This is a genomic window from Shewanella sp. Isolate11, assembly GCF_022398315.1.
GTDB lineage: Bacteria > Pseudomonadota > Gammaproteobacteria > Enterobacterales > Shewanellaceae > Shewanella.
Map to the genome: position 1 here is coordinate 57,672 of NZ_JAKEVF010000003.1, position 230,686 is coordinate 288,357.

The following is a 230,686-nucleotide window of genomic DNA, read 5'->3' on the forward strand; positions in this document are numbered from 1 at the left end:
TGACGTTTGCGAAAGGATCTGCTGCTTAGTTAGCTCGGCAGTTTCTTTCGCGAAGTCAACATCTTGAATACGGCTACGAGCATCAGTTACGTTAGACTGAATGTTGTTCAAGTTGTTGATAGTGAAGCTCATACGGTTTTGAACTGCACCTAAGTCTGCACGCTGGTTATCGATATCAGCAATAGCGGCATCAATAACATTCAAAGCATTTTGAGAACCTTCAACGCTTGTGATATCAATATCACTCACAGTAACCACTTGAGAATCATCAGCACCTGTTATCATAGCTGTTGTAGCAATTGGTGTACCTGTTGTTTCTGCAAGAGTAGTACCGTTAGTACCAATCCCTTTGAATTCAATGCCAGTACCTGCGGCATCAACTTGTGCGAAGACACCAGTAGAGGCTGAAGCACCATTTAAGGTGTTATTGATCTCTTCAACAACGCTTGCAACATCAGTCGTTTTACTGAAGTTTGCAGTTAATACTTCATCATCACCAGCGGCGTTGGTATAGGTGAATTCCATATCTGTATCAACACCAATAAGCGCTGTAGTCGCTGCAGCATCGATCGCACCAGCTACTGTAGTACCTGATTTTTCTAAAGACTCAGCAGACACATTACCTAGAGTTAACGAAATGGTTTCGTTAGCGTTCGCACCAACTTGGAAAGACTGAGTACCATAGTTACCATTAAGTAGCTTTTGGCCACCGAAAGCTGTGGTGTCGGCAATACGGGTTAACTCAGTTTGTAGTGCGTTAACTTCTTTTTGCATTGCTGCACGATCATCAGCAGAGTTTGAACCGTTTGCAGACTGTAGTGACAAGTCACGCATACGTTGCAAAATGTTAGTCGACTCTTGCATTGCGCCTTCGGCAGTTTGTGCGATAGAGATACCGTCGTTAGCGTTACGTGCTGCAACACCTAGACCGTTAACTTGGCTGCTTAGACGGTTAGAGATCTGTAGACCTGCCGCATCATCTTTAGCGCTGTTGATACGAAGACCAGAAGATAGACGCTCCATCGAAGTCTTAAGACTGTTACTGGCACCATTTAAGTTGTTTTGTGCCTTCATCGATGTGACGTTAGTGTTTACTGAAATAGCCATAATTTGTTGCCCTCAACCTAACTTTAATAGTGCCTGTCCATTCAGTCAGGCGGAATTTATTTTCTACAAACACTGTAACGGCAAGGGCAAAAGGAACTTTAGGAAAAATTATAAAAATCAGGCTAAAAATTAACTTAGACAATCAAGTTTAAAATAAAAGCGAATAAAAACAACAACTTAAATATAATCCTCATAAAAAATCAAAAACAGACTAAAACATTTACTCCTGATATTTTGATTTACCAACAAGTTAACAAAACCAAATAAAGCACAAACAAAAATGCCTCTCATTGATAAATCTAAGAGGCATTTACAAGGGATAGTACCCAATTGCAGATAATAAGAGTGTCAACAGTAGCCCACTAGCACGACTTTCTAACTCTTTAATTAATTTAAAACAATACCGCCATTATAATTAAAGGTACGAGTATCATTATCTTCACCGGTTAATCTTCCTCCACCATGGTTACTATCAAACATCCCCGCGCTGACATCGTATTGGAAAGTGGATATAGTTTCTCCATAAAATACTGCAGAGTCTGGCTCATCAGCGATGAAGTTTGATTTAGTCATAGTTACACCATAAACAGAAGGTGCTGTACTACCTGCGGGCGGTGTAAATGGTGATAAAGTCACATAATGGCCATCGGTGAAAAGATCGACTTTAAATTCCTTATCACCAGATTTAATCTCGATATAATCATCACTAGTGACTTTCCAGTTGCTACCATCAGCAACAACTTTGATTTTGCCTTCAATCGACGAACTACCTGCGTCACATTCATTGCCAACATCACAAGCGATCGCTTCTTCTGAAATAAGCTTTAAACTTAAAACCACCATCTCTGCCGCAGTAGTAGCTTCACCGTCATCGTTTACATCGATACCCGCATTATCTACAATAAAATCTTCAACATCATCAGAGCCACAACCCGCTAAGGCACCAAGTACAATAGCCGCTACAACCGTTTTTGAAAGCGTGTTTGAAAATGTCTTCATATTATTACCTTCCTTTATGTAAAGTACCGAGATCGCTACTTTTTATGGTTCACTAACTAGATAAACATAGCAGATTTACAAAATTTCAACAGCGAAATATAACAATTGTTACAACACTGAAGAATATCAATCTAACCCTGACACTTTTATGACAATCAATGTGTTACAAGTCATTATGGTCGCATAACTTATCTGTGCTTGGGGCTTGGGGCTTGGGGCTTGGGGTTCGAGGATTGTGGTTCGGGGCTTGGTTATAGGTATAAAAAATGCCAATCAGTTAGCTGACTGGCATTTTCATTTTAACAACTCAGACTATTAGCCTAGAAGCGATAACGCTGTTTGTGGCAACTGGTTAGCTTGTGCCAACATTGCTGAAGAGGTTTGCGAAAGGATCTGCTGCTTAGTTAATTCAGCAGTTTCTTTCGCAAAGTCAACATCTTGAATACGGCTACGAGCATCAGTCGCATTAGACTGAATGTTGTTTAGGTTGTTGATAGTAAAACTCATACGGTTTTGAACTGCACCTAAATCAGCACGTTGGCTGTCGATGTTCGCAATTGCAGAATCGATAATGGTGATCGCGTTTTGTGAACCCGCATAGCTACTGATATCTATATCGCTCACTTTAGAGGTCGCGTTAGCAGAATCATCACCACCTAAAGCAAATGCAGTCGCAGGTGCTGCCGCTTCAGTTAAAACTAGAGTGTCACCATTGTTTGCGATCCCTTTCATCGAGAAACCGGTACCCGCAGCATCTAGCTCAGCAAATACACCTGTTGGCTTAGAAGCACCGTTTAGGGCATTGTTAATAGCATCTACTGCGCCAGCTGCATCTGTCACTTTAGAAAAGTCAACATCTAGGGTTTCAACACTGCCGCCATCGGCCGTGTAAGCAAATGAGTATGTAGTATCAGCAATTACGGCCGTGGTTTCAGCCGCTGTATAAGTCCCCACTACGGTTTGACCTTCTTTACCGATTGTCTCAGCTGAAACATCGCCTAAGGTTAAAGAGATAGTTTCGTTAGCGTTAGCACCAACCTGGAAAGATTGAGTGCCATAGTTACCATTGAGTAGCTTTTGACCACCGAAAGAGGTGGTATCAGCGATACGAGTCAGTTCAGTTTGTAGTGCTGATAGCTCTTTTTGCATCGCCGCGCGGTCTTCGGTTGAATTTGAACCGTTAGCCGACTGTAATGATAAGTCACGCATACGCTGCAAAATGTTAGTCGACTCTTGCATCGCACCTTCAGCAGTTTGAGCGATAGAGATACCATCGTTGGCGTTACGAGCCGCAACACCTAGGCCACCAATCTGGCTGGTTAGACGGTTAGCGATTTGTAGACCCGCTGCATCATCTTTTGCGCTGTTAATGCGCAAACCTGACGATAGACGCTCCATCGATGTTTGTAGATTGTTGTTGGCACCATTTAGGTTGTTCTGTGCCTTCATCGACGTGACGTTAGTATTAACGGTAATAGCCATGTTACTTCCTCTCTTCGTAGTAGCATTGCCAAGACTCAGAGCTTGGCTAAATGGGTTAATAGAGTGTTCGGATCGCGATTCGATTTATTCAAAACGATGACGGACAACTTCTCTTAAACAATATATTTTTCGTTGTTATCAATTTCTCTCGGTCTGGCTGAAGCCATTACTCTAAGTTAGAGATAATCAAACAAACTGGTCGAGCCAACTTTACTGAACACACTAGAAACCGCATTCAGTGCCACCTGCTGTTTCTCGAGTTCAGTAATCGCTTCAGCCAAATCCAAATCTTCTAACATCGATAATGCTGAGGTATTAATCAGCTTTTCATCGGTGTGAGCAGATTGGTATTTATCGATCTGTTTAAGATCATTACCGGCAACTCCACGATTGCTGTCTATCTGTTTGGCACTGCTGTCAATCTGATTCAAAAGCTGTGCCAATTGTGAATCCCCCTGAGGCGAATTTATCGTCGAGGGGTCATTTAACAGCGTGATTATCTGATTTATGGTGTCAAATACATCCACTTCTGACTGAGGTGACATAGTAAAAGAGTCCCCTGGCTGCGGCGTGCCTTCAATAGTGACTTCTATGCCATTAAAGCTAACTGGTGAAGCACTGTCGTAATTCGTGAATGTTTGAACATTAGAAGCTGAATCAACCACTTGTAAGTCGATGCCACCCGTTCCATTATCGACAAAATTGAAAGTATATTGCTCTGGGCTCAAGGCTACATGACTCCCAGAGTCAGTGATTTTGGCGCTTGATATATAGATATCACCGCTTTGACCTGGCAGATAATTGACACCAAAATCACCTAATGGATTAGGCGTCTTTAAAAAAACCTTGTCACCCGGAAAATTCGTGCCGACGGTAACACCTGAGGCCACTATCGATTGCCTCACCCCTGTGTCACCGTTGTAAATCACCTGACCCGACGAATCTAAGGTAAAGGGCTGAGAACCGGTTTTATTGCCAGCAAAAATATAATTACCAGATTCATCCTGAGAATTAGCCACTTTCAGCAGCGCTTCGAGGTTTGATTGAATATCATTGGCAATGGATTGCCGATCGCTGCTATCCATTGCACCATTCATTGCCGACAATAATTGATCTTTCATCGTCGTCACCAATGAATGGGCACTGCCTAGTTCGCTTTCAGCAAGTGATAAGCGATAGGTGGCGTAGTCGATATTCTTAATGAATTGATCGACAAGTTCATTTTTCTTATTCAAATTGTCGATGCCTATCGCAGCCACAGGATCATCACCCGCGGTATTGACTCGCTTACCGCTGGCAATTTGCTCCATCACCTTAGACGTCGCGCTTTGTTTATCTAATACTTGGCTAAGATTTTGGTGATACATCTGCGCCGTTGAGATCCGCATATTGATTTACTCCTATCTCACCGAACTAAATAAGGTGTCAAAAATCTCACTGGCCGTGGTCATGATACGGGCAGAGGCCTGATATGATTGTTGAAAGCGCAATAGATTAGCCGCCTCTTCATCTAAGTTAACGCCCGACTCACTTTGAACTCGATTGTAAGCCTGAGAGTAGATAGCCGAAGCTGAACTGAGTGCTACCTCGGCACTCTTAGTCTTGCTGCCAACCTCAAGCTTTGTGTTCTCATATACATCACTTAAGGTTGAGCTACCGCCCACCATGATTTTGGCTTCATTGAGTTGCGCCATAGCCACGGCATTGCTGTTGTCACCCTCGGCGAAGGTCAGATCGAAAGTAAAGCGCTCAGCCGTGGCGGGTGCACTGCTGTCAACATCGAAGCTGATACCAAAGGCATCAACGGTCGGCGGCGTATAACTGCCGGTACCTAGAGAAGCACCTGTAGCATCGAAGGCTTCATAACTATTGGTTGAGGTATCGAGTTGAAACGTAATTTGTGAACCCACACCAACAAATCCGCCATGGTTCGGATCCATGCTGTTTAGCTTTATCGAAGTGTTACCCGAATTAGTCGCATCGGCACTGATGCTCGGACCCGCTGCCGCCAATCCTTTGGGATCGCTCATAACCACTTTGATACCAGCTGCAGCGCCTGAGGTCGGACGGATTTCAAATTTATCGCCCGCCGCCATCGCACCGGCATCGATATTAATACTAAAGCCATCACCACCCGTTAACTGCGAACCATTTAAGGTTAATGGTGTAACTTGACCCGTCTGTTTATCTTTAAGTTCATAGGTGCCCGCTGCCGTATAGCTCAGCTCATAGTTGCTGCCCGTTAGCGCGCCAACATCATCGATATTGACACTCAATCCCGCATCACCGCTGTTTTTAGCGTAGGCACCAACACGACCAACCGACATCAATGGGTCGTTGATATCCAAAAACAGATCGCTGCCTACATTACCGTTTAGGTCAAAGCCTTGAGACTGTGCCTTATTGAAACTATCGGCAATGCCCAGCGCCAGCTGACTCACTTCTAATTGAGCCGGAGTTAGTGTTTCATCACGGAACGTAAACAGAGCACCAAGACTGCCACCCAGCTTTGACGGATCCATCTTAAGGTTCTGATTACCTGTACTGGCCGTAATACCAATCTCGCCAGGATAAGGATCGCCGGTGGTCGAGCCCATTTGCATTGAGACCTCGCCCGATACCAACATGACCGAGCCGCCAAGCATGATACTTTTAGCCCCTGAATCGAGAGGAATAACATTCACTTCGGCGTATTGGCTCAGCTCTTGAATTAAGGCATCTTGCTTATCCAACAACTCATAGTTATCACCTTGAGACTTCATTAGCTCTTGGTTAACCGTACCTAACTGCTGACTAATATCATTGATTCTATCGGTGATCGCCGCTATCTGATCGTTAGTCTGTTTCATCTGACTGTTAAGATGCGACTGCATCTGATTCAGTGAAGTGGCAAGCTGAGCCGCATTACCCAATACGCCGTTACGTACACCAATATCACCGGTTAAATCGGCAAGACTATTAATGCCCGAGAACAACTGAGCCAGGCTATCTGGCACCGCTTTACCAATCTGAGAAAACAATTGATCCAGTTCACTCATCTTAGTTTGTGTAGTTTGTGCCTCACTGAAAGCCGTTTGACCTATGCGCAGCTCACGCGCGGCATAATCGTTATAGATGCGTTTAACATCGGAAATATAGGTGCCCGAACCATAAAAATTACCATCAAGTCGCTGCGCGCCCAGTGTTGATTGCTCCGCAACCTGACGGTGATAACCTACGGTATTAGCATTAGCGATGTTATTACTGGTTACCGCAAGCTGTGACTGAGAGGCCATCACACCACTTCGGGCAATATTTAGAATGTCCATCGACATTAACGCATACCTCTTAATTGAATTGGGCTAGCTGGCTCTATATAACAAGGGATAAAAATCATTGAGACACTCCTGACAATGCAGAGCCAAAATCTTGAGTCAGCGATTGCATGACTTTCATCACTTTGTCGGCGTAGTTCGGATCGGTCGCGTAACCAGCCTGTTGCAGACCTTTGATGAAACGACTTGGGTCTGCCGCTTGTTTTAATGCATCTTGATAACGCGGCCCTTCAGAAATAAATGATACGAAATCATCGAAACTCTGTTTAAGGTCGTCATAGACTCTAAAATCGGCGCGCTGTTTAACCGCAACGCCTTGTTCAAACTCGAGAGTACTGACTCCAGCCTTATCGCCTTGCCAGCGTCTATCAGCCTTGATATTAAACAGGTTATTACTCGACTCGCCATTGCCTTGACGCACCATTTTTTGTCCCCAGCCGGTTTCTAGTGCCGACTGAGCAATCAATACTTCGGGTGTGGTGCCTAAAGACTCTGCCGCATCGACAGCATAGGGATAAAGGGTTTGTACAAATTCCTCGCGGCTATCAAAGCCCATTTTGGGTGCCTGTGATGGCAATACTTTGCCGCTAACCACAGCGTCAATCACGTCGGTAAACACTGGTGTCGGCTCAGAAGATGAGACCTTTAAAGCAGACAAACTCGCTAGCACACCCTTGTGATTAGCTAGGTTTGAGTGCGTATTAGTCGCTGAGTTGTCATTATTTGAATTGGCGGCAACGACTTGACTCATACCGCCACGTAATACTGAAGCAGGCGTCATTGAGCTGTGTTGTGGATCGAGCTGCTGCACCATCAAATCAGCTAAACCCAGCATGCCCTTGTCAGACAAGTTGACCGACATCTGTTGGTCGTGCATCTGCTCATAAAACTTGGTGTATTGACTGTTCATCGGACTGTCAGACTCAAACACCGCATTGGCATCGCGCATACTTTTCATCAGCATCTGTACAAAGATCCCCTCAAACTGTTGAGCGACCTCTTTAAGCGCTGCTTTATCATCTTTTTGCGCTTTAGCCCGCAGGGAATCTAGTCCCCCGAGGTCTAGAAAGTGCGATGAATTTGACAGCTTTTCCATGTTCAGTCCTGATAAATCGTATTCGACAAAAATTAGATGATGATAAGCTCACCATGCAAAGCACCTGCCACTTTTAGTGCTTCTAAGATTGCCAGCACATCTGACGGCGCTGCGCCCACTAGATTAACGGCTCTCACCAGTTCATCCAATGTGGTACCTGGGTTAAACAGGAACATGCGATTATCGTTCTCTTCGACGCCAATCGTGCTGTTACTCGTCACCACTGTATCGCCACCAGATAAAGGGTTTGGCTGAGATACTTGGGTGGCTTCGGCAATCGTGACGGTTAGGCCGCCATGAGTCACCGCTGCCGGTAACAGGCGTACATCTTTACCAACGACTATAGTGCCGGTACGAGAATTGACGATAACCTTAGCCGATTCGTCGGCAGGCTCTACTTCGATATTTTCCAGCGTCGCAAGAAAAGACACTCGCTGGTTGACGTCACGCGGCGCACTCACCTGAACAGAAGCCGCATCAAGCGCTCTAGCCATGCCAGGACCCAATAGATCATTAATCGCATCGGCAAGACGTTTGGCAGTAGAAAAATCGGCGCGTCGTAAGTTAAATGTTAAGTGGTCACCGGTTGAAAATGGCGTAATAACAGTACGTTCTACGATAGCGCCATTTGGAATGCGGCCGACTGTTGGGGTGTTTTGCATCACCTTAGAACCGTCAAGCCCTTCGGCGCTGAAACCACTGACCACCATGCTGCCTTGAGCAATCGCGTACACATTTCCGTCGACCCCTTTAAGAAAGGTCTGTAGCAAGGTGCCTCCACGTAGACTCTTGGCCTCACCTAAACTCGACACAGTGACATCCAAGTTTTGTCCTGGCTTGATAAACGCGGGCATCTTGGCACTAACGGCAACTACGGCCACGTTTTTAATCTTAGGTCTGAAGTTATCCGGCAAATTAATGCCGAAGTTTTTCAGCATGGTCTTGAAGGTTTGCTCGGTATAACGGGTTTTCTCACCCGTGCCAGGCAGACCTACCACCAAACCATATCCGATTAATTGGTTGTCTCGTACGCCTTGTACATTGGCAATATCTTTGATGCGCTGAGCATGACTAACCGCTGAAAACAGCATTAATGCGCAGGCAAATAGGAGTTTAATCTTCATCAGAACGGCCACCAATCACTCATGAAAAACTGCCCTAACCAACCCACTTTTTGCGACTCGGCGAAGGTTCCGGTACCACTGTATTGAATACGAGCATTGGCAACCCGTTGTGAATCAATGGTGTTGTCAGGACGAATGTCTTGCGAGCGTACAATCCCAGTAACACGCACAAACTCATCACCATTGTTAATGGTGATCCACTTCTCGCCCCTAATCACTAAGTTGCCGTTGGCCAGCACTTGCATCACGTTGGCAGAGATACTGCCTGACAAGCTATTGCTTTGATCCGCATCCGACTCACGTTTGGTGTTCATATCATCCGAATAACGTAAATCGATGGGGTTGCCTTTGATGGTGACATTGCCGCCACCGGCGTAGATGGGATCGAGCGATACCGACGAGCCTTTTTTGATCTCGTTATTGGCACTCTTTTTAGCTTGAGTAGACTCTTGCAAGATCACCGTAATGATGTCGCCAACCTTGAGCGCCTTAATGTCGGAATATAAGCCCGATGCCTGACTATCCTGATACATAGAGCCCGTAGCAGCCACTTTGGTTGGCGGCGCTTCAGGGTAAACAGGAGCATAGTAAGGATCGTCGGCAATCGGTTTATTGTTAGTGGAACTGCAACCACACAATATTATCGAGGCCGCCAAAAACAAATACTTAGTCATGGGAATGCCTACAAATTCTGGTTCACATAGGAGAGCATTTGATCCACCGCAGAAATCACTTTTGAGTTCATTTCATAAATGCGTTGGCTTTCAATCAAGTTAACTAACTCTTCAGTCACGTTAACGTTTGAAGTTTCAAGTGCGCCTTGGCGAATCGCTCCCATACCATCCAGCGAAGCGGTTCCCTGAATGGGAGTACCACTGGCTCCGGTTTCGGTATAGAGATTTTGGCCCATAGGGTCGAGTCCGCTCGGATTAATAAAGTCAGTCATGGTGAGCTGACCCACCACTTGGTTTTCCGCAGCGCCAGGAGTTTTTACCGATACTTCACCTTCTGAAGACACTGTAATACTGGTGGCATCTTCAGGAATGGTGATCGCAGGCTGTAATACATAGCCCGAGCCTGGCGTCACAATTTGTCCGGTGTCATCAAGGGTAAACTGACCATTGCGGGTATAGGCCGCGGTACCGTCTGGAAGCTGAACTTCGAAAAAGCCCGGACCTTCTATCATGAGATCCAACGAGTTATCTGTGGTCAACATGTTACCTTGGGTAAACATCTTCTGCGTGGCCACCACTTTGGTACCCGCCCCAATGTTTAAACCATTAGGCAACTTGGTATTTTGTGAACTCACACCACCAGCCTGATTGACAGTTTGATAAAGCAAATCTTCAAACACGGCGCGGCTTTTCTTGTAACCAACGGTGCTCGCATTTGCCACATTGTTAGAAATAACCGAGATATCTGTTTGCTGGGCATCAAGGCCTGTCTTACTGATCCATAACGCGGGATGCATAAACTCTCTCCTAACTAATGCGCATTAATGACGAAGAGGATTGATCCATCTCTTCGGCGGTTTTCATCATTTTGACTTGCATTTCAAACTGACGTTGTAAATCGATTAACGACACCATCTCACTGACAGCATTAACATTGCTGCCTTCAACAGCGCCACTTTGTACAAAAACATTGGCATCGGCGGGAGCGATGGCGCCAGTCATTTGACGAAACAGACCATCTTCTCCACGCATAAGGTTTTGGTTACCAGGATTAACCAACTTGATGCGTCCGACCTCTTCAATCACTTCAGCGGTAGCACCTTGAGGACGAACCGAAATCACGCCATCTTGTGCGATTTCTACTTTCTCAATTGGGAGAGGTAACACGATTGGACCTGCATCGCCCATCACAGGATTACCGCGGTCATTGAGCAACAAGCCGTTGTCATCGAATCTAAGACTGCCGGAGCGGGTATAAGCTTCACTACCATCGGCAGCTTGAACCGCAATCCAACCATCGCCTTTTACTGCGATATCCAGATCGCGCCCTGTGGTTTTGATTGGGCCGCTAGCAAAATTTGCCGATGGGCTTTCTGTCATGGAAAACACCCGTGTTGGCAAGCCTTCACCAAAGGCTTGCATCGAGCGTGCCTGCTCTAAATCTGACTTAAAACCATCGGTATTAGCATTGGCAAGATTGTTCGCTCGTACTGCTAGCGAATTCATATTCTGCTTAGCACCACTCATGGCGACGTAGAGTAATTTGTCCACCTGCTGCTCCGTCAATGTTTCAACTAAAACTGTCTAATAACACTACAAAGCAATCATCGTGCCAATAGAAGAAGCATCAAGGTAAGATTAATAATCAAGCAGATAGGAGAGTCAAAAGGAAGGAAATAACAGTGACAACATTAAAGCGGAAGAGTGTTGCCGCTGCGGCAACACTCTTAAAATTGCACAGATAATCGCAATTAGCGGATCTGTAATACCGTTTGCTGTAGGGTATTGTTGATCTCTAACGTACGAGAGTTCGCTTGGAAATTACGCTGCGCCGAAATCAAGTCCACCAGCTCGGTCGTTAAGTCCACATTCGACTGCTCTAAGGCTGAAGAGCGAATGCTACCGAAAGTACCGCTGTTAGCTTCACCCGCGAGTGCTTGGCCGGATTCGAGACTCGCTTGCCATGACGTGTTGCCCACTTGACTTAAGCCTTGTTCATTTGAGAAACGCGCTAGCGCAACACGAGCTAATGGCACCGTTGAACCATTGCTGTAACTGGCGCTAATCAGACCATCTTCACCCACTTCAACGTTAGTTAGACGACCGACTGTGGTACCGTCTTGTGACAGCTCGGTCACTTCAAACGCCGATGAATATTGGGTTGGATTGTTAAAGTTAAGGTTTAGTGCTTGAGTACCGTCAGTACCCGCACCTAAAACATTAGCACCCGCAACACCTAACTGCTCAGTGGTAATAATTGCTGGGTCACTCCCCGTATAAGCACCCGTATCGTTAAAGGTCAGAACTGAGCCTCTCCAACCACCGGCTGTAGCTGCTGTACCTGTTGTATCGGCGATGCCGTCACCAGTGGTGTCACGCCCATAGGAACCAGCAGCACCGGCTAAATCTACTTGCTGTCCATCCACTGCATAGAAGGCAACCCAGTTGCTTTCACCGGTATAAGCTCCCTGTTCTGGTCGTACAAAATAGGTCGTCAGAATGTGTGGCTCACCTAATGAGTCATACATGGTCACTGAAGTAGAGTTATTAAAAGTGGTTGGATCGTTCGGATCAAACGCGGCAGGATCTAATGTTTCTTCACCGGCATTGAGGTTCATTTGAATACCAATGCTGTTGGTTTTTTGTGGGCTACCTGCAGTGTCTGGGATCTTAACTGGCTGTGTTGTCGTTAAGCTCACAGAGGTCGAGTTACCGTTACTGTCCACGGGGAAAGTTTGTAAATAGTTACCTGCCGAGTTAACCAAGTAACTGTCGGCATTGACTTTGAACGCACCAGCACGAGTGTAAGACATATCTTTTGAGCCAAGCTCAGAAGAGGTAACAAAGAAACCGCCACCATTAATGGCCATATCTAGCGCATTATTCGTGGCTAGGTGACTACCTTGCTTAAATTGCTGGGCAACTTGAGCCGTAGAAACACCACCACCGACAGTGGTTTTGCCATTTGAAAAAATTGAGCTGGCATACACATCAGCAAATTCAGCGCGTGACTCTTTAAAGCCTGTGGTATTCACGTTAGCTATGTTATTGGCTGTAGTGTTAAGATCTTTTTGAGCTGCTGAAATACCACTCAATGCAATGTTAAATGACATAAATCACCTCTGTTAAATATTAAATTGGTATCGGACCTTATGCCCTAAATCACGCTTAAATTATGTTTCTGACACAGCCAACACATCACCTAACATGATGCCGCCTATGCCTCGTAGATTCAAAATCGCACCTGAGCTCGCCGTTCCTAGCGATACGCTGGTCACATGAGCGTAAGTCGATACGGTTAAGTCTTGGCTTTCGCCACTAACACGACCGCTGGCTTTAATTGCATAAATGCCGCTTTCAACCGGATTGCCCTCGCTGTCGAGTCCATCCCATTCCACATCAATATTGCCGCCTGCGCTGCCATCGACTTTGAAGGTTTTAATGAGCTGACCACTTTCGTCTTCGACTCGCACCGTAATGCTATCGATAGCCTCTGGCGTGCTGATCACCCCTCTTAGGGTTGGATCTTCAGCAGATATATGACCTGAGCCTGAAGGAATTAAAACCTTCTGCCCAACTAAACCCGATGCCTGTAATGCCTGACTAGAAGTCATCACCGCATTGAGATTGACGATTTCATCGTTGAGCTTGCCAATACCATCGACGGTTGAGAACGAAGCCATCTGCGCGATCATCTGATCGTTATCTACAGGCTTAAACGGATCTTGCATCGACAACTGTTGGCTCAATAAAGAGAAAAAGTCTTCTTGAGTCAGTTGCTGATTATTTTCTTTAGTCGTAGTCGTGGCAGTATCTGTAGCGCGTAAGCTGTCTAAAAATGTACTTGTCGTCGAGGTTTGCGTCGTTGAAGACTGCTGGCTCACCGATTTTTGACTGGTAGTCTGTGTGCTTAATGGCGACTGACTACTTAAAGGGTTAATGAGACTCACGACTCACCTCCTAAGAATTGCCAATACGTAACGTTTGTTGCAGCATCGACTTGGCCGCGTCAGCTACTTGTACGTTCATTTGGTATGAACGTGATGCCGAGATCATATTGGCCATCTCTTCCATCACATTGACATTGGGTTTGTATATAAAGCCATCGGCATCCGCAAGAGGATGATCAGGCGAGTACTCTTTCTGCAACGGCTTGTCGCTTTCGACAATCCCAGCCACCTTAACCCCTTGAGAGCTTTGTTGCTGCTGACTGGCTTTTGCCATTTCAGCTTCAAATACAGGATGGCGAGCACGATAAGTTTGGTCGACACTGCTGGCAACCGAGTCGGCATTAGCAATGTTACTCGCCGTCGTATTAAGGCGAACCGACTGAGCTGACATGCCTGAACCGGCAACATTAAAGATATTAAATAGGCTCATTATTAACTTCCTCTCAGTGCTTTTTTCAAGCCAGAAAATTTACTGTCGAGGAAACCTAGCGACATCTGATATTCCAGTGCATTTTGCATAAATTCTGACTGCTCCTGCTGAATATCCACAGTGTTTCCATCACCAGTATCTGGCTGGTTAGGCACTCTGTAGCTCACGTGCTCTTGAGTTAAGGCTTTTAAATCGAAGTGTTTTTCATTGCTTCTACGCATCTCTAAACCACCTTGCTGAGTGCGTGCCGCTTGCAAGGCTTTATCAAAATCAAGATCTTTGGCTTTATAGTGTGGCGTATCGGCGTTGGCGATATTAGACGAGATCACTTCGGCGCGTGCCGCGCGGATCCCTAAGGTATACTGATGTACCCCTAATGCCTTATCAAAATTTATCGCCATAAAATTGCCTCCAATTACAGATGCAAATTACAAAGCAATAGTTATGCCAAAAACTAAACAGCAAAGAATTAGCGGCAAAAAAGAAGTGAGCAATAAAAATGCCAGCGTAAAAGCTGGCACAGTTTATTGGCGACAAAACCCCAACAGCTGGGCTTTAGGTGCGTTTTTGGTAGTAGATCCCTGGATTGCAGCGCACCATATCAAATTCATCCGTAAGACCTGAAATCGATTCAGAGGCTCCTAGGAACAAAATGCCCTTAGGATTTAATGCGGCAGCAAATTGCCGCAATATTTTCGCCTTTGCCTCAGGGGAAAAATAGATCAGCACATTGCGGCAGAAGATGATGTCAAACCGACCCAGCAAGGTATAACTTTCCAGCAGATTATGGGCTCTAAAGTTTACCAGCTGTTTGACATTGGTCTTAATTTGCATCGAATTACCGGTTGTCGGTTCAAAAAACTGACGCTTACGCTCAGGCGATAGCCCTCGCCCTAAGGCTAAACTGTCATATTCGCCGCGCTTACAACGCTCAAGCATCGAGGGAGACAGATCGGTAGCAAGAATACTCGCGCTCCCCGGTAAGGCACCTGGTCGGCGTTGTTGATACTCAAGAATCGTCATGGCTAACGAATAAGGTTCTTGCCCAGACGAGCAGGCCGCTGACCAAATTTTCAATGGCCGTCCTAAACGGGTGTATTCGGGTAATAACCGAGTGCCGAGTAATTCAAAAGGATAGTTATCACGAAACCATAAGGTTTCATTGGTGGTCATGGCATCGATGACTTCCGCTCGTAATTGACGCTCGGTGGGTTTCATCGATTGCTTTACCACCTCAGATAATGAGGGCAAATTGTATTTCCCCATTAAAGGGGCAAGCCGACTGCGTACCAAATATTGCTTATTGTCACCTAACACAATACCGCTGTGTTGCTCTAAAAAGAGTCTAAATTGGTTGTACTCAGCTTCGGCAAGTGATTTATTTGGCAACTCGAGATCCCAATATCAATTAAATAAAATAAGGCAGCATTGACTATAGCAAGCCATAGTGAATTCGACCTTAAACATTGGTAATAACCAACTCTATAAACCTAATCGGCCTAGATAATTAAAGCTAGGCCTAAACCTCATTTACTTGATTAAATAACTCAAAGCTAATACCAATCGCAGTAATTACCTGATCATTCTTGCTCGTTAAAACCGCCGATAACCGTGTTGTAAACTTTGTTATTAGAATAACTAGTTACTGCAATTTACGCCTTGTTATCGACAATTTTTCCTGCGCCCTTTTCTGTTACAAACGGGCTGATCACTAATTGACTTTGATTGGTATAAAATACTACAAGCTCAAGTGTTTATTGACCGCAGCGGCCAGTTCATCAGGATTAAACTTAGCAATAAAATCGTTGGCTCCGACTTTCTGCACCATGGCCTGATTAAACACGCCACTTAAAGAAGTATGTAGCACCACTTTAATGTGTTTCAGTTTAGGATTATCGCGGATCTCAGCGGTTAAGGTATAACCATCCATTTCAGGCATTTCGATATCTGAAATCACCAAAGGAATTTCATCGGCGACATTATCCATCTCTGCTGCAATATTTTGCAACTTTTCTAACGCCTCACGACCATCTTTAGCAGTATCTATCTGCAAATTAAGTGACTCAAGCGCGCGAATAATCTGCTTCCGCGCCACGGTTGAATCATCAATCACCATAATATGATAGTGGCGATCTCTGTCGATAGTCAGTTTTGCATCCACCTCTTGGCTGATTTGCGCCTTAATGGGTGAGATCTCATCAAGGATCTTCTCAACGTCTAAGATCTCAACTAGCTCATCTTCGACCTCGGTTACCGCAGTCAAATAAGAGTAGCGCCCAGCCCCTTGTGGCGGCGGCATGATCGCTTCCCAGTTCATGTTGATAATGCGCTCAACCGACTTAACCAAGAACCCCTGCACACTGCGGTTATACTCAGAAATAATCACAAAGCTATTACTGATATCTTCAATTGGACGCCCACCGGTTGCCGCGCTCAAGTCGATAACCGAAATAGTTTGCCCTCGAATATGGGCAACCCCCCGTACATACGGGTTTAACTTGGGCAAGCTGGTTAAAGGTGGACATTGCAGGACTTCTTTAACCTTAAAAACGTTGATGCCAAAGCGCTGCCGCCCATTGAGCTTAAACAATAGTAGCTCTAAGCGGTTTTGCCCCACGAGCTGGGTTCTTTTATTAACTGATTCAAGAATACGCGACATAATGCCTTGCCCTGTTGTCGTGTGAATGCCTAATTTTCACTAAAAGTGTGGATAGGCATACTAATTGCTTTGGTTGATTATTGGCTAATCGAGTCCTGTTTTTGTCAATTTAATGACTGCTTATGTGATTAAATGATGGCCCAAAATGGCCAAAATAATTAACTACCGACTTAAAACCCTGACTTATCAATCTAAAGGTATCGCTCGGCTGCTATGTTAGCCCCAATAATATGAACAAACTTATTTGGTCTTTTTTAATCACTTTGCTCTGTTTCCCCCACGCTTGGGCGAAAGAAATACCAGAGACTCCCTCTTTATCGGCCATTTCTGATTTAGCTATAGCGGCAATCCAACAAAAATTAGCGATAACGAATAATGCCAAGGTGGTAATCAGCCCGCAAAGCTTAGATACTCGCCTCTCGCCTCCGAGGTGCAACACTCCACCTACGGCAGAAATTGCCAGCGACAGAGAAATAGGCCGCAACAATACCGTTAAAATAAGTTGCAACTCTCCCGATCTACCCTACCCTTGGCAAATCTACATCTCGGTGCGAGTCGATATTCTTTATCCGGTTGTAATAGCCATACAAACATTAGGCCCAGGGGATCTTATTGCCGAAGATCAAATCAAACTCGAATTTGTTGAGCAAACTAGCCTACGAGGGCAACAATTTGATCAAACCGAGCAAGTCATTGGCACTAGGGTTAAACGGCGTATCGCCGCCAACCAGCCCATCTATAATGGCAATTTGTGTTTTGTATGTAAGGGCGATATGGTGTCGATTTATGCTCGCTCAGACAATGTGCAAATAAAAACTGTCGGCGAAGCCTTAAGAGATGGTAATTTGGGTGATAGAATACAGATCAAAAATAGCAATTCACAAAAAATCATCGAAGCCAATGTGATAGGTATAGGCGAAGTCGAAGTTAGAATGTAACTGCAGCTTGAACAGAAACACTAAAACCGTAAATTTTTGTGAAAAATAGACTAAAGCTTTAATGCAAGATGCCGATACACAAGTATATCGATCTCATTTAAAAACGTTGGATTCGACATGGCTATAGATATTAAACAAGTAAATTCAGGCATTAATAGCAGATCTGCATCACTTTCTAATGGAAAGTCAGCGGCAGCGAAAACCGCTACCGACTCAGTAGAATCTGCCGCCCAAACAGTGAAAAAAGATTCGGTTTCTATTACATCTGCAGCACAACAGTTGCAAAATGTACAAGCAAAACTGAACGACATTCCAGAAATCGACCTTAAAAAAGTCGAAGAAATTAAAACGGCTATTGCTGAAGGTCGCTATAAAGTCGACCCTGAAAAGCTAGCCAGCAACATAGCTCAGTTCGAGAGTGAGCTAAAGGATCTTAATTAAGCCTTTATGACACCGATAACCGATATCATCGCCAAGCAGTATGAGTTATTAACTCAATTAAAAACGGTCATCGAAGCGGAGAAAGCCGCTTTAATCGATCAAGATGCCGATCGACTTCTTGCTCTAGCCAACGAGAAGTCGCAGTTATTAAATGAGATCATATCTGGCGATGAAGGCTTATCGAATCATCCAGACAAAGCCCTACTAACTAGCCAAGCCGACTTAATCTCTCAAGTCGACGACAGCAAACAACTTCTCGAGCAATGCAAGCAACTTAACGCCCTCAATACCAGCCTAATTGAACACAGCATGGCCAGTATCAGTCGTTTCTCACAGGCATTACAAGTGAGCCGCAACGCCTCCAGCCTCACCTATGATGGCAAGGGTCGCACCTCAACGATTTCAAGCTTAGGCAGTAACTTAAAGGTTTAAAGTTAACGGCTTAACTCTACCCATCGCCAGTTTTACCCATAAGAAAGCCTCGAATATCGAGGCTTTTTTATTGCGTGGTTCCCTTTGAAGATGATCTCAAGCAGAACTTAAAAATAGGTTACTTGCTTGACTTTCTGTGGTCTATATTGCTGCTGATACAGAGCCCACACTTGAGCAAAGTCCAGTTCTAATTCAGTGACATAATGCTCACCTGCAGGATAGCTCTTCACTACTTTAGCACCACGAATTACCCCTGATACAGAGGCTTGAATATTGTCATCGGTGAGCATCCACTCTTTCACTTGACTCGAAGCATTAAGCTGCTGACCATAAACTTGTTCGGCTAACTCACGATAGGCGGCAATTTTTGAAGCCTGCATCGCCATCAATACTCGTTGAGATTGCTCTTTCGCTGGCTGAGTCTGCAACGGTGCATAACCTATTGCCGTTAATTTGGGGAAGGTTTCCGGCGCTTCGCTTTCCCACTGCACATATCTATCATGCGTAGCACAGCCAGTTAACAATACGGTCATGGCTAACATCAAAGGCTTGATAAGCTTCATTGCATCTCTCCTACCAACTGGATCACATCTTGTCCCTCGTCTTGATATCGATAAAGCAGCCCCTGTTTCGATACCACTTTATCAGAGGCATACAGGTAACCCGGCAGCTCAGTGCGATCGATACTCATTGAAGCCACAGAAGCCACACGGTTATCACTAATATTGACGATACGGCTATTCACCACCAAAGCATCTGCCGAACGGCTCATAGTCGAGACCAACACATAGGAAACGGACAATTCAGCTGGTAATTGTTTCCAGTCACGGCTTAACAAGAAGTCTCCCTGGTCAGTGACTTTGACTCTCTCGGCAACATTAACGTCTAGCAGATTAAACTGGTGATCGTGCATAGCCGCGATTAAACCTTGCTGTATTTGCAGGCCCAATTCATTGGTCGTCGATAAGCTATCTAAAAATACCGGTGTTGCAACAAGCAGCGGCTGCTTAGCGATTTGCTGAGCATTCTGTCTCACCAATTCATTGGCTAGCTGCTTAGTTAAATTAATTACTGCCGAATCGGTCGGCAACTTATTGCCGCTCGCTAATACGGGTTGCTCAGCCTGATTGTTGGCACAACCACTGAGCGCTAACAGTGCTGACAGAAAAATCGCTCCACGCATGGCTAAATTCCATTAATTATTGAATGACTAATAAGAGGCAAAATGGACCCATTTCACCCCGCATCCATGGCTATAAAAAATAACAGCATTCAAAACCCTTATATCTACGGCCCATCTGAGACTAATTAAGTTCTTAGACTATACGGACAGTTAGCCAACTCATTTAACGGCGGTGACTCATAGATATAACGACAACTTAATTGGTTATCGGCATCACTTGCCTAAGCTTTAACACAAACTGGGATTCAATAATCAGGCATAGTTATTGCTTAGTCTAAGCATCAGTCATGCCTTTGGCGCATAAGTTCAGTAGACAATAAGCAAAAGATAAACATCTTTTGATAGAGAATTAGTCATGAAATCACTCAAGATAGTCATGTTACTTGCAGCATGTTGCCATTTTAATGCTGCTGCGCAGTGGGTCGAAGCCAGTGGTGAAGCCAAAATCCTCAATGGCAATGTCACCCAGGCCAGAGAAGCGGCTATCGAACAAGCCTTGAGTTATGTCACCTTGCGCAGTGGGGGCGAGTTCAGCAGTGAACAGCAAATCCAAAATGGTCAGCTAATAAAAAACCAATTCTCTATGATGAACCACTCTCAAGTGGGTCAAGTCGAATTACTGAATGAACAGGTGAAAAACCAAGTTATCACAGTCAACTTACGGGTCGATGTACTACAAAACAACCAGTCACAATGCTCGACTGATAATCTAAAAGCCGCGGTATTGGTTCCGCAAGCACAGATGCGAGACAGGGCACAATTAAGATATGGGCATCTAGGTAATTTTCCGCAAGCACTGTCTCAACATCTAGGTGATATCATGGCTAAGCAGAGCAAAGCCAGCTATCCCAATTTACATGCAGACGAACGTTTAGATATACCCAACTCACTCAACGACATTCGCGGCTACCGCTTACCTAGCTGGCTCAACGAAATCACCGACAGTCAATATATCCTCATTCCTGACATCATGGATATCTCAACCGATCCAGCAGATAGCAGCCTTCTGGGTTTGTGGAGTGATGCGCCTCAACGACAATTTCAACTCAGATTATCGCTTTATCATGGCATCAGCGGTGAACGAGTATGGAGCAAAGATTACAACTCACCTGCCGAATGGGAATTTGAAAAGCAGGAAACCGTTGCAGCAAACAGTAACCGTTTCTGGCAATCGACCTACGGCCTAAATATTCAATCTGTACTAGGTCAAGCCAGTATCGAAATAGATAAAATGCTCAGCTGTCGGCCTCTACTCGGGCAGATCATCTCCAAGCAACAGGATCGAGTGATCATTAACCTTGGTCGCAATAATGGCATACAAGTCGGTGATGAATTCCAAATTGTATTACAGCAGAACTTACCTGACCGACTGAATAACATGCGTGCCGTCGCCATAAAAAGTCGAGCTAACATAGTCATAGATCAGGTGACTCAGGAAACGGCCACAGCGAAACTCAGCGGTGAAAATGCGGCTATAAACATTCAAATTAACGATCTGGCAATTAAGCAATAGGTCGAGGGTCGAGGGTCGAGGGTCGAGGGTCGAGGGTCGAGGGTCGAGGGTCGAGGGTCGAGGGTCGGCAATGCTGGAAATCGAGTACTTATTAAGCAACTAAATCCGAAAACTTTTCATCGAGTCTAAAACCAGTATAATCAGCAGCGTCTCCCTATAGCTCAACAGGATAGAGCAGTCGCCTCCTAAGCGATCGATCGGGGTTCGAGTCCCTGTGGGGAGACCATAAAGATTAAAACCTATCAAATATCAACAACTTATAACCTCATCTAAATAATTAGCCACCTATTAACCACCTTGGCTAAAATTAGAAAGTTTCATGTGATCGACCTAAAAACCTTTCGCGTATTTGTCGCAAAACTCGAACACTCCCTAAACCTTGACGTTTGTCAGTACATAGGTTTTTTCGGACTAAATTAATAAAAAACGTGTTAAGCCTAGGGGTTTTACAGGTTGAATACATTATGATTTTATTGGGGTTACATTGGGGTTTTATTAGTGTTTTATTAGTGTTTTATTAGTGTTTTATTAGTGTTTTATTAGGCTTACATTAGGGTTTTAATACTAAATAACTAACCTGAGCATTAACGCTACAACGAGGTGGGGTATTGGGGAAATTTAGTTTATAAGTTTTCAACTAGGCACTTTACCTCATAGCTACTCCAATTATCTGCATCACCTTCACAGCTTAGAATTCCGTCTTTGGCTAGATCATCCATTTCTGAGCACATTAACCAGCTCAGGTTAACAGGCTTCAAACGCTGCTCTATATTTCTTTCAGTGTAACGACCGTCAAGGAAAGCTATCAATTCACGTTTGCTATCAATGGATAGCATTGTGTCTGAATTCAATATATTGCCTATGATCGTCGTATTGGGTTTTTCAGGTATGTTGACGTTAGTTACTAATTTTGCCCATTTGCTTGCAACCTCATAAATCCAAAAAGCTTCGTGATTAGCATCTATACCAAGATCTTCAGAAATTAGACCTTTCAAATGATTCATGTAAAAAATATCAGCATCATTTTCAAATGATGTTGTAGTTAAAACTTTACTATAAGAAGCTTTGCTATCAACTTCATTATTGTGTGACTCTGGTGTCACCCCTGCCATGACATCTATGTCACCCCTAGGCATGACATCTATGTCACCCCTTAAGATTGCCAAAGTGTTTTTGGTAGGTAGTAAATTTCTACTTGTTCCGCTACTTGATTTTGACAACTTCACTTTAAGCCACCCACACAGAGCAAGCTTACTAATGTATCTCTGTATTTGCCGAGTATTTTTTCCTAGTGCCTTAGCTAAATAAGCATTAGAAGCGTGGAATTCTTTTTCTGCTTTATAGAAAGAAATTGCTTTGCAGACAATCCATGCATGATTTAAATCTAATCCGTTTTTAATTACAGCTTGTTCTATTGACTCAGGCAGCCATGAACCTTTTGCGGTTTTACTTTCAGTCATCGAAGGTATACTCTTGAAAGTGGTTAACGATTTGCCGCCAAGCTAAAGTCGTTAACCACACACTAATGAAAGGGGTTTAAGTTAAGGCTTAGGCTCCTTTTGTTTTTCAGGGTCATAAACTGGATCATTGGCTGCCAACTCGCCTAATCGGTTAACCACCCAAGTTTCGCCCCTCCATTTGATAGCCTTGATTAATTCCCGATCAAGCCTTAGGGTTTTCTTTGCGTAATAGCGTGACCGTTCATCCTCGATTTGCTCATCCCTACAATGACGATAACGCTCAATTTCACTTGCAGGCATAAACCACACCGTATCATTTGCAGACTGGTCGCACTCCCAAGGAATGAATGACTTTCTTAGCTCATCCATCACCCTGCTTTGTTGCTCCCCATTCGTTAAAAAATTGATTTGTGCCGCAGTTAGGCGTTCCCCATTCAAAAGACGGGCTAAAACGATAGACGTGCCATAGCTTCGTTTGCTCATAATCTTTCCTCTTATGTTGATTTGCCGCGATTAGGCGGTTTGGGTTTGAGTGCGTGACGCAATGAATGCGTCCAAGTCAGATTGACGATAGAACACTCGTCTACCGACTTTTACAAAGGGAATGGCATAGCGTCCAGCAGAACGCCAAACATCCAATGTTTCGGGCTTTACGCCCAAATAATTGGCTGCATCTTGATTGCTCAAACGATCATGTAAGAATGAAGTTATTTGGTTCATGAAATTGCTCCTATCAACGTTTTTAATTAACGTTAGAACAATATCGTATAGACTAGATTGATGCATGGCATAACAAATATAAGCCATTATTTATGCATTTTTATTGGCTTCATCTTGCCACATTTGTATTAGCACCTCAGCGACGAGTGCTTTGTGCTTGGGTGAGTTTCGATAACTAGAAATTGCGTTAATAAAATCGAGTTGCCCATCATCATAATAAGGCTCTTCAAGTCCTTCAAAATAAATTTTTTCAAAGCTTTTTACTGCATGAGGAATGCCGCCTCTAGTCGGACGAATATACCTTCCCTTAGTTAATTTCCCTTTGTTCGTTATAGCCTCAATAATTTCCTCATCTGTTTTATTATGATATTTCATCGCCCAAATAAAACCATGCTCAACTATTGTCGTTTTAGCCTTTTCTCCTTTTTTCCTTTTCTTTAGCGATTCAAACGGGTCTTTACCATCACATATTTCCCTTACCACTTGTGCGACCTCAAGGCAAAGTTCCTTATCAATGGCGATAACATCATCACTTGTCGACCTCTGATTTTCTACAGCTGAAAGCCAAGTAAGGAGTACAAAATTTAGTTTACGGTGTGCCTCTGACCTTTCTTTAGTCATTGGCAAACTATTCTTTTTCCTTTTATCTAAATCGAGTATGCGTTGTCTTATAAAAGATTTTTCAGCTTCATCAGAAGCAAAATCCAAAATACTCCCATCTTTTTTCTTAATACCTATTCTAATTTCACGATCTTCATCCATTTAAAGCCCTCCTAGCAGTTCTTTTCGTTGTTCTGGTGTAAGAGCCTTCAATTGCTCTTTTAGAGCGTCTACGGTTGATATTGGCTCATTCCTGATATGCTCAAGCCCTGCACGAACCTGAGATAAATCATGGTGCGCGTATGTGCGCTGGGTAATTGCTATTGAGCTATGCCCAAGGGCTTTTTGAATGATTGCTAACTCAATACCAGCTCTCGCCATTCTGGTAGCGGTAGAGCGCCTTAAATCGTGAAAGGTTAGCCGCTGGGCTTTGTCATCGGAATAAAGCCCTGCACGTTTAGTTACACGCCTCCAAAACGAGCCTTGTCCCGTTTTCTCGACTACATGACCTAGCTTGCTGCGCTTATTGGGGAAAACAAACTTCTCGCCTTTTTCAGCCTCTCTGCTTCGCCTTGTGAGTATTTCCATTGCGGACGGTATCAATGGAACCACCAGCCCTTTTTTAGATTTAGCTTTGCTTGCAGGTATAGCCCAAATGCTTTGCTGTGGGTCTATCTCTTCCCAGCACATCGACAACACACAGTTTTTTCGCTGTCCAGTCATCAAAGCAATTAACACAATATCTTTGTATATTTGCGGTTCATCATCGAGCGCAGTTAAAAGCCTAGCTTCTTCGTCTTGGGTTAATACTCGTTCTCTTGGTTGTTCGGCAAACTTTTTGGCTACTGCAAAATGATTGTCATCTAGCAAGCCCTCACGCTTAGCAAAATTAAATACACTTTTGATTTGTGATAGTGCTTTGTTGCTGGTGGCTGCACTCTTGGAGGTTTTCAGGTTAGCAATGATTTTTCTAGCATCATCATTGGTTAGCTCACGAACATCTTTATTTTTGAATAGTGGGTTTGTATGGAGGTTAAAAATTGATTCGGCATCGGCTAGTGATTTGGGTCTGCGCTCACCCGCTTTTATTCGGACTAAAAAATCAGCCCTGTAGGTAGCAAAGAGATCAGCATAGTAAAAGCCATTTAAACGCCTTTCTTTTTGTGCTTTCTTCTGTGCGTTCGGGTCAATACCTTGGCGCAATAGCTCAAGGTTTTCTAATGCGGCTTTACGGGCTTGCTCAACAGTCATCGAACTAAACGAGCCAAGCTTGATTGTCAGCTTTCTGCCTTGGTGTTTTTTGATTAACTTAAAAAATTGACCACCTTTTAAAGTGGTTTCAAAGTGCAATTCTTTGATTTCTGAATCACTACACCGTTGCGCCAGCCCTTTATTTACAAGGGATTGCAGCTTTATTTTAGTAAATTTAAACCGTTCCACTTTAACCACCTATTAACCACCTATAGACCACCTGAGAGGTAAATATAGGGCTATTTTTGTATAGATTTATTAAGGTGAGCTTATCACTAAAACAAGCTTAAAGTCTTGCTGTATATAGGTTTATCAACATTTGTTAAGGTAGGTCTATTAGTTAGACTTATCCCCTGTGGGGAGACCAGTTATTCTATTCATCCTTTCACCATCAGGCATATCCTTGATATGCATTTCCCTACAACCTCTGATAAGTCACAACGTCAATATTGGATAAACAACGGGATTAAACGTTACGGTTTCCTTTGTCTTGCCGCTATCCGTATAATAGCGGGCAAATGATTCAACGTTCCCAATAGCGAGGCCCTGTGGCACACACTTATATTCCATTTGAGCAGTACAAACGTAAATGGATCTTTAACCATAAAGATCTACCTGTTAGCGATGATGATAAGGCGCACATTAAACCTTTAGATCAAAAATCATCGATGGAAGTTTGGAATAAGTGGATCAGCAACAAAAGCAGTCGTGCGGAGCAATTTGCTAAGGGAGACTGGGCTGCCAAAGGTGATGCTTGGGTTGCAACTGACCATTGGCAAGCGGCTTGGGATAGTGAAGCCCCTGAACTACCTGAACTCATAGAGAATCATATCGATTGGCAAGACGACGCACTGGTCTATTTTTGCTATGAGAAATATCAAGTGATTGAAACTCGATGGGATGTGTTCACTCGTAACTGGAAATGTTTCCTGTTTTTCGATGACGGCCCATTGCTAATCTCTCCCAAAAAGAAACAGGCAATATTTTTCCATCAGAGTGGCCAATACCAAATTGGCCATCGTGGTTAAGTTAAACAACTAAATCCAAATACCTATAATAACAAAGAGGTTTTATGAAGCTCCTCAAAACAGCTACCCTACTAAGCGGATTATTGCTTGCTACACAAGTATGCGCAAAAACAGTCGCAGATGTTGAAGTTGCCGATAGCATCAAACTGGGTGATCAAACGTTGCAACTCAATGGCGCCGGCGTGCGTAGCAAATTCTTTATGGATCTCTATGTTGGTAGCTTATATACCCTAAGCCCAACATCACAAGCCAGTGCAGTCATTGATGCACCTATTGCGGTTATTCGTCTTAATATCACGTCTGGGCTTATCACCTCAGATAAAATGCATGATGCCATTGTTGAAGGCTTTGAAGATGCTACCGACGACAATCTAGCGCCAATTCAAGCTGAAATTGATGACTTTATGGCATTATTTAGTGACGAAATCGTCAAGGGCGATCAATTTACCTTAGAAGCGAAACAAGGAGTGGGCGTCACCGCTTATAAAAATGGTCAAGCACAAGCAACTATTCAAGGTGAAACCTTTAGACAGGCATTGCTTAATATCTGGTTAGGGCAACAACCGGCTCAGAAAAGTCTCAAACGCGATATGCTAGGCGAATAATTAAGCTGGTCCCCAATAGCGATAGCACGTTAAAGCAACAAACAACAAAAAGGCCAAGTTATCTCAACTTGGCCTTTTCTATTAAGAAGTGACTTAGTACGAAAAACTTAGAAGGTATATTTGGCTGATACGCCTAAGGCAAGCTGATTATCTACATCTTCAGTCGTTTTCGGGTCGCTAAGCTCCAGCTCGCCATTGAAGTAATAGCCTAAATAACCGCTGACGGTCAATGCAGGCGTTGCAGTCCACCCAGCGCGCAAGAAGCTTACGATCTCCTTGATCTCCATGGTGGTATCATCGTCTCTGACCAAAAATCGCTGCGTTCGCATTGCTGTGCCGGCACCTAACTCAATGTCCTTAGTCAATTTATAACTAATTTCAACACCACCTGGGCCACTAAAACCTGCGGCAAATGGATTCCCTAGACGCCATTTATCATTGATTTGCCAATTCACCATCACAAAAGGCAAGGTTCGCACTTCATTGATATCATTTAGATAAGCCAAACCAAAGCCAAAACTACTGCCATCACTCAAACGCAACATCCCCGTACCGAGTAGGCCATAACTTTGTGCATTAGACGCCGAAGTTCCTTCTGCGTAAGCGTACTGCATTGTGGGCGCCACCATAAACATCCAGTGCTTATTCATCACATAGCTTACGGCAACATTGGCCTTATAACGCTCTACTGAAGACCAATCAGAAACATTTGCTAATACAACACCACGATTCCCCCAATCAAAGTCCAATTTGTCATAACCTGCGCCTACACTAACAGCCCAGCGAGAACTGATAGGAAAAGTGGTATTGAGATCAAACTGCAAGGTATCTTGCTGAAGATGCAGCGGTGTATTATCGATATCACCTTCACCTGTGGTTATGTAAGTCAAACTAAGGCTTGTTGGAAAGTGACGAGATGGCACAGGCTTACTCTCGCCTGGCGCTTGTTCTGTCGCTTGTGGTTCGGCTGCCTGTACGCTCGACATCACAACACACGCACTTAACAGTAAGGAAAAACTCATCGCGCTAGGTTTAACAAATGAATTCATTGGGGCTCCAATTGTCCTAAAATAAACATGTCATGAGATAATTGGCGGCACTAAAGTTGCCGCAGTAATAATCAACAACCTAGATTAACTATTAATATATTCAGCTTAATTGAAAAGTCTACTTTTCAATACGATAAGCACGTAAAAACATAGTTACGCTAGACTTTATATAATCATTTCTATCGTCTTTAATATCATCAATAGGTAAGCCCAACTCCAGCTTTAAACGCATCTCACCAAACAACATCAAACAAAACTGCAGTGCCGCATGACGACGGTTTTCAAATTGAAACTCGCCATTGGCTTCGACTTTGCTGAAGTAAGATTCAAGTAACTCTAGTAGGTATTGCGGCCCCGCATTAAAAAACAGTTCCGATAACTCTGGGTGTGAATCAGATTGAGCGACACAGGTTTTGAACACATCTAATGCCTCAGGAGAGACAATCATTTCGCCAAAATAGATCCCAAATTGCATCAGTGCTTTTTGTGGGTCTTTTGGGTTTACAAACAAGTCTTGCGCAACCTGATGTGCAACACATTTGGATTCAATCGATGCCACAAACAGGTCATTTTTACTACCAAAATGCGAATAAACCGTCTGCTTCGAAACACCGGCTTGTTTGGCGACTTCATCCATACTGGTATTAGGAAATCCTTGCCCACAAAACAAGGTGATCGCAGCCTGAAGTATCTGCGCCCGTTTCTGTTCACTGCGGCTTAAGGATGAAAGATTCATAACTACTCCAACATTGGTGTTATTCAAATCGATATATTTTTATACAAACTAGACTAGACAGTCTAGTTTGTATAAATTAGACTTCTCAGTCTAGTTTAACAATGTTTTTACCAAGTGTTAACCACGGAAGCGCATCTGTATGAAAATGTTTACAGCCAGATTGACCACCAAGGCACTGTTGCTAAGCACTTTAGCACTGCTTTTCACTGGATGTCAGGAGCAACGAGTCGACAATGATTCCTCGGTTCAACTTACCAGTGTCACTAGCGAAATGCTTGTTGCTGCAAATGATTACCAAGTAGAGCAACACTTCACTGGCACCATACGCTCAGGCAACACTACGGCCATAGGCTTCGAATTAGCCGGAAAAATTAAGCTGATTGCTGTTGACAGTGGTGATCAAGTAAAAAAAGGCCAAGTGTTAGCCAAGTTAGACACAGCGCTTTTAGAAGCTCAAGAAGCTGAATTGGAAGCCAATTTGGCGCAGAATAACGCTGATCTTCAACTGGCAAAAAGCACTTTAGAACGCAGCCTATCTCTTAAAAAGCAAGGTTACACGTCAGAGCAGCAATTAGATGAATTGAAAGGCCAGCTTAACAGTTTACAAGCAGCCAAGCAGCGACTGAGCGCCGCAGTAGCAGCCAACCGATTAAAAATAACCAAATCTACCCTAATCGCACCTTTCAATGGTGTAGTTGCTAAACGTAACAACAACTTAGGTGAAGTAGTGGCAACCGGATCACCTTTATTCACCCTGATTGAAAATAATAATCCCCAAGCTATCGTTGGTGTCCCTATCGATATCGCACAAACGCTGCGCCCAGCACAAACCCTTGAACTCACGGTAAATAAAAAGCCCTATCAGGGCAAGATTGCCGGTGTCGGCGCTGAAGTAAATCCTATCACTCGTACTGTACCTGTGCGTTTTACCCTACCCAATAACTCGCTGGTACTTAATGGTGAATTGGTGTATCTCAGCTATCAGCAAACCATCCAACGTGATGGCTTTTGGGTGCCGCTGTCATCGCTTACCGACGGCATCAGAGGCGTGTGGAATATCTACATTTTACAGCCACAATCAGCTAATCAATATCAAATTGAACGTCGCGACATCGACATTATTTACACCAATGGCGAGCAAGCTTATGTGACTGGTGCCATTGTCGCTGATGAGCGCTACGTGACTCAAGGATTACATAAGCTGGTGGCTGGTGAGCTGGTTACTTTAAGCAGTGATATTGCGGCGAGGTAGATGATGATAAAAGCATTAATCGAAAATGCTCGTCTAACGAGCCTCGTCATTGCCTTATTGATTGTGGCGGGGTTTGGCGCCATCAGTAGCCTGCCTCGTATGGAAGATCCAAGTATTACTAATAGATTTGCCTCGGTGATCACACACTATCCAGGGGCATCGGCAACTCGCGTCGAAGCCTTAGTAACCGAAGTTCTAGAGAGCCAATTAAGACGTTTAGAAGAGCTAAAACTGATTCAGTCAACCTCACGCCCCGGTGTATCGGTTATTCAGCTGGAACTCAAAGACAATGTGACCGCTACCGATCCCGTCTGGTCACGAGCGAGAGATTTGATCAATGACGCTAAATCCTCCCTGCCCGACGGTGCCCAAAACTCACTACTTGATGACCAAGTCGGCTATGCCAATACCGCTATTTTGGGTCTAGTTTGGAAAGGCGCTGGTGAGCCGAGAATTGATATGCTTAATCGCTACGCCAAAGAACTGCAAAGCCAACTTAGACTCGTCAGTGGCACCGATTTTGTCAAACTCTACGGTGCGCCTACCGAAGAGATTTTGGTGCAACTTGACGGTTATCGAGCCAATCAAATTGGCCTAACCCCTGCAGCAATTGCACAAATTCTGGCTAAAGCCGACCCTAAAGTTTCCGCAGGTGAAATTAATAACACCAGCTTTCGCGCCTTGGTCGAAGTCTCTGGCGAGCTTGATTCATTAACGCGGATCAAGCAGGTTCCATTAAAAGTCGATGCAAACGGTCACATTATTCGTTTAAACGAAGTGGCAAAAGTGATCAAACAACCTAAAACACCAGCCACTAATATCGCCATTATCGAGCAACAACAAGGCATCATGGTCGCGGCACGTATGCTCAACAATACCCGTGTCGATCTCTGGCTAAAACAAGTGCATAGCGTGGTCGATCAATATCAAGCTGAGCTTTCGTCCAATGTCGAGATCCAGTGGTTGTTCGATCAAGAAGGTTACACAAGCCAAAGGCTCAGCGATTTAATCGCCAGTCTATTACTCGGCTTCGTGATTATTTTGCTGGTATTGATGCTCACGCTAGGGCTGCGAAACGCCCTAATTGTCGCACTATCCCTACCATTGACCGCGCTATTTACTCTGGCTTGTATGAAATATATCGGCCTACCAATTCATCAAATGTCGGTAACAGGGTTAGTGGTGGCGCTGGGGATCATGGTAGATAATGCCATTGTGATTGTCGATGCCATCGCCCAACGTCGCAAACAAGGGATGGATAAAGTTGCCGCAGTTAGCGCGACACTAAAACACCTATGGCTACCATTGGCGGGCTCGACAATTACTACCATGCTAGCTTTTGCTCCTATCGTCCTTATGCCGGGTGCGGCAGGCGAGTTTGTGGGCGGCATAGCTATTTCCGTCATGTTTGCCCTATTGGGCTCTTACATTATTTCTCATACCATTATCGCCGGATTAGCAGGCCGTTTTAGCACTAATGTGGCCAACAAGCATTGGTATCAAACCGGAGTTGAGTTTCCAGCATTAAGCCGCGCCTTTCGCTTTACCTTAAACCAAGCTTTAGTACGCCCCTTGCTGGCGGGGATCTTAATCGGCATCTTGCCTATTGCAGGTTTTATTGCAGTTGGGCAGATGACCGAGCAATTCTTCCCGCCGTCTGATCGGGATATGTTTCAAATAGAAGTGCATCTCGCACCGCAAGCCAGCTTAGAGAACACCCAAGCTCTCGTAAAACAGCTCGATGCGACCCTCAGAGCCAGCGGTGAGATCACCCGACTCGATTGGGTGATTGGCGGTAATGCGCCCTCTTTCTACTACAACTTATTACAGCGTCAGCAAGGCGCCAGTAATTATGCGCAAGCCATGGTCAAAGTGGCCGACTTCGACACAGCCAACCGCTTAATCCCTCAGCTGCAACATCAATTAGATGGCCAATATCCACAGGCACAGATTTTAGTCAGAAAACTCGAACAGGGACCGCCCTTCAATGCGCCGGTTGAGCTGCGAATTTATGGCCCTAATCTCGACAAATTACGCGCTATCGGTGACGAAGTCAGACGTATTTTGATCACCACTAAGGATGTTATCCACACTCGTGCGACCTTGAGTGCTGGCGCACCTAAACTCTGGTTCCAAATAGATGAAGATGCCAGCATGATGAGTGGCTTATCGCTAACCGACATCGCCAATCAAATACAAATGGCGACAACGGGTATCTATGGCGGCAGCATTTTAGAGCAAACTGAATCCCTCCCCATACGTGTTCGTACCCAAGAGATCATGCGCGAGCAACAAACTCGCCTGTCTGAAATCAATTTGGTGTCCAGCAGCGGCACAGGGATCCCGCTCTCGGCACTTTCGACCAGTCGTATCGATGTCAGTCTGGGTGCCATCCCAAGACGAGATGGGCAGCGAGTCAACAGCATCGAGGCCTACCTAGAAAGCGGCGTACTACCACAAACGGTATTAGATCGTGCTAAAGCGCAAATCAGCCAGATATCACTTCCCGCAGGTTATAAAATTGAAATCGGTGGTGAAAGCGCCAAGCGAAATGAAGCCGTAAGAAACTTGTTGTCAAATCTAGTATTAGTGATCACCTTACTACTCGCCACAGTGGTACTGTCGTTCAACTCCTTCAGACTCACCGGCATTATTTTACTCAGCGCGTTGCAATCGGCAGGGTTGGGATTATTAGCCGTCTATCTGTTTGGCTACCCATTTGGCTTCACTGTGATCATCGGCTTATTAGGCTTGATGGGACTGGCGATCAATGCCGCCATCGTTATCTTAGCTGAGTTGGAAGATATGCCAAATAAACGTGTCGCATCTGTCGAAGAGATGGTGTCAGTGATCAGCAGTTGTGGCCGTCATATTGGCTCTACCACCATTACAACCATTGGTGGCTTTATGCCGCTGATTATTGCTGGCGGTGGCTTTTGGCCTCCGTTTGCTATCGCCATTGCCGGCGGAACCTTACTGACAACCTTATTGTCTCTGATCTGGGTTCCGACTATGTACCAACTCACGATGACGAAAAAAACCTCAATTTGTCAAAGTGATAACTCTGCTATAAATCCTATTTAATTCCGCCTATCACATAGAGGGATGTGATGTCCCTCTATGTCGCCACCACATTAAGTTTGACGTCGCTCACATTTACCAAAATGTTGCTCAAGTTTTACTCATAGTTAACGATAAAAAAGATATCAGACCTTACTTATGTTGTTTTAGTTAGGTTATGCCATACAAGCAGTAATGGATTTATACTATGAACTATAAAAACTGGCCTATTGCCAAGCAAATTGGCACCCTAGCTTTCGTATTGACCATTGTCGTTTTCAGCATCATTAGCAGCGTATCCTACATCACAGCTGCCGGTGTATTGAAACACAAAGGCATGAGTGCGATGCAAGCACAAATGCAAATCACAGCAAACCTTATCGAGTTGGAATACAGTAGTTTACTGGCACTGGCCGAACGTAACGCCGATGTGCTGCGCGCCATGTACCCGGGGCAGTTTTATAAACCTGATAAAACCGTTAATGTTCTGGGCAAACCGACCCCTGCACTCGCTCATGAAAAAGAGCAAATCAACGCCTCAAAGAGTAAAGTCGATCGATTTTCAAACCTCACTGGCGGTACCGCTACGGTATTTGTTCGAGATGGTGACGATTTCATTCGTATCTCAACCTCACTCAAAAAAGCCGATGGGAAACGCGCCTTAGCCACATACTTAGGCCAAAATCATCCTGGATACCAATCACTGATCAATGGTCAAGAATATAAAGGTTATGCCAAACTCTTCGGCCAAGACTATATGACGATTTATCGCCCTATCACCGGACCGCAAGGTGATGTGATCGGTATTCTTTACATCGGCTTTAATATCACTAAAGCCATCGATGAACTGATAGCTTCAATGAATCAACTTAGGCTAGAAGAAACCGGCTATTTCACTTTGTTCCGAAATATCGATAACAACATCATTGCTCATCCACAGCAACAAACCGGCACTACGCTCACCGCAACGATTATCAACGGCTTAACCCCTGAACAAATCAAACAAAATAACGCTGAATGGCAATATGAAAATAACCAGGGCGAGCAGATGTACGCCTACTCGATTGCGATTCCTGGCTGGCAATGGACGTTATTGGGACAAGCAAAAGAGAAGGAGCTCAATGAAGAGAGTCTTGAATTGCTGACGATCAACGCTAGCGTAGCCATCATAGGTGTGCTCTTAATCACCATACTGCTATCTATTGTGTTGATTAAAACTCTGAATCCACTTAAATCGCTGCAAAACCAACTGACTAAACTCGGTGAAGGTGATCTGTCGCAGCAGTTTGCACTGAAAAATATGGCCAGTGAAAACGAGGTGGACAGCATTACTCGCAGCGCGGATCAAATGGCCAGTAATTTACGAGGCTTGATACACGCCCTACAAGCGTCAGTTAATACTCTCGAAAATCAAGCTCAAAGCGCACAAGAGGTCGCACGCTTAAATGGTGAAGAGGCGCAATCGCTATTGACACAAACCGATCAAATCGCCACCGCTATCGAAGAGATGTCGACTTCTATCCGTGATGTCGCTAACCATGCAGGTGAAGGTGCAGTGAAGAGCCAGCAAGTCGACAATGCTTCTCGCGATGGTCATCAACAACTTGAACAGGTGGTTCAAGGCCTTGCAACCCTAAGCCAACAACTTAACGCCAGCCATACCAGCGTTGAGAATGTCAGCAAAGAAAGTGAAGCCATTAGCCAAGTCACCGAAGTGATTAACAGCATCGCCGAACAAACTAACCTACTGGCACTCAATGCCGCCATCGAGGCTGCCCGCGCAGGTGAGCAAGGTCGAGGCTTTGCGGTTGTGGCCGATGAAGTTCGAACTTTGGCTCAGCGAACTCAGAAATCGATCTCTGAAATTAGCCACACCATCAGCCAGCTACAGCAGCAAATTAAGATCACTGCAGAGCAGATGGGACAGAGTCATGAATTAGGAACTCATTCAGCCCATCAAGGTGAAGAGGCTGCAGGACAGCTTAATCAAATCACCATGAGCATAGGGGAATTAGCTATCTCGTCTAGCAGTATCGCCAGTGCCACAGAGCAGCAAAGCGCTGTCGCCGACGAAATCACTCGTAATCTACATCAGATCACTGAGTTAGCCAGAGAAGGTGAACAGCGCGCCGGTGATACCGTCGATGCCGCGCAGAGCTTGTTTGATTTGGCTCAGGAAATTAAGCAAAAAATCAGTGTATTTAAGTCCTAATCCACCGCCATCTGTAATGATATAAAGCCGCTTAACGCGGCTTTTTCATTGCACAGTCCCTTGTTCAAACAGTTGTTCTTCAAGAGAGCTAACACAATGTAAGCTATTGCCATGATTGACCAGATAAAGGTTAATTGACTCTCACCAGTTTGATATTCATGAAGGTATTGCCTTGCAACAGCGTATCTTTATCGACAATTTTCCACGCTTCTTCAGAGCCTTTATCTTTGAAAACAAGATAGCTTTGTGAACCTGACTGACGCACAAAAATATCATCAAATGTTGTACGCTCACCTTGGGATTCTATGTAATCTGAGCCAATGACAATAGTTTGGCTGCCTGCCGCATCGGCAAGTGCATTAAACAGCTCATTTGAAGAGCCCGCCTTACTCTGATATTCCCCTTCATAGCCATGACCACAGCCAACGAGCATACCCATTAACGCCACAAGTGACGCGTATTTAATCAATTTCATACCGCTCTCCTTTTACAGCAGGAGCTTATCAGATAACCCTTTGCAATTCCCTTAACACGCTTGCTTTCGCTCAATGATTCAACAGTTCCCAACATGTTGAAAATAAAAAGCCGCTCATAAAAAACCCCGCATACCGATGCGGGGTTTTATGGATCACAGATCAAGCGTTAATCTTGCTGCTCTGTATCACGGTCCATATTTTCAGTATTTTCTAACCACAAGGCGTTAATAATACCAAATGAACACGCCAGCAAAATGCCCAAAATCCAAGCAAAATACCACATATTATTGGCTCCTATTTAGTAAAGTGACGTCTTGTTGTCTTCAATAAAGTTACGGCTTAGACGGCCGAACATCTTGAAGTAAGTCCACACGGTATAGCTTAATACGATAGGCACAAATACCGCTGCCGCCCATGTCATCACCGTTAGGGTCATGTGACTTGCAGTCGCATCCCACATAGTTAAGCTCACATTTGGCTCAAGTGACGATGGCATAACAAATGGGAACATCGCTGCACCGCAAGTAAGGATAACCATAGCCACAGCTAACGAGCTAAACAAGAAAGCAAAACCAGAGCGATTAAAGCGACTCGCCAGTAATGCAAGGATTGGCATTACCACACCCAGTACAGGAAACAGCACTGTAACAGGATACTTATCATAGTTGGCTAACCAAGCCCCAGCTTCAACGGCAACCGTTTTCAACGCAGGGTTTGACGCACCTTCAGTATCGATAACCGATGTCACTACATAACCATCGATACCATTAGCTAACCACACACCCGCAAGCACAAAGAGTACCGCCATTAAGCCTGCTAATATTTGTGTCGCCGCTGCAGCACGAACTCGCAGTTCACCTTCGGTCTTCATCTGTAACCAGGCAGAGCCTTGCATCATGATCATCGATACACTCACCAATCCAGCTAACAAGCCAAATGGATTCAGTAGACCGAACAGGCCACCATGGTAAGTCGCTCGCAGATACTCATCGAATGTAAAAGGCACGCCTTGCAATAGGTTACCAAAGGCAACACCAATGATCAGTGGCGGAACAAAGCCCCCCACAAACAGTGCCCAGTCCCAACTCTTACGCCATCTTGGATCTTCAATTTTAGAGCGATAATCGAAACCAACAGGACGTAAGAACAATGCAAACAGTACCAACATCATGGCCACATAGAAGCCAGAGAAAGATACCGCATACACCATAGGCCAAGCAGCAAACAGCGCGCCACCGGCAGTGATTAACCATACTTGGTTACCGTCCCAATGAGGAGCGATAGAGTTGATCATGATACGGCGCTCGGTGTCATCTTTACCTATGATAGGTAATAAGGCACCGACCCCCATATCGAAACCATCCGTCACAGCAAATCCGATGAAAAGCACACCAATCAGTGCCCACCAGACAAATCTTAATACCTCGTAATCAAACATAATCAGATCTCCGGTTTAAGCATCTAGCTTTTCAAAGTGATAACGACCCGTTTTCAGGCTGCTAGGCCCTTTGCGAGCAAACTTAATCATTAAGAACAATTCGATGACAAGTAGCACGGAATAGAACAAGGTGATCGAAATGATACTGAACCATAAGTCACTTACCGTCAGACTTGATGCCGACATAAAGGTCGGTAGCACTTCAGAGATAGTCCAAGGTTGACGACCATATTCAGCCACAAACCAACCACACTCGATTGCAATCCAAGGCAGTGGCAAGCTATATAACGCCGCTTTAAGCACCCAAGGCTTCTCTTCGATTTGGTGACGCGTGCTTTGCCAGAAGGCTGCGGCGAACACGAATAACATCACCACACCCAGACCCACCATCACTCGGAAACTCCAAAACATGGGGGCAACTTTAGGAATAGAGTCTTTCGCTGCGGCTTTAATTTGCTCTTCAGTCGCATCGACAACTTTGTCAGTGTATCGCTTGAGTAATAAGCCATAACCTAAGTCACCTTTAGCGGCTTCAAAGTCTGCGCGCAGTTCAGGTGTTTCATTACCTGCTCGTAACTCAGTTAACATGGCATAGGCTTTCATACCGTTACGAATACGTTCTTCATGCTCAACGATTAAGTCTCGAATACCCGTTACTTCTTCATCGATTGAACGTGTCGCAATGATCCCCATTGCATAAGGGATCTTAATCGCGTAATCGGTATGCATGGTTTCTTGATTAGGGAAACCCACCGCAGTAAATGCAGCTGGAGCCGGCTCTGTGTGCCACTCAGCTTCAATTGCTGCAAGTTTAACTCGTTGTGCTTCACCCACCTTGTAGCCAGATTCATCACCCAGCACAATAACCGACAGGATAGATGCCATACCAAAGCTTGCTGCAATCGCAAAAGAGCGACGAGCAAAAGGTAAATCACGTTTCTTCAAGATATAGTAAGCACTGATTGCCAATACGAACATGGCGCCGGCAACATAACCTGAAGCCACAGTGTGAACAAATTTCACCTGAGCAACTGGGTTAAACAACACTTCAGCGAAACTGGTCATCTCCATGCGCATGGTTTCATAATTAAACACACTACCCACTGGGTGTTGCATCCAACCATTCGCCACTAAGATCCACAACGCAGACATGTTAGAACCTAGCGCGACTAACCAAGTCACCGCTAAGTGCTGTCGCTTGCTAAAGCGATCCCAACCGAAGAAGAACATACCGACGAGTGTCGACTCGAGGAAGAAGGCCATTAACCCTTCAATCGCCAATGGCGCACCGAAAATATCGCCAACGTAATGAGAATAGTACGACCAGTTAGTTCCGAATTGAAACTCCATCGCGAGGCCCGTAGTAACACCTAGCGCAAAGTTAATACCAAACAACTTACCCCAGAACTTGGTCATATCTTTATAGATCTGCTTATTGGTCATCACATAAAGTGATTCCATAATGGCTAGCAGGAAGGCTAACCCCAAGGTCAAGGGTACAAACAAGAAGTGATACATCGCTGTCAGCGCAAACTGCAAACGCGAAAGCTCAACAACCTCTTCAACAATCATCAGTGACTCCTTAGGTAGTGTGATCATTTTTTATGGTTAATACCCCTAAACCATAAAAAATGCCTAAACAGGAATTTTATTAATAAAAGTATTTTGCAGGGTTGACCCCTACAAACCGTTAAAAATTAACATTTCGCTCAATTTGAATTGAACAACGACTAAAATGACCGCTTCATCACCACAATCTAGACTAGTATCACAACAAATTATTTTATGTGATCAGCATCAAAAAAATGACTGTGAGAAAATCAAATTTAAACTTTTTTATCAGAAACTTAGTTAACAAAAAAACCAAGTTAACTTAGTTGATTTATACCACCTCAAATTGATTCAAATCAATCAATCAAACCAGTGACAACGGGTTTTGCGGCTCACCCCACACTTCACCCAACCAACCGGTTGACACCAACAAAAAAACAAGATAGGCAAGCTATATTTTCAGCAAAAAATCACATTTATAAGCAATATAAAAAGATATAAAGCCAAAATCACCATTTCTACACATATAACAAAATAAACACAAACATATCTAAGCCAAGAAAAACAACCAAAAACATAAAACACTTTAAAAACAGATGCATTTTACTTACAGAAATGTGAAAACCATTAAAACACAAAAAATAAGATTAGTTTTTGTAATGATAAAATGTATTTTTTATCATTTGTGAGTTTTACAGACAGACATTATCATAGCCACCGAATTGAGGAGAATCAGGCCGTCTCTGTCGCTTTATCAGGTAAAGGCCAACTCCGCTCATATCATTTATCACTGTGTGGAGACAGCAAAATGAACAAATTATTCGATCGTCTAATTAACTGCTACAAACGCTCTTTCGTTGAGCTTTATACTGCTAGAGAGCTATAAACAACTAATTTAGTTGTAGTTATTTATAGATTGCATAAGCCTCAGTGAGTCATAGACCGCTGGGGCTTTTGTTTATAGGCTCAATAGATATCACCAGTGCCTAAACCAGTTTAGCAGTCACAAATCAATTTAACTCGGCTTACAGAGAAATAGCTGATTCAAACCGTTCAACTCCAGTTTTAGACATCTAAAGCAACAAAACTTATACAAACTAGGGTTTCGTTATATTTAGTATGGCCTGATATACTAATGGCAAGATAAGCTCATGTATTTAAAATAGTTTGAACTTGCTGAAATTGACAATAAAAAAAGGCCTCGAATTTTTCGAGGCCTTTTTATAACAGAGAGTTAAATTTATATTAACCTAATTTAGCGCGAACGTTTCTGAACATTCTCATCCATGGGCTATCTTCACCCCACTCATCTGGATGCCAAGAGTTAGCTACGGTTCTAAATACACGCTCAGGATGTGGCATCATAATAGTCACACGACCATCAGTATTACAGATCCCTGTCATTGCATTAGGCGAACCATTTGGATTCTCTGGGTATTGAGTCGCAATTTTGCCATTACCGTCAACAAAGCGTAGCGCTATAGTGCCTGACGCTTCGGCAGCGGCTAAAGCTTCAGCAGATGCAAATTCCGCACGACCTTCACCGTGAGAAACCGCAATTGGCATGCGTGAACCTTCCATGCCCTCGAAGAACAAAGAAGGCGTCTTCTGAACTTCAACTAAGCTAAAGCGTGCTTCAAATCGCTCTGAACGATTGCGTACGAAGTGCGGCCAATGCTCTGTGCCAGGAATAATATCTTTAAGATTAGATAGCATCTGACAACCATTACACACACCCAACGCGAAACTGTCTTGGCGCTCGAAGAAGCGACTAAACTGCTCACGCGCACGAGCGTTAAACAGAATTGACTTCGCCCAACCTTCACCGGCACCCAGTACGTCACCGTAAGAGAAACCACCACAAGCCGCTAGGCCTTGGAACTCTTCTAAGCTAATACGGCCAGATAAAATATCAGACATGTGCACGTCGCGACTTTCGAAACCAGCACGATCAAAGGCAGCAGCCATCTCTAAGTGAGAGTTAACTCCTTGCTCACGTAAGATAGCCATCTTAGGTGCAGCACCTTTAAGAATAAACGGTGCAGCCACATCTTCACTTGGGTCGAATTTAAGGTCAACGGTCAAGCCTGGCGCATCGGCAACTTGCTTAAGTTTAAACTCTTCAAGTGCACACTCAGGATTATCACGCATCGCTTGCATGCGGTAAGTGGTTTCAGCCCAAATAGTGCGTAGTTCAGTACGAGACTCAGATAATACAGGTGTCTCACCATCGCGAATAACGATGTTATCGCCAGCAACTGGTTTAGCAATTGAATAGCAAGCCACACCTGCAGCTTGATATTGTGCAGCAATCGCACTCGCTTCAGTCGAGCTCACCTGAATCACCGCACCCAACTCTTCATTGAATAAGCGAGCTAGATGACTACCAGCAAGCGCTTCAAGATTAACGTCTAAACCAGTGTTACCCGCAAACGCCATCTCAACTAAGGTAGTTAATAAACCACCGTCACTACGATCGTGATAAGCGATGATAGATTGGTCGTTAACCAGTTGCTGAGTCACTTCGAAGAAACCACGCAGTAATGCCGCGTTATCAAGATCTGGTGCACTATCGCCTAATTGGCTATAAACCTGAGCTAAACAAGAACCACCTAAGCGATTATTGCCGTTGCTAAGGTCGACCAGTAACAGCTCGGTATCACCTTTATCGCTACGTAGTTCAGGCGTTACTGTCTTACGAATGTCTTGCACCACACCAAAAGCGGTGATCACTAGTGACATTGGTGATGTGACAGTTTTATCAATACCATTGTCTTCCCAGGCCGTCTTCATCGACATTGAGTCTTTACCGACTGGGATGGTTAAATCGAGTTCTGGACATAGCGCTTCACCGACGGCTTTAACCGCTTCGTAAAGACCTGCATCTTCACCAGGGTGACCCGCTGCAGACATCCAGTTAGCTGAAAGCTTGATACGCTTGAACGAGCCAATATCGGTACCGGCGATGTTCATGATTGATTCGGCAACCGCCATACGTGCTGAGGCACCGAAGTCTAATAAGGCTAGCGGAGTACGCTCACCCAAAGACATGGCTTCACCTGAGTATGAGTCAAAGCTTGATGCTGTTACCGCGCAATCGGCAACAGGCACCTGCCAAGGACCAACCATCTGATCACGGTTCACTAAACCTGTCACAGTACGGTCACCAATGGTGATCAGGAAGGTTTTTTCAGCAACGGTTGGTAGACGCAATACACGATGAAGTGCTTCTTTCAAATCGATACTTGATTCATCGAGTGCCGGCGATTGTGCCTTTTTCGATACCACATCTCGGCTCATCTTAGGTGCTTTACCTAATAACACTTCTAGCGGTAAATCGATTGGCTTGTTGTCGAAATGCTCATCAGAAAGAGATAAATGACGCTCTTGGGTTGCCTCGCCAACAACCGAGAATGGTGCACGTTCACGCTCACAAATCGCTGTAAATAATGCTAGGTTTTCTGGTGCCACAGACAACACATAACGCTCTTGAGATTCGTTACACCAGATCTCAAGTGGGCTCATGCCCGGTTCGTCTGAAGGCACATTACGCAGCTCAAACTTACCACCTCGTCCACCATCATCCACAAGCTCAGGGAACGCGTTTGATAGTCCGCCCGCGCCCACATCGTGAATAAATTGAATTGGGTTAGCATCACCCATCTGCCAGCAGCGATCGATCACTTCCTGACAACGGCGTTCCATCTCTGGGTTTTCACGCTGCACCGAAGCAAAATCTAAGTCTTCGCTAGATTGACCCGAAGCCATTGAAGATGCCGCGCCGCCACCAAGACCGATATTCATCGCAGGGCCACCAAGCACGATCAGCTTAGCGCCAACGGTGATTTCACCCTTCTGAACATGTTCCTCACGAATATTACCTAGACCACCTGCAAGCATGATTGGCTTATGGTAACCACGGACTTCTACACCGTTATGGCTCGATACTTCTTGCTCATAGGTACGGAAATAACCCAGCAGTGCTGGACGACCAAATTCGTTGTTGAATGCCGCGCCGCCTAATGGACCTTCGGTCATGATATCAAGCGCATTAACGATACGATCTGGCTTGCCGTAATCTCCTTCCCAAGGTTGTACGAAACCTGGGATCTTTAGATTAGATACGCTAAAGCCAGTTAAACCAGCTTTAGGCTTAGAACCACGGCCGGTTGCACCTTCATCGCGGATCTCGCCGCCTGAACCCGTTGCAGCACCTGGGTATGGGCTGATCGCCGTTGGATGGTTGTGAGTTTCAACCTTCATCAATATATGCATTGGTTCAGTGTGATAAGCATACACACCGTTCTGCTCAGGGAAGAAGCGTCCTGCAACCGAGCCTTCCATTACCGCAGCGTTATCTTTATAAGCAGATAGCACGTGATCTGGTGTTTTTTCGAAGGTATTTTTAATCATTTTGAACAGCGACTTAGGCTGAACTTCGCCATCGATAGTCCAATCGGAGTTAAAAATCTTATGACGACAGTGCTCTGAGTTTGCTTGAGCGAACATCATCAACTCAACATCATTAGGATTACGACCTAAACGAACAAAGTTTTCAACCAGATAGTCAATTTCGTCAGCCGCAAGAGCTAAACCTAATTCAACATTCGCTTGCTCAAGGGCGCGCTTGCCTTCTCCAAGAATGTTAACACTCGTCACTTCGGCCGGAGCCGTACGAGCAAACAGAGAACTGGCTTGTTCGAAGTCAGCTAAGATCACTTCAACCATGCGATCATGCAATAATTCACTCAACTGTTTTTGCTGTTCGGCATTCAAGCTATCGGCTTGAACATAATACGCCACACCACGTTCTAGACGTTTAACTTTGTCTAAACCACAGTTGTGAGCAATATCAGTCGCTTTCGATGACCATGGAGAGATGGTACCTGGACGAGGAGTGACAAAATATAAAGTTCCTTCTGGAGCGTGCGCTTCAATCGCAGGTCCATAGGTTAACAATTTCTTTAGCTGCTCAGTTTCACTGGCGTCTAAAGCGGTGGTTAAATCTGCTAAATGAACATATTCAGCATAGATATCTTTAATTGGAAGTCCTGTGTTTTCACAGGCTTGCATTAGTTTTTGAACTCTAAACGCTGATAATGCAGGGGCACCTCGGAGGATCTCCATCACGTCTATTCACCTTATTATTTATAATTGCAGGGTCAGAACTGGCGCTATTATAGGGAAATGTGTCACACAAATCACCCGTAGAGACGCTTCAAAACACACTTTCCTGAGATTTATTATTACCATAAAACGAAAACAGCTTTATGTGACAAAGAAACTCACACAGTTAAAGAATTTTGCCCCATAATTAAATCATCTTTATTCGCGATTAAAGTTAGCTTATGTTGTCATTGTTACAATAGAACATCGCCGTTATTCAGTTAGGTTTTGTTGTGCTACAATGTTCGGCCAACTTATTAAAAGTGGATTAAAAATAAAGCCTTAATGAAAAAACTATTGTTATTCCTCAGCTTGTTTTGGTTACTGACTGCTTGTCAGAATCCTGCTGTGGAACAAACAAAAGGCAATCTAGAGGTTAAAGCGGCACAACAGAAAACTCAGCTCAATGTGGGCACCCTCTATGGTACGCAGATTTATGTTTCCACTGATCATGGTATCGACGGTTTTGACTACGAGATGGCCGAACGCTTTGCCGAATATCTCGGTTTAGAACTCAATATGCAGCCCTATACCAATATTCATGAGTTGTACCAGGCCCTCCATGATGGTGATATCGATCTCATTGCTGCAGGCATGGCCGATACAGCCTATCGCCGTGAACAATTCCGTTTAGGACCACCACTTTATTACGTCAATCAACTCTTGGTGTATAAACAAGGGAATAAACGTCCTACAGACATCAGCGATTTAAATGAACATGTGACGGTAATTGCTGACTCCTCCTTTGTCGAAACTTTAGCTAATTTGCATAAGCTCTATCCCGAATTAGTATGGGAACAATACAGCGACAAAGACAGCGAAGAATTATTGGCTATGATTGCTCGCGGTGAAATTAAATACACCATCGCCGATTCAACCACCTTCGAAATAAATCGCCGTTATATGCCAGAACTGAGAGCGGGTCCTATTATTCGAGAAGATCAGGCCATTGTGTGGTTATTGCCGCCGAAAGATAGCGATGAACTTATGAGTGAATTACTCAACTTTTGGCATGAACAAAAACTCGCTGGTACCCTAGCACACCTCAACGAAAAATATTTTGCTCATGTTAAACGCTTTGACTATGTTGATACCCGAGCATTCCTTCGAGCAATTGACCATAGACTGCCGAAATATCGTCAATATTTTGAAGAGTTTGCCGATCAGCTCGATTGGCGAAAACTCGCTGCGACCGCATACCAAGAGTCTCATTGGAAACCCAATGCTCGCTCCCCTACTGGCGTTCGCGGTTTAATGATGCTTACGCTTCCCACAGCAAAACAGATGGGGGTGAGCAATCGTCTCGACCCCAAAGAGAGTATTCGTGGTGGCGCCAAATACCTTAATGGGATCCTCAAGCGCTTGCCCGACTCGATCCCTGAAAATCAGCGGATGTGGTTCGCACTGGCTTCTTATAACGTAGGTTATGGCCATGTCGAAGATGCCCGAAAATTAGCCGACTCTATGGGACTTAACCCCAGTGCTTGGCGCGATATTAAACGTGTACTGCCATTACTGCAAAAGCGCGCCTATTACAAACAAACTCGCCACGGCTATGCTCGCGGTGGTGAAGCGGTGCAATATGTCGATAATATTCGTCGCTACTATGATACTTTAGCTTGGGTTGATCAGCAGACACAGGAATTAGAACAAGAGTTAGTCAGTGACAATCAGCAGATTTCAGAACAAGAAACGGACAACCGATTATCTGAAACATTGCCACAATAAAATAGTCTATAACATGAGTTAAACTCTCACTGACTTAGGCTTATAACAGCAGTAGGAGCGCTATATGAAAAAGAAATCGTTAAACAACTTGGCATCGCGGCGCAGAGCTCAATTAAAAATTCGTCACCAACAAATCCTCAACCGCCAAAAACAGTTTTTTATTTTTCTCAGACCCCAGCTTACAAATAACAATGGCTAACGCTGCTAGCCAATACTGATTAACAATTATTTATCAAACCAAATTTAATTGACCAGCAAGGGCTACTCGGTAAGCCCTTGTTGTTTTTCAGCCAGTTTCAGGGCCTTCTTTTCTTGGCGACGACGACGAAAAAAAGCACTTAGCTGCTCGGCACACTCCTCGGCTAACACCCCAGATGTCACATCAAGTTGATGATTGAATGCATCGAAGTTAAGTAGATCGATAACACTGCCCGCCGCACCGGTTTTGGGATCGCTTGCACCGTAAACTAAACGGCCAACTCGTGCATGTACCATTGCCCCAGCACACATGGCGCAAGGTTCTAAGGTCACATATAAAGTGGTATCAAGCAGACGATAGTTTTCAAGCTCTTGGCCAGCGGCACGAATACAGTTCATCTCGGCATGGGCACTGGCATCATGTTGGCAAATATTAAGATTAAAGCCTTGTGCGATAACCTGATCGTCTTTAACCAATAACGCACCAACGGGCACTTCTCCAGCCTGCTCGGCTTTAGCCGCTAAAGCTATTGCCTGACGCATATACTCCATATCTTTTTGTTGTTGACTCAAAAACTATCTCCAGCTTACTCAGCAAAACGCCCTAGTTTACCCCTTGCCTACGGGTCAGTGCTATCGTCAATGGGAAAATAGACCAAAAACACAAAGAGGCATATTGCTATGCCTCTTTGTTTATTTGTTAACGACACTGATTTTGCATCGCCTCAGTATCCACTACTTTTTAAATTCATCGGCGACAAAGCCAAAGGACGTTTCATAGCCAGGAAAACGTTCAACACCCTTAGCGATAAATTCTGATTTATCTATCTTGCCAGCCCAATAATCGATACACAAAGCGAGGAACCAACTTTGATCCTCTCGCTTGTCGAGAGGAATACGCTGATAATCAGGATTCTCCTTTACCGCGCCCGCTACATCCATAAATTTGTCTTGGAACTGAGATAACTGGGCTTCAGTGTATTGATCTGCATTATCCGGATCTGGCAACAAGGCTGCACATCCAGCCGCGGTAACTAACATGATGACACTAATCATATAGCCCAAAGTTTTGGGTAGACGTTTAATAAAATGAATCATTTAAGCTCCTATTTAATATCAAAAATCTTGCCTATAAATAGTGATACATGAATTGGTTTTATACCACTATGATACTGAAATAAAAGCCATGATATAAAAATTATGCAATAAAAAACCCAGCACACTGGCTGGGTTCTCCATCACATCACTGACTATTCAGTGCAATTATTCCCACTCAATTGTCGCAGGCGGCTTACCAGAGATATCGTAAACAACGCGAGAGATACCATCAATTTCATTGATGATACGGTTAGATACGCGGCCTAAGAAATCATAAGGAAGATGTGCCCAATGTGCAGTCATAAAGTCGATAGTTTCTACCGCTCGAAGTGATACAACCCAATCGTACTTACGACCATCACCCATCACGCCAACACTACGTACCGGTAAGAATACGGTGAACGCTTGGCTAACCTTGTTATAAAGGTCTGCTTTATGCAGCTCTTCGATAAAGATCGCATCGGCACGACGAAGTAAATCACAATACTCTTTCTTCACTTCACCCAAAACACGAACGCCTAAACCAGGTCCTGGGAATGGGTGACGATAAAGCATGTTGTAAGGCAACCCAAGCTCTAGGCCAATTTTACGTACTTCATCTTTAAACAGTTCACGAAGCGGCTCGACTAAGCCTAGCTCCATATCATCAGGTAGGCCGCCCACGTTGTGATGCGACTTAATCACATGTGCCTTACCCGTCGCGCTACCAGCTGACTCGATAACATCTGGGTAAATAGTCCCTTGAGCTAACCATTTAGCATTAACGCACTTTTTAGACTCTTCATCGAAGATATCGACAAACACTTTACCAATGATCTTACGCTTAGCTTCTGGCTCAGCTTCACCGGCTAACGCGTCGAGAAAACGGTTTTCCGCATCAACGTGAACAATGTTGAGACCGAAATGGTCGCCAAACATCTCAAGCACTTGCTCTGCTTCGTTAAGACGTAACAGACCGTTATCAACGAAAACACAAGTTAGGTTTTTACCAATAGCACGGTGCAGTAACATGGCTACGACAGATGAATCGACACCACCTGACAGACCTAAAATCACTTCATCGTCGCCAATCTGTTGTTTTAGACGCTCGATGGCATCTTCGATAATTGAAGATGGTTTCCAGTTTGCTTCACACTCACAGATATCCAGAGCGAAATGCTCCAGCATACGCTTACCTTGACGAGTATGAGTCACTTCGGGGTGGAACTGAACACCGTAAAAACGCTTCTCTTCATTGGCCATTGCAGCATAAGGACAAGTTTCGGTGTTAGCTACAGTGACAAAGCCTGCTGGAATTTCTGAAACCTTATCACCATGGCTCATCCACACATCTAATAATGGCTTGCCACTTTCACTGACAGCATCTTCGATGCTTTTGAACAGTTGTGATTGTGTTTGAACTTCAACCTGGGCGTAACCAAATTCGCCTTCACCGACGCCTTGGATCACTTTACCGCCGAGTTGCTCAGACATGGTTTGCATGCCGTAACAGATACCCAATACAGGTACGCCAGCATTAAACACATATTCAGGGGCGCGAGGCGAATCTTTGGCAGTCACACTCTCTGGGCCACCAGCAAGGATAATACCGTTAGGGGCAAACTCTTTGATTTGCTCCTCAGATACATCCCATGCCCACAACTCACAATACACACCGATTTCACGGATACGGCGGGCAATCAATTGTGTGTACTGAGATCCAAAGTCGAGAATGAGGATCTTATGATCATGAATGTTGCTCATGGTTTACCTTATCTTTCAAATAATCTGACCGACATTATCGGCACATCGAAATAAAGAAAAGGCAATGTAAAAACACTGCCTAAAATCATTAATTATGAACCGCTACGGTAGTTTGGCGCTTCTTTACTGATGGTCACATCGTGAACGTGAGACTCACCCATACCCGCTGAAGTCACTTTAACGAACTCAGCTTTCTCGTTAAGATCTTTAATGGTTGGGCAACCCGTTAATCCCATGCATGAACGTAGGCCACCCATATACTGATGGATGATCTCTTTTAGCTTACCTTTGTAAGGAACGCGACCTTCAATGCCTTCTGGCACTAACTTGTCTGCTGCATTATCACTTTGGAAGTAACGGTCAGATGAACCTTGAGTCATAGCACCTAATGAACCCATACCACGGTATGACTTATAAGTACGACCTTTATAAAGTTCAGTCTCACCCGGTGCTTCATCGGTACCGGCAAACATAGAACCCGCCATAATGCATGATGCACCAGCCGCTAACGCTTTAGCCAGGTCACCAGAGAAACGGATACCACCGTCGGCGATCACTGGAACATTTAAATGTTTAACCGCTTCAGCCGCATCAGATACTGCTGTGATTTGGGGTACGCCCACACCGGTTACGATACGAGTCGTACAGATTGAGCCAGGACCAATACCCACCTTAACCGCGTTAACACCCGCTTCAACCAAGGCTAATGCGCCTTCAGCTGTAGCCACGTTACCGCCAACAATTTGTAGATCTGGGTACTTAGCACGGGTATCACGAATACGTTGTAAAACGCCTTCAGAATGACCGTGAGAAGAATCGATTAGCAACACATCAACACCAGCTTTCACTAGCGCATCAACACGATCTTCGTTACCTGCACCTGCACCAACCGCAGCACCAACACGTAAACGACCATATTCGTCTTTACATGCATTTGGCTTACGCTCGGCTTTCATGAAATCTTTAACCGTGATCAGACCTTTGAGTCTAAAGTCTTCGTCAACAACTAAGACTTTCTCAACACGATGAGCGTGCATCAGTTTTTGCACTTCATCTAACTTGGTCCCTTCAGGTACTGTCACTAGACGCTCTTTTGGCGTCATTACTTTATCGACAGTACGTGACCAATCGGTAATAAAACGAACGTCACGGCCAGTAATGATACCCACTAATTCGTTTGCATCATCAACCACTGGATAACCCGCGAAGCCGTGCTTCTCGGTCAATACTTTTAATTGCTCAAGCGTGGTATATGGCGTGACCGTAACAGGCTGCTGTACGATACCCGCTTCATAAATCTTAACTTGGCGAACTTGTTCAGCTTGTTGCTCGATGCTCATGTTTTTATGAATGAAACCCATACCGCCTTCCTGCGCCATAGCGATGGCAAGACGTGCTTCAGTCACGGTATCCATGGCTGCAGACACAATAGGCATATTGAGTTCAATTGTTTGAGTTAAACGAGTCTTAAGAACAGCTGTGTTAGGGAGGACAGTCGAGTGCGCCGGAACCAGCAACACATCATCAAAGGTAAGCGCTTCTTTCTTTAAACGTAGCATGGCAACATCTCCCCATGTAGGTGGTATAAGAGGTAAAATATTGCGGCGGGATTATACCTTGCATAATGACCTTGGTAAATGGAAAATAGTAAAAAAGTCACCTTAGAAGTAAAATTTCTATGAAAATGCCAAAAAATAATGTTTATACCGTGTCTCGACTCAATGGCGAAGTCAGACAACTTCTCGAAGGTGAATTAGGAAAATTATGGCTCGAAGCCGAGATTTCTAATTTTTCGGCACCCAGCTCAGGCCACTGGTATCTCACTTTAAAAGACCATTATGCCCAGATCCGCTGCGCCATGTTTAAAGGTAAAAATCGCAGTGTTAGCTTCAAACCCATTAACGGTCAACAGGTATTAGTCAGAGGCGCTATCAGCGTATATGAGCCCCGTGGTGATTATCAATTAATCATAGACTCAATGCTACCTGCCGGTGATGGTCTTTTGGCACAGCAGTATGAGGCCCTAAAAGCGAAATTAGCCAGTGAAGGCTTATTTGCCGCCGACACTAAGAGGCCCTTACCCAGTAATATTCAGCGTATCGGCATTATTACCTCCCCCACAGGTGCTGCCATTCGCGATATCTTGCATGTATTACAGCGCCGCGACCCATCAATTGAAGTGATTATCTATCCTGCGCCAGTACAAGGCGAGCATGCCGACAGGGCTATCTGTCATGCCATCATGCAAGCCAACGACCGCCATGAAGTCGATGTACTGCTGGTAACTCGCGGAGGCGGCTCTTTAGAGGATCTTTGGTGTTTTAATAGCGAAGCGCTCGCACATACCATCTATAACAGCGGTATCCCTGTGGTCTCTGCTGTCGGCCATGAAGTTGATACCACCATCAGCGATTATGTTGCCGACTTGCGCGCGCCCACCCCCTCTGCCGCAGCCGAATTGCTATCCCAAGATGCATTGAGCAAAGCCGACAAACTCAAGATGGCGATGACTCGCCTAAAACAGGGCTGGCAACATTATCATTTAAAACAGCGACAAGGTTTTAGTCAGCTTGAACACAGACTACAGCGCCAAGATCCTAAGCGTCAGCTACAACAATACGAGCAGCGTTTCGATGAGATGCAGCTACGCCTAAGCGCGTTAATCAACGCCAAGCTCGCCAAGTTAAATAGCCAAAACCAACAACTTCATCATAGGTTGGCTCAGCAGTCTCCAAGTAATCGTCTTAAACTGGAACAGAGTCGCCTGAGCTTCTTAACTCAAAAGCTCAATAAAGCGATGCAAAGCCAACTCAATGATGCCAAAACCGCATTAACCCACGCAGCACATCAACTCGATACCGTTAGCCCACTGGCAACGTTAAGCCGGGGTTATAGCATTACATTAGATGCTAACGGCAAAGTAGTCAGCAACCATGATGATGTCGGCAGCGGCGATCTAATTAAGACCAAATTACTTAATGGAGAAATTGAATCTAAGGTGATTTAACGCTTCACGGCATTGTAGCTATCAAAATCACTGGATTACGACAAAAAACCATTGTTTTCTTAACTAAACTTAACCCCTGAATTTAGTTTGGCTAGGGCTTCTGTGATCACTGTTGTTACCCTTTTAGGCCTAGGCTTATCTCTATGTTCAATAATAAAAACTTACCCACTGATGAATACCGCAAAGGGTAAGCTTTATGTATTCTCGTATGACTTAGCTTAACTCAGCAATTAACTTATCATCATTTAACTCACCACCATTGATTTAACAGTCCATACAGCATAAATAAACCCAGCGGTAACGACAGTAACCCAAATAGCCAAACTCGTTTGGTCAAAGGCGGCAGCACCCGCTTAGCAAACTTATTGTGCCAGCGCCAAGGTAACAGAAGTAAAATCAAGCTGGTGATGATAATCACCCAAGCAAAAGATTGAAACACCAACGTAAAACGCATCTCAGGAGCTGTAAATATCAGCGCGGCGCCAACAATTAAGCGTATGCCTAGCTCGATATAATGAAGCATTGCTGTTGAAGCAAACCCATTAAGAAAACGACGACTATAACTAGGCTTAAAAAGCGTCACGACGGCTAAAGCAATCAAATAAATTGCCGCCAATAGAACCAGTAATCTTGAGATCTGTTCAATCATTATCTGCCTAATTAAAATATGACAACTAAGAGTCAAATGTTATACCAATCAAAGTAAATTAGTGAGCAGCCCGTTTGCAACAGAAAAGGGCGCAGGAAAAATTGTCGAGAACAAAGCGTAAATTGCAGTAACTAGTTAACCTGAACTCGGGATAACGAGTGTCGAAAAATCTAAATTTAACCAGCTAATTCAATGTTATAAAGGATTAGTTAAAAAAGAAAAGTCTATTTCCTGACTGAATGCGCAGATTTTTGGGCATATCAAGGCGCTCTGTCGTACATCATAGCCAGCTATGGTTAGGCAGAGCAACGCAAAGAGGCACGCAAAGATGCCTATTCAGCGGCTCTGCTTATCCAGAGTTCAGGTTAGTTATTCTAATAATAAAATTTACCACACGTTTATCGGCGATTTTAACTAGCAAGAATGATCAGATAATTACTGCGATTGGTATTAAACACAGAAGGAATATCATCTGCTAAAAAACAAAAAGGCCAGCGTGCAAGCTGACCTTTTAGGATAAAACAGAAATCTCAACGCAGCCGAACAGCCTATTTCTTCTTATCTTTAATATGACTCATCATACGCTTGCGGCGACGCTCTTGACTCACTGTAAGCTTCTTGCTGTTCATCCCCTCGAATGGGTTGCCGCCTTCTTGGAAACGCACTTGAATCGGCGTCCCCATCACTTTCAGTGAGCGACGATAGTAATTCATCATGAAGCGTTTATAAGAATCTGGCAGCTTCTTAACCTGGTTACCATGCACCACAACGATTGGCGGATTGTAACCACCCGCGTGAGCATATTTAAGCTTAACGCGACGACCGTTTACCAGCGGTGGCTGATGGTCATCCTGTGCCATTTGCATGATACGAGTTAACATTGAAGTACTTACGCGGCGTGTTGCACTTTCATAAGCTTCCTGTACCGACTCGAACAGGTGCCCTACACCTGTGCCATGTAGCGCAGAAATAAAGTGAATACGGGCAAAATCGATAAAGCCAAGGCGTCTGTCTAGCTCGCTCTTCACTCTCTCTTTGATCTCTTGGTCGATACCATCCCACTTGTTTACCGCAATCACCAATGCACGACCGGCATTTAGCGCGAAACCTAACAAGCCTAGATCTTGTTCTGCAATCCCTTCACGGGCATCGACAATCAATAACACCACGTTGGCATCTTCAACCGCTTTTAGGGTCTTAATTACCGAAAACTTTTCGACAGTTTCGTGCACTTTACTACGACGACGAACCCCTGCGGTATCGATAATCACATATTCCTGGCCATCACGCTCAAGAGGAATATAGATACTGTCTCTAGTGGTCCCCGGCTCATCGTAAACCACCACACGTTCTTCACCTAAAATACGGTTAGTCAGGGTAGATTTACCGACGTTTGGCTTACCAATAATAGCCAGTTTGATTGGCAGATCTTGCAGACGCTTCTGCTCTGCTTCCGCTTCCTCTTCGGTGTACTCCCGATCCTCCTCAGGCTCGACAGCATCCTCATCACGAGTCAGCCCCATGGCTTCGGCATAAGGTGTCAGTGCGTACTCAATCATATTGGTTACGCCGCGGCCTTGTGAAGCCGCCATCTGGTAAACTTCACCTAAACCCAATGCCCAAAACTCAGCACAAGCCGAATCGGCATCAATGCCATCAACCTTATTGGCAACAACGAATGTGGTCTTTTCTCGGCGACGTAGATGTTCGGCAATCGCTTCATCTGCGGCGGTTAAACCGGCGCGAGCATCAGTCAAAAATAACACCACGTCCGCTTCTTCAATAGCGGCTAATGACTGTTCTGCCATGCGGGTTTCGATACCCTCTTCGGTACCATCAATACCGCCGGTATCAACCACGATAAACTCGTAACCAGAAAGGTGAGCGCGGCCGTACTTACGATCCCGAGTCAATCCTGGGTAGTCTGCTACCAAGGCATCTCTGGTGCGCGTAAGACGATTGAATAAGGTCGACTTACCTACGTTCGGTCGGCCAACGAGGGCCACAACTGGAATCATTTTCTTGCCTCTAATTACAAATCTTTTTGAAAATCTTAAATAAAAAGCCCCCAGAGCTAACGTCCGGGGGCCTTAATAAACTATCAAGTTCGCCTTATGGAAGCGTTATTCTAGAAACCTCGCCATTACGGCTTTGTACATAGATTTTATCATTAATTACTAACGGCTGGCTAAATAAACCTGAACTATCCACTTCGACACGGCCAACTATTTTACCATCGGCGCGATTAATAAAGTGCAGATAGCCTTCGAAATCGCCCACTACAATGTAATCTTTGAAAACCGCAGGTGCTGTCAATTCACGATTAGTTAGCTCGCTATTAGACCAGACTTCTAAACCATTACGTCTATCAACGGCATAGATACGACCATGATCATCGACTAAAAACAAATTTAGGCCTGAAGAAGCGAGATCGTTAGTACTCGAGTATTTACGGCTCCAGACGATACGTCCAGTACGCAGCTCCATGGATACCAAGTTACCGTTATAACTTACGGCGTACAGGTTCTCACCCATTAGCAGTGGCTTCATATCCACGTCAGCCATACGAGTAAACTCGTTACCACCTTTAGGGGTATAGATAGGTTGTTCCCACGCCGCTTGGCCATTGTTTTTAATAACAACGGCAACTTTACCATCAGCGGTGCCAACGAAGAATCCACCCGCTTCGTATGAAGCTGAGCCCGTACCGCGCAAGGTTAAAGTGGGCAACTTACTCTCATAAGTCCACAGCTTAGTACCGTCATCGACATTAAATGCTTCTAAGGTGCCTGAACCTGTACTGACCACAACCACATCTTCACCAACGGTCGGAGCCGATAACAGTTCACCGCCGGCAATCACATCCCACACAGGCTCGCCAGTCTCAGCGTTTAGCGCGGTTAAAAATCCGCTTTCACCACCAACAAAGACTTTGTCTCTGGCCGCTGTAATCCCAGCTGAAAGGCGGGCACCGTTGTTTTTAGTGAGAAAGCTTTCGCGAAATGACTCGCTGATATCGAGATCCCATACTTTCTCGCCGGTTTCTTCGTCAAATGCAATGATCTCACCATAACGGTCGACCACATACAATTTGCCGTAACGCACTGCGGGGCGAAGCTTAGAGTAGAAGTCACCAATCCCACTACCGACATTGGCACTCCAACTCACTTCAGGAAAGACACTTGCCTCAATATTCGGCAATGGGCTAACTGGCTCTTCTGTATCACTCGATGAACAAGCAGATAACAAGCTCAAGCTCAGTCCGCACGCAACAACTGTTTTGCACCAAGACTTCATGGGCAGTTCCTTATGCCTTGTTCAGGTTATCAAGCTTCATCTGAAGCGCTGGGCTCGTTGTTACACCACCGTTATCGATCGCGGCTTGATAAGCACTCTTGGCTTTATCGGCATCACCTTGGCGAACGAGAAAATCACCTTTTAACTCATCACGCTGCACAGCAAATGCTGGCGCAGAAACTTGTTCTAGGGTTGCTAATGCTGTCGCAATTTGACCTTGCTCAGCTTGTACGCGCGCGAGACGAAGAGTGGCAACGGCCACTAAACCGTCGTCGGCTTTATCGGCCACAACCTGCTTTAACGATTGCTCTGCTTTAGCCAGATCACCCGCTTCAACAGCGGCTTTGGCAACAATAAGCTCAAGTAGTGCTTGGTAACCTTTTTGACCACTGTGGTCTTTGGCAAAGCTTTCAGCAGCAGCCAGCATAGATGCATCCGCTTTAACTGAACTGCTTACTGCTTGAAAAGTTTCAGATGCCGCTTCGGACTGCGCCACCTGATAATCTGAATAATAGTTCCAGCTATAAAGGCCGCCTAAACCAACAACGGCACCAATGACAATCGATTGTCCATAGTCTTTCCAGAACTGTTTGATAGCATCGACTTGTTGTTCTTCTGTGCTATAAATTTCCACGTTTACTTCCCCTTTAAATCAGCTCTGCAATGTAGGTTGCTAACGAATCCCGCGCAACGAGTTTTTGTTCTTTATCTTCACGCAGATATTTTACAGCTACTTGACCATTAGCAAGTTCATTCTCGCCGATCAAAATAGCAATTTGTGCACCGCTCTTATCGGCACGCTTCATCTGCTTCTTAAAGTTACCGCCACCACAATGACTCATCACTTTAAGACCAGTAATTTCTCGCAATTGTTGAGCGACCTTAATCGCCTCAACTCGACAGTTATCACCCATGGCTGTCACATATACATCGACAGGACCACGAACATCATCGGTTAACTCTAAAGTTTCCAGCATCAACACGATACGCTCTAACCCCATGGCAAAACCAACGGCGGGTGTATCTTTACCGCCAAGTTGTCCCACAAGCCCGTCGTAACGACCACCAGCTAAAACCGTGCCCTGTGCGCCTAAACTCTCTGTAACCCACTCAAAAACAGTGCGATTATAGTAATCTAAACCACGAACGAGACGCGGATTAATTTTGTATTTGATACCAACGGCGTCAAGTAGTTCACATAAATGTGAAAAATGCGCTTTTGTCTCTTCGCCAAGATAGTCCATTAACTCTGGCGCATCAGCTAATAACGCCTGCACCTCAGGGTTTTTAGTATCTAATACTCGCAGTGGATTAGTGTACATACGGCGCTGACTATCCTCATCGAGCTGCTCTTTAAATTGCTCTAGGAAGGCAATCAAAGCATCACGATAGATGGCACGTTCGGCAGAATCGCCTAAGGTATTGAGTTCCAGCGTCACATGCTCGCTGATCCCCAGTTTTTGCCATAAACGCGCAGACATCATCAACACTTCGGCGTCAACATCGGCACTGCCGATACCATATACTTCAACACCAAATTGATTAAATTGACGGTAACGACCTTTCTGTGGACGTTCGTGACGGAACATAGGGCCCATATACCATAAGCGTTGCTCTTGGTTATACAACAGACCATGTTCATTACCAGCACGCACGGTCGAAGCCGTGCCTTCAGGGCGAAGCGTCAGGAAATCACCATTACGGTCGGCAAAGGTGTACATCTCTTTCTCAACGATGTCGGTCACTTCACCTATTGAACGCTTGAAAAGATCGGTACTTTCAACAATGGGCGTTCTAATTTCGCTGTATCCATAGGCGGCCACGGTATCACGTAAAACCGCTTCCAGTTTTTGCCATAAAGGACTTTGTGTAGGCAGAATGTCGTTCATTCCGCGTATCGCTTGGATCTGTTTTGCCACTGTTAACTTGTCCGTAAAATAAAAAAGCGCCTCGCATTATAGGCGCAACATCAATAAACGCAAAACTGGCGACCAGCGCCAGTGACCTATGCCACAACCTAGGCAATATGGCTAAGTTGCTTTGCTAACTAAAACTGTTATTTCGATTACTCATCGACATCAGTCGTCGGAATACGTGCATTCATGGTCGCAACCTTAGCACGGATCCTCGCCTCAAGCTGATCGACAATTTTATCATTATCAAAACGCTCTTTCTGGCGTACACCATCAGCATAGTAACCGCTCTTGCGATTACCACCAGTTAGGCCAATATCAGACACTAAAGCTTCACCAGGGCCATTGACCACACAGCCGATAATCGACACGTCCATTGGTGTCACCACATCTTCAAGACGCTGTTCAAGTTCATTGACCGTTGCAATCACGTCGAATTCTTGGCGTGAGCATGATGGGCAGGCAATGAAATTAATCCCGCGAGAGCGAATGCGAAGCGACTTTAAGATATCAAAACCGACTTTAATCTCTTCAACTGGATCGGCAGCAAGGGAGATACGTAGCGTGTCGCCAATGCCTTCAGCCAATAACATGCCTAAACCCACGGCTGATTTCACTGAGCCTGCACGCGCACCACCAGCCTCAGTAATCCCCAGATGCAACGGCTGTTTTATCTGTTTCGCCAATAAGCGATAAGATTCAACCGCAAGGAATACGTCTGAAGCTTTAACACTGACCTTGAACTGGTCGAAGTTAAGACGGTCGAGAATATCCACATGGCGCATAGCAGATTCAAGCAAGGCCTCTGGCGTTGGCTCTTTATATTTGTCCATCAGATCTTTCTCTAATGAACCACCATTAACCCCAATGCGGATGGGAATATTTTTGTCACGAGCACACTCAACAACGTTGCGAATACGCTCTTCGTTACCAATATTACCAGGATTAATACGCAAACAGTCGACACCATATTCAGCCACTTTAAGGGCAATACGGTAATCAAAATGAATGTCGGCAATGAGCGGAATATTGGTTTGCTGTTTAATCAGCTTGAAGGCTTCGGCGGCATCCATAGTCGGTACAGAAACTCGAACCAGATCGGCGCCAACTTTCTCTAAGGCGCGAATTTGAGCCACGGTAGCTTCGACATCAGTAGTGCGAGTATTGGTCATCGACTGCACAGCAATCGGGGCACCATCACCGATTGGAACATCGCCCACATAAATACGTGTCGATGGGCGTCTAATGATAGGAGACTCGTTGTACATCTTAATTTACTCTTCTACTTCAAAGGTTGGCAGAACTAGTCACGGTTAATCTGGCCACTCTACCCTCAGGGTATTTTTCCAAATCAACATCTTCGCCATTAATGCTTAATTTAAGCGACTGTGGAGCGCCTAATATAACCTCAAACGGCTCCTGACCAAAGACATTCAGTGCACTTCCGCCCACCTTTAATCCATTCACTAAGGTTTTACCTTGTGAGTCAGTAATTTTGATCCAACAGTCATCAACAAGCTCCATTCTGAGCTTAGACTGCTCGGCTGAAGTTACAGTTAATGTAGCCGTATCTGCTTCAGCGGTACTGCTATTAGCCACTGTTGAATTAACTTCAGAATCAACAGGGCCATCAACTGGATTCTCACCACTAGCCGCTATCGGTTCAACACCAGTTTGAGCCTCACTGGTGCCATCAACTTGAGTTTGAGGAGCTTCAACATAAACAGGGGTATTTTGTCTGTCATCGAGTCCAATTTGTGCCACCTCTTCGGCGGTCAACTTAGACATATCGACACCCGTCATCATCTCTGATTTTTGTACCCACCACACCACTAATAACACTAACAAGATGAAAAAGATAAAGTAGGTCACCATCATCAGGCGGCCTTCTTTCGCTTCGCGGGTGGTTTTACGAGAAAAGCTCTGCATTGAGGGCGCGTTAATCACAGGAAAATACTGTGCTAGTGCCGCTTCAATTGCTTGTTTATCGGCTTCGACAATACGGGCGTAATTTTTCACATAGCCTTTAACATAGGTAGCCGAGGCAATATTAGAAAAATCATCTGACTCGATGTCTCTGACAATCGTCGGGCGTAAATGAAGCTGTTTGGCGACATTATCAATGCTTAGGCCTTTCGCTTCACGTGCCTGTTTAAGCAGCTCACCCAATTTAGGGACTGCTTCCTTTGAATTTTCGATCTCATCCGTGAGCATATCGATTTGTTTATCTGTCATTAGTGCATACTTGCTCGATATTGCTTGGCTTCATTGGAAGTAGGAAATTTAGCTAATAACAATATACCAAACTTCTTCACTGCTTCCGAATTGTTTAAGCCTTGCTCAATTTTAATTCCTAGCCCCAGACTCGCTGCCGATTCAGGCACAACGCGATGAAAACGCGCTAAGCCATTTTTCGCCTCGGTATAGTTACCTAGCTCCAGTTCAATTTCAGCCAGTTCCAATAAGGAAACAGCGCGGCGAGCATCATAATTGAGGGCCATCTTAAAGTAGTGTTGTGCCTTGGTCAGATCGCCTGATTCACGCGAGCAGATCCCCAAGTTTTCATAGCTGGATGCCGAACGGGTATATTTGGGCATTTTGACCGCGCGAAGGAACATCTCTTCAGATTGTTCATATTTTTTCTGCTGACACAAAAACACCCCGAAGTTATTCATCGAATCGCCGGTGGCATCACTGCTGTTAATTGCATTACGGTAGGATTGTTCGGTGAGTTCTAATTCACCAACAGACTGATAGTAATAGGCTAAACCAATATGTACGGCTTCTAATTTCGGTGCATATTCCAGTGCTTTGTCCAAATTATACTTGGCCTGTTCACTGTTGCCTTTTTGCAGGTATGTTAAACCTAACTGTACTCGTTGACGAGCGGCAGCCACATTATCGAATTCGCGCTCCGTGATAGGGACATCGGTACCGCTATAGGTGCGCTCAGTTACGCAGCCCGACACCATGATAGATGTCAAAAGAATCAATATCGAAATTTTTGGCTTTTGGAGCATCATTAGCAAGCCTATCTATCTGCAGATACAATAAGTTAGTCCATTGTGACTGAAATCTGACTTTCTTGCATGCGTTTTTTCGCTAAACGTTTAGTACGGTCTCTAATATCCCCAGCAAGCTGACCACAAGCTGCGTCAATATCATCACCACGAGTCTTACGCACAATGACAGTTAAGCCATATTCCATAAGTACTTTTGAGAAACGATCGATTCTTGAATTAGATGAACGTCCGTATGGCGAACCTGGATACGGGTTAAATGGGATCAAGTTAACCTTACAAGGTGTATCCTTCATTAACTTAGCTAATTCATGTGCTTGGTCTGTACTGTCATTGATATGATCTAGCATTACGTATTCAAGAGTAACACGACCTCGATTGGCATTAGACTTAGCCAAATAACGACGAATACCCGCTAAAAACTCTTGTAGCGGATACTTTTTATTTACCGGTACCAACACATCACGTAGCTCATCATTGGGTGCATGAATACTGACCGCCAATGCCACATCTAGATGGTCACCTAACTTATCTAATGCGGGCACCACACCCGATGTAGAAACCGTCACGCGGCGTTTAGATAAACTAAAACCAAAATCATCAAGCATAATGTCGATAGCTGGGATCACGTTTTTAAGGTTAAGCAGTGGCTCACCCATGCCCATCATCACCACGTTAGAAATAGGACGATCGCCGGTTTCTTTTTGAAAGCCTAAGAAGTGCGATACGCGCCAGATCTGACCAACAATTTCAGAGACGGTCAAGTTACGGTTAAAACCTTGTTGGGCGGTTGAACAGAAAGTACATTCCAGTGCACACCCCACTTGAGAAGAGACACATAAGGTGGCGCGATCATCTTCAGGAATATAAACCGTTTCGACTTCTTGGCCATTACCCACGTTGATGGCAAATTTAATCGTACCGTCACTGGATTTTTGATAATTCGAGATCTCTGGTGCGATGATTTCACAGCGCTCGGATAGCTTGCCGCGCAATACCTTATTGATATTAGTCATCTGCTCGAAGTCACTTACGCCAAAATGATAGATCCATTTCATCAATTGATCGGCACGAAATGGCTTTTCACCCATCTCGGAAAATAGCGCTCTTAATCCTTTACGATCAAGATCCAATAAATTGATTTTCTTCTCACTCATTTCGACTAACCTCAACACCAAATCCTGCCACAGGGCGGCGAATTATACAGATACCTACAAATTTTAGCCAGCGGTGAAATAGTCTATGGTAGAATTACCCAAGGCTAATGTTGGCCGTTACTCGGAGTTATTTTACTTAATCCATGATAACCCTTATTGTTATTATTGTTATTGCTATTGGAATTTCCTTCCTCTGTAGCGTATTCGAAGCTGTACTTTTATCTGTCACCCCAAGTTATATCGCTAATTTAAAAGAGCATCATCCGGCTGCGGCTCAGCGATTAAACCTTCAAAAAGAGAATGTCGAATCTCCTCTGGTGGCTATCCTCACTCTTAATACCATAGCACACACAGTAGGTGCCGCCGTCGCTGGTGCACAGGCTGCACGGGTATTTGGTGACGATATGTTAGGGGTATTTTCTGGGGTACTGACCTTCCTGATTTTGTTTTTCTCTGAGATCATCCCAAAAACCATCGGTGCTAACTATTGGCGTCAACTCGCACCCAGCGTCTCATTAGCTCTTATATGGCTGGAACGTATCGTCAAACCGCTGATTTGGATGTCGCAAAAAGTCACTCAATTATTAGGTAAAAGCGATGATGGCCAATATATTCGACAAGAGATGAGCGCCATGGCAAGAATAGGTCATGAGTCGGGAGAGCTAGACGAGCAAGAGCTGAATATTTTGACTCAGATGTTATCCGTCAAAGAGATGCCCGTCACCGCCATTATGACGCCAAGAACCGTGATGTTCAGCCTCAACAGCGATATGACACAAAAAGACTTTGCCGAGCAACATCAAAAGTGTCCATTCACTCGTATCCCTATCTTCGAGGAAGATCCAGATAACATCATTGGATACACCAATCGTAATGCGGTATTACTGTCGGAGCGTAAAACCCCTGAAGCACCGATTTCAGCCCTGAAACGCAACTTGGTTATTGTGCCTGAAACGGCCAAAATCTTGCCGCTGTTTCAGTTGATGATTAAGCGCAATACCAAAATCGCCATGGTGGTCGATGAATATGGTAGCAACCAAGGTATTGTGACGCTTGAAGACATTATTGAATCCCTTTTAGGGCTGGAAATCGTCGACAGCAATGACCCAGTGACCGATATGCGTCAACTAGCTCGACGTCTATGGCGCCGCCGTATGACAGACAAAGGCATTCGTATCTCCGATGAAGGGGCTTTCGAAGCTCAAAGCAATGAAGATGACACATTTGATGACGAGAGTAACGATCATATTGGCGACGATAAGCCCGAAATGATCCTCAATAAAAAGTAGTCACACCACCAGTCGCAGACCCATTTAGCAATAGTTAATTAAGTCTGCGACTGACACTTACGTTAATGCGACCCTTTCTCAACTAGTCCCACTAAGCTATACTGCTCGGCCCACTGAAGAGGCCTACATGACAACACGCTATACACTTAAACTTGCCCATATCAATGACACTCACTCGCACTTAGACCCAACGCGAGTGCAATTTCTGCTGACTCACAACAGTAAGCAATATGAGGTGTATAGCCATAGTGGTGGCTGCGCGCGCATCGGTTATCGAGTTAATCAAGCTCGCGTTCAAGCCCAAGCGGCCAATCAGGACTTCCTGTTTCTTCATGGCGGTGACAGTTTTCAAGGCACCTTATATTTCAACGAGTTTAAAGGGGTTGCCAACGCTGACTTGCTCAACCGTATGCACCCCGATGCCATGGTATTGGGAAATCATGAAATTGATGCGGGTAACGAGCCGGTAAAAAACTTCTTAGACCGAATTAACTTCCCATTACTTGCTGGCAATATGGATCTAAGTGGTGAAGATCAAACTAAAGCCGAACCGCTTTTCGGCCACCCTAGATTGCTCGATTATGACAATCAGAATCAACGTGCCAAAGTGCTGCTAAAGCCGTTAGGCGATAAGCAGATTGCCATCGTCGGTATCACCTTAGATCAGATGAAACAGATAGCCCGTCCCGACGAAGATACTGAATTTGCAAACGCCATCGCTACGACGACCAATACCGTTGCTTGGCTCCATCAACAAGGGATTAAACATATTCTGCTGCTCAGCCATCTTGGTATCGAGATGGACAGACAACTCGCCCGCGAAGTCGATGGCATCAGCCTTATTGTTGGTGGTCATTCACATACCTTACAAGGGGATTTTAGTCAGTTAGGTTTAAGTGCCCTGCCCTATGGTGAGCAAGTCAATCACACCCCCATTCTGCATGCAGGAAAATACGCCGAAACCATAGGCCTATCTGATATCGAGTTTGATGCCCATGGCAAGGTCACAGAGCTTCAGGGTGGCAACTACTTTATGTTAGATAAGCACCTGTTACTAGAATCAGAACAGAAGATCAGTCGCGACGATTATCAGGCCTTATTGCAACAGCTGACCGAGCATCCTTTTATCTTGTCAGATGAACACGATGAGCAATTAGCCGAGGTGATTAAACACTGTTATCACCCCGCTATTACGGCCCTTGAACATCAAGTATTGGGCTTTATTCCGAAAAACTTAATCCACACTCGCTTACCCAGTAAAGCGCTACCACATGGCAGCGAGATTGCTCCTTGGGTCTGTAAAAGTATTTATCACGAAACCAATCAGATAGAGCCACAGATAGATTTTGCGCTGCACAATGCCGGCGGAGTAAGACAATCGCTAAATAAAGGCCCGGTCACAATGGCTGATGTGCTTGGGCGTTTATTGCCCTTTGCCTTGCCCTTGGTGAAATACCGTATTCAAGGTAAATACCTATATCAGGCGTTAGAGTCGGCGATCAATTCCGCCACGAATAACAGCATTACAGGCACCGGAGCCGGGAGTTTCCCCTATACCTACGGATTACGTTATTGCTATGACGGCCGCAAACCGCAAGGAATGCGAATCATAAAACTGGAAGTCATGCGCGTTGTGGGCGAAAGCGAGCTATGGCAAGCCATTGTTGCCGAAGAATTTTATCATGGGGTTTCTTCAGCTTATACCGCATCGGGTAAAGAGGGATATCAGGCTTTACTTAAAGCCGATTGGCAGATGGCAATTGAGTCACTCACCTTGCCTCAAGCTTTTATTCGTTATATGTCTCGAGAACAAGGACTTAACGGCTTATTAACGCCACAACTGGAATATACCAGTCATCTGTAGCGTTAAGGACTAAGTGGCTTAAAAATCCTTGGATAAATAGAACATATGAAACACTTGGCCACACTTCTCTTGATAGCGATTATGTTGCAATTTAAAACCTTGAGATAAAAACAGGTCTTTAGACAGCTTAGAAGCATCAACAAACAAACGTGGTAATCCAGCCTGTTGCGCCCATATTTGTACTTGCTGACATAATAGAGTGGCCACTTTGTTACCTTGATATTCCGGTAACACGTAAAGACTATCGATATACCCTCGCCGATAGAAATGAGATTCTACATTGATAAAACCAACACAGACAAAGCGGCCATCGAGTTGTCGGCTGGTATCTAACATTAGCCAAGCCTTACTTTTGCTTAAACGCTTATTCCAGTGATACACAGAACGAGGTGCACGTGACCATGCCAGTTTCTGCTCTGTGGTATACAAGTCAATATCGATGTGTTGAATCGCTTGGTGATAGAGTCGACTGACTTGCAACGCATAGTCAGACTCATAGGGAATAATTTTAAATATTGGCTTCATCATGCAAATAAAAAAATAGCGCTGTTCGTAATTATCAGCGCTACTTTATATCATCTACCTGTTTGAAGCATCACTTCTTATCGATACGACCCACAAACAAAAGCTCGTCGAAGGTACGGTTAAGGGTTTTGCTAGTAAAACCGTTCATCCACATCTGTTCTTGAACAACCACGGTATCACCTTTGGCAATTTCAACTTGAGGACCCGCAGCCCAAAACGTTTTATTCGGTTCTTTAATTTGCACATAGGTATAACCACCAGCATTCATGGTTTCTAATACTTTACCTTCGTGTACAACACCTGCAGCCCAAGCAGAAGAGAAGCCTAAAGTCAGGGTGATAACTGCAACTAAGCGAACAAATTTAGCGATCATTGGGATTCCTTATATATTCAACGTTACTGAAGCATTAAAGCACGGGCTTGGGAATAAATCTCTAATGATCCACCGAATATCCCTAGCAATGTGACAGATTTAGATCAAGCTCTCATTCCATAGGCTTAAGTTAGCCACAAAGGAACTAATTCGCCTAGCCAGCCACTAACGCGAAGTCTATATCGGCTATATTGAACCTTGAATACTTATTTAACCGCCAATAACGGCTTTAACATCCCTTCCAACCCATTGAGCTTTATTTCATACATCAGTGCTAGTTGCTCGCCCAGTTTCCCCTCAGGAAAACCCTTACTATGAAACCAAACCAGATATGGCTCTGGCAGTTCCAGTAACTTACGCCCAGCGTATTTTCCAAAAGGCATCTTCTGGTTAATCGCCTCGAGTAATAAAGCCTGATCCATTACCCTATTCCCATCAAAACTTAGATGCCGCTATTGAAACACAAACAAAAACCTAAACCCAGTCAGATTGTTAGCAAATCCCTAACCTCTCAAAATATAATAAATTTAACTAAAAAACATAAAAAACAGCACTCATTGTTATATCAATTAAAATCAAGTTATTAAAAAGCCCAACGCATAGCGCGATACCAACCTTTAAAATGAAGACAATTTAACGATATGTTATTAATTATTAATAACAATTTAACACAACCCCACCCTAACTCTCTGCGTGTCAATATTTTGCCAAAATGACAATAAGGTCAAAATAATGACAAGTGCCACGAAAGTAAAATCCGTCAAAATTCATACACTTGACCCGAATTTAACCAAGCACTACATTGTACTATCAGTGGTGTTTTATCGAGCTAAAATGACCTGTTATGTCATTGGCTTTTATCTCGGCAGCACATCACATAACTGACATCGGCAATCACTGACAGTCGAGAGGACAAAAAATGATCATATTAGTTGGCGGTGAAAAAGGCGGGAGCGGCAAAAGCTGCCTAGCACAAAATATCGCTGTATTTCTGACTGTTGAATGCGGCGCATCTGTCATTATGGTTGACTGTGATCCACAGCGCACCACATCAGACTGGATCCAGGCACGTAATAACAATCCAGAGTTAGCCGGGATCAACTGTGTTCAGCTTTACGGAAAAATTCGTAACGACCTACTCAGCCTAGAGCAGCATTATGATTATGTTCTGGTTGATTGTGGTGGTCAGGATAATCTTGCACTCCGTGCAACCATGTCAGTCGCATCGCATGTATTAATGCCACTAAGACCTAAACGTCGTGATCTAAAAACAGTTAGCCATATGGATGATATCGTCGCTACATGTATGATGATTAACCCTAAAATGCGCGCTTCCTTTGTTATCACTCAATGTCCGAGTCTACCAAATCAGGCAAATCGCATTATCGAAGCTAAAGAAGTCTGTAAAACGTACGATATAAATGTACTAGACGCGATTACTTATAGTCGCAACATTTATGATGACAGCGAAGAGTCTGGCCTTTCTGTAATGGAAATCCAACCAAATGGAAAAGCCTCGGAAGAGATCCGCAGCATAGCTTGTGAGATGTTACAAGCCGCCAGCGCAACCGAAATCCGTAACAGACTTGCCGAAAAACAGATGAAACAGCTGAGGGGTGAATATGGGTCTGGCCGATCTCAAGAAAAACTCTACGCAGTCTAAGCGTAGCAATGCCGGTGAACAGCTCCCAATGTCACTGAATGACTTCATTGATGATTTTATCGATGATGCCACCCATTACGCATCGGGAAAACCTGAACAGGCGCGACAATTGGCACAAGTAATCGCACTTGAGACTGGATTTGACGGTATTTTGAATCGCACAATACCATCAATAAAGTCTCAACCGCGCAAAGTCTTTCCACGAGGTGATAGCCCTTATCGTAAGGCGACATTTACCTTAAGTGAATCGGCAATAGCCCATCTTGCAGAATTAGCCAGTGGCTGCGATGTGGCTAAGTCTAAATTGATCAGATTTCTGATCGAGCACCATTATTCGCTCGACGAATCAGAAAGACTTGAAAAGGAACGATCTATTCTGGTCGACTAACCATCGACTCGCTGGTTGATATTTATTTAACAAGCAAATTGATTAGGTGTCAGATAAACCCAAGCTCACAGGCTTTGATAATTTGTCACCTAATCTCGTCTCCCTGACTTTTGCTTTTCTATTGGGTAAAGAGCTAATAACGCGTATGTCCAACCGTTTCTCCAACCCTTTTCTGGCAGCAGACTTTTTTCATAGTTAACTCTTGGCTGCCAGCTTTTTCTTTTATACCTACCTCATTCAGCAAACAGCAAACCTTACGGATCAATAATTGTGATATCAGCATCTGTCATTTGGCTTAAATGATATCTCTGCTTAATATATCAATAAGATAAATCACTATTTTAAATAAAATCCAGTAAACTGGTCATAATGTGACTTCAATAGGAACGCCAATGTTTGTTCATTCTTCAATATTAAAAAAGTCTCAGCCCGTCAAACTGAGTCGCTTACTATTACTACTGATGTTTACTGCGAGCAGCCATGCCGGCACTGATACACAACAAACTGTGGCCACTCAGGCGCAATCCAGTTCTCAACAGCAAATCACATCAACAGAAGCTGTGCCGCAAAAAACAGAGCCTCAACAGCAAGAAGCAATTACGGAAAATCAATCGCAGCAAGATCTAAAACCTCAAGAAACTGTTCAGTCAGATACACAGCCAGAAGCGGCACCGCTCACAGTGCAACCCGCTAAGTCTGTTATGCCTATAAGTGAAGAGCAGCGAGCCAATGAAGTGTTAGATAATTTGCATCTATATGCTGCTCAAGCTGATTGGGATAATTATTTTGCGCTTTATGGTGAAAATGCCATTTTCATCGGTACCGATGCCAGCGAATATTGGAAAATGGATCAATTTGAAGAATATGCTCGCCCAACAAAAGGTTGGCATTACACCTTAATCGAACGTAAAACCGTACGACACGGCAATGTCATCGTGTTTGATGAATTGCTTGACAGTAAATCATACGGCATCAGCCGCGGAACAGGTAGCTTACTACTCACAGATAAAGGCTGGAAAATCATCCAATATCACTTGAGTTTCCCCATTCCTAATGACGTGGCTAAAAAAATCACAAGCCAGATAAAAGCCGTTAGAGATAAGTAATACCAATCAAAGTAAATTAGTGATCAGCCCGTTTGTAACAGAAAAGGACGCAGGAAAAATTGTCGAGAACAAGGCGTAAATTGCAGTAACTAGTTATTCTAATAACAAAATTTACAACACGGTTATCGGCGATTTTTAACTAGCAAGAATGATCAAATAATTACTGCAATTGGTATAATACACTACGCGATAGGACAGTAATACATCACTGTCCTATCGATACCGACAAACACACATTGGTCAACTGACCAAAATGAGTAAAACGCTCAAATTCATCAGCAGATATAGTGCGATTCGAGCTATGTCGATCGCCGTACAACAGCCCTATCACCTTATTATCAATCACTAATGGTGCCAACATAAAACCCGCCGCGGAAGTATGCTCTAGCAGCTCAGCGTCGAGATAGAAACGCCACTTTTCCGATAATGGCGCATCGACAAACATCGCCTTTTTCAAATCAATAGCTTCAGAAAATACCGACTTATTGCTATCGAGTTCGACCACAAAACGATTTTTCATCAGCTCTGCATCATCACCCACCACTAACCTTGGTTGCAGTCGCTTACGATTAGGTGATAGTAATAACACTGCGCACCTTTCCATGCCCAGTCCATCTAAGATGCCATCCAAGGTAATGCCGATCACCTCATTGAAATTAGCACGCGAAATCGCGCAATCGGTTAACTCACGTAGCTTTTTCAACTGTAGATCGATGTCAGGTTGTCGTACTGGGCGCTCCTGCTCTGTATCGTCAGACAAGAGCAATGCCTCAGTGCTTGGCAGGTAATCAATTAAGACTTTGGCGCCATAACTATCGGCAAGTTTACGAGTGGCATGACTACAGCGGATCATCTGCCCTTTAAACTCGTCGCCTTCCACCCCTAACATAGTGGCGGCCTGTTTAATGCGCTGATTGAGCGTTGGCAGATCCAGTGGCTGCTGTTGCATTAGTTCGCTGATCTTATTAGCAAGGAAGATAGCACGTATCTCTGGAGTGCGTTCATCGGGGTTAATCAAAGATTTAACCAGTACTTCACCTAAGCCCCAGGTCTTGGCAATGCCCAAAGAAAGTTGTTTAAAAGAGGTACCTAACTGCTCTCGCACCACGCTATTACTCTCTGCTGCTGATGTCGCCGATAAACGCGCATCGAGCTGCTCGGTAACCTCACCGCCCATACTCCAAAAGGCACTCTCGCCCAAGTGATACAGGAGTGCAGCAATAAACACCTCCTCTTGTAACTCTTCATCATGATCTTTAAGCATCATCTTAGCGAGCATCGCCGCTTGAAATGCCCTTCCCATCAAATGTAATAAACGCTGATAGACAGGTTCTGATAACCCTTTGCTTTCCAGTAAGCTACTCAGTAATTTGGCGGTAATACATATATTACGAATGGTATCGAAACCGAGCACGACAGCCGCCCGACTCACGGTCGTGACCTGAGAGATGCCTTTATTATAAATAGCGCTATTAGCCACCTTTAAAATGCGCGAGGTTAATGCGTTATCATGCATCACACTGCGGCCTAAAATGGCCAAAGAGGAAACATCATCTTTAGCCAATTTTTCTAAGGTTTTTACCGTTGAACACAAGGCCGGCATCTCTTGCTCACTAATACGCTGAGTCCAATAATCGGCGCCCTTGTTGTGATTTGAATCCTTCAAATGGATGTCACTCTCAATAATGATATAAATAACAGATAGGTAGGAATAAAAACCTGTTCTATTTTGGCTATGGTGTTTAAGCGAAACTGATAATTTAGCATGCCTAGTTTATTAGTAATAGGCTAGGGCCTGTTGACCTTTATTTCACCATGAAAGATAAACAGATCCTAACAACTTATCTTACAGATGTTTGTTTCAGTAATACCAATCAGTATCATATCGGCATCTATGGCAGTTAATTTAACAATAAAAAAGCCGCTCAAGCTAAGCGGCAAATACCAACAACAGGGGAAGTAAATCAAAGAAAAGCCTCGCACTGCACGTAGGAAGCAGTGCGAGGAACAACCGCTACCTGAGTAGCAAGTCGAAAACGTTAGTAGAAATTAAAACTGTTCCTCTTCGGTTGAGCCCGTTAATGCGGTCACCGATGATTGCCCACCTTGGATCACATTAGTGACTTTATCGAAGTATCCCGTGCCCACTTCTTGTTGATGCGCTACGAAGGTGTAACCTTTCTTAGCGGCGGCAAATTCAACTTCTTGTACCTTTTCAACATAGTGTTTCATGCCTTCGCCACGTGCATAGTCATAGGCTAGGTCGAACATGTTGTACCACATGTTATGAATACCCGCTAAAGTGATGAACTGGTACTTGTAACCCATGTCTGACAGCTCTTGCTGGAATCTAGCAATGGTGGCGTCATCAAGGTTTTTCTTCCAGTTGAATGAGGGGGAACAGTTATAAGCCAGCAACTGATCTGGGTACTGAGCGTGAATCGCCTCAGCAAAACGGCGCGCTTCTTCTAAGTCTGGCTTAGCTGTTTCACACCAAATAAGATCCGCATAAGGCGCATAGGCTAAACCACGAGAAATTGCTTGTTCAATGCCCGCGTTTACACGGTAGAAACCTTCAGAAGTACGGTCACCAGTAATGAAGTCACGGTCATAAGGGTCGCAATCTGAGGTTAATAGATCCGCCGCATTGGCATCGGTACGCGCAATCACTAAGGTTTCAACGCCGCTTACATCGGCAGCCAGACGCGCTGACACCAATTTTTGCACCGCCTCTTGAGTTGGCACTAATACCTTGCCGCCCATGTGGCCACATTTTTTAACCGACGCTAACTGATCCTCAAAGTGAACCCCTGCTGCGCCCGCATCAATCATGTTTTTCATCAACTCGTAAGCGTTTAGTACTCCACCAAAACCAGCTTCTGCATCAGCAATAATCGGTAAGAAATAATCTGTGTAACCCTCATCCTCTGGATTTAAGTTGTTGCTCCACTGGATCTGATCTGCGCGGCGAAAAGAGTTATTAATACGCTGCACAACCGCTGGTACCGAGTTCGCTGGATAAAGAGACTGATCTGGGTACATGGTGCCTGCAAGGTTGGCATCGGCTGCAACTTGCCAGCCCGACAGGTATATTGCCTCGATACCGGCTTTGGCTTGCTGTACTGCTTGACCACCTGTTAACGCCCCCAAAGAGTTAACATAGCCTTTCTTCGCACCACCATTAACCAATGACCAAAGCTTAGCTGCGCCGCGTGTAGCAATCGTGTTTTCAGGTACCACTGAACCACGTAAAGCCACTACATCTTCCGCCGTGTATGGACGACGAACCCCTGCCCAACGTGGATTTTCAGCCCAATCTTTCTTAATCGCATCAATTTGCTGTTGACGTGAAGTCTGTGTAGTTGCCTTAGTCATAATAATCTCCATCTTTATTTTAGGATTCAGTGCCAATCAATACAGCTTCACTCAACGGGCGCCAAATATTTTTGAGGGCTACAGGTACCCTTTCCATCTTTTGTTAACTCAGTTATTTACTCTGACTGTGTCAGCATTTCGTAACCCGGTAGGGTCAGAAAATCGACCAGCTCATCAGAAGTGGTGATCTCTTCCAGTAGCACCGCCGCTTTTGTAAAGCTGCCGTGGGTAAATCGATCCGGTCCTATCTCCTCTTTCACGTTGGCCAGTTCTTCAACCAACATCTCTTTAAACAAGGCTTTAGTTACCAGCTTGCCGTTAGAGAGCTTTTGTTCATGCTGGATCCATTGCCAAATTGACGTTCTTGAAATCTCCGCTGTGGCGGCATCTTCCATCAAACCGTAAATCGGCACACAACCATTACCGTTAATCCAGGCTTCGATATATTGCAGTGCGATACGGATATTCAGACGCATGCCAGATTCGGTTCGCTCACCTTCGCATGGCTGTAAAAGCTCATTAGCTAAGATTGGTGCATCGACATCTCGAGTGATATGCAGCTGATTGACATTACCCTCGCCGATATATTCGTTGAAAATCCCCATGGCAGTATCGGCAAGGCCCGGATGCGCAACCCAAGTACCATCATGACCATTGCGGGCTTCTAACTCTTTATCACCGCGAACCTTAGTCAGCACTAACTCATTTTGAGCTTCATCTTTCGCCGGAATAAAGGCCGCCATACCGCCCATCGCCAATGCACCGCGCTTATGGCAGGTTTTAACTAATAAGCGTGAGTAAGCGCTTAAGAACGGCTTATCCATAGTCACAGCCTGGCGATCGGGTAAGACGCGGTCACTATGGTTTTTCAGGGTCTTGATATAACTGAAAATGTAATCCCAACGGCCACAGTTGAGTGCCACAATGTTTGAACGCAGTTCATAAAGGATCTCTTCCATTTCGAACACTGCCGGTAGCGTCTCAATCAAACAGGTACATTTGATAGTGCCAGGGGCTAAACAGAAGCGCTCTTCCACAAAAGCAAACACTTTAGCCCACCAGCGAGCCTCAACATGGCTTTCAAGCTTAGGAATGTATAAATAAGGTCCACTTCCCTTAGCCAGTAGTTGGCGATAGTTGTGATAGAAATAAACACAGAAATCGAATAAAGCACCAGGAATAGCCTGACCATCAAAATGCACATGTTTTTCAAGCAGATGTAGGCCTCGAACTCGGCTAATTAATACCGCAGGATTATCATTTAGCTTGTAATGCTTACCTGTATTCGGTGCGGTGTATTCAATATCTCCCCGAACAGCATCACGCAGATTAATTTGACCTTCGATCACCTTTTCCCAACTCGGTGCCAGAGAATCTTCAAAGTCAGCCATAAACACTTTTACATTGGCATTAAGTGCATTGATGATCATCTTGCGATCGACTGGACCGGTGATTTCAACACGTCTATCTTGTAGATCCTGCGGAATACCTCTAATTTGCCACTCACCGTCTCTGATAGCGCGAGTTTGCGGCAAAAAGTCAGGTAAATGCCCCGCATCAATTTGCGCTTGTTTAGTTTTACGTGCTGCCAATAATGTCGGCACTTCACTTGCAAACTCACGACAAACCACTTCAAGTAGATTGAGGGCACCTTCATTAAGCACAACATCTTGTCCAGGAATGGTTTTTCCTTTGATATTAATTGATGCCTGTTTAAGGTCTTTATTTAGTACTGGTTCAGTCATCCTGTTTCTCCCAAGTGCCCATATCGATAAAACTCAATCTCTATAAGAAACGCTTTATAAAACACTGTCTCTAGTTAGCTAAATCTCTATATACCTAACCTAAGTCGTAAATGGCACTACCAAGCCACACAGTGAGTTAATTCGTTGACATCACTTGCTCTTATCAATAGGAGCAAAGCACAGCCGCATTTCCTCGTTCACACATAACTTACAAATGTATGTTTTGAACAAAACCTACTAACAAACTGTTGTAGTTGCAACAGTTTTACATGTGCAAAAAACGAACTAAACAAGACTTAAAACTTATATGAATTGGTCTTACCAAATAGAGAAGATAAAAATAAATATATTAAAAACAACATATTAAATCAGATTAAATGCTTGTGAAATTTTACAAAGAAAAGTTGTCAGACAACTTAACCAAGAATGACACAATGTAATTAATTACGTAATTTAATTACGTTGAGGAATTTTTGTATTACGGGGTATACGCTGATATTAGACTTAAGTAAAAACTGCAAATGTTTTGATTGACCAGAAAGGAAAGCATAGCAAACAAAACAAAATCAATGGCTTACAACAAATTTTACACCGCATAAATTCAAACAACTGTTTTAACTTTACGTTTACGTAACCGTAATAACAAGCAAAACCCAGCCATTGCAACATAGTTGTAACGTTTCTAGATCAACATCAAAAAAAACATTGGTTAAACCGCAAAAAATTATTAAAAAATTGTTTTTTTATGGGTAGGACTATCACTTCAACTCGAAATTGTTGGATTAGTTAAAGTTCAGGATTTTATAAAGCGGGCTGATCACTAATTTACTTTGAGTGGTATGAGAATAGCGAAGATTTAAGCTTGAATTTAGTGCAGCAATATTTGATAAAAGAACAAAGGTTTAGAGTGAGGTTACAGCTGGTGAGTTAGGATATAAACGTAACATTGCACCAATGGCAGAGGGTAAATAATTATCTAGGCATAGGCTTCACCTACGATAAAGCAAAAGGGCTTTTTAATCAGAAGTCATGTCCATGTCAAAGTTAAGCAATTTCACTACAAGGCGGGTTATCTTGGTTCATAGTTGGAGCATACTGCACCACACAATTACGACCACGGTATTTCGCCTGATACATGGCCATATCAACCCGAGTCATTAACGGATCTAAACTCAAGTCATGCTCTTCACGACAACACACACCGAAACTTGCAGTAATATGCACCTCACGATTGTGAGGCTTGGTATTTATATGCTCTATCGCTTGGCGACACTGCTCAGCGATAGCGAGCGCAGCCTGAATATCGGTATTGGGTAAGAAAACCGCAAACTCTTCTCCCCCCATGCGCACAAACAGGTCACGATTTCTAAGCAATGGATTCACGGCCTCTACCACTTGCTTTAACGCCCAATCACCAACACTGTGGCCTTGAGTATCGTTAATGGCTTTAAAGTAATCGAGATCGAACATAATGATACTAAAGTCTTCATTACGAGTAAGCACCTTAATAAATTGGTTTTCCGCCAAATCTTGCCCTGTGCCACGATTAAAAATCCCAGTCAGCTGATCAAGCTGAGAAATCCGCTTGTACTTACGTTTTTGGATAAACATGGTACAACCAAAAATCACAAAGCCAACAGAGCAGCCCAACAAAATCATTAGCGCCATACTTTCATTGTAACGCTCTAGCTCCATCACCTTTTGCTGTGCGGTATAGAGCTCTCTATCTTGATTGAGCATCTTGATTTGACGTGACTTCTCGGCATTTTCAAACTTAGCCATCTGATAGGCATACGCTTTTACCTTAGTTTCGTTATGCAAAATCTCATTAACGTCATGAAAACGAGAAAGATTTTGATAAGCCAGTCGATACTCACCCTCATTGGCATAAACCTCAGCTAATACTTGATATGCCGACTTCTTATATTGCTGATTAATGGCATTGTCATTGGCCTGTTTCAGTAACAGATCTGCGAAGTGTTTGGCCTGGGCTACATCGCCTAATGCGTTGTAGTCCAGTGCCAGTAAGGCATAGATATGGTTAATTTCAATTTGATAATTAAACGGCTCATAATCGCTCAGCGCTTGGTTTAAAAAACCTATGCTCGACTGGTAGTTTTTTCGCTCTAACTCAACCTCACCGACGCCTTTTGTAGACATGGCGGCAATCAATGGCAACTGATGTTCAGCGCAATAATCCTTACTAGCATGAAACTGCTCAAATGCTGTGTCTAATTGGCCAGACTTAAGGCTGGCCACGGCAACATAAAGCAAGCTATAACATTGATTTTTAGGATCGCGATTATTATTCAACACTAATGCCTGATGTGCATATTCCTGCATCTCATCCCAAGCTTCCATCTCAAGAAAAAGTGCGCTCAAGCGTAAATAAGAGCTGACCTTTAACTGAACATCATCCAGAGACTCAATTCTCTCAAGGTTTTTTGCCATTACCGCTAAGGCTTCAGAAAATGAGTTAGTCGCAATCAATGAGGTGGCTTTATACAAATAAAGCGTGGTTAGTAACTTATCGGAAGGATGAAACTGCTCTGCCTGATTCAGCAGTTTCAGTGCATCGGCATAATCGGCATCATACATATGTTTAGCACTTTGCAGCACAAAATAACGGGCTTTCTGCTCGTTAGAAAGTTTATCGAGATTAGCTTCGATTTCGGCGGTAATTTCGGGTAGTTTTTTGGGCTGAGTGCGTAATGCATCTTCCATCGCATCGAGAGATGAATCGAACGCGCTTGCAACTGCTAGCAAAGTATTAGGTAATAATAGCGCAAGCGCGAAAATGAAAAATACAATTAGCCTATTCAAAGGGGATTAATCTTTGTGAGAGGTAACAATCTGGTAATGGAAAAATTCAGATGTATTTCCCGACAACTTGTCGATAGCCGCCTTATCACCTGACATCACTGCGCTAATCGCTTCATCGGTTAAACCTGCTGATTTCATTACCGCCTCTGGATCTTGTTGATAAGCTTCCATCAACTGCGCATCCGTGGCTAGTTTTTCAAAAAACTCACTTAAATCAGACATACACTCTCCTGTTGTAATGAATATAAAATTAGCTTACCAGCACTATTTCAGCTTATTTATTTTACCTAGGTTATTATCATTCAACCTAAATCAGCCTCGGTAATACCCAACTTAGCCAGCACCTGATGATTAACCTGCAGTCTCTGTACCGGTGGGACCAACAAAGTGGTTATCGAACTTAACTGTGCCTCAGGTAACTGCTGTAACTCAATGGATTCTATCCTTGGTTTATCTATCGGCAGATTCGGCGCTTCATAAAGTACCACTTGATGATCCAGCGGATACCATTGATTCAGTAACTCCACCAAAACCTGCAGCCGCTCTGAATTGGTAACAAACTCAGTTAAAGTATGCTCGCCTGCTATACCAATTTGCCACAACAAAAGGTGTGTTGTGGGGTCGGGTTGATGGCCATAAAACATAAACTGGCTAGCTTCAAAACTCTGATGCCCCGAATAACCCGGGTCAATGCCTAAATCTGCCCATAAACAGGCTTCAGCAGAAATACCTGGCTCCATTTTGGCGCGATACCCCAGCTGTCGAGCCCGCTTAATCGCAATATGTCCCACGCAAGCAAACACGCCAGGATGACCATAAAGCGCACAGACCACCCTCTTGTTGGCTCTGACTTCAGATAATACAGCCTCTACCATCTGCTCATAACTGTCGCGGCGGTTTTTTATCTCACCCGGCTGGGCGTAATAACCTTGCAACGAACGTACATCTTTATTAAGCCGCTCTAACCAAGTTTGTGCAAAACCGTCAGGGACTAAGGCAAACACCACATCCGCATGCTCGATATAGCTTTTGCTTAACACACTTATCTGCCCGGCCAAATTAAGCCCAGTTCCAACACAGATCAAACTACCTGAGTTACTCATGTGGTTTTGTTATAAAGTTATTTTCAGAACGTTAATAGCGTTAAGTTACCATAAAATTGAAATTTTCAAATACAGACAATCAATTAGGATTGAAAAACCTTTGCTTAAATCACTTTAAAAAACGGTTTTTCGACAAAAATAAGTCGAATATTGTTACACTGACGGAACCATATAGGAGAGTAACCTGTCTTAACCCTGACAAAATAAAAACAAACATAATTTGCCTTGGGTCATCTCAATCCCAGTTTCATCCTAATGCTATGGATAAAAACGCAATAGCGCTTGTCAGCATGGGGATCGCTTGGGTATTATGGCCGACAGATTTTTAGGGAAGTAGCGCATTCAATGAGCATTAAAAAACATAGTATTACTCTTTTTGGCGCGGCTGCGCTGTCTCTTTCACTCACTGGCTGTAGTGTTTTCGATTGGCTGATTTATAAACCAGATGTGCCGCAAGGCAACTATATGGAAAAGCAGCAAGTAGAAAAACTGCGTGTGCAGATGACCAAAGAGCAAGTGGAATATATTTTGGGACGTCCGGTTTTACGCGACAGTTTTTCAGATAACACTTGGTACTATGTTTATCACTACAAGAGTGGTCGTGATGCCAGCATCATCCATAAAGAACTGATCCTCAACTTCACTGGCGACACCCTAACCAGCGTCACTGGCGATTATGAATTGTCTGCAGAATTTGCTACGCCGCTAGATCAAAGCAGCCTACCCGAGATCACTAGCCTTGCTGATGATAAAGGCGATTTAGAACCACTTAACCCTGAAGTGCGTCCTGATACTAAGCCACTAGTGGAAGAACAAAAGCCGCAAGAGCTAAACAATACCAAGCAGGACAAACAGCCTCGCTAAATCGCATCCAATAAAAAAGCTGAAGATAACTTCAGCTTTTTTATTACTTCGTCTGCTACAAAGCCCCTAGCTTTTAAAAGCTGTCCAGATAAAAGTGCTTTTAATAGCAACATCTGTAGGCAATTAACTCACTCGGCCGCCCGTGGTCTTATTAGCTCGGCCCTCTTCTTTAGCTTTTTCTGCGCGTTTACGGCGCACATCTTTCGGGTCAGCAATTAAAGGGCGATAAATCTCAACTCTTTGTCCCGGCAGCAACACTTCGTCGTGTTTAACTGCGCGGCTAAAGATACCTAGCTTGACCGTCGTTAAATCAATTTCAGGGAAAAAACGGCAAATATCACTTTGCTTAACCGCCTCAATACAGCTGGTTCCCGGTTCCACAGTAACACTGATACGTTTCTGTTGTGTCGGCAGCGCGTAAATCACTTCAACCGCAAAGTTATCTTGTTCAATCATAACAATACATCCTTCCTTGCCGCACAAAAACTCAGTTATAAACCACTTTGGCTCGATTGGTAAAAGCGGTCACCATCGAGGTCATCAACTCTTTAAATACACGGCCAAACGCCATGTCGGCAATCGAACTTGAAAACTCGAAGCTCAATTCAAAATCTACTTTGCAGGCATCTTCGGTCAACTCGGTAAACAACCATTGCCCATTGAGATGACTAAAAGGACCATTCTCTAACTCAAGCTCAATTTTCTTACCCGGCACCACCTGATTACGGGTCGTAAACGTCTTGCTGATCCCCGCCTTAGACACATCCACCGAGGCCAGCATGGTTTTGCCGTCAAATGCTAAAACCTTGCCACCCACACAACCAGGTAAAAACTCTTTATATGATTCAACATCATTGACGAGCTGATACATCTGCATCGCACTAAAACGGACTAACACACTGCGGGATATCTTCGGCATAACGTGTTTAACCTAAACCTTAAGACTAATGAGAGACAAAACAGTCGTTGATTTTAACATGGCAATTCAATCGGATCACCTTTAGCAAAAGCCCATTAAAGTATAAAAAAACAGCAACCCAACAAACAAAGCCGATAAAAGTCATAAATATTAACAACAGCCAATTCCAAATTAGCTAACCGCGCGTATAATAGCTCGCCTATGGCTAAGAAAAACGCAAAAAAATCAAAAAATCCACCAGCGACAATTGCCCGCAATAAGCGCGCAAACTTCGATTACAAATTTGAAGAAAAATTTGAAGCTGGCCTGTCTCTCATGGGATGGGAAGTGAAATCGATTCGAGTCGGTAAAGTAAACCTGTCTGAAAGTTATGTATTTTTACGTGACGGCGAAGCTTACCTGTTCGGATGTACTATCACACCTCTCAACACCGCATCGACACATGTGGTGTGTGATCCTATGCGCGATCGTAAGTTACTACTTAACCGCCGTGAACTCGACAAGCTCCAAGGCTTAGTCGATCGTCAAGGCTACTCTATCGTGCCTATCTCCATGTACTGGCGTAAAGGCGCCTGGGTCAAGATTGAGATAGGTTTAGGTAAAGGTAAGAAAGAACACGACAAGCGCGACGACACCAAAGAGCGCGAGTGGAAAATTGAAAAATCTCGTACGATGAAAAAAGCAGTACAGCAATAACAAGGCTGTATTTTTATTTAATTTCAGTAAGATTGAACAGCTGAAATAATAGTGTAAACGTACGGATAACGAACAAACGAATGTCAGCCGAAGATTAATCCTTGGTATTAAAGGATGTCACAGGTTACAATCGAGTTGTACTTGGGGGCGATTCTGGATTCGACAAGATTCACGAAACCCTAGGAGCATGCCGAGGGGCGGTTGGCCTCGTAAAAAGCCGCACAGTTATAGTTGCAAACGACGATAACTACGCTCTAGCAGCTTAGGCTAGCTAGCCATCTTGCTCACGTTTCTCAAATGGGCAGAGTATTAAGATGGTCACCTTTACATTTGATAGCGAGGGAACCTTGTTCGGGGGTGAACCGCGAAACAGTACCGGACTCGCCTTGTAAAATCCTGTCTTTCGGAGTTTACCGGGTTAACCAAAAGAGAGACTAAGCATGTAGCGCCGAGGATGTAGGCTTTTTGGACGCGGGTTCGAGCCCCGCCGCCTCCACCAATAACAGAAACGAAGACGTCCTAGGACGTCTTTTTTTCTGCCTTTAAAAACCAAAAATCAATAACTTAAGCAAAACATTGTTCCATTAATGTACAATAACGTTTGGTAATATCCCGATATTTTAGTAACATTTATAGTAACACCATCGTTAAGTAGTCGTTCTGGTGTTACTAAACAGCAATTAACTCCTATCAGTAACTGAGCGATCTCTAGTCACATAGTTAAATCGACTAAATGGTGATCTCAGTGTTACTAGAGGCAATGTTACTATGGCTCGCAGAACGACACCTTTAACAGACACCGAAATTAAAAAAGCCAAGCCTAAACTAAAAGAGTATAACCTTACAGATGGCGCAGGCTTACAACTAAGAGTTAAACCCACAGGCTCCAAACTATGGCTATTTAACTATTACCATCCTGTGACCAAAAAAAGGAAAAACTTTAGCTTAGGCCTCTACCCTGATATTTCCCTTTCTGTTGCTAGAAAACTTACTCAAGAAGCTCGTACACTGCTCGCTCAAGGGTCAGATCCCAAATCTGACCGTGATGAAAAACTTGCAGCTCAAAATGCCATCATCGAACACACACTTATCAATGTCGCCAAAGATTGGATGGAGTGTAAAAAAGAAGCTGTAACAGAAAAACATGCAGCGAAGACTTGGAGTTCTCTCGAACTGCATATTTTTTCCGATCTTGGCAAAGTACCCATCAGTCAAATTACGGCACCGAAAGTCATTTCAATCCTTCGGACAATAGAAGCCAAAGGACATTTAGATACAGTGAAGCGCTTATGCCAGAGGCTTAATGAGATAATGGTATTTGCAGTAAACACAGGCTTGATCCACTCGAACCCATTAAGTGGTATTAAATCCGTATTTAAACAGCCAAAGAAAAATCACCTTGCGGCGATGCAGCCTCATGAACTACCGGAGCTAATGCAAGCCATAGCAAATGCGAGTATTCACAAGTTAACTAGGCTTTTACTTGAATGGCAGCTTCATACCATTACTAGGCCTAACGAAGCCGCCTGCGCAAGATGGGATGAAATTGACATGGAAAATCGGCTTTGGACAATTCCAGCCAGCACAATGAAAAAGCGCCGAGATCATCAAATCCCACTAACCGATGAAACTATTGCGTTACTTGAAATACTCAGACCAATAAGTGGACATCGCGAGTATCTGTTTCCATCAACGCGTAACCCCAAAAAACATTACAACGAACAAACGGCAAACGCTGCGTTGATTCGTATGCAGCTCAAAGGCAGAACAACCGCTCATGGTTTTAGGTCGCTTGCGAGTACAACGCTTAACGAGCAAGGCTTCGATCCTGATGTTGTAGAGGTAGCACTAGCACACGTTGATAAAAACCAGGTTCGCAGTGCCTATAATCGCAGTGTTTATTTAGAAAGACGGAAAGTCATGATGGCTTGGTGGAGCGAGCATATAACCCAAGCAGCATCGGGAAACTTTAGCTTAGTTGGTTTAAAAAACCTTCATGTAATGTAGGTGTAAATATGATCTTAGAAAATAAAAAGTGGCTTAATTCAAAAGGCTTTAGCGATACAGAAATCGACTCAATAGTTCAATACTGCCACAAGTATCCAATAGGAGAAAAGGAATACAATGAACAATTTAGACGCCTCAAAAAAGCAAGCAAACACCTTTCCGATGGTCTAACGCAACTAAAGGCTATTGCAAATTCATACCCATTACTAATCAATGATATAGAGCTTATTCTCAGCCAGTTAGAAAATAATTGTGATAAAAATTGTCTCATGGTTGGCGCAGGATTAGATATGGAAAAGACATGCGAGACAAAGAGTGAGCTGTTAAATAAATTAGAGCAGATAAAACAAGGGTTGGATTTGAAATCTAACCCTTCTAAAACAGTACTCGTCGGCAACCTTGATGAGCCGCCAATGGAATTAAAGATAACAACTGGTAAAGGTGAATTAATCAGTAGATTACATTACACATGGTTAAGCAAGGGAAATGAGGTAACCATAAGTGAGACTTCTGACTTCATAACTTTTCTAGCCGTGATCTTTGACGATAAAATGGAAAATGCCTCAAAATGGAAAAGCACCTTTGATCGCGTGTGCATCAAACTTTTTAAATAATCAGAAGTCCTAGTTCGAATTGACACGAAATATGCGCTCAATTCGAACCTCCGATTTACCACTAAAACTTCCAATATAGCCCTGTAACAACTTTTAGCGTATTAACAGGAGTCTATATTATGAACACTTCAAAGAATATTCGTATCATTCGTAAGCCCGAAGTCCTCTCAATGCTGGCTATTAGCAAAAGCACATTGCATGAACGGATCAACGAGGGTTTGTTACCAACACCAATAAAGCTCGGAGGTAGAGCTGTCGGCTGGTTTGACTACGAGATAGAGCAAACCATTAAAGCGATGGCTGCTGGCATTCAAGACGATTTACTCTCTGACTACATACAGTCACTCGTTGAAGCAAGAAAACGAGCTTGGGATGAGCTGAAAAAATAGCTTGTAAGCGCCACTCAGGATGGTGAGGGCTTCGGTCCTCGACCTCCTCTAACCTAATGATTTAAATATCAAAACACTGTAACGGTCAAAACAGGAAAAGATTTATAGGTTTTTAACCCCTAGTTTTGAAATAAATTCCATCATTATGTTCGATGGTTGCTAGAGCACTGCGCTATGGCAACAAAAGACTTAAGGGGGATCTTAATAATATCTGTCTTTGATTGTTCTCTATCCAAACAATTACTTTAGCGCGAGTAATCATGCATATATCAACAACTGATTTTTATTGCTACGGCGGCTACCATTGGAAGGTAAACAATCGTAAGTCTGGTTGTTATACGCCAATACTCAAAACATCATTTGAGCAAATCTTTAACTTTCACAGTCACCACCTAAAGATGCTCGCCATTCGTTATGATCTTCATCAGCCGAGCTATGTGTTGCTTAACAAACAAATCACCGTCTTCTTTAGGAGGCTTTCAAAACAACTTAAAGCAAAATATAAAATACAACGCCTAGGTTACATCTGGGTGCGCGAACAAGAAAATGCCAAATCACCTCATTACCACATTGTTTTGCTGCTAGATGGGAAGCACATCATGTACCCAGGCTGGGTCAATATCACTAGCCAACGGATTTGGAGCGAGCTTGGAGGGTTCCTATACTTTCCACCAAACCTCTATTACAAAACTCAACGGGGTGACAACAAGAATATGGCAAGACTCATTTATAGAGTCAGCTATTTAGCGAAAGCTCGCGGTAAAGGGAAAAAGCCGCCACAAACCAAGAACTATGGTGCCAGCAGAATATCATTTAATACTAAAACAAAAACTAAAGCGTTCACTGGATACTACTAGCACAAAAGGGGCTTTCAAGGGGCTTTCAAGGGGCTTTCAAGGGGCTTTCAAGGGGCTTTCAAGGGGCTTTCAGCCAATGATATGATAACAATGAAACAACTCAAGCATTTGAATTTAAATGAACAAAATCGTTAAATACCTGCCAGTGATCTCCAAAGCCAGAGTCCATTAAATCTTGTTCGTGATACTCTAGCCATCTATTGATAGCACAATCAATACCAAGCTGGCCATCTAATAAACCTCTTACGAAAAACTCAGGATTAATGGTTAAATCTTCAGCCGCAAACCTCTTTCCACTCACCGAGGTGTGCTCCTTTTCACTGTTAGGAAAAAATTGTAAGGTAGATAACTTGGCAAACCTTTTCTCAGATATTTCTCTACCAGAGATAAACACACCTCGTTTGAGACTTTGTGCAACGCATGCAGCAAGATCAGCCCTGCATTTCCAGTAGTTAAACATCCACAGATCACAGAAATGATAGCGATAAATGGGTTTATCTCTCAGCATCCCAAGCTGCTCTCTAATTATGATTAATCCATCATAGTCATAAGTTTCTCGCTGAGTTATCACTAACCAGCCATCAGTATCAAAGTTATTTGCTATTTTTAGCTCATCAAGCCAATCACCAAAGGCTTTCGGTGCTTTATTAAAAAGATTTATGTCGTAGATATCTTCATCGCAACCCTCTAGCCACTCAACCCGAACACCAAATAAAGCTGCCGCAGCTTCTAATATTTCTTCATCTAAAGCTTTTAATAACTCAGCCTCATCTTCGACTTGATGAATGGTCAGGTTATGGCCAAAAAAGCGTGGGATCTGGGCTCGGGCTACGCCATGCCCTTCAAAAAGTCGTATGAAACGCTGGGCTGTATTAGTAACAACAGGTTCAGGCTTGCGCCATTTTTCATATCGCTCTTTAAGGGCAAAAAATGCTTCAATATCACCAAATCCAACCATGGATAATTGTCCTTTAAGTCAGTCTATGGAAACAATGCTTTTAAGTCATCGCTCCATTCAGCTCTTTTAGCTGAACAAGATTTATCTAAATGCCACTTATGTCGCTTTAATTGATGCCTAATGGTTTCTTGCCAAGTAGTGTCGTCATGACAAGCTTCAAGAACCTGCTCAAAAGCAAAAAGCATATTAGCTATGAACCAACGATATTTAGAATAATCATCTTCATTACGTGTAATCTCACTCTTTACGCCTCTAGCAAATGATTCATTTTCAATACAAAGTTTAAGGTAGTCTGCGTAAGCAGCATATGCTGTAGCTCTCTTGCTATCTTTACTAGCACTTTGTAATTGTTTTCTGGCAAACAATAGCGCTAATACAGCGACAACGGCCATAACAATATTCGCCCAACCTGACCAAAGTGATAAGTCGAGTAAAGCGGCTAATCCGGTTTTAAAACACGTCACTATTAACTCCTTACCTCTACCACACCAGCTGGTTGAGTCTTAACCAATTTATCAGACTTCATACTTCCACCCACATTATCACGCCTAAAATCAAACATATTCATCTCAAATGTATTAATTGATACCTGATCGTTACCATGACTATGAGCGATCAACCGATGATAAGGCTCGCTATAAGGTGCTTTTGCGCAAGAGCCGCCATAAACACCCGAATTGACCAACACAACAGGCTGGTACATGTGGTAGTGAAGTGCATCGATCATTGTGTCGAACGTATTAACATCTTTATTTAGTGCGCATACAACGTAGGCATTGGACTTATCTCTTAAGTCTGCACTTAATGATATATCTGTTGAGTCATAGCAAATAGAACCTGTAAGCATGAAACCAGGTTTATTAGGAAATTTAGGGTGCTTAAGCTCCAGCATTAACTGATATGGACGCCAAGGTTTAATTTTTCCTGCTTCATCCGGTGTCATATTATGCTTCCCTTGTAGCCTTATAAGCTCCTTCTGCTCAGAATTTGCTTTTGGTGGCACAATCCAAACAGCACAGTTATTTGGTCCATCTGTATTATCTTGATTAATAAAACCTAAACCTGCGTAAATTATTGAATGGGTTTTCCTAGAAAGGGTAACTAAAATATCCATATCATCATGATTAACAGCAAGTTCAGGCCAAACAATAAGGTCAACTTGCTTGCCACGTTCTCTTCGCTCTAAATCATGGGTCCGTTGCGCATCAATATGTTTACAAACTAAAGCGGCAATATCTGCTACATGACGTCTGTGTCTTGACCGAAAATTAATATCTTCTAACATTATTCCATGTTGCTTAAAGTCATTATTACTAGGCAGTTTAGATTGCACCATAGCAACAGTTAGGTTTTTCTTATTATCTTGCCAATCAAGGTTAACGGCTTCTATTAACCCTGGCATGGCCGTCTGTTTACAGTATTTTGACTTAAGCTCATTCAATCTATTTTCCACAAGCTTTCTAACGCTATCGATTTCCCACAACACAGGCCAATCATAACCTTGATCATTCACTGAAATTCCAGGCCAAATTAAAAGCTTCGATAGTAAAGTCGTTAACCAGTGAGAAACTTGTGCAGACTCCCCCGCAATGGAGTGCGGTGTATTCATCATGCCTAAAGCTCTTTTATCAGAGCTAGTTTTTATACCTCTATAACCAACCATTGGCTCAATGTTTGAGCTATATCCAGACCAATCTGTGTTGCCGATTAATGCGGATCTAGTACATATTGCAACTCGCTGAAGGACTCTAGTGACTGTATCGCCATTTGTTAAATGAGTACTTAACAATGGAATTGAAGAAGTGAAATCAAACTCAATATTAAGGCTACAATCAAATAAATTAAACTGTGGTGGTAATGAATAGCTACTGTTCATTAATTCGACTTTCGCAGTCGTAATATCTATCAACGCATTTGGCGTAGCCGTTGCCAATTTAGTGCTTTTATCAAGTAAAGCCTGCATCAACTTTAATGCCATTAATTCATTTGCAAACGGGTTATCTGGCCGCTGTATAAGCCTAAGTAAAGACTGTGACCCTTTAATACTCTCTAATGCTTTCTTTAAAGGCCTTTTATCAGTGCCGTGTAACTTAATAAGATTTTTTGTGCTCTGTTGCTTTGGCCACTGGTATTCCAGTGGACGAGCGTGCATAACGAGCGAATTAAAAAATCTAATATTCTGCACTGATACGTTTGATAAAACATCCATACATTCAGTAGGTTTCAAACCATCAAGTAAACATGATACAGCCCTAATAAGAGGCTTAGAATCATTAGTTAATTGCTCTGCAAGTAAAATATTAGCCGCAAGCTTTTCGCTAGTGAAAGACTCATTCAAACTGATTTTTCTAAATCCCTTACTCAGTTTTATAATAAGATCATAATCTTCATTACCTGAACCTTGTTCTAAAGTGGTATCAAGTCTTACAAGTAACAAAAATCTTGCTTGCTCAGCTAATAAATTAAAATTCTTTTCACTTTCAAAATTAGAATTTCCGCATATCTCAACCGCTTCATATTGAAGTTGCTCAAAAAAAGTTTCATGGTCTGCATGTAGTGGAATATATTTAGGGTCTAATCGATGAATAGTGGTTGACGCATGCCTAAAAATTTCAGATAGACAATACTCGGCAACAGCCTTCACTTTCTCATTTTTATCACCCAGCTTATGCTTTAACTGTTGAAGGACGGGGTTAATTAATTTGCTACAAGGGAATAGCTCTAAGCCTTTTTTGAGCAATACGACCAATGACGGATCTAGGCTCCAGCAAGCAATTAATCGCCTTGCCAAACGCTCCTGCTGATAGTCCCAATCGCACGGAATATACTTGCCATTATCATCTACAGAATGTGCCGTAAAATTACGAATGATTTTTAATACCTTCGCGATTTTGTTCGTTGCAAAGCGTTTTAGGCTATCGTCCCTTATATCTAGATGTTTCTGCTCTATTTGTGCAAGCAGGTTTGTGACGCAGTCTTCACCTTGTTCAAGATAGGAGCCACTTCCTACCATAGATAATAACGCTTCAAGTTGCCCCAGGTATTCTTGAGAGTCATCAAAAGAAATTGGCCCGCTTAAACGATTTTGAAGTTTTGTCAGCTCTCCCGAAAGTCCAACAGTTCTTGGCTTATATAGTTCAACCTTAGTTTTTTTCTTGTTAAGACGTAAGGTATTTAGTCCCATGTTTTCAAAAAGCTTCTCGACCGACAAGATGACTTGCTCTTTTAAAGAAGCTAAACGCTGAACTTGGCAAGAAGTTAGTGTTCGCTTTTTAGTCAACGATGAGTGTTTAGGTGAAGTTACAACTAGACGCATATCATCTACATAACGGCAGTAGTCAACTAAAGTAATATCTATATCGCAATCATCATTTAACTGCTTTCCAATTAAACTTTTAACTGCATTATCAAACTCTAAAAGATAGATATTAGATAAGAAGCCACCAGCAACAACTCCTTGCGGTATTCCTTTCGGTGCCTTGAGTACTTCATCCGACTTGCACAGTGTCTCAAAGCTAACCGTTGCTTGCTCGCTCCAATTCCATGCTTCAAATGCTAATAGCAGCTTATCGACAAATTTAAGCTCACTTTCCTGTTCAGACTGCGCAATAGCCAGAGCCTTAACTTTTTTACAGAGCATCTTTCTATCGACTAAATCAAAAAACTTAGAAAGGTCTAACTCAACCATAAACACATCTTGCTCATCGCTAAGCTCATTTCTAGCCTGCTGCGCAAAGTGATAGGGACGCTCTAAAAAACGACGGTTATCGGTAAAAAATTTGCTGTAAATGGTTGTAGCACCGTAGCTGTGCTCAGCTTTGCCATCGTCACCATATCGGCAATAGAGACGATTGCCATAATTAACTATTCCCTTTTCATGTACTAATTCAAAATCAGTAGACGGATCACCTTGCAATGTTTCAACGTCATTGGCTAAACACATCATCAGCAATGTCATCATGCTTTGCTCACGAATAGGAACGTGAGCAAGTGGCCTTAACGGAACTTCATCTGCAGGTTCAATAGGATACCAGTACAAGCACTCATTAGATGAGGCTGTATCAGGCTTGTCATCTTGGAAGTTCCACTTATACTGCTTTGGGGCAGGTACTAGCTCCAACTTCTTAAAATTGAATCTACGCTGCTTAATGTTACTGCACCAATTTTCAGCAGTGGCAGCTAAAGAAAGTGCCGATAAATCCAACTCAAAATGATCAGCATACCAATTAGTAGTACGAATATATTGATGACTTTTTTTCCAAGCCAAAGCCATCAACAAAGGATCTGTTAAATAATCATCAGTTAAGGCTAATTTCTCATATTTCTTTGCAATCCTTGGCATTAATTTATTCCTTTAAATAGCAAGCTCTTCTGATATCACCAAACAATCAGGAGCGATGACATCAATACAGCCTTTTAGCGCTTCTTGTAAATCGTGCCGTTCTTGCAGCCCTTCGGCTGCAAGAGTTGTCGATGTTAGCGTGAGATGTTTTTATTGGCGATATTGTAAAGGCTCATGTCTACACTGCTTGTTCAACAATTGCATCGGTGAGCTGAAGCGAAGTTTGTTGGTTACCGTAGAGGTGTTGTTTTAGTTGGTCACACATAGCATGAAGTTCAATTATTTTCTCATTGATCCGCAGTTGCTCACACGCGGGAGCCACAGGAATTAGTAAACTTGAAAGTTCTGTACTGTTAACGTTTTTGACACCACTAGTTGTTCTTATAGGGCCTTCTATTTGTCGCCTCACATCGTGAGAATCTAGTACCGATTTTACATAATGAGAGTTAACAGTGTCAGGTAGAATTCGAGCACGAACTAAATAGCCAGCATAAACAGTATTAACCAAATCATTATCCACAACAGTACAGCGGCCGACGATACCTAAGCTACCATTTGAGCGTATTAGAAGAAGATCCCCTTGTTGCAATTGGTAATCAACTAATTCTTTGTCAGTCATCACTGAGTACTTCAGATCGCTTAGATCTACTCTACCACCAACAACATTGGGAATTCTCAATACTGGTGAGCCATTCATTTTATAGTCAGACTTTTTCGATGTACCGTATTTTAGATCCACAAACACATTTCCAAATCTACACCACTCCCATCCATTTGGCAGCTCAAACGGCTTTTCAGCTTCAGCAATCGGCGGTAGCGCCTTTTGCTTCTTGATTTTCTTATCTTTGACTAACTGCGCTTTTTCTTCCGCAATCCTATTCAGTAACTCAGCAGCAGGCTCATCGCTTGGATCTTGTGGTACCAACTTACCCATAACTGCCAGTTGTAGGATGGTTTGTTTAAGCTGGTCGATACTCGCTTCAGTAGTGAATAAAGTATCGAAATGCTCGTTGATTCGCGCCCAGTTTTGCATCAACTCGTCAGCATCGGCAGAGTTGGTGAGAGAGCCTTCAGCCGTTGCTGTAGGCAACAATAGAGAGTCCAACAAAGTTGTTACTAGCACTTGATGTGCTTCGATACTTGCTTCGGTTTGTTGCTCTAACTGGTCGCAGAGCGCCATTAGCTCATCGACTTTGGCGACGATACGGTGTTGTTCTTCAACAGGAGGCAAAGGTACTGCAATAGATTCCCATTTTCCTTTATTGAGAATTGCTATTGTTGTGCTAGAAGAACGTTCCCAAGCACATCTGCTAAAATAGTTCGATCTTAGCGCATTAAAAATAAACGAACCGAGTGGTAGAAATGGTGTTACTGAGTTAATTTGCTGATTAAAAGCGCAGTCATGTTCAATTAACTGGCACTTCCCAATTGTCCCAATACAAACCATCAATACAGAGCCTGAAGGTGCAATTCGACCAAGAGCTTTTGCTCCTTCAGTAGACAGACCTTCGTTATCATATATGACTTTCAGTTCTGTAATATCAGCAGGCTTAATAAAGGGGACATCAGAACCAAAATGTTCTTGATTGGCTTTTTTGGGTGTTCCGCCCGTCTGGGTATACCCAATTTCGCCTAATCTAATCCATTCCCAGCTCTCTGGTATATCGAATGGAATTTCGTCCTCACGTAACTTTGATAGCACTTTGGGTTTCTTAATCTTCTTCTCTTTCACCAACTGCGCTTTTTCTTGCGAGATACGCTCAAGCAACAATGAAGCTGACTCGTCATTAGGATCTTGAGGAACAAGCTTTCCTCGAACCGCCAACTCCAGAATTAACTCACGCAGCTTTTTAACCCCATAAAGCTCTAGTTTCTTGCTGCTACCGCGACCAGAGGTCGATTTGGTCTTAACTGCTGAAGTCCAAATATCAATATGCTCGGTGATTAGGTTATTCATAGGAGATTGGTCTACAGCCATTATTGTTCTCCACCTTGCTTTTTACCTTGAATGGTAGAGCTAAGCGCATCACCGAGAATGCCTTTCAGTTGGTCACGCAGTGCTTTAATGTCTTGTTGCTGTTGTTGATAGCTCGCCAGTAACTCTTCAGGATCATGGCTGACGACTTCGTCCTGATACGGGTTTTTAATATCAAGGTTAAAGTTGCGCTCGATAATATCCTCAATCGACACTTTCCAAGCTTGCTTGGTCTCGATGCGACTAGCGAATCCATCTGCCTCGTTACCCCACCAATCGATCTCTTGCTGGAACTCTTCAAACTTCATTGGTTTGGTTTTGTTGTAGTTTTTCACGCCTTCTGGGTAAGGGTGCTCATAGAACCACACTTCTTTGGTTGGTCGGCCTTTGGTAAAGAACAGAATGTTGGTCTTAATGCCCGTGTATGGGTTGAACACGCCATTAGGTAAGCGAACAATCGTGTGCAGGTTACACTCTTCCGTCAGCATCTTTTTAATTTTGGTTTTTACACCTTCACCAAACAAGGTGCCATCAGGCAACACCACACCAGCGCGACCCTCTTGATCCAATACTTCGACAATCAGTTGCAAGAATAGATCGGCGGTTTCACGAGTTTGCATTTCGGCAGGGAAGTTCTTTTCAATCCCGTCTTCTTCTGTGCCGCCAAACGGTGGGTTAGTCGCAATCACATTGATATTGCTGTCCCAGTTTGAAAGCGGCTTGTTAAGCGTGTTGCCGTGCTTGATCTGCACTGGGACTTCGATGCCGTGGAGCATCATATTGGTGATACACAGCAAATGTGGCAGCTGTTTCTTCTCTACACCGTGGATTTGTTTTTGCAGTGTTTGGTGGTCGGTTGCGCTGGTTACGTAGTTTTCTTTGACGTGATCGAACGAGCAAGCCAAGAAACCGCCCGTGCCACAGGCGGGATCCATAATTTGTTCACCCAGTTTAGGGTCAAGACGATTGACGATAAAGCGCGTCACCGCACGAGGGGTATAGAACTCACCCGCATTACCTGCGCTTTGAAGGTCACGTAGAATTTGTTCGTAGATATCACCAAACAGGTGACGTTCTTTAGAGTCAGTGAAGTCGATTTCGTTGAGCTTGTTAATCACCTGACGCAGCAGTGTGCCATTTTTCATGTAGTTGAAAGCATCACTAAAGGCTTCTTTCACCACAAATCCGCGTGGGTTGGTGTCTTTCGGCGCGGTTAGGTTTTTTAATCTCGGGAACAGGTCATCATTGATGAATTCCAGCAGCTCATCACCGGTAATGCCTTGGTTATCTGCCGCCCAGTTGCGCCATAGGTACTTGGCTGGGATGGGTTCGCGGTAATCATCTAACTCGAACTCTAGCTCTTCTTCTTGAGCATCAAACACTTTAAGGAATAAGAGCCAAGACATTTGGCCTAGACGCTGCGCGTCACCATCAACACCGGCATCTTTACGCATGATGTCTTGAGTAGATTTGATAACTGAACTGATTGACATTGTATTCTCTTATTTGGAAACAGGCTGAGTTTGTGATTAATCAGCCCTATAAATAATGGCTTTGCTTGGCGCTTTAACTGCTGCAATGTTAAGCAGATTGCTGGTGAATTTGATAAATTTCAGCTTCTAATTCACTAATGGCTTGCTCGTATTGTTCTTTACCACCGAAGCCTTTTTTAACTATTTCGCTTAAGCTGCCAATTTCGTTAAATGGCTGCACTTTGAGCACTTGCATGGATTCGATTTCTTGCACGCCAACGTCGGCATACTTTACCAGAAGATTATCTAATACGGCTTGCGCGGTTTCAGAGTATTTTGTGAAGTAATTACGCTTTTTGACGTTGTTTGCGCGCTCCTTGCGCGTTAATGGTGGTTGGTCGTAAACCACATGACAAATCATATCGAAGGGGTCCAGCTCCTTGCCGACTTCGTCTTCTAGTGCTTGCCAGATGATACCTTCATTGGCGAGCTCATCTATGATGGCTTGTTTACGGTCTGATTCATTCCAGCGTTTTACAAACTCATCGAGTGAAGCAAACTGCTTCGCCATGGTTTTTCGGGTGTAATCTTTAAAAGATTCGGTAACCAATTTGCCATCGCTATCATAATATTGCACTCGCTCGGCGACTATACTGACCGTAACACCTGATACACGGTATTTATGTACTTTGCGTGGCTCGTCATCCTCACTCCATTCATTATCGTCAACACCAGCATTACCACTGTCGTTTTCGTCAATGGAATCATTAATGGTGTCGTTAGGCATGTCATCAGAAGTATCGGTATCGTCGTTAGGAAAATCATCGCCAATTGTGTCGATATCAACTTCTTCGTCTTCAATATCGGTCGGCGTGATTTTAATGACTTTTTCTGGAGTGCCATCGAATCGTTCGTCAGCAAATAGCTCAGTGGCTTTTTTGAAATCAAGAATGGTAAACCAAAGTTTGCCATATTTTTCATCGATACGAGTGCCACGACCTATGATCTGTTTAAACTTCGTCATTGACTGAATATTTTGGTCAAGCACCACCAGCTTACAGGTTTTCGCATCGACCCCTGTTGTCATTAGTTCTGAGGTTGTAGCAATGACGGGATAAGCTTTCTTAGGGTTTATAAAGTTATCAAGCTGGGCTTTGCCTATCTCATCGTCCCCGGTAATTTTCATTACGTACTTGTCGCTTTTAGCCATCTGATCTGGGCTGAGGTTAGCAATAGCGCGGCGCATGCGCTCTGCATGGTCGATGTCATTACAGAACACTATGGTTTTTGCCATAGAGTCGGTGCGCTTTAAGTAGTTAGTAATGGTCTCTGCCACTAGCTGAGTACGTTCATCAATAACCATGGTGCGGTCGAAATCTTTTTGGTTAAAGATGCGATCTTCAATCACTTCACCATTGTTATCGATTTGGCCTTTAGTGGGTCGCCAACCTTGTAGATCGACATCTATATCTACCCGAACAACTTTGTAGGGTGCCAAGAAGCCATCTTCAATACCTTCTTTTAATGAATAGGTATAAACAGGATCACCAAAATAATCTGAATTAGACACTTCCTCAGTTTCTTTGGGAGTAGCCGTTAATCCGACTTGAGCCGCACTCTTGAAATACTCGAGAATTTCACGCCAGGCACTATCGTCAGCGGCGCTTCCTCTATGGCATTCATCGATTATGATTAAATCAAAGAAGTCGGGATCGACTTGTTTATAGGCTTTTTGGCTTTCTTCTGGACCAGTGAGCGCCTGATATAGCGCTAAGTGAATTTCATAGGCAGGGTCAACAGTTCTTCCTGTTACCTTGGTCATTGATGTTTCAAAGGGTTGAAAATCATTTATACGGGTTTGATCAACCAAAATATTGCGGTCGGCCAAGAACAAGATACGTTTCTTCGCGCGAGACTTCCATAAGCGCCAGATGATTTGAAATGCAGTATAGGTTTTACCCGTCCCCGTAGCCATCACCAGTAGTACACGGTCTTTACCCGATGAAATTGCTTCTATGGTTTTATTGATGGCTTGCAGTTGATAATAACGAGGATGTTTACCTGGCTCCTCACGATATTCCTGATTGATAATTGGAAGCTGCGCCTGGGTATAACCTTTCCATGCACAGTATTTAGTCCATAAATCTTGTGGTGATGGAAAATCTTCTAAACGGATTTCGGATTCTAGTTTGTGTTCTTCGGGCGTTCCAAGCTTTGTCTTATCGTGGAAGATAAAGCCATCGCCGTTTGAAGCAAAGATGAAGGGCACTTCTAGCAAACGCGCATAATCGAGCCCTTGCTGCATCCCCTTACCCACTTCATGCTTATTGGCTTTAGCCTCAATAACAGCAAGTGGCATACTGGGTTTATGATAGAGCACTATATCGGCAGACTTAACGGTCTTACGGACACCTAACTGACCACGTACGATCACCTTGCCATCACGCAATTTCACCTCTTGACGTATCTGCGTCATATCATCCCAACCCGCACTGGTTATGGCTGGCATAATGAATTTGGTGATGATGTCCGTTTCAGTCAACTTTGTTTTATTGATGCTCATTGTCAATCCAGGTCCTTCTTAGAAGATAACAAACACTTACAGACGATTTAGTGCCTTTCAGGATTGTGCCACAACGATGTAAGAAAACACAGGATTTGGATCAATATAGGTAGAACAAGCCACTACCCGCATCTGAGCTAAGCAAGACATATTTTAGCTAGCTATTTAAGTAACAGAAGAATAGGACAACAATAGCACTTATCGTACCTGAGCGAACTTGCGCGGAAATTACGCCAGGTAGATATAGGTAGACTTTTAATTAAAGCAGCCACATGCAATTGACAAGGAGCTAAACAATAACTAGGTTATATCTGAACGCGATTCACCAGTGTGATACTGAATTGGCATTTATGGAGAGTATGGGTTGAGCCCGAAATCCAAGCTTGGCCGCTTTGCTAAGGACTACACTCAGGAGAGGTAGTTGTGAATCCTGATTGAAAGCATTCCGTGATGGGAGCTTTCGGCCACAGTCATGCAGCCAATAGCAGACCAGTGGCATAAACTCAGGATCATAATTATGCCTATCAAACAAACTAAAGCTAAACCCGAAACCGCTAAATTTTACAAAAGCATTTCTTACGAAACACTCGCTGCATCTTGGTTCCAAATGGATGGCTGGGAAGTCTTTTTACCCATGGCTGACCATGGCAGTAAAACCGACTTGGTTATTTCGGATGGCAGCTCGTTTTATCGAATCCAAGTAAAGTCTCTCGATACTCATGAAGAAAACGTCGTTGTCCAGTCACAGTGGGATGGGGTCGATATAGATTACGTGCTGTACTTTTCCAGGTACGGTCAATGGGGCTATATCACTCACCCGTTTACAGGTAAGGTCCGACTTAATCGGAACGGTCACCTAAGATTCCATCAAGAGGGCAAAAATTTTAATAAGATGTTTGCGCGCATTTAGCACAATTGCCATTAACCATGATTTTTAGTAACACTAGAAGTAACACCTTAAGAACAGTTCTTTGTTTAACACTATAAAAAACAAACATTTAACTAGTTAATTCAGGTGACGCCGCCTCCACCAATAAAAACAAAGGGTTAGCGGAAACGCTAACCCTTTGTCACATCTGAAAGGCGGTAAAATGGCACACCTTAGTCGTCAGCTTTAGCTCACTGTTGTCACGCAGCGCTTTTACACAAACTCACGTACTCATTAATGTCGCTAAATTCAGACACAATAAAAGCCACCCTTCGGTGGCTTGTGTTTAATTTTTGTTTTCAAAAGCTTTAGGTCAATTTCATCTCTTGGATGATTTCAGCGGCAATTTCTGGCGTTGTGCTCACTGGTTTTTGATGTAAATCTGCTTTCAGTTGTCCTTTGCGGTGTTTCAGCGCAGCGTCAAGTTTCTTGGCCGCCATCGCAATAGCTGGATACATTACAGCGTCACTACCCGATGCTGAGATCCGGCTACCTTCGTAATTCGTTCTAAGCTCAACTTGGAATTCGCCATGCTCTTTAGAAATGATGATATCGAGCGAGATAAGGGTGGGAAAATGTGTAGCGATTTTGGAAAACTTTAGGTTTACATCCTCTTTAATTGAATCAGTAATATCTACGTGATGACCGGAAAGATTTATTTTCATAGGTTTTCCTTTTTTTGAATGACTTCAATAAAGAACTTGGGGTGGAAAGGTGAAAAAACAAGGCCTCAGCACTTTTTTATTCGATTCCCATTAAGCATGGGTCAAAACCAAGCAAATATCTATTCTGTAGCCTAATAAGATTTACCTGCTATCACTAACGAAAGCAAGCAAACTCATGCCCGAATGGGAACTATCACCACTAAAGAGTGGGTTTTTAAGGCTTATTAAACAATGTTTAATCTGTAGTTCATTGATAATATAGCTTGCCTTGAACTACGGCTTGACGAAACAGATACAGTTTTATTAGGCCTTAACCGCTTTAATTAAGCGTTAGAATTTCCCAAATGGAGCGTTATCGATGGCTTTCTCGCTAACATTGACTTGGACAGGTCAATTTACAGGCAACAACAGTAAAGATCACCTAATCGAATTTGGCAGTGGTCAAACGCTGGAAGGCTCGGCTGCAGCTGATTATTTAGGTGCCGATGACAGAGTTAACCCTGAAGAGAGCTTACTGGCGGCACTAAGCAGTTGTCACATGCTGAGTTTTTTGACTATCGCTAATAAGATGCGCCTTAATGTGGTCAGTTATCACGATAGCTGCACGGCAATATTAGGCTGTAATGAACAGGGGCGCACAGCCATTACGCAAATTACCCTTGCTCCGCAAATCACCTTTGAAAGACCTGAGCAGCTCACAGAGCAGCGATTAGCCAAAATGCACGCCTTAGCCCATAAAAACTGTTTTATTGCCAATAGCTTATCCAAGGATATTCTGATAACGCTCAATCATATTCCCTTTGATAGTTAAGCTAATTGGTAGCGCGCCGCTAAACCTATGTCGGGTAATGGCGCAGTAACCTCGGTCAATACCACATTGTCAGGGTCAACCTGTACTACATTACAGCGTTCATCGACACAGGCACCAATATCCCCTTCAAACGATAACTTAATCTACATCTAGTGTAGACCTAATGTTGTGTTTTAAGCGCTTCCAGTCAAAAGAATCCTCATGAACCGTTAAATCAATACCACCAATAAAACGAAGGCCACCGACCTGGGAACTACATGGTCGGTAGCCTTCTAAACTTATTGAAAATTAACCAGCCAATCAGGCTAATTTATTTAACGTCTTGCGCCATACCAGAAGCTGGCATTGGCTGCGCCTGAAATGGATTTACAGGTTGCTTAACCAACTCTTCCTTCAAGTAACTCAGCGCCTTTTGTAACTGGGCATCCTCGCCTTTAAAAGTGGCTAATGGCAGGTTATCAACTTCAATGTCAGGGCTAATTCCACGACCTTCGACAATCCAACGTCCGTCCATTGCATACTGCGGATATTCAGCCACACGCGCCATACCTTTATCGGTTAACGCGTTACGCCCTGACAGCCAAACACCCGCACCTGCAGTTTGTTTACCAATCAATGGCGCAATACCTAAAGCTTTAATCCCTGCAGAGAAAGTTTCACCATCAGAGTAAGTCAGCTGATCGGTTAGCACTACAATATGGCCACGGAAAGTCTGCTGCATATTGGGGTTGGCATCACCTTGAGTAGGTTGCCAGAACATCCAAGTACGGCGTAGCAGTTTTTCAATGATCCAACTGTCGATATTACCACCGCGATTACGGCGTACGTCTATGATAAGACCTTTCTTGTTGATGTTGGCATAAAACTCACGGGCGAAGTTAGCAATATCACCCGAGCCCATGGCATAAAGATGTAAATAGCCGATATCGCCTTTGCTGTTGTCGGTAACTTTATCGCTGTTGTAATTAACCCAATCTAAATAACGCAGTTTGCCATTGGTGCTGTTGTTCACCGGAACCACTATCGTTTTAATGGTTTTACTGCTGCGTTTTAGAGTGAGTAATACCTGCTTATTCGCTTGATTACGTAAGTGATGCGCCACGTCAGCTACGGTATTAACCGACTTGCCGTTAATCGCCACTATGATATCGCCCACCTTGGCATCGACGTCGATACGATTCAGCGGCGAAGCCTGACTAGGTAACTCGGCATCATTTTGATAGATGTGAGCTATCTTAACTCCTTGCTTAGTTTGCTCAATACGGCCACCTAAGTTAGCGCCTACTGGCGTATCAGGGTTTGATGGCAAATCGCCACCACGCACCTGAGAATGCAGCGCGTCAAGCTCGCCCATCATCTGTTTAAAGATATCGTTTAACTCGTTACGGTCAGTCAGTCTTGCCACCAGCGGCTGATACTTGGCTTTAGTGGCGCTCCAATCGACACCGCGCATCTTCTTATCGAAGAATGAATCTCGGTGCATCAACCAAGCATCTTCGAACATCTGTAGCCACTCTTGTTGTGGTGATATGGCTAATTGCCACTGCTGTGTTTGCACCCGAGCGTTGCTAACCTCTTTGGGCAAAGCTTCACCGGCATCGACAATCAACATCTCCTTGCCACCATTGCTGCCTTTACGCACGAACAATTTACTGTCATCGGCAGAGAGCTGATAATTAGCCACGTCATCTGCAAAGGTATCGACTTTAGGCGCGATAGGGTCAAACTTAACCCACTTTAATGATGCGCTGCTACCGGGCGTTGCCGAATGTGCTAATAGATAAAGTCCTTTGTCGGTCACTTGTAAATTACTGTAGTTACCCGAAGCAACAGGTACTTGGTACAGGCGTTGACTCAGACCTTGCCACTGAACTTCAATTTCATTGCTGTCAGCATCATCTTCACCCGAGTTATCATTAGTGGTGAGTTCGTTAGGCTTGCTGAAAGGAAACTTGGCCGCCGAATTTAATGCCAGCGCAAAAATCTGTCCACGATTATCAAACACGGGGCCTAAGTTGCGATCGCCCCAAGGTGAAGTCGGCGTAGCTTTAAATTCACGGTTAGAAATAAAGTACAGCCATTTGCCATCGTTGCTAAAGGCTGGCGAGAAAGACTCATATTTATCACTGGTCAGTGTTTGCGCTTTATCGTCATCTAAGGAATACAGCACCACTTGTGGACGCTGCTGGCCAATCTCATTTTTAGTGATGGCAATAAACTGACTATCATCAGACCACACCACATCAGCATAAGGGCCTAAGCCCTGACCATTGGTGATAATTTTACGGTCTTTACCCTTTTTGATATCGAGTAACCACAGGTTACCGTCATAATCATCATGCGCGATATAACGTCCATCGGGTGACAGATGCAGACCCATACGCATGCTGCCGCCCTCTTTGGTGAGCTGCTTAGCATCCTGACTGCCATCGGCGGCATAACGCCAGATCTCTTGCTCACCAGACGCATCGCTGATGGCATAAACCCACTGACCGTCAGGGCTCATTTGCGCGTTACGCACGCGATGCTCACCCGTTAATGCTAACTCTACTAATCGAGAACCATCGATACCCGCGATCGCCACATGACTACGGGCGGTGATCACCACCTTGTCTCCCGATGGCGACAAATGAGTGTCGCTAGCGTAATCCATAGGTTGATTAACCCAATGTTCGCGTCGCTCACTAAAGTCAGATGTCAGCTGAATATTGAGAGTTTGAGTTTGGTTGGCAGCTATATCGTACAGCTTAATATCGGCGCCTTGCTGGAACACAATACGGCCATTATCGATGCGCGCGCCGCGCACTTGCCAGTCGCTAAATTGTGTGTGCTGACGAATATCATTGCCAGAGAAATCCATCGACCAGATATTGTCATTGCCACTGGCATCGCTGACAAAATAGAGTCGGTCTTGCCATAACATAGGTTGTCGTACCGAACCTTCATGGTTAGCTGTTAACAACACCGCTTCTTTGTCGCTACCTAAGGTGTAGCGCCATAATTCACCTTTGGCACCGCCACGATAAACCTTGGCGTTATCACCTGTGGTTTGCAGGCCAAAGCGAGTAAAGAACAGATTTTTACCGGCATCATCGATCGCACCTTCGATAGCATCGGCCAGAGGCAAGTCGGTGGTCGTCAGGCTAACAGGATCAACACTGCGTAATACCCAATAGTTCGCTGGGCCAAAAGCGTTATCGGTCGAATACAATACTTGGCCGTCTGCGGTCCAGCCTTGCACGCGCACGCGGCTGTTCTCGAAACTGACTCGTTTAGCAACACCGCCTTGAATGGGAATAACATAAACTTCGCTGGCGCCTTCATAATTAGCGACATAAGCCACCCACTTGCCATCTTTTGAAATTGTTGCGCCCAACTCTTCCGCAGGCAGACTCGTGAGTCGACGCGCCTGTTTGTCGTTTAATGACTGAGTCCATAAATCGCCTTCGGCTGTAAACACTAAGGTGTTGTCGTTGAGGGCTGGAGCGCGGTAATAACCTTGGTTTTGTGCACCTGAGATGGCCGCTTCGGTTGCAGAAAATACCGCACTGGTATGCATTGTGCCTAATGCGAGCACACAACTGGCAAATAGATGACTAAATTTCGGGCTTAGCTTCATGTTCGATCCATTGATGTTATAGCATCAATCGCAATCGTCATCCTTGCTTGTAAAAACTATCGAAACAACCTAACTCTGTTATCGAAAACTTTCCCAATAAAAACGCTGATCACTTAATTAAACTGATTGATACTGTGATTCTTTTCAGTGCAACAAAGTATCAAACTTTTATAAAATCTACAGTATTTTATCGCCAAAGAAGTATTAGCAAATGTAAACATGCCAGGCGACAGTGACGGCCATGTCACTGTCGCCAGTCGAGATGAATCAATAAAGCCTAACGCTAGCGCCTAAGGAAGAGGATGTGTGGCGATAATCTTGCTCAGCTCAAGCCACTGCTGATGCTGCGGATGCTTAGGGTCAGCAAGTTGAGGCCGCTGTAAATTGATGCGTTGCAGCAACTTATTGGCTTCAGCCCAGTCCTCAGCTTTGGTAAGTTGTTGCAGATGATTTAACGCCTGCAGATCCGAAATTGTCGCTCGCGCCTGATTTTGCATTTCAGCGATAGAAGTTGCTGTCGTATCTGTCGCGATAGTCTCTGATGCTGGTTCTGTGCCCTTTTGCTCCGGCATAGCAGTCTGCTGAACTTGTTTATTCACTTGCGGCGCCATTAAGGTTCTTGCCGCTTGAGGCTGCACACCTTGCAGTGAGCCGTCTATGCCATTGTGTTCATTGACACTATTAGGGTTAAGTAGCAATAAGCTCACCAACAAGAAAGCCGATGCCGCGGTAGAGATTGGCCAGCGATATTGACGTAAAAAGACCAAATTACCTTTAGCTGCAGGCTGAGTTCGATTGGACTGTTGCTGCTTGGCTTTAGCAAGAATAGCCTCATCTAAAGCTTGGCTGGGCTGCTCAGTTGCCTGGGCTTTATAAAGCTGCTTGAGCTGCTCATCACTAAGCTCATTAGAATGATTTTGCTGCATATTATTGCTCCTGCCACTGGCGTTGAACACACTCTTTTAACGCCTGATTGGCATACCGAATACGACTCTTGGTCGCTTCCATTCCGGCTCCAACCACCTCAGCAATCCCTGCGGCTGTTAGGCCTAACTCCATACTCAGCAGAAACGCCTCTTTTTGGACTTGAGGTAATAACGCGATACATCCAGATAGAATATTCGCCTTCAACTGCTGCTCGCTATGTGATTCTGGGCTGAGTTCCTCACTTTCCAACAATGCCTCTAGCTCATGCTCAGCCTCGGCTTTGTCGCTAAAATTATCGACCGGCTTTAGAGCGCGGTAATGATCCACCAGCAAGTTATGGGCAATGGTGTACAACCAAGTGGTAAATTTGGCTTTCGATTGATAATTTTCAGCCGCCTTAATCACTCGACTCCAAGTCTCTTGATATAGATCTTCGGCAAGCTGACGATCGCCCATTTGCCTGACAAAATAACGATACAAAGCCCCTTTATGCTTGTTATACAACTGAGCAAATGCCTGATGATCGCCTTGGGCATATTGATACATCAATTGCTGATCAAGCTCTTCAACTACTGCATTTTCTACTTGCTGTTCCACCTGCACTCCAGAGGTTATCTCACACAGGTTTAGAGTCTGCACCTAGCGGCTTTATTTGTCTACAAACGATGGGGAAACCAGAAAGGGTTAAAAACACATAAAAAAACGCCGTGAACAATTAAGTTCACGGCGTTTTTCATTATTTTACGATTAAGCGTTAGCTAGTTTTGCTTGTAATTTAGCATCTTTAGCTTGTACCGCTTCAGCCGCTTTAGCACGCTCTTCTTTAACTGCTACAGCTAGGGCATCGTCGCCTACTGCTAGCATTTGCGCCGCTAGATAACCTGCGTTTTTAGCACCAGCACTACCGATAGCAACAGTCGCTACTGGTACACCGCCTGGCATCATTACTGTAGAAAGTAGCGCGTCATGGCCCTGAAGTGGGCCGTTATCGATTGGTACACCAATAACTGGACGAGTAGTGATACCAGCAACGGCACCGGCTAGGTGAGCAGCAAGGCCAGCAGCACATACGAAGACTTTACAGCCTCGTGCTTCAGCATCGGTCACATAAGCGTGAGTCGCCGCAGGAGTACGGTGTGCTGAAGTTACTTTAGCTTCAAATTGGATACCGAAAGTTTTTAAAACATCTAGAGTCGCTTGCATAGTTGGCAAGTCAGAATCTGAACCCATTAATACTGCAACAAATGGCTTAGTCATCTTTTTATCCTTATTTGTAGGGTGAGGCTATTATTTGGCGCGCATTATAGACATTTTTTAACAGTGTGAACAGTGTCACATTCGCTACAATTCGAATTTAATCATAAAGCCTATTTTGTGCTGCCAAAAACCATATTCACAGCCGATAGTTATACCTATCAATATAAAGATGTGATCGCCCGGCGAGAGTTTGGCGCTGCAGGGCCTTTAATTGCTCCTGCATTAAAGCCATTCACAACATCCCTGTTGATTGCCTTTAATTGCTCCTGCATTAAAGCCATTCACAACATCCCTGTTGATTGCCCTTAATTGCTCCTGCATTAAAGCCATTCACAACATCCCTGTTGATTGCCTTTAATTGCTCCTGCATTAAAGCCATTCACAACATCCATTCGCCTTGAACTAATGGTATTAGCCAAAAAACAATCGCCACAACCAAGATGAATCTAAATCTTCTTTGCACGTATGGTACTGGGCTGCATAACGTCTTGCACGTTGATCAACCTTGTCGGCAACTTTCACTAACCACTTCTTTTTTAAGTAGGTTTTACGTTTATACCCACCCCAACCTTCATGGTAATTAAGATATTGATTGCGCGCATCCCACTTTGACACACCATTAATTTTATTGGTCTTGTAAATAAACCAGCCCATAAAATCCATAGCATCATCGAAATCACTGCGGCTCGACCAAGAGTTACCCGTTTCTTTGACATAATCGTCCCATGTCATGGTCTTAGCCTGAGCATAACCATAGGCATCGCTAGCTCGACCAATAGGAATGAAACCTAAAAAGTATTCCATCGGCGGCGCGGCATTGTGTTTAAAAGAGCTTTCTTGATACATCATGGCTAAAGGCACATGCACTGGTACGCCCCACTTTTCTCGGGTATCGACCGCAGCTTCATACCAATCACGGTTTTCTTGGTAAATGGCACATAAATTTTCAGGATCTTTCGGGGGAGATGTCGCGCAGCCACTGATAAACAGTGTCACAAGACCAAGTATAAAGCGGGAGGTAAATGTCATAAAAAGCCGAATAAAGAAGCGAATCAAAGCCCTAGTGTCACATCGAACAAGGCCATAATCAATATGTTTAACGGCTATTCTTGGCTTGGATCAGCCACTAAATTGCATTCATGTGACTCTTGTTTCCATACCTTAGGCTGCCAGTATTCTGTATCTAGACCACGATAGACTCTGTCTTGATTAAATTCGGCCGCTAGATGATAACGCTGATTCACTTCGACCTTGATATCAATAGTTTTAGTTTGTCTTGCTGCAAGTTTGACTTTCAACTCAGGAGAGTCGATAAGTTCGGCGAGCGTAAATTGGTAATTGCCCGGTGCCAGTTGATAATTTGGCCTTGAGATCACTGGAGTACCATTAAGGTGTGTCACTACTGCGCGATATAACCCCTGAGTCATGTCTGGCATTAAATAGCCAGACACTGTGCCACAAGGTTGCTGCTCATCTGGCCCGGAAGCGCAGCCAGACAAAACCAGTAAAACGGTTAACAACAGCGTTGTCGATTTCATCCTACTTGCTCAACCTCAAGCGGTTTATCGGCAAAATAGTCGTTGAGGAACGCCTCGAAACTCAGTACCGAGTCTGCTTCTAACTGCGCTTGCTCTTGTAATGAGACTTCGGCAGCATCGCGATAATTAGCTTCAGTTTCAGCCGTTAATGGATATTCCATTAATTGCTGAGAATACTGCTTAGCCAAACCTTTCACCCAAGTACTGTGATCGATCTGCTGCGAGGTTAACTCCGCCATAATTTTACCCGACAAGGTTTGCTCAGGATCATCGACCGCTAACTGCCAATGCGCTAACGCATCTTGATAGTCCGATTGTTCACCATCGAGTAACTTAGCCAACACCGCAAACTGGTCAAATAGTTCGGTTAACCACGTATGGATATCAACCGACTCGCCATGGCGGTTAAGCTGTAATCCCGGCTTACGCCCCTCAACAATCACCGCATTGAGATTACTGGATATAGCTTTTTCATCCTGCTCACAGGTTTTCGGCGATGGACTTAATAGACAATGCAACAAGAACAGATCTAACAATCTCACTTGCTGCTCATCGATCCCCACGGGGGAGAAAGGATTCACATCTAAGGCTCGAACTTCGATATATTCTACACCTGCTCTGGCTAGGGCTTCAGAAGGTTTTTCACCGCTAAGGGTGACACGCTTAGCTCGAATAGGTGAGTAAAATTCATTTTCAATCTGCAGAACATTGGCATTCAGTTGGCGATATTCACCATCGACTTTAACCCCAATAGCTTCAAACTGCGCCGATGGCATCTTAATCGCGGCTTTAACGCCAGTTAAATACTCAGCTAACGAGTTGTAGCTAATATTTAAACGTTCCTGTTCCTTGTTGGTATAACCTAAGTCACTCATACGCAGTGACGTAGCATAGGGTAGATATAAGCTGCCCTTACCCAATTTTTGGAACGGCAGAGAGGTTTCTCTATCTTTAATAAACGAGCTACATAGTGCCGGAGAGGCGCCGAATAGATAAGGTAAGACCCACACTAAACGGCGGTAATTACGAATTAAACCAAAATAAGATTCAGACTGGAATGCGCAGCGACTCAAACTTTTGTCCGAGGCTTCATATAGGCGATCCCATAAGGACTCAGAAACAGAAAAGTTAAAATGCACACCCGAGATGATCTGCATCTGTGCGCCGTAACGATAAGTGAGCCCTTTGCGATAAAGACGCTTCATCTGGCCATTATTCGAGCTACCATAATCGGCAATCGGGATATCAGCCACATCGCCAACATAACAAGGCATACTCACAGGCCATAATTGCTGAGCACCAATATTGCGAAGCGTAAAGGCGTGAGTCTGAGTGAGATCGGTCAACAAGGCATCAATATCCTGATAGACAGGGGTGATGAACTCCAACAATGACTCGCTGTAATCTGTGGTAATACGCGAATGCGTCAACGCCGAACCTAAACGCTTAGGGTGTTTATCCATAGCCAAATGGCCATTGGATTCGATACGTAGTGCTTCGCGTTCAATTCCGCGCTGCATTCCTTGCAACGCTTTTCGTCCCTGCTCATCATTGAGTAAGCCAATAACTTCATTGAAAGAATTCAATATCTGTGTCTCTCATTGCTTCTGTATGATCATTTACAAACATGGTCTGCAAATACGTCTCCGTCACCACAAAATAGCCTCTGGACTAGATAAATAGCAAGGGAAATAAAATAGAACGGTGACCCCATTTGAGGTCACCGTAGATACAACATTGGGATGGGAAGTTAAAATTACAACTCTAAGGTTTTAATTTTATAACCCAAAGCTTTAATGCTTGATTCAATTTTGGCCTTATCGCCAACAATTAATATCACCATTTGGTCAAAGTTTAGTTCTTTACTCGCCAATTGGTTCAATTCATCTTTTGCAACGCTATTGATGATCTTAGCCTGTTGTTGAGTAAAGTCAGCATCGAGATTAAAGCGTTGAATACGACGCATGAATCCGGCTTTCTGATATGGCGTTTCATAATCTAACGCTTGACCTTGGGAGATAGAATCTCGCATAAAGCTAAGCTCAGCATCGCTCATACCTTGAGCTTGATAAGCTTTTATCTCTTTAGCGAACTCGACAAGTGCCGGTGCAGTAACGTCGCTACGCACACTGGCTGTCGCTTCAAACTCACCTAATTCACTGCCGCCAACGAAGTAACTTCTGGCACCATAGGTATAACCTTTATCTTCACGAAGATTAAGGTTGATACGACTATTGAAAGCACCACCTAGCGGGTAGTTCATCAAGTAAGATTTAAAGTAATCACCGGTCGCATCATACGGTAGTGCACGTTTGCCCACTTTAATCACCGACTGTGCAGCACCCGGTTTATCAATTAGGTAAACCGTACCTGCATCGATTACGGGTAAAGTACCAAGCGCTGGCGTAGCACTGGCGTCACCCTGCCAATTTGACAAGCCTTGTAACTTGCCGAGCAGTTGTGACTGGCTCAGACTACCCACAACAACCACTTTGGCGTTACCAGCACGATATTGTTGCTGATAGAAGGCTTTGACATCATCGAGAGTCAATGCCGAAACCGTCGCCATAGTACCTTCAACGCTGACACCCAATGAGTTGTTTTGACCAAACAGTAACGCTTGGAAACCACTACCGGCTATGTAGTTAGGATCAGACTGCATGTGTTGCAGACTTTGCAGATGCTGCTGCTTAACACGCTCGAAATCTGCAGGATTAAAGCCAGGTTTAAATAGCTTCTCTTCCACTAGCGCCAGAGTCTTATCTAGGTTCGATGTGAGGGTCGATACCTTAATATAACTTTGGTAATTACTGGCACTAAAGCTGACCGAGCTACCGAGCATCTCTAATGCTTGGGCTAACTCTTCAGTGCTATGTTCTGTGGTTGACTCATTCAGTAATGAAGCTGTTAAGCTGGCGAGCCCCGCCTGTTTAACATCCACTAAACGATGACCGCCATCAAGATAGATCACCAACTCCACGGTTGGGGTTTCATTACTTGTGGTTCCCATCACCTCAATGCCATTGCTGAGCTTGTCGGTCCAAAGCGTTGGCACAGTGATAACAGGGGCGGCTTGTGCACCAGGCATCACGCTACGGTCAAATGATGAGGTTGCAGCAGCCACATCAATCACTCCTGAAACCGCTTCTTTAGCCACTAAAGGTGCTGGTGCCTCATAGTTGTTTGCATGGGCAATCAATTGAGTTTGTCCCTGAGGTACAATGCTCATCACCACCATAGGCTTGCCTTTAATATAAGTATTAAAAACTCGCATCACGTCTTCTTTGGTCACGCTGGCATAGCGCTTCAAGTCTTCGCCAATCATATTGGGATTGCCGTAGAAGGTTTGATTAGCCGCCAAGGTAGACACTTTACCTTTCACGCTTTGCAGGCCAAAAATGGTATTGGCCTCAAACTGAACTTTTACTTTTTGCAAATCATCATCGGTAACACCGCGCTGCTCAAATTCGGCAATCGATTCTTGAATTCGCTTATCGATATCACTTAACTGACCACCGCGAGCAGGATTCGCTAAGGCATAAACGGCGAACTGACATGACAACTCACGACAGGGATGACTCACTCCCGCCTGAACCGCATAACCGTCTTTAACTAAGTTTTTATATACAATTGAAGTCGGGCCGCCACCGATAATATTGGCTAACAGATCTAACGCGGCCTCATCTTTATGACCGGCATAAACCGTTGGGAAGCCAATTCGAAGCAGTGGCAGGTGCACTCTATCTTCCATAGAGATATAACGCGTACTGTCGAGGGTGACAGGTGTTTTCGCTTCTCCAGAGACTGATGGCCCCGTTGGGATTTCACCAAAATACTTATTCACCCAAGCAAGAGCTTGCACTTCATCGAAGTCACCACCTATTGTGAGTGTGGCGTTATTAGGACCATACCAACGCTGGAAAAACTGTTTGACATCATTCACATCAGCACGGTTAAGATCATCAGGCCAACCAATGACAGGCCAAGAATAAGGATGTCCGACAGGATAAAATGCTTGGTCAAAACGCTCGCCCATACGGCCATAAGGCTGATTATCGATGCGTTGTGCACGCTCATTTTTTACCGTCTCACGCTGCACTTCAAATTTCTTTTCTGTCAACGCGGGTAAGAAATAGCCCATTCTGTCAGATTCGAGCCACAACATTTTTTCAAGCTGGTTACTGGGTACCGTTTCAAAATAGTTGGTGCGATCGCTGTTAGTGGTACCGTTTAAGGTTCCGCCAGCTTCAGTTACTGTTTTAAAATGCTGCTCATCGGCAACATTTTCAGAGCCCTGAAACATCATGTGCTCAAACAGATGCGCAAAACCGGAACGTCCAGGTAATTCACGCGCTGAACCAACATGATAAGTCACATCAACATGAACTAAAGGATCGGAATTATCTTGATGCAAGATAACGGTCAAGCCGTTAGCTAATTGATACTTTTTATAAGCAATGCCCACTTGTGAATCGGCAACTTGCACCGTTTCGACTAATGACACCCCTTGCGGCAAGTTGCTCTCAGTATTCGATGCAACACACCCGGTTAATGCGGCCGACACAGCGACGGCTAACAACCATTTTTTCATTATAAACTCCCCTTTTGCAGACAGCTGCCTACAACTAATGCAACGTCACTGCTGCAACCAGCAGAAAACGCACTCCTTTGCCTAACTTTAGCTATGTTAACGGACATGAGCCGGTGACATAACAATTTCCAATCTTTGTCACTAGAGCTTAATCCACCAAAGCAGTCCACTTACCTTAGTCCACTGGATGAGTAAAAAATCGCCCCTGTCCAGTGGAGCTAAACCTGTGGCGACTCAGCCTTGCCAATGATAAAACACAATGACAATGGCCACGCTAAGCAGCAACAATAACTCTATCTAGTTGGCTTTTCTAATAAAAATCGCCTTTGAATCTATACAAATTGTGTCAATCTTAAATTAACCACTGACACTAAAGTTAAAAAGTTATTAAATCAATAAAAGTAATTACAATAAGTTATAATAAATTCGGTTTGTTAACCAAGGTCATCAATCTATAGAATGACATCTTAGAAAAGTGTAGGTTAACACCTAGATGACATCGGCAAATCCGCAAGTCATTTTTATCCGCGCTTAACGCAATCAAAATAGAATTGGAATTTACCCCATGTGGCAAACGATTAAACAAATCCCATTTTGGCAAAAAGTCCTCGCAGGCTTTATTTTAGGGATCACGCTTGGTGTGGTGCTCGGTGAGAGTGCAACACAACTGAAGCCCCTTGGCGATCTGTTCATTGCTGCTATCAAAATGCTAGTTGCGCCACTGATTTTCTGTGCCATCGTGGTGAGCATCACCTCGCTGGGTGGAGAAGTCAGCCTTAAAAGACTCAGTTTCAAAACCTTAGCCATGTTTATGCTCACAGGTACCATCGCCTCTCTCATTGGCCTGACTGTTGGTAGTCTTATCGATATGGGTGGTAATCTAGAATTAGCGACCACTGAGGTACGTGAGCGTAATATCCCAGGCTTTGCACAAGTACTTCTGAACATGGTTCCGGTAAATCCTTTCGCCTCTCTCGCTGAGGGCAAAGTATTACAGATCATCGTCTTTGCAGCCTTAGTGGGCATTGCTATCAATCAAATTGGCGAGAAAGCCGCACCTCTCAAGCGCACCATTGAAGCTGGCGCCGAAGTGATGTTCCAGCTTACCCGTATGGTTTTGCAATTAACACCTATCGGTGTTTTCGGTTTAATGGCTTGGGTTGTTGGTGAATATGGTTTATCTATGTTACTGCCACTGGGTAAGTTTATTGCCGCCATTTATATTGCAGCGCTAATCCACATCATCTTTGTCTACGGTGGTTTAGTTAAGTTTGCCGCTAAATTAAGCCCGGTACAATTTTTCCGTAAAGCGATGCCGGCGCAGCTGGTCGCTTTCACCACCGCATCGAGTTTCGGCACCCTGCCCGCGAGCACTCGTGCAACCGAAACCATGGGTGTGTCGAAAAAATATGGCGCCTTTGTTTTACCCTTAGGTGCCACCATGAACATGGATGGCTGTGGCGGCATTTATCCTGCAATCGCGGCGATTTTCATCGCACAAATTTACGCTATTCCACTGGATATGACCGATTACATGTTAATTGCTGTCACGGCAACCATTGCATCGGTTGGAACTGCGGGGGTTCCTGGTAGCGCTATGGTGATGCTGACGGTAACCCTTGGAGTTGTCGGCTTGCCATTAGAAGGCATTGCCTTTATCGCCGCTATCGACCGAGTTATCGACATGATGCGTACCGCCACGAATGTGACAGGCGATATGATGACCGCTGTTGTCGTGGGTAAATCAGAAGGCCAGTTGGACGAAGCTCAGTTCTATAGCAGTGAAGATGTTGATGGTTCTGAAGCGACCAGCTAGCTGTTTTTTGCTTATAAAAAAGCCGCTTATGCGGCTTTTTTAATGCTAATAATTAGGGCGTGTAGCTCTTGGAATTGAGTTTAGGTTCGAGATAAAGGCATTTTATCAGAACCTTATAGACAGCCTTTGTTGTCATTCCACTGTGCTAGCACTTTTTCATGTGGAATAACACACATCCAAAGCTCTGCCTCTATAAATATCCACAAATCACTGCAAAAACAAACCTAAAGACCAACACGTCCTAAGATAATTCCAGTAAATCATTTATACTTGCCGCATCTGGCATCAATATCTAGGAAGATTATGGCTCGACTTTTTATACTCCCCATCTTGCTATGCCTGTTCTGGACACTGTTTTTGCACCTAAATGGCGTGCCGTTAAAACAGGGCAAAAAAGGCTTTATTTATATCATAGCCATTAGCGCTGCCGTTATTATTTCATTAGGGGGCTTGCTTTGGCTCACCAAGGGACAAAACTTACGCAACTAGCGTAACGGCCCTGCTTGATTAAGTGCATAATCTGACAACAAAAAAGCGGCGCTCAAAGAGCACCGCTTTTGCATAAATAATTAACTACTTTGCTAACTACCTAACACCGCCAGCAACACACCCGCGGCAACGGCCGACCCCAAAACACCGGCCACATTGGGTCCCATGGCATGCATCAATAGGAAGTTTTGCTGATTCGCTTCAAGACCCACCTTATTAACCACTCGCGCTGCCATAGGCACAGCAGAAACGCCTGCAGCACCAATCAGAGGGTTAATCTTACCGCCGGACAGTTTGCTCATTAGCTTAGCCATTAATACCCCAGCCGCAGTACCAATACCGAAAGCCACAGCACCTAGTACTAAAATACCTAAAGTCTCTAGCTGCAAAAACTTATCAGCAGACAATTTAGAACCCACAGCCAGCCCTAAAAAGATGGTCACTATGTTGATCAGTTCATTTTGTGCCGTATTAGATAGTCTATCGACCACTCCTGACTCACGCATCAGATTGCCTAAACAGAACATTCCGACCAGAGGCGTAGCCGCCGGTAAAAACAGTATCGTTAAGGCTAATACCATCAAGGGAAAGAAGATTTTCTCTTTCTTACTCACTTCCCTGAGCTGCTCCATCTTAATCTGTCGCTCAGACTCTGTGGTCAATAGCTTCATGATGGGGGGCTGAATAATCGGCACCAGCGCCATATAGGAATATGCCGCAACGGCAATTGCACCTAAAAGATCGGGGGCTAATTTCGATGCTAAGAAAATTGCCGTTGGTCCATCTGCGCCACCGATAATTGCAATTGCCGCTGCATCTTGCATCGAAAACTCAAAACCGGGTACAGCGTTAAGAGCGATCGCACCAATTAGCGTGGCAAAAATACCGAACTGCGCAGCTGCCCCCAGCAGCAACATCTTAGGGTTCGCAATCAAGGCGCCAAAGTCTGTTAAGGCACCAACCCCCATGAAAATTAATAGTGGGAATACCCCTGTTTCGATCCCCACATGATAGGCAAAATAGAGCAAACCGCCTTCTTCGGTAAAACCACCGTTAGGAATGTTTGCCAGTACCGCACCAAATCCAATAGGGAGCAATAATAAGGGCTCGAACCCACGCGCGATAGCGAGATATAAAAGTAATCCGCCCACGGCCATCATCAACAGCTGACCACCGGTAAAATTAGCAATCCCCGATTCGGCCCAAAAAGCCAATAATCCGTCCATGTTAACTCCTATCCAATGGCAAGCAGTTGATTACCAACGGCAACAGAGTCACCCTCTTTCACCCAAATTTGATTAATCACCCCATCAAATTCGGCGCGGATTTCGGTTTCCATTTTCATGGCTTCAAGAACAATAATCACATCACCAGCTTTAACCGTATCCCCCACAGCAACATTCACTTTGAAAATATTGCCTGATAGCGGCGCTTTCATCTCAATCTTGCTCACGCCAGAAGGTGCAGGCATTGATGGAACAACAGGCTGGGGACTCGCTGCAGCAGCCGTATCAGCAGTTACAATTTGGCTGATATCACCACCTGCCGTCACTTCAACGACAAAGGTTTGCCCTTGGACATTAACCGTATAAGTTTCGGCTGCCGTTTTAGTGGGTGCTGCGGCTGAAGGTGCTGTTGCGACAGTTTCACTAGGTACTTGTGGTTTAGGCTCAAACGCTTCTGGATTGTTTCTATTTTTGAGAAACTTGAGTCCAATTTGCGGGAATAATGCATAAGTTAACACATCATCATCAAGCTCTGTGGCCAACTCGATAGCATCGTCTGTCGCCTTTGCTGTTAACTCACTGCGAAGCTTATCAAGTTCGGCATCGAGAAGATCGGCTGGTCGACAGCTGATCGCCTCACTACCATCGAGAACTCGGCTTTGTAGCTCAAGGTTTACTGGCGCAGGTGTAGCACCGTATTCACCTTTAAGCACACCTTCGGTTTCTTTGGTCAGCGACTTGTAACGCTCACCCGTCAACACGTTAATCACCGCCTGAGTACCAACAATTTGCGATGTTGGCGTTACAAGTGGAATAAAACCTAAGTCTTCACGTACTCTTGGGATCTCTTCTAGCACTAGGTCTAATTTGTCAGTAGCCCCTTGCTCCCTTAGCTGATTTTCCATGTTAGTCAGCATGCCACCGGGGACTTGGGCACGTAATATGCGTGAATCAATGCCTTTGAGCTCACCTTCGAATGCAGCGTATTTCTTCCTCACATCACGGAAGTAAGCAGCAATCTCTTCTAACAAGGCCATGTCATAGCCAGTTGCACGTTCAGTATCTTCAACCATAGCCACTAAGGTTTCAGTCGCGCTGTGGCCATAAGTTTGGCTCATTGAAGAGATGGCGGTATCGAGTACATCAATCCCAGCTTCGATGGCTTTTTGATAGGTAGCAGTGCTCAAACCTGTAGTAGCATGACATTGCATAGACACGATCAAATTGGTCTGTGACTTAAGCTGGCTAATTAAATCAAACGCATCAAAAGGCTTAAGCAGACCCGCCATATCTTTAATACATAAAGAATGGCATCCCATATCTTCAAGACGCTTAGCCATATCAACCCAGGTCTCAGTGGTATGCACTGGGCTGGTGGTATATGAAATGGTACCTTGGGCATGTCCACCCACATCGACAACCGCTTTGACAGCGGTCTCTAAGTTGCGAACATCGTTCATCGCATCGAAGATACGGAACACGTCAACGCCATTAAGATAGGCACGCTCAACAAAACGGTTAACGAGGTCATCAGCATAGTGACGATAACCTAATAGATTCTGACCCCGCAGCAACATCTGCTGTGGCGTATTGGGCATGGCTTTTTTTAGCTCACGAATACGCTCCCAAGGATCCTCACCGAGATAACGAATACAGGCATCGAATGTGGCACCGCCCCAAGATTCTAGTGACCAAAAGCCCACTTTATCTAGCTGAGGAGCGATAGGTAACATATCTTCAAGACGAAGACGCGTAGCAAGAATAGACTGATGCGCATCACGCAAAACAACATCAGTTAATGCAAGTGGCTTGCTCATAAAATTATCCCTTATTGATTATGCTTTGACGCGATATTGATGAATTGCAGCGGTAATGGCGGCAACCGTTTTTGGCGAAATCGGCTGAGGCTGTCCTGCTCTTGGTACATCAGCGTGATCGGACGCGTCTGATTTAACCGGAGCAAACTTCCAAGCAACTAAGTTTACGGCACCAATCAGTGTCGTTAAAAATAGGAAAACCAATCCCATTCCTAATACCATAATGCCCAAGGCATCCAACATCTGCTGAACTATAGAATCCATATCGTCCTCTCACATTTTTTAATGCGTTAGCGCTATTCCCCAAAGGCACCAACACATTAGTTATTCAGTTTTATAGCAATAAAAACCACGACTAAACTAAAGAATCAATCATTACCAAATGGTAAAAGACTTCAAAAAAGAGACAAAACAATAACCAATCCGCAACAAAAATGCGAGCGCTTTGTAAATTGGTCTTACCAAATTGAATCAAGATCGCGACGTAGGATCAAGATCTAGCACTAAAGAGGGCAAATAATTATCGATTATTGAACTAAAGGGCATAAAAAGACTAAGTAATTAAACTCATCGTAAATTTAGGCGCAAAAAGAATTTACTGACAATAAGAATTGAAGGGCTGTTATGCAAAATTATTCAATGCTAAATAGAATCTAGCTTCAATTTATAAGATGACTTAATACCTATCGGCATAAGCGAAGCTACACAAGATAAGAAGAGTGATGAACAGATACCAATAGTCAGCAATGGAAAAATGAATGCAACAAAATTTAGGCAATAAAAAACCCGTAACACAGGTTACGGGTTTCAAGAATGATGGCGGAGAAGGAGGGATTCGAACCCTCGATGAGATTTAAAGCCCATACTCCCTTAGCAGGGGAGCGCCTTCGGCCACTCGGCCACCTCTCCGTCAAAAATGGTACGCGTGAGAGGATTCGAACCTCTGACCGCCTGGTTCGTAGCCAGGTACTCTATCCAGCTGAGCTACACGCGCAAATCTGTTTCTATAAAGCAAAACAACGGATAAATCCGTCGTTTTTAAAATATGGTACGCGTGAGAGGATTCGAACCTCTGACCGCCTGGTTCGTAGCCAGGTACTCTATCCAGCTGAGCTACACGCGCAAAGATAAAACAAGCAAAATATAGATGGTACGCGTGAGAGGATTCGAACCTCTGACCGCCTGGTTCGTAGCCAGGTACTCTATCCAGCTGAGCTACACGCGCATCTTATATCTATAGACTGCTTTACTTGAAAAATAAATGGTACGCGTGAGAGGATTCGAACCTCTGACCGCCTGGTTCGTAGCCAGGTACTCTATCCAGCTGAGCTACACGCGCATTATTTATATCAAGTAAGAAATGGCGGAGAAGGAGGGATTCGAACCCTCGATGGGAGTTAAAGCCCATACTCCCTTAGCAGGGGAGCGCCTTCGGCCACTCGGCCACCTCTCCGTTTTCTTGGCGCACATATTACTGTTTGAAGAAAATAAGTCAAACCATTTCTCTGAAACATAATCTATTTGGACTGTTTTTAAGCAGTTGCTACTACTATTCAACAACCTATGTGTGCCTTATCGCAAATTAGGTTAAAAATCTGTAGCAAAAAAACAAAAAAGCCAGCGGTTAGCTGACTCTTATCATTAACAAATTAAGTGCGTTTATATCACTTAAAAATTACCGCCTTCTGAAGAGTTTCCTGATTTCTCAGACTGAATACGCTGATAAATCTCTTCACGATGAACTGAAACTTCTTTCGGTGCATTAACACCAATACGCACTTGATTGCCCTTAACGCCTAAAACGGTGACAGTAACTTCATCACCAATCATCAGTGTTTCACCAACACGACGAGTCAATATCAGCATGTTTTGCTCCTTTAGTTCCTAATTCTGCTTTACGGCACTATTCCGTTATGACCTTTATTATACGGTCAGCTTAGTACAAATTAATAGTGTTCTGACAAAAAAGCGCCATCAAATCGACTTAAAATTGACTAAAATGTGCCTCATATCCGTAAGATACATAATTAACACCCTTGTTGTCAGTAAACTATGACATAAAAAAAGCGCTCATTGAGCGCTTTTTTTATGAAATATGATTAACCTAATCGCTGAGTTAACCAAGGTAAAACTGAAGCAAGCGCAGTATCCAGTTCAGCTGGCTGATTACCACCCGCCTGTGCCATGTCAGGGCGTCCACCACCTTTACCGCCAACCTGCGCAGCAACCATAGCAACTAACTCACCCGCTTTCACTTTAGCAGTCAGATCTTTAGTCACACCAACGATCAAGTTAACTTTATCGTCTCCGGCGATACCTAACACTACAATACCCGATTGCAGTTTCTGTTTTAGTTCATCTTGTAAGCCACGTAACGCACCGGCATCGACACCTTCAAGCTTCTTCACTAAAACTTTAACACCAGCAACCTGCTGTGCTTCGTCGGCAAGGTCGGCACTAGTTGCTGCAGCTAGCTTATCTTTAAGCTGTGATAGCTCTTTTTCTAACTGCTTAGTCTTATCAAGTTGCGCCTTCAGCTTAGCGACTAATGAAGCACTATCGGCTTTTAATAGGCTTGCGGCTTTCCCAAGCTGTGACTGCTGCTCGTTAACATAAGTCGTTGCCGCTGCCCCCGTAACCGCCTCAATACGACGAATACCAGCAGCAATACCACCTTCAGAAGTGATTTTGAATAAACCGATATCACCAGTGCGGCCCACATGAGTACCACCACAAAGCTCGATAGAAAAATCACCCATAGTCACAACACGAACTTGTGAGTCATATTTCTCACCAAAGAGTGCCATAGCGCCTTGTGCTTTTGCTTGCTCAATATCCATCACCTGCGCCTTCAGCTCATGGTTACGACGAATTTGAGTGTTAACCAGATCTTCTACCGCTTGAAGCTCATCGGCTTTAACCGCTTCAAAATGTGAGAAGTCAAAACGTAATCTTTCTGGGTCAACCAAAGACCCCTTCTGAGTAACATGGCTACCCAATATTTGCCGAAGCGCTGCGTGCAATAAGTGAGTCACAGAGTGATTCAATTGAGTACGATGTCTTAGCTTCTTATCAACGGCTGCCGATAAAGTTTGACCCACTTTAAGTGAGCCCGCAGTGACTTGACCAATGTGGCCAACAGCTTGAGCGTATTTCTGAGTGTCATTAACAGCAAACTCTACACCATCGCCACTCAATAAACCTTTATCACCACATTGACCGCCGGACTCACCATAAAATGGTGTGCTTTCTAATACGACAACACCTTGTTGATCAGCCGTTAATTCAGTAACAGCCTCACCATCAAGATATAGAGCGACAACATTAGACTGACCCGTCAAACCTGTGTAACCACAAAATTCAGTCTCTGCGTCGATCTTTAAGCTGCTGTTATAATCGGTTCCAAACTGACCAGCAGCTTGAGCACGACTACGTTGCTCTGCCATCTCAGCTTCAAAGCCAGCTTCATCGACTCTAATGTCACGTTCACGACACACGTCAGCAGTTAAATCGACAGGGAAACCATAGGTGTCGTACAATTTGAACGCGGTAGCACCATCAAGAACATTACCTTCGAGTTCATTCAAGGCATTATCTAAAATACCTAGACCCCGCTCCAGCGTACGCGCAAACTGTTCTTCTTCCGCTTTCAGTGATTTCTCAACAATCGCTTGTACTTCTTTAAGCCCTTTGGCTGCGTCACCCATCACTTCGATTAAGGTAGGAACCAACTTATAGAAGAATGCGTCAGTCGCACCTAACTTGTTACCATGACGTACCGCACGGCGAATAATTCGACGTAGTACATAACCACGGCCTTCACTGGATGGCATCACACCATCGGCAATCAAGAAGGCACAAGAGCGAATATGATCGGCAATCACGCGTAGTGATTTATTTTCAAGATCGCTAACAGCTAAGATCTCGGCGGTTTTGGCGATTAATGATTGGAAAATATCAATTTCGTAGTTGGAATGAACACCCTGCAAAATAGCAGAAATACGCTCAATTCCCATTCCCGTATCAACCGAAGGCTTAGGTAGTGGAGCCATGGTGCCGTCGGCTTGACGGTTATACTGCATAAATACAATATTCCAGATCTCGATGAAACGATCGCCATCTTCTTCAGGAGTACCTGGACGACCGCCCCAAATATGCTCACCATGATCATAGAAAATTTCACTACATGGACCACAAGGACCTGTATCACCCATCTGCCAAAAGTTATCAGATGCGTAGGCTGAACCCTTGTTATCGCCGATGCGGATAATGTTTTCGGCTGCTACGCCTATCTCTTTATTCCAGATCTCAAACGCTTCATCATCAGTTTCGTAGATGGTTACGCACAAACGCTCAGTCGGAAGCTTGAGTTCTTCCGTTAGAAAGGTCCATGCAAAACGAATCGCATCTCGTTTAAAATAATCACCAAAGCTGAAGTTACCTAACATTTCAAAGAAGGTGTGATGACGTGCGGTATAACCGACGTTATCTAAGTCATTGTGTTTACCACCAGCACGCACACAGCGCTGTGATGTCGTTGCACGAGTATAGTCACGCTTATCATCACCAAGGAAAACGTCTTTAAACTGGTTCATACCTGCATTGGTAAATAATAAGGTGGGATCATTGCCAGGTACCAGTGAACTGCTGTCCACAACCTGGTGACCGTTTCTGCGGAAAAAATCCAAGAAAGCACTTCTCAGCGCTGCAGTGGTTTGATACATGAAATCATCCTGAATTAGATTACATTCACAGTGAAATTTTATGCTTCACCGATACTTTAAGTTAGCAGGCATTATAAGCAGTCTGCCATTGAACAACCAGAGGTTTAGCCGAGGATAGTGCAAGAAACAGAGAATTTTCTGTGAAGGATACTGTGTCTAAGTGAAAGCGGCCGAGCTTAAATCACTCGATATAGGTTAATCGTCCACTTCGACTTCAAGAGCATAAGATATTTGATCATAAGCAAAACCTTGAGCTAACAGGTAGCGTACTCGTCTGGCACGCTCTTTTTGATCGCTTATAGCTCCTTTGCTGGCATATTTCTTATCAGCTTTGGCGCGGGCTAACTCAAACCAATCACAATCACTTTGATTAAGGGCGGTTTCAATATCATCTTTAGATAGTCCCTTCTGGGCCATCGACTGACGAATGCGGTTTTGGCCGTGGCCTTTACTGATATGAGAGCGCAATAATAAGGCTGCAAACCTAGCATCATCGAGATAACCATGCTCAATACAACGATTAAGCACTAACTCGATTTCAGCGGTTTCAAAACCTTTTTGCAGCAGTTTGGTTTTAATTTGGTAGGTTGAATAATCGCGACGGGCAAGTAGCCCGACCGCGATATGCATTGCAGAGGTTGTCATTGAAAAACAGGTTAGAACACTTCACCAGTTTCTAAATCGATGTTTTCATCGCTGACTGCAGACTCAGCAACAACTTTATTACCACCTAAAAGTGCAGAGCGAAGTGCGGTATCGATTTCTTTTGCAATTTCAGGATTATCCAGTAAGTATTTACCGGCATTAGCTCGGCCTTGACCAATTTTATCGCCTTTATAACTGTACCAAGCACCTGCTTTTTCAATCAGTTTATGCGCCACACCTAAATCGACCAATTCACCGGTACGGTTAATCCCTTCGCCATAAAGAATTTGGAATTCAGCTTGCTTAAATGGTGCTGCAATCTTGTTCTTAACCACTTTAACACGAGTTTCGTTACCGATAACTTCATCTCGGTCTTTAATCGCACCGGTACGGCGAATATCTAGACGTACTGAAGCGTAGAATTTAAGTGCATTACCGCCCGTAGTCGTTTCAGGGTTACCGAACATCACACCAATTTTCATTCGAATTTGGTTAATGAAGATAAGCAATGTATTAGATTGCTTGAGGTTACCCGCTAGTTTACGCATCGCTTGGCTCATCATACGTGCCGCTAAGCCCATGTGAGAGTCACCAATCTCGCCTTCAATTTCTGCTTTTGGTGTTAATGCCGCAACCGAGTCGACAATAATTACATCAACAGCACCTGAGCGCGTTAGTGCATCACAAATCTCAAGAGCTTGCTCACCTGTATCAGGCTGAGAACAAAGCAGATTGTCGATATCGACACCTAACTTTTGTGCGTAAATAGGGTCAAGAGCATGCTCAGCATCGATAAAAGCACAGACTTTACCGTTACGCTGTGCCGCTGCAATCACCTCTAAAGTTAAAGTGGTTTTACCCGAAGATTCTGGACCATAAATTTCAACGATGCGGCCAAGTGGTAAACCACCAGCACCCAATGCGACATCCAAAGAAAGTGAGCCAGTAGAAATGGTTTCGACATCCATAGTACGGTTTTCACCTAACTTCATGATGGAGCCTTTACCAAATTGCTTTTCGATTTGGCCTAGTACTGCACTCAGAGCTTTCTCTTTATTCGCATCAATCTTCATTCTACTTTCCTCTCTATCACAGACGCCGAGCTGTGTTGAATCCGTGGGTATCAAGCGAGCTGCTATCTTTTGGCGCTACGCTCTCTGTCTCAATATGCAAACTAGTATACTGTACAATCATACAGTATCAAGTACTGTTGCTAATTATTTTTTATCAATCTAAAAACAGCCACTTATCGATAGCTTGAAACTAATCGCGACTAAATTGGGCAATTAACTATGATAAATCCTTACTCAGAATCAATTTATTGCTAAGATTGATGACTCCCTTTTTACGGCCATTTTTGCCATAGTGGCACAGAGCATTTTTATCAGGATACCTTGGTTATTTCATGAACGCAGCCGATACTCAAAACCTCGAAAAACACACACCTATGATGCGTCAATATTTGACGCTCAAAGCCGAAGTCCCCGAGATGCTACTATTTTATCGGATGGGTGACTTTTATGAGTTGTTTTACGATGATGCAAAATTAGCCTCAGAGTTATTAGGGATCTCTCTTACCGCTCGCGGTAAAAGTGGTGGCGATCCTATTCCTATGGCGGGAATTCCTTACCATGCGGTTGAAGGTTATTTGGCTAAATTAGTACAGCTAAGAACATCTGTGGCGATTTGTGAACAGATAGGCGATCCCGCGACATCAAAAGGCCCTGTTGAGCGTAAAATCGTTCGAATTGTCACTCCCGGTACGTTAACCGATGAGGCACTACTGCAAGAGCGCCAAGATAATTTATTAGCTGCGGTTTATCACGGCAAAGTCAGTTTTGGTTATGCCACCCTTGATGTTTCTTCCGGTCGTTTCGTCGTCAGCGAATTAGCAACCAAAGAGTCACTAGAAGCTGAATTACAGCGCACTAATCCTGCAGAACTCTTATATAGCGAAGATTTTAGTGAAATGGCATTAGTGAACCATTTCAAAGGCAAACGTCGTCGCCCAGAGTGGGAGTTTGATTATGATACCGCCCATAAACTGCTGCTAGAGCAATTCGGTACTAAAGATCTTTATGGTTTTGGTTTAGGGGATGTCAGGCTATCGCTGCAAGCCGCGGGTTGCTTAATGCAGTATGTTAAAGATACACAGCGTACCGCTCTACCCCATATCAACTCCATCGTCCGTTTTAATCAAAGCGACAGTATTATTTTGGATGCGGCAACCCGCAAAAACTTAGAACTTACTAAGAACCTTCAAGGCGGCGTAGACAATACTTTAGCGTCTATTTTAGACAACACGGCCACCCCAATGGGAAGCCGAATGCTGCAGCGCTGGATCCATGAACCACTGCGCAATCATAATCATATTCGTGATCGTTATGATGCTGTAGAAGAGCTACTAGAATCGGGTGACTTTGAGTCGCTGCACAATCAACTCAAAGCCTTAGGCGATGTTGAGCGAATTACCGCTCGTCTAGCGCTGCGCAGTGCTCGCCCTCGAGATTTTGCGCGTTTGCGCCAAGCCCTATCGTTATTGCCCGAGATCCAACAGCTTTTAAGTCACTGTAATAGTAAGCACCTGACAACACTGGCAAGTGCTTTAGGCCAGTTTCCTGATGAGCATCAATTATTAAGCCGCGCCATCATCGATAATCCACCTATGCTGATCCGCGACGGTGGCGTCATCAAACCAGGTTATAACGCCGAGCTGGACCAATGGCGCGAACTCAGCCAAGGGGCAACCGATTATTTGGCCGATCTCGAAGCCAGAGAGAAACAAGCCACTGGTGCGGCAACCCTTAAAGTGGGTTATAACCGAGTTCACGGCTATTACATCGAGGTGAGCAGACGTGAATCTCATTTGGTACCCATCAGCTATCAGCGACGCCAGACGCTAAAGAATACCGAGCGTTATATCATCGCTGAACTCAAAGAGCATGAAGAGAAGGTGCTCTCTAGCCAAGGTAAAGCACTGGCATTAGAAAAGCAGTTGTGGGATGAACTATTCGATCTACTATTGCCTAAACTTTATGAGTTACAACAATTTGCTCGCGCTGCAGCCGAGTTGGATGTGATCAGCAATTTTGCTGAACGCGCCGAACTGTATGATTATCATCGACCAGAACTGAACGGTGAAAGTGGTATACAGCTCGAAGCCGGTCGTCACCCAGTGGTTGAACAAGTCAGCCAAACGCCCTTCATTGCCAACCCTGTGACACTCAGTCCACAGCGACGCATGTTGATCGTGACTGGACCCAACATGGGGGGTAAATCAACCTATATGCGCCAAGTGGCATTAATCACTTTAATGGCTCATATCGGCTGTTTCGTTCCGGCACAGAGAGCCGTTTTAGGCCCTATCGATCGTATATTCACTCGTATCGGCGCTGCAGACGATCTCGCATCGGGACGTTCCACCTTTATGGTTGAGATGACTGAAACGGCCAATATTCTCCACAACGCCACGCCTGACAGTTTAGTGTTGATGGATGAAATAGGGCGCGGTACATCTACCTATGATGGCTTATCCTTGGCTTGGGCTGCGGCAGAGCATTTGGCGAATAAGCTCAAAGCCATGACATTGTTTGCCACGCACTATTTCGAGCTAACTCAGTTAGCCGAATCACTATCAAATGTTGCCAATGTGCACTTAGATGCCATAGAACATGGCGACACCATCGCCTTTATGCACGCAGTACAAGAAGGTGCAGCAAGCAAAAGTTATGGTCTACAGGTTGCCGCTCTTGCGGGTGTTCCCAGCCAAGTGGTTACCGCAGCCAAACATAAGCTACATCATTTAGAAAGCCGCGATCATCCTGAACAGCAAGCCGCTTCCGGGCAAACGCTTTTAAACTTTAGCGCGCCTGAAGTGTCACCCGTAGTTGAGAGATTACAGCAAATAGATCCAGATCAGCTGTCCGCCAAACAAGCTTTAGATCTTCTCTACGAACTCAAGCAATTAAGCTAACGCTATGGTTAGGGTCATAAAATGACACAGCGCACTCGAAGGCTAATGCCGCTCGCTTTAAGTCATTGAACGATCCTCAGATGGCTTCATAATCGGTCTCAACATTGCTGAGGCCGATTTTTTATGTCTGAAATACATTTTCTAAGCACATCCCACTTGCGTGGGTTGAAGAAACCGTGAAGCAAACTGGACGAGCCTCTGCTCGCAAACGACGCGTCACAAATAGTGAAATCTCTTACGCTCAACTAGTTATTGAGTCGGCTCCAGACAATTCATTAACTCTATTTTATTTTGGTTTCATGTCATCGAAATTATTAATGGTCAGGCAAGGCTGTGGGCAAAATACTCACAGGAAAAACACCAAACAAGTCCCAATTTAGATATGAGATTAAAGAATGAGTAGAAGTGTATTGGCAACGATGGGAAATAGAGCGCGCTATGGCGAGTTAAAACAATATCAGCTAGCCAATAAGCCTTTGCTACGACGCCTTAGAGATGGGTTAATTTGATCAGATAGTCGTAACTCTGGTTCGATACCGAAACTATTAAATATGCAGAGAGATAGCGGAAAAGGTTAATGCTTCCAAATAAGCGAAAACGAAAACCGTGCCCAAGTGCCCTGCTAAGAAAGCAGCAAAGTATCCTATACGAAATAGAAATAAGAACGCCACTCGCCGTTAAGCGAGTGGCGTTAAGCCTTTAAGCACGGTTTTTTCATTAAAATAGCGACGAATTAAAGCTTATACCAATCAAAGTAAATTAGTGATCAGAATATTGCGCAGGAAAAATTGTCGAGAACAAGGCGTAAATTGCAGTAACTAGTTATTCTAATAACAAAATTTACAACACGGTTATCGGCTATTTTAACGAGCAAAAATGATCAGATAATTACTGCGATTGGTATTAATCAGCCTTTTTAAGTTCGGTATAAGCCTCGCCTTCAGTCAACCATTTAGGTGCAGGGGCACCTTTAAGATAATGATCAAAATACTGCATCATGCGCAGGCTGTAATCGACCTTATTAGGGTATTTCTTTAGATGATGTGGCTCATCTTCATATTGTAAAAACACCACATCTTTACCCGCACGGCGCATCGCTAAATACAACTCAACCCCTTGCTCCCAAGGTACCGCATCATCTTTATCACCAAACATGATCATCATTGGCGTTTTGATGCGCTCCACATAAAACACGGGAGAGTTCTCGATGTACTTTTGCGGCGCCTTAAACAAGCTTTCACCGATCCGGCTTTGTCCCGTTTCATACTGGAACTGACGCGCTAGGCCGCTACCATGTCGAATACCACTGTAAGCGCTAGTCATGTTAGAAACCGGTGCACCTGTTACTGCCGCCTTAAATATATTGGTTTGAGTTACCGCAAATGCAGTTTGATAACCACCCCAAGAATGGCCCTGAATTCCCACTTTATCGCGGTCGGCAATCCCAATATCGATTAAATGCTGCACTCCAGAGGTCAGTGCTTGCACCGACGTTGCTCCTGGATACCCCACTTCAAAGCGAATGTCTGGCAAGAAAATGGCGTACCCATTGTCGGCAAACCAAGCAAAATTAGGTCTATGATTCAACTTCATCTGTGGGAAGGCATGCAAGCGATCGCTCATAAAGCGGTAGAAATACACCAACACAGGGTAACGCTGGCCTTCCTGGTAATTGCTCGGTTTAATCAACACACCATCGAGAGGCTGACCATCGCCATTGGTCCAATGCACCAGCTCAGATTGCCCCCAATCCAGCGCGCGCTTTTGGCTATCGAGATCGGTTTGACGAACCGCATCCTGAGGCGAATTTAACTTGGCACTATAAAGATCGGGAAACAAGTCATAACGCTCTTTGGTGAAAATAAACTCATCGCTCTTTTCTGCACGCGCAACGGCGTTGAGCTTATACTCCCCTTGCATTAACGGCTTCACACCTGACACTCCAACTTTAGCCTTATAGAAACCATCAGCCTTAGTAAGCTCGTTATAGCCATGTAGCAACAAGGCCTCATCACTCTTCAAGGTGGCAGCTTCATCGGCTTTATTCACCAGAGCCGTAACACGATATTGGATCTGATTCTTGCGGCCATCGGCGGCGGTAATTCGAAATGCCGCATGTGATTCAGCATTAAACTGCCAAATATCATATTTGTCGTAAGCGATAAATGCCGAGCTATCCGCTAACCATGGACCAAAACCATAACTGGGAGCGACAGAAGGATAATCATGATCTTCATCGGCAAAGGGCGTCTTAAAGTCTTTGGTCAATTTCACTCGGTTATCTTGAGTGACTTGATAAAGATAAATATCACCACGTTGATAGTAAGCAACCAAGCGCTCGTCAGGCGATAACTTAGGGACTTCGTTCGCGGGTTGCTGAGTTAAGAATTGCACTCGACGGCCAGTATTGATATCGATGACATAATAATCACGGTAGAAACCGGCCCAAGTGATCATCTTCAAATAAGGCACATCGCTGCTAGCCAACACAAAACGTTTCTGCTGCTGAACGTCAACATCAGGAACTTGCTGATCGGCAAGCTGCACCACTTGATTACTGTTTAAATGTAATACCGCTAAATAAGTGCGCTTAAGCTCTTTTTTATACTGATTTATCTCATTCGGCTTAATGCGTGGATCATCGCCATGCCAAACATTGAGTCCACGCTGCCCCGTAATAATCGACTCATCAAACAGATCCGCTTCCTTGGTGACTTTTGGCACTTCAAGTTGTTGACTAACTTCAGGTACGCGGCCAAAAAACAGACGTTGGCTGTCATCAGAGAAGTTGAGTTCACTGTAGCGGTTAAGTGTCCAATCTTTTGCTTTAGGTGCAGTTTTCAGTTTGCCAGATTCAATATTAAACAGCGCAAGCTGATAGGGTCTACCGTAAGGGTCAACATTGTCCGCGCCATAAGTATAAGCGGCGTATTTGCCATCTTTACTCAGAGCTAGCGCACCAATTTGTTGATCGACATAACCTTGAATGACGGTTTGTGTCGCGCTTTGCAGATCAACAAGCACCACATGATGTTGTTTGGCTGCAATATCGTTTTGCGCGAGTAACGCATAACGTCCAGACTTATCGAAATGATATGCGGTAATGTTTTCAAGCTTTACGCTTTTACCACTACCAAGCTCGACTAACTCAATGCTACGACCTTTATCATAGTCATCGATTTTTGTGGGCTTTTCATCAGATTTGGCTTGCTCAGATTTACCGCCCTTATCATCTGCACTTGGCTCGGCTTCTTCATACCAAACAGCCAGATAAGTGCCCGAGTCATTGAAGGCAAACTGCTTCACTCTTTCATAGCGCGTTTCTTTACCCGATTGTGTGTCAACCAACACCATGGCTGACTTTAATTTTTTACGCTCTTTTGCATCGGCGCTTTCTTGAGCCAATAAGCTAGGCTCAACCGCAAATGCCGCAAAACGACCATCGAAGCTGATGACAGGTTTAGAACCGCCTTTTACTTCAAAGGATTTTGCAGAGTCGAGACGTTTCACCAAACCATGACTATCGCCACGGTCTGGTGCCACCTCAACAGCAAACGCGGTGCCTTTAGCGGCGATCACGGGCTTATTGAGTGACTCGAATTTCATGATGGCTTGGGGAGTGACATCTGCAGCCAAGGTAGGAGCAGATAAAAGACTTGCACAAATGAGTGCGAGAGATGCGCTAGGTAATGACTTCAAGGTCTTCCTCTTTTTAATTATTTTATTAAGGTTTTATCTCTTTCGATTAGACTAAAGTAGACTTTTTTAGCAGTTCTGCCTCAATCATCCTAATTAGCCCCCATTAATGCAAGTTAGCCTACACAAAAAAATGTGAGATTGCTCACTATTTCCTGTGAAATTGCTGCAAAAGTGGGTAAAATGCGCGTGTTAACTTTCAAAAATTTCATAGTCGTAACACCGTGTCTTTCCGACATGGTCAGACATAAGCAGTAACGACCAACCGTGGAAGGACTCTCCATGTCAAAAAGAACAATAACCGTGATCCCCGGTGACGGGATTGGGCCTAGTATTATCGATTCCGCTATTAAAATTCTTGATAAAGCCGGATGTGATTTTCAGTATGAGTTTGCCGATGCAGGTTTAGCTGCACTAGAAAAACATGGCGAACTACTACCACAGCGTACTCTCGACCTTATCGAGAAGAACAGCATCACCCTAAAAGGTCCATTAACCACTCCTGTGGGTGAAGGTTTTACTTCGATCAACGTGTCATTGCGTAAAAAATTCAGTTTATACGCTAACGTTCGTCCAGTACTGTCTTTCAAAGGCACTCAGGCACGTTATGACAATATCGATATCATCACCGTACGTGAAAACACCGAAGGTATGTATTCAGGTCTTGGCCAAACCGTCTCTGAAGATGGTGCAACAGCCGAAGCCACCAGTATCATTACTCGTCAAGGTGCTGAGCAGATCACCACTTTCGCTTACGAACTCGCTCGTAAAGAGGGACGTAAGAAAGTGACTATCGTACATAAAGCGAACATCATGAAGTCAACTTCAGGTCTATTCCTAAAAGTGGCGCGTGAAGTCAGCCAACGTTACCCAGATATCACTACCGAAGAGATGATTGTTGATGCTACTTGCATGAAGCTGGTCATGAACCCAGAAAACTTCGATGTGATCGTAACCACCAACCTATTTGGCGACATCTTGTCAGATCTATGTGCCGGTCTTGTTGGCGGCCTAGGCATGGCACCAGGTGCAAACATTGGTAAAAATGCGGCAATTTTCGAAGCGGTACACGGTAGCGCGCCTGATATCGCAGGTAAAAACCTAGCTAACCCAACATCAGTGATCTTAGCGTCAATTCAAATGTTGGAATACTTAGGCATGTCAGACAAAGCCGAAGCTATTCGCGCTGCCGTTTCTGCAGTGATTGCTGAAGGCGACCGTACGACACGTGATCTTGGCGGTACTCATGGTACTACCGACTTCACCCAAGCGGTTATCGAGCGCCTTTAATTAAGCCTTTTGGATTGCAGGCTCAAACACCTTGAGCCGATAGCAAAACCAAGCCATAAAAAGCCCCACATCATCTGCGGGGCTTTTTATTACTTCAATTTTTATAATTCAAATATCTATAGTTTCTGTATTTGAACTTTTATCGCTTGTTATAGCTAAGTTTTATCAGTTGTTGCCCCAACCGACGCTAGGTTTAAGCCATAAATGCACCGTCACTTCATCGCGATCATGGTAAAGATGTTTACAAGCCAAATGAAACTCGTCGATACCATTCTCTTTAAGTATGGTTCTCATGGTCTCTAAAATGGTCGATACCTCTTTATAGCGACTCTTCATCGGTAACTTAAGATTGAAAATGGCCTCTTTAAACCAACCGTTGATCGCCCAAGCTTCTATCAGCTCGGCAACCCGCGAAGGCTTCTCAACCATATCGCACACTAACCAATAGATATTCTTACGTGGTGGTTCGAACCGGAAACCATCGGCCATATAATGTTTAACCTGTCCAGTATCCATCAGACTTTGTGCCATAGGGCCGTTATCCACTGCCGCGACAAACATACCACGACGCACCAACTGATAAGTCCAGCCACCAGGGCAAGCGCCTAAATCCACCGAATTCAAACCACTGCGCAGTCGCTTTTCCTGCTCATCTTTAGGAATGAAATGAATAAAAGCCTCGTCGAGTTTAAGGGTCGAACGACTTGGCGCATCGGCAGCCATTTTCAGTCTGGGGATCCCCATAAAATAGGGGGAACTGTTATTACTCAATGAGTAGCCCACATAAGCGGTGCCTGAACCCACAAAACACACATGAATGATTGGACGTTTAGGGTTCTCTTTTTCCAGCAAACTGCCACTACGCTTAAGCGCCTGACGAAGAGGGACGGTGAATTTACGGCAGAAGTTAGACAACTCTTTAGCTTCATTGGTATCTGGCGTCTCGACTCTTAGCTCACCGGCTTTTGAAACCTTAGCCAGCGCATCGACAATCGGTGTCACGCGATCATTTTCAGGTAAAGATTGCAACAACCGATTGGCTGCAAACATCTGCCGAGTAAAGATCAAGGAATCCAGATTCAACTGCTCGGCCAACATATCGGCATCACCGGGCTGAAAACACTGAAAAATCACATAACCATCATTTTTGTTGGTCTTAACAAAACCACCCACATTTAGCTGTGCGGCGCGATCTTGGATCTCTGCGGCGCACTCTTTCTCATAGCCAGCGCGGCAGTATAAAAATAGGTTAATCATCAGCATATCCTGCATAAAAAATGGCGCCCAAAGCAATTGGTCGCCATTCTACACTGTCTCTAATTTGAATACGATTATCTTAGACTGGCTTAATTCAACTCAACCACACGATGACGCCACATCGCCACAGCGATACACAGCCAACCGACTAAGAAACAAACACCGCCCATTGGCGTCACAGGTCCAGTCCATTTAGCCCCAATTAGCGCATAAAGGTACAGCGAACCTGAAAACAACATGATGCCAACAATAAACAGGTAGCCCGCCCAGTCGAGCAAACGCGAACGAATCCAATGGCTACAGAACGCCACCGCTATCAAGGCAAAGGTATGATAAAACTGATATTCGACGCCAAGATTAAAAATGGCAATCATCTCTGGTGTTGTGACACTCTTTAAACCATGGGCTGCAAATGCTCCCAATGCCACCGCAAGAAAACCGCTTAACGCCGCGATAAGAAAAAAACCTTTACGCATGTAAACTCCTTATAAAACTAACGCAATCAGATATGGCTTGTGCCAGATTAGCTTCTTGAGTCGTGCCTGACGACTTTCTTGGAGCAAAACTATGATCTCCGTCGGTCAACCACTTAAGTTGGCTATTATAAGGCGCTAACCAAGATTCCACCTGACCTTTGCCACCAAACTTATCTCGCTCCCCTTGGATCACCATTAAAGGAGTTCGGCATTGTGCTATCGGCTCAAGCCTTGGCTCTCCACCTTTAGGCGGCACAAACGGATAACCTAAACAGATCACTCCATCCACCCGTGTTTCATTGCCAATCATCGCCGCCATCCTGCCCCCCATGGACTTACCCACTAAGATAAGTCGCTTAGGATTAAACTGTTTGCGGATGGCGGCAATATGCAGATTAAAATCGAGCAGCAATTTTGGCGCGCGATCCGGTGGTCGGCGTTTTCCATCGATGGCATTGTTGCGCATGTAGGGGAAATTAAATCGCACCACGCTAAGCCCAGATTTAGCAAGGCCTTGAGCCATATCCTGCATAAAAGCATGTTGCATATTCGCGCCAGCACCGTGAGCAAACAACACTAAGGTTTGGATACTGGCCCCACTACCTTGGGCAACATCATCATCGAGTAGGCACTCGCTTGCGGGTAACTCATGCTCTTGCATGGCGGTTTCAATTACAAACTTCGCTGTCATCCCCTTGCCTTATTTTTCTATCTTGTAGCTAGTGTTAAACATCAAAACCTTATCGGTTTACCCTAACAGCGGGTGAATGAAATATTCGAGCCTAGCCCGGCAACAGCTCACTGCGTGACTCTTCTTCAAACATATCTAGCATCCACTTCCTAAAGGCAGCTATTTTCCCTATTTCAGCATGGTTCTGCTGACATACTAAATAATAAGCATGTTTACTCACTAACACGTCGGGGAATGGGCAGACTAAACGCCCTGCTTTAATATCGGGTTGTGATAATACGCTGTAGCCTAATGCCACGCCTTGACCATGAGSTGCGGCTTGTAAAACCAATGATGAATGGCTGAAAACCGGACCTTGATTGACATTAATATCGTTAATGCCACATTGCCTAAACCATGCCTGCCAATCATGACGACTCGAGTCATGCAGTAAGGTGTGATATTTCAGATCGCTGGGTTGTGACAGCGGTTTTGGACCGTTGAGCAATAATGGAGAGCAGACAGGAATCAACACTTCATTACGCAGTTTATCGGCCCGTAGCCCCGGCCAATTACCCACGCCGTAATAAATTGCCACATCGACATCATCGGTTAATGAGCTAGTTTCATCATCAACCGCTTTAATCCGTACATCGATATCGGGATTCTGCTCACTGAAGTTAGACAAGCGCGGAACTAGCCATTGAATAGCAAAACTGGGGGAAGTACTTACCGTTAATGAACCAATGGCACTGCGCGCAAGTAAACGATCTGTTGCATCTGCCAGTTGCACAAAAATATCTTTTATGTCGAGAAAATAGCCTTGGCCTTCTTCCGTTAATAGCAAAGAGCGATTTTTACGACGGAACAACTTGATGCCCAAATACTCCTCAAGTGCTTTAATCTGATGACTAACAGCAGCTTGCGTTACAAATAATTCTTCGGCGGCTCGGGTAAAGCTTAAATTCCTTGCTGCAGCTTCAAATGCTTTCACCGCATTAAGCGGAGGTAGACGTCTCGACATAGTGATCCCTGTCACGAATTTTAATTAGTTTTTCTAATCCTTATTGTTACATTTTATCGTTTGTAAAGGAATCAGAATTTGTTTAAATTTTGCACCATTGAAATGAATGCAGTTAGACAGCCTCTACGACGTGAAAAGGGGAGTGTCTGACCCCAAAATGCCGTTGGAGGCGAACCATTATGATTAACTTTAAAACTGTTTTTGCAATTGCACTACTCTCAGCTTCTACTACGGCTATGGCCGATGAAGTTGTTATCGATACCACTGACCTATATGCAGACATCAGTGCTCAATTAGCTCAAGGCATCGACCAAATGCACCAAGATCTCAACAATGAAGATATGAACGCCGTTCTTATTGCGAAGAAAAAAGAGCAGCAAGAAACTTCAGAGATGGATGCGCGCTTAGCTGAATAAGCAGCTATCTAAGATACGCTTAAGCGAATAGATTTATTAATGACAAAACCGCATCTTAGAATGCGGTTTTTTATTGCCGAAATCAGCACACCTTCAGATACAAAAAAGCCTGGATTATTCACCCAGGCTCTATGACTTCAATAACCCTAGCTTAGCTTGGACGATAAACTTTAACGTTGCTATAGCCCTGCTCTTGCAGGTACAAGGCTTGCAGCTTACTCATCACACCGCGGTCACAGTAAAGCAGATAGGTTTTGGCCTTATCTAAATCAGCGAATTGCGTCGCCAGCTTGAAGAAAGGAATCACTTTAATTTCCACGCCATCGATAGCGAGTGGGCTCTGTTCCTGCTCTTCTGGAGCACGAATATCCACGATAACTTCACCGCCACTTAAGGCATCGACTGTTTCAGTTTCGGTGATTTTAGTTTCCATACTGGTTGCAATCTCCCGTATATCAATGATTTCAGCAGCCTCAATCACTCTATCTAATAGATCTTCAGAGAACTTAGCTTCTTCAGCTTCAACTTTAGACAGTACCGCTTTCACCGTTGGCTTTTGCGAAATAACGCCGCAATATTCAGGGATAGACTTGGCAAAGTCTTCAGTGCCTATCTCGCGGCTAATATTAATGATGTCTTGCTTGTCCATCACAATCAGTGGACGCAAAATTAATGTTTCGGTACAGCGATCGATGACATTTAAATTGGTTACGGTTTGGCTTGAAACCTGCCCCATGGCCTCACCGGTAACGAGCGCTTGAATGCCTAATTTATCGGCTACGCGGCTGGCTGCACGCATCATCATACGCTTGAGAATAACTCCCATCTGACCATTATCGATTTTTTCTAAAATCTCAGTCACTACAGGATCGAACGGCACAGAAACAAACTTAACCTTATGCGACTCACCGTATTTCTGCCATAAATGATAAGCCACTTGCTTAACACCTATCTCGTGCTGGTCGCCGCCAAGATTAAAGAAACAATAATGGGTACGTGAACCACGCTTAATAAATTGATAGCTGGACACTCCCGAGTCAAAGCCACCAGAGATCAATGACAACACATCTTCTTGCGTCGCCATAGGGAAACCACCTAGACCATCGATACGCTTCTCAACTAAATAAAGATTGTCACGGTCAATCTCTAGGTTCACGGTCATATCAGGGTTCTTTAATCTAACCCCAGCCGCCTCGGTAAACTGGTTTAACCCGCCGCCCACATAGCGCTCAACTTCGATAGAGTTAAACTCATGTTGACCGCTACGCTTAACCCGTACACAGAAGGTTTTTCCTGCAAGTTCTTCTTTATAAAGCGCTAAAGTCTGCTGATAAATATCATCGACAGACTCAAAAGTGCTTTCTTTAACTTGCAGCACATGGGCAATACCTGGAATACAAGCCAAACGCTCGGCATAGATATCCACCATTTCAGGTTTATCGGCTGGTACCTTAACCATGATCTTATCCCACTGACGCTGCACCTTGGCCTCTTCATCGACCTTACGCAGGACATTACGGATATTAGTTTCAAGCATTTTGGTAAAGCGCATTCTTACCGGCTTGCTTTTCATCATGATTTCGGGAAACAGTTTTACGATAAATTTCATTGGGGTTCCGAGGGAATTATTTAAACAGCAATCCTGCCATTATACCAAGGTCACCAACGAAATGCCTATTGGCGATAGGCAAAAGATAACAATTATGCGTGATAGCAATATCTAATAGACGTGATAGTGGCTCGGATGGAAGCTAAAACAAAAAACGGGTTCAAAATAGAACCCGTTTATTGCCCGCTTCATCATAAAGCTATTGTCCGACAATAATTTCATCTGACTGTTTAGGCTTACCTTGTTCGATGGCGATTTCAACTCGGCGATTGCGAGCTCTGTGCTCAGCCGAATCATTGGCAACTAAAGGCGCAGAACTCGCCATACCCACCACTTTCATTCGCAAGTCATCAAACCCTGGCACTTTAATGAGTTCATGAGCAACTGCCACCGCACGCTTACTGGAGAGATCCCAGTTGGAGCTATAAAGCTCGTTATGGATTTGGATATCGTCGGTATATCCAGAGACAGTGATGATACCGGGCACATCTTTTAACAGCTCACCCACACGTCGTACTATGGGTTTAAAACGCGGCTGTAAGAAGCCCGACCCCGATGCAAACGACCCCTTTTCACGGATACGAATAATGATCTGTTGCCCTAGAGATTCAATTTCAATCGCGCCATCGACAATCTCTTTATTAAGTGCTTGAGCCATCTTCTTCACTTGATCGTTAATCTGATCTTGTGAAGAGCTTTGCTGTTGAGAAGACGAGCTGGCTTGAGATTGCGCTTCAGCTTGCTCTTGCGCCGTCGCCGAAGCATCACCACCACGCTGCTCACCCTGCTGCTCTTGCACTCCCCCTGCACTGTCATCATTACCGGCCTGAACATCAAGTGTCGGCTCGGTCATTTCATTGGTTTGCTGGTTAATAATATCAATGGGTGTCGGCTCAGGACGGCCGGGACGAAACTCCAACGCAATAACCGAGGTTCCCTTGGGAATATCCTTAACCTCGACTTTATTTTGCACCCCGAAGGCATACTTCATCGAGCCTGCGATCTGCTTGAATTTCATCACATCCATTTCTGAGAACGCTAATAAGAGTACAAAAAAGCACATCAGCAGCGACATCAGGTCGGCAAAAGTGGCCAGCCACATTGGAGCACCGCTTGGAGGGCAATGACATTTCGCCTTCTTAGCCATCAGGCTATTCCCCATCCATTGTGTCTATTTGTCGCTGTTTCTCCGACAGGTAATTCTTTAAGAAACCCTCGATAACCCGTGGGTTTTGGCCATCTTGTATCGCTAATACCGCATCCATAATCAGATGTCGATTAAGCATCTCTTCGCCCATTCGCAGTGTCAGCTTATCTGCAATCGGTAGTGCAATCATGTTGGCAATGATAGCGCCATACAAGGTGGTTAACAGGGCAACCGCCATAGCCGGACCAATCGATTTAGGATCTTCCATGTTCGACAGCATGGCCACCAGACCAATTAAGGTACCAATCATGCCCATCGCCGGAGCGACATCACCTAAGGCTCTGAAGATGCCAATCCCGGTACGATGACGTTCTTCGGTCAAGGCGATATCTTTTTCTAGCGCTTCACGCACCACATCACCGTCATGACCATCGACCAACATATCGACGGCTTTTTGCATAAAACTATTACTGATCTCGGCTTCTTCTAACGCCAAGAAACCGCCTTTTCTCGCCGAATCGGCCATGATCACAGATTGCTCTATCAGAGCATCCGGCTTATCAATTTTGAAAATAAACGCTTTAGCCGCAATTTTTACCGAGCCCAGAAACTGCTTGAGGTTGTATTTCATCATCACCACAAACAGCGAGCCAATAATCACAATCAATACCGAAGAAACATCAGCAAAAATGGCGATACCACCGCTTTTTATCATGGCACCGATAATAAAGGCGAACGCACCAATCAGGCCTATTAGAGTCGCTAAATCCACAACTGTTCCTCATCTCATAAATTGGCTGTTTCTAAAACATTCCCCTAATCGGGACATTTTAATCAGCGTGAAAACATCAAGTTTAGGCGCTTGGCAATGTTATCCTAACTGCCACTAACAATACGACTTTTCCATTACACTTATGCAAAATAAGTCGCTTTGCTTTCCCCTCTTAGTGCTAACTTCAACGGCCAATTTAGGATATAATAATTTTCAAAATTGAGTCTCGATCTTATTCAGTTATCGGACATCTGGCGCGCAAGTTTAGCGGCAAATGATATTTTTTATAAAAATTCCTCTGCAAAGCGTGCTATTGCACAAATATACGACAGCCTAATTTGACCCATAAGGTTCACTAAGATACTTTGTCTGTCGCTAATTTTTTGGGAAAACCACAGTGGCAAAAAAACCAGAAAACCTCACTTTTGAAGAGTCATTATCGGAATTAGAGCGCATTGTTGCAGAGTTAGAACAGGGCGATGTATCCCTCGATGACGCGCTCAAACAGTTCGAAAGAGGCATCAACTTGGTAAGAAACAGCCAAGGTAAGTTGGAACAGGCGCAACAGAAAGTGTCTATTCTTACCCAAGAAAACGATCAATCCAGTTTGCATCCCTATATTTCTGAGGGCGAGTAATTGCTAGCCGAAGCGATAATCCAATATCAACAACGTGTCGATAAACAGCTCACTGAGTTTATCGACAGCCAAAACGACACCGAACCCAAATTAAAAGCGGCAATGAAACATGGCGCGCTACTTGGTGGCAAACGTATCAGGCCGTTCTTAGTATATGCCATCGGTGACATGCTCAACGTGCCGTTAAATCATCTCGATCACTGCGCCGCAGCCATCGAATGTATTCACGCTTACTCTTTAATCCATGACGATCTTCCCGCCATGGATAATGACGAGCTTCGCCGTGGAAAACCCACAGTACATATCGCTTTCGATGAAGCAACGGCTATCCTTGCTGGAGACGCACTACAAACCTTGGCCTTTGAAGTCATTAGCGCCGAACACAGTCAACTGCAAGCGAGTCAACAGCTGGCAATGGTGCGTGCTTTAGCTAAAGCATCGGGATATCAGGGTATGTGTGGCGGCCAGTCGATGGATCTTAATGCCACCGATAAAGAGATTGATTTAGCTACATTAAAGCAACTACACAGATTAAAAACAGGGGCGTTGATCCGCTGCGCGGTGGAATTAGCCATCATTGCCGCCGAGGTCACAGATAGCCAGCGGGATCATTTGCTAGAATTTGCAGATGCCATTGGCCTCGCCTTCCAAGTTCAAGATGATGTACTCGATATCATTGCTAGTACCGAAGAGATAGGGAAACCTCAAGGTTCTGACAGTGATTCAAACAAAAGTACTTATCCCAAACTACTGGGCTTGTCTGGCGCACAACAAACCGCAAAAAGTTTGATCGACGATGCCCTATCAGCGCTGGCTAAATTACCATACAATAGCCAGTTAATTGCCGAATTCGCCCGTTTTATCATTGAGCGAAGAGTATAATAAAGAGCCAAAGAATCTCGCTATGAGTTTGGATATAACGAAATACCCTGTATTAGCACAGGCCAATACCCCTGACGAACTTAGACAGCTTCCTCAGGGCGTACTCCCAAAACTTGCCGATGAGCTTAGAAGCTATCTGTTGCAGTCAGTTGGGATCTCCAGCGGCCATTTTGCCTCCGGCTTAGGCACTGTCGAACTGACGGTTGCCTTGCATTATGTCTATAACACTCCATTCGACCGTCTCCTGTGGGATGTGGGTCATCAGGCCTATCCACACAAGATTTTGACTGGACGCCGCGATAAGATGCATACCATTCGTCAAAAAGGCGGGATTCATCCTTTCCCTTGGCGTGAAGAGAGTGAATATGACACCTTTAGTGTCGGACACTCGGGGACTTCAGTCAGTGCAGCATTGGCCATGGCCGTTGCCGCAGAGAAAGAGCAAGCGGGACGTAAAGTGGTTGCTGTCATTGGTGATGGCGCCATGACGGGCGGCATGGTGTTTGAAGCCATGAACCACGCCGGTGACCTACACAATGATATGCTGGTCGTGCTCAATGACAATGAGATGTCTATTTCGGAAAACGTAGGCGCGCTCAACAACCATTTAGCTCAACTGATGTCAGGTCGCTTATACACCACTTTGCGTGAAAACAGTAAGCGGGTGTTAAAAGGCATGCCAGTTATCAAAGAGATGGCTAAGCGCACCGAAGAACATCTTAAAGGTATGGTTGTGCCAGGCACCATGTTCGAAGAACTGGGCTTTAACTATATTGGCCCAATCGACGGTCATGATGTCGACGCATTGGTTGAAACCATGCGTAACATGCGTAACCTGTCTGGACCACAGATTTTACATATCATGACCAAGAAAGGTCGTGGTTATGAGCCCGCCGAGAAAGATCCTATCGGCTGGCATGCCGTGCCTAAATTCGATCCATCGACTTTTGCTAAGCCCGCTTCTAAGCCATCGAACCCCACCTTCTCACAAGTGTTCGGTCGTTGGCTGTGCGATATGGCAGAGAAAGATGAAAAAGTTCTGGGTATCACCCCCGCGATGCGTGAAGGCTCAGGCATGGTGGAATTTTCTCAGCGTTTCCCGAAACAATATTTCGACGCTGCGATTGCCGAACAACATGCGGTTACTCTGGCGGCCGGTTTTGCCTGTGAAGGTTATAAGCCCGTATTGGCCATCTATTCAACCTTCCTACAACGCGGCTATGATCAGCTAATTCATGATGTCGCATTGCAAAAGCTGCCGGTGATTTTTGCTATCGATCGCGGTGGCATCGTGGGACCTGATGGCCCAACTCACCAAGGGGCATTTGATTTAAGTTATATGCGCAGCATTCCCAACATGGTGATCATGGCACCATCGGATGAAAACGAATGCCGCCAAATGCTGTATACCGGCTATTGCTATAACGATGGCCCGACGGCAATTCGTTATCCACGTGGTAGCGCCACGGGTGCCGAACAAGTTGAAGAGATGACTGCCCTAGAAATAGGTAAAGGTCAAATTAAGCGTCAAGGTAGCAAAATTGCCATCCTCAACTTTGGTACTACGCTTGCCTCGGCAACTCAGGCAGCAGATGCCTTAGATGCAACCTTAGCCGATATGCGTTTCGTCAAACCATTAGATGTTGAACTTGTTAAACAGCTGGCCACAAGCCACGATGTGTTAGTGACAGTGGAAGAAAACGCCATCATGGGCGGTGCAGGTTCTGGTGTTCTCGAGCTATTACAACAACTGAAACTGCCAATGCCAGTGCTGAATATCGGCTTGCCCGATGAGTTTATTAAGCATGGTGAATGTGGTGAGATCTTAGCCGAACTACAACTAGACGGTGAAGGTATTACCCGCCAGATCCAAGCGTATCTTGCGCGCTAAGCTGTCAGTATATCGTTAAGCTTTAGACTAGGGTTCTATGGCGACAACACTTCAATATGAAAAACGCCAGTCAGATTAACTGACTGGCGTTTTTGTTTTTAAGCGGATATGTTGATTATTGAAACTACCGACATCAGGTTAATCTAACCTGAACTCGGGATAACGAGTGTCGGAAAATCTAAATTTAACAAGCTAATTCAGTGCTATAAAGAATTAGTTCGAAAAGGAAAGGCTATTTTCTGACTGAATGCGCAGATTTTTGGGCATATCAAGGCGCTCTGTCGTACACCATAGCGAGCTATGGTGTACGACAGAGCAACACAGAGAGGCACGCAAAGATACCTATTCAGCGGCTCGGCTTATCCAGAGCTCAGGTTAATCTATACTGCCGATTAAGAGCTGTCGCATTAAAAGGAATTTAGCCATTGCAATCCCCCTCTAAAACGCCGAAGTTACTTATCATTATCACAGCTTGTCTCTATCTTCCTTTGTTTGAAAGTGGGCATGCAGGAACGCTTTGGGGATTAAACTGGCAGTCGCCGGCCTTTATGGATCAATTGAGTCACTATCTGCGACTCATCAAATTAATTTGCGTTACTGTATCTATCTACCTGGTGATGAACCAAATTGAAGTCATTAGACACACTCTAACCAATACTTTTGTCAGAAACGGCTTTATTGCAACTAGCTATATTGCTGCGCTTCTTCAAATTCCCCTGCTGTGTTTAGGAATATTCTGGAACGGCATTTTTCCCTCCTCCAGCGACTATCTTCATCAAGAGAAAGCCTTTGAACAGCGCGCCATCTATGTTCATACCAGCGATCCTGGAGCAATGGGCAAGGCTTACCACCATTTTTATTTAAAATGCCCATTAGCATTTAATCGCTACAAATTAACCTATATTACCCAAATGGATTGGATGGGTTTATATGACTTTTACTTGAGTAGAAATAAATTGGTGATTGATAACAAAGATAAAAATGGATCAATCCACAGGATTGATTTAAGCCCCTTTAACTGCCAAGCAAACTCTTAGTCTATCAGTGGCATAAAAAAAGCAACTGGCAGAATCCCTTTTAGGTTCAATCCGGTTGCTTTTTAAATATTAATTTTTAGCTCGAAGCCGCTTTTGCTTAAAAGCAGCCTTTGAATAAGTATAAAAATTAAGCTTGGGTATCTATCGATGCGCCACCTTGAGATACCATCACCATAGCAGGACGCAATAAACGCTCATTGAGCATATAACCTTTCTGCATCACCATCATAACGGTATTGGCAGGAAACTCTTCACTTGGCTGCATTCCGATGGCTTGATGATGATCTGGATTGAACGCTTCACCCTGTGGGTTAAGTTGCGATAAGCCAAACTTCTCTACTGCACTAGTAAAGCTCTTTAAGGTTAATTCAACGCCTTCATAAATCGCTTTAGTCGCTTCATCTTCGGCGTTAGTGCCTTGTAATGCACGCTCCATGTTGTCGATAACAGGGAGCAGTTCATTAGCAAATTTTTCTAAGGCGAACTTATGTGCTTTCTCTACATCCATTGCGGCACGGCGACGCACATTGTCGACTTCGGCAGCGGCGCGGATCACTGAATCTTTCTGCTCTTCAACCTTAGCTTCAGCCGCTGTTACCGCTTGCTCAAGTTCTTCGATACGGAAATTAGCCTGGGTTAGCTCATCCATCAAACTGGCTGCATCTTCAACCACCTCGGTTTCTACTTGGGCTTCGGTGGTCTCTTCGATCTGTGGTTCTTGTGCTTTGCTTGATTCGTTGCTCATTATTACTCCAGCTAAAAATGCTTTGTTTCTGCATGCTCTGCGCATATTATGGGGATCAAATTTGAGGTTTCAAGCCCTAAGGCATGGATCAAAGACAAATATGACCAAAGTGTTCAAAACAATTGGCTTAATTGGCAAACCCCATCACACTGGGACAAACAAAACCTTAAAGCGCTTGCATCATTGGTTAACAATGCAAGGCTATGTGGTTCAAGTAGAAGAGCGCGTCGCCGCTGAAATTGGCCCTCACGTAAATTCCGTTGATCTACTGCAAATTGGTGAATCTTGCGATTTGGCTATCGTCGTGGGTGGTGACGGTAATATGCTGGGTGCAGCACGGGTATTAGCACGGTTCGATATCGGTGTTATCGGTGTTAACCGAGGCAACCTCGGCTTCCTAACCGATTTACCTCCAGATACCTTCGAAGAGGCGCTTGGGAAAGTACTGCAGGGCGACTTTGAAACCGAACACCGTTTTTTATTAGAGTCAGAAGTCCATCGCCATGGCACGATGAAATCCAGCAATACCGCGGTTAACGAAACCGTACTTCACCCGGGTAAAATTGCTCATATGATAGAATTTGAAGTCTATATTGATGACAAATTCATGTATAGCCAACGCGCCGACGGTATGATTGTTTCAACGCCTACAGGTTCTACCGCTTATGCACTCTCGGCTGGCGGCGCCATTCTAACACCCAATCTGGAAGCATTGATTTTAGTGCCTATGTTTCCCCATACCTTGTCATGCCGTCCCATAGTGGTCGATGCTTGTAGCACCATTAAATTGGTCGTGTCACCCGATAACGGCGATACCTTAGAGGTAAGCTGTGATGGCCATGTGGCGCTTCCAGTAATGCCTGGGGATGAGATTATAATCCGCCGTAGTGAAGAGCGTTTACGCTTAATTCATCCCAAGGGTTATAACTATTTCCATGTACTGCGAAATAAACTTGGCTGGGGTAGTAAGCTGTTTTAAAAAGCAATCTCCAATAAAAAGCCCCAATATTAATCGGGGCTTTTTATTATTTAACACGGACTAGTTAGTACCTAATCGATAATCCAAACGCACTTTAGCCTGGGCTGCTACGGGTTTTCCATCGACAAATTTCGGCGCATAGCGCCAACGTTGAATGGTTTCCATTGACTCCTGATTAAATAACTTTCCGCCTTCAAAGGACAATACTTTGGGATCTTTCACAAACCCCATCTCATCGACGGTAAATTCCATCTCAGTCCAGCCCTCTTTGCCCCTACGCGCATAAGAAACAGGATAATTAGGAACATCACGATAAAGCGGTAATTGCTCCTGGCTATCGGCCCAAGGTTTCATGCTGCCGATAGCAATACAATGCTTGGTCGATTTTTCACTCAAGCCCTTAAACTCATAAAGCTCAACTAATTTCGCATGGGAAACCAACAGATAGGGATGACTAAAGTCCAAAGCTGACAACTGCTCTACCACCTCCTCTAAAAGCTCGATTGCTTCAGAGGGACGTTTCTCGGCAGCCTTAATCGAGCCCACGTAAAATGCCGTCTCAACCCTTAATCTGGCATCACTGGGTAATTCCTGCAGATAAATCTCATAGGCCTCTAAGGCATGATTTCTCACTGTTCGAGTATAATACTTACTGTTTTTTAACCCTTTAAAAGTAAGCATCTTTACTTTTGCCAGCAGTAATGGCTGCTTAGCCTCCTCGGCAATCTCGATAGCACGCTCAAATAAGTCGACTTTCTCTTCAGTCGCAGACATGGTTTGCGCGCTGCCGATAAGGGGATCGAGTAACTCGAAGCCATCTTCACCATACTGAGTCTCGAATCGTTTTAACACCTGCATAAAATGAGGGTGAGCCTTTTCTGACTCCCCATTATCCTGCAAGGCAAAGGCTAAATTGAGCTCAAGATTGACCACATCTATACTGTCTGGTTCAAAATACGATTGCCCAAGCTCAAACGCTTTAGCTGCATGAACTACAGCCTGTTGCGCATTTTTCTCTGCAACGGCCTGCTGATAAGCGCTATAACTCTCACTAAAAGGAGAGGCAAAACTGGTGGGAGTAAAAAGTAAGACACTCAAAAATAGTGCTGCTGGAGACAATGGCTTCAACATGAACAAACATCCTTATCTGTAAAATTGTACTTTATTGTTAATGATAACAATTTTATGCCTCATAACAACCACTGACTTAAGGCTCATTAATTCCTAAGCGGCTATCTCAAAAGTTGCCTCAAATACAGCACTATCTTAATCGTTTAGATAGCTTTGATAAGGTATAAAGCATCCACAGAGTTAACACTAAGCTGCAACTTGCCAGAGAGATCCACACACCTGTGACCCCAAATAGCCAAGCAAACAGATAGATAACGATAGCGATTAATAACAGTTTACTTCCTGTCAGTATCGATGCTTCTTTAGGTCGATTAATGGCTTGGAAGAAGGCTGCGCCCACCAGAATTAATCCCTCAAATGGTAGCCCCCAAAAATAAAGCCGCATTCCTTCAGTCGCTACAGGGGTTAATTGAGGATTATCTCCAGCAAAGATATAGACCAAATATTGCGGTACGATATAGATAAACAACAAGCCTATCCCCGCCGTAATCAATGCCATCCATACCGCAACCTTTAAGGTGGCAAAAACCCTGTCGAATCGTTTGGCTCCCGCATTGAAACTGAAAATGGGCTGAGTACCAAAGGCTATGCCTTCAAAAACTAAATAGAACAAGGCCTCGGCGTAACTCACCACCCCAAAAGCCGCCACATGGATAGGGCCACCTACCCATAAGAATGCGGTGTTGTGCAATGTCAGAACAATAGAAAGATACAGATTCATCAGAAAGCTTGGAAAGCCGACTCTAACGATATTGAGGCAGTTATCCAAACTTAATACCATCTGTTCGAGATTGATCCGTAATCGAGTTTTTGCGGTAAAGAAATGCTGTAAGCATAACAGTGCCGTGACCGCCTGGCAGATCATGGTGGCTATAGCGGCGCCAGCTAAACCAAAGGGAAACACCACGATAAACAACCAATCCAGCAGCGCATTCAAGCAGCCACTGAGAATCAACACATAAGTAACGAAACCAGGGCGACCATCGTTACGTAACAGTGCGGTAAACGCCATCGCTAAAACAGGAAAAACGCCTAGGAAAAAATACCAGAACAGGTATTTATCGGCACTGGTTAACACCTCACCTTCAGCCCCAAGCCAGATCAAAATATCGCGGCTAAATAACACGCCGCTGATAGCAAACAAGATTCCAGCAAGTAAACACAGACTAAAGGTATTGCCGAGAATCTTTCTTGCCCGCGGGATATCGTTACGACCTAGGTTAATCGACACTAATGCCGCGCCGCCCATGCCTAATAGCGCGCCAATGGCATACAGAATCGCCCCTACAGGGTAGGCCAACATCATTCCTGCTAGGCCGACTTCACCTAAGTGATGACCAACAAACATGCCATCGATAGCCACATAAATCCCCGTCACCAACATGGACAGAATGGTGGGAATCGTATATCGCCATACCAGTTTACCTATGGGCTCGATGGCAAGGCTTTGATCGTTTTCGGCGGCGGAGTGCATAGTGGCGGATCACACTAATCAGTCAATCAAGAAATAGAAGGCGAAGATAGCAGATAGTCGCCAATTTAAACAGCAGCTCAAGCGGCAGAATATCAAAAATAACGATGTGGTATTAGATGTAATATTAGCTGTGCTGCTAGCCGTTAAAGCGTTTAGATAATTGGAGTAATTGCTGTTGTATTGTCTCTCTTGCGATAGGCGTATCAGTTATCAATTCAAGACGAGAGTCCATGGCATCATCGAGCTCAGTCACAGTAAGTTGTTCATCGATACGGTTTATCGCCGCAATGCCCTCATCACAAATCAACACCGCTTTTAAACGCGTCGTTGGTAACTGCTTAACCCACGCCATCACAGCATCGAAATTAAACTCATAATGGCAATCAAACACCCAACCCGCGCTGAAACGGCCATCATGCTGATTATGTTTATGACAAATACCATCAGCATCGAAGTCGATATTCGGTTGATCTTCTTTCACCCGAAATAGCGAAGTGCCTGCAGCTTGTAACTGGCTCGCCGCGCTTAACTCACTGTTATTTGACGCCGTTGAACAGCGATATTTTGCTGCAGCTTGCTGCCAGTATTCACGGCTTAACCAGCTAAAAATCGACTCACCGGAACAGTTCAGGTCATCCTCCAACAAGCTGATAGCCTCGACAGCGGTGCTAATGTTTTTACTATCAAGATAAGCTTGCAACTGCTGTAACTCATCGCAAATCAGTAGATCTTTTTTAGTGGCGAGGATCAGATCTGCAATCTCAAGCTGCTGATTGAATGTGTCGTGGTTACGATAACGGCTATCGGCTATCTTGCGTGGATCCACCAAACAAAAGGTGGATTTAAGGGAAATCACCTGTTGAAAATGCGGCTGACTTAAGGTGTCGAGGATCGCTTTTGGATGGCCAAGCCCAGTCGGTTCGATAAAAAGACGATCCGGTTTAGCCTTAGCTATCAGTTGATTAACTGCCACTTGGGTCGGCACACCCGCAGCGCAGCAGATACAGCCACCCGCAACCTCTTTAATCGCCACCGATGGCTTTTGTCCACCGAGTAAGCTGGCATCAATACCTATCTCACCAAACTCATTAACCAATACTGCCCATACTTCATCTTCGGGTTTATTCGCCAATAAGTATTGAATAAAGCTGGTTTTGCCGACCCCAAGAAACCCGGTGATCACATGAGTTGGAATAGCTTTAAAAATCATTTATTGCTCCACAGCAAGCAGCCTATACTCGACGAGACTTATTCGCTCGGCGGCTGGCATAGCTGTTAGATTGGCCCCGTTTATCCGCAGCAGGTTTACGTTTATTATACTGACGCTGCTGACTCTTGGGTTTATCGCTGCTGGTATCGAGCTGACGGTAACGCTCTGGTAACGGCGCACCTATCTCATAACCGGGGATCACTTTTCTCGGTAAAGTTTGACCAATCAAGGCTTCTATCTCATTGAGCATCTTCTCATCACTTTGCGCCACAAATGAGATTGCATGCCCCGCCATGCCCGCTCGCCCCGTACGGCCGATACGATGAACATAATCTTCAGCATCTAAAGGCAGCTCAAGGTTAATCACCAAAGGCAGTGCATTAATATCGATACCACGTGCGGCAACATCGGTGGCGACCATGACTCTTAACTCGCCGGACTTAAACTGTTCCAAAGCGCGATTACGTGCACCTTGAGTCTTATCACCATGAAAAACAGCGTTATTAACACCATCGAGCTTCAGCTCTTTATGTAGGGCTTCGGCACTTTCCTTGCTACTGACAAAGACGAGGACTTGTTGCCAGTTATGACGGCCCACCAGCTCGGCTAACAACTCAGCCTTACGGCGTTTATCGACAGGATAGATCTCTTGCGCTATCGTGCCCGCCGTTTCATTAGCGGCCACATTGATCCATTGCGGCTGATTAAGCATCTTAGTCGCTAGCGTTTTAATGGCATTGCTAAAGGTAGCCGAATACAACTGAGTCGAATGGATCGGTGCCACTAAGGTTTTGACCCGCTCAATGTCTTTCACAAAACCCAGATCTAACATGCGATCGGCCTCATCGATCACCAGTTGTTCAACCGAGCTTAAATCGAGTCCATGTTGCCCAATCAAATCGAATAATCGACCTGGGGTCGCCACTAAAATGTCGACGCCTTGCGCCAAGGCCTTACGTTGAGGATTGATGTTGGCCCCACCGTAAACGGCAAGTGTGGTTAAATCGGTTAGCTGGCTATATCGGCTAATACTCTCGCCGACCTGAATCGCTAACTCGCGAGTTGGCGTTAACACCAACACCCTAAGTTGACCACGAGGTTTATCGGCGGCCAGTAAGCGGTGTATGAAAGGTAAACTAAATGCCGCGGTTTTGCCTGTGCCCGTTTGCGCACATGCCATGACATCCAGCCCCTTAATTGCTATCGGGATCACCTTGGACTGCACCTCGGTCAAACGCTGATAACCGCATAACGCGGTCGCTTGGATCAGAGCAGGATTTATTGCGAGAGAGTCAAAGTTCATATTTAGGCTCGATAGATTTATAGGGAACAGCAAAAGAGCGCGGAGTCTATCAAATACCGCTCAATAAGGATAATCACCATTTAATACCAATGGCAAACAAACAACAGATTGAAAAACGGTTAAATCTTGAGATTCAATTTGGTCGCAAGCTATTCCAAGACCAATAATGACAAGTAACGTTGCTCAAATTCCGCTAAAGGCAGCGGTTCAGAGAACAGATAACCTTGGGCATAATCACAACCCGACTGAGTTAAAATCTGCTGTTGCTCGGCCGTTTCAACCCCTTCGGCTATCACTTTAATGCCTAATTTATGCGCCATGACAATAATAGCTTCACATAAAGCGACCCCGTCGTCTTCTGTGGCTAGGTTGCGGGTAAAAGATTGATCGATTTTAAGATAATCGATATCAAATTTCTTTAAATACGCCAATGATGAATAACCAGTACCAAAATCATCCAGAGAAACCTGGATCCCCGCATCGCGATATGCCAGTAACTTATCGGTCACGCCCATAGAGGCATCCAGAATCAACCCTTCGGTGATCTCGACACAAATAGCGTTACTCGAGAGTGACAATTGACGTAATAGGTCTAACCAACGATTGAAAATATCCCCTTCATCACGGAACTGTACTGGCGATTTATTAATACTGATCTGAATTTGAAAACCAAACTTCTCTCGCCAGCTTGCGGCTTGATGCGCCGCGGTTTCAAAGACCCAATTACCAATCTCATTTATTAAGCCGGTTTCTTCCGCCAAAGCTATAAATTCTACCGGAGAGACTAAGCCGCGCTCTGGGTGATTCCAGCGAATTAGCGCCTCGGCCTTAAACACACTCTGATCTTTCAGATCAATAATCGGCTGGTAATAAATCTCAAACTCATTTTGTGCAATCGCATTGCGCAAGTCTTTAATCAGAGTCATTCGATAACGGGCATATTCCTGCATAGATGGGGTAAAGTAATGATAGCGATTTCTGCCCTGTTCCTTGGCCGCATACATCGCCTGATCCGCATGTTTAAGTAAACCCTCGATGTCGGTAGCATCGTCTGGATAAATAGTAATACCTATACTGGCACTGATATAAGTGGTCTCATCGCCTAATTTATACGGCTCGGCAATTTTCTCTAAAATGGCCTGCGCTACACGTTCGACACTGGTAGGATTTTCAATATCGGCCAACACCACGGTAAATTCATCGCCACCTAAACGTGCAACTACGTCGGAATCACGAATACAGTCTTTAAGACGTTGGGCTGTTTGTTGTAGCAACAAATCCCCCATATCATGGCCAAGAGTATCGTTAACCTCTTTGAAAAAATCCAAGTCAAGAAACATCAATGCAAAATGGCGCTGACTTCTGTCGGTACGCAGAATTTCACTGCCTAAATATTCCAGCAACATTCGTCGGTTTGGCAGGCCAGTTAACGGGTCATAATTCGCCTGTTTCCAGATAATATGTTCTGCCTGTTTTTTCTCTGTGATATCAGAAAACAGCGCCACATAACGAAACACTTTACCCTGTTTATCGTAAATGGTGTTCATGGTCAGCATCACCATCAAAGGCTGGTTATCTTTGCCCTTAAGACACAACTCGCCTTGCCAATATCCACTCTTCGCTATGGCATCAGCAAAGACGATATACTGCTTGGTGCTCTCTTCACATTTCAGCATGGTGATATGCTGATTTAGCGCCTCATCCTCGCTGTACCCCGTAATCGCGGTAAAGGCCGAATTAATGGTTATGATATTGCCGTCATGATCTTGTACGCTCATGGCTTCACTGGAATTGTTGTAAACCGATGCGGCTAATTCGAGAGATTGCTGTAAGCGTTTACGCTCGGTGATATTGGAATGAATACCACACATACGCACAGGGGCACCATTGGCATCACGACTCACGACCTTACCTGAGTCAAATATCCAATGTTCCTCGCCCGTTAAACTGATCAGTCGATATTCGATATTATAACTGTCGATTTCGCCTTTAAGATGTTGATCCATAGTGGTAAATACCGCAACTCTATCATGCTCGTGAATTGCATCCATCCAGCAACGGCTTTCATTGTTTAATGTTTCTAAATCACAGCCAAGCAACTCAGCACACCAGAGATTCCGCTCAACTTTGTCAGTTTTAATATCCCAATCCCAGAAGCCTAAATCACTACTTTCTAGCACCAAAGATAACCGCTCTTCATTGGCCAATACTTCCCGCTCGGTCAGCTTGTACAAGGTGATATCGACTAGCCCACCGATGATCATTTCAACGCTTTGATTCACCCGACGGCAAGCCACAGTCAAATGGGTATAAACAATCTCACCATCTTTGGCGACAAAGCGTTTGTCCAGTTCATAAGCTTCTATCTCACCATTCATCATCTGCTCAAACTGCACCTTGTCAGCCTCAACATCTTCATAATAAGCCAGATCTGTCCATGGTAAAGCGAGTAGCTCTGCTTCACTGTATTTGAGCATCTTACACAGCCGTGGATTGACTTTAATCCAGTGGCCATCGGGCCGGACAATCGCGATCCCCATGTTGCCTACATCAAATTGTGAGCGGAAAATAAAATCATCTTGCAGCTGCACTTCGGCGTATCGTTCTTGTTCAAAACGACGAGAGAGCAGTAATCCAACGAGTACGGTCACCACCGGATATACCAACATTACCGCAAGAGCGATTTGCGACATCAAATTGATAAACAATTCAAATGGCAATAAATAAAATGCAGCCAGAGTGACAAGGTGAAGAATAAAACCAAACAGATACAGCTCTTTAAAGCCCATGTTGGCAATCTGTTTTTTACGAAATTTACGCCAGACGGTGCCAAGCAATGCCGCCAAAATAATGGCCAGAACACCGGCAAATATCGCACTACCACCTTCAATTAATTGATAAGCAATACCCATAGAAGCTGCAATGAAAGTAGGTAAACCGCCGAAGAACAATCCGGAGACGGCGATGATCACCACTCGGCTGTCAATGAAAATACCTGCACCATATTCCCAAGCCGTGAGCATAGTGACTATGGTGATCAAGCCAATAGTGATCCCGGTAGATAATCGCCACAGCAGAAAATATTCATTACGTTGCTGGCGTGGAACCGCATCGTAAATGAAAACTAAAATCAGCAGCAACGCGGCATTTTGTAAAATGGCCAGTAGGGTTTCTTGCGTCATATATATGTTAAGTGAGTGTGCTCTACAAAATATGGTCTAGTTCAGTTTAACAGAGTTTCTGAGAAAAAATATTCACTTACCTTGAGATTGTCTTTGCTGAAACACAATCTGACTGCGTTATTACATAGGCAACTTATTTCATCAATACAAGGCTTCTGACATCGTTTTACTCTGCTCAGACCTAAATTCACTTACACCAAATAAAAAATTAAACAACGTGAAAACTCAAACTTCATTTGCGCTGCCAGCAAAAAGCCTTATCATGGCTAGCAAGGACGCTATATTTCAAGGATCAAGATGATCAAACTCTCTCGATGGGCCTATCTAGGTTCAATGCTATTGTTACTTATCAGCCAACACCCCGTTCAAGCCGAGCAAACTGAAATGTCCAGCATCAAACTGGCGGCTGAAAATAACTGGGCTCCTTTCGCCGACCATGATGGTCAAGGTCTATCTCACACTTTAATTAATGAAGCCTTTGCCCGTGAAGGAATCAATGTCGATAGCATAGTGGTCTCATATGCCAGAGGCGTAGTGATGGCACAACAAGGCGCCGTCGATGGCGTGTTTAATTTACACAAAGAACAGGCGAACCAAGACAAATTCATCTTTGGTAATGAGCCACTATTTAGTGCCAGCGCCTATTTTTATCAGAACAATAGCCATCCACTTAATGTCAACTCCAAATGGGATATCCCCAAAAACAGTATCGTTGGCATCATCCGCGGCTATGATTATGGTGATGAACTCAAATCCCTCACTCAGCTTAAATTTATCGAGGTCGACAATCATCATCAATTAATTAATCTATTGTTATTAAATAGAATTGATACTGCTATCATGTATGAAAAAGTCGCCAATCAATATTTAACGACTATGGGCGTCACCCATGTGATCAACAAAAGCGTGCATAACCATACCGGTGATCTTTATCTCGCCTTCTCTCAATCTCGCCCCCACTCAAAGTTGTTTGCAGAAAAACTTGATCAAGGTATAAGAGCCCTCAAAAGTGACGGCCGTTACCAGCAGATAATGAGTTCCTTAGCCATAGAAAAACAACAATACACAACTTATTAGGACGTGATTATCTTTGCTGTTTAATTTTCGTTCTAAATAAAAGCATTTTAATCGCGGCATGAGCTGTGACGACTGGTTATCTAACCTGAACTCGGGAACAGCTGCGAAACCAAACTTAAAAGATCAACTCGCCCTAGTCAGCTTGCTATTGGAATATGATACGCTACTGACCTAAATCGATTTAATAACACCAAAGAGTTATGAGCACTAACACGCCAAATCAGTTCAGCCAGACGTTCCATTTTCCGGTGCAGATCTATTATGAAGACACTGACTTTTCAGGTGTTGTCTATCATCCCAACTTTTTAAAATATTTCGAACGAGCACGAGAGCATGTAATTGGTGCTGACAAGCTGGCGCAGCTATGGCAGCAACAAGGGCTTGGATTCGCTGTGTATCGTAGCGATATGTTGTGTCATGACGGGATCGAGTTTGCCGAGATAGTAGATGTTCGGACTAAGTTTTATTTTGAGAGTAAATATCGCACCGTATGGCAGCAAGAGATTTGGCGACCTAATGGTATTAAGCCTGCCGTCACAGCGACAATTGAGATGGTATGCATGAATAAGCAGCGCCAACTATCGCCAATGTCTGCAGAGCTTATCGCCCAACTGAGTCAACATATCTAACCTCATCGATATTGGCTAAGTCAGTAAATGCAAGCTTGGCCTAATTGAAACCTCAACATACTCTAGCTCATGTTAAGCTAATGAAGAGACTCGATTAAGTTTATCCCAGTGCATCTCTAGTTCTGCGGCTGTCATGGGTTTGGCAAAAATATCACCTTGGATTTTATCGGCGCCCATCTTCTGCAACATGTTAAAAGTCGATTGATTTTCAACACCTTCAATAGTTACGCAAAAACCTAGGCCTTTAGCCAATTCAATGGCGCTGCTAAGAATATGTTGGCCGCGGGGATCTTTATCGATATTGATTAGAAATGCCCTGTCGATTTTAACTTCATCCACCGGAAGGTGTTTAAGGTAAGCGAGTGAAGAGTGCCCAGTACCAAAATCATCGATTGCGACGTTGATCCCAGCACGTTTTAACTGATTTAACACCGCAACGGTACGCTTCATATCTGTCATCAACTGACTTTCGGTCACTTCGATAGCTAACAGTTCAGGACTGAGTCGGTGGCGCTTTAATTGGCCTAATATCGATTCGCACAAGTGCTTGCTGCTTAAGTCTTCAATGGCCAGATTAATCGCCACCTGCATCATAATGCCATCGTCCTGCCAGCGACGTTGTTGGGCAGCGACCTGTTCAATCACCCACTGACTGAGCATGCTGATCATCCCCGCGCATTCCAACAGCGGAATAAACTCTCCTGGCGATACAGAGCCTAGGAGATCGCTATCCCAGCGAATTAATGCCTCAGCATGAGTACAATCGCCTGTTTTCACATTAAATTTAGGCTGATAAACCATATAGAGTTCATTTTTCTTCAGCGCCTTAGGGAAGCAACTTATAATGGTTAACTGTCGGTGCTGGCTAACGTCATCACCCGCTTGATAACTGGCAATCAAATTGGGATCGGCTTTAGCCCGGATCATGGCTAAATCTAATCGTCTCAGCATCTGACTGACATCACTATGATGTAACGCCAAATCTAAATAACCTAACTGGATCTGCAGGTTGATGGTGGTTTCTTTAATGCGGATAGGTTGCTGCAGTATATGTTGTAATACGTTTAACTGGGTTTCATCCAATGGCTCATGGAAAAAGATCAGAAACTCATCTTCATTCATGCGAGCCAAAATGTCTCTCTCGCCTAACTGTTTGGTCAATCGCTCTGTCATGCTCAGCAATAATTCATCGCCAAAAGAGAAACCAAACAGGTCATTGACATAGCGAAAACGGTAGATATCGATTAGTACAAACATGCCATGGGTGACCGGCATTCGGCGAGTGAGCTTCGCCTTTAAGCCAAGACGATTAATCAAACCGGTTAGTTTATCGCGACCCGATGGCGGTGGCAGTTGTTCGAGCAATTTTTGTAACTGTAGATAAAGAGGAACATAACGAAAAGGCACTTTGTTGATAGATAAAGGCTTACGCACTTTATTCTGACCCCTTAGCTGCGCAATTAAACGCTGTAAAAACCGTAGGTCAGCTTGTCTATGCCGGTACACATAAATAGTACCAGCGATGCCAATGGCGATGATGTAAGCAAAAATCCAACTTAGTTCAGTGACGCTCACATTGTGCCTTAAAAATTAAGGAGAAAGTGAAACTCCATTATTAGCAGAGTTCTCTTACGCTAACAACTATTGGTAACTTTCTTTAATTGAATGATAGTTCTCAAGAAACTCTTCAGAACTTAAGTATTCAGGCGTTACAGGGAGTCCACGCTCTGCAAACGCCGTTAAGCGAGCTTCAAGCTCATTACCCGAACGCAGCTCACCGGTATAAAATGCCGCCGAACGCACAAAGTCCAGATAAGTCACATGATCAGGTAAATAAGGTAAATCGGCCCACCGTTCGACCACTTCCATCACTTCTGGAGAGAAATCCCAACTCTTCAATACGGCACGGCCAATCGGGCCCTGCATCTTACGCACTAAGGCTCTAAGCTGCTCAATACTGGTAAACATATCGGGGTGAGCTTCAGCCTCAGTTAATACCGGTAAAGCACCGATGTTGTGAACCAGACCTGCAAGGGTCAAGGTATCGTAATTTAAACCACTCCCCGGATGACTTTGGTTATATTTCTGCAGTAACGCACAGGCAGCAGAAGTCACTTCAATCGAGGCATTCCACACTTCATCCATCACTTCCCACACCATCTCATTGGTCGAAATGAACAGCTGTTCCATAGCAACAGAGGTGGCAATCGATTTAATCTGTGTCAGACCGATACGCGTAACGGCGCTGTTGACGTTATCGGCCTTAATCCCGCGACTGTATAAGGCACTATTGGCCACTTTGATCATTCGCGCCGAAATCGCTGCATCCTGACCAATAATTTCGGCCACTTGTTTTGGACTGGAGTCAGGGCGTGAAACAACCTCCTGAACGCGCATAGCCACTTCTGGCAAAGTTGGTAATACTAAGGCATCAGCCTTCAACTTCTTTAATAATCCTACCAGCAGTTGATGCTCGTTAGACATTTGCACTCCTTAACAAAACACGCCAATGATAATCAGCCTGAGTATATCAGCTCTTATTAACCCACAAGGGTTAAAGATTCGCCATTTGGTTAAAAATTTGTTTGATTTTGGCTAAACTTTGATTAGTTGTCATTCAAAAATAAACCAATGACAAACAAATTTTATTGCACTGTTTCACACTGACCACAAAATAAACAGTTTCTAATTTGCATATGGCTCCTTGCATTGAGTAAAATGCCCGCCCCAACCTAGTTGATACCTGTTTATTGAGAGAAATTATGTTTAAACCTGAGCTACTGTCTCCCGCTGGGACGCTTAAAAATATGCGTTATGCTTTTGCGTACGGCGCCGATGCTGTCTACGCGGGTCAGCCAAGATATAGCCTGCGTGTAAGAAACAATGATTTCAAGATGGAAAACCTTGCAACAGGTATTCAAGAAGCTCACAGCTTAGGCAAAAAACTCTATGTTGTCAGTAATATTGCACCTCACAACACTAAATTAAAAACCTATATCAAAGATATGCAACCTGTGGTCGATATGCAGCCTGATGCGCTGATCATGTCAGATCCTGGACTTATCATGATGGTTCGTGAGGCATTCCCTGATCAAGTGGTGCATCTGTCGGTACAGGCCAACGCCATCAACTGGGCATCGGTGAAGTTTTGGCAACAACAGGGGATCAAGCGAGTGATCCTGTCTCGCGAGTTATCGCTGGATGAAATTGAAGAGATCCGCCAGCGTTGTCCCGATATCGAGCTAGAAGTGTTTGTTCATGGCGCATTGTGCATGGCTTATTCGGGCCGCTGTCTATTGTCAGGCTACATCAATAAACGCGACCCAAACCAAGGGACTTGCACAAACGCTTGTCGCTGGAAATACGATACCCACGAAGCGGTGCAAACCGAAACGGGTGATATCGTCGCGGTTAACCCTGAAGTACAGATGCACAGTCCAACCTTAGGCGCAGGCGCACCGAGTAACGATGTGGTGTTACTGCAAGAAGCTGGACGTCCAGGCGAATACATGCCCGCTTTCGAAGATGAACATGGTACCTATATCATGAATTCGAAAGATCTTCGTGCCATCCAGCATGTTGAACGTTTAACCAAAATGGGCATCGACTCACTCAAAATTGAAGGCCGCACTAAGTCTTTCTATTACGTGGCACGTACCGCGCAGCTGTATCGCCAAGCCATTGAAGATGCCGCCTCGGGACGCGAATTTAATCCAGCCCTTATGTATCAGCTTGAAGGCTTGGCACACAGAGGTTACACCGAAGGCTTCCTGCGTCGTCATGTACATGATGAATACCAAAACTACGACTATGGTTACTCTATTAGTGATACTCAGCAATTTGTCGGCGAATTAACCGGTAAGCGCAACGAGAAAGGCATGGCTGAAATCGATGTGAAGAATAAGTTCTCTGTCGGTGACAGCGTCGAGTTGATGACACCACAAGGCAATATCAACCTGACTATCGAACATCTAGAAAACCGCAAAGGCCAGAGTGTTGAAGCCGGATTAGGTTCAGGCCATTTTGTCTTTCTGCCGGTTCCGCAAGAGGTTGAGATAGATAAAGCCATCTTAATGCGTAACTTAACCGACGGACAAAATACCCGTAATCCTCACCAGGCCGTATAAGTGAGCATAAGATAATGGCTTTATTGATCGACGACAGCTGCATCAACTGTGACATGTGTGAGCCCGAGTGCCCAAACCAAGCGATCACCATAGGTGAAGAGATCTACGAGATAGATCCAAACCTGTGCACCGAATGTGTCGGCCATTATGACAAGCCCACTTGTGTGTCAGTGTGTCCTATCGACTGTATTGACCCCGATCCTGTTCATCAAGAGTCTGAAGATGAACTGCTGGTAAAATACCACCTGATCACGGGTAAGCCAATCGACTAGAAATCGGATACAGGGGGATTAAAATTGGCTACCCAGTTAAGTTTGGCTAGAAGTTAAGTTTGGCTAGAAGTTAATAATAGTAACGGGAGTCTTAGCCCTACTAAATTCACAGCAAATAAAAAGAGAAGATTATTCGTCTTCTCTTTTTTGTACACACGATTGCGAATTGGATTCTTAGTCAACTCAATGTGGGTGGAAGATTGCTACAAATGGGGATTACTCGCAGCACTGCCTACCGCAGCTTGCGCATATTTACTGGCACACAGATATAATGTCGGTGTCACCAGCAGCACCCAAACCATAAGCTTTAGCATAGTAATTAGTTTTGCCACCATACCTCTGCTGCATCATTGGCTACAATAACAAACTCACTGACTATAAAAATTTTAACGTTTAAAAAGCGCACAGGTATTTACTGTATAAAAAATCAGTATATACTGTTCATTAATACAGTACTTTGTAAAAGGATGTCATCATGCTTTGCCAGCTTAGCATCAATAACTTTGCCATTGTCCGCTTCTTAGAACTCGACTTTAAAACCGGTATGACAAGTATTACCGGAGAGACAGGTGCCGGTAAGTCTATCGCCATCGATGCCCTAGGCCTGTGTTTAGGTAACCGCTCCGATGCCAGCACGGTTAGACCCGGAGCCACTAAAGCCGAAGTTAGTGCTCGCTTCTCATTAATCGATATCCCCAACGCAAAGCGCTGGTTAGAAGATAATGATCTTGAGCTTGATGATGAATGTATTCTGCGCCGAACTATCAGCAGTGATGGCCGTTCACGTGCCTACATTAACGGCAACCCGGTACCGTTAAGCCAAATGCGCGCATTGGGTCAACTCTTGATAGGTATCCACGGCCAACATGCTCATCACGCCATGCTGAAAAGTGAGCATCAACTCACCTTGCTAGACAGCTATGCTAACCATCGCATGTTGTTAGACAGTGTCAGCGCCAGTTATCAACGCTTTAAGTTGATTGAAAAAGAGCTTCAGCAACTTGAGCAATCACAACATGAGCGCATCGCTCGTAAGCAGCTGCTGCAATATCAAGTAGAAGAGCTCGATGAGTTCGACTTAGGTGAAACTGAGTTTGAAGAGATTGAAGCAGAACACAAAAAACTCGCTAATGGCACTGCGCTAGTACAAACCTGTCAACAAACCTTATACCTGCTGCAAGACAGCGAACAAGCTAACGCAGAATCTATACTGAATCAGGCTATCGATCAGGCGCAAGATTTGGAAGGCTACGATCCCGAACTCAATGCTATTGGCACTATGCTCAACGAAGCATTAATTCAAGTACAAGAAAGTGGCAATGAGTTACAGCGTTATCTCGACGGCCTAGAATTAGACCCAGAACATTTTGCCTTTCTGGAACAACGGCTATCTAAAATAATGCAATTAGCGCGCAAACATCATGTGGCCGCTAACCAACTGTATCAACATCATCAAGCCTTAAAATTAGAGCTATCAAGCTTAGATTCAGATGAAGAAAAACTGATCGAGATTGCAGAACAACTAGAGAGCTGCAAACAAGGCTATATCGTTCATGCTAAAAAGCTCAGCCAAAGTCGCAGTCGATACGCTAAAGAGTTAGATAAACAAGTTACCCAGTCGATCCATGAACTGAGTATGCCAAAGGGCAAGTTTGTTATCGATGTTGAATTTAACGAACAAGTTATGACACCTAATGGTTGTGACAGTATCGAATTCCAAGTCACCACCAACCCGGGACAACCGCTACAATCCATAGCCAAAGTCGCCTCAGGCGGTGAGCTATCTCGTATCGGTTTGGGTATTCAAGTCATCACGGCTAAGAAGGTCGCCACTCCAACATTGATCTTCGATGAAGTCGATGTGGGTATTTCCGGACCTACAGCTGCAGTGGTGGGTAAAATGCTGCGCTCATTGGGTGAATCGACCCAAGTCTTATGTGTTACCCATCTGCCACAAGTTGCAGGTAATGGCCACCAACATATGTTTGTTAATAAGCAGAGCAAGGCGGGACAAACAGAAACCTCTATGGTGCCGTTAGATAAAAACCAGCGTATTGAAGAGCTAGCTCGTTTACTTGGTGGCGATACTATCACTAGCAACACCTTAGCTAATGCCCAAGAGTTACTACAGCACTAGCAACTAAATCAACTTAACAGCTAGCGACGTCTTACAATAGAAGCACAGTCTAAGACGCGGATCTGCAATGGTTCGCGTCTTTTTTATCTACTTTACCTGACTCTTTATTATGATAAAGTGATTGATATATAAATACTAATTAGAAAGGAAACCTGATGGCTCACTTTTTTAGAGCACTCAAATGGATTTTAATCAGCCTTATCATGCTACCCATAAGCTTATACTTGCTGCTAGTCATCATAAATCTGTTTGATACCGCGCCTTCAGAGCAAGTGAAAGCCTATCAAGCCCAAATAGATTACAAATTCCAACAAATACAAAATATCGGTGACAATAACGGCTATCTAATTGCATTAGGATTCGATGCGCCCAAAAACGAGTCAGCCACAGGAAAGGGCTTGGCGCTTATTCGCTCTGATATTCGATTTAATTCACCAGCAGAAACAACAAATACGCCGGTAAAACGACCCGATATTCCCTGTCTGAAACGACAGGATTTTATCTCGGCGTGCCAAAGTGAAATGGACAGCAGCCAACTATCAGAATTATTAACTGAACACCGCTGGTTGATTGAACGCTATCTGACCATGCAGAGTAAGCCCGAATGGGAAGATGTTCTATTTACAGATGTTGATAAGCTACATACTGCCTATGCCCTTATTCTGACTGCGCAGAAGCTATATTTGCTAGATATTTATACTCAAGCAAGTGCAGGAGATACTTCCTCAGTTAGCCAAACACTGAATCATGATATGCAGTTTTGGCAAAATGTCGCTGAGCACACCCAGCAACTAATCACCAAAATGATCACCAGTTCAGCCATGCGGGAAAATATGCTGCAGGGGGAGATGATCATCAGCGCAATGAACACGCCTATTGAGTCTCCTGAAACTTGGTTACAACCGCTCCCTGAGTCGATATCTTCTTTTGATCAAGTCAAATTAGGTGAATGGCAATTTGGCAACAAGCTTTTGGAAAAAATGATATCAGTCGAATCATCTGAAATAGACTCTCCGTGGTATGAACAGCTCTTCAGTTGGTTCGCTAAACGTCTTTATCAACCCCAAGATACCAGTAACCGCTTGGCAAATAATTTGCTATCCGAGAGCGCCGATCCACAATGCAGCGCATTCTTATCCAATATTACCTATGTCGTCTACAATCCCATTGGTAAAATATTGGTGTGTACTGGCCCCTCGTTTGATCGATATAAGCAAAAGTTTGAAAAACTAGAGCAGCAACGCCAAGGCTTAGTCACTAGACTGAACCCAATTAATAATATAAATGCTGATGAGACTTCACCCTATAGTAATAAGACTTAAAGCAAACATAAAAAAAACCGACTCGATAAACCGAGTCGGTTTTTATTAAAATCAAAAAGATAATGGTCACCCTAGCCAATAAGCCAACCCTTGCAAGCAAATCAAGGCAAATATTCCAGCCAAGACATCGTCGATCATAATCCCGAAACCGCCATGAACTTTAGCGTCTAGCCACTTAATCGGCCAAGGTTTTAAGATATCAAAAATTCGAAACAGCACGAAGCCTACTAATAACCAAACCCAGCCCGCTGGAGCGGCGATTAAGGTAATAAGTAAACCCGCTACTTCATCCCAAACGATGGCGCCATGGTCGTGTACGCCCATATCCTTAGAGGCTTTATCACAGATATAAAAACCAGCAATAACGCTAAGCAGTGTTAACCCCAAATACCAAGATAATGACAAGTTCATCATCAATAGATACAAGGGAATAGCCGCTAGCGTTCCGAAAGTACCAGGCGCTTTAGCCACTAAGCCAGAACCAAAACCTAAAGCTAAAAAATGAATTGGGTTCTTCAGAGAAAGCTTGCTGACATAGGGATCGTTACACCATAGCTTCATGACTCGAAATGCTCAAAACCAAAATTAACTGGCTCAAATGGCTTGCCATCTTTAAGCAAACGCAGCTTATCACCCGTTGAAATTTGACCTATCTGAGCAAAGGAAACCCCAGCATGAGACAGAGCAACTTCTAAGGCTCCACGCTGAGCTTCAGGAACAGTAAACAGCAGCTCATAATCTTCGCCACCAGTTAACGCATAACCTAAGGCCTGTTCTAAGGTGACAGATTTACTCATCCATTCAGAAATAGGCAATTCATCAACATCGATCACAGCGCCTACACCCGAACGCGAAAGAATATGGCCAATATCAGCCACTAATCCATCGGAGATATCAATAGCGCTTGAAGCGAGATCCCGTAGCGCCTGACCAGCTAATACCCTTGGCGTAGGATAATAATGACGCTCGATAAAATACGCCGTCGCCTCATCAGATAACTCTTGCTTACCACGCAGCACATCTAGACCCAATGCCGAATCCCCTAAGGTGCCGGTAACATAAATCCAGTCGCCATTATGAGCTCCGCTTCGGGTCAATGCTTTGCCGGTAGGCACTTGTCCATTGATGGTAATGGTTATCGACTTAGGTCCGCGAGTCGTATCACCACCAACTAAGGCTAAACCATAATATTCGGCTGTAGCACCTAAGCTATTGCTGAACGCCTCGAGCCAAGCTTCATCAATCTCAGGTAGAGTGATAGCCAATGTCATCCACGCAGGCTCTGCACCCATTGACGCCAAATCTGATAGGTTAACCGCAAGGGCTTTATAGCCTAAAGCCTTAGCGGGAATATCAGGAAAAAAGTGCACATTCTCAACTAAAGTATCACAGCTGATAGCGATGGATTTATTTTCGGCGGGATTCACTAAGGCGCAGTCATCGCCAACACTGAGTTCGACATCACGACGCTGCTGACCACGTTCGGAAAAAAAACGATCTATTACTTTAAACTCTTTCACAGTTGGGCAACCATTATTAAAGTTAAATTTCCCCTACTTCCTTGAGGGGGCGTATACCATTGATTGGCATAAAAAACGGCATCCTAGGACACCGTTTCATCATCACTTACGAGCAACAATCTTATCGAGTATGCCGTTAACGAACTTATGCCCATCCTCGGCACCGAAGGCTTTAGCCAGCTCAATCGCCTCGTTGATAGCAACCTTAAAAGGCACATCTTTACGATACTCAAGCTCGTAGGTCGCAAGACGCAATACGGCCTTTTCGATAGGTGAAACCTCATCGAATGGACGCTCAATATGGGGAGTGATTAACTCATCTATCTGCGCACATTTTGTGGTAGTACCCGATAGCAATTCACGGAAATAGCTAACATCGACTCCATCAATTTTCTGCTCAGTTAAAAACTCATGTTCCACATCGGCAACATTGTTTCCGCTTAGCTGCCATGAATAGATAGCTTGGACCGCTAATCGGCGGGCTTTACGGCGCTCTGAAGGTTTCATTCTCGTTCCTAATCTTACAACTGCTGTTCTAGTTCTTGCAGAACATTAACCATCTCAAGCAAGCCAAGTGCTGCTTCGCCGCCTTTGTTACCTGCTTTGGTACCAGAGCGCTCAATAGCTTGCTCAATGGTATCAGTAGTTAATACACCAAATGAAACAGGTAGGTCGAATTCAAGTGCTACTTGAGCCAGACCTTTGTTACATTCGCCTGCAACAAAATCAAAATGTGGTGTACCACCACGGATCACTGCACCTAATGCAATGATACCATCAAATTTACCACTTGCTGCAACACGACGCGCTGCGAGAGGAAGTTCTACTGCGCCAGGAACACGTACAACTGTGATATTGTCATCTTCAACTTGACCGAAACGCTTTAATGTATCTACCGCACCATCAAGCAGACTCTCAACTACAAAGCTGTTAAAACGTGAAATCACGATAGCAACTTTGGCATTTTTCGATTCGATATTACCTTGAACAACGTTCATTCATCTCACCTAAATTAGCTTTAAAAAACCCGGCACGGGAAAAAGAGGCGCTATGATAGCACAGCCCTCGACGTTGATCCCCATGCAATTTATATCAATTGAGTGAAATCACTCATATAGCAATTATTCTGAAATATATTCAGTCACTTCTAAACCAAAACCCGACAAAGAATGATAACGCTTAGGCGAGCTTAACAGGCGCATCTTGGTCACACCTACATCACTCAAGATCTGTGAACCTATTCCGACTTGACGCGAAGTCCCTTGCCACTGAGCCGATGCTGCAACATCACCATTATCTTCAGCTTCAAAGGCCTTCACCTTGGTCAGCAATTCATCGTTTGACTCTTGGTGACCTAAAATCAACAGCACACCACCTTCATCGGCGATACGTGCCATCGCTTTCTCTAGTGGCCAGCTGCGTTTCTCATCTCGCTCAGAATAAAGCAGATCGTTAAAGGTGTTTTGTAAGTGAACGCGCACCAAACAGTCTGGTTTCACCTCGCCTTTAACTAAGGCGTAGTTAATCTGGTTATCGATGGTGTCACGGTAAGTGATCATCTCGAACTCACCGAAGCGAGTCGGCAATTTACATTTTGCCTCACGTACAACCGTGGTCTCTTTAGTGTTGCGATATTCAATAAGATCGGCAATGGTGCCCATCTTTAAGCCATGCTTTTCAGCGAAGACTTCTAAATCTGGACGACGAGCCATGGTGCCATCGTCATTAAGGATCTCAACGATCACCGCCGAAGGCTCATGACCTGCCAGTCTAGCTAAATCGCATCCAGCCTCGGTGTGCCCGGCACGAATTAATACACCACCTTCTTGCGCCATCAATGGGAAGATATGACCCGGCTGAACAATATCGGCCGGCTTAGCATCTTTCGCCACCGCGGCCTGAACGGTAACCGCACGGTCATGGGCTGAAATACCGGTAGTCACCCCTTCGGCTGCTTCAATAGAAACTGTAAAGTTAGTTGAGAACTGGGCGTTATTATTGGTTACCATCAGAGGTAACTTCAATTGCTGACAACGCTGCTTAGTCAAGGTTTGGCAGATAAGACCTCGGCCATAGGTGGCCATAAAGTTGATGGCTTCTGGCGTCACTAAACTTGCCGCCATGATCAGGTCGCCTTCATTTTCTCTATCTTCGTCATCCATCAAGATGACCATCTTACCTAGACGAATGTCTTCGATAATTGCTTCTATGCTATGTAATGCCATTAGTGACACCTTGAAATTTTTATAGTTTGAATATTTAAGCGGCTATTTACCGCTATTGCCAGTGGCTATCTTAAAAAGCCTGAGCGAGCTAACAGATCCATTGTCACTTCGCTGCTTTTTACCTCAGTATCTTTCGCGGCATAACCGATCAACCGCTCTAGATGTCTTGCAATCAAATCCACTTCGATATTGACACTATCGCCAGCTTTAAGCTGCAACAGTGTGGTTTCGGCGGCGGTATGAGGCACGATCGTGAGACGAAAACGTTCATCTTGTACTTCATTCACCGTTAAGCTAACACCATCGATAGTAATCGAACCTTTGTGAGCTATATAACGTGCCAATGCCTTTGGCGCAGTAAGCCAAAACTCGATAGCCTTGCCACGATTGATGCGTTCATCGACACTGGCAACACCATCAACATGGCCACTGACCATATGACCGCCTAAGCGAGTTGTCGGGGTAACGGCTTTTTCTAAATTGACCGCCTGACCCACTTGATAAGATGCAAATCCAGTGAGCGCCACCGTTTCTGCAGAAATATCGGCTACATAGCCATTAGCCAAGCATTCAACTACGGTCAGACAGACACCGTTAGTGGCAATACTATCCCCCAGTTTTACATCTCTTAAATCAAGCTTACCACTTGCCACTGTCAGACGAATATCGTCACCACGACGTTCAATTTTTGTCAGAGTTCCAACGGACTCAATGATCCCAGTAAACATGACTACCTACTTATTTGGGTCTGTAAAAGTAAAGCGATAACGTCTATCGACGCCCACTTTACGCTCATCTGTTAATACTAAATGGGGCAAGTCCTGCATCTGCTGATAATCTGCAAGTTCAACTAAATTACGCCCATGGCTCCCTAGGAGTTTAGGTGCCTGATACAACACCAATTCATCAACCAGTTGCGCTGAAATAAAGGCTCCAGCTAAGGTTGCACCGGCTTCAATCATCACGCTATTACAGCTTTGCCCTAGATGTTTAAGTAATTCATTTAGCGGCACACGCCCATCTACCGCAGGCAGTTGCAGATGCGATACTTGCTCTGGCCAACCCGCTTGCACCACTTGAGAATAAGGCTGAGTCGATACCAATAAAATCGGCGCGTCTTTGGTAAATAGCTTAGCATCACCACCTAGACGTGCTCTACTATCAAGCACCACTCGCAGCGGCTGCTTAATAAGCTGAAGATCGATTGACTCTGTTAAGCTGCCAAGCTCCTGCGGGCGCACATTCAAACTAGGATCATCGGCCAGAACCGTTTCAATGCCAGTGATCACCGCACAGTGACGAGCACGCATACGTTGCACATCTTGACGCGCCTCGGGGCCGGTGATCCATTTTGATACCCCGTTAGAAAGTGCCGTTTTACCATCGAGACTAGCAGCTAGCTTAACACTCACCCAAGGCAAACCTGTCGCCATACGTTTCATAAACCCGGGATTAAGCGCTGCCGCTTCAGCTTGATGTAAACCAACTTCAACCTTAATACCTTGTTGCTGCAGCATCTCAATACCACGGCCAGAAACCTGCGGATTAGGGTCGGTAACCGCTACCACCACTCGCGCCACCTTAGCCTTAATCAATGCCTCGGCACAGGGCGGCGTGCGGCCATAATGGCTACAAGGTTCAAGGGTCACGTAAGCGGTTGCCCCAATGGCTTGCTCGCCCGCCATTTTTAGCGCATGCACTTCGGCATGAGGGCCACCAGCAGCTATATGATAACCTTCACCCACGATCTTATCTTCTTGGGTGATCACACAGCCAACACTTGGATTAGGTTGAGTCGTATATTGCCCTTTACGGGCGAGTTTGATGGCTCTTGCCATCATCTCTAGATCGAATGTTGACCACGGCATTGGCGCTGATCCACCTAAGCAGTTACTAAAGTTGGGGATTATTTGATCGACTTAGGACTCTGTAATTTGGCGATCGCCTCACCAAATTCAGAAACATCTTCGAAGGCGCGGTACACAGAAGCAAAACGAATGTAAGCCACCTTATCGAGATTAAACAGATGATCCATCATCAAGTTGCCTATCATCTCAGATGTCACTTCGCGCTCGCCTGTCGCACGCAGAGTCGATTTAATTTTACTGATGGCTTGTTCTATTTGATCCATAGAAACCGGACGCTTCTCAACGGCTCTAAGCATACCGCCACGTAATTTTTCTTCGTCGAAGGGCTGACGACTACCATCTTGCTTGACCACTCTGGGCATCACCAGCTCTGCACCTTCGAAGGTGGTAAAGCGCTCATGACACTCTAAACATTCACGACGGCGGCGAACCTGATGACCATCGGCGACCAAACGGGAATCAATCACCTTAGTTTCAGTTGCACTGCAAAATGGACAATACATTGAGCCTCTCCGGTGTTATTAAAATAGGAATGATAGAAACAAAAATGGCCGCTAACGTAGCGGCCATCAAAGTTTACCTGATTTAACCCTTAAGGTTAACCATAAACAGGGAACTTAGCACACAAATCAAGCACCTGATGCTTCACACGCTCGATTGTATCTTGGTTAGTGATGTCATCTAACACATCACACATCCAGTTGGTTAGCTCAACCGCTTGCGCTTCTTTAAAGCCACGACGAGTAATTGCTGGAGAACCAATACGTAGACCAGACGTCACAAAAGGTGAACGTGGGTCATTGGGTACTGAGTTCTTGTTCACAGTGATGTTCGCAAGACCCAGTGCCGCGTCCGCATCCTTACCAGTGATATCTTTTGAGATAAGATCAAGTAGGAATAGGTGGTTATCGGTACCACCAGAAACAACATCATAACCACGCTCAATAAAGGTGTTTGCCATCGCCTTAGCGTTAACAACCACTTGTTGCTGGTATGCTTTGAACTCTGGCTCTAATGCTTCTTTAAAGGCAACGGCTTTAGCTGCAATAACGTGCATGAGTGGGCCACCTTGGCCACCAGGGAATACCGCTGAGTTTAGTTTCTTATAGATATCTTCATCATCACAAGCCGATAAAATCAAGCCGCCACGAGGACCGGCTAATGTCTTATGAGTCGTGGTTGTCACAACGTGTGCATGTGGTAATGGATTTGGATAAATACCTGCAGCTACCAGACCAGCGACGTGAGCCATATCCACGAACAGATATGCACCTACTTTGTCAGCGATCTCACGGAACTTGGACCAATCGATAATGCCTGAATAAGCACTGAAACCGGCGATGATCATCTTTGGCTTATGTTCAACAGCAAGACGTTCAACTTCGGCGTAATCAATCTTACCGCTAGTTTCGTCGATACCGTACTGAACCGCATTATACAACTTGCCAGAGAAGCTTACGTGCGAACCGTGCGTCAGGTGACCACCGTGAGCAAGGCTCATGCCTAACACAGTATCGCCGCCCTGAAGTAGCGCCATAAATACCGCTGAGTTTGCTTGAGAACCAGAGTGTGGCTGAACGTTGGCATAAGTTGCACCAAACAATTCTTTAGCACGAGAAATAGCCAGCTCTTCAGCAATGTCTACATACTCACAACCACCGTAATAACGCTTACCTGGATAGCCTTCAGCATACTTATTTGTAAGCTGTGAGCCCTGTGCTTCTAGAACACGAGGACTGGTATAGTTTTCTGAAGCGATAAGCTCAATATGCTCTTCTTGACGACGAGTCTCATCTTGGATCGCTTGAAACAGTTGTGGATCAAAGTCCGCGATATTCATTTCTTTTTTCAGCATTGGTGACTCCAGCTGTAAAATCGTAGTAAGTAGGGTTGCGCGGTATTCTACAGTGCAATCGATCACAATCCCAGCATTTACAACATGAAATTGATTGCGATTAAACTGTAAAAATGCTGCTAAAGCACTTTAGTCTTTTGCAAGGGGCTAACTGAGGTATTGTTTTGCCAAGGGTATTGCTAAGCAAATATAAAACTACGCCATTACAGCCTCTTGCGTGAAAACAGTGTTTTTTATTTTCAACAAAGTCTACCAGCACAAGAAGCGGGGATTTATGCAGCTATTGCTGCCATTAATAATGAAATACGACCTCTATCCAGCTACGTTGCTCAGTATCATCGAGACGACTATAAATACTCGGAATATCGATACCATGTATCTCACCGCTTCTATCGATTCGCTCATGATGTGCGGTAATACTGATATCTTGGTTGACCTCATAACTCAGATACACTTGATAGCGATCTCTAGCATCTTTGAAGTCAACATCTCTGACATTTGGGTTCCAGCCTGGTTGACGCTCACGATTCTTACCATCGATAGAGTCCCAGCGCTGAGATTTAATCTTAAATCCTAAGGCTAAATTACGATAACTGGCTTCAGCAGAAAGATTGAAGGTATGTCCCCAAGTGTAGCCATACTCACCTTCCCACAGCACTGACTTAGTGCCCCAAAAATGTAATCCTTGGGCATGATAATCTTTGGTTGCAAAGGGTTTGACCATGGCAAAGTCACCAAAGATATCGCTTCTAACACTGAACTTCAGATCTTGATTAGCCCATTCGCCTCCAAGCGAAAGCCCCAGAAGGTTGACCACGGCATAAAAGTCTTCATCTTCTTCAAGACCTATGCTGGTATATTCCATACCTGTCGATGGACCGATATAGAAACTATGTGACCAAGCATCGGCAAGTGCACTGTGACTCTGTTGTTGACCGGCATAACCCCCAAGCAATAATTGCGTCGTCATCTGCCAGTCTTCCACTCCCTCTTGTGAAATCCCCGTCTCCATCTGCATCTCAACCCAAGTCGGCGTCGAACTAAAATTGTCGTAATGACCTGCACGACTATCGACACTAGCTTCCATACCGAAAGTCATCATAGTACTGGTTACATCTGCTTGCTGTTTATCGCTGTAACGTACACCGGTATAGAGATTAAATTCATCTTTAACTTTACTGCGATTAAAACGTGCCGGACTTGCGGCATCAAACCAGCCAAACACCATTTGTCCAGGATTGAATGCCCAGCTTAATGTGGTCGGGATCCAGCCATCTTTAGTGGCCAGCATTTCGGAGAACTGAAATAGCCCTTCCCCCAATACCATCCCACCCCAAGTCGTGACGATCTGATCGTTAATGCTAACCACTTCTTTATATTCGGCCACTACTTCCCAAAAGGTCGACGAAAATAAGGTACCTAATGACGACTCGTAATAATTAAAGCCATTATTACGAAAAGCTTGATAATACAGGGCACCAGCATAGGCGTGGCCCCAATTCATACCGATATCATTATCGTCATATTTCCAATATTCTTCGTCGGTTAAACGGTTCCAAAAATATTTCGCCTCATTACCACTGAGCTCATAATCCTGATCCACCTCCATGCTGTCTTCACCAACTTTGTACAGCAACTCGCCCATCACCATCAAAATTGACAGCTCAGCAGTGGCTCCCCACCAGTTTTTTTGTGTGGTTGCACTTGAACCACTGGCATCACCTGAAAAGTTAGCCAGATCAAAATCGCTTTGCCGAGTAGTATTGGCATAAGCCAAAGTGACATCATAATTCGCTGCTGATAATGAGTTATTGGCTCTGGTATCAGCCTCTGCGGTAGAAGGGATAATAACGCTAGTAGCAGAAGCTACACTCGTCGAGGGATCGGCAAGGACCGCAGCACTGGCAAAACAACTACAAAGTAATGAAATATGAAGCGCAAGTTTTGAAGGACGAATGTTTATCAAGATGGTTCCTTTATCTTTCATCTACCGCGGCAGAAACTCTACTGCCAAATGTGACGTAGATGTTATCAATATTTTTTGCCTGAGCCAAACGAAACCCACCTCTGTTTTTTTCATTGGCATTAATTGACCCATACCGCAGCTAACACAAAATAATAGCGTCACTTTCTAACCATGGAAGACGCATTTCGTGTGTAAGCCGATTTAAGTTCCCTGCCGATTGCAGTAGAATTGCCAACCATGTTTGGTTAATGAGTAAATAGTCTATGGCTCAGTTTGTTTACAGCATGCTGCGGGTAGGAAAAATCGTTCCGCCCAAGAAGCAAATCTTAAAAGATATCTCCTTAAGCTTTTTCCCTGGCGCCAAAATTGGTGTACTTGGCCTAAACGGTTCAGGTAAGTCGACGCTACTTCGCATCATGGCCGGTATCGATACCGAAATTGAGGGTGAAGCGCGCCCAATGCAAGATCTGAAAATAGGTTATCTCCCCCAAGAACCTAAACTCGATCCCGAACAAACCGTCCGTCAAGCTATAGAAGAAGCGGTTTCTGAAGCAAAGAATGCCCTCACCCGCCTCGACGAAGTTTATGCACTCTATGCTGAGCCCGATGCCGACTTTGACGCACTAGCCAAAGAACAAGGCGAACTCGAAGCCATTATTCAGGCACAAGATGCCCATAACTTAGATAACATTCTTGAACGTGCAGCCAATGCGCTACGTCTGCCAGATTGGGATGAAAAAATTGAAGTGTTATCCGGTGGTGAACGTCGCCGTGTGGCTATCTGTCGCTTACTCCTTGAAAAGCCAGATATGTTGCTACTCGATGAGCCAACCAACCACTTAGACGCCGAATCTGTCGCTTGGTTAGAGCGCTTCTTACAAGATTATACCGGTACCGTGGTGGCGATTACCCACGATAGATACTTCCTCGATAACGCCGCAGGCTGGATCTTAGAACTCGACCGTGGTGAAGGTATTCCATGGGAAGGTAACTACTCTTCTTGGCTTGAGCAAAAAGATGCTCGTCTACAGCAAGAATCAGCAGCCGAAAGTGCTCGTCAAAAAACCATTGCCAAAGAGCTGGAATGGGTACGTCAGGGGGCTAAAGGTCGCCAGTCGAAAGGCAAGGCGCGTATGGCACGCTTCGAAGAACTTAACACCAACGATTACCAAAAGCGTAACGAAACCAATGAGCTGTTCATTCCACCTGGGCCACGTTTGGGCGACAAGGTGATTGAAGTGAACAACCTCACTAAGTCTTATGGCGATCGCGTGTTGATTGACGACTTAAGCTTCTCTATTCCTAAGGGAGCGATTGTCGGTATTATCGGTGCCAACGGTGCGGGTAAATCAACCCTGTTTAAGATGATCAGTGGTACAGAGCAGCCTGATAGCGGTAACATCGAAGTGGGTGAATCAGTACAGATTGCTTCTGTAGAACAGTTCCGCGACTCGATGAATGATAAGAACACCGTTTGGCAGGAGATCTCCGGTGGTCAAGACATCATGCGCATCAACAACACAGAGATCCCAAGCCGTGCTTATGTTGGACGTTTCAACTTCCGTGGTGGCGATCAGCAGAAAATCATTGGCACCCTCTCGGGTGGTGAACGTAACCGTGTTCACTTGGCTAAACTATTACAAGCGGGCGGTAACGTACTGTTACTGGATGAGCCCACCAACGATCTCGACGTGGAAACCTTACGTGCACTAGAAGAGGCGCTATTAGAGTTCCCTGGTTGTGCCATGGTAATTTCCCATGACCGTTGGTTCTTAGACAGAATCGCCACCCATATTCTTGATTACCGAGATGAAGGTAAAGTGAACTTCTACGAAGGTAACTACACCGAATACTCTACTTGGTTAAAAGAAACTTTAGGTACCGACGTCATTGAGCCACATCGTCTCAAGTACAAGCGTATCAATAAGTAATCTTTTAAACTTAGCAATACAGAAACGGAGACTTATGTCTCCGTTTTTTTTGCACTTTAGCACCATTTATGCCTCAGTTTAGAGCTACACAAATCAACAAAAATCCCTTTTTATGATCTAGCCGCCAAATTCGTGTAAATATAAATGCGAACTATTACCATTAATGATAGTATCTCAGATGATTTGTCATACTATTGAATATGCAAAACCGCTAGAGTATGACCTCTCGTTTTACGCTATCGCGCTTCAACCGCATATAAGAGATAGCCAAGGTTGTGACTCTGTTATGGATATTGTTAGAGTCCTCAGCAGATTTAACTGAACTTGATACGGTAATAAACAAGTCCAGTAAATAAGACTTTATAGAACAAGGTAAAAAATGCGTCGAATTTTATGGAAATGGCATGGTTGGTTGGGTCTATTTGCTGCATTGCCACTGTTTATCATTGCTCTGACCGGCAGCCTACTCGTATTTAAGGCAGAAATCGATCAATGGCTGATGCCAGAAGTCGTTTATGCCAGCGCCGAAGAGAGATTATCTTTTACCCAATTAGTCAATGACGCCGACAGCGCCCTACCCGAACATGAAATTTTAGGTTGGGAATTTGCCTCTGCAGCCGGTGAAGCCGATAGATTATATGTCGCTAAACAAGGGACCTATGATTGGCAGATGCTGTATGCCGATCCGAGCAATGGCCAATTACTCAGCCCTCCAGTCTCTTTAACCCATTTCCTAACCGATTGGTTATTGGAACTGCATTACACACTACTTGCAGACCATGTGGGCTTAGTCGTCACAGGTGTGGTATCAATAGTACTAATCTTGCTCGCTATTTCGGGCTTTATTCTACACCGTCAATTCTGGCGCACTTTCTTCACCTTAAGATGGAACAAGAGTCTGCGACTGTTTCTGAGCGATGCCCATAAAATGCTGGGGATCATCGGCGCGCCGCTGTTTTTAATCTTAGGTTTTACCGGCGCTTGGTGGAACATAGATCACTTGATTGAAGAGTCGAATGAACCGGATCAGGCACAATTTATTATCACACAAGCTTACTATAACAAGAGCCTCAACTTTGATGCCTTGCTGGTAGATGCGGCTAAGTCCATCGACAACTTCCAAGCTAGCTATGTGCGTTTTCCTGATAAGAGTTACCCAGGCATTCACCTATTTGGTGCTGCTACAGACAAAGGTGTGCTTCGCAGCGACTTTGGTTCAATCGTGAGTTTCGATGACCAAACAGGGAAATCAACTGGCGCGCTGGATGTCACCAAGAGCGGCGCGCTATATCAATTTACCGACAGCTTTAGACCACTGCATTATGGTAACTTTGGCGGAATGGTAACTAAGGTGATCTGGTGCATCATCGGCTTCTTCCCAAGCTTAATGGCATTATCTGGCTATCTCATGTGGCGCAAACGCCGCAAGCCACAAAAGGCTAAACGTGCCAGCCAACCCCGTACTGCTACCGCCTAATCTCATCTTATTGCTTACAAAAAAGCCAATGAATAACCATTGGCTTTTTTATTACAGGCATTAGCCCTTACGCTTGTTTAGCTAATTGTTTCTGCTGTTCTATCGCCTGCTCTAATTGCGCTTCAACATATCCCGGCGAACGTGTATTACCTGAAATCAAACGATACATGGCGGGAATAACAAACAGGGTAACGAAACTAGCAAACGCCATACCGAAGAACACCACTGTCCCAACGGCAATTCGACTCTCAGAGCCTGCACCAGTTGACATAATTAACGGAATTGCACCCACTAAGGTAGTAAATGCCGTCATCAAAATAGGACGTAAACGTCTTGCAGACGCATCAATAATCGCCTGTTCAATATCACGGCCTCGGTCACGTAATTGATTAGCGAACTCCACAATAAGAATACCGTTTTTAGTCACCATACCAATCAACATGATCATACCGATCTGACTGTAGATATTGAGCCCTTGTCCCATTAAATACAGGCCTAAGAAACCACCGAAGACCCCCATAGGCACAGTAAACATCACCACCAACGGATTAATAAAGCTTTCAAACTGAGCCGCTAACACCAAGTAAGCCACCAGCAAGGCTAAGCCAAAGACGATTAAAACACTGCTTTGGTTTTCCTTAAAGTCTTTTGACTCTCCGGTGTAACTCACCGAGATATCGCTTGGTAGCATATTGATTGCTTGATCGTCGAGGAAATCCAGCGCCTCACCTAAGGTGTAGCCAGCTCCTAAATTAGCCTTCATGGTGATCGATTTTTGCTTATTGGTGTGGCTCAGTTTATTAGCTGAAGCCACCTCTTCAATATGGGTGATGGCATCGAGAGAGATAAGATCGCCCTTGGCTGAGCGCATATAGATGTTGCTCAGATCCGCCATGCTATTAAAGCTGTCTTCATTACCTCGCAGGTAAACATCATACTCTTCACCACGCTCGATGAAGGTGGTTTCGCTGCGCCCGCCTAGCATCACCTCTAGGGTTTCTGACACATCGGCAACGCTAATTCCCAACTCGGCAGCACGAATTCTATCGACAGTCACCAACATCTCTGGAGTCGTTTCGGCATAATCTAAATCGGCGCCCTCAAGCATTGGTGACTCATCGGCCACCTCTTTTAACTTAGTCGCCCACTTAAATAACTCATCGTAATCTGAGCCACCTAAAACAAACTGCACTGGCTCGCTCGACTGTCCACGAAAACCAGGTAGCATTGGGCGCACCATCACATCTGGAATACCTTTTAGCGCTTGAGAAACAATACCCAATGCTTGCTGCGCGCTCACATCGCGATCGCCCCATTTCTCTAGCTGCATGATCACAAAGCCTGTCTGATCTCCGGCTCGACCACCAAATGCAGGTGCCTGAATACTAAATGATTTCAATACCCCCTGACCAAGAAGCGGCATTAGTCGCTGCTGCACAATATCCATATTTGCGGTCATGCGATTGTAACTGGTGCCTTCTGCGCCCTTAACAAAGGCAAACATCACGCCCCTATCTTCTTGAGGGGCAAGCTGTGAAGGCACGTTTTGCATCAACAAACCACTGCCGATAATGCAGGCGATAATCACCAAAGGTGCAGCAATTCGCCAGCGTACCGCTTTAACCACCCACACACGATAGCCAGCTTCTAATCGAGCAAACAATCTGTCCATCAAGCGGTTAAAACCGTTAGGCTTAACATTGGCCTTGAGCATTTTACTGCCGAGCACCGGCGTTAAGGTTAACGCCACGATGGAAGAAAACACTACAGACATGGCTAATGTCACCGCAAACTCGGTAAACAGACGGCCAACCATACCGTCCATAAAAGAGATAGGTAAAAACACCATTACCAATACTGCGGTAGTTGCAACAACGGCAAAGCCAACCTCCTGCGCCCCTTTATAGGCCGCTAGCAGTGGTGGTTGTCCTTTTTGAATATGGTGGAAAATGTTTTCCACCACCACAATGGCATCATCGACTACCAGACCGATAGCTAGAATCAGTGCCATCAAGGTCAATAGATTGATAGAGAAACCAAAGAAGTTAGCCGCGATGAAAGCCGAGATCAAAGACACAGGCACCGTAACTGCAGGGATAAGCGTCGCCCTTGCCTGACCAATAAATATATACAGCACTAAAACCACTAACACGCCCGTGATATACAAGGTGTTATATACTTCATTAATCGATTGATCGATAAACACAGTAGAGTCGTAATCGACAGTAAGCTTAGTCCCCTCAGGCAGGAACTTTTGAATTTTGTCTACCTCACTGCGCACTTGCTTCGCCACTTCCAGAGGGTTGGCATCAGATTGCGCAACAATGCCTAAACTCAGGTTAGGAACGCCATTGCTTTTATAGGTGGAGTTTTCATTTTCGGCGCCCACGAACACAGAGGCGATATCTTTAAGATAAATCGGCGTCCCATCGTTGGCAGTTCGCACCACTAGATAGTCAAAATCTTCTGGGTGATAGTAGAGTCGTGCAGTACGCACCGCCATCACTGTGGTGTCGTTACGTACTTCACCACCTGGGCTTTCAATGTTTTCACTGCGCAGCGCAGAGATAATATCGGCCGTAGTCACACCTCGTCCTGCCATGAGTTCAGGCTTTAACTGAACATACATCACCTTATAGAGCCCGCCAGAAATATTGACCGAACTGACTCCGGTGATCAGACTAAACCTGTCTTGCAATACGCGCTGCGCATAATCGGTTAGCTGAGTGCGATCCATATTGGACGAACTGAGATTAATATAAACCGATGGCTGACCCGAACCGTTATCTTTAGAAACAATGGGGTCATTGGCCTCGTCTGGCAAACGACGCTGTGCCCGCGCCACCGCGTCACGCACATCACTCACCCCTTCAGTGAGATCCCACTCCATATCGAAAGTTATAGTAATTCGCGACATGCCGTTTCGGGTCACCGAAGTAATCTCATCGATGCCACTGATACCTGTGAGTTCGTCTTCAAGCACCGTGGTGATCTGACTCTCCATAATGGTCGCCGAAGCGCCAGTATAGGTGGTCATCACTGTCACAACAGGGCTTTCGACATCGGGCATTTCACGCACAGCAAGCTTAGTAAATGAAACGATACCGAACACACACAACAGCAAGCTTAAAACAATTGCTACAACCGGACGTTTAACCGAGACATCAGATAGCAACATTAGCCGCGTCCTCCTGAAGTCGCTGCATTATTGGCCAGTTCAGTACTTGCTTGCTCATTGGTTTCCAGCAGATCATCGACACGAATGCCATCGCGCATATTAACCAATCCCTGCACCACGATTTTGTCACCCACTTTTACACCACTTGTGATTAACACTTCATCACCAATCCGCGCCCCTAAGGTCACTTGAGTGCGGCGAGCTACATTTTGATTATCAATCACATACACAAAACGCTTAGTGCCTGAATACTCCAATGCTTGCACAGGCACCACAGGCTCGGTCACTGGCGCGAAGCCAATATCGGCGGTCATCAACATCCCCGGCATTAACTTATTGTTAGGATTATCAAAACTCACACGCACCTTTAAATTAAGGGTGTCGGGATTAATACGAGGGTCGATAGCCACCACCTTGCCGCTGAAGGTTTCCTGTTCCCACGCACGACTTATCGCCGTGACCTCCATTCCGATATACAGACGCGACAGATACATCTCAGGCACTTGAACATCCAAACGCATCGACGATAGATCATCCAGACTCAGTAACTCATTGCCCGCAGAAACCATTTTGCCCAGACTAAAATCCACTAAGCCTGCAGTTCCCGAAAATGGCGCTCGGATAGTGTGAAAGTCCAACTCAGCTTGTGCCGCTTGTAAACGCGCTAACGCCATATCGACGCTGGCTTTTTGCGCCGCAATTTCAGTTTGCGTAATGGCATGGCTGCCACTGAGCTTTTGATATTCATCCAATTTACGCTGCTCATCGCTCAGGTAGGCTTTCGCCTCCGCCACACTGGCTTTAGGCTTAGCATCATCGAGCACCACTAAGATTTGGTTGGCTTGAATAAGCTCGTTAGCATCGACATTAATCTGAGTGATCTTGCCCGCTACTTCGGCAGCAATATCCACCGAACGCTGTGCTTCTAACTTTCCAATCAGCGAAATATGTTGCGTCAGCTGATGCTCTGACACGGCTCCGCTCACAATGGGTACCACTCGGCCAGTAGGAGTGGCGAGCTTAACTTGTGGTTTTTGTTGAGCTGTGTTTGGTTGATTTTGCTGTTGAGATTTTTCTGCAAAAGAAAATTGGCTAAATGCCACTAACGACATCGTTGCCAGTAAAATTGAGGTAACAAGCAGTTTCTTATTCATTTTTATGTTCGCTATTTAACTGTGCCCATTGGTGGCTATTGTAAATAACAAAGGCCATTTTGAGAGTAAAGCAGTGTAAATCTGAGCAAACACAAGCCGGAAAACCCCGTTTAAATTGCAACAAGATATATATTCAGTACAAAAATGAGCAATAAACATGAATAAAAACCACTTTCAATGAAGATATTGACTCAAAACTGTATTTATCCCAATTTCTACTTCTGTTAGGCTGGGCAAAACTACAGCGGAGACCCCATGCAACTTCACTGGCTCAATGACGATGAGCGCATAGAGGCATTTGGTTTTTACAAAAAATTTATGCCCCACGCTCGGCTGACGAAGAAAGAAAAACTTGGGGTATTTTTTGCCGAAAACTCAGCAAGTAAGCCAATAATCGCGGCAGTAAGGTTAAGGCCCATAGGCTCATATCAATTGCTAACAGGAATCTTGGTTCATCCCGGCAATCGCGGCCAAGGTGTCGGGCATCAACTGATGCAGGCACTAAAGCCTCACTTGGAAAGTGCGCCAAGCTTTCTATTTTCTCTGCCTCATCTGCGCAATTTTTACCAACAACATCAATTTGAAGGCGATCGACAAGCGCCAGCAGAAATCCGAGACTTATTCAGTAGATACACAAGAGAAGGCAAGTCACTCTACCTTATGTGCCACAGCTCTAATGAACCTTAAAGATAAACCGCTTCAAGCTGAGGTTGAGTTTTTTGGCAATAACATTAAAGTAGGCAAACTATAACAATAATAAAACATGCTTATTTAAAGGTACGCCAGCTTGAATTCATCTTGTTTTGACCGACCCATTATCATCTTATCGGCTCCACGTTCAGGCAGTACTCTGATGTTTGAGATCTTGTCCCATAGCCAAAGTCTTTGGACTATCGGCGGTGAGAGTCATCATGTGATTGAAAAGCACCGCCAACTCAACATTACCCATAAAAACTTTGAGTCCAATGCCTTAGATGAAACTGATTGGGATGAATCGATACATCAAGCCTTACTGGCTGACTTTCAGCAGCAACTAAAAGATCATCAACAACAGGCTTATCGGCCTGATATGGGGCCGATTCGTTTCTTAGAAAAAACCCCAAAAAACAGCCTTAGAATCCCATTTTTAAATAAACTGTTCCCCGACGCGTTGTTTATCTACCTAGTTCGCGATCCCAAAGAAAATATCAACAGCATCATGCAGGCGTGGCAAAGCCAACGCTTTAGAACCTATCCAGGTTTACCTGGATGGAATGGCGACTGGTCACTGTTATTACCTAAACAGTGGCAGACAATGAAAGGTAAACCTCTGCAGCAAGTAGCATGTTTTCAGTGGCAACAAGCGAACCAGAGCATTATCGATGCCCTCAGCCAACTGCCGCGATCTCGCTGGAAAATAGTTAACTACCGCCAACTTATCAATAATCCTACTGCCACGGTTAAACAGATCTGCGAGCACTTAGAAATTCCATTCGATAGCAGCTTACAGACCCTTTGCAGCGGTGAGTTACCCTACTCTCGTTATACGGTAACAAAGCCAAAACTCAATAAATGGTTGCTGCATTATCGAGAAATTGAGTCTATCTGGCCTCAGGTTCAACCGACACTACTGCAGATCAACCAATTATTAAAACAAAGCGGTCAACAAGAGTTTGACACTCGTTGGCCCGATGAATTGGCTCCTGCAGCACCACAGGTAAATAATGATAAATATGCTGGTACACCCAGAAATGCTCCCTGTCCTTGTGGTTCCAATAAACGTTTTAAGCAATGCCACGGTCAGCTCACCTAACGGAGTCGAAATAAATTACCCATGAAATTAGATAATGAATTTTATCAACTACCCCTTAGTTTTGATGTAGCGCGATTACAACAAGAGATTGCTCAGTTTGCCGAGTCCGATTGGCGAGCACACCATGAAAGTTTTCAGGGTAACTCGGCCATTGCATTGATCTCCGTAGGCGGTAGCTTTAACAATGAATTTAAAGGCCCTATGCAACCGACTCCGGCTTTAGAGAGTTGTCCTTACATCAAACAGGTGATTGCCTCTTTTGGTGAGGTCATTGGTCGCTCTAGGTTAATGCGGCTGGCTCCAGGTTATGAAGTGCCGCTACACAGTGACATCAACTATCACTGGCATAATCGGGTACGTATTCATATCCCAATCACCACTAATGACAAGGTCATCTTTCATTGTGGCGATAAACTGGTACACATGGGCAAAGGCGAATGCTGGATTTTCGACTCATGGAAATATCATCGAGTCGTCAATAACAGTGACCAGATGCGAGTCCACTTGGTGATCGACACCATGGGCAGTAGCCGTTTCTGGCGCATGATAAATCAGGCCTCTTTAGCGGTTGGTCAATCTAGCAATGCACAGACCGATTTAAAACAAAGTTTTAAGACAAAACCACTAATATTCCAGCCAGAAAAGACAGCTGATATCATCACAGAGCAAGTGAATTTCCCCATTGTGATGCATCCCAGTGAAGTGAAAGCTTTAAGCGCTAACCTGTGTCAGCAAGTGCGGAGCTATAGCAAAAATACAGCACAAGCTAGTGAAGCATTCTGCCAATTGATCACCGATTTTAGTTACGATTGGCAGGCGATTTGGTCACAGTTCCGCGATGCCCAACAGGCTTGGCCTCATTACCATCAACTACGCCAACATACTCTGGCTCAAGCTGCACCCTTTGAGAAACAGGTCATGGTCGACGCCCAAACCCATGCGATGAAAATTCTCATCCATCTGATCATGGGCCCAGCCATGAGTCCCGAACTAGCCAATCCCATAGCTGCAGGGGCAGAGCCTTCAGCGAGTAAAGAGCCTTCAACCGGTAAACAGTTATTAGCGAATAATCAAGCTATAGCCAAACAACAACCGCTTGTTAATGTGAAAGATAAACCGAAAGTAAAGCAAGCTAACGCACAAACCTTTGCCGCACCTGAAAGCAGGAACAGTCCTTGCCCCTGCGGCTCAGGTAAAAAATACAAACAATGTCACGGACAATTAAATTAAATCGCCGCTATCATTTATTGAAAAATAATGCCTGCGCTTTAGCCGTAATCGCTTGTAACTCTTTATAAGCATTAGGAATAAAAGTCTGATAACGTTCGCTTTGGCCAATGGCTTTGGTATTCATTGGCTGGCGGACTTGGCTAGCACTAGGCGTTAACACACTGCGCTTCGATTCATAAAACTTAAGGCAAGCAGGTTCGAAAGCTAAGTCGCAATAGGCAAGCAAGGCTGGTATCTGCTCGTCCGGCGCCTTAACTAACGCTTCAAAACACAGATGATATATCTGCCCCTTAAAGCAATGTTCCCAATGGCGCATTAAATCCAAATACCCCTGCCAATAGTGACAAATCCCATCGAGACTATAGGCATAATCGTGACCACGACTGAAATGCTGTCTAAATACGCCTAAACCATTATCTGTGGCACTACGTACCACATTGATAATTTTAGCTTCAGGAAACAACACCTTAATCAAGCCAATATGGATAAAGTTATTTGGATTTTTATCAATAAGATAAGCCGTATTAGTATCCTCACTGAGATACTGCTTGGCCTGGGATAGATATTGCAAGCGATAGCGACTAATTTCGGCATCGGATAACTGGGCTAATTTATTGCCATATCCGCCCGCCATCTCTAGCTCTAAGGCAATACGCTCAAGGTATGGCAGTTCATCACTGGCTTCGACTTGGCTATGGCTGGCTAAGATTTGCTCCGACAAGGTGGTTCCCGAACGGGGCATACCGACAATAAATATTGGAGTAATTTCCTCAGTTTGCGTTATTTGTTTAACTCTTGTTTGCTCAAGCGCAGGCTGACATTGGCATAAACGATTAATCAGATGTTGAAACGCTTGCTGTTTAAAAGGCCGCTGAGATTGCATCAATTGGTTTGCCACTCTGAGGGCATCGAAGGCATTTTCAAACTCTTGTCGCTGCTCGAAAATACGGTTCAGCGCAAAATGAAACAAAGACTGGCTGGCAGGAGAAAATTGCGACTTGGTGATAGCGCTGGTAATTGCAGCTTCATCTTCAGCACAAAAACGATAATTTTTAAGATCGGCCAAGCTCCAATAGCCGGTGGCCTGATTATCAGGGTCACGCTGAATATAATCGTGATAACAAGCGGCCGCCTTATCCGTATCGCCTTTTGCCTTATACACATGCCCCAAATTCAGCAGAGCTTGCGGGGCAAATACCTCGTGTTCAACACATAACATCAGCGCCTGTTGCGCGATATCCATCTTGCCAATTTTGCTGGCATTTAAACCAAGTTTAAATTGCAGACTCATATCATCGGGACGCTGAACAACTAGGCTGGATAATAATTCATGAGCATTGAAATAGGCTTCTTGAGCGAGATAGATGCTCAATAAATTGGTCTGCATCTCCTCACTTTGAATTTGTGCTTTAAGCGGTAACTGATAATAAGCGAGTGCTTGGTTGTTGTCGCCATTACGAAACGCCAGATGACCTAAAATAATCAAGGCTTCGACATCATCGGCAAGCTTACGGATCACCTTACGGGCATAAATCCCTGCAGAAGAAAAATGTCCCTGAGCATAAAGTGCTTTGGCCTCTGCTAAATTTCGTGCTTCTCTGCTCAACGATGACTCCTGTTATTATTGTTATGACTGTTTTCAACCTAGGCATTTTACTGGGCGGCCTTATGCAAATGCAACGTAGCATTAACAAATTGCCCAAATATCACAATAAACTTCACTCGCCTTTAAGGGTGCGTTATGGTCTTAGCATCATGTTACAAACTTGGAAGGCTCTTGAAGAAAATCGCCCTGTTCGTCGATGTACAAAATATCTATTACACCTGTAAAGAAGCCTACAACCGCCAATTCAATTACCGTAAACTTTGGCAGCATTTAGGCTATGAGGGAGAGATAGTGAACGCTTATGCCTACGCGATACATCGCGGCGATGATGGCCAGCTGAAGTTTCAAGATGCCTTAAAACACATAGGTTTTGAGGTCAAACTTAAGCCTTTTATCCAGCGCAGTGACGGCAGTGCCAAAGGCGATTGGGATGTGGGTATCACCATAGATATTATGGAAAGTTCGGCTGATGTCGATACAGTAATTCTACTTTCTGGCGATGGCGATTTTGCACTATTACTGCAGCACATTGCGGTTAAATATGGGGTCGAGACTCAAGTCTACGGTGTACCTAGCCTTACCGCAAAATCTCTGGTGGATGCGACTCAGCAATTTCACGCCATCGACTCAGCCCTGTTGTTATAATAAAAGTTTAATGGCAGTTGTATTTAAAGCTGTAATGTCAGGTGTTTGATTTGCTCCAATTCACGACCCTCATATTTGGAACTAAAAACTCAGCTTTAATGACTTTTTGATCTTTAATCCTAGGCTTTAACTGCTGGTACATAAAGATACATGTGTTATAGACTGAGCAGAGCCAGCTTTTTCCCTGCAAAGATTCAGCTAGCTATAGGGCCTTCCGAATACTCGATATTCGGTGGGCCTTTTTACTTCCTTTGTTGTGATAGCCTACAAATTGTACAAAAATAAACCGTGCATTAAGTTCAAACTGTGTTAATCTAGCGCCGCTCTGTTGTTCGGAGTTATTAATGAAACAATCAAGTAAAAGTAAAACCCGGCGTCAAATCTGTACCATTTTTGTCCTCAGTGTTTCCCTTAGCTTCTCGTAATACTTAATAATTCAGTTACATAGCACATCGCAATCTCGCGATAATTTTTTAATGAATTTAATAAGGGACACACTATGTCTAATTCAACTACTGGTATCGTAAAATGGTTTAACGAAGAGAAAGGTTTCGGCTTTATTTCTCAAGAGAACGGCGGCGCTGACGTATTCGTACATTTCCGTGCAATCGCTTCTGACGGTTTCAAAACATTAGCAGAAGGTCAAAAAGTGACTTTCGAAGTTGAACAAGGTCAAAAAGGTCTACAAGCTGCGAACGTTGTTCCTGCTTAATCGCTGACCAAGCTCAATTAAAAAAGGCGAAACCTAGGTTTCGCCTTTTTTGTATCTGCATCGCGGGATTAAATCGCCCAACCACCGAAATAGAAGACGACTAAGCCAATGGTAATGGCTAACACGCCCGGCTTAATGGCACGCCACTCGCCACTGAAAATACGGCCAACCACTAAGGTCACAAAACCCAGCATAATACCGGTAACTATGTTACAACTTAGAATGATAAACACCGCGCAAGTAAGGCCTGCCATGGCATCAACTTTGTCATCAAAATTCAACTTAGTAACATTGCTCAGCATCAATAGACCCACATACATCAAGGCCGGTGCAGTTGCATAAGCTGGCACGAGGTAACTTAGCGGAGCTAAAAACACCATTAATAAAAACAGTACGCCGACGATAGTTGCGGTTAAACCTGTTTTACCACCTGCTGCAGTACCTGCAGCCGATTCAATATACACAGCAGCTGGCGCACCACCAACAACACCAGCAAAGGCGCTGCTCACCGAATCCGAGGTTAATGCCTTACCGCCGCCAACGATATTATCGTCTTTATCTAGTAGCTCAGCCTGACCAGCCACAGCGCGGATGGTGCCTGTCGCATCAAAAATCGCCGTCATCACCAAGGCTAATACAATAGGTAAAATAACCGGATTTAGTGCGCCCATAATATCTAACTGGCCAATCAGTGAAGTGTCAGACAGTAGATCAGGCATCGCCATCACCCCTTGGAATGTCACCGAAGGATCGAAGATTAAACCAAATACCGACAACGCAATAATCACTAATAAGATGCCGCCAGGTACGCCACGACGCTCTAAACCAATTGTTGCTGCTAAACCTATGATGGAAGCAATGATTGGTAAACTGTGAATATCCCCCAGCTTGACTGGTAAGCCAGCATCATTAGCGACAATTAGCTGTACACTGTTGGTTGCGATAAGCAGCAAGAACAAACCAATACCAATCCCGGTACCATGAGCGATCCCTTTAGGAAGGTTAGTTAAAATCCACAAACGAATCCCCGTCACACTAACTAAGGTGAACACCACGCCCATCAGGAAGATAGCGCCAAGGGTAACTGGGATTGAGATCCCTTGCCCAAGCACCATGCTGAAAGCGGTAAAAGCCGTGAGTGAAATAGCACAACCAATGGCCATGGGCAGATTGGCCCACAAGCCCATGAGTAACGAACCAAAAGCAGCAATAAGACAAGTGGCAACAAAAACAGCACCGGGGTCGAAACCTGCGACACCTAGCATATTCGGCACAACAATAACCGAATAAACCATGGCTAAGAAGGTTGTAAAACCGGCAATCACCTCTTGTTTAACGGTACTGCCTCTAGCTGTAATAGTGAAATAGCTGTCGAGTAATGAACGCGATGGGGTAGCGAGAGTCTGTTCAGACTTCATAATTATTTACCTTTTTGATCTCTTAATTTAAAAGGCTGTGGCAAGTTAGAGCCCCGCTCAATTTGAGTCAGGTGAGAGATCCACAGAGTACTTATTTATGTACCTTTCGTGACCTGCAAGTTGTCGGCAATCCCGAACAACCTCGTTACTTAAGTAAATACTTAGGTACGTCACAGCCTTGGTTGGCGCGAATTTTACAGCAAAGCCCATAGCAGAAACTAGAGCAAGCTAACAAAGTAATCAATAATTGGGCTGTTATTCGAACTTACCAAGCGTTTAAGGTTTGATTTGTTTATAAATCTACTCATGGTAACTGACAGCTAAAAAGCTTATAGTGGAACTCTCACGTAGCGAATCGGTATCGATCTAGGCTTGTTGCGTCCATCAACGCAAGGATCACCTATGTCACCGCGCCTTAGATATCAAACCATCGAATTTTCCAGTACCGATATTCACATTCGCAGCTTATGGGATAGGCAGGAGTTTTCCGATCCTCTCGGCGAAGCCAACTCCTTAGGTATCTCCTCGGCACAATGGTCACTTTTTGGTGTGGTATGGGATTCCAGCCGAGCGTTAGCCAGCAAGATGTCCACTTACGATATTGCCGGTAAACGGATCTTAGAGGTGGGTTGCGGTATGGCGCTAGCCAGTTTACTTCTGAATAGCCGTAACGCCGATATCACCGCCACCGATTATCATCCTGAGGCAGGCCGATTTTTAACGGAAAACATTCGCCTAAATCAAGGCGATGATATCCCTTTCCTGCGTACAGATTGGAATAACCTTAAAGACGGTTTAGGGACTTTCGATGTCATTATTGGCGCCGATTTATTGTATGAGCGTGAACATATCGCCTTACTGTCGGCCTTTATCGATCGGCACGCCAATCCAGATTGTGAAGTGATATTGGTCGACCCTTGCCGAGGGAATCAAGGTTCATTTAGTAAAACCATGAGCACACTCGGTTACAGCCATCATCAGACTAAAATAGAGCCCCGTAATGACATGTCGCCTAAATATAAAGGCCAGATGTTATTCTACAAAAAGCCCCATTAGACTGACCATCCTAACCTAGCTAGTCAATTACTTTTTGCCTCGATAACCTCGTTTTTTAGCTCGGCGCTTTTGCGCCGCTTTGTTGTTTCTACCAGCAAAGGGATCGGCTTTAGTCAAATCAGGCTCCAACCCTAGTAACCACTGCTGAGGTAAACGCTTGTCCAACAGCACCTCAACCTCTTCGAGCAACAGCGCATCCTCTTCACTGAATAAAGTGATAGCCAGCCCTTTATTACCAGCGCGACCCGTTCGGCCAATACGGTGAACATAGTCCTGTGCCACATAGGGCAGCTCATAATTGACCACGTAATCGAGTGACTGAATATCTATCCCTCTAGCGGCAACATCGGTGGCCACCAGCACCCGAATGTCACCGCTTTTAAACCCTGTTAGCACTTGCTCTCGCTGGCCTTGAGCCAAATCACCATGAAAAGCACTAGCCGAAATATCGGCATCGTTCAGTCGTTGCACCAACTTATCGACCGCGACTTTTTTACGACTAAACACCAACACTCGCTGCCAATTGCCCTTACTGACAAGATGACATAACAAGGCAAACTTTTTCTCACTATCGACTGCATACACTTGCTGCTCAACATCTTTAGCAGCACTGTGGTTTTGATCCACTTCGACTCTTTTAGGCGCACGAAGCAGCCCACGACTTAGCAACATGACATTGTCATCGAGTGTCGCAGAAAACAGTAAGGTCTGTCGCTGAGAAGGTAACTGAGCCAACAAGGCATTGATCTCATCCATAAAGCCCATATCGAGCATGCGATCAGCCTCGTCAAAGACTAAGTAGGCCACCTTGTCTAGGCTCACGGACTGACGATTTAAATGATCCAGTAATCTCCCCGGCGTCGCTACTAAAAGATCGACTCCTTGCTGCAATTTATTTTGCTGCGCCTCGATACTCACCCCACCATAAACCACCCCGGTTTTCAGCGATGTATTCTGAGCTAGCGCCTGAATATTGGTTTGCACCTGCAGTGCAAGCTCACGAGTGGGAACCAAGATTAATGCCTTAACGGCTTGGTCTGGCCCATTATCATCCGTTTTACTGAGTAAATGTTGCAGAATAGGCAAACCAAATGCAGCGGTTTTCCCGGTGCCAGTTTGCGCCGAAGCTAACAGATCCTCTCCCGCTAAAATCACGGGAATGGCCGCATGCTGCACAGGAGTTGGCTCAGAAAAGTTAAGCTGATTCAGTGCTTCAAGTAACTGGGGGGTTAAACCTAATTGGGTAAATAACATAAGGACATGAACAAGACACCGTTAACAATTCGGCAAGTTTATCAGATTTCTGTCGAGGAGGAATTCATCTAATTGAGCACTGTCTGCCTAATAGCTCACTGATGAACAATCTGAACTCTTAGTTATAAAATTAAACAGGTGAGCTGCAAGTCACAGAAAGATGAAGATATAGCTTGTGTGACATCGAGATATTTTTACTCTGTATCACTATTGGCTTATGCTTAATACCAATCTGTATAACACGCGTTCACGCGTACTCTTCAAAGGAAAGGCGATGGATAATAGACGACAATTTTCACGCGTCATTTTTGCTGCAGATGCCATCCTATCCGATAAGCATGAAACTTGGCCGACAAAAATCCAAGACTTAAGCCTCAATGGCGCCTTGGTTGAACAACCTGCAGGTTTTTCTGAACTTCAGACACCGCTAACGCTGAGCTTTAAATTAGCTGAATCAGACATAGTCATCACTATGGAAACCCAACTGGTCCATAAAAAAAATGGCCTGCTAGGCTTACAATGCTTGCATATCGACATCGATAGCATCAGTCACCTGCGCCGTATGTTAGAACTTAATCTCGGTGACGCTTCACTACTGGATCGCGAACTCAAAATGCTGTTTGCCAGCTAAATAGCGCTGCCCCGCATCCTTTTATTCATAATCGGCTTATGCCGATTAAAAGCTGGTGATTAATCAAACAGGCGTTAAACTTAACTCACCGTCTTTGAGAGCAGTTACTATGAATTGTAAGCAAGCCACTTGGGCCAACATTATTATCGCCGTGTTTTTTGCTATCGCCATGATGGCTTCATCATATTTTATAGCCGATGCTGAAGTATCAAAAAATGTGCTTTGGATGTTACTTGTCGCTTGGTTGATCCCCTTCTTCTATATCAACAAAAAAATGCGCAAATGATCTAATACCAATCGCAGTAATTATCTGATTATTTATTTACTTTGATTGGTATAACTAATTCGCGTTTTATCACTCGGTACGCTTAAAACAAAAAAGTGCTCTTTATCAAGAGCACTTTTTATTGAAACCACCCATTTTAGGCTAACTGATTAATTCTAATAACTCATGAATGGTCTTAATTGGATGAATTTTCGCGCCGAGACCTTCCATTGATTTATGATAATTCCGAAACGGAATAAAGATCTCGGTAAAACCATGCTGTACCGCTTCTTTCACCCGAGGCACACCACTGTCGATGGGACGAACGTCGCCATTTAAACTCAGCTCCCCCATGATGCAGGTGGTGCGCGGTACCACAAAGTCGTTCAAGCTACTTAATAATGCGGCCACCAGCGCCAAATCAATACAGGTTTCAGACTCATCAATCTTTAAACCACCGACAAGATTAAAATAGGTATCGTGGAAAATCTTAGTGCGGGTATGTTTACGCAAAATGCCGGTCAACATCTTAATACGATTCATGTTGAGTCCAACACAGACCCGCTGCGGAAACTCGCCTTCGGTTTCAGTTGTAAGGCATTGTATTTCAAGGAGTAAGTTTCGATTCCCTTTACGAATACAGGTGATCGCTGCTCCTGGAGAGTCCGTTGTCGAACCAGAAAGGAAAATCTCACTGGGATTATCGACGCTGATCATGCCACGTTCGGTCATTCTAAAAATACCCACGGTATCCACGTCACCGAAACGGTTTTTATTGGCACGCAAGGTGCGAACTTGACCGTCATTACACTCGATATGGGTCAAACAATCGACAATGTGGATCAGAGTCTGTGGTCCAGCGGTCTCATTATTCTTGTTAACGTGCGCCACCAAAAACATGGTGACATTATTCTGCTTACAATATTGAGTTAATGCCTGAGCACTACCCTTCACTTGTGATGGCGAACCGGGACTACCATTTGCCAGTTCGGTAACTACCGCCTGAATAGAGTCAATCACCGCAAACTTGACTTGCTTGGCCTCTAGCTCGGCAATAATGGCTTCGACACTGGTTTCAGCCATTAAATGAAGATTATCTTCATTATAATCAAGCTTTAAGCGATTAACTCGGTTCTTAAATTGCGATAATGATTCTTCCGCAGTACAGTAGAGTGATGGCATGATTTGCGACATGCGCGCCACCAAATCAGACAGAATAGTTGTCTTACCTGCGCCAGGATCGCCAGAGATAATATTCACTGACCCCGTGGTTAAGCCGCCACATAACACTCGGTCTAACTCACCAATCCCGGTCAGCATCTTCTTGGCTTCAAACTCCTCAACTTCGCTGAGTTTTTTCGAGCCCCCCCCCACTGCTCCGGCATACCCTGAAACCGAAGGGGCGGAAGATTTAACGGCACCTAAACGAACCTCAGTAATGGTGTTCCACTCATGACAAGCACTGCATTGTCCCTGCCAGCGAGGAAAGTCTTGTCCACATTCGTTACATACAAAAGCTGTTTTATTCTTAGCCATATCCAAGTTCTAATCTTAAATCCGTGGGTATTATGTTGCTTAGGCGAATCTTAGTCATGATAACCCACTCTAAAGCCCTTGTTGGGGAAATATCGCCGTTGTAGGCAATTGCAACTTGTCATTAAACAGGTGCGCCCAATAAGCATAATGCGTAAACTAATTTGCAGAGAGTGGCTTATAGAGTAATTTGTTATAAATAACATCAAGCTATCAAGTTTTACATCCTTAAGCCGACATAAGACTAACAGCCGTTAAGGCGATTCGCATCCTAAAAAGAACGAGATAATGAGTTTAGAGCAACACAGCGCCTTAATTGAACAGCTAAAACCGTTACTGATGGAAGATAACTTCCAGGAATTGTTTGAGCATCTTACCGCGCAAGAATCTAACTCGACTCGCTTTTTATTGAAGATGGAACTCAAACGCCTATCGACGCCCTGCACCCGAATCATAGATTTAAGAGACAAATCTGAACTGCCCTGCGAAATGGTCAAACACGGGACGCAATCGCACTTTCTCGACCCTCATGCTAAAAACAGTTTTATCGAAGCCTTAGCCCTGTACCAAAATCAGTATACATTGGGCGTGTATGAGCATGTATTTATCCGACATAAAAACCGCCGCAGCAAAATCAGTACCGCAGCGGATCCCGCAGAGTTAACTCAGAATCCTTTTATTGCCTCTGGCGCAGTATTGGGTAGCTATTTCAGTCGCAGTGAAGAGCGTATGAACTACGCCATTCGCATTGGAGTGTTACAGCCCGGCGTCAGTGAAGTCAATGGCATCACAGTCGATCTCTCCGTCGGTGGCGCAAGGGTACGTTTACCCATTCATCACGGTCTTAATATCGACCAACCTTTACGGGTTAAGCTGCTGGATTTAAGCAAAGAATATTATTTCGATGATCTACAAAAAGGCGTCGATTACCAAGTCGTCGATGTTGAAAGCAACAACCAATACAGCTGGATGCGGCTAAAGCGCATCAGTGGCAGCGAAGCCTTAGCCGATATGCTGGGCAACTTAATTCAAGGCTATAAGTTTCGCTATAAGGTCGATATCAACGATATTTTAGTGGCCGCTAAAGGGTTAGGACTAGAGCGTCACTATCTACCAACCTTGCCTCATCTAGCCCTATATGCTGAACACTTAGACGAGCAGTATCAGATAACTCATGAGCTGCTTAGCCGTGATAATCAGCAAATTCAACAATACTTTAAAGATGAAAAACAACACTATCAGCTCGATGGAATGTTAACGCCAGCCAGATTAAAAGCCGCGATTGAGCATCCTAAAAAAATAGAACATAACCTGTTTTTCTGCTTCACCTTCAGCAACCAAGGCAGCGTATTTTATTACAGCGCCACCTTAGCCGAACTTCAACGCGATGATAAGCTTGGGCTGTTAATGAACTTTGCTTCAAGCCAAACTAGCTGGAGAATCTTTAAATTAACCAGCAGTGAAATCGATCACCAAACATCCTATAAATCCAGTATTTTACCTGGAGACAGCAGCTTTTATTCTGCCCTCACCGAAGCACAACTAAAACGTTTTAGCCATGTACTCCAGCTCATCGATTTAACCAATGACAAGGCATTAAGCCATTATCGCCAATGGGATAGTAAGGGCCTTAAGCCCAATGATTTAAAGCCCTATGCCCAAACTAAACTGACGCAAAATAAAATAAAAAACCTGTTTTTAGAGTTCAGCGAAAGACGCAATGAAGCTCGATTTTCCTTTAAGACACAAGTCAGCGTCCGTTATGAAAACCAGCTTTATCATGGCATCAGCTTAGATATTTCGGGTAAAGGATTACAAGTCAGTTTAGATACGCCAAGTCATATCCCAGCGAATAGCACTGTGTTGTTGAGCTTACCCAAACTGCAGCCTTTAGCGGGTAATAGCAAATTGGTTCAGCTGCCCTACCGAGTCGTACGCAGCCGCAAAAACCACACCCTATTGCACCTCTCGGCCATACTCGGACACTCGCCCCATGTTGGCGTCGCCTTTTTAAACCGATTAATTGAAGCCAATCGCGATAAGTTACCTAAGCTAAGTGAAGTTAACAGCGATATCAAAGAGTTGGCTGATGGGCTGAAAAACTTATTGATGAGAAAGTTAGCCTCAGTGCCTTACTTTGTTGAAAAAACCGCAAAGTCGGCCAAATTGGCTCTACTAGGTGTAAGTAAAAATGGCAATGAAGTGTCAGATCTGTTCGCCGCCCTTGCCGATACCCCTTTGGAATATGATCTCAGCGCATTGCTCGATAAAGGGCAACTCAAGCGGGACTTTATTGACCCTATTCGTCAATTAGAGCCAAACGCTGAACTAGATTTTTTTGAGGTTTTCGTTCAGGTGTCACGTCAATCCCAAGGACGAATTAAGCTTAAATGCTATCAGCCAGAAGCATTAGGCGATCATCAGGCTCAACAACACTTTATTCATCAAAGCCAAAACTTGGGTAAGTTTATGGCACTGAGAATTTATCGAGCTCCCGCTGCAAAAGCAGATCTCAATTACATCAAGCGTGAGAGGGAATATATCGCTGTTCATGCTCAGCATAAAGCCAAGCAACTTGAACAGTTACTGTGGCGAATTATCGGCGTTGGCGAGTTACTCGATATCACTGCAGAGGTGATGCTGCGCTATCCAGAACTGCATTCAGCTTACCTCGATACTGAGCAATAAATAAGATACAAAAAAGCCCATATCTAATTCGATATGGGCTTTTTTAATCACGCTGGATTATTGTAGCTATTAGCTTAAATCCAGCAGCATGTAGGGAAGCACTCTTAAATCCAATTTATCGATAGCTGCATCGGCCGCGCTGCGCAGCTTAGGTTTAGCATGAAATGCAATACCAAAATCGGCGGCTTGCACCATAGGAATATCGTTCGCCCCGTCACCGATCGCCAGACGTTGTCCTACTGGGATATGCCACTGCTCAGCGCAGTTCAGCACAGTATCGGCTTTAAATTGCGCATCGACAACGGTGCCAATCACCTCGCCAGTCAGTTTACCCGCTTCAATCACTAGTTGATTAGCATAAGCGGCATCGAGTGATAACAGCTGTTTTAGGTGACCCACAAATGGCGTAAATCCACCCGAAGCCAACACCAAACGCCATTGATGAGATTGCAGTTCGGCAATCATCTCCCTTAGACCGGGCATTAATGGCAAGTGTTCACATAAATTATCGATGATTTGTGCATCGGCTCCCGCTAGTTTAGCCACGCGAGATCGTAAACTTTGCTCAAAATCCAACTCACCTTGCATCGCACGTTCAGTCACTTCTGCAACCGCTTCACCAACGCCAGCCATCGCCGCTAATTCATCGATACATTCAATTTGAATAGCCGTCGAGTCCATATCCATGACCAACAACCCCGCGACATCTAATCGAGGCGATTGCGAAGACACTTCGACTAATTCGACGCCTTCAATAGCGATGAACGCATTTCGCTCAGCGTCAGTTAACGCTTGAGTTAATCCTAATTCGACACAGTAAAGTGCCGAGGTTCGCGTTATAGCCCCAAGGCTATTTAACTGACTTAAATTCAACATCAGTGGGCTCAGCAGTGTCTCGACCTCTAAGTCTGAATACACAACCCGCAAACGCATTAAATTGGCAGCAAGACTCGCCTCTTGATGACGAGAAAATCGCGTACCTTGGTACTCAAAGCTCTGTGAAACTTCATTATATATCCATGAAAATAATGAAATTTGGTGCTGTTTTTGTGCATTTTGCTGACTTTGCATTGCATCTCCGGCTATCGGGTTGAGCGATAATCTATTATGATTACTAAAACCCTTATCATCTTCAGGTATAACGTGTTTTTTCTTAAAGGATTAACGACATCCCACCAGCTGACTCGACTTATCCAAATTGCCATTGCGCTCGCGTTGATGGCGGGGCTGTATCAATTATGGGAAACAAGCCTACTACAAGGTCAGCAGCTTCTAAAGTCCCAAACGCAAAAGATGGCACGATTATTAGTACAACAGACGGCTTATGGTGCGGCGCCCGCATTGCAGTTAGAAAATGATGAGCAGTTACAATGGCTCACTAGCGCGCTGGTTCTCGACCCAAAAGTAATGTCTGCAACTATCTACAGTGACCAGGGACAGCGACTTTCATTTTCGCAAAGTGTCACCGACGACGATCTGGAAGCCGACTCGCAAGAGCTAAAAGATCTTCTCGCGCCCTACCCACCCTATGTCGAAGCAGTGATTCAAGATGATAAGAATTTAGGCTACATCGAAGTTAGATTAGAGCCCAAGCTGTTTTTTAATGAGATAAAAGAAGCCCACCAGGTCAATATGGATCAGCAACAGATGATGCTATTAATCGCGGGATTAATCGGCTTGTTACTGTCTCGCGCACTGTCGTTTAAGCGTGCAGATTTCGATAGACGTAAAACTAAGAGTAAACTGGGAAAGAAACTGGCTGCAGCGCTCAAGGTGAATAAGAGTGCCGATAGCACAGAGTAGCTTTGAAGCATGGATACAAAAAAACGGGCATTACGCCCGTTTTGTTTCTAACAGCTCAATAAAATTACAATGTAATCGCTGCTTCTAATGTCATTTCAATCATTTCGTTGAAAGTGGTTTGACGTTCATCAGAAGAGGTCTTTTCACCGGTACGAATATGATCTGAAACTGTCACCACACAAAGGGCCTTTGCGCCAAATTCTTTGGCTACGCCGTAAAGACCCGCAGCTTCCATCTCAACACCAAGTACATCCATTTTTTCCATAACATCAAACATTTCTGGATCTGGTGTATAGAAAAGGTCTGCGGAGAAAACATTACCGACACGGTACTTAGTGCCTTTTGCTTCAGCCGCTTTAACTACCGCACTAAGCAAGCTGTAATCACAAATTGCAGCGAAATCTTGGCCCTTGAAGCGCAGACGGTTAACTTGCGAATCGGTACAAGCCCCCATGCCAATCAAAACGTCACGGACTTTTACATCAGTGCTGATGGCGCCACAGGTGCCCACACGGATAAGGTTTTTAACACCATAATCTTTAATTAATTCAGTGGCATATATAGAGCAAGATGGAATACCCATGCCTGACCCCATTACTGAGATACGCACACCTTTATAGGTACCAGTGAAACCCAGCATGTTACGTACGTCAGTGACTTGTTCAACATTCTCAAGAAATGTCTCAGCGATATATTTTGCACGCAATGGATCGCCAGGAAAAAGTACTGTATCTGCAAATGCACCATCTACTGCATTAATATGTGGTGTAGCCATTGTTATAACCCCTATTCATAGACTTAAGTCTTTTGAGTATTGGCGGCCATCATCCAACCGCCAAGTTAAAAATTAGATTAAATTAAAGTATGTTGCTCAAGTATTTATATCGCCATTACGCGACAAAAGATTCCCCATAAGCCATAGGCTCAAGCTCGAAATAACTCGCAATACTCTGACCGATATCGGCAAAACTATTACGCAAGCCTAATGAGCCCGCCGCTAGACCTGCACCATAGGCCAACACAGGGACTCGCTCGCGAGTATGATCTGTTCCCTGCCATGTTGGATCGCAACCATGATCTGCGGTTAACAGCAGCAAATCATCTTCGCTCAATAAGGCTAAAATCTCTGGCAAACGACTATCGAAATATTCCAGTGCGCGGGCATAACCGGCAATATCACGGCGATGGCCGTAATGAGAGTCGAAATCAACAAAGTTGGTAAACACTATGGTACGGTCGCCTGCTTGCTTCACTTGCTCAAGCGTGGCGTCAAATAATGCTTCGAGCCCAGTGGCTTTCACTTTCTGAGTGATACCGCAATGAGCATAGATATCGGCAATCTTACCGACACTAACGACTTCACCACCTGCCTCTTTAAGCTTATCGAGCACGGTTTTTGCTGGTGGTTCTACCGCGTAGTCACGACGATTACCTGTGCGAGCAAAGTCACTTGGGCCAGTGCCGACGAATGGACGAGCAATCACTCGGCCAATGTTATACGGCTCAAGCTCTTCACGAGCGATAATGCACAGTTCGTAGAGTTTCTCTAGACCAAAGGTGTCTTCATGACAGGCGATTTGGAATACCGAATCAGCCGAGGTATAAAAAATTGGTAACCCTGAAGCCATATGTTGCTCACCAAGCTCTTCTAAAATCGCAGTACCCGAAGCATGGCAATTCCCCAGATAATCACTTAGTCCAGCACGCGCTAAAATTTTGTCCGTTAGCTCTTTAGGGAAAGAATTGGTCAGGTCGCTAAAATAGCCCCATTCATATAAAACAGGCACTCCTGCCATTTCCCAGTGACCACTTGGTGTATCTTTACCCGAACTCAGCTCATCGGCATAGCCATATGCACCAATCAATTCAACGTCATCAGCAAATCCTGCAGCGAATGAGCCCGTACTTTCTTTACCAGCATGACCTAGACCTAACTTGGCTAAATTAGGTAACTTTAACGGTCCTTCACGGCCTTCGTTGGCCCTACCTTCGGCACACGCTTTAGCAATATGACCAAAGGTATCGGCACCAACATCACCAAAAGCTTCAGCATCTTTCGCAGCGCCGACCCCAAAGGAGTCGAGCATCATAATTACGGTTCTTTTCATCAATACTTCTCCTAGAGATCTTGTTTACGAATGTAGCGGTAGATCTCTGGTGTTTTCTCTGGCGCACTATCGCCAATATGAATGGCTTGCTTTACGGCAGCAGCCGCTTCTTCAAAGGCGCTTTCTGACTGAGCGTGGATCATCGCAATCGGCTTGTCACTGTTTATCTCGTCACCCAAAGCGCACACTTGAGTTAATCCGACGCTGTAATCCAAGCTATCGCCTGGCTTACGACGGCCACCACCTAAGGTGACAACTGCTAAGCCGAGTTCACGAGTATCCATGGCGCGAGCAAAGCCAGTTTTGTCTGCGTATACAGGGCGAATGATCTGCGCTTGAGGCAGATATTTAGCGTAGTTCTCGATAAAATCAGCTGGGCCACCTAAACCTGAAATCATTCGTCCGAAGATATCAGCAGCCTTTCCGTTATCCAGCACTTGATTTAATTTACTACGGGCTTCAGCTTCACTTGTAGCTAAGCCACCCAGTTGCAACATCTCGGCACATAAACCCATAGTGACTTCATAAAGGCGCGGATTACGATACGCACCGGTTAAGAAATCCACCGCCTCTTTCACTTCAACGGCATTCCCCGCACAGGAAGCCAATACTTGGTTCATATCGGTAAGCAATGCAGTGGTGCGAGTCCCCGCGCCATTAGCAACCGCGGTAATGCTACGAGCCAGCTCTTCAGACGCTTCGTAGGTCGGCATAAATGCGCCGCTACCCACTTTGACGTCCATGGCAAGCGCATCGAGACCCGCTGCCAGTTTTTTAGATAGAATTGAAGCGGTTATCAGCGAAATAGATTCAACCGTGGCAGTGTTATCGCGAATAGAATAGAAACGTTTATCGGCAGGCACCAAGTCACCGGTTTGACCGATAATCGCCACCCCAGCTTCTTTGACGACTTTACGAAATAGCGCGCTGTCGGGCTCAGTTTGATAGCCAGGAATGGCATCGAACTTATCTAAGGTACCTCCTGTATGACCTAGCCCACGGCCGGATATCATCGGTACATAACCGCCGCAGGCGGCAGCCATGGGACCAAGCATTAAACTGATCACATCACCGACACCACCAGTGCTGTGCTTATCTATGATTGGGCCATCAAGGCCGAGGTTTTTCCAATTAAGTACCGTTCCTGAATCACGCATCGCGGTGGTGAGTGCAATACGTTCATCCATATTCATATCGTTAAAATAAACCGCCATACCCAGTGCAGCGATCTGACCTTCAGAAACACTGTTATCAGTAATGCCTTTAACGAAAAACTGGATTTCCGGTGTGCTTAACGCCTCACCATTGCGCTTTTTACGAATAATCTCTTGTGCTAGAAACATATAACTGCCCCCAAATTTGCCGCAGCTAACCAACCGCTACGATAAACTCTTTTAGATGCCAGCAGCTCAATAAACTGTCTTCGCTGCTAGCTTCTACAAATGGATTAACTCACTTAAACTGTCAAACGGAGCCAATATTAGTAACCTTGAGGCCCTTTAGGCGCATCACCCATTTCTAAAGTGTGTAGCAGATTAACCAATAAACTAGAAGCACCGAAACGGAAGGTGTTAGGTGTCGCCCAATCATCGCCTAATATACGGGCAGCTAAAGAGAGAAATTCGTCAGCTGCTGCAGCATCGCGCACACCACCGGCTGGTTTGAAGCCCACTTTAGGATTCTTTTCGCTGATCACTGTCATCATAATTTCAGCAGCTTCGATAGTGGCATTCACAGCAACCTTACCGGTTGAGGTCTTAATAAAATCAGCACCGGCATCGATTGATAATTCCGATGCTTTACGAATAAGTGCCGGATCTTGCAATACACCAGACTCGATGATTACTTTGAGTAACACATCATCACCACACTCTTCTTTACAGGCTTTAACCAACTCAAAACCAAGAGTTTCGTTACCTTCCATCAAGGCGCGATATGGGAATACAACGTCGACCTCATCGGCACCATAGGCGACTGCGGCACGGGTTTCTAATACTGCAATAGCAATATCGTCATTACCGTGTGGAAAGTTAGTCACTGTGGCGATTTTAATCTCTTCACAACCCATTTCATTTAGGGTCTTACGTGCAATAGGAATAAAGCGAGGATAGATACAGATAGCCGCGGTGTTACCTGCCGGGGTTTGAGCCTTATGACATAACTCAATCACTTTTTGATCGGTATCGTCATCGTTCAAAGTGGTCAAATCCATCAATGCAATGGCTTTTTGTGCTGCTTTTTTTAAATCGCTCATAATAGCTCTCCGAAACGTAATCTATTAATTTTAAAAAATAAAACGAAATTAACGAATGACAGCACCTAAGGATTGGCATGTTTTGATTATAGTTGTGGCCTGGTCTTCGGCGTTGCCGTAAATCTTATCAGTTAGCATTAACAACTGAACTTAAGTTTACATATTCAGGTATTCAATGCCCCATCTTACACAGAGGCTATCCTGACACTGGGTCACGACTTGAATCCTTGAAGACCGGAAGGGGGAACGGCATTAAAATGCGTTAGTAATCTTGTTCCTGCCTTTCCGCGAAAAGTCCCTTTTAGCGCGTAAAACAATTAACTTTTAACTAAATAAGCTCTACAAATATAGATCATGCTTAGGTAAAGATTAATCTTAAATTTATAAAATTTTGATGAACATTTGATGGAAATTTGGAGCCACTCAAGCAGTGGCTCCAATACTTATAAATTCTTTTCTTAGAACTTGTAAGTCGCAGTAAAGTAGTGAGACCAACCTGTAGACTCAAGACCGACTAAACCGCCTTCGTTTTCAAGTAAGTAAACGTCTTTAAAGCCTTTTAGACCGTAACCCAAAGCGTAACGATCTGTGTGCCAGTAAAGACCGAAGAATGCAGCACCACCGCTTGATGTCATAGGAACAAATTGGTTACCTAGATCGTCATCACCACCGAACTGGTAATCAACATAACCTTGGAAAGACAGGAAGCTCTTATTATCGAAGAAGTAGAAAGGCTTGAACCAGTTAGCCGAGAACTGGTAACCGTTCCACTGCTTACGGTTTAGATCGTAATGAGCGTATAGGTTCATGCCAGTTTTGCCTAACCAAGGTACATTTACGTCAGCACCCACACCCCAGAAAGAAGCGTTAACGCCATCACCGTTTAGTCCGTCCCAGTTAAACAGTGTAGAGAAGTAAACTTCTTGAACTGGACCAAAAGAAAGATCTTTACCCGTTAGTGCATCGATAGAAACACGTGGAGCAAACTTCATGAAAATTTTGCTGGTACCTGAACCTGGATTCTTGTCACCATTGCTGGTTTCTTGGTTTGCTAGGTTAAATACATCAACGTAACCGTATAGGTCAAAAATACCTGAACGACCACCAAACTCCATCTCTAGGTAGTTGTGCTGATCACCCGTTGCTGGGTTATCTGGCTTCTCTCCTACAGAATACATTGCGTTGAACTGCATCCACTTATAATCAGAACCATGAAGATCTGAACGGTCTGCGGCTACTGCGCTACCTGACATTGCTGCTACAGCAGTAGCTGCTACAGCTAAAGTTTTAACGTTTTTCATCATCAACCCCATTTTGTATTTACCGCTCTTTATCGAGCAGGTCTTTCTATTTTTTGCGTCGCATTTTACGCAAATTAATCTAGATAACAACAAGATTAGCGTAAAATTTAGAACACAATATTTCCATAACAAAACAAACTTATTATTTCTGACACTATTTAGGTCTCATGCCCAATTCGGTCTAAGTTTGCTAGCGACAGTTACCTCCACCCCTGCAGAGATAACCTATTTAACGTAACTAACTGAAAAATGGCTTGGTTAACTTTGGCTCTGCCCAGCAGCAGAGCCACAGTTTCAGGGGATCCCCCCATGGTATTACCTGAGACTTAAAGTGCTAAGAACAAACCAGCTAAGGTTGCACTCATTAAGTTAGCTAATGAGCCAGCAATTACGGCACGTAGGCCAAGTCTCGCTAAATCGTGGCGACGTGTGGGTGCCATTGCACCTAGACCGCCAAGTAGAATCGCAATTGAAGATAAGTTAGCGAAACCACACAATGCAAACGAGATAATCGCTTTAGTTCTATCGCTCATCACAGCATTGGTTGCTTCAACTAGAATACCGCCATCAGCAACATCTTTTAGGTATGGCGCAAAATTGAGGTAAGCAACAAACTCGTTAACCACAATTTTCTGCCCAATGAAGGAACCTGCAACAAGAGCTTCATTCCAAGGTACACCGATAAGGAATGCCAATGGCATGAAAATGTAACCTAAGATCAATTCTAAGGTGATACCTTCAGCGCCGAAAAGACCCGTTACACCGCCGATGATGCCATTAATCATGGCAATTAAACCAACGAATGCAATCAGCATTGCACCCACGTTTAGCGCTAAATGCATACCAGATGAAGCACCTGCTGCTGCCGCGTCTAATACGTTAGCTGGCTTATCAGGATCTTCTGGCAGTTCTTCCATCTCATTAACCGTTTTTTCGGTTTCTGGATGCATTAGCTTAGCCATTAATAGACCACCAGGTGCCGCCATGAACGATGCTGCCACTAGGTATTCAATTGGTACACCCATCTGCGCATAACCAGCAAGCACTGAACCAGCGATAGAAGCCAGACCGCCCACCATGATGGCGAACAGTTCTGATTGAGTCATGGTTGCAATAAACGGACGAACCACAAGTGGTGCTTCAGTCTGACCGACGAAGATATTGGCGGTTGCTGACATAGATTCTGTACGGCTAGTACCAAGGGCTTTTTGAAGACCACCACCGATAATACGGATGATCCACTGCATAATGCCTAAGTAATAAAGTACAGCAATAAGTGAAGAGAAGAATACGATAACGGGAAGTACGTTAATCGCGAAAATGAAACCGACTTTAAATTGGGCTAAATCGCCAAATAAAAAGTTGATACCGTCTTGAGCATAACTAATAACGCTCGATACGCCGTTTGAAACGGTTTGTAGAATGTCTTTACCAATTGGTGTCCACAATACAAAACCCGCAAAAAATGCCTGAATTGCAAGAGCGCCGAATACGGTACGCTTATTAATAGCTTTTCTATCTGTTGATAATAGAAAAGCAATTGCGAGTAGGACGACCACCCCTACTAAACTCATTAAAATATCCATTAACCATCACCCTATATGTTAATATTTTTTAATTTTGCTGTTAACCAACCTTTTTCCCTGCCAGATTATACTCGACAGAATGTCTAAAATCGTCGCTTTGATCATATTTTTAAAGTTTTATTTCAATACCTTAGCCAAAAAACTCGATGCGATTTACATCTGTTTTTTGAAAAATAAGCTAAAGCTCAAAGAGTTGCACAGTGTTTTGAAACACTTGTTCTGATATTAGAACATTAGATTTTTTTTGCAATATGGCGATTTTTTCAACAACTAAAGGCAAAATCGAACAAGATTCATCGGTATTGTTAACAGTTTGCAGTTGTTTTCGCTGTTGGACTAAGGCGATATCGGTTTCGATCACAAAAGCAGTTAAAGGAAGTTTGATGATGACTTCATCTAGCTTTTTCGCCTGCTCATTGAGTAGCAAATGGCCTATGCCTAACTTAAAACCACACGCTAAATATTGCTCAGCTAACTCTACGCTACCATAAAAACCATGTATAACCCCGCCAATGGGTGAATATTGGCGAAGTAAACCGAGCACCTCATGATGAGCTCTTACACTATGAATGATAAGGGGTAGATGATGGGTTTTCGCCAATTGAATTTGCGCCTCGAAACAGCCGAGTTGCCGCTGCCAAACTGTGCCATTATCTCGCCCCTTATTACTATTTAAGCCATCTAAGCCACATTCACCAACGGCGACTAAACGCTTATCTTTTTGATGTTGCTCAAGTAACAAGCTGAGCTCTTCAATCTCGCTACGCCAATCTTCATCGCAATACCAAGGATGAATACCTAAGGCGTAGCTAGATTGATATTGCTTGGCAATACGTAACTGCTTTTGCCAGCGATGACTCGAGACTCCGGGGATCAAGCTGTGGACTAGTCCCGCTTGCTGCAATGACTGCATTAACGGCTGACGAATAGTGTCAAACTCGTCGAAGTCGAGATGAATATGGCTATCGATAAATCTAAGCTGACTGTTATTTTCAGCGTCTCTAGACACAAGATCCTCGCTATTGCGTACAAAATCAGGGGGAAACTCACTGACTAATAACTCATGTTAACCAGCATATGCGTCATTAATGTTAACAGTTAGCACAAATTTCAGGCATAAAAAAAGCAGCCTGAACTGCTTTTTTAAATAGAAGGTAAATCTTAAGTGGCGAGGTTAATTTTCACGCGTCTTAGCAAACTCAATATCAGGATAACGTTCCATCGACAAATTCAAGTTCACCATACTAGGAGCTACATAAGTTAAGTTGTCACCGCCATCAAGTGCTAAGTTATTACTACACTTGCGCTTAAACTCTTCGAGCTTCTTATGGTCATTACAATAAACCCAGCGTGCAGTCGCCACGCTGATGGCTTCGTAAATCGCTTCAACTTTATATTCACTCTTGAGACGCTGTACCACTACTTCAAACTGTAGCACACCGACTGCACCAACAATCAGATCGTTTGAATCGAGCGGTCTAAACACCTGTACAGCGCCCTCTTCAGACAACTGAACTAAGCCTTTTAATAATTGCTTTTGCTTCAGCGGATCTTTCAAACGGATACGGCGGAACATCTCTGGCGCAAAGTTTGGAATGCCGGTAAAGCGCATCTTTTCGCCTTGGGTAAAGGTATCACCAATACGGATAGTACCGTGATTATGTAGGCCAATAATATCGCCAGGGTAAGCCGCTTCGGCGCGGTTACGGTCGCCCGCCATAAAGGTCAAAGCGTCACTGACGTTAACATCTTTACCTAAACGCACATGATGCATCTTCATGCCTTGTTCATATCGGCCAGAGCAGATACGCATAAAGGCGACGCGGTCACGATGCTTAGGATCCATATTCGCTTGGATCTTAAATACAAAACCACTGAACTTAGATTCTTCAGGCTGTACGTCTCTTAAATCAGACTCTCGGGGCTGCGGACGCGGAGCCCACTCAACGATGCCATCGAGAATATGGTCAACACCAAAGTTGCCCAAAGCAGTACCGAAAAATACTGGGGTTAATTCACCCTTTAAGAAAGCGTCCAAATCAAACTCGTGCGAGGCGCCTACAACCAGCTCCATCTCATCACGCAACTCTTGCGCATAGCTACCAAGGGCTTCATCTAATTCAGGGTTATCTATGCCTTTGATCACCCGAGAATCTTGAATCGTGTGTCCCATACCATTCTGATAAAGGATCACTTCATCACGCAGTAGGTGATACACGCCTTTGAACTCTTTACCAGCACCGATTGGCCAGGTAATTGGAGCGCAGGCGATATTAAGAATATCTTCAACTTCATCCATCAGCTCGATAGGATCACGAATATCGCGGTCAAGCTTGTTCATGAAGGTGACAATTGGCGTATCACGCAGACGTGTCACTTCCATCAACTTAATGGTACGTTGCTCAACACCTTTCGCCGAGTCAATTACCATCAAGCAGGAGTCGACCGCGGTTAAAGTACGATAGGTATCTTCAGAGAAGTCTTCGTGACCAGGAGTGTCCAGCAGGTTGACCAAAGCATCATGATAAGGAAATTGCATCACAGAAGTGGTAATAGAAATACCACGGTCTTTTTCCATCTCCATCCAGTCAGATTTGGCATGTTGACCCGACTTCTTACCTTTTACGGTACCGGCCTTTTGCAAAGCATTACCGAATAATAATACTTTTTCAGTAATGGTGGTTTTACCCGCATCGGGGTGCGAAATAATGGCAAAAGTTCGACGCTTGTCGACTTCAACTTTGTAGCCTGACATGGTTACCTGCGAATAGTGGGATGTTAAAAGCCGACAATTATAGCCGCTAGCTACTTGTATGGCTAGCATGTTAGGCCTATGAAGCCGACACCAAACTTAGCCACGATAATACCAATCGCAGTAATTATCTGATCATTCTTGCTAATTAAAATCGCCGATAAACGTGTTGTAAATTTTGTTATTAGAATACCTAGTTACTGCAATTTACGCCTTGTTCTCGACAATTTTTCCTGCGCCCTTTTCTGTTACAAACGGGCTGCTCACTAATTTACTTTGATTGGTATAAGCATCAAATTGAGATTTAAAAACAAAAAAGCCCCCAATCACTGGAGGCTTTTAACAAGATAATTTAATGCTTAATTCTGTTCGCTCTCTTGCTCTTCATGGGTCGCCATACGCGCCAACTCGACTCGAGCATATCGATGTTCAACAAAATCATAAATATTGGTCGCTAAAGCCAACTTAAAGTAGTTAGCGGCATCATTTAATTGGCCATTTCGCTGTGCCACTTTTGCTAAATAAAAATAGGCTTCACACAAACGCTCAGCATATTCATTCTGATGCTGAAGTCCCTCTTTAGCCGCATTGAATACATCGTCTTTGTTAATTTTACCTAGGTAAAAATCGACAATAACGGTCGCCCAATTGTCATCGGCAAGTAAACTGCGATGTTCGGTTAAATGCTGTTTAGCTGACTCAATGTCCACTTTCGCCTCGGTGATATAAAGCCACAACGCACGGTAACCATCTGTATCATCACCTTGATAGAAACGCTCCATATCAGTAACCGCAAGTTCATTGCGCTCACCGTAATAGAGAGCAATGCCTCTATTTAAATAGGCATAATCATAGTCAGGAGAGAGCTCAAGCACGGCATCAAAGGCTTCATAGGCACTTTCAAACTCACCTTCCTGGGTATAATAAATACCAATGAAATTGTATGCATCAGCCAAATTGGGCTGAATTTTTAGCGCTTGATGAAAGTCGATACGGCTTAATATGCGTAAGCCCACGCTATCGTAAATCACCCCACGATCATAATGAAAACGAGCACGTTGCTCAGGCGAGAGTTCAGCGGAAGCTAAAATATCATTGAGTCTTGCGAGGGTGATTTCTAATTTATAGTCGGGCATAACAGGGGCAACAACCAACCTTCCCTGTTCTGCATCATTACTTGATGAAGTTGAAACACATCCTGTCAATAACATACTCAGACTCGCTATTGCAGCGATAGTGGCCGAGCGTAATTTATAAGTCATCCATTTAACCTTCTTACTTGCGCACTAGTGTCAATCATAGCAATCCCGACACCTAACGGCTATCTGCATTTAAAAAAAACCAATAAAAAAGGAGACCTTGTGGTCTCCTTTAGTTAAAAGCTTAAACGATTACTCGCTAGCAGCTTCTTCTTTAGGTTGTGCTTCTTTCATAGAAAGACGAACACGACCTTGGCGATCAACTTCCATCACTTTCACTTTCACTTCTTGGCCAACTTCTAAGTAGTCAGACACGTTAGCGACACGCTCTTCAGCGATTTGTGAAATGTGTACCAGACCATCTTTACCAGGAAGAATAGTAACGAAAGCACCGAAATCAACGATACGAACCACTTTACCGTTATAAACCGTGCCCACTTCAACTTCAGCAGTGATCTCTTGGATACGACGGATAGCTTCTTTAGTGGCTTCGCCGTTTGCAGAAGCAATCTTAACTGTACCGTCATCTTCAAGTTCGATAGTGGTGCCAGTTTCTTCGGTTAGCGCACGAATTGTCGCACCACCTTTACCAATAACATCACGGATTTTCTCTGGGTTGATCTTCAATGTTGTGATACGTGGAGCGTGATCAGAGATATCTTCACGGTGACCAGAAATCGCTTGGTCCATCACATTAAGAATGTGAACACGTGCGCCGTAGGCTTGTTGCAGAGCGATCTGCATGATCTCTTGAGTGATACCTTCGATTTTGATATCCATCTGCAATGCAGTAATACCATCGCGAGTACCGGCTACTTTAAAGTCCATGTCACCGAGGTGATCTTCATCACCAAGGATGTCTGAAAGAACAACGAAGTCGTCGCCTTCTTTAACCAGACCCATAGCGATACCAGCTACTGAGCTCTTGATAGGTACACCTGCATCCATAAGTGCAAGTGAAGTACCACATACAGAAGCCATAGAGCTTGAACCGTTAGATTCAGTGATTTCAGATACGACACGAACGCTGTATGGGAACTCTTCTGCAGAAGGCATAACTGCGTTGATACCACGCCATGCTAGCTTACCGTGACCAATTTCACGACGCTTTGGCGAACCAACCATACCTGTTTCGCCCACTGAGTATGGAGGGAAGTTATAGTGCAGCATAAAGCGATTTGTGTATTCGCCCATGATGCTATCAATCTTCTGTGCATCACGTTCAGTACCTAAGGTACAAGTCACTAGCGCCTGAGTTTCACCACGAGTGAACAGAGAACTACCGTGAGTACGAGGTAATACACCAGCCATTACGTTCAACGCACGTATCATGTCTGGTTCACGACCATCGATACGTGGGTTACCGGCGATGATGCGACTGCGAACCACTTTTTTCTCTAGGCTACCAAGTAGACCATCAATTTCGCGTGCATCAGCGTCTGGATTTTCAGCCAATAATGCTTCTTTAGCCGCAGCTTTAACTACGCCAACTTGAGCGTAACGATCTTGCTTAACTTGAATTTGATAAGCTTCGGTCAGACCCGCTTCAGCCAAGTCTTTGATCTTAGCAACAAGTTCTGCATCTTGTACTGGCGCAGTCCAGTCCCATACAGGCTTGTTAACTTCGGCTTGTAATTCTTTAATCGCCTTAATTACAACTTGTTGTTGCTCATGACCATATACAACAGCACCTAGCATCACTTCTTCTGGTAATGCATTAGCTTCTGACTCAACCATAAGTACTGCGTTTTCAGTACCAGCAACAGATAACTCTAATTGGCTATCAGCAAGTTGAGATACAGTTGGGTTTAAGATGTATTCGCCATCAACATAACCCACACGTGCAGAACCGAGTGGACCATTAAACGGAATACCTGAAATAGACAGAGCCGCCGAAGTACCAATCATAGAGATAACTTCTGGGCTGATTTCAGGATCAATAGAAACAACAGTAATGATGACCTGAACTTCGTTCTTAAAGCCATTAGGGAATAATGGACGGATTGGACGGTCAATCAGACGTGCAGTAAGAGTTTCACCTTCTGATGGACGACCTTCACGCTTGAAAAACCCACCAGGGATTTTACCCGCAGCGTATGTCTTTTCTTGGTAGTTAACGGTTAATGGGAAAAAGTCACGACCTGGCTCTTCAGCTTTCTTGCCCACAACAGTGACTAGTACTGTTGTATCACCCATACTAGCCAAAACAGCTGCATCTGCTTGACGTGCAATAACACCAGTCTCAAGTGTGACTGTATGCTGACCATATTCAAAACTTTTTACGATTGGATTCACGTGAACCATTCCTTAATTTAATAACCTTATTTTCGCGCCTAAGTATACTGCAAGTGCCATCAATAGATAAAGAGCGCATATTGATGACAAAGGTTAATCTTTAATTTAAAGTGATAATTAGGGTTGTTTTATATCATCTACCGCTATTTTTTCTAGTTTTACTCTAGTCTATTGCTGGAGGTTAGCGAGTTATAGTTGAAGGTCACTGTTCACGGGAGTGGCAAATGAGCGCCAGATTTAAATCGTTAACATGGAAACAATCAACTTTAGTTGTCTTTTCTGCGCTATTTTTTGCCATCGCTATTTTTCTCGTCGAAGTCGCCCTTGTTTGTTTTTCAGCTCGCCAACAACTGACGGCCTCACAAAACGAGCTGCTCGACTCTATTGAGCATCCCGCCGCCAACGCCGTTTGGGCTCTTGATGATAACTTAGCAAGCCAAACCCTTGAAGGCGTACTCAAAGTCGATCATGTTGGTTCGGCAATTATCAAACTCGACGATGGCAGTATCTTTGTCTCCATGAGTCATCCGAGCAACCGCAATGTCTTAGTGCAAAGATTAAGTGAGAAGCTATTCGGCGATTTAAAACAGATGTCTCGTACGCTTTATCGACCCTCTTTCTTTAACGGTGAAAATCGGCAGCAAATTATTGGGCAAATTATTGTCAGCTATAACACTCAAGAATTAACCCATACACTTTTCACTCAGTTAAGGTTTAGCTTCCTTGCCACCTTAGCTCGCGCTTTATTAATCACCTTAGTGTTATCTATCTTGTTCCATCGCTTCTTAACTAAGCCTATTGCCGAGATAAGTGAGGCCATCGATAAGATCGATCCTGAATGTCCCGATGAAAATTTACTGCCTACATCAGCAGCACACCAAGATGATGAACTGGGATTAGTGACCAGTAAGTTTAATCAGATACTGAGCCAATTTGGCCAAACTCAAAACAAGTTACGCCGCATGGCAACCCGCGATCCACTCACCAGCTTGCCTAATCGCACCTTATTGCTCGAAACTATAGCGGTGACTATCCAACGGGCACGAGTCCATAAAAGGCAATTTACCCTACTATTTATAGACTTAGATCGCTTTAAAAATGTTAACGATTCACTAGGCCATGCAGTCGGTGATCAATTCCTTGCCCGAGTAGCGCGGATTTTAGAGCGCGTCGTCGGCGATAAAGGTACAGTAGCCAGGCTCGGCGGTGATGAATTTGTGATTTTAGCCGATGAAATTCAAACCCCAGATCAGGCCGCTAATTTCGTTGATAAGATATTAATTCAGCTCAATGTGCCATTACAGCTCAACGAGCACACAATCCATCCTTCGGCCTCAATCGGTATCTCAATTTATCCTGATGATGGTATTACCGCAGAAGATCTCATCCGTCATGCCGACATCGCTATGTATAGCGCCAAAGCTGAAGGCTCGAACCAATGGGCTTTCTTTAAACAACAGATGACCGAGCGTGCTGCGGTTCGATTACGCACCGAAGCCTCGTTATACGATGCGCTGAAAAACAACGAATTCGTACTTCATTTCCAACCTAAATTTGATATTGAAACCGGCGAGATAGTCTCTTGTGAAGCCCTCATTCGCTGGCAAAAAGAGGGGCGTCTGATTAGCCCTATGTCATTTATTCCTGTGGCAGAAGAAACCGGTATCATCATCCCATTAGGACGCTGGGTTATCGAAGAGGCTTGTAAAACACTAAAAAAATGGCAAAAAGACTATAACTTTACCTTACCCATTGCAGTTAATGTGGCATCACAACAATTTGTCGATCCCAGTCTGGTTCCCGATATTAAGCAACTATCATTACGCTATCAAATTGAGCCCAGCCTGCTGGAAATTGAGATCACCGAAACATCGCTAATGAATGATATAGAATTAGCCATCAGCAAACTAGAGCAATTAAAGTCAGCAGGCTTTGGTATCGCAGTTGATGACTTTGGTACAGGTTATTCATCTCTCTCCTACTTAAGACATCTACCTATCACCACCCTGAAAATTGACCGTGGTTTTGTTGCAGACTTGCCTCATGACAGTGCCATTGCATCCACCATTTTATTATTAGGTAAACAACTGGATCTAAATATTGTCGCCGAAGGGATCGAGAATGAGCAGCAACTTGATTGGCTAAAAAAAATGAAATGCCAAATAGGACAAGGCTTCTATTACAGCCAACCACTGGCTTTAGATGATTTTGAGCAGCGTTATATTAAATCTGTAACGGCCAGCATTAGCCATATTTAATGACCGATAAAAGAGTAAGCAACTTCCAGTAACAAAACTACTGGGACAGTAAGCTGAGTTTATTTATAAAGGCTTGAGTACAAAATAGCATGAAACAGGCATAAAAAAAGGAGGCTCAGCCTCCTTTTTTTACTACTTCACTAATGCAATATTAGCGACGTAGACCTAGCTTTTGGATGAGCTCAAGGTAACGAGCGTTTTCAGTACGCTTTAGGTAAGCAAGAAGCTTACGACGAGAACTTACCATACGAAGCAAACCACGACGTGAGTGATGATCATGGATGTGCTCTTTAAAGTGATCTTGCAGATGGTTAATCTGTGCAGTTAAAAGAGCGACTTGAACTTCTGTTGAACCAGTGTCATTTGAACCACGACCGAAATCAGCCAAGATTTGTGCTTTTACTTCTGTACTTAGTGACATTTTTTTCTCCAAAAATAATATAAATGCTTCAGCCGATCACTAACTCAGCCGAAGAGAGCGCGGTATAGTACCTATTTTACCCTTAGCTTGCAAGTATTAGTTAGACTCGTCATGCAAGACAACTAACCGTTTAGGCGCCAGTAAGCCATCATCATTCATCACACCAATACCTACAAACGTTCGCTGCTCACCTAAGGTAATACGCACCAATTCATCGACGGGTAAATTAGAGACCTGAACAGGATTACCATTCATCAAATAATGAGCCAATTCATCAGAGACGTTGATCTCTTTAAAACCTGCAACAGCTGTATCCATGGGTAATAACAAGGGATCGAGCAACTCTTTTGGTGGGCATTCCTGTTCTTGCGCTTGTGCAAGTAGGGCCTCTAGTTGCTCAAGGGTCACCATCTTTTCATAAGGGTAGCCTGCAACAGCTGTTCGGCGCAGCATGATCACATGAGCACCGCAACCTAACATCTCACCCAAATCATCAATAATGGTGCGAATATAGGTCCCTTTAGAACAATGAATATCTAAAGTTAATTCATCGCCTTCAAGCTTAATAAAGTTCAATTCAAACACGGTAATTGGGCGTGCTTCGCGCGGGACTTCAATCCCTTCACGAGCGTACTTATACAGTGGCTGACCTTGATACTTAAGCGCCGAATACATTGAAGGCACCTGCATGGTATCACCACGAAAATGCGCTAATGCGTTGTCGAGTTCTTGCTGGGTAAAATTAACTTCACGAGTCTGTACCGCTTCACCATCGGAATCGCTGGTATCGGTACGAACGCCAAGCTTAGCGGTAACTAAATAGCGCTTATCGGCGTCAAGCAGATGCTGCGAAAATTTAGTTGCCTCACCCAAACAGACTGGCAGCATCCCGGTTGCTAAAGGATCTAAAGCACCGGTATGCCCCGCCTTAGCGGCATTATAAATACGCTTAACCCGTTGCAAAGCAAAGTTAGAACTCATTCCAGTGTCTTTGTCGAGCAGTACAATACCGTCGACTAAGCGGCCTCTGGGTTTACGCGCCATTATTTATCACCTTGATCTAAATCTTGTGCGTCATCGGCATCTTCACTGCCGTGTTGCTGCGCTTTTTTCTGATCAGAGCTGATCACTTGCGACACCAAGTTAGACATACGCATACCTTCGACTAATGAAGCATCGTAGATAAAGCGGATTTCAGGCATAACCCGTAACTTCATACGGCCTGCAACTAGCGAGCGCACATAACCCGATGCGGTTTCCAGCGCGGCTAACTTCTGTTCAACGACTTCTTTATCTTCTTCGAAAAAGGTGACGTAAACTTTGGCATAGCTCAGATCGCGTGACACATCAACGTCATTCACAGTCACCATACCGATACGCGGATCTTTTATATCGCGCTGTAATACTTGTGCAAGCTCTTGTTGAAGCTGCTGAGCAATACGGCGAGTACGACTAAATTCTTTTGCCATAATGTTTTATCTCTTAACTAAAAAAGGCGGCTTACGCCGCCCCTTTTCGATTATAAGGTTCGAGCGATTTCGACCGTTTCGAAGACCTCTATCTGATCGCCAACTCTGACGTCATTATAGTTCTTCACCCCGATACCACACTCCATACCATTACGCACTTCATTCACGTCATCTTTAAAGCGACGTAGTGATTCAAGCTCACCTTCATAGATAACCACGTTGTCACGTAGTACACGAATTGGTGCGCTGCGTTTGATAGTCCCTTCGGTAACCATACAACCCGCAATAGCGCCAATCTTAGGCGACTTAAACACGTCACGAACTTCAGCCAGACCAATGATCTCTTGCTTAAATTCTGGTGCTAACATACCGCCCATTGCAGCTTTAACTTCATCGATAAGATGATAGATAACGCTGTAGTAACGTAGGTCAACACTTTCACTTTCGATGGTCTTACGCGCCTGCGCATCGGCACGAACGTTGAAACCAACCATGATAGCGTTAGAAGCCGCTGCAAGTGATGCATCGGTTTCTGTTAATCCACCTACACCACTAGCGATGATGTTCACTTTAACTTCATCGGTAGACAGCTTGTTCAATGAATCAGAAATCGCTTCAAGAGAACCTTGAACATCGGCTTTAAGTACGATGTTAAGTTCCTGAACTTCGCCTTCTGTCATATTAGCGAACATGTTTTCAAGTTTAGATTTCTGCTGACGAGCCAGCTTAACATCACGGAACTTGCCTTGACGGTATAAAGCAACTTCACGTGCTTTACGCTCATCACGTACAACAGTAGCTTCATCACCAGCTGATGGCACGCCAGAAAGGCCTAAGATCTCAACTGGAATAGATGGACCCGCTTCAGTGATTGATTTACCGTTCTCATCTTTCATTGCACGGACTTTACCGTACTCAAGACCACACAGAACGATATCACCTTGCTTAAGGGTACCTTCTTGAACCAATACGGTAGCCACTGGGCCGCGACCTTTATCCAGTTTAGACTCAACAACCACACCAGCAGCCATACCTTCGCGTACCGCTTTCAATTCAAGAACTTCGGCTTCTAGCAAGATGCCTTCAAGTAGCTCATCTACACCTTCTCCAGATTTAGCAGAAACGTGACAGAACATGTTGCTTCCGCCCCAATCTTCTGACATTACGCCATGCTGAGAAAGTTCAGACTTAACGCGATCAGGATCGGCTTCAGGCTTATCCATCTTATTTACCGCAACAATCAGTGGTACACCGCCCGCTTTAGCGTGTTGGATAGCTTCGATGGTTTGTGGCATTACACCATCATCGGCAGCAACAACCAGAATAACGATATCGGTAGCCTTAGCACCGCGAGCACGCATTGCGGTAAACGCTGCGTGACCAGGAGTATCTAAGAAGGTGATCATGCCGTTTTCGGTTTCAACGTGGTAAGCACCAATGTGCTGAGTAATACCACCGGCCTCACCAGAAGCCACTTTCGCGCGACGAATGTAATCCAATAGCGAAGTTTTACCATGGTCAACATGACCCATGATGGTCACAACTGGTGCACGAGGTTCAACTTTAACGTTACCGTCACGGTCAGCAAGTACTTGATGTTCTAATTCGTTTTCACGAGTTAGTACCACTTTATGCCCCATCTCTTCTGCAACCATCTGCGCAGTTTCTTGATCGAGCACTTGGTTAATCGTAACCATAGACCCCATCTTCATCATCTGCTTAATGATTTCAGTCGCTTTAACAGCCATCTTCTGTGCTAACTCAGCAACGGTCACTGTCTCGCCAATGCTTACATCGCGTGTAACTGCTGCAGCAGGTTTGTTGAAGCCGTGATCCATTGACTCTGGTGCGTTGCGTTGGTTGCGATTATTACGTCCACCACCGCGAACATCTCTACCACCACGCTTCTTGTTGGCCGCATCTTTCTTGCCACCAGCAGGTTTACGCGCACGGCGCCCACGCTTCTCAGCATTCATGTCAGCAGTATCTTCTGCAGCTCGCGCTTCAGATGAGGTTGTAACGTGATGATCGGCGCTGGTCTCAGACTCTTTACGTTGACGCTCTTCTTCAGCCCAACGCTTTTCGTTTTCTTCAGCTAAACGACGCGCTTCTTCTGCAGCGGCTTTAGCTTCTTCGTCCGCTTTTGCTTTGGCAGCAGCTTCTTTAGCAGCTAACAAACGTGCTTCTTCGATTTTAGCGGCTTTCTCTTCTGCAGTTTCTGCAATGGCCGGCTTAGCTTCTGCGGCCTTTTTAGCTTTCACTTCGGCTTCAGCTTTAGCCTTGGCTTTTGCTTCTGCCTCGGCTTTTGCTTTGGCATCTGCAGCAGCTTTTGCTTCAGCATCGGCTTTTGCCTTTGCTTCTGCTGCAGCTTTTGCTTCGGCCTCAGCTTTGGCCTTAGCTTCAGCTTCTGAAGCGGCATCACGCTTTACAAAAGTACGCTTCTTACGAACTTCAACTTTAATATCTTTAGACTGACCACCACTGCCAGACACGCTAAGTGTCGAAACAGATTTACGCTGTAAGGTCATCTTGGTTGGCGCCGAATCGCCACCATGTTGTTTTTTCAAAAACTCAAGTAACTGCTGTTTCTCTTGTTCAGAAACAGTGTCGCTCTTGGTTTTCTTAATTCCAGCCTCAGAAAACTGCTCAACTAATCGATCAGCACTTTTCCCTACTTCTTCGGCCAGTTTTGCTACTGTGGTATCTGCCATCTGTAAACTCCCCTCTGTTGATCGACTTATGCTTCTTCGCCAAACCAACAGATATTGCGGGCAGCCATAATAAGCTCACCAGCCTTTTCTTCTGTTAATTCTTCAATCTCGATCAAATCATCAATGCCTTGTTCGGCTAAATCTTCAAGCGTAATTACGCCTTTACTTGCAAACACATACGCCAAATGACGCTCTAAACCTTCTAGTGCAAGTAAATCTTCGCTCGGCTCAGCACCGTCAAGTGCTTCTTCGGATGCCAAAGCCCGTGTAGAGATCGCTGCTTTAGCGCGTTCTCTCAATGCTTCAACGATATCTTCGTCGAAACCGTCGATTTCCAATAGTTCAGACTCAGGCACATAAGCCACTTCTTCCAATGAGGTAAAACCTTCATCGGCGAGTACTTGAGCGAAATCTTCATCGACATCCAGTGCATTAACAAACAAGTTAACCACTTTGGCACTTTCGGCCTGGTGCTTAGCTTGCATATCTTGCACTGTCATTACGTTTAGCTCCCATCCCGATAACTGGGTGGCTAGACGCACGTTTTGACCGTTACGGCCAATTGCCTGCGCAAGTGAATCCGCTTCAACAGCGATATCCATTGAGTGGTTATCTTCATCAACGATGATAGAGGCCACATCAGCAGGTGCCATGGCGTTGATCACAAATTGTGCTGGATTATCATCCCAGAGCACAATATCAACACGCTCGCCACCCAATTCATTTGATACAGCTTGAACACGCGCACCACGCATACCCACACAAGCACCAATTGGATCGATACGACGATCGTTAGACTTAACCGCAATTTTAGCGCGTGAGCCTGGGTCACGAGCCGCGCCCATAATCTCAATCATCTCATCAGCAATTTCCGGTACTTCTACGCGGAAAAGCTCAATCAACATATCTGGCTTAGTACGAGTTAAAAATAACTGCGCGCCACGCGCTTCTGGACGTACTGCGTAAAGCAAAGCACGAACACGATCACCTGGACGGAAGCTTTCACGTGAAATAAGGTCTTCTTTAAACAATACCGCATCGGCATTGTTGCCTAAATCAACCACTACGCTTTCACGATTACTCTTCTTCACCACTCCGGTGATCAACTCGCCTTCTTTCTCGCGGAATTGATCAACAATTTGTGCACGCTCAGCTTCACGTACTTTTTGTACGATCACTTGCTTAGCTGTTTGGGTCGTAATACGGTCGAAAACCACAGATTCGATTTCATCTTCAATATACTCACCCACTTGGATCTCTGGGTTTTCGTATAAAGCAGCTTCAAGCGTGATCTCACGGAATGGGTTTTCTAATGCTTCACCATTATCGTCGACAACCATCCAACGACGGAAAGTTTCATAGGCCCCCGTCTTACGGTCGATAGCAACACGAACTTCGATATCGCCTTCGTACTTTTTCTTGGTTGCTGTGGCCAGCGCTATTTCTAACGCTTCAAAAATCTTTTCACGCGGTACGGCTTTCTCATTTGAAACCGCCTCAGCGACTAGCAGAATCTCTTTATTCATCCTCTTGCCTCGTTCACCTTGAATCCATCAAAACTTCGCGATTAAGTTGCCTTTACGGATATTATCCAAAGCAACAATCAGTTCTTTGCCATCGACGGTTAGAGTGAGCATCTGCCCCTCTACACCAGTGACGGTACCTTTTAAATTACGACTACCCGCGACAGGCATAGTCAATTGAACCTTTACAGTCTCACCGAGGTAAAGCGCATATTGCGCCGCATTAAATAACGGTCTATCTACACCGGGAGAAGAAACTTCTAATGTATATTCGGTTGAAATTGGGTCTTCAACATCGAGAACGGCACTGACTTGACGACTCACATCGGCACAATCGTCGATAAAAATGCCATTTTCATTATCTATGTATACGCGCAAAATCGAATGTTTGCCTGCATGCACATACTCAATGCCCCAAAGGCTGTGGCCTAATGCTTCAACTGGTGCAATAAGCATCTGTTCCAGTTTACTTTCTAAAGTTGCCAAGGTGTTACCCCCCGAAAAACAAAAAAGGGCCTATAGCCCCAGTACGACATCGCCAGTTGGCGATATTTCAAAAGTCCAGATAACAAAAAACCCCGTAATAACGAGGTCATAGCATTCAGAACCTGTATCAGAAATGAATTAAATTCATCACTGGGAAGCTGGTTGCGGGGGCCGGATTTGAACCGACGACCTTCGGGTTATGAGCCCGACGAGCTACCAAACTGCTCCACCCCGCGTCAACTGCTGCAATTATATTGATAGTCACCTATATTTGCAATAATAAAGCCGACTTACAGCAGACTTTATTCAATTTAAATTCACTCAATGCATTTATATCGATTGAATTTAAAATTGGTGCGGATGGAGGGACTTGAACCCTCACGAGCATAGCTCACCACCCCCTCAAGATGGCGTGTCTACCAATTCCACCACATCCGCATCATTTTATTTTTAGCTGACCTTTTTATAAGACACTGAGGTTTGTCTTGGGCCATCTAAAGGTCACAGCACTCATAACATGCCGTCACCCAACTTAATCGACGATTAAGCCTTAGTCAGGAATTTTATCTTCTGACTTTTGAGTATCAGCTGCATCAGTTACAGGTTGTGTAACCGCGGCATCAGAACCCAAATCTTTCCACGTATCTTCATGCTTAGCATGGTTGGCGCTTAAGTTACCAATGGTAAGACTCAAAACGAAGAAACCAATTGCTAAAATTGCAGTCGTGCGTGTTAAAAAATTACCTGAACCTGATGATCCAAATAATGTCGCTGAAGCACCGGCTCCAAAAGAGGCTCCCATGTCAGCACCTTTACCTTGCTGGATGAGAATTAGGCCAATTAAAGCCAATGCAACCAACAAGTAAACAACCATTAGAACTTCGTACATATTATGCGCTCATTGCTATCGAACATAAACTTAAAAACTCGGTAGAGTTTAAGCTTGCACCGCCTATCAGTCCACCATCTACATCAGGTTGAGCAAATAGATCTGCTGCATTACTCGGCGTTACGCTACCACCGTACAAAATCCTGATATTTTCTCCAATAAATGGAGACACTTCAGACAGACGCTTGCGAATAAACGCATGCACTTCTTGCGCCTGTTCTGGCGTAGCGCTCTTACCCGTTCCTACGGCCCATAGTGGCTCATAGGCGATAATCGCGTTATCAAAAGCCATGGTGCCATTTTTTTCAATCACCACATCCAACTCTTCCGCAATCACCTCAAAGGTACGACGTGCTTCACGAGCTGGACCTGACTCACCTACACATAAAATAGGTGTTAGGCCATGCTTTTGAGCTGCAGCGAATTTTTCCGCCACAATATCACTTGTTTCACCGTACATACGGCGACGTTCGGAGTGGCCGATAATCACATATCGACATCCTGAATCTGACAACATCTGCCCCGACACTTCGCCAGTATAAGCACCAAAGTCATGCTGACTTAGGTTTTGTGCGCCCATTCTGACTAGACAACCATTTAAAGCTTCTTTATTGGCGTCGAGTTGCTGACGTACACTTTCCAGAAATATACTAGGCGGACATAAGACTACTTCCGCTGAATCATTTTGAAGCTTGGTAGCGAACTTATTGAATAACTCTCGTGCTAACTGCGCACTGCCATTCATTTTCCAGTTACCAGCGACCATTGGACGTCTTAGTGCCATCACTGTCTCCTTCTGAAAGCGGCGTGAATAATAGCGAACCACTTGTGAACTTACAATACCTAAATACCGAATTTTTGTGATAAACGCGTTAGCCGACTACTTTTTATCCTCAAAGCCAATGCAAGCATCCGACTTTAGGCATAAAGCAATATTACCTAACCATAAAATAGGATAAGGAAAGTCATTCACTCCAAGGCAGTATTTGCAGTAACTCATTATTCTGATTTAAAAATGATAATCCGGCTATAGGTCATATCATAAATATGAATACTGATATTGGGTGGTGGATATCCTCAGATAAAAGGATATCCAACTTTTTTTATTTTTTACTTTACACTAAGGCTCTTATGGCGTCGGCAATGGTGTTGGCATGACGAGTCACTTCGACTTGGTCATCACCTTCTACCATGACACGAATCAAAGGTTCAGTGCCAGATTTACGTAAAAGCACTCGGCCGCGTTCACCTAATAGCTTCTCGACTTCTGCCTGTGTGGCTAATACGCTTTCAGCTTTGAGTGGATTATGCTTACCCTCGAAACGTACATTAACTAACACTTGAGGTAGCATGGTTATGCCTTGAGTGATCTCTTCTAACGTGGCACTCTTACGACGCATAGCGGCAAGCACTAAAATACCAGCAATAATACCGTCGCCAGTTGTACCATGATCTAAATTAAGAATGTGACCTGAGTTTTCACCACCGATACGCCAGCCATGCAGCTTCAGTAACTCCATGACGTAACGGTCACCGACTTTAGAACGCGCAAAAGGTATATCACGCCCTTTCAACGCCAACTCAAGACCCAAGTTAGACATCAAGGTTCCCACCACACCACCTTGTAAAACCCCTCTGTCTTGCGCATCGCAGGCTAAGATATAGAGAATGACATCACCATCAACCACGTCACCATGACGATTAACCATCATGATACGATCGCCATCACCGTCTAATGCAATACCTAAATCAGCTTGCTCGGCGACCACAGTCTCGCGGATCTTTCCGAGTGAAGTGGCGCCCACTTCATGATTAATATTGATACCATTCGGTGATGCACCAATCACTACGACTTCTGCGCCTAACTCTCTAAATACACTAGGTGCAATATGATATGTAGCACCATGAGCACAATCGACCACGATTTTTAAGCCATTTAAGCTTAACTCTGCAGGAAAGTTCCCCTTACAATATTCGATATAGCGTCCCGGCGCATCTTCAATACGCGACACTTTACCTAAGAGGTGCGACTCGACACACTCAAGCGGCTTGTCTAATTCTGCTTCAATCTCAAGTTCAATGGCATCATCAAGCTTGCTACCGTCATTAAAAAAGAACTTAATGCCGTTGTCGTAATAAGGATTGTGTGATGCACTGATCACCACCCCGGCCTCAGCTCTGAAAGTACGAGTTAAATAAGCGACTGCTGGCGTTGGCATGGGTCCCATTAACATCACATTTAAGCCCGCGGCTGACAATCCGGCTTCCATCGCCGACTCAAAAAGGTAGCCAGAAATACGCGTATCTTTACCGATTATCACCTTGTTAGTGCCTGCACGCGACAAAACTCGCCCTGCAGCCCAACCTAATTTTAATGCAAGTTCGGGCGTCATCTTGCCTGCCCCTACCTTGCCTCTAATACCATCGGTACCAAAAAATTTTCTCACTAAGTAACCCCTTACTTACTCTTGAGGAAGGTTTACTTCCCCATTTGTCCTAGAATCTTGATAAAAAACTGCGACTATAATGCCTGATAATGACGACAAGCTTGTATGACTTTGATCATGTCCGCCGTTTGTTTTACATCATGCACCCGAAGAATATGGGCACCATGCTGAATACTCAACATCCCCGCAGCTAAACTTCCCGCCATTCGCTGATCGACATCCACCTGCAGTAATTGTCCTATCATGCTCTTACGTGACAAACCAATCAACATCGGCAACTGATAAGTATCAAATTCGGCTAACCGATTCAGTAATTCATAATTGTGACTAAGGCTTTTACCAAATCCGAAGCCAGGATCTAACACTATGTTAGCTCGATCAATACCCGCATTTTCACAGGCCTGAATGCGTGCATCAAAGAAGTCGCTAATATCTTGGATTATATCCTGATATTGCGGTGCTTGCTGCATTGTACGGGGTTGCCCCTGCATATGCATCAAACAAACTGGCACACCGAGTTTTGCCGCTGTGGCTAACGCATCAGGCTCTTGTAGTGCACGCACATCATTGATCAAATGTGCGCCACTGTTGACAGCTGCTTGCATCACTTTTGCTTTACTGGTGTCAACTGAGATCCACACATCATGATTCCTACTCACATATTCAATCAGCGGAACCACACGCTCTAATTCTTGTTCGACAGAGACATCAGCTGCACCTGGGCGAGTCGATTCACCACCAATATCGATAAAACTGGCACCTTGATCAACCATCTCATCGGCATGACGACAGGCAAGTTCAAAACTAGAAAACTGACCACCATCGGAAAAAGAATCTGGCGTAACATTAAGAATACCCATGACTTGAGGCTGATTCAGGTCGATAACTTTCTGACCACTAACTAATTGCAAAAGGCTGTCCTCTATCAAACTAAATAACCTAAGACTTATCGACTGTGGTTGTCTGAGCTCAGGTTAAATAACAGATGCTGTTTATTATCTGAATATGGTTAAAGTTCTGGTGATATAAATAAATGTCATTCTTTTAAAGTAATCGCTATTACTACATCGATAATTAATGACTATCAATATGTTACCACTGTGCAACTTAAAAGCATTTAACCGATGATGATTTCAACATAAGAAATACGATCAACTCTGAAAATAATACTGCTGAAATAAGAAAACCCCTTTACGGGGTTTTCTCTGTTTATTATCACTATCAAACTAACTGATTACTTAGTTACTGGCGACTCGTCGACATCTTTGGGTTCGTCTGTTGTGTCAATCTCTTGTGACTCACTGGTCACTTCTTCAACATCAGCAGGTTTGCCACCACTCTTGTCACCATTATTACCGTTTTCATCCATATTCCAATCTGCTGGGGCACGCACTTCACGGCGAGCCATTAGATCTTCAATTTGAGTCGCATCGATAGTTTCATACTTCATCAACGCATCTTTCATCGAATGGAGAATATCCATGTTATCGGTTAGGAATTTATGAGCACGGTCATAATTGCTATCGATAAGGCTCTTAACTTCGTCGTCAATCACTTTAGCCGTATCATCAGACATATGTTGAGATTTACCCATACTGCGACCAAGGAAAACCTCGTTTTCATCTTCGGCATACAATACAGGGCCCAGCTTGTCTGAGAAGCCCCATTGAGTAACCATGTTACGGGCAATCGAGGTGGCATACTTAATATCTTGAGAAGCACCAGTCGACACACGCTCGCTGCCATAAATCAGATCTTCGGCAATACGACCACCGTAAGCCACAGAAATTTGACTCTCTAACTTTCTCCGGCTCTGACTGATGGCATCAGCTTCTGGCAAGAAGAAAGTCACACCCAGTGCGCGTCCGCGAGGAATAATGGTCACCTTATGCACAGGGTCGTGTTCAGGCACCAAACAACCTACGATAGCGTGGCCTGCCTCATGGTATGCGGTCATCTCTTTTTCATCTTCAGACATCACCATGGTGCGGCGTTCAGCCCCCATCATGATCTTGTCTTTAGCGCTTTCAAACTCTTCCATACCAACAACACGACGGTTGCCACGGGCTGCAAACAATGCTGCTTCGTTTACTAGGTTGGCAAGATCTGCACCAGAGAACCCTGGAGTACCACGAGCAATTACACTGGCTTTCACATCTTCAGCCAGTGGCACTTTGCGCATATGTACTTTTAAGATCTGCTCACGACCGCGGACATCAGGTAAACCCACCACCACTTGACGGTCGAAACGACCTGGACGCAACAATGCCGCATCGAGTACGTCAGGACGGTTAGTCGCCGCAATGACGATAATCCCTTCGTTACCTTCAAAGCCATCCATTTCAACCAGCATCTGGTTAAGGGTTTGCTCACGCTCATCGTGACCACCGCCAACACCAGCACCACGCTGACGACCTACAGCATCGATCTCATCGATGAAGATGATACACGGCGCTGACTTCTTGGCTTGTTCGAACATGTCACGCACACGAGAGGCACCTACACCCACAAACATTTCAACGAAGTCTGAACCCGAAATGGTAAAGAAAGGCACCTTTGCTTCACCGGCAATCGCTTTAGCCAGCAAGGTTTTACCCGTACCAGGAGGTCCCACAAGTAGTACACCAGTTGGGATGCGACCGCCCAATTTTTGGAATTTAGTAGGCTCTTTTAGGTAATCAACCAACTCTTTAACGTCTTCTTTAGCTTCGTCACAACCTGCAACATCGCCAAAAGTCGTCTTAATTTGGTCTTCACTCATCAGTTTGGCTTTACTCTTACCAAACGACATAGCACCTTTACCGCCACCACCTTGCATCTGACGCATGAAGAAAATCCACACACCGATAAGCAGAAGCATTGGGAACCAAGAGATGAAAATCTGGGTTAAGAAGCTAGACTCTTCCGCTTCCTGCCCTTTCATAGTCACGCCTTTACGGTCAAGATCATTGATTAAATCTTGATCATACATTGGCATGATAGTGGTAAATTTTTCTCCAGTACGTTTAGTACCTTCGATAGTTCGTTGGTCGCTTTTGACCTCGACAGTATTAATCTGTCCTGAACGAACATCGTCCAAGAATGTTGAATAATCCATCTTCAACGAATTAGATGAAGAGGGGGAATAACCCTGAAAAACTGACATCAACACAACGGCGATGACAACCCAGAGAATTAAATTTTTTGCCATATCACTCAAAATTACTAGACCTCATAAAGTCTTGCGGTTACTGACTTACTGACGTTAGGTTACTACAACTTGTATCCTGTCGCCACAAGATAGACTTCACGCGAACGCGGTCGCGAAGAGTCTGGCTTACGTGTTTTAACGGTTGTAAAAGCTTGCTTAACCGCTTTCATATATTCGTCAAAGCCCTCCCCCTGAAAGACTTTGACAGCGAAACTGCCGTTTGGTGCCAACACTTGATGACACATATCCAGCGCTAACTCCACTAAATACATAGCGCGTGGCTGATCCACACCACCTGTGCCACTCATATTAGGCGCCATATCAGAAAGCACAACATCGACTTTAGCATCACCTACTCGCTCAAGTAAGGCATCGAGTACTTTTTCTTCACGAAAATCGCCCTGCAAAAAATCGACACCGACAATCGGATCCATTGGCAAAATATCACAAGCGATCACCTTACCATTATCACCAGCAAGTTTAACTGCAATTTGTGACCAGCCGCCAGGAGCCGCACCTAAATCTACCACGGTCATACCGGGACGGATCAGCTTATCTTTTTGCTGTATTTCTTCGATTTTAAACGCCGCACGCGAACGTAATCCACGTTTTTGCGATAACTTTACATAGTGATCATCAAAATGTTCCTGCATCCAGCGAGAGGAACTTGCTGTTCGTTTTTTACCTGACATTTAAAATCCGCGACAAATATAAGTTACACAAAGGCTATATGAGGGTAGAATAGCGGTTTTTCAACAGTAACTCAGCATAAAGTTGGTAGAAATGAACTTAACCACCAAACAAAAACAGCACTTAAAAGGCTTAGCACATAACCTAAAGCCTGTTGTACAGCTTGGTTCCAATGGTCTGACTGAAGGCGTACTGGCTGAAATTGATAATGCACTCTCTCATCATGAGTTAATCAAAGTGAAAGTAGCTTCTGGAGACAGAGAGCTGAAAAATGCAGTCGTTGACGCCATCGTACGCGAAACTCAAGCTTGCAAAGTGCAGCTTATCGGTCACGTATTGGTCCTTTTCCGCCAATCTCCAGAGATGAAGATTGCCATACCTAGAGCAAAGTAAGTCTATTTTGCTTGATAAAAAAGCCGCTAATTAATAGCGGCTTTTTTGTTATCTGTTGCTCAACGATAAGTTGAACTTAGCTTGTATGTGGACAAATTAGATATACTCGACCGCAGAGATCTCAAAATCAGTCTCACCACCTGGCGTAGAAATCATCACTTCATCGCCTTCCATCTTACCGATAAGACCACGTGCAATCGGTGATGTCACCGAAATCAAATTGGCTTTAATGTTTGCTTCATCTTCACCGACGATACGATATGTCGACTCTTCATCGGTATCGAGATTCAAAATGGTCACGGTTGTGCCAAAAATCACCTTGCCTGTGTTTTCCATCTTGGTCACATCAATAATTTGAGCATTCGATAATTTACCTTCGATATCTCGAATGCGCGCCTCACAGATCCCCTGCTCTTCTCGAGCGGCATGATATTCTGCATTTTCTTTAAGATCACCTAACTCTCTCGCTGTACCAATGGCCTCAGTGATCTTAGGGCGTTTATCAAACTTTAAAAAATCTAATTCTTTGCGTAGTTGATCTGCACCAACTACCGTCATCGGAACCTTATTCATAGAAACTACCGTCTCCTTAACACAAAAGCATCCTAGCCAGTCTGACCTATATTGAGGACACCGACTAAGTAAAATAACGCATGGAATATCTCTATTCTATACTGGGATCGGCCGATATGCTATCGATTCACATCGACACAAGCATGAAACTGAGGCTCGGATCGTGATAACCTCTTTCCGAGTCAAAGTTTGGCTTAAAACGGAACCGTCTTTGCTAATAATTGAATACAATACTTTGATTTAGCCAATAAAAAAGGCCGCTTGCGCGACCTTTTTTCAATAAATTCAATTAGCCTTGAATTCGCTTATGTAGCTCTTGAACCGAAGTCACATTGGTTCGGTCATCGGCAGCATGCGCCATACAAGTGGCAAATGCAGCATTAAGCGTAGTCGTATAGTTCACTTTGTAACGTAATGCACCGCGACGTAATTGACGTGAATCTTCAATCGCCTGACGTCCTTCGGTAGTATTAACGATATAGGTGTACTCATCATTCTTAATACGGTCAAGAATGTGTGGACGACCTTCATGAACCTTGTTCACCAAACGTGGATTGATACCTGCTTCACCTAACACCACTGCGGTGCCGTGTGTCGCATCGATTTCATAACCCAATTCGATGAGCTTAGCCGCTAAATCGGCTACGCGGCTCTTATCGCTGTTACGTACAGAAAGTAATGCACGGCCCGATTTTGGCACTTCAGAAGTCGCACCCAGCTGTGCTTTAGCATAAGCTTCGGCAAAGGTTTCACCTACGCCCATCACCTCACCAGTAGAGCGCATTTCTGGGCCTAATAATGGGTCAACACCTGGGAACTTGTTGAAAGGCAATACCACTTCTTTTACTGAGTAGAAAGGTGGAATCACTTCTTCGGTAAAGCCTTGCTGCTCAAGCGATTGACCTGCCATTACACGCGCAGCAATCTTAGCTAGCGCTACACCTGTCGCTTTAGAGACAAAAGGAACAGTACGCGCAGCACGAGGGTTAACCTCAATCATGTAGATAGTGTTATCTTGTACCGCGAACTGTACGTTCATCAAGCCAACAACACCGAGTTCCATGGCAAGCTTACGCACTTGAACGCGCATCTCATCTTGGATTTCTTGGCTTAAAGTGTATGGAGGCAGTGAACAGCCAGAGTCACCAGAGTGAACACCCGCTTGCTCGATATGCTCCATAATCGCGCCAACCACAACAGTCTTGCCATCACAAACCGCATCGATATCCACTTCAGTCGCGTTATCGAGGAAACGGTCAAGCAATACAGGCGAAGCGTTCGATACACTAACAGCTTCATTGAAGTAACGACGTAAATCTTGTTCGTCGTATACGATTTCCATCGCCCGGCCACCCAATACATAAGATGGACGAACTACTAACGGATAACCGATACGCTCAGCAGAAATTACCGCACCTTCTACCGTAGTGACGGTATCATTTTCAGGTTGCTTCATTTCAAGACGCTGAATCGCTTGCTGGAAACGCTCACGGTCTTCTGCACGGTCAATCGCATCAGGGCTAGTACCAATAATTGGTACACCAGCGGCTTCTAGGTCACGAGCCAGTTTCAGTGGTGTTTGACCACCGTAATGCACGATCACGCCTTTTGGCTTTTCGATACGAACGATTTCAAGTACATCTTCAAGTGTAATTGGCTCGAAGTATAAACGGTCTGAGGTGTCGTAATCTGTAGATACCGTTTCAGGGTTACAGTTAACCATAATGGTTTCATAACCGTCTTCACGAAGCGCTAATGCCGCATGTACACAACAGTAATCGAACTCAATACCCTGACCGATACGGTTTGGACCACCACCGATAACCATGATTTTCTCACGTTCTGATGGGTTTGCCTCACACTCTTCCTCGTAGGTTGAGTACATGTAAGCGGTATCGGTTGAGAATTCGGCTGCACAAGTATCTACACGTTTGTAAACCGGGTAGATCTCATGGCGATAACGCAACTTGCGCATCTCAGATTCGCTGATCCCCAGCAATTCAGCCAGACGAGTATCGGCAAAACCTTTACGCTTAAGCTTGTAAAGGAAGTCTTTGTCCATTCTCGACATGCCGCCTTCTTTCACTTGTGCTTCAAGTTCAAGTAGGTCTTCAATCTGAACCAAGAACCAAAGGTCGATGTTGGTCAATTTGAAAATGGCTTCTAAACCAAGGCCAGCACGGAAAGCGTCAGCAATATAACGAATACGCTCAGCACCTGGTTCTTTCAGTTCATGGCGAATACGTGATAATGCTTCAGGCTCATCAATATCAATAATGGGGTCTAAACCACTGATGCCAACTTCAAGACCACGAAGGGCTTTTTGCAGTGATTCTTGGAAAGTACGGCCAATGGCCATCACTTCACCAACAGACTTCATTTGAGTCGTCAAACGATCGTTTGCGCCGGCAAACTTCTCAAAGTTAAAACGTGGCACCTTAGTCACAACATAATCAATTGCAGGCTCAAACGATGCTGGTGTTGCACCGCCTGTAATATCATTGCTCAGTTCATCTAAGGTAAAGCCAACGGCTAGCTTAGCCGCGATTTTAGCAATCGGGAAACCAGTCGCTTTTGATGCTAGTGCTGATGAACGCGATACACGTGGGTTCATCTCGATGATCACCATACGACCATCTTTAGGATTGATACCAAACTGTACGTTTGAACCGCCAGTTTCAACACCAATCTCACGCAGTACTGCAAGTGATGCATTACGCATCAACTGGTATTCTTTATCAGTTAGAGTCTGTGCAGGTGCCACGGTGATAGAGTCACCTGTATGTACACCCATTGGGTCGAAGTTTTCGATTGAACACACAATAATACAGTTATCATTGCGGTCACGAACCACTTCCATCTCATACTCTTTCCAACCAATTAGCGACTCATCGATAAGTAGCTCTGTGGTTGGTGAAAGTTCAAGACCTTGAGAACAAATCTCTTCAAACTCTTCCTTGTTGTAAGCGATACCACCGCCGCTGCCACCCATAGTAAATGATGGGCGAATAATACAAGGGAAACCGACTTCATCTAATACTTTATAAGCATCTTCCATGCTGTGCGCGATACCAGCACGAGGACACTCAAGACCAATACTGGTCATGGCTTTGTCGAAGCGACTACGGTCTTCTGCTTTATCGATAGCATCAGCCGTTGCACCAATCATCTCTACGTTAAACTCGGCAAGCACACCTTCGCTTTCAAGTTTAAGCGCACAGTTCAGTGCAGTTTGACCACCCATGGTTGGCAAAATCGCATCTGGACGCTCTTTAGCGATGATGTTGCGTACCACTTCCCAGTGAATCGGTTCGATGTAGGTCGCATCGGCCATTTCTGGATCAGTCATAATTGTCGCAGGGTTAGAGTTAACTAGGATAACTCTGTAGCCTTCTTCTCTTAGGGCTTTACACGCCTGAGCACCTGAGTAGTCAAACTCACATGCTTGGCCAATCACAATTGGGCCGGCACCTAGGATAAGAATACTTTTTATATCTGTACGTTTTGGCATTGCTGAAACCTTCTCCCGGACTACTTAGCGTTGTGACGATACTGTTCAATCAACTCAATAAAGTGATCAAACAATGGGGCCGCATCATGGGGGCCTGGGCTCGCTTCAGGGTGTCCCTGGAAGCTAAATGCTGGCTTATCGGTAAGATGAATACCTTGTAGCGAACCATCAAATAGTGACTTATGGGTCACCTTAATGTTGGCGGGTAAGCTGGCTTCATCAGCAGCAAAACCATGGTTTTGACTGGTGATCATCACATTACCCAGTTCAAGGTTGCTCACAGGGTGGTTAGCACCATGGTGACCAAACTTCATCTTTAAGGTTTTAGCACCTGAGGCAAGTGCCAATAACTGATGTCCTAAACAGATACCAAATACTGGAATATCGGTTTTAAGGATTTGTTGAATCGCTTCAATGGCGTAATCACATGGTTCTGGGTCACCAGGGCCGTTTGACAGGAATACCCCGTCAGGATTCATCGCCAGTACTTCAGCAGCAGATGTTTTTGCAGGTACCACAGTTACATCACAACCACGGTCGACCAGCATACGTAAAATATTGCGTTTAACACCATAGTCATAAGCAACCACTTTAAATTTAAGTTCTGCTTCTGGGGTGTCGTCAGGTAAACCACCCACTAGACGCCAGCTACCGCTGCGCCACTGATATTGCTTATCGGTAGTCACCTCTTTGGCTAAGTCCATGCCTTTTAATCCAGGGAATGCTTTGGCAGCTTCAAGCGCCTTAGCTTCATCCATATCACCGACTAAAATTGCGCCAGCCTGTGCCCCTTTCTCCCTTAGGATACGCGTAAGTTTACGAGTATCGATATCAGCAATACCAACAACATTGTTAGCTTTTAAATAATCACTGAGGGTTTGCTGATTTCTGAAGTTACTTGCCACTAGAGGTAAGTCTCTAATGATTAAACCACAAGCGTGAACGGCGTCTGATTCGACATCTTCACTATTGGTTCCTGTATTACCAATATGGGGATAAGTTAAAGTAACGATTTGACGAGAATAGGAAGGATCCGTCAGGATCTCTTGGTAACCAGTCATTGAAGTGTTAAAAACAACTTCACCAACTGCTAATCCATCAGCACCAATTGCAGTGCCAGAGAAAACGGTTCCATCTTCGAGTACGAGTAAGGCAGACTTTGTCAACACGACCTCCGAAAAGAGCCAAGCCATTGTATAATAGGGTTTTATTTTACGATTAAAATACCAACTTCCGCTTAAATACGAAATTTTGACAAATTCCGTCAATTCTATAGGTAAAATCAGATTTCGTCTATAAATGTGAAAGTTTTTTCTCAAAAAAAAACGCCAAATTGGCGTTTTTCAATTACTAACTTTTTAAACCTAAAACCTGCTGCATGTCATAAAGACCCGGGGCTTGATCGCCGAGCCAAAAAGCAGCACGCATAGCACCATTAGCAAAGGTCATTCTGCTTGACGCTTTATGGGTGATCTCTAATCGCTCACCTATATCGGCAAACATCGCAGTATGCTCACCGACTAGGTCACCAGCGCGAATAGTTGAGAAACCTATGGTCTCTCGCGAACGTTCCTCTGTGATCCCTTCACGACCATAAATGGCGCATTTTTCTAAATCACGGCCAAGCACTTCGGCGATCACTTCGCCCATCTTAAGCGCGGTTCCAGAAGGAGCGTCTTTCTTATATCTATGGTGACCTTCGATAATTTCGATATCGGTATAACTGCCCATCACTTCAG

Annotated in this window: 190 protein-coding genes, 9 tRNA genes and 1 other RNA gene (2 of these 200 only partly in view); 57 read left to right on the forward strand and 143 right to left on the reverse strand. The window is 44.4% G+C overall.

Annotated elements, in window-relative coordinates:
* The 16 genes from L1D21_RS09385 to L1D21_RS09460 form a co-directional block, all read right to left on the reverse strand.
* On the reverse strand, positions 1-1,107 hold the 5' portion of the coding sequence (locus tag L1D21_RS09385) for a flagellin (protein WP_239844995.1). 57 nt of this gene lie to the left of the window's left edge; 1,107 of the gene's 1,164 nt are visible here — the first part of the coding sequence; its start codon is at positions 1,105-1,107; the stop codon falls past the left edge of the window.
* 387 nt (positions 1,108-1,494) lie between these two features.
* Positions 1,495-2,106 carry a hypothetical protein gene (locus L1D21_RS09390; RefSeq protein WP_239844996.1) on the reverse strand — a complete coding sequence of 204 codons (612 nt, stop codon included), beginning with the start codon at positions 2,104-2,106 and terminating at the stop codon, positions 1,495-1,497.
* 315 nt (positions 2,107-2,421) lie between these two features.
* Positions 2,422-3,588, reverse strand: coding sequence for a flagellin (locus tag L1D21_RS09395; protein WP_239844997.1), 1,167 nt, complete (start codon positions 3,586-3,588; stop codon positions 2,422-2,424).
* Between the two features lie 176 nt (positions 3,589-3,764).
* Positions 3,765-4,976: a flagellar hook-associated protein FlgL gene (flgL, locus tag L1D21_RS09400; protein ID WP_239844998.1), complete on the reverse strand. Its 1,212-nt coding sequence runs from the start codon at positions 4,974-4,976 to the stop codon at positions 3,765-3,767.
* Positions 4,977-4,988: 12 nt separating this feature from the next.
* Positions 4,989-6,902 carry a flagellar hook-associated protein FlgK gene (gene flgK / locus L1D21_RS09405; protein ID WP_239844999.1) on the reverse strand — a complete coding sequence of 638 codons (1,914 nt, stop codon included), beginning with the start codon at positions 6,900-6,902 and terminating at the stop codon, positions 4,989-4,991.
* Positions 6,903-6,960: 58 nt separating this feature from the next.
* Positions 6,961-7,998 carry a flagellar assembly peptidoglycan hydrolase FlgJ gene (flgJ, locus tag L1D21_RS09410; protein ID WP_239845000.1) on the reverse strand — a complete coding sequence of 346 codons (1,038 nt, stop codon included), beginning with the start codon at positions 7,996-7,998 and terminating at the stop codon, positions 6,961-6,963.
* A 32-nt stretch (positions 7,999-8,030) separates the two neighbouring features.
* Entirely contained in the window at positions 8,031-9,122 is a 1,092-nt protein-coding gene (locus L1D21_RS09415; protein ID WP_239845001.1) for a flagellar basal body P-ring protein FlgI, read from the reverse strand.
* Positions 9,122-9,796 (reverse strand): flagellar basal body L-ring protein FlgH, encoded by a 675-nt coding sequence (flgH, locus tag L1D21_RS09420; RefSeq protein WP_239845002.1) that lies wholly within the window; start codon positions 9,794-9,796, stop codon positions 9,122-9,124. The genes L1D21_RS09415 and flgH overlap by 1 nt, the downstream gene beginning before the upstream one ends.
* Before the next feature lie 8 nt (positions 9,797-9,804).
* Positions 9,805-10,593: a flagellar basal-body rod protein FlgG gene (gene flgG, locus L1D21_RS09425; RefSeq protein ID WP_239845003.1), complete on the reverse strand. Its 789-nt coding sequence runs from the start codon at positions 10,591-10,593 to the stop codon at positions 9,805-9,807.
* A gap of 10 nt (positions 10,594-10,603) precedes the next feature.
* The gene (flgF, locus tag L1D21_RS09430; RefSeq protein ID WP_239845004.1) at positions 10,604-11,347 is read right to left on the reverse strand and encodes a flagellar basal-body rod protein FlgF; all 744 of its coding nucleotides are present in this window, start codon (positions 11,345-11,347) and stop codon (positions 10,604-10,606) included.
* A gap of 200 nt (positions 11,348-11,547) precedes the next feature.
* On the reverse strand, positions 11,548-12,909 hold the full coding sequence (gene flgE / locus L1D21_RS09435; RefSeq protein WP_239845005.1) for a flagellar hook protein FlgE: 1,362 nt from the start codon (positions 12,907-12,909) through the stop codon (positions 11,548-11,550).
* Between the two features lie 60 nt (positions 12,910-12,969).
* The gene (flgD, locus tag L1D21_RS09440) at positions 12,970-13,746 is read right to left on the reverse strand and encodes a flagellar hook assembly protein FlgD (RefSeq protein WP_239845006.1); all 777 of its coding nucleotides are present in this window, start codon (positions 13,744-13,746) and stop codon (positions 12,970-12,972) included.
* Between the two features lie 10 nt (positions 13,747-13,756).
* Entirely contained in the window at positions 13,757-14,176 is a 420-nt protein-coding gene (gene flgC, locus L1D21_RS09445; protein WP_239845007.1) for a flagellar basal body rod protein FlgC, read from the reverse strand.
* A gap of 2 nt (positions 14,177-14,178) precedes the next feature.
* Positions 14,179-14,577: a flagellar basal body rod protein FlgB gene (gene flgB, locus L1D21_RS09450; protein ID WP_239845008.1), complete on the reverse strand. Its 399-nt coding sequence runs from the start codon at positions 14,575-14,577 to the stop codon at positions 14,179-14,181.
* Positions 14,578-14,731: 154 nt separating this feature from the next.
* Complete coding sequence (locus L1D21_RS09455) at positions 14,732-15,565, reverse strand: protein-glutamate O-methyltransferase CheR (RefSeq protein WP_239845009.1); 834 nt, start codon at positions 15,563-15,565, stop codon at positions 14,732-14,734.
* A gap of 349 nt (positions 15,566-15,914) precedes the next feature.
* Complete coding sequence (locus tag L1D21_RS09460; RefSeq protein WP_239845010.1) at positions 15,915-16,835, reverse strand: chemotaxis protein CheV; 921 nt, start codon at positions 16,833-16,835, stop codon at positions 15,915-15,917.
* 230 nt (positions 16,836-17,065) lie between these two features.
* Between L1D21_RS09460 and flgA the strand changes: the two genes are divergently transcribed.
* The 3 genes from flgA to L1D21_RS09475 all read left to right on the forward strand — a co-directional run bounded on the left by flgA (position 17,066) and on the right by L1D21_RS09475 (position 18,646).
* Complete coding sequence (gene flgA, locus L1D21_RS09465) at positions 17,066-17,773, forward strand: flagellar basal body P-ring formation chaperone FlgA (protein WP_239845011.1); 708 nt, start codon at positions 17,066-17,068, stop codon at positions 17,771-17,773.
* A 117-nt stretch (positions 17,774-17,890) separates the two neighbouring features.
* The gene (gene flgM, locus L1D21_RS09470) at positions 17,891-18,214 is read left to right on the forward strand and encodes a flagellar biosynthesis anti-sigma factor FlgM (protein ID WP_239845012.1); all 324 of its coding nucleotides are present in this window, start codon (positions 17,891-17,893) and stop codon (positions 18,212-18,214) included.
* 6 nt (positions 18,215-18,220) lie between these two features.
* The gene (locus tag L1D21_RS09475; protein ID WP_239845013.1) at positions 18,221-18,646 is read left to right on the forward strand and encodes a flagellar protein FlgN; all 426 of its coding nucleotides are present in this window, start codon (positions 18,221-18,223) and stop codon (positions 18,644-18,646) included.
* 107 nt (positions 18,647-18,753) lie between these two features.
* On the opposite strand, the gene L1D21_RS09480 is transcribed toward L1D21_RS09475, so the two are convergent.
* Positions 18,754-19,209 (reverse strand): LPP20 family lipoprotein, encoded by a 456-nt coding sequence (locus tag L1D21_RS09480; protein WP_239845014.1) that lies wholly within the window; start codon positions 19,207-19,209, stop codon positions 18,754-18,756.
* Positions 19,206-19,829, reverse strand: a complete 624-nt coding sequence (locus L1D21_RS09485; protein ID WP_239845015.1) for a FlgO family outer membrane protein — start codon at positions 19,827-19,829, stop codon at positions 19,206-19,208. Before L1D21_RS09485 ends, L1D21_RS09480 begins: the two co-directional genes overlap by 4 nt.
* A 355-nt stretch (positions 19,830-20,184) precedes the next feature.
* Here L1D21_RS09485 and L1D21_RS09490 point away from each other — a divergent pair, with 355 nt between their 5' ends.
* Both L1D21_RS09490 and L1D21_RS09495 read left to right on the forward strand, forming a co-directional pair.
* A complete protein-coding gene (locus L1D21_RS09490; protein ID WP_239845016.1) occupies positions 20,185-21,342 on the forward strand; it encodes a flagellar assembly protein FlgT in 1,158 nt (385 codons plus the stop codon).
* Positions 21,343-21,492: 150 nt separating this feature from the next.
* A tRNA-Arg gene (locus tag L1D21_RS09495) sits at positions 21,493-21,568 on the forward strand.
* A gap of 397 nt (positions 21,569-21,965) precedes the next feature.
* Here the strand turns inward: L1D21_RS09495 and L1D21_RS09500 are convergent.
* The 5 genes from L1D21_RS09500 to L1D21_RS09520 all read right to left on the reverse strand — a co-directional run bounded on the left by L1D21_RS09500 (position 21,966) and on the right by L1D21_RS09520 (position 25,571).
* Complete coding sequence (locus L1D21_RS09500) at positions 21,966-22,802, reverse strand: helix-turn-helix domain-containing protein (RefSeq protein WP_239845017.1); 837 nt, start codon at positions 22,800-22,802, stop codon at positions 21,966-21,968.
* 81 nt (positions 22,803-22,883) lie between these two features.
* Entirely contained in the window at positions 22,884-23,285 is a 402-nt protein-coding gene (locus tag L1D21_RS09505; RefSeq protein WP_239845018.1) for a hypothetical protein, read from the reverse strand.
* A gap of 30 nt (positions 23,286-23,315) precedes the next feature.
* Positions 23,316-23,522: a helix-turn-helix domain-containing protein gene (locus L1D21_RS09510; protein WP_239845019.1), complete on the reverse strand. Its 207-nt coding sequence runs from the start codon at positions 23,520-23,522 to the stop codon at positions 23,316-23,318.
* Positions 23,523-23,612: 90 nt separating this feature from the next.
* Positions 23,613-24,284, reverse strand: a complete 672-nt coding sequence (locus L1D21_RS09515) for a hypothetical protein (protein ID WP_239845020.1) — start codon at positions 24,282-24,284, stop codon at positions 23,613-23,615.
* Positions 24,285-25,571, reverse strand: a complete 1,287-nt coding sequence (locus L1D21_RS09520; protein ID WP_239845021.1) for a site-specific integrase — start codon at positions 25,569-25,571, stop codon at positions 24,285-24,287. It abuts the gene before it with no gap.
* Positions 25,572-25,921: 350 nt separating this feature from the next.
* Here L1D21_RS09520 and L1D21_RS09525 point away from each other — a divergent pair, with 350 nt between their 5' ends.
* Both L1D21_RS09525 and L1D21_RS09530 read left to right on the forward strand, forming a co-directional pair.
* Positions 25,922-26,401, forward strand: coding sequence for a DUF2947 domain-containing protein (locus tag L1D21_RS09525; protein WP_239845022.1), 480 nt, complete (start codon positions 25,922-25,924; stop codon positions 26,399-26,401).
* A gap of 44 nt (positions 26,402-26,445) precedes the next feature.
* On the forward strand, positions 26,446-27,006 hold the full coding sequence (locus L1D21_RS09530; RefSeq protein ID WP_239845023.1) for a chalcone isomerase family protein: 561 nt from the start codon (positions 26,446-26,448) through the stop codon (positions 27,004-27,006).
* 107 nt (positions 27,007-27,113) lie between these two features.
* Here the strand turns inward: L1D21_RS09530 and L1D21_RS09535 are convergent, their stop codons facing one another.
* Positions 27,114-28,055: a DUF6268 family outer membrane beta-barrel protein gene (locus L1D21_RS09535; protein WP_239845024.1), complete on the reverse strand. Its 942-nt coding sequence runs from the start codon at positions 28,053-28,055 to the stop codon at positions 27,114-27,116.
* A gap of 118 nt (positions 28,056-28,173) precedes the next feature.
* Positions 28,174-28,791, reverse strand: a complete 618-nt coding sequence (locus tag L1D21_RS09540; RefSeq protein ID WP_239845025.1) for a TetR/AcrR family transcriptional regulator — start codon at positions 28,789-28,791, stop codon at positions 28,174-28,176.
* Positions 28,792-28,930: 139 nt separating this feature from the next.
* Between L1D21_RS09540 and L1D21_RS09545 the strand changes: the two genes are divergently transcribed.
* The 3 genes from L1D21_RS09545 (at position 28,931) to L1D21_RS09555 (ending at position 35,315) form a co-directional block, all read left to right on the forward strand.
* A complete protein-coding gene (locus L1D21_RS09545; protein WP_239845026.1) occupies positions 28,931-30,043 on the forward strand; it encodes an efflux RND transporter periplasmic adaptor subunit in 1,113 nt (370 codons plus the stop codon).
* 3 nt (positions 30,044-30,046) lie between these two features.
* Entirely contained in the window at positions 30,047-33,127 is a 3,081-nt protein-coding gene (locus L1D21_RS09550) for an efflux RND transporter permease subunit (RefSeq protein ID WP_239845288.1), read from the forward strand.
* Between the two features lie 184 nt (positions 33,128-33,311).
* On the forward strand, positions 33,312-35,315 hold the full coding sequence (locus tag L1D21_RS09555; RefSeq protein WP_239845027.1) for a methyl-accepting chemotaxis protein: 2,004 nt from the start codon (positions 33,312-33,314) through the stop codon (positions 35,313-35,315).
* A 130-nt stretch (positions 35,316-35,445) separates the two neighbouring features.
* Here L1D21_RS09555 and L1D21_RS09560 read toward each other — a convergent pair whose 3' ends face one another.
* The 5 genes from L1D21_RS09560 to purL all read right to left on the reverse strand — a co-directional run bounded on the left by L1D21_RS09560 (position 35,446) and on the right by purL (position 43,907).
* Positions 35,446-35,790 (reverse strand): hypothetical protein, encoded by a 345-nt coding sequence (locus tag L1D21_RS09560; protein WP_239845028.1) that lies wholly within the window; start codon positions 35,788-35,790, stop codon positions 35,446-35,448.
* A 167-nt stretch (positions 35,791-35,957) separates the two neighbouring features.
* On the reverse strand, positions 35,958-36,074 hold the full coding sequence (gene cydX / locus L1D21_RS09565; RefSeq protein ID WP_239845029.1) for a cytochrome bd-I oxidase subunit CydX: 117 nt from the start codon (positions 36,072-36,074) through the stop codon (positions 35,958-35,960).
* Positions 36,075-36,089: 15 nt separating this feature from the next.
* Positions 36,090-37,229, reverse strand: coding sequence for a cytochrome d ubiquinol oxidase subunit II (gene cydB, locus L1D21_RS09570; RefSeq protein ID WP_239845030.1), 1,140 nt, complete (start codon positions 37,227-37,229; stop codon positions 36,090-36,092).
* 15 nt (positions 37,230-37,244) lie between these two features.
* The gene (locus L1D21_RS09575) at positions 37,245-38,801 is read right to left on the reverse strand and encodes a cytochrome ubiquinol oxidase subunit I (protein WP_239845031.1); all 1,557 of its coding nucleotides are present in this window, start codon (positions 38,799-38,801) and stop codon (positions 37,245-37,247) included.
* Between the two features lie 1,224 nt (positions 38,802-40,025).
* Positions 40,026-43,907 (reverse strand): phosphoribosylformylglycinamidine synthase, encoded by a 3,882-nt coding sequence (purL, locus tag L1D21_RS09580; RefSeq protein WP_239845289.1) that lies wholly within the window; start codon positions 43,905-43,907, stop codon positions 40,026-40,028.
* Positions 43,908-44,231: 324 nt separating this feature from the next.
* Between purL and mltF the strand changes: the two genes are divergently transcribed.
* Positions 44,232-45,674, forward strand: a complete 1,443-nt coding sequence (gene mltF / locus L1D21_RS09585) for a membrane-bound lytic murein transglycosylase MltF (protein ID WP_239845032.1) — start codon at positions 44,232-44,234, stop codon at positions 45,672-45,674.
* Between the two features lie 64 nt (positions 45,675-45,738).
* Positions 45,739-45,873: a hypothetical protein gene (locus L1D21_RS16540; RefSeq protein WP_275658975.1), complete on the forward strand. Its 135-nt coding sequence runs from the start codon at positions 45,739-45,741 to the stop codon at positions 45,871-45,873.
* 62 nt (positions 45,874-45,935) lie between these two features.
* Here the strand turns inward: L1D21_RS16540 and tadA are convergent, their stop codons facing one another.
* The 4 genes from tadA to guaB all read right to left on the reverse strand — a co-directional run bounded on the left by tadA (position 45,936) and on the right by guaB (position 50,272).
* The gene (gene tadA / locus L1D21_RS09590) at positions 45,936-46,424 is read right to left on the reverse strand and encodes a tRNA adenosine(34) deaminase TadA (protein ID WP_275658983.1); all 489 of its coding nucleotides are present in this window, start codon (positions 46,422-46,424) and stop codon (positions 45,936-45,938) included.
* Positions 46,425-46,607: 183 nt separating this feature from the next.
* The gene (locus L1D21_RS09595) at positions 46,608-46,970 is read right to left on the reverse strand and encodes a hypothetical protein (RefSeq protein ID WP_239845033.1); all 363 of its coding nucleotides are present in this window, start codon (positions 46,968-46,970) and stop codon (positions 46,608-46,610) included.
* Between the two features lie 165 nt (positions 46,971-47,135).
* The gene (gene guaA, locus L1D21_RS09600; protein ID WP_239845034.1) at positions 47,136-48,713 is read right to left on the reverse strand and encodes a glutamine-hydrolyzing GMP synthase; all 1,578 of its coding nucleotides are present in this window, start codon (positions 48,711-48,713) and stop codon (positions 47,136-47,138) included.
* A gap of 92 nt (positions 48,714-48,805) precedes the next feature.
* Positions 48,806-50,272, reverse strand: coding sequence for an IMP dehydrogenase (gene guaB, locus L1D21_RS09605; RefSeq protein ID WP_239845035.1), 1,467 nt, complete (start codon positions 50,270-50,272; stop codon positions 48,806-48,808).
* Between the two features lie 119 nt (positions 50,273-50,391).
* Here guaB and xseA point away from each other — a divergent pair, with 119 nt between their 5' ends.
* Positions 50,392-51,720 (forward strand): exodeoxyribonuclease VII large subunit, encoded by a 1,329-nt coding sequence (xseA, locus tag L1D21_RS09610; RefSeq protein ID WP_239845036.1) that lies wholly within the window; start codon positions 50,392-50,394, stop codon positions 51,718-51,720.
* Between the two features lie 250 nt (positions 51,721-51,970).
* Here xseA and L1D21_RS09615 read toward each other — a convergent pair whose 3' ends face one another.
* The 9 genes from L1D21_RS09615 to L1D21_RS09655 form a co-directional block, all read right to left on the reverse strand.
* Positions 51,971-52,369: a hypothetical protein gene (locus L1D21_RS09615; RefSeq protein WP_239845037.1), complete on the reverse strand. Its 399-nt coding sequence runs from the start codon at positions 52,367-52,369 to the stop codon at positions 51,971-51,973.
* A 548-nt stretch (positions 52,370-52,917) separates the two neighbouring features.
* A complete protein-coding gene (gene der / locus L1D21_RS09620) occupies positions 52,918-54,387 on the reverse strand; it encodes a ribosome biogenesis GTPase Der (RefSeq protein WP_239845038.1) in 1,470 nt (489 codons plus the stop codon).
* Positions 54,388-54,481: 94 nt separating this feature from the next.
* A complete protein-coding gene (bamB, locus tag L1D21_RS09625; protein ID WP_239845039.1) occupies positions 54,482-55,666 on the reverse strand; it encodes an outer membrane protein assembly factor BamB in 1,185 nt (394 codons plus the stop codon).
* Positions 55,667-55,676: 10 nt separating this feature from the next.
* Positions 55,677-56,300 carry a tetratricopeptide repeat protein gene (locus L1D21_RS09630; protein ID WP_239845040.1) on the reverse strand — a complete coding sequence of 208 codons (624 nt, stop codon included), beginning with the start codon at positions 56,298-56,300 and terminating at the stop codon, positions 55,677-55,679.
* A 13-nt stretch (positions 56,301-56,313) separates the two neighbouring features.
* A complete protein-coding gene (gene hisS, locus L1D21_RS09635) occupies positions 56,314-57,585 on the reverse strand; it encodes a histidine--tRNA ligase (RefSeq protein ID WP_239845041.1) in 1,272 nt (423 codons plus the stop codon).
* A gap of 146 nt (positions 57,586-57,731) precedes the next feature.
* On the reverse strand, positions 57,732-58,847 hold the full coding sequence (gene ispG, locus L1D21_RS09640; RefSeq protein WP_239845042.1) for a flavodoxin-dependent (E)-4-hydroxy-3-methylbut-2-enyl-diphosphate synthase: 1,116 nt from the start codon (positions 58,845-58,847) through the stop codon (positions 57,732-57,734).
* A gap of 19 nt (positions 58,848-58,866) precedes the next feature.
* A complete protein-coding gene (locus L1D21_RS09645; RefSeq protein ID WP_239845043.1) occupies positions 58,867-59,814 on the reverse strand; it encodes a RodZ domain-containing protein in 948 nt (315 codons plus the stop codon).
* Positions 59,814-60,602 carry a type IV pilus biogenesis/stability protein PilW gene (pilW, locus tag L1D21_RS09650; RefSeq protein ID WP_239845044.1) on the reverse strand — a complete coding sequence of 263 codons (789 nt, stop codon included), beginning with the start codon at positions 60,600-60,602 and terminating at the stop codon, positions 59,814-59,816. The genes L1D21_RS09645 and pilW overlap by 1 nt, the downstream gene beginning before the upstream one ends.
* A 32-nt stretch (positions 60,603-60,634) precedes the next feature.
* Entirely contained in the window at positions 60,635-61,756 is a 1,122-nt protein-coding gene (locus L1D21_RS09655; protein WP_239845045.1) for a bifunctional tRNA (adenosine(37)-C2)-methyltransferase TrmG/ribosomal RNA large subunit methyltransferase RlmN, read from the reverse strand.
* A gap of 143 nt (positions 61,757-61,899) precedes the next feature.
* Here L1D21_RS09655 and L1D21_RS09660 point away from each other — a divergent pair, with 143 nt between their 5' ends.
* A complete protein-coding gene (locus tag L1D21_RS09660) occupies positions 61,900-63,045 on the forward strand; it encodes a CNNM domain-containing protein (RefSeq protein WP_239845046.1) in 1,146 nt (381 codons plus the stop codon).
* A gap of 127 nt (positions 63,046-63,172) precedes the next feature.
* A complete protein-coding gene (locus L1D21_RS09665; RefSeq protein ID WP_239845047.1) occupies positions 63,173-64,909 on the forward strand; it encodes a bifunctional UDP-sugar hydrolase/5'-nucleotidase in 1,737 nt (578 codons plus the stop codon).
* Between the two features lie 18 nt (positions 64,910-64,927).
* On the opposite strand, the gene L1D21_RS09670 is transcribed toward L1D21_RS09665, so the two are convergent.
* The 3 genes from L1D21_RS09670 to L1D21_RS09680 form a co-directional block, all read right to left on the reverse strand.
* Positions 64,928-65,437: a GNAT family N-acetyltransferase gene (locus tag L1D21_RS09670; protein WP_239845048.1), complete on the reverse strand. Its 510-nt coding sequence runs from the start codon at positions 65,435-65,437 to the stop codon at positions 64,928-64,930.
* Positions 65,438-65,504: 67 nt separating this feature from the next.
* Entirely contained in the window at positions 65,505-65,807 is a 303-nt protein-coding gene (locus tag L1D21_RS09675) for an NrfJ (protein ID WP_239845049.1), read from the reverse strand.
* Positions 65,808-66,013: 206 nt separating this feature from the next.
* Positions 66,014-66,229 carry a DUF3820 family protein gene (locus L1D21_RS09680; protein ID WP_239845050.1) on the reverse strand — a complete coding sequence of 72 codons (216 nt, stop codon included), beginning with the start codon at positions 66,227-66,229 and terminating at the stop codon, positions 66,014-66,016.
* A gap of 497 nt (positions 66,230-66,726) precedes the next feature.
* Here L1D21_RS09680 and L1D21_RS09685 point away from each other — a divergent pair, with 497 nt between their 5' ends.
* The 3 genes from L1D21_RS09685 (at position 66,727) to L1D21_RS09695 (ending at position 68,964) form a co-directional block, all read left to right on the forward strand.
* On the forward strand, positions 66,727-67,470 hold the full coding sequence (locus L1D21_RS09685; RefSeq protein ID WP_239845051.1) for an AAA family ATPase: 744 nt from the start codon (positions 66,727-66,729) through the stop codon (positions 67,468-67,470).
* Positions 67,430-67,858: a CopG family transcriptional regulator gene (locus tag L1D21_RS09690; protein ID WP_239845052.1), complete on the forward strand. Its 429-nt coding sequence runs from the start codon at positions 67,430-67,432 to the stop codon at positions 67,856-67,858. Before L1D21_RS09685 ends, L1D21_RS09690 begins: the two co-directional genes overlap by 41 nt.
* Before the next feature lie 392 nt (positions 67,859-68,250).
* Positions 68,251-68,964 carry a nuclear transport factor 2 family protein gene (locus L1D21_RS09695; protein WP_239845053.1) on the forward strand — a complete coding sequence of 238 codons (714 nt, stop codon included), beginning with the start codon at positions 68,251-68,253 and terminating at the stop codon, positions 68,962-68,964.
* Between the two features lie 205 nt (positions 68,965-69,169).
* Here the strand turns inward: L1D21_RS09695 and L1D21_RS09700 are convergent, their stop codons facing one another.
* The 6 genes from L1D21_RS09700 to L1D21_RS09725 form a co-directional block, all read right to left on the reverse strand.
* Positions 69,170-70,630 carry an HDOD domain-containing protein gene (locus tag L1D21_RS09700; RefSeq protein WP_239845054.1) on the reverse strand — a complete coding sequence of 487 codons (1,461 nt, stop codon included), beginning with the start codon at positions 70,628-70,630 and terminating at the stop codon, positions 69,170-69,172.
* Between the two features lie 383 nt (positions 70,631-71,013).
* Positions 71,014-72,339 (reverse strand): isocitrate lyase, encoded by a 1,326-nt coding sequence (gene aceA / locus L1D21_RS09705; protein ID WP_239845055.1) that lies wholly within the window; start codon positions 72,337-72,339, stop codon positions 71,014-71,016.
* Between the two features lie 116 nt (positions 72,340-72,455).
* Entirely contained in the window at positions 72,456-74,084 is a 1,629-nt protein-coding gene (gene aceB, locus L1D21_RS09710; protein WP_239845056.1) for a malate synthase A, read from the reverse strand.
* A gap of 1,044 nt (positions 74,085-75,128) precedes the next feature.
* On the reverse strand, positions 75,129-76,907 hold the full coding sequence (locus tag L1D21_RS09715) for a GGDEF domain-containing protein (protein ID WP_239845057.1): 1,779 nt from the start codon (positions 76,905-76,907) through the stop codon (positions 75,129-75,131).
* A gap of 6 nt (positions 76,908-76,913) precedes the next feature.
* Complete coding sequence (locus L1D21_RS09720; protein WP_239845058.1) at positions 76,914-77,129, reverse strand: hypothetical protein; 216 nt, start codon at positions 77,127-77,129, stop codon at positions 76,914-76,916.
* Positions 77,130-77,209: 80 nt separating this feature from the next.
* Positions 77,210-78,010: an SAM-dependent methyltransferase gene (locus L1D21_RS09725; protein ID WP_239845059.1), complete on the reverse strand. Its 801-nt coding sequence runs from the start codon at positions 78,008-78,010 to the stop codon at positions 77,210-77,212.
* A gap of 345 nt (positions 78,011-78,355) precedes the next feature.
* Here L1D21_RS09725 and bamE point away from each other — a divergent pair, with 345 nt between their 5' ends.
* On the forward strand, positions 78,356-78,874 hold the full coding sequence (gene bamE, locus L1D21_RS09730) for an outer membrane protein assembly factor BamE (protein WP_239845060.1): 519 nt from the start codon (positions 78,356-78,358) through the stop codon (positions 78,872-78,874).
* 123 nt (positions 78,875-78,997) lie between these two features.
* Here the strand turns inward: bamE and L1D21_RS09735 are convergent, their stop codons facing one another.
* Positions 78,998-79,330 (reverse strand): RnfH family protein, encoded by a 333-nt coding sequence (locus L1D21_RS09735; protein ID WP_239845061.1) that lies wholly within the window; start codon positions 79,328-79,330, stop codon positions 78,998-79,000.
* A 31-nt stretch (positions 79,331-79,361) separates the two neighbouring features.
* Complete coding sequence (locus L1D21_RS09740) at positions 79,362-79,793, reverse strand: type II toxin-antitoxin system RatA family toxin (protein ID WP_239845062.1); 432 nt, start codon at positions 79,791-79,793, stop codon at positions 79,362-79,364.
* Positions 79,794-79,994: 201 nt separating this feature from the next.
* On the opposite strand from L1D21_RS09740, the gene smpB reads away from it, so the two are divergent.
* From smpB to L1D21_RS09770, 6 genes are all read left to right on the forward strand, one after another.
* Positions 79,995-80,489, forward strand: coding sequence for an SsrA-binding protein SmpB (smpB, locus tag L1D21_RS09745; protein ID WP_033538531.1), 495 nt, complete (start codon positions 79,995-79,997; stop codon positions 80,487-80,489).
* A 143-nt stretch (positions 80,490-80,632) separates the two neighbouring features.
* Positions 80,633-80,988, forward strand: a transfer-messenger RNA (tmRNA) gene (ssrA, locus tag L1D21_RS09750).
* A 269-nt stretch (positions 80,989-81,257) separates the two neighbouring features.
* Positions 81,258-82,496: an integrase domain-containing protein gene (locus tag L1D21_RS09755; RefSeq protein WP_239845063.1), complete on the forward strand. Its 1,239-nt coding sequence runs from the start codon at positions 81,258-81,260 to the stop codon at positions 82,494-82,496.
* 8 nt (positions 82,497-82,504) lie between these two features.
* On the forward strand, positions 82,505-83,110 hold the full coding sequence (locus L1D21_RS09760) for a hypothetical protein (protein ID WP_239845064.1): 606 nt from the start codon (positions 82,505-82,507) through the stop codon (positions 83,108-83,110).
* Between the two features lie 119 nt (positions 83,111-83,229).
* Complete coding sequence (locus L1D21_RS09765; protein ID WP_239845065.1) at positions 83,230-83,499, forward strand: AlpA family phage regulatory protein; 270 nt, start codon at positions 83,230-83,232, stop codon at positions 83,497-83,499.
* Between the two features lie 260 nt (positions 83,500-83,759).
* Positions 83,760-84,356, forward strand: coding sequence for an inovirus-type Gp2 protein (locus tag L1D21_RS09770; RefSeq protein WP_239845066.1), 597 nt, complete (start codon positions 83,760-83,762; stop codon positions 84,354-84,356).
* Positions 84,357-84,456: 100 nt separating this feature from the next.
* Here L1D21_RS09770 and L1D21_RS09775 read toward each other — a convergent pair whose 3' ends face one another.
* The 6 genes from L1D21_RS09775 to L1D21_RS09800 all read right to left on the reverse strand — a co-directional run bounded on the left by L1D21_RS09775 (position 84,457) and on the right by L1D21_RS09800 (position 95,666).
* Positions 84,457-85,314 (reverse strand): hypothetical protein, encoded by an 858-nt coding sequence (locus L1D21_RS09775; RefSeq protein ID WP_239845067.1) that lies wholly within the window; start codon positions 85,312-85,314, stop codon positions 84,457-84,459.
* A 23-nt stretch (positions 85,315-85,337) separates the two neighbouring features.
* Positions 85,338-85,778: a hypothetical protein gene (locus L1D21_RS09780; protein WP_239845068.1), complete on the reverse strand. Its 441-nt coding sequence runs from the start codon at positions 85,776-85,778 to the stop codon at positions 85,338-85,340.
* A gap of 2 nt (positions 85,779-85,780) precedes the next feature.
* Complete coding sequence (locus L1D21_RS09785) at positions 85,781-89,656, reverse strand: RNA-directed DNA polymerase (protein WP_239845069.1); 3,876 nt, start codon at positions 89,654-89,656, stop codon at positions 85,781-85,783.
* Between the two features lie 178 nt (positions 89,657-89,834).
* A complete protein-coding gene (locus L1D21_RS09790) occupies positions 89,835-91,634 on the reverse strand; it encodes a restriction endonuclease subunit S (protein ID WP_239845070.1) in 1,800 nt (599 codons plus the stop codon).
* The gene (locus L1D21_RS09795; protein WP_239845071.1) at positions 91,634-93,124 is read right to left on the reverse strand and encodes an N-6 DNA methylase; all 1,491 of its coding nucleotides are present in this window, start codon (positions 93,122-93,124) and stop codon (positions 91,634-91,636) included. The genes L1D21_RS09790 and L1D21_RS09795 overlap by 1 nt, the downstream gene beginning before the upstream one ends.
* 88 nt (positions 93,125-93,212) lie before the next feature.
* A complete protein-coding gene (locus L1D21_RS09800) occupies positions 93,213-95,666 on the reverse strand; it encodes a DEAD/DEAH box helicase family protein (protein WP_239845072.1) in 2,454 nt (817 codons plus the stop codon).
* Between the two features lie 517 nt (positions 95,667-96,183).
* Here L1D21_RS09800 and L1D21_RS09805 point away from each other — a divergent pair.
* Entirely contained in the window at positions 96,184-96,576 is a 393-nt protein-coding gene (locus L1D21_RS09805) for a group I intron-associated PD-(D/E)XK endonuclease (protein ID WP_239845073.1), read from the forward strand.
* 326 nt (positions 96,577-96,902) lie between these two features.
* Here L1D21_RS09805 and raiA read toward each other — a convergent pair whose 3' ends face one another.
* Positions 96,903-97,259, reverse strand: a complete 357-nt coding sequence (gene raiA / locus L1D21_RS09810; RefSeq protein WP_239845074.1) for a ribosome-associated translation inhibitor RaiA — start codon at positions 97,257-97,259, stop codon at positions 96,903-96,905.
* Between the two features lie 358 nt (positions 97,260-97,617).
* Between raiA and L1D21_RS09815 the strand changes: the two genes are divergently transcribed.
* Complete coding sequence (locus L1D21_RS09815) at positions 97,618-98,070, forward strand: OsmC family protein (RefSeq protein WP_239845075.1); 453 nt, start codon at positions 97,618-97,620, stop codon at positions 98,068-98,070.
* Positions 98,071-98,380: 310 nt separating this feature from the next.
* On the opposite strand, the gene L1D21_RS09820 is transcribed toward L1D21_RS09815, so the two are convergent.
* The 8 genes from L1D21_RS09820 to L1D21_RS09855 form a co-directional block, all read right to left on the reverse strand.
* Complete coding sequence (locus L1D21_RS09820; RefSeq protein WP_239845291.1) at positions 98,381-101,629, reverse strand: S41 family peptidase; 3,249 nt, start codon at positions 101,627-101,629, stop codon at positions 98,381-98,383.
* A 350-nt stretch (positions 101,630-101,979) separates the two neighbouring features.
* Complete coding sequence (locus tag L1D21_RS09825; RefSeq protein ID WP_239845076.1) at positions 101,980-102,615, reverse strand: hypothetical protein; 636 nt, start codon at positions 102,613-102,615, stop codon at positions 101,980-101,982.
* A gap of 1 nt (position 102,616) precedes the next feature.
* A complete protein-coding gene (locus L1D21_RS09830; protein WP_239845292.1) occupies positions 102,617-103,162 on the reverse strand; it encodes a sigma-70 family RNA polymerase sigma factor in 546 nt (181 codons plus the stop codon).
* 201 nt (positions 103,163-103,363) lie between these two features.
* Positions 103,364-103,873 (reverse strand): 5-(carboxyamino)imidazole ribonucleotide mutase, encoded by a 510-nt coding sequence (gene purE / locus L1D21_RS09835; protein WP_239845077.1) that lies wholly within the window; start codon positions 103,871-103,873, stop codon positions 103,364-103,366.
* 411 nt (positions 103,874-104,284) lie between these two features.
* The gene (locus L1D21_RS09840) at positions 104,285-104,902 is read right to left on the reverse strand and encodes a hypothetical protein (RefSeq protein WP_239845078.1); all 618 of its coding nucleotides are present in this window, start codon (positions 104,900-104,902) and stop codon (positions 104,285-104,287) included.
* A 74-nt stretch (positions 104,903-104,976) separates the two neighbouring features.
* Complete coding sequence (locus L1D21_RS09845) at positions 104,977-105,411, reverse strand: hypothetical protein (protein WP_239845079.1); 435 nt, start codon at positions 105,409-105,411, stop codon at positions 104,977-104,979.
* A complete protein-coding gene (gene gshA, locus L1D21_RS09850) occupies positions 105,408-107,000 on the reverse strand; it encodes a glutamate--cysteine ligase (protein ID WP_239845293.1) in 1,593 nt (530 codons plus the stop codon). The genes L1D21_RS09845 and gshA overlap by 4 nt, the downstream gene beginning before the upstream one ends.
* Positions 107,001-107,167: 167 nt before the next feature.
* Positions 107,168-110,002: a pitrilysin family protein gene (locus L1D21_RS09855; protein WP_239845080.1), complete on the reverse strand. Its 2,835-nt coding sequence runs from the start codon at positions 110,000-110,002 to the stop codon at positions 107,168-107,170.
* Positions 110,003-110,567: 565 nt separating this feature from the next.
* Between L1D21_RS09855 and L1D21_RS09860 the strand changes: the two genes are divergently transcribed.
* Positions 110,568-111,818, forward strand: a complete 1,251-nt coding sequence (locus tag L1D21_RS09860) for a dicarboxylate/amino acid:cation symporter (protein WP_239845081.1) — start codon at positions 110,568-110,570, stop codon at positions 111,816-111,818.
* Between the two features lie 303 nt (positions 111,819-112,121).
* A complete protein-coding gene (locus tag L1D21_RS09865; protein WP_239845082.1) occupies positions 112,122-112,307 on the forward strand; it encodes a hypothetical protein in 186 nt (61 codons plus the stop codon).
* A gap of 92 nt (positions 112,308-112,399) precedes the next feature.
* Here L1D21_RS09865 and L1D21_RS09870 read toward each other — a convergent pair whose 3' ends face one another.
* From L1D21_RS09870 to recA, 13 genes are all read right to left on the reverse strand, one after another.
* Positions 112,400-113,533, reverse strand: a complete 1,134-nt coding sequence (locus L1D21_RS09870) for a sodium ion-translocating decarboxylase subunit beta (protein ID WP_239845083.1) — start codon at positions 113,531-113,533, stop codon at positions 112,400-112,402.
* Positions 113,534-113,541: 8 nt separating this feature from the next.
* The gene (gene oadA / locus L1D21_RS09875; protein ID WP_239845084.1) at positions 113,542-115,350 is read right to left on the reverse strand and encodes a sodium-extruding oxaloacetate decarboxylase subunit alpha; all 1,809 of its coding nucleotides are present in this window, start codon (positions 115,348-115,350) and stop codon (positions 113,542-113,544) included.
* A gap of 18 nt (positions 115,351-115,368) precedes the next feature.
* A complete protein-coding gene (locus L1D21_RS09880; protein ID WP_239845085.1) occupies positions 115,369-115,614 on the reverse strand; it encodes an OadG family transporter subunit in 246 nt (81 codons plus the stop codon).
* Between the two features lie 553 nt (positions 115,615-116,167).
* Positions 116,168-116,259, reverse strand: a tRNA-Ser gene (locus L1D21_RS09885).
* 8 nt (positions 116,260-116,267) lie between these two features.
* Positions 116,268-116,344 (reverse strand) — tRNA-Arg (locus tag L1D21_RS09890).
* Between the two features lie 52 nt (positions 116,345-116,396).
* Positions 116,397-116,473: transfer RNA gene (locus L1D21_RS09895), tRNA-Arg, on the reverse strand.
* A gap of 25 nt (positions 116,474-116,498) precedes the next feature.
* Positions 116,499-116,575 (reverse strand) — tRNA-Arg (locus L1D21_RS09900).
* Between the two features lie 37 nt (positions 116,576-116,612).
* A tRNA-Arg gene (locus tag L1D21_RS09905) sits at positions 116,613-116,689 on the reverse strand.
* Positions 116,690-116,711: 22 nt separating this feature from the next.
* Positions 116,712-116,803: transfer RNA gene (locus L1D21_RS09910), tRNA-Ser, on the reverse strand.
* A 215-nt stretch (positions 116,804-117,018) separates the two neighbouring features.
* Positions 117,019-117,216: a carbon storage regulator CsrA gene (csrA, locus tag L1D21_RS09915; RefSeq protein WP_028765292.1), complete on the reverse strand. Its 198-nt coding sequence runs from the start codon at positions 117,214-117,216 to the stop codon at positions 117,019-117,021.
* A 233-nt stretch (positions 117,217-117,449) separates the two neighbouring features.
* Complete coding sequence (alaS, locus tag L1D21_RS09920) at positions 117,450-120,074, reverse strand: alanine--tRNA ligase (protein WP_239845086.1); 2,625 nt, start codon at positions 120,072-120,074, stop codon at positions 117,450-117,452.
* A gap of 195 nt (positions 120,075-120,269) precedes the next feature.
* Positions 120,270-120,719: a recombination regulator RecX gene (gene recX / locus L1D21_RS09925; RefSeq protein ID WP_239845087.1), complete on the reverse strand. Its 450-nt coding sequence runs from the start codon at positions 120,717-120,719 to the stop codon at positions 120,270-120,272.
* A gap of 11 nt (positions 120,720-120,730) precedes the next feature.
* Positions 120,731-121,792: a recombinase RecA gene (gene recA, locus L1D21_RS09930; RefSeq protein WP_239845088.1), complete on the reverse strand. Its 1,062-nt coding sequence runs from the start codon at positions 121,790-121,792 to the stop codon at positions 120,731-120,733.
* A 332-nt stretch (positions 121,793-122,124) separates the two neighbouring features.
* Here recA and mutS point away from each other — a divergent pair, with 332 nt between their 5' ends.
* Positions 122,125-124,692, forward strand: a complete 2,568-nt coding sequence (gene mutS, locus L1D21_RS09935; protein ID WP_239845089.1) for a DNA mismatch repair protein MutS — start codon at positions 122,125-122,127, stop codon at positions 124,690-124,692.
* Between the two features lie 903 nt (positions 124,693-125,595).
* On the opposite strand, the gene L1D21_RS09940 is transcribed toward mutS, so the two are convergent.
* Positions 125,596-128,358 (reverse strand): prolyl oligopeptidase family serine peptidase, encoded by a 2,763-nt coding sequence (locus L1D21_RS09940; RefSeq protein ID WP_239845294.1) that lies wholly within the window; start codon positions 128,356-128,358, stop codon positions 125,596-125,598.
* Between the two features lie 312 nt (positions 128,359-128,670).
* Between L1D21_RS09940 and L1D21_RS09945 the strand changes: the two genes are divergently transcribed.
* A complete protein-coding gene (locus L1D21_RS09945) occupies positions 128,671-129,678 on the forward strand; it encodes an isocitrate dehydrogenase (RefSeq protein ID WP_239845090.1) in 1,008 nt (335 codons plus the stop codon).
* A gap of 165 nt (positions 129,679-129,843) precedes the next feature.
* Here the strand turns inward: L1D21_RS09945 and rlmM are convergent, their stop codons facing one another.
* The 4 genes from rlmM to L1D21_RS09965 form a co-directional block, all read right to left on the reverse strand.
* Positions 129,844-130,935 carry a 23S rRNA (cytidine(2498)-2'-O)-methyltransferase RlmM gene (gene rlmM / locus L1D21_RS09950; protein WP_239845091.1) on the reverse strand — a complete coding sequence of 364 codons (1,092 nt, stop codon included), beginning with the start codon at positions 130,933-130,935 and terminating at the stop codon, positions 129,844-129,846.
* An 89-nt stretch (positions 130,936-131,024) separates the two neighbouring features.
* Positions 131,025-131,411, reverse strand: a complete 387-nt coding sequence (locus L1D21_RS09955) for a DUF423 domain-containing protein (protein ID WP_239845092.1) — start codon at positions 131,409-131,411, stop codon at positions 131,025-131,027.
* Positions 131,404-132,102 (reverse strand): alpha/beta fold hydrolase, encoded by a 699-nt coding sequence (locus L1D21_RS09960; protein ID WP_239845093.1) that lies wholly within the window; start codon positions 132,100-132,102, stop codon positions 131,404-131,406. The genes L1D21_RS09955 and L1D21_RS09960 overlap by 8 nt, the downstream gene beginning before the upstream one ends.
* A 91-nt stretch (positions 132,103-132,193) precedes the next feature.
* The gene (locus L1D21_RS09965) at positions 132,194-133,105 is read right to left on the reverse strand and encodes a transcriptional regulator GcvA (RefSeq protein WP_239845094.1); all 912 of its coding nucleotides are present in this window, start codon (positions 133,103-133,105) and stop codon (positions 132,194-132,196) included.
* Positions 133,106-133,284: 179 nt separating this feature from the next.
* Between L1D21_RS09965 and L1D21_RS09970 the strand changes: the two genes are divergently transcribed.
* Positions 133,285-133,521: a hypothetical protein gene (locus L1D21_RS09970; protein ID WP_239845095.1), complete on the forward strand. Its 237-nt coding sequence runs from the start codon at positions 133,285-133,287 to the stop codon at positions 133,519-133,521.
* A 151-nt stretch (positions 133,522-133,672) separates the two neighbouring features.
* Here L1D21_RS09970 and thiI read toward each other — a convergent pair whose 3' ends face one another.
* The 3 genes from thiI to pomA form a co-directional block, all read right to left on the reverse strand.
* Positions 133,673-135,130: a tRNA uracil 4-sulfurtransferase ThiI gene (thiI, locus tag L1D21_RS09975; RefSeq protein ID WP_239845096.1), complete on the reverse strand. Its 1,458-nt coding sequence runs from the start codon at positions 135,128-135,130 to the stop codon at positions 133,673-133,675.
* 199 nt (positions 135,131-135,329) lie between these two features.
* Positions 135,330-136,277 (reverse strand): flagellar motor protein MotB, encoded by a 948-nt coding sequence (locus L1D21_RS09980; RefSeq protein ID WP_239845097.1) that lies wholly within the window; start codon positions 136,275-136,277, stop codon positions 135,330-135,332.
* Positions 136,278-136,281: 4 nt separating this feature from the next.
* Entirely contained in the window at positions 136,282-137,049 is a 768-nt protein-coding gene (pomA, locus tag L1D21_RS09985; protein ID WP_239845098.1) for a flagellar motor protein PomA, read from the reverse strand.
* 397 nt (positions 137,050-137,446) lie between these two features.
* Here pomA and xseB point away from each other — a divergent pair, with 397 nt between their 5' ends.
* The 4 genes from xseB to L1D21_RS10005 all read left to right on the forward strand — a co-directional run bounded on the left by xseB (position 137,447) and on the right by L1D21_RS10005 (position 141,496).
* A complete protein-coding gene (gene xseB, locus L1D21_RS09990) occupies positions 137,447-137,686 on the forward strand; it encodes an exodeoxyribonuclease VII small subunit (protein ID WP_239845099.1) in 240 nt (79 codons plus the stop codon).
* Positions 137,687-138,568 carry a (2E,6E)-farnesyl diphosphate synthase gene (ispA, locus tag L1D21_RS09995; protein ID WP_239845100.1) on the forward strand — a complete coding sequence of 294 codons (882 nt, stop codon included), beginning with the start codon at positions 137,687-137,689 and terminating at the stop codon, positions 138,566-138,568. It abuts the gene before it with no gap.
* 22 nt (positions 138,569-138,590) lie between these two features.
* Positions 138,591-140,459, forward strand: coding sequence for a 1-deoxy-D-xylulose-5-phosphate synthase (dxs, locus tag L1D21_RS10000; protein ID WP_239845101.1), 1,869 nt, complete (start codon positions 138,591-138,593; stop codon positions 140,457-140,459).
* Between the two features lie 425 nt (positions 140,460-140,884).
* On the forward strand, positions 140,885-141,496 hold the full coding sequence (locus L1D21_RS10005; protein WP_239845102.1) for a hypothetical protein: 612 nt from the start codon (positions 140,885-140,887) through the stop codon (positions 141,494-141,496).
* 127 nt (positions 141,497-141,623) lie between these two features.
* Here the strand turns inward: L1D21_RS10005 and grpE are convergent, their stop codons facing one another.
* Positions 141,624-142,241 (reverse strand): nucleotide exchange factor GrpE, encoded by a 618-nt coding sequence (gene grpE, locus L1D21_RS10010; RefSeq protein WP_239845103.1) that lies wholly within the window; start codon positions 142,239-142,241, stop codon positions 141,624-141,626.
* A gap of 100 nt (positions 142,242-142,341) precedes the next feature.
* Here grpE and nadK point away from each other — a divergent pair, with 100 nt between their 5' ends.
* A complete protein-coding gene (gene nadK, locus L1D21_RS10015; protein ID WP_239845104.1) occupies positions 142,342-143,220 on the forward strand; it encodes an NAD(+) kinase in 879 nt (292 codons plus the stop codon).
* Positions 143,221-143,280: 60 nt separating this feature from the next.
* On the opposite strand, the gene L1D21_RS10020 is transcribed toward nadK, so the two are convergent.
* The 5 genes from L1D21_RS10020 to L1D21_RS10040 form a co-directional block, all read right to left on the reverse strand.
* Positions 143,281-144,351 (reverse strand): TonB family protein, encoded by a 1,071-nt coding sequence (locus L1D21_RS10020; RefSeq protein ID WP_239845105.1) that lies wholly within the window; start codon positions 144,349-144,351, stop codon positions 143,281-143,283.
* A 130-nt stretch (positions 144,352-144,481) separates the two neighbouring features.
* Complete coding sequence (locus L1D21_RS10025) at positions 144,482-145,825, reverse strand: MATE family efflux transporter (protein ID WP_239845106.1); 1,344 nt, start codon at positions 145,823-145,825, stop codon at positions 144,482-144,484.
* A gap of 136 nt (positions 145,826-145,961) precedes the next feature.
* Positions 145,962-147,035: a GTP-binding protein gene (locus tag L1D21_RS10030; protein ID WP_239845107.1), complete on the reverse strand. Its 1,074-nt coding sequence runs from the start codon at positions 147,033-147,035 to the stop codon at positions 145,962-145,964.
* 22 nt (positions 147,036-147,057) lie between these two features.
* A complete protein-coding gene (locus L1D21_RS10035; protein WP_239845108.1) occupies positions 147,058-148,338 on the reverse strand; it encodes a DEAD/DEAH box helicase in 1,281 nt (426 codons plus the stop codon).
* 149 nt (positions 148,339-148,487) lie between these two features.
* Positions 148,488-151,520 carry an EAL domain-containing protein gene (locus L1D21_RS10040; RefSeq protein WP_239845109.1) on the reverse strand — a complete coding sequence of 1,011 codons (3,033 nt, stop codon included), beginning with the start codon at positions 151,518-151,520 and terminating at the stop codon, positions 148,488-148,490.
* A gap of 297 nt (positions 151,521-151,817) precedes the next feature.
* Between L1D21_RS10040 and L1D21_RS10045 the strand changes: the two genes are divergently transcribed.
* Positions 151,818-152,597, forward strand: a complete 780-nt coding sequence (locus L1D21_RS10045) for a transporter substrate-binding domain-containing protein (RefSeq protein ID WP_239845110.1) — start codon at positions 151,818-151,820, stop codon at positions 152,595-152,597.
* Between the two features lie 200 nt (positions 152,598-152,797).
* Positions 152,798-153,226 (forward strand): thioesterase family protein, encoded by a 429-nt coding sequence (locus L1D21_RS10050; protein ID WP_239845111.1) that lies wholly within the window; start codon positions 152,798-152,800, stop codon positions 153,224-153,226.
* Positions 153,227-153,298: 72 nt separating this feature from the next.
* Here the strand turns inward: L1D21_RS10050 and L1D21_RS10055 are convergent, their stop codons facing one another.
* On the reverse strand, positions 153,299-154,801 hold the full coding sequence (locus tag L1D21_RS10055; RefSeq protein WP_239845112.1) for a bifunctional diguanylate cyclase/phosphodiesterase: 1,503 nt from the start codon (positions 154,799-154,801) through the stop codon (positions 153,299-153,301).
* Between the two features lie 66 nt (positions 154,802-154,867).
* The gene (locus tag L1D21_RS10060) at positions 154,868-155,710 is read right to left on the reverse strand and encodes an HDOD domain-containing protein (protein WP_239845113.1); all 843 of its coding nucleotides are present in this window, start codon (positions 155,708-155,710) and stop codon (positions 154,868-154,870) included.
* A 278-nt stretch (positions 155,711-155,988) separates the two neighbouring features.
* Between L1D21_RS10060 and yegQ the strand changes: the two genes are divergently transcribed.
* The 4 genes from yegQ (at position 155,989) to L1D21_RS10080 (ending at position 161,084) form a co-directional block, all read left to right on the forward strand.
* Entirely contained in the window at positions 155,989-157,353 is a 1,365-nt protein-coding gene (yegQ, locus tag L1D21_RS10065; RefSeq protein WP_239845114.1) for a tRNA 5-hydroxyuridine modification protein YegQ, read from the forward strand.
* 14 nt (positions 157,354-157,367) lie between these two features.
* On the forward strand, positions 157,368-157,625 hold the full coding sequence (locus L1D21_RS10070; RefSeq protein WP_239845115.1) for a YfhL family 4Fe-4S dicluster ferredoxin: 258 nt from the start codon (positions 157,368-157,370) through the stop codon (positions 157,623-157,625).
* 475 nt (positions 157,626-158,100) lie between these two features.
* Positions 158,101-159,762: a DNA repair protein RecN gene (recN, locus tag L1D21_RS10075; protein WP_239845116.1), complete on the forward strand. Its 1,662-nt coding sequence runs from the start codon at positions 158,101-158,103 to the stop codon at positions 159,760-159,762.
* Positions 159,763-159,917: 155 nt separating this feature from the next.
* Positions 159,918-161,084, forward strand: a complete 1,167-nt coding sequence (locus L1D21_RS10080; RefSeq protein WP_239845117.1) for a hypothetical protein — start codon at positions 159,918-159,920, stop codon at positions 161,082-161,084.
* Positions 161,085-161,150: 66 nt separating this feature from the next.
* Here L1D21_RS10080 and L1D21_RS10085 read toward each other — a convergent pair whose 3' ends face one another.
* From L1D21_RS10085 to L1D21_RS10130, 10 genes are all read right to left on the reverse strand, one after another.
* Positions 161,151-161,645 (reverse strand): phosphatidylglycerophosphatase A, encoded by a 495-nt coding sequence (locus L1D21_RS10085; protein ID WP_239845118.1) that lies wholly within the window; start codon positions 161,643-161,645, stop codon positions 161,151-161,153.
* Positions 161,642-162,604, reverse strand: a complete 963-nt coding sequence (gene thiL, locus L1D21_RS10090; protein WP_239845119.1) for a thiamine-phosphate kinase — start codon at positions 162,602-162,604, stop codon at positions 161,642-161,644. Before thiL ends, L1D21_RS10085 begins: the two co-directional genes overlap by 4 nt.
* Before the next feature lie 102 nt (positions 162,605-162,706).
* Positions 162,707-163,111 carry a transcription antitermination factor NusB gene (gene nusB / locus L1D21_RS10095; RefSeq protein WP_239845120.1) on the reverse strand — a complete coding sequence of 135 codons (405 nt, stop codon included), beginning with the start codon at positions 163,109-163,111 and terminating at the stop codon, positions 162,707-162,709.
* Positions 163,112-163,125: 14 nt separating this feature from the next.
* Positions 163,126-163,602, reverse strand: coding sequence for a 6,7-dimethyl-8-ribityllumazine synthase (gene ribE, locus L1D21_RS10100; protein WP_239845121.1), 477 nt, complete (start codon positions 163,600-163,602; stop codon positions 163,126-163,128).
* A gap of 123 nt (positions 163,603-163,725) precedes the next feature.
* Positions 163,726-164,829, reverse strand: a complete 1,104-nt coding sequence (ribBA, locus tag L1D21_RS10105) for a bifunctional 3,4-dihydroxy-2-butanone-4-phosphate synthase/GTP cyclohydrolase II (protein ID WP_239845122.1) — start codon at positions 164,827-164,829, stop codon at positions 163,726-163,728.
* Positions 164,830-164,894: 65 nt separating this feature from the next.
* Entirely contained in the window at positions 164,895-165,557 is a 663-nt protein-coding gene (locus L1D21_RS10110) for a riboflavin synthase (protein WP_239845123.1), read from the reverse strand.
* A 6-nt stretch (positions 165,558-165,563) separates the two neighbouring features.
* Entirely contained in the window at positions 165,564-166,697 is a 1,134-nt protein-coding gene (ribD, locus tag L1D21_RS10115; RefSeq protein ID WP_239845124.1) for a bifunctional diaminohydroxyphosphoribosylaminopyrimidine deaminase/5-amino-6-(5-phosphoribosylamino)uracil reductase RibD, read from the reverse strand.
* Positions 166,698-166,735: 38 nt separating this feature from the next.
* Positions 166,736-167,200 (reverse strand): transcriptional regulator NrdR, encoded by a 465-nt coding sequence (nrdR, locus tag L1D21_RS10120; protein WP_239845125.1) that lies wholly within the window; start codon positions 167,198-167,200, stop codon positions 166,736-166,738.
* 95 nt (positions 167,201-167,295) lie between these two features.
* Positions 167,296-168,552 (reverse strand): serine hydroxymethyltransferase, encoded by a 1,257-nt coding sequence (gene glyA, locus L1D21_RS10125; protein WP_239845126.1) that lies wholly within the window; start codon positions 168,550-168,552, stop codon positions 167,296-167,298.
* Between the two features lie 292 nt (positions 168,553-168,844).
* Entirely contained in the window at positions 168,845-170,539 is a 1,695-nt protein-coding gene (locus L1D21_RS10130) for a DUF3943 domain-containing protein (RefSeq protein WP_239845127.1), read from the reverse strand.
* 242 nt (positions 170,540-170,781) lie between these two features.
* On the opposite strand from L1D21_RS10130, the gene ettA reads away from it, so the two are divergent.
* Positions 170,782-172,449, forward strand: a complete 1,668-nt coding sequence (gene ettA, locus L1D21_RS10135) for an energy-dependent translational throttle protein EttA (protein WP_239845128.1) — start codon at positions 170,782-170,784, stop codon at positions 172,447-172,449.
* Positions 172,450-172,828: 379 nt separating this feature from the next.
* The gene (locus L1D21_RS10140; RefSeq protein WP_239845129.1) at positions 172,829-173,926 is read left to right on the forward strand and encodes a PepSY-associated TM helix domain-containing protein; all 1,098 of its coding nucleotides are present in this window, start codon (positions 172,829-172,831) and stop codon (positions 173,924-173,926) included.
* Between the two features lie 67 nt (positions 173,927-173,993).
* Here L1D21_RS10140 and L1D21_RS10145 read toward each other — a convergent pair whose 3' ends face one another.
* Both L1D21_RS10145 and L1D21_RS10150 read right to left on the reverse strand, forming a co-directional pair.
* The gene (locus L1D21_RS10145; protein WP_239845130.1) at positions 173,994-177,104 is read right to left on the reverse strand and encodes a multidrug efflux RND transporter permease subunit; all 3,111 of its coding nucleotides are present in this window, start codon (positions 177,102-177,104) and stop codon (positions 173,994-173,996) included.
* Complete coding sequence (locus L1D21_RS10150; RefSeq protein ID WP_239845131.1) at positions 177,104-178,258, reverse strand: efflux RND transporter periplasmic adaptor subunit; 1,155 nt, start codon at positions 178,256-178,258, stop codon at positions 177,104-177,106. The genes L1D21_RS10145 and L1D21_RS10150 overlap by 1 nt, the downstream gene beginning before the upstream one ends.
* A 255-nt stretch (positions 178,259-178,513) precedes the next feature.
* Here L1D21_RS10150 and L1D21_RS10155 point away from each other — a divergent pair, with 255 nt between their 5' ends.
* The 3 genes from L1D21_RS10155 to L1D21_RS10165 all read left to right on the forward strand — a co-directional run bounded on the left by L1D21_RS10155 (position 178,514) and on the right by L1D21_RS10165 (position 181,280).
* Complete coding sequence (locus L1D21_RS10155; protein ID WP_239845132.1) at positions 178,514-178,945, forward strand: GNAT family N-acetyltransferase; 432 nt, start codon at positions 178,514-178,516, stop codon at positions 178,943-178,945.
* A 100-nt stretch (positions 178,946-179,045) separates the two neighbouring features.
* Entirely contained in the window at positions 179,046-180,050 is a 1,005-nt protein-coding gene (locus L1D21_RS10160) for a sulfotransferase (RefSeq protein WP_239845133.1), read from the forward strand.
* Between the two features lie 21 nt (positions 180,051-180,071).
* Positions 180,072-181,280 carry an aspartyl/asparaginyl beta-hydroxylase domain-containing protein gene (locus tag L1D21_RS10165; protein WP_239845134.1) on the forward strand — a complete coding sequence of 403 codons (1,209 nt, stop codon included), beginning with the start codon at positions 180,072-180,074 and terminating at the stop codon, positions 181,278-181,280.
* A gap of 10 nt (positions 181,281-181,290) precedes the next feature.
* Here L1D21_RS10165 and L1D21_RS10170 read toward each other — a convergent pair whose 3' ends face one another.
* Positions 181,291-182,886: a sulfotransferase gene (locus L1D21_RS10170; RefSeq protein ID WP_239845135.1), complete on the reverse strand. Its 1,596-nt coding sequence runs from the start codon at positions 182,884-182,886 to the stop codon at positions 181,291-181,293.
* A 171-nt stretch (positions 182,887-183,057) separates the two neighbouring features.
* Here L1D21_RS10170 and L1D21_RS10175 point away from each other — a divergent pair, with 171 nt between their 5' ends.
* Both L1D21_RS10175 and L1D21_RS10180 read left to right on the forward strand, forming a co-directional pair.
* Entirely contained in the window at positions 183,058-183,531 is a 474-nt protein-coding gene (locus L1D21_RS10175) for an NYN domain-containing protein (protein WP_239845136.1), read from the forward strand.
* 499 nt (positions 183,532-184,030) lie between these two features.
* Positions 184,031-184,243, forward strand: a complete 213-nt coding sequence (locus L1D21_RS10180) for a cold-shock protein (protein WP_239845137.1) — start codon at positions 184,031-184,033, stop codon at positions 184,241-184,243.
* Positions 184,244-184,311: 68 nt separating this feature from the next.
* Here L1D21_RS10180 and L1D21_RS10185 read toward each other — a convergent pair whose 3' ends face one another.
* A complete protein-coding gene (locus L1D21_RS10185) occupies positions 184,312-185,661 on the reverse strand; it encodes an NCS2 family permease (RefSeq protein ID WP_239845138.1) in 1,350 nt (449 codons plus the stop codon).
* Between the two features lie 402 nt (positions 185,662-186,063).
* On the opposite strand from L1D21_RS10185, the gene L1D21_RS10190 reads away from it, so the two are divergent.
* Complete coding sequence (locus L1D21_RS10190; RefSeq protein ID WP_239845139.1) at positions 186,064-186,717, forward strand: protein N-lysine methyltransferase family protein; 654 nt, start codon at positions 186,064-186,066, stop codon at positions 186,715-186,717.
* A 27-nt stretch (positions 186,718-186,744) separates the two neighbouring features.
* On the opposite strand, the gene L1D21_RS10195 is transcribed toward L1D21_RS10190, so the two are convergent.
* Positions 186,745-187,971, reverse strand: coding sequence for a DEAD/DEAH box helicase (locus tag L1D21_RS10195; protein WP_239845140.1), 1,227 nt, complete (start codon positions 187,969-187,971; stop codon positions 186,745-186,747).
* 274 nt (positions 187,972-188,245) lie between these two features.
* Between L1D21_RS10195 and L1D21_RS10200 the strand changes: the two genes are divergently transcribed.
* Positions 188,246-188,602 (forward strand): PilZ domain-containing protein, encoded by a 357-nt coding sequence (locus L1D21_RS10200; RefSeq protein ID WP_239845141.1) that lies wholly within the window; start codon positions 188,246-188,248, stop codon positions 188,600-188,602.
* 109 nt (positions 188,603-188,711) lie between these two features.
* Positions 188,712-188,888, forward strand: a complete 177-nt coding sequence (locus tag L1D21_RS10205) for a hypothetical protein (RefSeq protein WP_239845142.1) — start codon at positions 188,712-188,714, stop codon at positions 188,886-188,888.
* A 141-nt stretch (positions 188,889-189,029) separates the two neighbouring features.
* On the opposite strand, the gene radA is transcribed toward L1D21_RS10205, so the two are convergent.
* On the reverse strand, positions 189,030-190,403 hold the full coding sequence (gene radA / locus L1D21_RS10210; RefSeq protein ID WP_239845143.1) for a DNA repair protein RadA: 1,374 nt from the start codon (positions 190,401-190,403) through the stop codon (positions 189,030-189,032).
* Between the two features lie 285 nt (positions 190,404-190,688).
* Between radA and L1D21_RS10215 the strand changes: the two genes are divergently transcribed.
* On the forward strand, positions 190,689-193,088 hold the full coding sequence (locus L1D21_RS10215) for a PilZ domain-containing protein (RefSeq protein WP_239845144.1): 2,400 nt from the start codon (positions 190,689-190,691) through the stop codon (positions 193,086-193,088).
* A gap of 69 nt (positions 193,089-193,157) precedes the next feature.
* On the opposite strand, the gene serB is transcribed toward L1D21_RS10215, so the two are convergent.
* On the reverse strand, positions 193,158-194,159 hold the full coding sequence (gene serB, locus L1D21_RS10220; RefSeq protein WP_239845145.1) for a phosphoserine phosphatase SerB: 1,002 nt from the start codon (positions 194,157-194,159) through the stop codon (positions 193,158-193,160).
* A gap of 36 nt (positions 194,160-194,195) precedes the next feature.
* On the opposite strand from serB, the gene L1D21_RS10225 reads away from it, so the two are divergent.
* Entirely contained in the window at positions 194,196-194,891 is a 696-nt protein-coding gene (locus tag L1D21_RS10225) for an AhpA/YtjB family protein (protein WP_239845146.1), read from the forward strand.
* 64 nt (positions 194,892-194,955) lie between these two features.
* Here the strand turns inward: L1D21_RS10225 and deoD are convergent, their stop codons facing one another.
* The 10 genes from deoD to pnp form a co-directional block, all read right to left on the reverse strand.
* Complete coding sequence (gene deoD, locus L1D21_RS10230) at positions 194,956-195,666, reverse strand: purine-nucleoside phosphorylase (RefSeq protein WP_239845147.1); 711 nt, start codon at positions 195,664-195,666, stop codon at positions 194,956-194,958.
* Positions 195,667-195,781: 115 nt separating this feature from the next.
* A complete protein-coding gene (locus tag L1D21_RS10235; protein ID WP_239845148.1) occupies positions 195,782-196,999 on the reverse strand; it encodes a phosphopentomutase in 1,218 nt (405 codons plus the stop codon).
* A gap of 11 nt (positions 197,000-197,010) precedes the next feature.
* A complete protein-coding gene (deoA, locus tag L1D21_RS10240; RefSeq protein ID WP_239845149.1) occupies positions 197,011-198,342 on the reverse strand; it encodes a thymidine phosphorylase in 1,332 nt (443 codons plus the stop codon).
* A gap of 137 nt (positions 198,343-198,479) precedes the next feature.
* Positions 198,480-199,253, reverse strand: a complete 774-nt coding sequence (deoC, locus tag L1D21_RS10245; RefSeq protein ID WP_239845150.1) for a deoxyribose-phosphate aldolase — start codon at positions 199,251-199,253, stop codon at positions 198,480-198,482.
* Between the two features lie 458 nt (positions 199,254-199,711).
* Positions 199,712-200,554: an outer membrane protein OmpK gene (locus L1D21_RS10250; protein WP_239845151.1), complete on the reverse strand. Its 843-nt coding sequence runs from the start codon at positions 200,552-200,554 to the stop codon at positions 199,712-199,714.
* Positions 200,555-200,880: 326 nt separating this feature from the next.
* Complete coding sequence (locus L1D21_RS10255) at positions 200,881-202,140, reverse strand: NupC/NupG family nucleoside CNT transporter (protein WP_239845152.1); 1,260 nt, start codon at positions 202,138-202,140, stop codon at positions 200,881-200,883.
* A 178-nt stretch (positions 202,141-202,318) separates the two neighbouring features.
* A complete protein-coding gene (locus L1D21_RS10260) occupies positions 202,319-203,149 on the reverse strand; it encodes a TatD family hydrolase (RefSeq protein WP_239845153.1) in 831 nt (276 codons plus the stop codon).
* Positions 203,150-203,314: 165 nt separating this feature from the next.
* Positions 203,315-204,895: a peptide chain release factor 3 gene (gene prfC / locus L1D21_RS10265; protein ID WP_239845154.1), complete on the reverse strand. Its 1,581-nt coding sequence runs from the start codon at positions 204,893-204,895 to the stop codon at positions 203,315-203,317.
* Between the two features lie 356 nt (positions 204,896-205,251).
* Positions 205,252-206,154: a lipoprotein NlpI gene (gene nlpI / locus L1D21_RS10270; RefSeq protein WP_239845155.1), complete on the reverse strand. Its 903-nt coding sequence runs from the start codon at positions 206,152-206,154 to the stop codon at positions 205,252-205,254.
* A 129-nt stretch (positions 206,155-206,283) separates the two neighbouring features.
* Positions 206,284-208,386: a polyribonucleotide nucleotidyltransferase gene (gene pnp / locus L1D21_RS10275; protein WP_239845156.1), complete on the reverse strand. Its 2,103-nt coding sequence runs from the start codon at positions 208,384-208,386 to the stop codon at positions 206,284-206,286.
* Between the two features lie 224 nt (positions 208,387-208,610).
* On the opposite strand from pnp, the gene L1D21_RS10280 reads away from it, so the two are divergent.
* Positions 208,611-210,644 (forward strand): EAL domain-containing protein, encoded by a 2,034-nt coding sequence (locus L1D21_RS10280; protein ID WP_239845157.1) that lies wholly within the window; start codon positions 208,611-208,613, stop codon positions 210,642-210,644.
* A gap of 151 nt (positions 210,645-210,795) precedes the next feature.
* Here L1D21_RS10280 and rpsO read toward each other — a convergent pair whose 3' ends face one another.
* From rpsO to rlmE, 14 genes are all read right to left on the reverse strand, one after another.
* The gene (gene rpsO, locus L1D21_RS10285; RefSeq protein WP_239845158.1) at positions 210,796-211,065 is read right to left on the reverse strand and encodes a 30S ribosomal protein S15; all 270 of its coding nucleotides are present in this window, start codon (positions 211,063-211,065) and stop codon (positions 210,796-210,798) included.
* Positions 211,066-211,161: 96 nt separating this feature from the next.
* On the reverse strand, positions 211,162-212,109 hold the full coding sequence (gene truB, locus L1D21_RS10290) for a tRNA pseudouridine(55) synthase TruB (protein WP_239845159.1): 948 nt from the start codon (positions 212,107-212,109) through the stop codon (positions 211,162-211,164).
* Positions 212,109-212,534, reverse strand: a complete 426-nt coding sequence (gene rbfA / locus L1D21_RS10295; protein WP_239845160.1) for a 30S ribosome-binding factor RbfA — start codon at positions 212,532-212,534, stop codon at positions 212,109-212,111. The genes truB and rbfA overlap by 1 nt, the downstream gene beginning before the upstream one ends.
* Before the next feature lie 50 nt (positions 212,535-212,584).
* Positions 212,585-215,245 (reverse strand): translation initiation factor IF-2, encoded by a 2,661-nt coding sequence (gene infB / locus L1D21_RS10300; RefSeq protein WP_239845161.1) that lies wholly within the window; start codon positions 215,243-215,245, stop codon positions 212,585-212,587.
* Positions 215,246-215,271: 26 nt separating this feature from the next.
* Positions 215,272-216,771: a transcription termination factor NusA gene (nusA, locus tag L1D21_RS10305; RefSeq protein ID WP_239845162.1), complete on the reverse strand. Its 1,500-nt coding sequence runs from the start codon at positions 216,769-216,771 to the stop codon at positions 215,272-215,274.
* A 27-nt stretch (positions 216,772-216,798) separates the two neighbouring features.
* A complete protein-coding gene (rimP, locus tag L1D21_RS10310; RefSeq protein ID WP_239845163.1) occupies positions 216,799-217,254 on the reverse strand; it encodes a ribosome maturation factor RimP in 456 nt (151 codons plus the stop codon).
* A 159-nt stretch (positions 217,255-217,413) separates the two neighbouring features.
* Positions 217,414-217,490 (reverse strand) — tRNA-Met (locus tag L1D21_RS10315).
* Positions 217,491-217,606: 116 nt separating this feature from the next.
* Positions 217,607-217,692, reverse strand: a tRNA-Leu gene (locus L1D21_RS10320).
* A 112-nt stretch (positions 217,693-217,804) separates the two neighbouring features.
* Positions 217,805-218,143, reverse strand: a complete 339-nt coding sequence (gene secG, locus L1D21_RS10325) for a preprotein translocase subunit SecG (protein ID WP_239845164.1) — start codon at positions 218,141-218,143, stop codon at positions 217,805-217,807.
* Position 218,144: 1 nt separating this feature from the next.
* Positions 218,145-218,927 (reverse strand): triose-phosphate isomerase, encoded by a 783-nt coding sequence (tpiA, locus tag L1D21_RS10330; RefSeq protein WP_239845165.1) that lies wholly within the window; start codon positions 218,925-218,927, stop codon positions 218,145-218,147.
* A gap of 331 nt (positions 218,928-219,258) precedes the next feature.
* Positions 219,259-220,590 (reverse strand): phosphoglucosamine mutase, encoded by a 1,332-nt coding sequence (gene glmM, locus L1D21_RS10335; protein ID WP_345773514.1) that lies wholly within the window; start codon positions 220,588-220,590, stop codon positions 219,259-219,261.
* 74 nt (positions 220,591-220,664) lie between these two features.
* The gene (gene folP, locus L1D21_RS10340; protein WP_239845296.1) at positions 220,665-221,450 is read right to left on the reverse strand and encodes a dihydropteroate synthase; all 786 of its coding nucleotides are present in this window, start codon (positions 221,448-221,450) and stop codon (positions 220,665-220,667) included.
* Positions 221,451-221,824: 374 nt separating this feature from the next.
* A complete protein-coding gene (gene ftsH / locus L1D21_RS10345; RefSeq protein ID WP_239845166.1) occupies positions 221,825-223,780 on the reverse strand; it encodes an ATP-dependent zinc metalloprotease FtsH in 1,956 nt (651 codons plus the stop codon).
* A 62-nt stretch (positions 223,781-223,842) separates the two neighbouring features.
* Positions 223,843-224,472: a 23S rRNA (uridine(2552)-2'-O)-methyltransferase RlmE gene (gene rlmE, locus L1D21_RS10350; protein WP_239845167.1), complete on the reverse strand. Its 630-nt coding sequence runs from the start codon at positions 224,470-224,472 to the stop codon at positions 223,843-223,845.
* Between the two features lie 91 nt (positions 224,473-224,563).
* Between rlmE and yhbY the strand changes: the two genes are divergently transcribed.
* The gene (gene yhbY / locus L1D21_RS10355) at positions 224,564-224,863 is read left to right on the forward strand and encodes a ribosome assembly RNA-binding protein YhbY (protein WP_239845168.1); all 300 of its coding nucleotides are present in this window, start codon (positions 224,564-224,566) and stop codon (positions 224,861-224,863) included.
* A gap of 96 nt (positions 224,864-224,959) precedes the next feature.
* Here the strand turns inward: yhbY and greA are convergent, their stop codons facing one another.
* From greA to dapB, 4 genes are all read right to left on the reverse strand, one after another.
* Positions 224,960-225,436: a transcription elongation factor GreA gene (greA, locus tag L1D21_RS10360; RefSeq protein ID WP_239845169.1), complete on the reverse strand. Its 477-nt coding sequence runs from the start codon at positions 225,434-225,436 to the stop codon at positions 224,960-224,962.
* 289 nt (positions 225,437-225,725) lie between these two features.
* Positions 225,726-228,947 (reverse strand): carbamoyl-phosphate synthase large subunit, encoded by a 3,222-nt coding sequence (gene carB / locus L1D21_RS10365; RefSeq protein WP_239845170.1) that lies wholly within the window; start codon positions 228,945-228,947, stop codon positions 225,726-225,728.
* A gap of 20 nt (positions 228,948-228,967) precedes the next feature.
* Positions 228,968-230,140 (reverse strand): glutamine-hydrolyzing carbamoyl-phosphate synthase small subunit, encoded by a 1,173-nt coding sequence (gene carA, locus L1D21_RS10370; protein ID WP_239845171.1) that lies wholly within the window; start codon positions 230,138-230,140, stop codon positions 228,968-228,970.
* A gap of 157 nt (positions 230,141-230,297) precedes the next feature.
* Positions 230,298-230,686 carry the 3' end of a 4-hydroxy-tetrahydrodipicolinate reductase gene (gene dapB / locus L1D21_RS10375; protein ID WP_239845172.1) on the reverse strand. 427 nt of this gene lie beyond the right edge of the window, so the window shows 389 of its 816 coding nt (coding positions 428-816); its start codon lies beyond the right edge, outside the window; the stop codon is at positions 230,298-230,300.

Excerpts from the sequence above, each read along its gene's own strand:
- L1D21_RS09390 (WP_239844996.1), bottom strand. The coding sequence starts at position 2,106 with ATGAAGACATTTTCAAACACGCTTTCAAAAACGGTTGTAGCGGCTATT.
- L1D21_RS09395 (WP_239844997.1), bottom strand. The coding sequence starts at position 3,588 with ATGGCTATTACCGTTAATACTAACGTCACGTCGATGAAGGCACAGAAC.
- flgL (WP_239844998.1), bottom strand. The coding sequence starts at position 4,976 with ATGCGGATCTCAACGGCGCAGATGTATCACCAAAATCTTAGCCAAGTA.
- flgK (WP_239844999.1), bottom strand. The coding sequence starts at position 6,902 with ATGTCGATGGACATTCTAAATATTGCCCGAAGTGGTGTGATGGCCTCT.
- flgJ (WP_239845000.1), bottom strand. The coding sequence starts at position 7,998 with ATGGAAAAGCTGTCAAATTCATCGCACTTTCTAGACCTCGGGGGACTA.
- L1D21_RS09415 (WP_239845001.1), bottom strand. The coding sequence starts at position 9,122 with ATGAAGATTAAACTCCTATTTGCCTGCGCATTAATGCTGTTTTCAGCG.
- flgH (WP_239845002.1), bottom strand. The coding sequence starts at position 9,796 with ATGACTAAGTATTTGTTTTTGGCGGCCTCGATAATATTGTGTGGTTGC.
- flgG (WP_239845003.1), bottom strand. The coding sequence starts at position 10,593 with ATGCATCCCGCGTTATGGATCAGTAAGACAGGCCTTGATGCCCAGCAA.
- flgE (WP_239845005.1), bottom strand. The coding sequence starts at position 12,909 with ATGTCATTTAACATTGCATTGAGTGGTATTTCAGCAGCTCAAAAAGAT.
- flgC (WP_239845007.1), bottom strand. The coding sequence starts at position 14,176 with ATGAGCCTATTTAATATCTTTAATGTTGCCGGTTCAGGCATGTCAGCT.
- flgB (WP_239845008.1), bottom strand. The coding sequence starts at position 14,577 with ATGGCGATAAATTTTGATAAGGCATTAGGGGTACATCAGTATACCTTA.
- L1D21_RS09460 (WP_239845010.1), bottom strand. The coding sequence starts at position 16,835 with ATGTCGCGTATTCTTGAATCAGTTAATAAAAGAACCCAGCTCGTGGGG.
- flgA (WP_239845011.1), top strand. The coding sequence starts at position 17,066 with ATGAACAAACTTATTTGGTCTTTTTTAATCACTTTGCTCTGTTTCCCC.
- flgM (WP_239845012.1), top strand. The coding sequence starts at position 17,891 with ATGGCTATAGATATTAAACAAGTAAATTCAGGCATTAATAGCAGATCT.
- L1D21_RS09475 (WP_239845013.1), top strand. The coding sequence starts at position 18,221 with ATGACACCGATAACCGATATCATCGCCAAGCAGTATGAGTTATTAACT.
- L1D21_RS09480 (WP_239845014.1), bottom strand. The coding sequence starts at position 19,209 with ATGAAGCTTATCAAGCCTTTGATGTTAGCCATGACCGTATTGTTAACT.
- L1D21_RS09485 (WP_239845015.1), bottom strand. The coding sequence starts at position 19,829 with ATGCGTGGAGCGATTTTTCTGTCAGCACTGTTAGCGCTCAGTGGTTGT.
- L1D21_RS09490 (WP_239845016.1), top strand. The coding sequence starts at position 20,185 with ATGAAATCACTCAAGATAGTCATGTTACTTGCAGCATGTTGCCATTTT.
- L1D21_RS09500 (WP_239845017.1), bottom strand. The coding sequence starts at position 22,802 with ATGACTGAAAGTAAAACCGCAAAAGGTTCATGGCTGCCTGAGTCAATA.
- L1D21_RS09505 (WP_239845018.1), bottom strand. The coding sequence starts at position 23,285 with ATGAGCAAACGAAGCTATGGCACGTCTATCGTTTTAGCCCGTCTTTTG.
- L1D21_RS09510 (WP_239845019.1), bottom strand. The coding sequence starts at position 23,522 with ATGAACCAAATAACTTCATTCTTACATGATCGTTTGAGCAATCAAGAT.
- L1D21_RS09515 (WP_239845020.1), bottom strand. The coding sequence starts at position 24,284 with ATGGATGAAGATCGTGAAATTAGAATAGGTATTAAGAAAAAAGATGGG.
- L1D21_RS09530 (WP_239845023.1), top strand. The coding sequence starts at position 26,446 with ATGAAGCTCCTCAAAACAGCTACCCTACTAAGCGGATTATTGCTTGCT.
- L1D21_RS09535 (WP_239845024.1), bottom strand. The coding sequence starts at position 28,055 with ATGAATTCATTTGTTAAACCTAGCGCGATGAGTTTTTCCTTACTGTTA.
- L1D21_RS09540 (WP_239845025.1), bottom strand. The coding sequence starts at position 28,791 with ATGAATCTTTCATCCTTAAGCCGCAGTGAACAGAAACGGGCGCAGATA.
- L1D21_RS09545 (WP_239845026.1), top strand. The coding sequence starts at position 28,931 with ATGAAAATGTTTACAGCCAGATTGACCACCAAGGCACTGTTGCTAAGC.
- L1D21_RS09550 (WP_239845288.1), top strand. The coding sequence starts at position 30,047 with ATGATAAAAGCATTAATCGAAAATGCTCGTCTAACGAGCCTCGTCATT.
- L1D21_RS09555 (WP_239845027.1), top strand. The coding sequence starts at position 33,312 with ATGAACTATAAAAACTGGCCTATTGCCAAGCAAATTGGCACCCTAGCT.
- L1D21_RS09560 (WP_239845028.1), bottom strand. The coding sequence starts at position 35,790 with ATGAAATTGATTAAATACGCGTCACTTGTGGCGTTAATGGGTATGCTC.
- cydX (WP_239845029.1), bottom strand. The coding sequence starts at position 36,074 with ATGTGGTATTTTGCTTGGATTTTGGGCATTTTGCTGGCGTGTTCATTT.
- cydB (WP_239845030.1), bottom strand. The coding sequence starts at position 37,229 with ATGTTTGATTACGAGGTATTAAGATTTGTCTGGTGGGCACTGATTGGT.
- L1D21_RS09575 (WP_239845031.1), bottom strand. The coding sequence starts at position 38,801 with ATGATTGTTGAAGAGGTTGTTGAGCTTTCGCGTTTGCAGTTTGCGCTG.
- purL (WP_239845289.1), bottom strand. The coding sequence starts at position 43,907 with ATGGAGATCCTCCGAGGTGCCCCTGCATTATCAGCGTTTAGAGTTCAA.
- mltF (WP_239845032.1), top strand. The coding sequence starts at position 44,232 with ATGAAAAAACTATTGTTATTCCTCAGCTTGTTTTGGTTACTGACTGCT.
- L1D21_RS16540 (WP_275658975.1), top strand. The coding sequence starts at position 45,739 with ATGAAAAAGAAATCGTTAAACAACTTGGCATCGCGGCGCAGAGCTCAA.
- tadA (WP_275658983.1), bottom strand. The coding sequence starts at position 46,424 with ATGGAGTATATGCGTCAGGCAATAGCTTTAGCGGCTAAAGCCGAGCAG.
- L1D21_RS09595 (WP_239845033.1), bottom strand. The coding sequence starts at position 46,970 with ATGATTCATTTTATTAAACGTCTACCCAAAACTTTGGGCTATATGATT.
- guaA (WP_239845034.1), bottom strand. The coding sequence starts at position 48,713 with ATGAGCAACATTCATGATCATAAGATCCTCATTCTCGACTTTGGATCT.
- guaB (WP_239845035.1), bottom strand. The coding sequence starts at position 50,272 with ATGCTACGTTTAAAGAAAGAAGCGCTTACCTTTGATGATGTGTTGCTG.
- xseA (WP_239845036.1), top strand. The coding sequence starts at position 50,392 with ATGAAAATGCCAAAAAATAATGTTTATACCGTGTCTCGACTCAATGGC.
- L1D21_RS09615 (WP_239845037.1), bottom strand. The coding sequence starts at position 52,369 with ATGATTGAACAGATCTCAAGATTACTGGTTCTATTGGCGGCAATTTAT.
- der (WP_239845038.1), bottom strand. The coding sequence starts at position 54,387 with ATGATTCCAGTTGTGGCCCTCGTTGGCCGACCGAACGTAGGTAAGTCG.
- bamB (WP_239845039.1), bottom strand. The coding sequence starts at position 55,666 with ATGAAGTCTTGGTGCAAAACAGTTGTTGCGTGCGGACTGAGCTTGAGC.
- ispG (WP_239845042.1), bottom strand. The coding sequence starts at position 58,847 with ATGTACAACGAGTCTCCTATCATTAGACGCCCATCGACACGTATTTAT.
- L1D21_RS09645 (WP_239845043.1), bottom strand. The coding sequence starts at position 59,814 with ATGACAGATAAACAAATCGATATGCTCACGGATGAGATCGAAAATTCA.
- pilW (WP_239845044.1), bottom strand. The coding sequence starts at position 60,602 with ATGATGCTCCAAAAGCCAAAAATTTCGATATTGATTCTTTTGACATCT.
- L1D21_RS09655 (WP_239845045.1), bottom strand. The coding sequence starts at position 61,756 with ATGAGTGAGAAGAAAATCAATTTATTGGATCTTGATCGTAAAGGATTA.
- L1D21_RS09660 (WP_239845046.1), top strand. The coding sequence starts at position 61,900 with ATGATAACCCTTATTGTTATTATTGTTATTGCTATTGGAATTTCCTTC.
- L1D21_RS09665 (WP_239845047.1), top strand. The coding sequence starts at position 63,173 with ATGACAACACGCTATACACTTAAACTTGCCCATATCAATGACACTCAC.
- L1D21_RS09670 (WP_239845048.1), bottom strand. The coding sequence starts at position 65,437 with ATGATGAAGCCAATATTTAAAATTATTCCCTATGAGTCTGACTATGCG.
- L1D21_RS09675 (WP_239845049.1), bottom strand. The coding sequence starts at position 65,807 with ATGATCGCTAAATTTGTTCGCTTAGTTGCAGTTATCACCCTGACTTTA.
- L1D21_RS09680 (WP_239845050.1), bottom strand. The coding sequence starts at position 66,229 with ATGGATCAGGCTTTATTACTCGAGGCGATTAACCAGAAGATGCCTTTT.
- L1D21_RS09685 (WP_239845051.1), top strand. The coding sequence starts at position 66,727 with ATGATCATATTAGTTGGCGGTGAAAAAGGCGGGAGCGGCAAAAGCTGC.
- L1D21_RS09690 (WP_239845052.1), top strand. The coding sequence starts at position 67,430 with ATGGGTCTGGCCGATCTCAAGAAAAACTCTACGCAGTCTAAGCGTAGC.
- L1D21_RS09695 (WP_239845053.1), top strand. The coding sequence starts at position 68,251 with ATGTTTGTTCATTCTTCAATATTAAAAAAGTCTCAGCCCGTCAAACTG.
- aceA (WP_239845055.1), bottom strand. The coding sequence starts at position 72,339 with ATGACTAAGGCAACTACACAGACTTCACGTCAACAGCAAATTGATGCG.
- aceB (WP_239845056.1), bottom strand. The coding sequence starts at position 74,084 with ATGACTGAACCAGTACTAAATAAAGACCTTAAACAGGCATCAATTAAT.
- L1D21_RS09720 (WP_239845058.1), bottom strand. The coding sequence starts at position 77,129 with ATGTCTGATTTAAGTGAGTTTTTTGAAAAACTAGCCACGGATGCGCAG.
- L1D21_RS09725 (WP_239845059.1), bottom strand. The coding sequence starts at position 78,010 with ATGAGTAACTCAGGTAGTTTGATCTGTGTTGGAACTGGGCTTAATTTG.
- bamE (WP_239845060.1), top strand. The coding sequence starts at position 78,356 with ATGAGCATTAAAAAACATAGTATTACTCTTTTTGGCGCGGCTGCGCTG.
- L1D21_RS09735 (WP_239845061.1), bottom strand. The coding sequence starts at position 79,330 with ATGATTGAACAAGATAACTTTGCGGTTGAAGTGATTTACGCGCTGCCG.
- L1D21_RS09740 (WP_239845062.1), bottom strand. The coding sequence starts at position 79,793 with ATGCCGAAGATATCCCGCAGTGTGTTAGTCCGTTTTAGTGCGATGCAG.
- smpB (WP_033538531.1), top strand. The coding sequence starts at position 79,995 with ATGGCTAAGAAAAACGCAAAAAAATCAAAAAATCCACCAGCGACAATT.
- L1D21_RS09755 (WP_239845063.1), top strand. The coding sequence starts at position 81,258 with ATGGCTCGCAGAACGACACCTTTAACAGACACCGAAATTAAAAAAGCC.
- L1D21_RS09760 (WP_239845064.1), top strand. The coding sequence starts at position 82,505 with ATGATCTTAGAAAATAAAAAGTGGCTTAATTCAAAAGGCTTTAGCGAT.
- L1D21_RS09765 (WP_239845065.1), top strand. The coding sequence starts at position 83,230 with ATGAACACTTCAAAGAATATTCGTATCATTCGTAAGCCCGAAGTCCTC.
- L1D21_RS09770 (WP_239845066.1), top strand. The coding sequence starts at position 83,760 with ATGCATATATCAACAACTGATTTTTATTGCTACGGCGGCTACCATTGG.
- L1D21_RS09775 (WP_239845067.1), bottom strand. The coding sequence starts at position 85,314 with ATGGTTGGATTTGGTGATATTGAAGCATTTTTTGCCCTTAAAGAGCGA.
- L1D21_RS09785 (WP_239845069.1), bottom strand. The coding sequence starts at position 89,656 with ATGCCAAGGATTGCAAAGAAATATGAGAAATTAGCCTTAACTGATGAT.
- L1D21_RS09790 (WP_239845070.1), bottom strand. The coding sequence starts at position 91,634 with ATGGCTGTAGACCAATCTCCTATGAATAACCTAATCACCGAGCATATT.
- L1D21_RS09795 (WP_239845071.1), bottom strand. The coding sequence starts at position 93,124 with ATGTCAATCAGTTCAGTTATCAAATCTACTCAAGACATCATGCGTAAA.
- L1D21_RS09800 (WP_239845072.1), bottom strand. The coding sequence starts at position 95,666 with ATGAGCATCAATAAAACAAAGTTGACTGAAACGGACATCATCACCAAA.
- L1D21_RS09805 (WP_239845073.1), top strand. The coding sequence starts at position 96,184 with ATGCCTATCAAACAAACTAAAGCTAAACCCGAAACCGCTAAATTTTAC.
- raiA (WP_239845074.1), bottom strand. The coding sequence starts at position 97,259 with ATGAAAATAAATCTTTCCGGTCATCACGTAGATATTACTGATTCAATT.
- L1D21_RS09815 (WP_239845075.1), top strand. The coding sequence starts at position 97,618 with ATGGCTTTCTCGCTAACATTGACTTGGACAGGTCAATTTACAGGCAAC.
- L1D21_RS09820 (WP_239845291.1), bottom strand. The coding sequence starts at position 101,629 with ATGCATACCAGTGCGGTATTTTCTGCAACCGAAGCGGCCATCTCAGGT.
- L1D21_RS09825 (WP_239845076.1), bottom strand. The coding sequence starts at position 102,615 with ATGCAGCAAAATCATTCTAATGAGCTTAGTGATGAGCAGCTCAAGCAG.
- L1D21_RS09830 (WP_239845292.1), bottom strand. The coding sequence starts at position 103,162 with ATGTATCAATATGCCCAAGGCGATCATCAGGCATTTGCTCAGTTGTAT.
- purE (WP_239845077.1), bottom strand. The coding sequence starts at position 103,873 with ATGACTAAGCCATTTGTTGCAGTATTAATGGGTTCAGATTCTGACTTG.
- L1D21_RS09840 (WP_239845078.1), bottom strand. The coding sequence starts at position 104,902 with ATGACATTTACCTCCCGCTTTATACTTGGTCTTGTGACACTGTTTATC.
- L1D21_RS09845 (WP_239845079.1), bottom strand. The coding sequence starts at position 105,411 with ATGAAATCGACAACGCTGTTGTTAACCGTTTTACTGGTTTTGTCTGGC.
- L1D21_RS09855 (WP_239845080.1), bottom strand. The coding sequence starts at position 110,002 with ATGAAAAAATGGTTGTTAGCCGTCGCTGTGTCGGCCGCATTAACCGGG.
- L1D21_RS09860 (WP_239845081.1), top strand. The coding sequence starts at position 110,568 with ATGTGGCAAACGATTAAACAAATCCCATTTTGGCAAAAAGTCCTCGCA.
- L1D21_RS09865 (WP_239845082.1), top strand. The coding sequence starts at position 112,122 with ATGGCTCGACTTTTTATACTCCCCATCTTGCTATGCCTGTTCTGGACA.
- L1D21_RS09870 (WP_239845083.1), bottom strand. The coding sequence starts at position 113,533 with ATGGACGGATTATTGGCTTTTTGGGCCGAATCGGGGATTGCTAATTTT.
- oadA (WP_239845084.1), bottom strand. The coding sequence starts at position 115,350 with ATGAGCAAGCCACTTGCATTAACTGATGTTGTTTTGCGTGATGCGCAT.
- L1D21_RS09880 (WP_239845085.1), bottom strand. The coding sequence starts at position 115,614 with ATGGATTCTATAGTTCAGCAGATGTTGGATGCCTTGGGCATTATGGTA.
- csrA (WP_028765292.1), bottom strand. The coding sequence starts at position 117,216 with ATGCTGATATTGACTCGTCGTGTTGGTGAAACACTGATGATTGGTGAT.
- alaS (WP_239845086.1), bottom strand. The coding sequence starts at position 120,074 with ATGTATCAAACCACTGCAGCGCTGAGAAGTGCTTTCTTGGATTTTTTC.
- recX (WP_239845087.1), bottom strand. The coding sequence starts at position 120,719 with ATGACAACCTCTGCAATGCATATCGCGGTCGGGCTACTTGCCCGTCGC.
- recA (WP_239845088.1), bottom strand. The coding sequence starts at position 121,792 with ATGAAGATTGATGCGAATAAAGAGAAAGCTCTGAGTGCAGTACTAGGC.
- mutS (WP_239845089.1), top strand. The coding sequence starts at position 122,125 with ATGAACGCAGCCGATACTCAAAACCTCGAAAAACACACACCTATGATG.
- L1D21_RS09945 (WP_239845090.1), top strand. The coding sequence starts at position 128,671 with ATGTCAAAAAGAACAATAACCGTGATCCCCGGTGACGGGATTGGGCCT.
- rlmM (WP_239845091.1), bottom strand. The coding sequence starts at position 130,935 with ATGATTAACCTATTTTTATACTGCCGCGCTGGCTATGAGAAAGAGTGC.
- L1D21_RS09955 (WP_239845092.1), bottom strand. The coding sequence starts at position 131,411 with ATGCGTAAAGGTTTTTTTCTTATCGCGGCGTTAAGCGGTTTTCTTGCG.
- L1D21_RS09960 (WP_239845093.1), bottom strand. The coding sequence starts at position 132,102 with ATGACAGCGAAGTTTGTAATTGAAACCGCCATGCAAGAGCATGAGTTA.
- L1D21_RS09970 (WP_239845095.1), top strand. The coding sequence starts at position 133,285 with ATGATTAACTTTAAAACTGTTTTTGCAATTGCACTACTCTCAGCTTCT.
- thiI (WP_239845096.1), bottom strand. The coding sequence starts at position 135,130 with ATGAAATTTATCGTAAAACTGTTTCCCGAAATCATGATGAAAAGCAAG.
- L1D21_RS09980 (WP_239845097.1), bottom strand. The coding sequence starts at position 136,277 with ATGGCTAAGAAGGCGAAATGTCATTGCCCTCCAAGCGGTGCTCCAATG.
- dxs (WP_239845101.1), top strand. The coding sequence starts at position 138,591 with ATGAGTTTGGATATAACGAAATACCCTGTATTAGCACAGGCCAATACC.
- grpE (WP_239845103.1), bottom strand. The coding sequence starts at position 142,241 with ATGAGCAACGAATCAAGCAAAGCACAAGAACCACAGATCGAAGAGACC.
- nadK (WP_239845104.1), top strand. The coding sequence starts at position 142,342 with ATGACCAAAGTGTTCAAAACAATTGGCTTAATTGGCAAACCCCATCAC.
- L1D21_RS10020 (WP_239845105.1), bottom strand. The coding sequence starts at position 144,351 with ATGTTGAAGCCATTGTCTCCAGCAGCACTATTTTTGAGTGTCTTACTT.
- L1D21_RS10025 (WP_239845106.1), bottom strand. The coding sequence starts at position 145,825 with ATGCACTCCGCCGCCGAAAACGATCAAAGCCTTGCCATCGAGCCCATA.
- L1D21_RS10030 (WP_239845107.1), bottom strand. The coding sequence starts at position 147,035 with ATGATTTTTAAAGCTATTCCAACTCATGTGATCACCGGGTTTCTTGGG.
- L1D21_RS10035 (WP_239845108.1), bottom strand. The coding sequence starts at position 148,338 with ATGAACTTTGACTCTCTCGCAATAAATCCTGCTCTGATCCAAGCGACC.
- L1D21_RS10040 (WP_239845109.1), bottom strand. The coding sequence starts at position 151,520 with ATGACGCAAGAAACCCTACTGGCCATTTTACAAAATGCCGCGTTGCTG.
- L1D21_RS10045 (WP_239845110.1), top strand. The coding sequence starts at position 151,818 with ATGATCAAACTCTCTCGATGGGCCTATCTAGGTTCAATGCTATTGTTA.
- L1D21_RS10050 (WP_239845111.1), top strand. The coding sequence starts at position 152,798 with ATGAGCACTAACACGCCAAATCAGTTCAGCCAGACGTTCCATTTTCCG.
- L1D21_RS10060 (WP_239845113.1), bottom strand. The coding sequence starts at position 155,710 with ATGTCTAACGAGCATCAACTGCTGGTAGGATTATTAAAGAAGTTGAAG.
- yegQ (WP_239845114.1), top strand. The coding sequence starts at position 155,989 with ATGTTTAAACCTGAGCTACTGTCTCCCGCTGGGACGCTTAAAAATATG.
- L1D21_RS10070 (WP_239845115.1), top strand. The coding sequence starts at position 157,368 with ATGGCTTTATTGATCGACGACAGCTGCATCAACTGTGACATGTGTGAG.
- recN (WP_239845116.1), top strand. The coding sequence starts at position 158,101 with ATGCTTTGCCAGCTTAGCATCAATAACTTTGCCATTGTCCGCTTCTTA.
- L1D21_RS10080 (WP_239845117.1), top strand. The coding sequence starts at position 159,918 with ATGGCTCACTTTTTTAGAGCACTCAAATGGATTTTAATCAGCCTTATC.
- L1D21_RS10085 (WP_239845118.1), bottom strand. The coding sequence starts at position 161,645 with ATGAAGCTATGGTGTAACGATCCCTATGTCAGCAAGCTTTCTCTGAAG.
- nusB (WP_239845120.1), bottom strand. The coding sequence starts at position 163,111 with ATGAAACCTTCAGAGCGCCGTAAAGCCCGCCGATTAGCGGTCCAAGCT.
- ribE (WP_239845121.1), bottom strand. The coding sequence starts at position 163,602 with ATGAACGTTGTTCAAGGTAATATCGAATCGAAAAATGCCAAAGTTGCT.
- ribBA (WP_239845122.1), bottom strand. The coding sequence starts at position 164,829 with ATGGCATTACATAGCATAGAAGCAATTATCGAAGACATTCGTCTAGGT.
- L1D21_RS10110 (WP_239845123.1), bottom strand. The coding sequence starts at position 165,557 with ATGTTTACTGGGATCATTGAGTCCGTTGGAACTCTGACAAAAATTGAA.
- ribD (WP_239845124.1), bottom strand. The coding sequence starts at position 166,697 with ATGCCGTGGTCAACATTCGATCTAGAGATGATGGCAAGAGCCATCAAA.
- nrdR (WP_239845125.1), bottom strand. The coding sequence starts at position 167,200 with ATGTATTGTCCATTTTGCAGTGCAACTGAAACTAAGGTGATTGATTCC.
- glyA (WP_239845126.1), bottom strand. The coding sequence starts at position 168,552 with ATGCTGAAAAAAGAAATGAATATCGCGGACTTTGATCCACAACTGTTT.
- L1D21_RS10130 (WP_239845127.1), bottom strand. The coding sequence starts at position 170,539 with ATGAAAGATAAAGGAACCATCTTGATAAACATTCGTCCTTCAAAACTT.
- ettA (WP_239845128.1), top strand. The coding sequence starts at position 170,782 with ATGGCTCAGTTTGTTTACAGCATGCTGCGGGTAGGAAAAATCGTTCCG.
- L1D21_RS10140 (WP_239845129.1), top strand. The coding sequence starts at position 172,829 with ATGCGTCGAATTTTATGGAAATGGCATGGTTGGTTGGGTCTATTTGCT.
- L1D21_RS10145 (WP_239845130.1), bottom strand. The coding sequence starts at position 177,104 with ATGTTGCTATCTGATGTCTCGGTTAAACGTCCGGTTGTAGCAATTGTT.
- L1D21_RS10150 (WP_239845131.1), bottom strand. The coding sequence starts at position 178,258 with ATGAATAAGAAACTGCTTGTTACCTCAATTTTACTGGCAACGATGTCG.
- L1D21_RS10155 (WP_239845132.1), top strand. The coding sequence starts at position 178,514 with ATGCAACTTCACTGGCTCAATGACGATGAGCGCATAGAGGCATTTGGT.
- L1D21_RS10165 (WP_239845134.1), top strand. The coding sequence starts at position 180,072 with ATGAAATTAGATAATGAATTTTATCAACTACCCCTTAGTTTTGATGTA.
- L1D21_RS10180 (WP_239845137.1), top strand. The coding sequence starts at position 184,031 with ATGTCTAATTCAACTACTGGTATCGTAAAATGGTTTAACGAAGAGAAA.
- L1D21_RS10185 (WP_239845138.1), bottom strand. The coding sequence starts at position 185,661 with ATGAAGTCTGAACAGACTCTCGCTACCCCATCGCGTTCATTACTCGAC.
- L1D21_RS10190 (WP_239845139.1), top strand. The coding sequence starts at position 186,064 with ATGTCACCGCGCCTTAGATATCAAACCATCGAATTTTCCAGTACCGAT.
- L1D21_RS10195 (WP_239845140.1), bottom strand. The coding sequence starts at position 187,971 with ATGTTATTTACCCAATTAGGTTTAACCCCCCAGTTACTTGAAGCACTG.
- L1D21_RS10200 (WP_239845141.1), top strand. The coding sequence starts at position 188,246 with ATGGATAATAGACGACAATTTTCACGCGTCATTTTTGCTGCAGATGCC.
- L1D21_RS10205 (WP_239845142.1), top strand. The coding sequence starts at position 188,712 with ATGAATTGTAAGCAAGCCACTTGGGCCAACATTATTATCGCCGTGTTT.
- radA (WP_239845143.1), bottom strand. The coding sequence starts at position 190,403 with ATGGCTAAGAATAAAACAGCTTTTGTATGTAACGAATGTGGACAAGAC.
- L1D21_RS10215 (WP_239845144.1), top strand. The coding sequence starts at position 190,689 with ATGAGTTTAGAGCAACACAGCGCCTTAATTGAACAGCTAAAACCGTTA.
- serB (WP_239845145.1), bottom strand. The coding sequence starts at position 194,159 with ATGCAAAGTCAGCAAAATGCACAAAAACAGCACCAAATTTCATTATTT.
- L1D21_RS10225 (WP_239845146.1), top strand. The coding sequence starts at position 194,196 with ATGATTACTAAAACCCTTATCATCTTCAGGTATAACGTGTTTTTTCTT.
- deoD (WP_239845147.1), bottom strand. The coding sequence starts at position 195,666 with ATGGCTACACCACATATTAATGCAGTAGATGGTGCATTTGCAGATACA.
- L1D21_RS10235 (WP_239845148.1), bottom strand. The coding sequence starts at position 196,999 with ATGAAAAGAACCGTAATTATGATGCTCGACTCCTTTGGGGTCGGCGCT.
- deoA (WP_239845149.1), bottom strand. The coding sequence starts at position 198,342 with ATGTTTCTAGCACAAGAGATTATTCGTAAAAAGCGCAATGGTGAGGCG.
- deoC (WP_239845150.1), bottom strand. The coding sequence starts at position 199,253 with ATGAGCGATTTAAAAAAAGCAGCACAAAAAGCCATTGCATTGATGGAT.
- L1D21_RS10250 (WP_239845151.1), bottom strand. The coding sequence starts at position 200,554 with ATGAAAAACGTTAAAACTTTAGCTGTAGCAGCTACTGCTGTAGCAGCA.
- L1D21_RS10255 (WP_239845152.1), bottom strand. The coding sequence starts at position 202,140 with ATGGATATTTTAATGAGTTTAGTAGGGGTGGTCGTCCTACTCGCAATT.
- prfC (WP_239845154.1), bottom strand. The coding sequence starts at position 204,895 with ATGTCAGGCTACAAAGTTGAAGTCGACAAGCGTCGAACTTTTGCCATT.
- nlpI (WP_239845155.1), bottom strand. The coding sequence starts at position 206,154 with ATGACTTATAAATTACGCTCGGCCACTATCGCTGCAATAGCGAGTCTG.
- L1D21_RS10280 (WP_239845157.1), top strand. The coding sequence starts at position 208,611 with ATGAGCGCCAGATTTAAATCGTTAACATGGAAACAATCAACTTTAGTT.
- rpsO (WP_239845158.1), bottom strand. The coding sequence starts at position 211,065 with ATGTCACTAAGTACAGAAGTAAAAGCACAAATCTTGGCTGATTTCGGT.
- truB (WP_239845159.1), bottom strand. The coding sequence starts at position 212,109 with ATGGCGCGTAAACCCAGAGGCCGCTTAGTCGACGGTATTGTACTGCTC.
- rbfA (WP_239845160.1), bottom strand. The coding sequence starts at position 212,534 with ATGGCAAAAGAATTTAGTCGTACTCGCCGTATTGCTCAGCAGCTTCAA.
- infB (WP_239845161.1), bottom strand. The coding sequence starts at position 215,245 with ATGGCAGATACCACAGTAGCAAAACTGGCCGAAGAAGTAGGGAAAAGT.
- nusA (WP_239845162.1), bottom strand. The coding sequence starts at position 216,771 with ATGAATAAAGAGATTCTGCTAGTCGCTGAGGCGGTTTCAAATGAGAAA.
- secG (WP_239845164.1), bottom strand. The coding sequence starts at position 218,143 with ATGTACGAAGTTCTAATGGTTGTTTACTTGTTGGTTGCATTGGCTTTA.
- tpiA (WP_239845165.1), bottom strand. The coding sequence starts at position 218,927 with ATGGCACTAAGACGTCCAATGGTCGCTGGTAACTGGAAAATGAATGGC.
- folP (WP_239845296.1), bottom strand. The coding sequence starts at position 221,450 with ATGGGTATTCTTAATGTTACGCCAGATTCTTTTTCCGATGGTGGTCAG.
- ftsH (WP_239845166.1), bottom strand. The coding sequence starts at position 223,780 with ATGGCAAAAAATTTAATTCTCTGGGTTGTCATCGCCGTTGTGTTGATG.
- rlmE (WP_239845167.1), bottom strand. The coding sequence starts at position 224,472 with ATGTCAGGTAAAAAACGAACAGCAAGTTCCTCTCGCTGGATGCAGGAA.
- yhbY (WP_239845168.1), top strand. The coding sequence starts at position 224,564 with ATGAACTTAACCACCAAACAAAAACAGCACTTAAAAGGCTTAGCACAT.
- greA (WP_239845169.1), bottom strand. The coding sequence starts at position 225,436 with ATGAATAAGGTTCCGATGACGGTAGTTGGTGCAGATCAACTACGCAAA.
- carB (WP_239845170.1), bottom strand. The coding sequence starts at position 228,947 with ATGCCAAAACGTACAGATATAAAAAGTATTCTTATCCTAGGTGCCGGC.
- carA (WP_239845171.1), bottom strand. The coding sequence starts at position 230,140 with ATGGCTTGGCTCTTTTCGGAGGTCGTGTTGACAAAGTCTGCCTTACTC.